The sequence below is a fragment of the Rhizobium sp. LARHSG275 genome, assembly GCF_052871115.1.
Map to the genome: position 1 here is coordinate 52,464 of NZ_JBIXJN010000012.1, position 185,794 is coordinate 238,257.

A 185,794-nucleotide genomic window follows, 5' to 3' on the forward strand; every position below is an offset into this window, starting at 1 on the left:
ACTCGGCGGGCGGCTCGACGAGGACGAGCTCAAGCGGATCAAAGATACCATCGGCCTGATCCGCAAGCACGGCATGGCGGTTCTGCTCGACCCGCATAATTTCGGCTATTACGACAAGACCCAGGTCGGCACGGCGCCGGCGACGGATGCCGCCTTCGGTGATTTCTGGGCAAGGCTTGCCGTCGAATTCGCCAATCAGGACGGCGTTCTCTTCGGCTTGATGAACGAACCGCACGACATCAAGGCGACCGACTGGCTGGATGCCGCCAATGCCGCGATCCGCAGCATCCGCGCCGTCGGCGCGCGCAACCTCATCCTGGTGCCGGGCACGGCATGGAGCGGCGCGGGCAGCTGGGAAAAGGATGTGATCGGCGGCGCCAACGGCACGGTGATGCTCGGCGTGCGCGATCCGCTCGACTTCTACGCCTATGAGGTCCACCAGTATCTCGACGCCGATTCCTCCGGAACCCATCCGACCTGCGAAGGTGCAGGCGCCGCAGTCGAGGCAATCGCCAGCGTTACCGCCTGGCTGAAGCAACACCACAAGCGCGGCTTCCTCGGCGAATTCGGCGCCTCCACCGACAAGGACTGCATGAGCGGATTGACCGAAATCTACGCCACCATGTCCGGAAATAGCGACGTCTGGCTCGGCTGGTCCTATTGGGCGGCGGGCGAATGGTGGCCGGCGGACGAGCCGTTCAACGTCCAGCCGCGCAAGGGCCCCGAGCGGCCGCAGATGCGGCTACTTGCCGAGGCGGCAAAAGCCGATGCCGGCGCTTGCTCAGCCGTCAAGCCTTCGGGGAAATGAACATGGCGGTCGTCGATCACAGGACAGCGACATTCACTGTAGCCGGCACCGTAGCCGGCAAGCGGCTCGGTGCTGCCCGCGAGGCATCGCGCACCGATCATCTGGTGCTGTGGCTCGGCCTGTTCTCCGTGCTCTACAACGGCATTCTCGCCTTCATCAACCACAACATTGTGCCGCTATCGATGACGCATGTCGCCGCCAGCGAAGGCCTGATCATGGCGAGCGCCATCATCTATATCCTGCACAAGGGGATCTACGAGACCGACCTGCCGGCCTTCCTGTTCCTGCTGTTCACGCTCATCGTGACTATCTATGTCAGCGTGCTCAACCGCATGCTGTTCATAGATCACTTTCGCAACGTGCTGATCATCTTCTGCTTTACCGGGCTCGGCGGCTGGAGCAACGAGAAAACGATGAAGCTCGCCTTTCGCTGGGCAAGCCTTGCCGTCATGATCTTCCTGATCTTCGAGATCGTCAGCGTGCCGTTCTATGTCAGCATCGTCCACCCGTCCGATTATTTCGCCAATACGCGCGGGCTGCTGCCGCTGAGCTACAACACGACGGGCCTCTTCCAGAACGCGCTCGGCTTTCCCGAGCGCTTCTCCTTCGGCATCATCGACCATCGTTCCTCCTCGATCTTCCTCGAGCAGGTGTCGCTCGCCAATTTCTGCGGCGTGATCGCGGTCTACCTGATTTCGATGTGGGACAGACTCGGCCGCTGGGACCGGCTGCTGATGATCGGCACGGCCGTGCTGATCTTGGTGACGAACGACACGCGCACGATGTTGATCTTCTGCTTTGCCTGCATCGTCGGCTACTTCGTCTTTCCGAAGATCCCGAAGAATTTCAATCTGGCGCTGATGCCGCTGATCGTCGCCGCCGGCTTCCTCGTCTACGTGCTGAAACCCAATGCTACCGGCGACAATTTCACCGGCCGCATCAACCTGACGATGAAGAAGATCATGGAGCTCGATCCGCTCGCCATCCTTGGGCTTTCGGTCGACCGGGTGGCCGAATTCGCCGACAGCGGCTATGTCTACCTGATCTACGCGGCGACGATCTTCGGCGTCATCGCCTTATGGCTGTTCGTCTGCCTCTTTCCCGCCGGGCGCACGGCAGCACAGCGGCGCTGCGCCCATTCACTTTCTCTTTTCATTTTTCTGAATATGATGATCGGGGGAACTGCGGTCTTCTCGATGAAGATCGCCGGCCTCCTGTGGTTCGTCGTCGGATATATGCGCTTCCACGACAGCCCGCGCATCCGGCAGGGTCGTCCGGCAGATGTATTGAGTTGACCGCAGCGGCGCCTGTTCGCGCGAGCCCGAGGGAGCAAAACGCCCGATGCTTGTCCAGCTTCAATATCTGCGCGCCATCGCGGCGCTGATGGTCGTCTATTTCCACGCGATATTGCAGCTTGCCAAGGTCAATCCCGCGCTTGACGCCACCGCCTTCGTCTATGGCGAAACCGGCGTCGACATCTTCTTCGTCTTGAGCGGCTTCGTGATGTGGCTGACGACAAGCGGACGCGCCATGAGTCCGGTCGATTTCGCCCGCCGGCGCATCAGGAGGATCGTGCCTCTTTACTGGCTGGCGACGCTGTTTTCGGCGACGGTGGCGCTGGTGGCACCGTCATTGCTGAAATCGACGGTATTCGACCTGCCGCATCTCGCAGCCTCGCTGTTCTTCCTGCCGTGGAGCAATCCCGCCGATCCCAGCACGATCACGCCGGTGGTCGTTCCGGGCTGGACGCTGAATTACGAGATGTTCTTCTACTTCGTTTTTGCGCTGCTATTGCCGCTACAGGAAGTTCGGCGCATCCCGGCGATGTTTGCCGTCTTTGCCGTCATCCTGGTCGCCTGCCGGCTGCTGCCGGAAACGACTGTGACCCGGTTCTACGGCGAACCGATCATGCTGGAATTCCTCGCCGGTGTCGTGCTCGGCTGGCTCTACGGGCAGAAGCTGCTGCTGCCGAGCCGCTGGGCTTGGGCGGCCCTTGCCATGGGCTTTGCCTTTCTTTTCATCAACGAGGCGCTGATGCCGCCGGAAAGCCGGTTCTATGCCTGGGGAATCCCGGCGATCTTCATCGTCTACGGCGCGATCTCCATCGATTTTTCCAGGCTGCCGGTTGTGGGATGGCTGAACTATCTCGGCGACTGCTCCTACAGCATCTATATCACCCACGCCTTCACGCTGGCTTTTCTCAGGGTCGCCGCCGATCGCCTGCCAATCGGCATCCTGCAGCAGCCGGTGCTGTTCGTGATCCTCTCGCTGGTGCTCTCGTCGATCGGCGGCGCGATCATCCATGAGATCACCACGCCGCGCCGCAAGGTTGCGGTGGCGAGCCGGCCGCCGGCCTAAAACGCTCGAAGGCGAGATTACGCATCCAAGCGGCGCTGACGGTACAGTTTTTCGCGCAACTTCTCCTAAGCTTCAGACTGAGCAATGAGAGAACTTGCGCAAAGGTGATGGTTTCTCTTGCAATTTGTCGCATGAATGAAAGTGCGCCGGCCTGTTCGCGGCCCGGGCTTTGATCTAAGCACAGCGGCGGCCTTGGAGAGGGAAGAGGGAAAGACATGACGAATTACGTATTGACGGTATCCTGCAAGTCGACGCGCGGCATCGTGGCGGCGATTTCGAGCTATCTGGCCGACAAGGGCTGCAACATCGTCGACAGCTCGCAGTTCGACGATCTCGATACCGGCAGGTTTTTCACACGGGTGAGTTTCATCTCCGAGGAAGGCGTGCCGCTTGCCGAACTCAAGGAAGGCTTCGAGCCGATCTGCAAGCGGTTTGCCATGGATGCCGAGATCCACGACGGCAACGCCCGCATGAAGGTGCTGCTGATGGTGTCGCGCTTCGGCCATTGCCTCAACGATCTGCTCTATCGCTGGAAGATCGGCGCGCTGCCGATCGATATCGTCGGCGTCGTCTCCAACCACTTCGATTACCAGAAGGTCGTGGTCAACCACGACATTCCCTTCCACCACATCAAGGTGACGAAGGAGAACAAACTGCAGGCCGAAGGCCAGATCATGGATATCGTCGAACAGACCGGCACGGAGCTGATCGTGCTGGCGCGCTACATGCAGGTGCTTTCGGATGCGATGTGCCAAAAGATGTCTGGCCGGATCATCAATATCCACCATTCCTTCCTGCCGAGCTTCAAGGGCGCCAATCCTTACAAACAGGCCTATCAACGCGGCGTGAAGCTGATCGGGGCGACGGCGCATTACGTCACCGCCGATCTCGACGAAGGCCCGATCATCGAGCAGGACACGGCGCGTATCACCCATGCACAGTCCCCCGACGATTACGTCTCGATCGGCCGCGACGTCGAAAGCCAGGTGCTGGCGCGCGCCATTCACGCCCATATCCATCACCGCACCTTCCTGAACGGCAACCGCACCGTGGTCTTTCCGGCAAGCCCCGGCGGTTACGCCTCCGAACGCATGGGTTGAGCGTCGCCTAGACCCTGCATCTCTTTTGCTGGCGAATGACAATCTCCCGTTGCCTGCTAGCGGCAAGTACTCGATTATCTCCTTCAATAGGTAATCGAATCATGCAGCGGAGGGGTGTCATGACCGACGAGGCGCTTGTTGATCGCATGGCGCTGCCGCGTCCCGACGTCACCGCCAGCGACGCGGAAGAGATCCTCCTTGCTCATTACAGCCTCTCCGGCACGCTTACCGAACTCGGCAGCCAGCAGGATCGAAACTATCGCGTCGATAGCGATCGTGGCCGCTACGTCCTGAAGATCTGCCATGCAGCCTACGAGGTCCGCGAGCTCGAAGCGCAGAATGCGGCGATCCATCACCTCAAAAGCAGGCAAGATGCCCCGCGCGTTCCGCAGGTGATCCGCAGCAATGAAGGGCGGGAGATCGTCGTCCTAACCGTGCGTGGGCAGGGCTATCAGGTCCGGCTGCTGGAATATCTGGAAGGCCAGGGGCTGACGGAGCTGACCTATCTGGCGCCGGCTTCCGTTGCGGCCCTCGGCGCGCTCTGCGCCAGGCTGGCGCAGGCGCTTGCTGATTTCGACCATCCCGGTCTCGACCGCAGCCTGCAATGGGATCTCAGGCGCGCGGGGCCGGTCGCGGTGCAGCTGCTATCCGCGATCACCGATAGTGCGGCGCGCGACCGGATCGCCAAGACCATGGTAATGGCCATTCGCCGCATCCAGCCGTTGGCGCCATCGCTTCGGCTACAGGCCGTGCATCATGACGTCACCGGCGACAATGTCGTCGGCCACCGCGACGCCCGTGGCCATACCATTCCCGACGGGGTGATCGATTTCGGCGATATCATCCGCGGCTGGCTGGTCGGCGACCTCGCCGTTACATGCGCTTCGCTGCTGCATCAGGCGGATAGCGACCCTTTTCATATCCTGCCGGCCGTCACCGCCTATCAGGCGATCTATCCGCTAACCGGCGAGGAGTTGAAGGCGCTCTGGCCGTTGACCGTCGCACGCGCGGTCATTCTGGTTGCCAGCAGCGAGCAGCAGATTTCGGTCGATCCCGATAATGACTATGTCCGCGGCAATCTCGAGCACGAGCGGGCGATCTTCGATACGGCGATGTCCGTTCCCTTCGAACTCATGGAAGCCGCGATCCTCAGGGCGGCCGGCGCAAATGTCGCCGCCCCGGAAGCATCGGGTTGGCTGCCGTTGCTGCCGGACATCGATCCCGCCGGGATCGCCTATGTCGATCTTGGGGTGCGGAGCCCGCATTTTTCCGCCGGCAACTGGCTGAATGCCGACATGGACTGGCGGCTGCTTGCCCGTGTGGCAACCGAAAACGGCACGGCAGCGACGCGCTACAGCGAATATCGGCTTTCCCGTGCGGGAACCGCGAAGGGACAGGCGACCTGCGCCCTGCATGTCGACATATGCCTTGCCGCAGGCAGCGCGATTGCAGCGCCCTTTGCCGGCCGTATCGGCTGGAAGGACCAGCATCTGACGCTCGCCAGCGGCAGCATGACCCTGCATCTCGATGGGCTCGACCTCTCGGTCGAGGATGGAGCCCAGATTGCCGCCGGCGATCCGCTTGGCACGGTTACCGGAGAGGCTTCGTCGCTCGGCGGGCTGCGTGTCCAGCTTTGCAACGTCGCGGGTCTTGAACCACCGCTGTTTTCCACACCCCGCGCGGCGGCGGCCTGGTCGGTGCTCTGCCCTTCACCCTCGCTGCTTCTCAGCCCGCAAGCGGATGCGCCGCAACCTGATACCGCCGCGCTCTTCGCCAGGCGGCGGGCGCATCTCGCAAGGCCGCAGAAGAACTATTACGCGGCGGCGCCGCAGATCGAGCGCGGCTGGAAGGAGCATTTGTTCGATGTCGAAGGCCGCGCCTATCTCGACATGGTCAACAACGTCACCATTCTCGGCCATGGCCATCCCAGGTTCGCGGCAGCAATCCACGCCCAATGGCTGCGGCTCAACACGAATTCGCGCTTCCACTATGCCGCAATCACCGAATTTTCCGAACGCCTCGCCGCCCTTTCGCCGGACGGGCTCGACGCGGTCTTCTTGGTCAACAGCGGCTCGGAGGCGAACGATCTGGCGCTTCGGCTGGCGCAAGCCCATACCGGCGCGCGCAACATGCTCTGCCTGCTCGAAGCCTATCATGGCTGGTCGGCGGCAAGCGACGCCGTCTCCACCTCGATCGCCGACAATCCAAAGGCACCGGCCACCCGGCCGGACTGGGTGCATACCGTCGTTTCGCCGAACACCTATCGCGGCGACTTCCGTGGTCCCGATACGGCAGCGGATTATCTCGGCATGGCGACGCCGGTGCTGGAGGCAATAGATGCTGCGGGCGAAGGCCTTGCGGGCTTCATCTGCGAATCGGTCTACGGCAATGCCGGTGGCATCCCGCTGCCGGACGGTTATCTCAGGGAAATCTATGCGCAGGTCCGCGCTCGCGGCGGCCTCTGCATCGCCGATGAGGTGCAGGTCGGCTATGCCAGGCTCGGGCATTATTTCTGGGGCTTCGAGCAGCAAGGGGTCGTGCCTGATATCATCACCGTCGCCAAGGGCATGGGCAACGGCCATCCGCTCGGCGCCGTCATCACCACGCGGGAGATTGCGCAATCGCTGGAGAAGGAGGGCACTTTCTTTTCCTCCACCGGCGGCAGCCCGGTCAGCTGCGTCGCCGGCATGACAGTGCTCGACATTATGGCCGAGGAAAAGCTGCAGGAAAATGCCCGGACGGTCGGCGATCATCTGAAGGCGCGGCTTGCCGCGCTGATCGACCGCCATCCGATTGCAGGCGCCGTGCACGGCATGGGCCTCTATCTCGGCCTCGAATTCGTCCGCGACAGAAAGACGCTGGAGCCGGCGACGGAAGAGACGGCTGCCATCTGCGACCGGCTTCTCGAACTCGGCGTCATCATGCAGCCGACCGGCGATCACCAGAATGTGCTGAAGATCAAACCACCGCTCTGCATCAGCATCGACAGCGCAGATTTCTTCGCGGACATGCTGGAGAAGGTGCTCGAAGAGGGCTGGTGACACAGGGCTCCCAGCATTAACCAAATTGGTCATTTCGCGGCATGTCGATTTTTAATGAAATAGGCCATTGCCTGTTACGGCAAGGCTTCCTATGTCTGCCGCGGTGATCGATCGAACTTCCGATTCTGTCATGCGAATTTAACGAAAGCCTGATATATTTCTTTCTGTAAGTTCGGACTGCGACGGAATGAATTTTTTCGGATCGTCGATATTTTGACACGTTTCGGAATATGTTTCTGACAGGCTATCGGGTAATCTCTACCAAGTTAGTGGATTATCGAAGACAGCCTTCGCCGATCCCGGGCTCTACCCGGGACCTCTCAAGTGCAACGCCAACATAAGGAACGAGCATGATAGACATCGATATTCTCGCCGATCTCCTTGGGCGATCTGTGCTTGGCAATGACCGTCCGGGCGCCCTCTCCCGCCCGAACTGTCGAATGTGACGTTCGTCCTCCTTTCAACGGTACCAGACAAGTCAATTCGCCATGGCTGCGCATGTTGCGCGGCAGGAGTTCTATCTATGAAGAAGCAAGTTATCGAATACGCAGGCGTTCCCGTCGGGATCGTCATTCCCGATGAAGATCGGCTGAAGTTCATCGCCGTGAAATTTCATGTCCACGACCTCGACGAGCAGCGCTTCGGCTCGCCGGACGAGGTGCGGCTGGCTATCCATGACCTGATGACACGCCGTCATCCGAAGCCGCTTCATGCCTGAGGGCATGAGGCCGCAATTAACATTCACGGCTTTTCGTAATGTCCGACCGGTCCCGCCAATTGGGGCCGGTCTTGTTTTTTGAGGGCATTACAGCGCCGCGCGTCTTTATCAGACGCGCAAGGGACGCTGTAACGCTTTGAATTTCTGCATAATTTTATCCTTAAATCGATTCCGATTTAAGGAATTATGCAGTACAGTCCTACCGGCCGCCTTTCCGTGATAAGGATCCGCCCTTGCCCGATCTTCTGAACCTCATTACCGACATCGAAGGCGTTTCCGTCGGCCATGCGACCGACCTTGCGCTCGGTTCCGGTGTCACGGTCATCGTCTTCGACGAACCGGCCGTCGCGTCCGGCACCGTGCTCGGCGGCGCGCCCGGCGGGCGCGACACCGCCCTGCTCGATCCGTCGATGACCGTCAATGCCGTGGATGCCTTCGTGCTCTCCGGCGGCTCTGCCTTCGGGCTGGATGCCGCCGGCGGCGTGCAGGCGGGCCTGCGCGAACTCGGCCGCGGCTTTGCAGTCGGGTCGGTGCGTATTCCGATCGTGCCGCAGGCAATCCTGATGGACCTGCTGAACGGCGGCGACAAGGATTGGGGCCTTCACTCCCCCTATCGCGACATGGGCTATGCAGCGTTGAAGGCGGCCGCCAAGGGCGCATTCGCGCTCGGCACGACAGGCGCCGGCACAGGGGCGACGACGGCCACCGTCAAGGGCGGGCTCGGCTCGGCCAGCGCCGTCAGCAGCGCCGGGCACCGCATCGCGGCAATCGTCGCCGTCAATGCGCTCGGCTCGGCGACGATCGGCGACGGGCCACATTTCTGGGCGGCGCCTTTCGAGAAAGACGCGGAATTCGGCGGGCTCGGCATGCCTGATGTGACCGACCACCGGATGCGGCTCAAGGGCATGAACACCCCGGCGACGACGATCGGCGCCGTCGTGACCGATGCGCAGCTGACGAAGGCAGAAGCGCACCGGCTTTCGCTCGCCGGCCATGACGGCCTTGCCCGGGCACTGCTGCCGGCGCATCTGCCGCTCGACGGCGACACCGTTTTTGCCGCTTCGACGGCCAAGCATCGAAGAGACGACATGGCGACCCTGATGGAGCTTTGCCATCTCGCGACTATCGTCATGGCGCGGGCGATCGCACGTGGGGTCTACGCTGCGACCGCGCTGCCGGTCGAGGGTGCGCAAAAGGCCTGGCGCGACCGCTATCCGAGCCGCGGCTGATTGAATAGGGTCAGACTCTCTACTGATCCAATATACCGAATGGCGGAGAGACGTGAATGCAGATCCGGGCGCTGATGTATTTCGACGAGCTGGTCAGGACCAATTCGATGCGCCAGGCGGCCGAGAATCTCAATGTCGCGCCGACGGCGATCAGCCGGCAGATCGAGAACCTCGAATATCATTTCGGTGCGCCGCTCGTCGAACGCAGCGCCCGCGGCGTCAAGCTAACGGCCGCCGGCGAGCTGCTTGCCGCCCGCGCCGGCCGGACGCTGCGCGAGCTCGATCACGTACAGCAGCTGATCGAAGACCTGAAGGGCCTGCAGCGCGGCCGCGTCAGCATCTATGCCAATGGCGCGACCGTCGCCAATCTGCTGGCGCCTGCGCTCGCCGAATTCAGCCTGAAATATCCGAAGCTGCGCTTTGCCGTGACGATCACCAGTGCGCGGCAGGCGATCGACGCCGTCAACAGCGCCGAGGCGGATATTGCGGTGACGCTGTTTGCGCCTCCTATGTCCGGCACCAAGGTACGGCTGCGCTCCGAGATCGCCTATGATCTCATCGCCACGCTGCAGCATCCGGCCGCTGCGCATGCCGAGATCCCGCTGAGGACGCTCGCCGACTACGCCTTGGCGCTGCCGGATCAATCCTTCGGCTTTCGCCAGGCCTTCGACGCCCTGTTCGAGAAGGAGGGGCTGAGCCTCGATCCTGTCTTCGTCACCAGCTCGCTCGAAATGCTGAAGGAACTCGTGCTCAGCGGGGCTGCGGCCACGCTGCTGCCGGCGCTGACTGTTCGCCGTGAGATTGAAGCGCGTCAGCTCCTTGCCATTCCGCTCGCTGGCAAGACCGGCATCCGCACCCATGTCGATCTTTGCGTGGCGCCGGACCGGCAGCTGTCCTTCGCGGCGACGAAACTCCTCGACTTCATCGAGAGGTTCATGCGCGCGCGCACGAGCCATGGCGCCGAGACGAGAGACTGAGGCTTCGAGCTTGCATTGGCCGCGGAATTGCGGTGTAGCTTTTTCGGCTACACTGAGCACACAAATTCGTCATTGTGTGTGCACCGGCCCGCTGCATAATTCCTTAAATCGGAATCGATTTAAGGAATTATGCAGCAATCCAAAGTGCTACAGCGTCCTTTGCGCGTCTAAAAGACGCGCGGCGCTGTAGTGTCACTCTCCTCGCAAAAGGTCTTCGTCATCGACGCGCGGCCAGATAAGGGAACATGATGATCAAGCTTTCGTTTGCGCCTTCAGCCCGTTTCTTCAGGCGGCTTTCGCTCGGTGCCGCACTTTCGGCCGGCCTGGTGATGACGGCGATGACGCCGGCCGAGGCGGCAAAGACTACCCTTAATCTCGGCATGAGCGTTGAGCCGGCCGGTCTCGACCCGACGATCGCAGCACCGGTGGCGATCGGCCAAGTGACCTGGCAAAACGTGTTCGAAGGGCTGGTGACGATCGACCAGGCCGGCAAGATCCAGCCTCAGTTGGCGAAAAGCTGGGAAATCTCGCCCGATGGCCTGACCTATACATTCAAGCTGCAGACCGGCGTCAAATTCCATGACGGCGAGGCCTTCGATGCCGCGAGCGCCAAGTTTTCGCTGGACCGCGCCCGCGGCGCCGATTCGGTCAATCCGCAGAAACGCTTCTTCGCCTCGATCGCCTCGATCGACACGCCTGATACTGAAACGCTGGTGCTGCATCTCTCGGCACCGGCGGGCAGCCTGATCTACTGGCTCGGCTGGCCGGCCTCGGTGATGGTCGCGCCGACGACCGCTGCCGACGACAAGACGACGCCAGTGGGCACCGGTCCGTTCAAATTCGCCAGCTGGGCGAAGGGCGACAAGGTCGAACTCACCAGGAATGCCGACTATTGGAACAAGGATGCGGCCGCCAAGCTCGACAGGGTGACCTTCCGCTTCATTGCCGATCCGCAAGCGCAGGCGGCTGCGCTGAAATCCGGCGATCTCGATGCCTTTCCGGAATTTGCCGCGCCAGAGCTGATGAGTTCCTTCGACGGCGATGCGAGGCTCGTCACCAGGATCGGCAATACCGAGCTCAAGGTCGTTGCCGGCATGAACACTGCCAAGAAGCCGTTCGACGACAAGCGCGTCCGCCAGGCGTTGATGATGGCGATCGACCGCAAGATGGTGATCGACGGCGCCTGGTCCGGCCTCGGCACACCGATCGGCAGCCACTACACGCCGAACGATCCGGGCTATCAGGACATGACCAATGTGCTGCCCTATGACGTCGAAAAGGCGAAGGCGCTGCTCACTGAGGCCGGCTACCCCAACGGCTTCACCTTTACGATCAAATCGCCGCAAATGGCCTATGCGCCGCGCAGCGCCCAGGTGATGCAGGCGATGTTTGACGAAATCGGCGTGACGATGAATATCGAGCCGACCGAATTTCCGGCGAAGTGGGTCCAGGACATCATGAAGGACCGCAACTTCGACATGACGATCGTTGCCCATGCCGAACCGCTCGACATCGACATCTATGGGCGCGATCCCTATTATTTCAACTACAAGAACCCCGCTTTCAACGCGCTGATGAAGAAGGTCCAGGAGACGACCGATCCGGTCGCGCAGAATACGATCTACGGCGAAGCGCAGAAGATTCTCGCCGAGGACGTGCCGGCGCTTTACCTCTTCGTCATGCCGAAACTCGGCGTCTGGGACAAAAAGCTGAAGGGCCTGTGGGAAAACGAGCCGATCCCTTCCAACGTGCTCTCCGGTGTTTCCTGGGACGAGTGAGTGGCGGGTTCGGACGGGATGCGATGAGGTGATGGCCTTGGTGCCGGAAGCAGGACAGTCGGATATGGTCGACTCACGCGAACCTCTCGCTCCCTCATTCCTGTGCCCTCAGGGCTTCGCCCGAGCGATGTCACAGGAATCCAGTGCGCCCAAGTCCTTGGGCGCGGGAGACTTCCGTACCTGGATGAGAGTCATTCACGGCGCAGACGCGCCGTGGCTGGATTCCTGTGACGAGCACAGGAATGAGGGAGAGAGGGGGAGCCGCCGTTCCACATCGAAAGTGTGGCGCGCATGATCCCACTCCTCGCCCGCCGCTTCGCCGGTCTTCTCGTCACGCTGGTCGTCGTCTCGCTGCTGATCTTCACCCTCATGGACCTTCTGCCTGGCGATCCCGCCTCGATCATGCTCGGCACCTCGGCGACACCGGAAACGCTTGCCGCGCTACGACACGATCTCGGGCTCGATCAACCGCTGCTGCTGCGTTACGGGCAATGGTTGACCGGCGTGCTATCCGGCAATCTCGGCAATTCGCTCACCTATGGCGTACCGGTCGCAGGATTGATCGTCGAGCGGTTGACGGTGACGCTGCCATTGGCGCTGACGGCGATTATGCTTTCGGTGGCGATTGCCCTGCCGCTCGGCGTGCTGGCCGCCTCGCGCCGCGGCGGTGTCTTCGACATCATCGCGACGCTGTTTTCGCAGATCAGCATTGCGGTGCCCGCCTTCTGGGTGGCGCTGCTGTTGATCATTCTGTTTTCGACGATGCTCGGGCTGATGCCGGCCGGCGGTTTCCCGGGCTGGAGCGCCGGGCTGATGCCGGCATTACAGGCGCTGGTTATGCCCGCTGTCGCGCTGGCCATGCCGCAGGCGGGTGTGTTGACGCGGGTGGCGCGCTCGGCGGTGCTCGACACGATGCATGAGGATTTTGCCCGCACTGCCGTCGCCAAGGGACTGTCGCGCAGTGCGGTGCTGTGGCGCCATATCGTGCCGAATGCGATGATCCCGATCCTGACGATGACCGGGCTGCAATTCACCTTTCTCGTCGCCGGCGCGGTGCTGGTTGAAAACGTCTTCAACCTGCCCGGCCTCGGGCGGCTCGCGCTACAGGCGCTCTCCCAGCGCGACGTCATCGTCATGCAGGATGTCGTGCTGTTCTTCGCAGGCCTGGTCATCGTGATGAATTTCATTGTCGATCTCTCCTATCTGGCGATCGATCCCAGGATGAGGAAGGCGGCCTGAAACATGGTACCGATCGCATCCACCGCAATAACCGGCCGCCGTCGAGTGTTTAGGCTTAGCCGGCGAATGAACCTGATATCAGGAGCTGTCATCATCGGCCTGCTCACCGCCGTTGCGCTGCTGTCGCTCGTCTGGACGCCGCTGCCGCCGGCGAAAATGCAGATCATCCACAAGCTGCAGCCGCCGCTTGCCTTCGGTCTGCTTGGCACGGACCAGTTCGGCCGCGATGTGCTTTCGATGCTGATGGCGGGCTGCTGGAATTCGCTGTCGATCGCCATCACCGCGGTCATGATCGGCGGGACGCTGGGCTCGATATCAGGCATTTCGGCGGCGGCGATCCGCGGTCCCTTCGAAGCGCTGCTGATGCGCATCTGCGACGTCATCTTCGCGCTTCCGCCGATCCTGTCCGCCATGATGCTCGGCGCCTTTCTCGGGCCAGGGCGGTTCACCGCGATCACCGCGATTGCCGTCTTCATGATCCCGGTCTTTGCCCGGGTGACGCTTGCGACCTCGCTGCAGGCCTGGAGCCGCGACTATGTGACGGCGGCGCGCGCCATCGGCAATACGCGACTGACCATTTCGCTGCGCCATGTGCTGCCGAATATCATGAGCCAGATCATCGTGCATGGCGCGATCCAGCTGGGGCTGGCGATCCTCACCGAAGCGGGTCTCAGCTTCCTCGGACTTGGCATGGCGCCGCCGGCGCCGACCTGGGGCCGGATGCTTGCCGATGCGCAAACCTATCTGGCGCTCGCCCCTTGGCTGGCGATCCTGCCCGGCCTTGCCATCGCGGTCACCGTCTTCGGCTTCAACATGCTCGGCGACGGTTTGCGCGATCTGCTCGACCCGCGCGAGGCAAGCCGCTGATATCCTCCCAAGACGAAAAGCCCGAAAGACCATGCCATGACCGAAACCGACCTCACGATCCGCGAACTCAGGCGGCGCTTTGCCGATAAGAGCCTCTCCCCCCTGGAATACTGGCTTTCACTCGAAGACCATATCGCGGCCTGGGAGCCGTCGATTTCGGCACTCTACCTCTACGATCCGGCATCGGCACGCGCGCAGGCGAAAGCGTCGACGGAGCGCTGGGCGGAGGGAGAAACGCTCGGCGCCCTGGACGGCATCCCGGTGACGCTGAAAGAGCTGATCGCCACGAAGGGCCAGCCGGTACCATCAGGCACGAGGGCAGTGGAACTGAAGCCGGCAGAGGCCGACGCACCGGCCGCCGCCCGACTGCGGGAAGACGGCGCGGTGATCTTCGCCAAGACCACCTGCCCCGATTACGGCATGCTTTCCTCCGGGCTTTCGAGCTTTCATCCTCTCAGCCGCAATCCCTGGAACATCGCGCAAAATCCCGGCGGATCGAGCGCCGGGGCTTCCGCAGCGGCGGCCGCCGGCTACGGGCCGCTGCATATCGGCACCGATATTGGCGGCTCGGTGCGCCTTCCCGCCGGTTGGACCGGCATCTTCGGCTTCAAGCCGAGTCATGGGCGCATTCCAGCCGATCCCTATTATGTCGGCCGCTGCGTCGGGCCGATGACACGCACGGTCGAGGATGCGGCCTTTTCGATGGCGACGCTGTCGCGCCCGGACTGGCGCGACGGCACCAGCCTGCCGCCGAACGATTTCAACTGGATGGATCTCGACATCGACGTGTCGGGCTTGAAGATCGGGCTGATGCTCGATGCCGGCTGCGGGCTTGCGGTGGAGGACGAGATCAGGGTCGCGGTCGAAGCGGCGGCGCAACATTTCGAGAAGGCCGGCGCGACTATTGTATCCGTCCAGCCGGTGCTGACGCGCGCGATGCTGGATGGCCTCGACAATTTCTGGCGGTCCCGGTTCTGGGGCGATATCGCGGACCTCGACGAAGAACGGCGCGACAGCATCCTGCCCTATATCAGGGATTGGGCGATGGGCGGCGCCAACATCAGCGGTGTCGATGCGGTCAAGGGCTTCAATCAGACGATCGAGATGCGCAAGAGCTGCGGACGGCTGTTTACCGAGGTCGACGCCCTGCTTTCGCCGACCAATCCGATCATCTCCTATCCGGCCGAATGGGCATCGCCGACCAACGATCCGGCCCTGCCGTTCGAGCATATCGGTTTCACGGTGCCGTGGAACATGTCGGAGCAGCCGGCCGCTTCGATCAATTGCGGTTTCTCCCGATCGGGCATGCCGATCGGCCTGCAGATCGTCGGGCCGCGTTTCGACGACCTGCGGGTGCTGAGACTGTCGAAAGCCTTCGAGGACTGGACGGGCGGGGTAAGATCCTGGCCGCGGCCGACTACAGCGCCGCGCGTCTTTTCGAACGCGCAAAGGACGCTATAGCACTTTGAATGGCTGCATAATTTTGTCCTTAAATCGTTTCCGATTTAAGGAATTATGCAGTCAGCTGATCAACTGATCGGGCGGCGATAGCCGGTCGGCTGCTGGTAGAGCCAGCCGATGCGCTCGACCGCGGTCGCGAAATTCTCGCGCGCCACCGTCATGCTGTGGCCGTTGGCATGGAGGATGGTTTCCGGATCCTCAAAGATGGCGACATGGCCCTTCCAGAATACCAGGTCGCCACGGCGGATTTCGGATCGGTCGATCGGCTGGCCGAGGCCGGCCGCCTGCAGGTCGGTATCGCGCGGCGCAGCTCTGCCCGTCATCAGCATCACCAGCTGGACGAGGCCGGAGCAATCGATACCGAGGCCGGAACGTCCGCCCCAGAGATAGGGCGTTTCCAGGAAACGGACGGCGATGCCAACGTAATCGGCGCCATCGAGAGCGCCAATCGGCTGGACGTGCTTGGCGAAGATCGCCGTTCCGTCATCGAGCACGACGTAGCGATTGCCGCGCGCTTCCGCCTCGCCGGCGACATGAACGCGGCTTCCCATCGACAGCATGGCCTGGTGGGGCTTGCGCAGTTCCGGCTCGGGATAGAGGAAGGTGCGCTGGACGGTGACGATATGAGTCGGCGTCGGCCGGCCATCCAAGAGCGCGTCTGCCTTGACATAACCGACATAGCCGTCAGAGGCGGCTTTCACCCAGCACCAGCCGTCGGCGCGATCGAAAACCGTCACGTCCTCGCCGAGAAGCAGCTCCGTATCGATGCCGCGCGCAAGATCCGGTTCGGGGCGCAAACCCACGACGGGAACGGCGACACGGGCCGGCGCGCCTTCCACAAAGCGCGACGCCTCGACCTTACCCTCAAGCCTCGCTTCCGCGAGATCAGGTCTGTAGGCATGCAGGCGGCGGTCGAGCATCGTCATTCGCATTCCTTTCAGATCGGCAGCCGGCGGGCCTGATCTCGGATGAGATCGCCGAGCTTTTCCAGGTAGAGCGCGCCGCCGACGGTACGCTTGATGATCACGTTGCGCCGGTCGGCATCGTCACGCACACGATCGACCAGGCCCATCTCGCCCATCGTATCCAAGGCGCGGGTAATGACCGGCTTGGTGACTTCAAGCGTGGCGGCAAGCCCGCGCACGGTGTGCGGCGGCGGCACCAGGTAAATATGCAGCAGGATCGCCATCTGGCGCAACGTCAAATCGCGGTCATCGTGGCGGACCTGATCGAGCGCCGCGCCATGCCAGAGCCCCAGCGCCTGCGAGGCGGTCAGTTCGATCGGCACGGCCCCTCCGGAAGATCGTTACGCTAACGTTTCATTTTCCGGTAGTTGCCATGCACATGCAAGGGGCGCTGGGAATTGCCGCCCGGCAGGGTGAATAAAATTTTAACGATCGAGGCGCAACGCGCAACACGCGGCGCGCCTCAACGCTTTTTGCGTATCGGCTCAGCGCAGGCTTTCGCGGATATGATGAAAGAGCGCCCGGATCGCCTGTGCCTCGCCGCCGCCCGGCGAATGCGGCCGTTCGGACGGAGCCCAGCCGAAAATATCGATATGTACCCAGCTCTTTGCCTTGCTGACGAAGCGCTTGAGGAAGAGGGCCGCGGTGATCGCACCGGCCATGCCGCCGGCCGGCGCATTGGTGAGGTCGGCGAACTTGGCGCGGATATCCTTTTCGTAGCCGGAATAGAGCGGCAAGCGCCAGAGCGGATCGTCGGTTTCCAGGCTCGCTTCGGTCAGGTCATGCGCAAGGTTGGCGTCATCGGTGAAGAAGGGCGGGAGGTCCGGACCGAGCGCAACGCGGGCGGCGCCGGTCAGCGTCGCCATGTCGATCAAGAGGTCGGGCTCTTCCTCATCGGCATAGGCAAGCGCATCGGCAAGGATCAGACGGCCCTCGGCGTCGGTATTGTCGATCTGGACGGTCAGGCCCTTGCGGCTTCGATAGATGTCGCCGGGCCGAAAGGCATTGGACGAGATCGCGTTTTCGACGACCGGGACGATAACACGCAGGTCGACCTTCAGCTTGGCGTCCATGATCATCAGGGCAAGCCCCATGACATTCGCCGCGCCGCCCATGTCTTTCTTCATCAGCAGCATGGAGGCGGCAGGCTTGATGTCGAGACCGCCAGTATCGAAGCAGACGCCCTTGCCGACGAGCGTCACTTTGCGATGGCCCTTCTTGCCCCAGCGCAGCTCGAGAAGGCGCGGCGCATCGGCGCTGGCGCGGCCGACAGTATGGACCAGCGGGAAGTTCTGCGTGAGCAGGTCGTCGCCCGCAATCACCGATATCTCCGCCTTGTAATGTTCGGCCAGGCCACGGAAAACGGCCTCGAGTTGGTTCGGGCCCATGTCGTTCGTCGGCGTATTAATCAGGTCGCGGGCAAGAAAGACGCCGGCCAGTTGGCGCTTGATGTCGGCGGCGTCTGCATCGCGGGGGATCATCAGCGTCGCCGCCGCCGATTTTTCGGATTTGTAACGGTCGAAACGGTAGCTGCCGAGCCCGAAGCCAAGCGCCAGGCGATTTGCCGTCAGCGGCGCGGTCTCGATGTGCCAGTCGCCGGCCGGCAGCGCGCGGGCGAGCCTGCCGGTGATGTAAGGCTGCTCGGATGGATTGGTGCCGAGGCCGTAAAGCGCGCCGCCGAGATGGCCTTCAGCCGTCGGGATCAGCAGCAGCGACCCGCTTTCGGCCTTGTAGCCTGCCCTCTGCGCCCAATCGAGGGCGATCGGATCGATCGTACCGGTCTCGATATGGGCAGGCGTGACGGCAAAGATCGGCAACGTCGAACCGCCCTTCGTGTTGAAAGGAGTCGGTCTCTCGATGAACTGATAGGGGGCCATGATTGTCCTTCGGCGGTCGTAAGGAATCGTTCCTTAACGGTCTGTTAGGGTTAACAGACTATTGCTGGAGCGAAGATTACGCGTCAAACCTTTCCCTGTTCCGCTTCGAGGTCAGGCGCCGATTTCGGAATCCAGGAACGCGCCATGCCTGCCTCGCTCACTGCCATATTCACGAATCGTATCCTGCAGGGCGCTGCGGCCTCGCTGCTCGTCCTGGCGCTTGCCGGCTGCTCGACGACCAGGGACCGGATGACAACGGGCTCGGTGCCGAAACTCACCAAGCCGGTTGACGAGATGGACGCGATTGAGCTGCGCTCGGCGACGGACCGGCTCGGCCAGGCCTACGAAAAGAACCCGCGCGATCCCGTCACCGGCGTCAATTATGCCAATCTGCTGCGCATGAACGGCCGTGACACGCAGGCGCTCGCCGTCATGCAGCAGGTGGCGATCGCCAATCCCGGCGACCGCAACGTGCTCGCCGCCTACGGCAAGGCGCAGGCGGCGGCCGGCCAGTTCCAGCAGGCGCTCGACACGATCGGCCGCGCCCAGACACCGGATCGTCCGGACTGGAAGCTGGTCTCGGCCCAAGGCGCCATCCTCGATCAGATGGGCCGGGCAAGCGAGGCCCGGCAGCGCTACCGCGACGCGCTCGATATCCAGCCGAACGAGCCCTCCATCCTTTCCAACCTCGGCATGTCCTACGTGCTGACCGGCGATCTGCGCACGGCCGAAACCTATCTGCGCTCCGCCGCCAGCCAACCGACGGCCGACAGCCGCGTCAGGCAGAACCTTGCCCTCGTCGTCGGTCTGCAAGGACGTTTCCCGGAAGCCGAGCAAATCGCGCGGCGCGAACTTTCGCCGCAACAGGCCGATGCCAATGTCGCCTATCTCAGAAGCATGCTCTCGCAGCCAAACTCCTGGCAGAAACTCGCCGCCAAGGACAAGATGCCGGGCGCAGCGAACGTCAGCAATACCTACTGACCGGACTTCCTCTGCGCTTGAGAGCGTCCGAAGTCACGTGCGACAGCCTATCGATCACTTACGCCCGCGAGAATGAGCCGGAGCCCGAGGCCGGCCATGACGACACCCGCGCTGCGGTCGATCCAGCTCTTGGCTGCAAGATAGAGCCGCCGCGGGTGGCGGGCCGAAAAAGCGAAGGCCACGATCGAATACCACCCCGCCTCCAAGGCGAAGACGCCGAGCGGCAGCGCGACGATGAGACTGAGCGGCACCGTCCTCGGTAAAAGTGCCGCAAAGATGCTGGCATAGACGATGATGGTCTTCGGGTTGCTGAGTTGGGTCAGCAGCGCGGTCATGAAGCTCAGCCTCGGCGCAGGATTTCCGTTGACGGTGTCGGAGACCTCGAGCGGCTGACCGGCGCTCCTCCAGATATTGACGGCGATATAGACGAGATAGGCGCCGCCTGCGACCTTCAGCAGGACATAGAGCCATTCGAACTGAGACAGCAGCGCCGTCAGCCCGGCAAGCGCCAGCACGGCAAAAACGACACCGCCGACGCCCATGCCGAGTGCGGCTGCAAGGCCATCCAGCCTCGAGCGCGAGATGGCGATCCTGGAGACGACGACGAAGCTCGGGCCGGGCTCATCGCGCCGACGGCCAAGGCTGCCATGATGCTGATGAAAATGCCCCCAGAAGACATCGGAAACCTCTCTTTTGGATTGAACGAACATCAGGGGCGCGGCGGGGGCGCCTGCGCTTGCCGATGGTCGTCCATCCCATTTACCAGCTCAGTCGGCGGCGGTCACCCGCGTTTTCTGGTGGCCGATCGGACCGATGGTCCTTGATGCACATCGTCTTCAGCCGAAAGCGGTCGCCGCTTTCCGGCGTCGGCGCAAACGTCAGAACTTGTCGGACACCTGGATGCCAGCCGGACCGAGAATGACGGCGATCAGCACCGGCAGAAAGAACAGGATCATCGGCACCGTCAGTTTCGGCGGCAGGGCGGCCGCCTTCTTTTCCGCCTCGTTCATCCGTTCGTCGCGTCCTTCCTGGGCGAGAACGCGCAGTGCCTGCGCGACCGGCGTGCCGTAGCGATCGGCCTGGATCAGCGCCTGTGTCACCGAACGCACCAGCTCGATCTGGGTGCGCGTCGCAAGATTGTCGAGCGCCACGCGGCGATCCGGCAGGAAGGAGAGCTCGGCCGTGGTCAGCACCATCTCCTCGGCGAGCGCCGGCGACTGCTCGCCGAGTTCTTCCGACACGCGACGCATCGCAGCCTCGATCGAGATACCGGATTCGACGCAGATCAACATCAGGTCCAGCGCATCCGGCCAGGCGCGCTTGATCGAGTGCTGGCGCTTGCCCATGCGGTTCGAGATATAGATGTTCGGGGCGTAGAAGCCGAGATAGCCGACACCGATGACGGCGAAGAGACGGATCGGCATGCCTCTTCCGGCGAGATTGCCGAGGCCGAAGACCCAGACGGCGGCAAGCGTCAGAAAAAGGAAGGGCAGCAGGAAACGCGCCACCAGGAAGGTATTCAGCGCATTCTCCGAACGGAAACCGGCGGCACGCAGCTTATTGACAGTGTTTTCGTCGACCAGCGCCTTGCGCAGGTTGAAGCGCTCGACGATCTGACGGACCGAGCGGTTGTTCTGGTTTCTGAGCGAGGCCTTGCCGGCGCCGGTTTCCGTGTTCATGCGGGCGCGTTCGCGGGCACGGATCTGCTCGCGTTCGGTCGAAACCGCCTTCATACGCTTGTTCAGATCGCCGCGTTCGAAGAAGGGGATGGCGATCGTATAAAAGGTGGCGAAGACGGCGATCGCGACGAAGAGCGCGATCAGCATGCTCGGATTGGTCAGCGTTGCGGCAAAGTCCTGCGACATGATGCTTCCTTCCGGCTAGATGTCAAAATTGACCATGTTGCGCATGACGAAGATGCCGATCGACATCCAGATCGCCGAGGCACCCATGATGAGATGGCCGCGCGGATCGGTGAAAAGGATCATCATGTAGTTCGGCGACGTCATGTAGACGAGGGTCGCAACGATGAAGGGCAGAGCCCCGATGATGACGGCCGACGCCTTGGCTTCCATCGAGAGCGCCTGGACCTTGGCTTTCATCTTCCTGCGTTCGCGCAGCACCTTGGAGAGATTGCCGATCGCTTCCGACAGATTGCCGCCGGCCTGCGACTGGATGGCGATGACGATGGCGAAGAAATTGACTTCCTGGAGCGGCATGTGGATCGTCATGCGGGCGCAGGCGTCGGGAATGCTGAGGCCCACCTGCTGCGCCTCGATCACCCGCAGGAACTCGCTCTTGACCGGCTCGGTGCCTTCGGTGGCGATAAGACGGATGGCATCGTTGAGCGGCAGGCCCGATTTGATCGAGCGGGTGATGACGTCAAGCGCGTTGGGGAGTTCGTTCAAAAACTTGGTCTGGCGGCGCTTGATCAGAAAGCCGAGGACCCAGCGCGGCAAGCCGAGACCGGCGACGACGGCGATACCGACCATGACCATCAACGACGCACCGACGACAAAGGCCACGAGCAGCAGCACCAAGGCGAAGATGGCGCTGAAGAGATAGAATTTCGCCGGTGTGATCGTCAGGCCGGCCTGCACCAGCCGGGATTTCATCGACAGGGTCTTTTTGGTCTTTTCGTGCTGGCGCTTTTCCAGATCCTTCAAGTTGTCCTGCACCGATTTGCGGCGCTTCGACAACTCCTGCACCCGGTCACGGGCAGCCTTGACATTGACTCGGTCGCTTTCGGCCGATTTGACGCGATTGATGCGGCTTGCCGATTTCTTGTCGGCTTCGATCTCCGAAAACAACAGGGCATAGGCAACCGCCGCCGCGGAGATGGCGGCGAGGGCGACGATTGCCAGCACTATAGGATCGAATCCGAACATCTCGCCTATTCCTTCGTTTTCGCTTCCATCGCGTCGAGGGCGGCGGCAAGACGCTTTTCCTCGTTGAAGTAGCGGGCGCGATCCCAGAAATGCGGCTTTCCGACGCCGGTCGACATGTGCCGGCCGACCAGGCGGCCGTTCGCATCCTCGCCTTCGATCTCGTAGCGCATCAGGTCCTGGGTGATGATGACGTCGCCTTCCATGCCGATCACCTCGGTGATCTGGGTAATGCGGCGCGAACCGTCGCGAAGGCGCGCCGCCTGAATGACGACGTCGACCGAGCTGGAAATGATCTCACGCACCGTTTTTGCCGGTAGAGTGAAGCCGCCCATGGCGATCATCGATTCGATACGGCTCAAGCATTCGCGCGGCGTGTTGGCGTGGATCGTGCCCATCGAACCGTCGTGACCGGTGTTCATCGCCTGCAGCAGGTCGAAAACTTCAGGTCCGCGCACTTCGCCGACGATGATGCGCTCGGGACGCATACGCAGGCAGTTCTTGACGAGATCGCGCATGGTGATCTCGCCCTCGCCTTCGATATTCGGCGGGCGCGTTTCGAGACGGACGACATGCGGCTGCTGCAGCTGCAGTTCGGCCGTATCCTCGCAGGTGATGACGCGCTCGTCCCTGTCGATATAATTGGTGAGGCAGTTCAGAAGCGTGGTTTTACCCGAGCCGGTGCCGCCTGAAATGACGACGTTGCAGCGCACACGCCCGATGATCTGCAGCACGGTTGCGCCTTCCGGCGTGATCGCGCCGAATCGGACGAGCTGATCGAGGGTCAGCTTGTCCTTCTTGAACTTGCGGATGGTGAGCGCCGGCCCATCGATCGACAGCGGCGGCGCGATGACGTTGACGCGCGAGCCATCGGGCAAGCGGGCATCGCAGATCGGGCTCGATTCGTCGACACGGCGGCCGACCTGACTGACGATGCGCTGGCAGATCGAGAGAAGCTGCGCATTGTCGCGGAAGCGGATCTCCGATTCGATCGTCTTGCCGCCGACTTCGATGAAGGTCTGGCCGGCGCCGTTGACCATGATGTCGGCAATATCGTCGCGCGCGAGTAGCGGCTCTAGCGGGCCGTAACCGAGGACGTCGTTGCAGATATCCTCGAGCAGCTCTTCCTGCTCGGAGATCGACATCGCAAAATTCTTGATGGTGATGATGTCGTTGACGATGTCGCGGATTTCCTCGCGGGCGCTTTCGCCGTCGAGCTTCGAAAGCTGCGAGAGATCGATGGTGTCGATCAGCGCCGAAAAGACCTGCGCCTTGGTGTCGTAATATTCATCGGTGCGGGCCGGGCGCTTGCGCTGCGGCGTCTGCAGCGGCGTCACCTGCTGGCGTGCGGGCTCACGCGAGGGTTCGACCAGAATGGAGGGGGAAGAGGCCGCAGGGGCGGCGGCCAGAGCCGGCGGCGGTGGAGCAATCGCTCCTCCGACCTTTCCGGAACCTTCGTTTCCGCGTTTTCCAAACATGCCACTCGATCCAATCTGCTCGTTCTAGAGCATTTCCCGATCTCTCCGAGTCACGGAAATGCGCTATCTCATTGTTTTCACGCAATTGCGAACGCAAACCGCTGCACAGTTTTGCTGGAATTGCTTATCGTCTACTTGCGCTTCAGGAGGCCCAGCAGACCGCCCTTCTTCGCCTTCCTGATCGCGACACGGCCGGTGACGATGTGCGATATCTGCGAAAAGGTTTCCGCCGTCGGCGACTTCGGGTCGACTTCAGAGATCATCCGGCCGCTATTGGCGGCGTTGCCGAAAAGATTGATGTCGAAGGGAATGATCGCGATCGGCTCAATCTCGAGCGGCTCGCAGAAATCCGACGGCGAGATTTCCGGCCGTTTCGGCATGCCGACCTGATTGAGGATGAGATGCGGCGGCCGGTCGTTCGGCCGCATCTTGCGCAGCGCGTCCAGCATGTTCTTGGCGTTGCGCAGATTGGCGAGATCGGGAACTGCTGCGATGACCACCTCGTCGACGCTCGACAGCACCGAGCGCGTCCATTCCGACCATACATGCGGAACATCGAGCACAGTGACGGGCGCGCTGCGCTGCAGAACATCGAGCACCGGCTGGAAAGCCTGGCCGTCAAAATCATAGGCACGGTCGAGCAGCGAGGGTGCAGCAAGCAGCGACAGATGCTCGGAACATTTCGTCAGCAGGCGGTCGAGGAAGACCTCGTCGAGACGATCGGGCGCGAAGACCGCTTCGGCGATGCCCTGTGCCGGATCCTGGTCGAAATCGATGTTCGCCGTACCATAGGGCAGGTCGAGATCGGCGAGGATCGTCTCGGTGGAGAAGAGATTGGAAATGCCGAAAGCGCAATTATGCGCGATGGTCGAGGCGCCGGTGCCGCCCTTCGAGCCGATGAAGGCGATGCTGCGACCGAGCGGCTCGGCGTCTGGATCGACGAAGATCGAGGCCATCGCCGCAAGGATATCGGGCATGGCGACGGGCTGAACCATATATTCGGAAATGCCATTGCGGATGAGCTCGCGATAAAGCCCGATATCGTTGTAATATCCGATAATGACGACTTTGGTCGTCGGATCGCAGACCGCGGCGAGCGGCGCAAGTTCGGCGAGCAGGTTTGCGGCATTCGCCTTAGTCTCGAGGATGATGAGGTTCGGTGTCGGGGCGCCGGAAAACATATTGGCGGCAGCGGCGGTGCCGCCGCTGGTGATGCGCATGCTGACCTTCGCCACGCGCCGATCATTGGCGCAGCGTTCCATGACATGCTGCAGGGCTTCGCTTTCGCAGAAGGCATGGACGGAGATGCGCGGCAGCGGCCGCATGTTTTCCAGATCCGCCATGCGCACCGCCTCGTCGGCGTTGCGAAGCTCGCTGGGATTCCTGATTTCGTATTCGATCGCGCTCATCGTGCCGTTCCGCCTTAGAAGCTACTGTCGCTGCCGGCGACATCTTCGATCGTCGATGTCGTCGTGCGGTATTCCTGGATGGCGTTGTTGCGCCGCTGCGCGTCGATCGGGGTCATGCCGCGGGGCGCCACCAGATCCTCAGGATTGGCGATCTGGGCGGCAAGGTTGTTTTGCGAGGCGCAGCCGAAATTATAGTAATTCTGGTTGGTCAAATCGTTCGAGATGTCCTTCGGCCACTGGCCGCATTGCGTGGTGATCGCGGTGGTGCCGGTAAAGCTCAGCCGGATCGGCGCCGCATCGCCGGGCCCGGCGGCGGCATAGGAGGTATTGACGATTTTCGAGCTTGCGATCCCCCGCGACACCAGCTCGGCACGGACCTGATTGCGCAGTTGATAGGCTGCTGCCGAATTGGGCGACCCTTGCGGCGACAGCACGTAAACAGGGCCTGAGGCGCGCGAGATGTAGTTTGTGGCAAAACCGCGGATGAGGTCTCGCTGGGCGATGGTCAGGCGACGATCGGTGGAGGCGACGGGTATATCAACCGTCTGCTCCGCCTCCGTCACGATGATCGGATGACGGGCGCGGTAATCGTCCGGAATGCCGCCGGTCGTCAGTTGGTCGTGCGGACCGGCGCATCCGGAAAGGACGGCCAGCGACATGGCAGCCGTCGCAAAAAACGCCTTCGAGATTCCGAAGCGGGGTGTCGTCGAATTCATGTGGGCCATCGCCTGATCTCTGTTTCCTGCCATTGCTGCCGATCGTGCCCCGCTCATTTGTAGATGAACCCGATCGAGCCGTGGAACTGCGCGTCGGCGACGGGCGCCTCGCGGCGGCCATAGACCTTGTTGACACGGTTGAGGAAGAAGGTCGCACCGTCATTCTCAGGGCTGAAATTGTCGTCCGGGCGGTTGAGCTGATTGCGCGCCACCGGACGCACCAGATAGGGCGTTGCGATGATGACGAGTTCGGTTTCCTGGCGCTCGAAACCCTTCTGGCGGAAGAGCGTGCCGAGCAGCGGGATCTTCGAGACGCCGGGCGTGCCGCCCATCGTCTGGGAAACGTTGTCGCGGATAAGGCCGGCGAGCGCGATCGAACCGCCCGAGGGCAGCTCCACCGAGGTCTCCGCCGAACGTCGCTGATAGGTGGCGTTGCCGCTGCCGGCCACCGGTTCGGAGACATTGGTCTTGATCTGCAGGCTGATGCGTCCCGATGACAGCACGACCGGCTTGAAGGCGAGGTTGATACCATAGTTAAACGGCACGACAGTGACGTTGCCGTTGCTGTCGGTCGTCGAATAGAGCTGCTGGCCGCCGGAATTGAAGGTCGCGGCCTGACCCGATATCGCCGTCAGCGTCGGCTCGGCGAGCGTCTTGACGACCTTGGCCTGCTCCAGCGCGTTGAGATACGTCGAAATGTCGTATTTGCCGATCGAGCTCTTGAAGAGCGCCGCCAGACCGCCGCCAACCGTCGATGTGGCACTGTCAGCGCCGGGACTGCCGAGCTGGGCGACCGTTATGCCGGAGGAATTGGAAACGAGGTTGTCGAAGCCAAGCTGCTTCAGCACTTCGCGTCGGACCTCGGCGATCGTCACCTTGAGAGTGACCTGGTCCTCGCCCTCGATCTGCAGAAGATTGACGACCTGCGAGGCCTGACGGTTTTCGGCAAAGAGCGCCACCGAGCTATCGCCGCCGGTGCCGGATGCGGTCTCGGTTCTGGTCGTCGCCTCGCCGCCCTTCAGGAAGACCTGCGCCAGATCGGCCGCCTGCGTGGCGTCCTGCGGCGTGCGCACGGTGCCGGTCAGCACGATGTTGTCGGAGACGATTTCGACGTTGATGTTGGAGTCCGGAATGAAGCGGCGGAGATTGACTTCGAGGCCGGAGACGTCGCGTTCGATCTCGATGTCGAGATTGACGATCTCCTGTCCACCGGCACCGAACACGAAGATATTGGTCTGGCCGACCTTCTTGCCAAACAGGTAGATGCGCCGCGAGGTACGGGTCACGGCATCGGCCATGGTCGGATCGGAGACGAGGATATCGTGCGCGTCGTCCGGCAGATCGACGACGACGGCCTTGTTGAGCCCGAGCTTCAACCGGCGATGGGCATTGGGGCCAGTCTGAGAGATCCGGACCAGGCTATCGGAATCGGCGTGCGCCTCGCCTGCGCCGAGAAGCGGGGAGAAAGAGGTCGGAACGATACCGGAGACGCCGATTGCCAGCCAAAGGCAGCCTGTCAGGAGAGGTCCGGCGCGCCGCGTTGAATTGCCCATGTGCACGTTCTCTTACTCCGCCTTCGGTGCTGCGCTGGCATCCGTGACGATGGCGCCCGATTTGATGACCTGGATGATCGCACTGCCGTTGTCACCGCTCAGCAGATAGTCGGCGGCACTTGTATCCTGCTCCTGCGCATCGGCGACCGAGCGCAGCGCGAGCGACAGCCGGTCCGCCATCTGCTGGGCGACAGCGAGAACCTTCGTTTGATCAGGGGTGAGCTCGAGCGTCGCGGTCGTGCCGACCACCGATTTCGAGCCGTCGTCCTTTTCCTGGATCTGTTGGTCGATGGCGAGAACGCGAACATTGCTCAGTACGGTTTCGGTAATGAGCTTGGCGGCTTCGGTGCCCTTGCGGACCATGATGACATCGACGCGGTCATTCGGCAGGATGAAACCGCCGGCACCTGTTGCCACCGATATCTCGGTCGCGACGGCACGCTTGCCGGCCGGCAACAGCGAGGAGAGGATGCGGCTGCTGGAATCGGCGAGCTTTTCCGGCCGGATCGGTTCGCCCTCGAAGATCGGCAGACGCACGACGGCGCCCTGCAGATCCTTGATCGCATCCGGCTTGTCGGCTTCGGTGATGAGGCCCTGGACGACGCCGCCCTGCGGCCAGGCCATCCAGTGCACCAATTTGTCGTCCAGCCTTGCGCCGACCGGCAGATTGGCGCTCGAAACGAGGACGTTGACGGTCGGTTCCTTCTCGACGACCGAGCGGACCTGGGTGACGACACCGCCGCTGCCCGCCATGCGCATTGCCAGGAGGCCGGCGAGGCCGGCTGCCACCACGGCGACAGCTAGGATTATAAGGCGGGCCGGTTTCATCGATCATTCCTCAGGGCACTATATGTTCGCCCTGTAGAATGCTCAGCAATTGGTGTAATTATGGTTAATAGAACGCTTACATTTTAAGTTAACGGGCATTTAAAATGCCGTTATTTCAGGCTTTCCAGTGCGGCGAGAAAAAGCGGCGAGGAAGGGAAGGCCATGAAACCGCCGATCGCGATCGCGATGCCATAGGGGATCTTCTTGGCGAGCAGCAAAGAGTTCGGCACCGGCAGCCCGATGGCGAGGATCGTGTTCGTTTGCGTTCTCACCAGCAGGATCAACAAGGTGACGAGGCCGCCGACCGCTGCGACGTCGGTCATCAGGAATGCAAGGGATTGATTCAGACCGAACCAGAGCGCTGTGGCGCTCAGCAGCTTGGCGTCGCCGCCGCCCATCACATTGAAGGCAAAAAGGGCAAAGCATGCGGCAAAGACGATCGCGCCGGCGGCAAGATGCATACCGATTGCCTGCAGGCCGAGGCCCGAGAACGGCGCCAGTGCGAGGAAAGAGAAAACAAGGATCAGGGAAATGCGGTTCGGGATCGTCATGGTGAAGAGATCCGAAAAGGCCGCGATGGCGAGGCAGAGTGGCAGTATTACAAAGACTGCAGCTGCGATCATGCGTATACCCGATCTTAATAGGATGCGAAAAGGCTCACGGCCATTCCAGCGCGTGAGCCCGCTCGATCGACCAGCCAGGTCAGACCGGCCAGAATGAGGAAGGTGCCGCCTCGCGGCACCTCGCTTAGTTGGCCGCCGTAGTGGCGCTATCCATCTTGGTGCTCAAACCTTCGAACGTGTTGCCGATCTTGGTGCCGAGGCTCGTTGCGCCGGTGATGAGCGCCACGGAAATGAGAGCGGCGATCAGGCCGTATTCGATTGCGGTCGCGCCGGATTCGTCCTTCAGAAAACGGCTAAAAAGCTTGGTCATGGTAACTCCTAACTCCAGTTGATGTTCAGCACGTCCGCCAACTGTTTGCCGTTGATCGGATGACTGCAACCTAGCGAATGGCCGTTTCCATCGGCTTAAGGAAAAGAGTTAACTAAACGTGAACGAGACAACAGGCCTTTGTAGAGTCAGTATTTTCTTACGCACTTACCTCAATATTTAACAATATTCTTGGAATAACTGCTGAATTCATCCGGAAATAGCACAAATTCCATCTCCAACCGAGGCGTGCACCGTCCCGAAACCGTGCCAGATCGGAGCATTACGCTTCATCCCGGAACAGAGCGGCGGGCTTAAGGCTTCGTTCACCATTTTTTTCCATTCTATGTGCATATTGCGCTGTGATCGTGAAAGAGGGCCAAATGTCATCAAGCGGCAAAACCATTTTCTTTGCCGGCATGATCGCCGCTTTCGGTGTTTCGGGAGTTTCCGCGGCCGCAGACGATGACATGCTGCGCGTCTACATGGATCACGCGCGCGTGCTGAAGCTCGATCGCCCCGTCAGCAAGGTGATCGTCGGCAATGCCAAGGTCGCCGATGCGACGGTTGCCGACGCCAAGACCATCGTGCTGACAGGCCGCAGCTTCGGCACCACCAATCTGGTGCTTCTCGATGCCGACGGCAATGCGATCCTCGACGAACGCATCCTGGTGTCGATCGACGAAGGCAATACGGTGCGCGTCTACCGGCAGACCGAGCGCTCCGTACTGTCCTGCACGCCGAATTGCGAGCAGCATGCGCAGCAAGCAGCCACCGCGACCGCCTCACCCTGAGCATATCTCGGAGCTTTCTCGACCATTCGTTAAAATCGTCGTGTCAGGCTGAAACGGAAAATCAACGAACGGATCCTAGTGTGACGGACGAAGAATGTCGCTTAGGTCCAGGCAATGACGGTAATTGATCAGAAGACGGGTGAGGGGCGCGCCTTTACGCCATTCCGTTTCTTACGGTTTCGCGCTCTCGCCCGCTCGCGCGAGGGTGCTGCGGCGATCGAATTCGCCCTGCTTGCCATTCCCTATTTCCTGGTGATTTTCGCAATCCTCGAAACTTTCGTCGCCTTCGCCGCCGAGGAACTCGTCTCCAACGGCGTTGATACGATGAGCCGACGAATGCGAACCGGGCAGATCACCTATAATCTCGGCCGCACGACCGATATGAACCAGGCGCAATTCCGCCAGGCTTTCTGCGATGAGATCTCGATCCTCATCCGTTGCTCGGCGAGCGAAGTCGCCACGCCAAGCAAGCTCTACCTGGATGTGCAGACGTTCAGCGCGTTTTCGGCCATTCCGACGACGATCCCCAAGCTTTCCACCGACAGATATGCCGACATCAATACTGCGGCCTTCAAATTTGCGCCGGGCGGCGCCGGCACTGTCAACATGGTCCGTGCCTATTACCGCTGGGAAATCATCACGGATCTGGTCCGGCCTTATATCAGCACGATACGTCCCGCCGACGGTTCGATGCCGAGCCAATATCTGATCGTCGCAACCGCGGCCTTCCAGAGCGAGCAGTATCCATAATGGCGTTGCGCAACCCGTTCACCAGACTGGTCCTGACAGCGCGGCGACTGGCCCGAGACCGCAAGGGCGCCGGAGCGATCGAATTCGCGATCCTCTTTCCCGTGCTCATCATGCTCTATATTGGTGCTTTCGAGATTACCATCGGCCTCAGCGTCAGCAAGCGCGTGACACGCGCCGCAGGAACGGTGGCCGACCTCATCACCCAGCAGCAATCCGTCACGAAGAGCGCGCTCGCGCAGATGCCGTCGGTCGCAACGGCGATCTTCGTGCCCTACAATTCGACGGCGCTGACGCTGAAGATCACGGGGATTACCATCGATGCCAGCGCCAATGCGAAGGTGCTCTGGTCCTGGGCAAAGGACGGGACGGTGCCCTATGCCAAGAACGCCACAGTGAGCAACGTGCCATCGGACATGAAGACGGCGAACAGCTTCCTGGTCCGCACCGAGCTCAGCATCCCCTATACGATGTTCCTGTTCGCCCCGAATTTCATGCCGGACGGCATGCGCACGATTACCATCAGCCGCAGTTATTTCTACCGCCAGCGCCAAGGCGACTCGATTCCCTGCGGCGACTGCTGACGGCCCCTTCCCGCTCTTGTCTGGTGCATAACTCCTTAGATCGAAATCGACTTAGGCGTTAGGCAGCAATTCACAGTGTTACAGCGTCCTTTGCGCGCCTGAAAAGACGCGCGCGCTGTAATTTGCCAAGCCGGCCGTGGCATTATATGGCTGGATCTCAGCCGCCTCCGACATTCCAGAGGCCGGCGATCGGCTTTCTCGGGTGTAAAATGGCGCGTGCCTTTCTTTTCGTTCTGGATTCCTTCGGCATTGGCGGAGCGCCGGATGCGGCGGCCTATGGCGACGAAGGCGCCGATACGCTCGGCCATATCGCCGAGTTCTGCGCAGCCGGAGCCGGGGACCGCACCGGATTGCGCGAAGGGCCGCTTTCCCTGCCCAACATGTCGGAACTCGGGCTGATGCATATCGCCCGGTCCGCTTCCGGCCGGTTTCCGGCCGGCATGTCCGTCCCGGAAAAGGTCTACGGTATTTATGGCGCCGCCACCGAAATCTCCCGTGGCAAGGATACGCCATCAGGTCATTGGGAGATCGCGGGAACACCTGTCAGTTTCGATTGGGGTTATTTCCCGCCGGAGGGCGACGCCTTTCCTCCGGAATTCATCGAGACATTGTGCAGGGAGGCTGACGTGCCCGGCATCCTCGGCAATTGCCATGCCTCGGGAACGGAGATCATTGCCCGGCTCGGCGAGGAGCATATCCGCACCGGCAAGCCGATCTGCTACACCTCATCGGATTCGGTCTTCCAGGTCGCGGCGCACGAGGTGCATTTCGGCCTCGATCGCCTGCTCGCCTTCTGCCGTTTGGCCCGGGGACTGCTCGATCCCTACAACATCGGCCGCGTCATCGCCCGGCCCTTTGTCGGCCAGTCTACCTCTTCCTTCCAGCGCACCGGAAACCGGCGCGACTTTTCCGTGCTGCCGCCGGAACCAACGCTGCTCGACCGTCTTATCGAGCACGGACGGCACGTGCATGCTGTGGGAAAGATCGGCGACATCTTTGCGCATCAGGGCGTTTCCAGGGTCATCAAGGCGAACGGCAACGAGGCGCTGATGGATGCGTCGCTCTCGGCGATCGACGAGGCTGAGGATGGCGATCTCGTCTTCACCAATTTCGTCGATTTCGACATGATCTACGGCCATCGCCGCGATGTGCCGGGTTATGCCGCGGCACTCGAAGCCTTCGATGCGCGCTTGCCCGAAGTCCACAAGAAACTGAAGCCCGGCGATCTCGTCGTGCTCACCGCCGATCATGGCTGCGATCCCACCTGGCGCGGCACGGATCATACGCGTGAGCGTGTGCCTGTTATCGCCTATGGCCCCGGCATCCGGTCGCGTTCGATCGGGGTGCGCCGCAGCTATGCCGATATCGGCGAGAGCATCGCCCGGCATCTCGGCATCCCGGCCGGACCGCACGGAAGGAGTTTTCTGTGACATCGCATTTGAAGAAGGTCGAGCTGCACTGCCATCTGGAGGGTGCGGCCCCTCCAGCTTTGACCGCGGCGCAGGCGCGGAAATACGGCGTCGACATCAGCGCCGAGCTTCGCGACGGAGCCTATGTCTGGCATGATTTCGCAAGCTTCCTCGAATGTTACGACAAGGTTTCCGAGGTCTACAGGACCGAGGAGGACTATGCGCTTCTGACCGAAACCTATCTCGGCGAACTGGCCGGCATCAATACGATCTACAGCGAGCTCATCGTTTCGCCCGATCACGGCAAGCGCATCGGGCTGGGCGCCGATGCCTATATATCAGGTATCTGCGAAGGCATCCGGCGGGCCCGGGAAAAGAGCGGCATCGAGGCCCGGCTGATCGTCACCGGCGAGCGGCATTTCGGTCCGGAGAGCGTGATTGGTGCTGCCGAATATGCGGCAAAGGCCGGGAGCCCTCTGATTACCGGCTTCAACCTTGCCGGCGAAGAGCGCATGGGGCGCGTCGCCGACTATATCAGAGCCTTCGATATCGCCCGCGATGCCGGCCTCGGTCTGACCATCCATGCCGGCGAGGTCTGCGGCGCCTTCAGCGTCGCCGACGCGCTCGACGCGGTGCGCCCCTCGCGCATCGGCCATGGGGTGCGCGCCATCGAGGATCTCGATCTGGTGAAGCGGCTTGCCGATCTCGGCACCGTGCTCGAGATCTGCCCAGGCTCCAATATCGCGCTCGGGGTCTTTCCCGATTTCGCCTCCCATCCGCTGCGCCGGCTGAAGGAAGCAGGCGTGCGGGTGACGATCAGTTCAGACGATCCGCCCTTCTTCCGTACCTCGCTCAAGCGAGAATACGAGCTTGCCGCCGGGGCTTTCGGCTTCGGCGACGCCGAGATCGACGCCATAACGCGCACTGCGATCGAGGCGGCCTTCGTCGACGATGAGACACGAAAGACTTTGCTCGCCCGGCTTTAAAAGACTCGAGGGACTGGGGAAGATCGACGCAAATCGACCGCCACTCTTGCGGTCAGGCCGATTTCCGTGAAAGAAACATCCGATAGAAAGAATGAAAGGCTTCCCCATGGACGGCGTCACGGTCATCGATCATCCGCTTGTGCAGCACAAGCTCACCATCATGCGGCGCAAGGAGACATCGACGGGAAGTTTCCGGCGCTTGCTGCGCGAAATCTCGACATTGCTCTGCTACGAGGTGACCCGCGATCTCGAACTGACGATGGAAACGATCGAGACGCCGCTGCAGACGATGGAGTCGCCGATCCTCGAGGGCAAGAAGCTGGTCTTCGCCTCGATCCTGCGTGCCGGCAACGGGCTGCTCGAAGGCATGCTCGATCTCGTGCCGTCCGCCCGCGTCTCGCATATCGGCGTCTACCGCGACCACGAGACGCTGCAGCCGGTCGAATATTATTTCAAGGCGCCGGAGGACGTGGCCGAGCGGCTGATCATCGTCGTCGACCCGATGCTTGCGACCGGCAATTCCTCGATTGCGGCGATCGACAAACTCAAGGAACGCGGCGCCCACAATATCCGTTTCCTCTGCCTGCTTGCCGCCCCGGAAGGAATCCGCAACTTCCGCGCCGCACATCCCGATGTTCCGGTTTTCACCGCATCGATCGACAGTCATCTCAACGAGAAGGGCTACATCATGCCCGGCCTCGGCGATGCCGGCGACCGCATGTACGGCACCAAATAATTTCGTCTTCCTTTACCAAATCGAAAGACCTTGAGGCCCGGAGGTTCGTTCCGGGCCTTTTGTTGTCGATATTAGCAACTTATCAGCACTTGAGGTTTAGCAAGCTTGAAGCATGAGGCCCTGCATGAAGCCGGGTTTATACAGGAAGGATTTCTGTTTCATGCTCGTGCGTACCGTCCTATTCGCCAGCATCGCCGCGGTGCTCGCCACACAGGTGCCTTCCTTGTTCGGAAGCGCCAGCCAGCAACCTGCTGACACTCTCTCCGCCAATTACGTATCGACCGAAAGCAATGAGCCCGCAGTACCCGCGCCCGTATCCGGCAGCAATGCGATCCGCCTGCAGGCCGATGCGCAGGGCCATTATACCGGCAGCTTCAAGATCAACGGCAAGCCGGTGCAGGGCCTGATCGATACCGGCGCCACTTATGTGGCGCTCAACGAGACGCTTGCCCGCCGACTTGGCTTCACGGCCAACCAGCTCGATTTCCGTTATGGCGTGAACACCGCGAACGGCCAGACGAAGGCCGCGCATGTGACACTCGACCGGGTCGAAATCGGCGGTATTCGCGTGCGCGATGTCGAAGCCTTCGTCCTGAGGGACGATGCGCTGACGACGACGCTGGTCGGCATGAGCTTCCTGCAGAAGCTCGCCTCCTATTCCGTCGCCGACGGTTCGCTCAGCCTCAAGCAATAAACCGCTTCAGACCAGCCCCGCAATCACCGGTGTCAGCTCCGGCTTGTCCTCGGTGATGCGGTAGTGCGTGGCAAGTGCTGTCGCCGCCCTCTCCGCCGCGGTCTCGTCAGCGGCGTGAACGAGAGCGATCGGTTCGCCCGCCTTTACGCGGGTGCCGAGCGGCAGGAGTTCGGAGAAGCCGACGCGATGGTCGATCCGGTCCGCCGGATGGCGTCTTCCGCCGCCGAGATCGATCACACTGACGCCGATACCGCGCGCATCGCAGGCGGCAAGCCAGCCGGACCGGGTGGCCGGGACAGGTTTTTCGACAGGTGCCCTTGCCAGATATCGGTCGGGGTTTTCGATGAGATCGGCCGGACCGCCGAGCATCGATACCATGCGCGCGAAGACCTCTGCCGCCTTTCCCGATGACAGCGCTCGACGCGCCATCGTCTCGGCTTCATCAGACGAAGCGGCAATGCCGGATTTCACCAGCATTTCGGCGGCGAAAGCGAGAACGACGGTCTCAAGCCGCGTGTCCTTTTTTCTGCCCGCCAGGAAATCCAGGCAGTTGCGCATCTCGACGGCGTTGCCGGCGCTATCGGCGAGCGGCTGGTTCATGTCGGTGATCAGGGCCGAGGTCTTCACGCCTGCGCCATTGGCCACCTCGACCAGCGACTGCGCCAGGATCTCCGCCTGGCCGCGATGAGCCATGAAAGCGCCGTTGCCGACCTTGACGTCGAGCACCAGCGTCTCGAGCCCGGCCGCAAGTTTCTTCGAGAGGATAGAGGCGGTGATGAGGGGGATGGAATCGACCGTCGCGGTCACGTCGCGCACGGCATAGAGCCTGCCGTCGGCGGGCGCCAAGGTCCCGGTCTGACCGATGATGGCGCATCCCGCCTCCTTCACGACCTTGTGGAACAGGTCAGCATCCGGGGTGATCATATAGCCGGGAATGGATTCGAGCTTATCCAGCGTGCCGCCGGTGTGGCCGAGGCCGCGCCCGGAGATCATCGGAACGGCAAGGCCGCAGGCAGCGGCGATCGGCGCCAGCATCAGCGAAACATTGTCGCCGACGCCGCCGGTCGAATGTTTGTCGGCGATCGGGCGGTCGATATCGGCCCATTGCAGCCTGTCGCCGGAATCGGCCATCGCCAGCGTCAAGGCCACGATTTCGGCCCGGGACATGCCCTTGAACCAGACGGCCATGGCGAAGGCGCCGATCTGGCCTTCCGACAATTGGCCGGCAGCCAACGCAGCGATGAAGGAGCTGATATCGGCGACATCGAGTTCTTCGCCATCGCGCTTGCGTCGGATGATCTCCTGCGGGATCATTTCAATAGCTCGACGCCGCAGCCGGTGCCGACTGTGTTCCGCTCAGAACCGCCAGGATATCGTCGAGCAGGCCGGAAGCGCCGAAGCGGAATGTCGACGGCATCGCCCAGTCCGGCGTCATGATGGTTTCGGCAAGGCTGAGGTAGAGCGCCGCATCCGCCACCGAGCCGATGCCGCCGGCCGGCTTGAAGCCGACCTTGCGCCCACTTTCACGAATAGTCCGGATCATGATGTCGGCGGCTTCGAGCGTCGCGTTGACGGCGACCTTGCCGGTGGAGGTCTTGATGAAATCTGCGCCTGCCTCGATGGCGAGTTCAGAGGCACGGCGGATCAATGCCGCATCCTTCAACTCGCCGGCCTCGATGATGACCTTCAGGACGACGGGACCGGTGCATTCGGCGCGCACGGCCTTGACCATGTCGGTCACCGCCTTCTCATTGCCGGCGAGCAGCTTGCGGTAGGGGATGACCAGATCGATCTCATCGGCGCCATCGGCAATTGCCTCACGCGCTTCGGCGGCGACATCGGCCACTTCCATATCGCCCGAGGGGAAGTTGACGACGGTTGCGATGCGCACGGCATGGCCGGTGCCAAGGATGTTGCGCGCCTGGGCGACGAACCGCGGCCAAATGCAGATCGCAGCGCTGTTGCCGTAGGGCGTCTGGGCGCGGGCGCACAGCGCATCGATCTGCGCCTCGGTGCAATCGTCCTTCAAATTGGTGAGATCGAGGAGGGAAAGGGCGACAGCCGCCGTCTCCCGGTTGGAATGGCTATTCATCTTCGCTTCCTCTCGAGCATGATGTCGAAAAGTGTGGGCGGTTTTCAGACGTCATCATGCTTTAACTATTTAATGTAGAACAGGATGATTTTAGGCCGACCCGGCCTAAAATCATCCTGTTCCAGCCGCAATCATGTCTTTCAAAATGGCGGCGAGACGGGCGCCGCCGATGGGCGCCATGTCCTTGGTTTCTTCATGGCTGAGCTCATTGCCGGTCATGCCTGCGCCATAGTTGGTGATAACGGAGGCGGCTGCAACCCTCAGGCCCAGCATTCTTGCGATGATCACCTCGGGCACTGTCGACATGCCGACGGCATCGGCGCCGAGGATGCGCGCCATGCGGATTTCGGCCGGCGTTTCGAAGCTTGGACCGGAGAACCACATATAGACGCCCTTTGCCAGCTCGATTTCAAGCTTTGCCGCTGCCCTCTGCATCGCCGCGGCAAGCCCCGCATCATAGGCATTGGTCATGCCGACGAAACGGTGATCGCTTTCCTCTCCGATCAGCGGGTTCATGCCGGAATAGTTGATGTGATCGGTGATCTGCATTACCGAACCGGGCGGCAAGTCGCCGCGCAGCGATCCGGCCGAATTGGTCAGGATCAGCGCTTCGACGCCGAGCGCCTTCAGCACCTCGATCGGCAGGCGCATGGCGTTGGCGTCGCCCTTCTCGTAATAATGCACGCGGCCGGAGAGCATGATAACGGGCACGCAGCCGAGGCGGCCGGCGACGACTTCGCCCGCATGGCCGGAGACGGCGCTGACGGGAAAGCCCGGCAGGTCGCGATAGGGAACACGCACGGCGCCATTGAGCTCACCGACGAGGGAGCCGAGACCGGAGCCGAGCACGATGCCGTGACGCGGCTTGATGCCCCCGAGCAATGCGGCGAGCAGGCTGGCCGTCGCCTTCATCCGAGTTCCGTCTCGAAGCTGAAGGGAAGAAGCTCTTCCATCGTCATGGTCTTCTTCACGCCCGCCTCATCGCAAAGGTAGATCTTCGTCTCCTTGGAGGCGAATTCGGAGATCTTCTGGCGGCAGCCGCCGCAGGGCGGGCAGAGCGGCAGCTTTTCGGCAATGACGGCCATTTCGACGATCGTCTTCGCGCCGCCCATGATCATGGCGCCGATCGCCGTCGGCTCGGCACACCATCCTTGTGGAAAGGAAAGGTTTTCGATGTTGGCGCCGGTATAGACCTTACCGTCCTCGGCGCGGATCGCCGCGCCGACCGGGAATTTCGAATAGGGCGCATGCGCAAAAGCCATGGCGCCGCGGGCGGCTTCGAACAGGTCGTGAGACATATCAACGCTCCTTCGTATAAGGCACGCCGCCGGCTTTCGGCGGGGTCGCAACGCCGATGAAGCCGGCGAGCAGGACGCAGGTGAGAACATAGGGCAGCGCCTGGAAGACCTGAACCGGCACTTCGCCGATCAGCGGCACCCGCTTGCCCTGCATGAAATTTGCCAGCGCATCGAGGAAGCCGAAGAGCAGGCAGGCAAACATGACGGGCACCGGCTTCCACTTGGCAAAGACCAGAGCGGCAAGCGCGATATAGCCCTTGCCGGCCGACATGTCCTTGATGAAGGCGGCGGACTGGGCAATCGCCAGATAGGTGCCGGCAAAGCCGCAGAGAATGCCGGCGCACATGACGGCGCGGTAACGCAGCCAGGCAACCGAGATGCCGGCAGTATCGACCGCGCCAGGGTTTTCGCCGACGGCGCGCAGCCTGAGGCCAAAGCGTGTGCGGTAAAGCACCCACCAGGAAAACGGCACGGCGAGAAAGGCGAGATAGGTGAGGACATTGTTGCCCGATATGACATTGGCATAGATCGGGCCGATGATCGGTATGTCGTGAGCGGCATCGGCGCCCGGCAGGATGATCGGCGCGAAGCGCGATTCCGGCGACAGCTGCGGCGTGCGTCCGCCCTGGCCGAACCAGGCCTGACCGAGCACGATGGTGATGCCGGCGATGAAGAAGTTGATGGCGACGCCTGACACAATCTGGTTGCCGCGATTGGTGATCGAGGCGAAACCGTGCACCAGGCTCAGCGCCACCGAGCAGAGGATGCCGGCACCGAGGCCGAGCCAGGCAGAATCGGTAAGATAGGCAACGCAGGCGGCGGCAAAGGCCGATCCCAGCATCTTGCCCTCGAGACCGATATCGAAGATGCCGGCACGTTCCGAAAACAGACCGGCAAGGGCGGTGAAGATCAGCGGGATCGACAGGCGGATGGTCGAGCTCAGAACGCTGATGAAGATGTCATAATAATCCATCGCCCGCTCCTTAACCGCGCTTGAATTGTTGGTAGAGGCGCACCATCGCCGGCCGGAACATATATTCCAGCGCGCCGGCAAAGAGGATCACCAGACCCTGGATGACGAGGATCATCTCGCGGGTGATGTTCGGCATTTCGAAGGAGATCCAGTCGCCGCCCTGGTAGAGGATGCCGAAGAGGATCGCCGCCACGATGATGCCGAGCGGATGATTGCGGCCCATCAGCGAGACGGCGATGCCGACGAAGCCGGCACCACCGACGAATTCCACCTGCAGACGGGCCGACGAGCCCATGACAGGGTTCAGCGCCATCATGCCGGCGAGCGCGCCGGAGAGCAGCATGGCGATGATCACCGTGCGGGCATAGGGGATGCCGGCATAGGCCGCCGCCGTCGGGCTGACGCCCAGCGTGCGCATCTCGAAACCGAGCTTGGTGCGCCAGACAAGCAACCAGACGAGGTAGCTGACGACGAGCGCAATGATGAAGGAGACGTTGAACGGGGCAGCCCCCAGCTTGGCGCCGAACAGCTGCATAACCCAGCCGAGCTTCGGCAATTGGCCGCCTTCGAGGAAGGTGCGGGTTTCCGGCGCCATTTTGCCGGGCACGATCAGCACATGCACCAGGAGATACACCATGAGCGCTGCGCCGATGTAATTGAACATGATCGTCGTGATGACGATGTGGCTGCCGCGTTTTGCCTGCAGGAAGGCCGGGATGAAGGCCCAGGCTGCGCCGAACAGGCCGGCGCCGACGACGGCGATCGGCATCGTTACATACCACGGCACGTAGCGATCGAGCGACAGTGCCACCAGCGCGCAGCCGAGGCCGCCGACATAGGCCTGGCCTTCCGAGCCGATGTTGAAAAGGCCGGCATGGATCGCCACCGCGACGGAGAGGCCGGTGAAGATGAAGCTCGTCGCGTAATACAGCGTGAAGCCGATGCCTTCGCCATTACCGAGCGCGCCCTGGATCAGCAGCGACAGCGCATCGAGCGGGCTCTCGCCGATCAACCAGACGACGAAGCCGGAGATCAGGAAGGCGACGATGAGGTTCAAAATCGGGATGAGGCCGTAATTGATCCAATTTGGTAGCGGAACGGAAGCAGTGCTCATAAAGGCCTCACGCGGCAATGCCGGCCATCATCAGGCCGAGGGTCTGTTCACCGGCATCGGGCGTCTTCTCGCCGACGACATGGCCGGCAAACATGACAAGGATACGGTCTGAAAGGGAGCGGATTTCATCGAGTTCGACGGAGACGAGCAGGATCGCCTTGCCCGCGTCGCGCATCTCGATGATCCGGCGGTGGATGAATTCGATGGCGCCGATATCGACGCCGCGTGTCGGCTGGCCGATGATCAGCATCTTCGGATCGCGTTCGATCTCACGGGCGACGACGATCTTCTGCTGGTTGCCGCCGGAGAAATTCGCCGTCTTCAGCCGCGGGTTCGGCGGGCGGATGTCGTATTTCTCGATCTTCTCCATCGCATCCTTGCGGATCGCTTCGAGATCGAGCAGCGGGCCTTTGCTGTAGGCTGGGCGGCGGTGGTAACCGAGCACGGAATTTTCATATTCCTCAAATTTCAACACCAGGCCCATATGGTGGCGGTCCTCGGGAATATGAGCGAGGCCGAGATCACGCAGGCGGGCGGGATCGGCCTTGTCGATCGTCTGGCCGTCGAGCAGGATTTCACCGGAGGTCGGCTTGCGGATGCCGGCAATCGCCTCCAGCAATTCCGACTGGCCGTTGCCGGCGACACCAGCGATGCCGACGATCTCACCGGCGCGCACGTCGAAAGAGACGTTGTCGACCATGGTGACGCCGCGATTGTCCTTGACCGTGAGGTTGCGGACAGACAGCACGGCGGCTTGCGGGTTCGCCTCCCCCTTCTGCACACGCAGCAGCACGCGGCGGCCGACCATCAGTTCGGCGAGTTCCTCCACCGTCGTCTCCGACGTCTTGCGGGTCGCGACCATTTCGCCGCGGCGCATGACCGAGACTGTATCGGTGATCGCCATGATCTCGCGCAGCTTGTGGGTGATGAGGATGATCGTCTTGCCCTGGTCGCGCAACACCTTGAGAATGCGGAAGAGGTGATCGGCCTCCGCCGGCGTCAGCACGCCTGTGGGCTCGTCGAGGATCAGGATCTCGGCGCCGCGATACATGGCTTTCAGGATCTCGACACGCTGCTGCAGGCCGACCGGCAGCTCCTCGATCAGCGCGTCGGGATCGACCTCAAGACCATATTCCGTTTCCAGCCGCTTGAGCTCGGCGCGCGCCGAGGCGACGCCCCTCGCCAACAGCATGCCGGCTTCGGCGCCAAGCATGATGTTCTCGAGCACCGTGAAATTATCGACCAGCATGAAATGCTGGTGCACCATGCCGATGCCGGTGGCGATCGCCGCCTGGCTGTCGCGGATGGTGACGGGGCTGCCGTTGACGCGGATCTCGCCGCTGTCGGCATGATAGAAACCGTAGATGATCGACATCAGGGTCGATTTACCGGCGCCGTTTTCGCCGATGATGCCGTGGATCGTCCCCCTGGCAACGGTAAGGTTGATGTCCTTGTTGGCGTGGACGGCACCGAACTTCTTGTCGATGCCGACAAGCTCGATAGCGGGCTTATCTGTCACTGCAGGCTCCAAATAAGAAAAGGGCGTATGGCGAAAATCCCCTCCGCCATACGCCCGATCTCAATCGTCGATCACATTCGGGCGCGGATCACTTCGGGCAAGCGTTGTCCGAGGTGTAATCGTGAACCTTGATGGTTCCCGCGATGATGTCGGCCCTGGCCTTGTCGACGGCAGCCTGCATTTCCGGCGTGATCAGCGACTTGTTGTGCTCATCGATCGCAGCGCCAACACCATCTTCCTTGACGCCGAGCGCCTGGACGCCGCCGGTGAACTTGTCGTTCTTGGTGTCGTTGTAGGCGTTGTAGACGGCGAGGTCGACGCGCTTGACCATCGAGGTCAGGACCGAGCCCGGATGCAGATAATTCTGGTTGGAGTCGACGCCGATCGACAGCTTCTTGTTATCGGCAGCCGTCTGCAGAACGCCGAGACCGGTGGCACCGGCTGCCGCATAGACGACGTCAGCGCCCTGGTCGATCTGGTTCTTGGTGAGCTCGCCACCGCGGACCGGGTCGTTCCAGGCCGCACCCGTCGTGCCGGTCATGTTCTGGAAGACTTCGATATCGGCCTTGACGGAGCGTGCGCCCTGCTCGTAGCCGCATTCGAACTTGCGGATCAGCGGAATGTCCATGCCGCCGACGAAACCGACCTTGCCTGACTTCGACGCCATGCCGGCGAGAACGCCGACGAGGTAGGAGCCTTCTTCTTCCTTGTAGACAACCGAGCGGACGTTCGGCTTGTCGACGACGGAGTCAACGATGATGAACTTGGTATCCGGGAATTCGGCTGCAACCTTCTCGATGGCCGAAGTCCAGGCGAAGGAAACTGCAACCACAGGATTGAAACCGCGGCTTGCGAAGTTGCGGATGGCTTGTTCGCCCTGGGTGTCGCCCGTCGGCTCGAAGTCGCGATAGGCAATGCCGGTCTCGGCCTTGAACTTCTCGGCACCGTTATAGGCCGCCTCGTTGAAGGACTTATCGAACTTCCCGCCGGTGCCGTAGACCAGCGCCGGCTTGACATCGGCGGCAAGCGCCGTCGTCGACATGGCAGCCACGGCAAAGAGAGTGAGAAGGGATTTTTTCATTGTGCAGCCCTGTTGTTGCTATTCGTTAGGGGTCCTCCCGCAAGCCCTTTTCGGGCATGTCTGCGGAACCACCGACCTCCCCCCGGAGGCCTGGCTGCGCGCATCCTTGCATGGCTCACGGAAAAATTCACCAGAAATTTTTCAGCTGGTAAAGATTTGCAGCGATTGCCGAAAATCAGCTCTTCGGGGCTGATTTTTGGACATTCCTTGCATCAAAATGCGGATTTTCTAGCCAATCCGGAGGCAAATACCGAGGTAGAAGGGCGGTCGATGCCCACCCGGATTTCTCGCCGGATCGTGCCGCAAAACAACCTTGCTATGCGGTGAAGCGACCGGCCACCGGCGGCTTCTTGTAGCCGATCATCCACAGAAGCAGCGCGATCACCAGGAAAACGGCAAAGGCCGGCTGGAGCATCAGCCACTGGAAGATGAAGGTGTAGAAACGCGGGTGGATATAATAGGAAAGGGAGGATTGCAGCGACGTCAGCGTTGTCGGGCTCACATCCTGCCAGGCATCGGAGATCGGCGTCATCACCACGGAAGAGGCCGCAACCGATTGGATCGAATCGATGGTCCCGGCAATAACGGCCGCCGCAAGCGCGACAAGACTCGCCAGACGCAACAGGAAACGCATCAATTCCTCCGACGCTCGATATGCCGGACAATTCCGGCCGGCCGCGCCATTCTCCACCTTGAGAATTACATAGTCATCGATGAGGTGAAGCACAATGGAGGGGCCGAGGCGAGTTTTATCTGAAGAAGTCAAAAAACTGTTAGATTTCGGTTGATCGACAAAAATTCATCGGTATATATCGCGCCGTTCCGACGATTTGCTCCTATCCTAGGCGCGAACGCCCAATGGACAGGTGGCCGAGTGGTTTAAGGCGCACGCCTGGAACGCGTGTGTACGTGAAAGCGTACCGTGGGTTCGAATCCCACCCTGTCCGCCATTTCTCTTTAAAGCTCCCGATCCTTCCTTCGCACGGCCGTGCCAGCCTTCGTGACGATCTATTGTGCGTGGCAGCGGCCTCAACGCCCTGCCGAGATTCCCGGACTTGCAGATATTGGAATGCCCGGCAGCGGCTAGCATGATCACGACTAAGCGCGTCGGCCCGAAAATCGGAATCGATTCGGGCCGACGCGTAGATTCAGAGTGTTACAGCGTCCTTTGCGCGTCTGAAAAGACGTGCGGCGCTGTAGGCCCTATTCGAAAATTTCCGAGACGCTCGTCGCTGCGACCGCATTCCCTTGACGTCCACCGATTGGAGGCCGCGGAGCCTCGGAACTCAGCAGTTTGCGAGCCAGGACGACCGAAACGTAGCACAGGCCGAATGTCGACGCCCATTGGCAAATCACCAGTATTGCCAAAGCGATGAGGTTCAGTTTTCCGTCCGAGAAGATGCTATCGGCTGCGTATGACATCGATGTTGCTGCCGTCATCAATATTAAAGCACCGATGAAGGGAAGAAACAGTCCGGCAAAAAGCCGTAAAAAGGTGGGCACAAAACCGCGTTTCCCCCGGCTGAAGGCAGCTGAAAGCCCGCTTTGAGAGCCCGCAATTCCGGCAATAGGCCAGGTTCCGACAAGGGCAAGGAGCAACGGAAGGATCATTGCGATCACCGCAAGACATAAGAGTAGAAATGTGTTCTTTGATAGGGAAGCGGCGCCGAATGCGACAGGGACACCAATCCCGATTCCAATGACGACGAGGATGATAAGCAAGTTCTTCCAGATGTAGCCACCAAACCCACGCATGCCGCTGGTCAGGTTTGAAACTTTCCCGTCTCCGTTTAATATTGCATTCTGAATGAAGAATCCAAAAGACAAAGAGACGAAAAATTGCGTTGAATTACTTTTGTTTCCACCGCTGTAATCATCAAAAGCGACCAGTGCGCAATTGGCTGCAACAACAACACACACAAAAGACAGATTACGTCTTACAAAAGAAATCGCTTCACCTAACATTGCACCCCTGCCATCCCTCGCCTCTGGATAGAAGATATCGTCATCAAAAGATGGTGCTGTCAAACGCTGATCTTTCTTTTCAGCAAGTTGTCGTACCGAAACCCTGCAGAAGCCATCAATCAGCCGTGTCGAGGTGTGGCGACGGTACCCGATTGACGTCCCGACGACCTAAGCAAGATTCCTGAATTTTTACCATGCCGCTTCACCGCGTCTTTGCACGTTTGGGTTTATCTTTCTGCCAAACCAAAATACGGAGATTAAACAGGTGGAAGAACTTTCGGTAAAGTCGAAGATCATCAAATCCGTCTATTTCAGCCAGGAAGACGGACGGCTCAGGATTTGTTTCAAGAATGGCGAGGAACGTCTGTTCGAAGGCGTTCCCTCCTCGGAAGCCCACGCGATGACGGTGGCGCCGTCTCCCGGCCATTATTATCTCGACCGGATCAGAACCCGGTTTCGCAGATTGGCAGCCTGAAAACCCGCGCGGATAGCGACAGCACGCATTGCGGGGTTGTGTGGAATCGGGACGCGGCCGGTGGATATTAACCGGCTGTTAGCCTTCGATATCATCTGGGTTGGATCGCCCCTGCCGAACAGCGGCAACGTGTCGGCGCTGCCGGCTTAAAGGTCGGCCAGCCGGGAGGCTCGGCGGCGAACCCCAGCCAGGAAGCCGAGCCTCCCCGTCACGTGACGCTCGTGGAGCGCCATGCCGAAATGCGTATCGTTTTCGAACGCCACATGCCCCGCTTGTTTGCTTGAGATCGTATGATCCCGCGCCAGTTTGGGACCCCATCATCCCACCGAACTAGCGAATTGGAGCTAATCCTGTGAAAAACTCGAGATATCGCATCCGGACTCGACAATGCTTTATTAGCATGATTGCATAAAGCTATCGGATAAAGACCGGAGAGTGATGATGTTCGAGAAGCTGCTTGAGATGCAGGAGCGTGGCGCACGGGACCGTGCCCGTGGCCGCAGCCTAGCCGACAATCCGATGTCGAAGCCGGATATCCTGCCGATCACCGACTTCCAGGAATGGTACTCGATGTTCGACGCTTGGCGCTTCGGTTGGTCGATCGAGGATGCGATGGCGGGGCACATCAATATGCCCCGGGATGGCGGCACATTGGCTCAGACCTACACCAGAACGGTCTGATCGACCCTGTCCTCGGCGCCGAAGAATTTCAGGTAGCGTTCGACCTCGGCCGGTTCGCCGGTCGCCTTCTGGGGGTTGTCGGAGAGCTTCACTGCCGGACGGCCGTTGGCGTCGCTGACCTTGCAGACGACGGAGATCGGGTTGAGGCCGGAGATCTCGATCGGCGCGCAGCCGGAAAAATCATTCGTCAGGTTCGTGCCCCAGCCGAAGCTCATGCGCACGCGGCCTTCGAAATGCCGGTAGGTATCGATGATAGCGTCGACGTCGAGGCCGTCGGAGAAGATCAGCAGCTTCTGGCGCGGATCGCGGCCCATCTTTTTCCACCAGTCGACAATCTTTTCGCCGCCTTCGATCGGCGGGGCACTGTCCGGGCGGAAACCGGTCCAGTCGGCGACCCATTCCGGCGCGTCGCGCAGGAAGGCGGCGGTGCCGAAGGCATCCGGCAGCACGATCAGAAGGTTGCCGCCATAGAGCTTGTTCCAGTCGCGCAGGATCTTGTAAGGCGCATTGCGCAACTGCTCATCGGTTTCGGCCAGGGCGGCGGCGACCATCGGCAGCTCGTGGGCATTGGTGCCGACGGCCTCGAGATCGGAATCCATCGCCAGCAATACGTTGCTGGTACCGGCAAAGGCCGGGCCGATGCCTTCCTTCAGCGCCTCGACGCACCAGCGCTGCCAGAGGAAACTGTGACGGCGGCGGGTGCCGAAATCGGAGATGCGCAGGCCCGGCAATTCCTTCAGCCGTTCGACCTTCGACCACATCTTCGCCTTGGCGCGCGCATAGAGCACATCGAGGGTGAAGGGACCGAGCGCCTTCATCGCCGAGCGCGACCTAAGCTCGTTGACGATGGCGAGCGCCGGGATTTCCCACATGGTGGTTTCCTTCCACGATCCGTGGAAATCCAGCACATATTGCCCGTCCTTCTTCGACAGCTCGTATTCGGGCAGCTGGAAATTGGAAAGCCAGGCGAGGAATTCCGGTTCAAAGATCTGCGCGCGACCATAGAAGCTGTTACCCGCAAGCCAGATCATCTCCTTCTTGGAGAGTCTCAGCGTGCGGGCATGATCGAGCTGCTCGCGCAATTCGCCTTCATCGAGTTCTTCGGCCAGACGCACCCGCTTGGTGCGGTTAATGAGGGTGAAGGAAGCGTTCACGTCCGGATAGAGCTTCCAGATCATCTGCAGCATCAAAAGCTTGTAGAAATCGGTATCGATCAGGCTGCGGATGATCGGATCGAGTTTCCAGGCGTGATTGTAGACGCGTCTTGCGATATCGGTCCTGGCCATGAAACTCCCGCCCTGTCCACTCCGGTCAGGTGCTGCCAAATTCCCGGGTACTGCCAAGTTCCCAGCCGGCGCACGAAACCGGCTCGTGTGCCTTCTTATCGAAAAATCGGCGGCTAAAGTCCAGACAAAACAATAAACGCCCCGCCGCAGTGTGGCGGCGGGGCGTGAAGGTGGTTTTGCTGACGATTATTGGGCCGGAGTTGCGGGCGCCACATTCGGAGCGGCCGGCGTGTTGTTCGGCGTTTCGGTTGGAACGGCAGTACCGTTCTGCAGTGCCGGCGCGGGGGCCGGAGCAGGCTGCTGCGACTGAAGCTGCTGGCCTGGCTGCTGCGGTGCCACCTCTTTCGCCTCGCGCCTGCCCCAAATCTCGACCGGTATCCAGACCACGAAGGCAAGCACCAGCGCAACGATCAGCACTGTCAGAATGCGATAACCGGTGCGTCCCTGCCTTGCCTTCACCGGCGGGATCAGCTGTTCCTTGTGAAGCTTGCGATCGGATTTTTCCCAGCGTGTTTCCCTCTGATGCGCCATCATCATCTCCTTCCGCTGTCTTGACCGGCCGATCCGGCTGCGAAGAATTTCCGCAAAGGAAACGGGCGGCTGTCTGGAAGGTTCCGAAAGCTCAATAGCCGGCGACGCGGTCGACTACGAATTGCAGCGGCTCGCCGCGCTCGAAACGGGCGATCTGCGTCTCGACATGCCGGAACAGCGCGTTTTCTTCGGAGACGGCCGCGTCGTGCGGCGTAAGGAAGACGTTCTGCAAGTCCCACAATGGGCTGTCTGATGCAAGCGGTTCCGCCTCGAAGACATCGAGGGAAGCGCCGCCGAGGGTACCGTCACGGATGGCGGAGGCGATATCGGCCTCGACCTGGCTCTTGCCGCGGCCGGCATTGATGAAAACCGGCTGCCCGAGCGCGCCGTTACGACGCAGCTTCGCAAACAGACCAGCGTTATAGAATCCCGATGTTTCAGGCGTCAGTGGCAGCAGGCCGACGAGGATGTCGGTCCTTGCGAGAAAGCTGTCCAATGCGCTGGCGTCGAAGGTTTCGATACCGTCGATCTGCTTGCGGGTGCGCGACCAGCCGATGATATTGAAACCCATCACCCTCAGCTTGGCGACCGCGTCCTGCCCGAGAACGCCGAGACCCATGACACCGATCGTCACTTCCGCCGCCTCCGGCGCGATCAATTTTGCCCATTGGCGCTGGCGCTGGTGGCTATCATGGGCGTATTGCCCGCGCAGATGCATCAGGCATTGCATGACCACCCATTCGCTCATGCGTGTCGTCAAGCTGCGGTCGACGAAGCGAACGATCGGGATCTCCGGCAGGCCGGCCATGCCGATGATATGGTCAACGCCGGCGCCGCCCGAAAAGATCACTTTCAGGTTCGGCGCCCGCGCGAAAAGGTCGGCATCCGGCTTCCACAGAAGCGCGTATTCGACCGCGCGGAGATCGCGCGCCTGATTGGCCGGATCGGCGAGATTGATGCTGCCGCGGTCGGCAAAGGCCGTCTTCAGCACGCGCGCGACGCCTTCGGCATTGAACTTGATATCGACGAGAACGTGAGGACGGGCGGACATGATCTTCTTTATTGCTGCACGGCGGGCGTCGGCACCGCCTCGATGTTGAAAGCGGCGGCCATCAGCGCCTTGGTGTAATCGTCCTTCGGCGCGCGGAAGATGTCGGCTGACGGACCCTGTTCGACCACCTTGCCGAAACGCATGACGATGACGTCGTTGGCGAGCGCCTTCACCACTTTCAGGTCGTGGCTGATGAAGAGATAGGCAAGGTCGTGCTTCTTCTGCAGATCGCGCAGGAGATCGACCACCTGGGCCTGGACGCTCATATCAAGGGCGGAGGTCGGCTCGTCGAGCATGACGAAGCGCGGTTTCAGCACCATGGCGCGGGCAATGGCAATGCGCTGGCGCTGGCCGCCGGAGAATTCGTGCGGATAACGCCAGCGGGTCAGCGGATCAAGACCCACCTCCTCCAGCGCCCAGCAGACGCGCTGGTCGCGTTCTTCTGCGGTCAGGGAACGCTCATGCACCTTCAGCCCCTCGGCGACGATATCGCCGACCGACATGCGGGGGCTGAGCGATCCATAGGGATCCTGGAAGACGACCTGAAGCTGATTGCGCAGCGGCCGCATTTCGCTGAACGAATAGCCGGCTATATCCGTGCCGACAAAGGCGATCCGCCCTTCTGAGGAAATCAGCCGGGTGAGCGCCAGGCCGAGCGTGGTCTTGCCGGAGCCGGACTCGCCGACGACGCCGAGCGTCTGGCCGGCGCGTAGCGAAAGATCGATGCCGTCGACCGCCTTCACGTGATCGACGACACGGCGCATCAGCCCTGATTTGATCGGGAACCAGACACGGATATCCGAACCTTCCATCACCATGGGTTTCGACGGATCGGCCAATGGCGGCTCGCCACGCGGCTCGGAGGCCAGAAGGTGCCGGGTATAGTCGTGCTTCGGATTGGCGAAGACGTCCTCGACGGCTCCGGTTTCGACAATCCTGCCCTTGGTCATGACGCAGACGCGATCGGCGAATTTGCGGACGATGCCGAGATCATGGGTGATGAACAGCAGCGACATGCCGTGGACGGCCTTCAACTGCCGGAGCAATTCGAGGATCTGCGCCTGCACCGTGACGTCGAGGGCGGTGGTCGGCTCGTCGGCAATCAGCAATTCCGGCCGGTTGGCGAGCGCCATGGCAATCATGACGCGCTGGCGCTGGCCACCGGAGAGTTCGTGCGGATAGGCCTTCAACCGCTTCTCCGGCTCACGGATGCCGACCTGGTTCAACAATTCCAGTACGCGCTGGCGCGCCGACTGGCCGGTCATGCCCTGGTGCAGGGCGAGGATCTCGGCGATCTGCTTCTCGATCGTATGAAGCGGATTGAGCGAGGTCATCGGCTCCTGGAAGATCATGGTGATGTCGTTGCCGCGCACGTCGCGCAGTTCCCGCTCCGACGCCTTCAGGAGGTCCTTACCCTTGAACAGGATTTCGCCGGAGGGATGGCTTGCCGACGGATAGGGCAAAAGCCGAAGGATCGAGTTGGCCGAGACCGACTTGCCGGAGCCGGATTCGCCGACGAGCGCCACGACCTCGCCTTTGGCGATATCGAAGGAGATATGATCGACGGCGAGCGAGGTTTCGCCGCCCTGATGAAAGGCAACCGAGAGATCGCGAACGGAAAGCAGCGGTTCTGTCATGTCACTCATTGAAACGTCTTCCTCGGATCGAAGGCATCGCGCACGGCTTCGCCGATGAAAATCAGCAGGGAAAGCATGATCGACATGGCGAAGAAGGCCGTCAGCCCGAGCCATGGCGCCTGCAGATTGGTCTTGCCCTGGGCGATCATCTCGCCGAGCGAGGGGGAGCCCGGCGGCATGCCGAAGCCGAGGAAATCGAGCGAGGTCAGCGTCGTGATCGAACCGGAGAGGATGAAAGGCAGGAAGGTCAGCGTCGCGACCATCGCGTTTGGCAGCAGGTGGCGCCACATGATGGTGCGATTGTTGACGCCGAGCGCACGGGCGGCGCGGACATATTCGAAATTGCGGGCGCGCAGGAATTCGGCGCGCACGATGCCGACGAAGCCGACCCAGGAGAAGAGCAGCATGATGCCGAGCAACACGAAGAAGCCGGGCGGCAGCAGTGCGGCGATGATCAGCAGAATGTAGAGTACCGGCATCGACGACCAGATCTCGATGAAGCGCTGCAGCAGCAGATCGGTCCAGCCGCCGAAATAACCCTGCACCGCACCCGCCGTCACGCCGATAACAGCCGAGCAGATGGTCAGCACCAGGCCGAAGAGCACCGATATGCGGAAACCGTAGATGACGCGCGCCAACACGTCGCGCGCCTGGTCGTCGGTGCCGAGCCAGTTGAGATTGCCGGGGGTGCAATCCGGATCGTTCACCCCCTGCGGGTAGCCTGCGCAGCGCTCCTCCTTCGTCATCAGCCAGAAGGGGGCGGTCGGCGCCGAATGCGGAATGTTGGAATTGACAGAGCGATAGGAATAGCGGATCGGCGGCCAGATCATCCAGCCGTTGGCATTGATTTCGTCCGCAATTACCGAGGAACGATAGTCGGTTTCGGCCAGGAAGCCACCGAACTTCTCCTCGGGATAGTCGATGAGAACAGGGAACAGGATCTCGCCCTTGTAGGAGGCGATGATCGGCCGGTCATTGGCGAGGAACTCGGCGAACAGGCTGAGCACGAACAACACCAGGAACAGCCACAGCGACCAGTAACCGCGGCCGTTCGCCCGGAAATTATGCCAGCGGCGGATGTTGGTCGGCGAGAGCAGGCCCTTGCGCGGCGGCTTGACGGGTGTCGTGACAGCGGGATTTGCGGCGGCGTCCATCAGACATCCCTCCGCTCGAAATCGATGCGCGGATCGATCCAGGTGTAGATCAGGTCGGAAACCAAGCTGACGAACAGACCGAGCAGCGAGAAGATGTAAAGTGTGGCGAAGACGATCGGATAGTCCCGGTTGACCACAGAGAGATAGCCGAGACGGCCGAGGCCATCGAGCGAGAAGATATTTTCGATCAGCAGCGAGCCGGTGAAGAAGGCGGAAATGAAGGCGCCGGGAAAACCGGCGATGATGATCAGCATGGCATTGCGGAAAACATGGCCATAGAGCACCTGCCGCTGGTTCAGGCCTTTGGCGCGGGCGGTGACGACATATTGCTTCTTGATCTCCTCGATGAAGGAATTCTTGGTCAAAAGCGTCGTCGTCGCGAAGGCGGACAGGGAAAGCGAGATCAGCGGCAAGGTCAGGTGCCAGAAATAGTCGAGCGGCTTCTGCCACCAGGCCAGCTGATCGAAATTGTCGGAGACCAGGCCGCGCAACGGAAACCAGTCGTAGAACGAGCCGCCGGCGAAAAGCACGATCAGGAGAATGCCGAACAGGAAGCTCGGTACGGCATAGCCGACGACGATGACGCCCGAGGTCCAGACGTCGAAGGTCGATCCATCCTTAATTGCCTTGCGGATGCCGAGCGGGATGGAGATGGCATAGGAGAAGATCAGGATCCAGATGCCGAGCGAGATCGACACCGGCAGCTTCTCCTTGATGAGTTCGAGCACGGAGGTGTTGCGGAAGAAGCTCTCGCCGAAATCGAAGCGGCTGTAATTCCACATCATCTCGCCAAAACGGGTCAGCGGCGGCTTGTCGAAGCCGAACTGCTTTTCGAGCTTGGCGATCAGTTCCGGGTCGAGCCCCTGGGCACCGCGATATTTCGAGCCTTCATCGCTGCCGGTGCCGCCGAGAAGATCGCCGCCGCCGGACAGGCGCTGGTCGGCACTGTCGGCCTGACCGGTCAATTGGGCGATCACCTGCTCGACGGGACCGCCGGGCGCGAACTGGATGACGATGAAGGAAATCGCCATGATGCCGACGATGGTCGGGATCATTAGAAGCAGTCGGCGAATGACATAGGCGCCCATCAGCCTTCAGCCTCCGGGAATGTTTTTCCTGTCTGCCTGCCGTCCAGTCTCATGCCGCTCAATCCGCCAGCCTTCCCTTGCCGGCCCTGCCGGCTTGTCGTGATTCGCTCGTGCCATTTGGAGCCGAGGGCCCCTGCATTGCAAGCCCGCTCATTTTGCCGAGGTCGACCACCAGGCATCGGGGAAGCCAAGGCTGTAGGCCGGAAACTCGGCCGGATGCGTGATCGTGTTCCAATAGGCGATGTTATAAGTGTCGCGGTAGAACAGCGGGATGACGTAGTGATTTGCAAGCAGGACCCGATCCATGGCCTTGATTGCTGCGATCTGCTCGTCGCGGTTCGGCGCGAAGATAATCATGCGAATGAGCTCATCAACGGCTTGGTTGGCTATGCCGGCATAATTGCGGGAACCCTGTTGGTTGACCGAACCGGATCCCCAATAGTCGGCTTGTTCGTTGCCCGGATTCATGGTCTCCGCCCAGACATTCCAGATCATATCGAAGTCAAAGCTGCGCTCGCGATTGACAGACTGCGAGGCATCGACTGTCCGGACCCGCGCATCGATGCCGATTTTCCTGAGATTGTTGGCATAAGGCACCGCCCAGCGCTCCAGCATGGGGCTCGACAACAGGATCTCGAAACTCATCGGCTGGCCGGTCTTGGTATTGACCATGCGATTGCCCTTGATCTCCCAGCCGGCTTCTTTGAAAAGCGCAATCGCCTTGCGGAGATTGTCGCGGCTCTTCTGCGGATCGCCGCCGACAGGATTGCTGTAGGGCGTCGTGAAGACTTCGGGCGGAACCTTATCCTTCATGCCCTGCAGAATTTCCAGCTCTCTGCCCTGCGGAAGGCCGGAGGAGGCGAGTTCGGTGTTCCAGAAATAGCTGTCGATGCGCTTGTAACTATTAAAGGCCACAGTGCGGTTCAGCTCCTCAAAATCCAGACCATAGTTCAGCGCCTCGCGGACCCTGATGTCCTTGAAGAGGTCACGTCGCATGTTGGGCACGAGAGCCTGCATGATGCCGGTGGCGCGTAGCGGGTTTGCAACCTCCTCTTTCTTGACACGTCCTTCCTTCACTGCGGGAAAATCATATCCCGTCGCCCAGCGGGCAGCCGTGGTTTCCTGCCAGTAGTCGCTGTTGCCGGCGCGAAAGGCCTCGAACTCGACATCCCGGTCACCGAAATAGGTGTAGTGGACGTTGCGGAAATTGTTCTGTCCGACATTCACATTGAGGTCCTTGCCCCAGTAGTCGTCACGCAATTCATAGCGGATTGTCGCGCCGGGTGAGAAGGAAGCAATCTTGTAAGGTCCCGAACCCATCACGCGCTCGAGGGTCGTCTTTGAGATATCGCGCGGCTTGCCGTCCGGTCCCTGCCCCTCCCACCAATGTTTCGGCACGACCACCAACTGGCCAAGAATATTCGGGAGCTCCCGGTTGTTCTTCTCATCGAAGGTGAAGGTGACGTCGCGATCGCCGGTCTTTTCGGCTTTGACCACGTGGCGGTAATAGTTACCCGTGAGGGGGTTTAATTCCTTCGTCTTATCGAGACTGAAGATGACGTCCTCGGGCGTTACCGGCTGACCATCCGCCCATTTCGCTTCCTTGCGCAGGCGGAAGGTCGCGCTCGATACGTCGGCGGGAAAAGACAGTCCTTCGGCAAGCAGACCATAGGAGACGAGGAGTTCGTCGTCGGCGGGCTTCATCAGCGTGTCGTAAACGAGCGTCAAGCCCACGGCGGTCTGACCTTTGGCAAGCAGCGGGTTGAAGGTGTCGAAGGCGCCGCTTGCGGAGAGGCGCAGGTCTCCGCCTTTCGGTGCATCGGGATTGACGTAGTCGAAATGCGCAAAGCCCGGCTTGTATTTCATCTCGCTGATGACCGAGCTTCCGATCTGAAACGGCTGGTCCTGACCCGTTGCCGGCATTGGCGCCAGAGCGCCCGCAAGCGATAGAAACAAACCGATCTTGGACCACAGAGCCGCCATTCACGCTTTCCCCTGATTATTGGTGGGTTCGACAATACGAAAAATACGGGCGAAAAACAGGAGAGAGTTTGGTTTTTGCCGGGCGCGCCAAATTTTGACCCATCGGGTCCGTGTCAAGGCGTCGCCTCTTCGAGCCGCCTTCGCAACATGCGGCGCAACTCTGTTACAAGGCGCGGGTCGCCGGCGCTGTCGGGATCATAGGCGGCGGCAACGACGATGCGCAGAAGCTCCAATATGAGGGCCGCAAGCAGATCGACATCGGGCTCCACCGAAGGGTTGGCCTTCCTCAGCAAGGCGACGATGCTTGCCCGCATTTCGGCGCGCGAGCGTGCCTTGCGTTCCTTGGGAATGTCGCGTCTGGCCGCCAGAACAGGAAATTCCGGGAACTCCTCGATGAAACTCCCGAGCCTCGTGAAGACCGCATCGCCGATCTCGGCTGCAGTCCTTCCCGCGGATTCGTCCTCGAGCGCGGCCAGTGCCGCATTGAAATGCTGCAGCCGGTCGATATGCAGCGCCTCGGCAAGAAGGAGCTTCGTCGGAAAGAATTGATAGAGCGAGCCGATCGAGGAACGGGCGGCGGCGGCGATTTCAGTCATTGTTGCGGCATCATAGCCCTTTTCGAGGAAGACCTTTGCCGCGGCTTCGAGCAGGACGGCAACGCGCTCATGGCCGCGCTGGCGTTTCGGGACACGGGTCTGCAGCTCGGGGCTTGATTTTTGTGAGGCATCCCTCATATTACTCATTGTGAGGATATCCTCATATTTTATGGAGCCCTTTCATGCCGCTTTACGATCCCAAAACCACCGCGCTCATTTCCATCGATCTGCAAGGCCTCGTCCTTGGCCGGGCGCTGGCGCCCCATTCCGGCCAGCAGGTGGTCGAAAACACCGCCGTCATCGCCACCGGCCTGAAGGCGGCCGGCGGAACGATCATCCTCGTCACCGTCGGATTCTCCCCGGATTATGCCGATGCTGTCAACCAACCGGCCGATGAGGCGCTGCAGCTTCCGGAAGGTGGCCTGCCAACTGCTGCCCTTGCCGTGCCGCCGGAGATTGCGGCCCTTGCCGCCGATGTCCATATCGTCAAGCATCACTGGAGCGCCTTTTACGGCACCGAGATGGATCTGCAGCTACGCCGCCGCGGTATCAGGACGGTGATCCTTGCCGGCGTCGCCACCAATTTCGGCGTCGAATCGACCATACGCGATGCCTTCGCGCATAACTATGCCGTCATCGCCGCCGAGGATGCGATGACCAGCTTTGCACCTGAGATGCATGATTTTTCCTGCCGGTACATCCTGCCGCGGCTGGCGCGCATCCGGAAAACCGCGGAGATCGTCACCAATAGCTGAGACGCTGCGGCGATCCGTCACCGCCTTCTTCTCCCACCGCCAGCTAAAACATCGATTCACCAAAATCACTTTTCACGATAGGTTCGATCGCAAATCACTTCGGCAGCGGTTCAAGGGAACAGTATGGCTTTCGGCTTCGCTCAGGCTTTCAGGACATTTGGCAAACTGACGCTTGCCGGCGCAATCGGCGCAAGCCTTGCCGCCGGTGACGTCGGTGCGGAGCAGAAGACGCCGAGCCCGGGCAGTGCCAAAGGGCAGTTCGGCGCCGTCAGCCTGCCGACGCAGGGACCGGCGCAACCGATCGGCTTCTACGCGAAGGGCTGCATGACGGGTGCGGTGGCGCTGCCGACCGACGGGCCGACCTGGGAGGCGATGCGGCTGTCGCGCAATCGCCGCTGGGGCAATCCGGCCACGATCGCGCTATTGGAACGATTTTCACAGGACGCCGCCAAATATGCCGGCTGGCCGGGCATTCTCGTCGGCGACATCGCCCAGCCGCGCGGCGGACCGATGCCCAGCGGTCATGCCTCCCACCAGATCGGCCTCGACGCCGACATCTGGTTCACGCCGATGCCGGTGCGGCGGATGACGGCCGAGGAGCGCGAAGATCTTCCCTTCACCTCGATGCTGCAGAAGAACAAATTTCTGACGATCGATCCCAAGGTCTGGACGGAATCGCACGCGCGGCTGTTGATGCTGGCCGCGAGCTATCCCCAAGTGGAGCGCATCTTCGTCAATCCGGCGATCAAAAAGAAGATGTGCGACACCTGGACGGGCGACCGCACCAATCTCGGCAAGCTCCGGCCGGAATACGGCCACGACTCGCATTTCCACATCCGCATCAAGTGCCCGCCCGGTGCTGCCGGATGCACACCGCAGGCCCCCGTCGCTGCCGGCGACGGCTGCGACAAGTCGCTCGCCTGGTGGTTCACGCCGGCGCCCTGGGCACCGCCGAAACCGCCGAAGCCCGGCGCCAAGCCGCCGAAGCCGCCGCGCGAGATGATGGTTTCCGACCTGCCGAAAGCTTGCGCCGCCGTGCTCGATGCTACTTCCGTGGCCTCTATGCAGGCCGCCACCTATGGCGGACCTTCCGCCGCAAGCGTGCTGGCCGCCGCTCCGGCCGCAGTGCCCGCCGCCGACGCCGATGGCGCTTTACCCGATGTCGGCCCGGTTCCGAACGACAAGCCGGCGATACAATGATCGAGGTTCTGGGACCGCGCCCTGAGACCAAACCCGCGGACGGAGACCCGGGGTGCGCTGTCTTTCAAATCGCAACCTCTTGGTATAAAGCGGTCAAATCGATTGAATTGTTCGGGCGGAGGGGTTGATGGCCGGCGGCAAATGCCTTGCATTGATTGCGCATGACCAGAAGAAGGACGACATGGCGGATTTCGCCCGCGCCAACAGGGACATTCTCTCCCGTTGGAAGATCGTCGCCACCGGCACCACTGGCGGGCGCGTGCTCGACGCCGCCCCCGATCTCCACGTCACCAGGTTGAAGAGCGGGCCGCTCGGCGGCGACCAGCAAATCGGCGCGCTGATTTCGACCGGCGAGGTCGATGCCCTGATCTTCTTCGTCGACCCTTTGACGCCGATGCCGCACGATGTCGACGTGAAGGCGCTGATGCGGCTGGCGATCGTCTATGATATTCCGATGGCGCTCAACCACGCGACCGCTATAAAACTTCTTCCCACACTTAAAGCCTGATCAGCACGGAACCGGCCATGCCAAAACCGACCAACAGCACCGCTCCGCTGCCTTTCCCGATCCTGATCGGCGATATCGGCGGCACGAATGCCCGCTTCTCCATCCTGACCGATGCCTATGCCGAGCCGAAGCAGTTTCCGAACGTGCGCACGGCGGATTTCGCCACGATCGACGAAGCGATCCAGCACGGCGTTCTCGACAAGACCGCCGTGCAGCCGCGCTCGGCGATCCTCGCCGTCGCCGGCCCGATCAACGATGACGAGATCCCGCTGACCAATTGCGACTGGGTGGTGCGGCCAAAGACGATGATCGAGGGCCTCGGCATGGAGGATGTGCTCGTCGTCAACGATTTCGAGGCGCAGGCGCTGGCAATCGCCGCGCTTTCGGATGAAAACCGCGAACGCATCGGCGACGCCACCGGCGACATGATCGCCTCCCGCGTCGTGCTCGGACCGGGCACCGGCCTCGGCGTCGGCGGGCTCGTGCATGCCCAGCACAGCTGGATCCCGGTTCCCGGCGAAGGCGGCCATGTCGATCTCGGGCCGCGCAGCAAGCGCGACTATGAAATCTTCCCGCATATCGAGACGATCGAAGGCCGCGTTTCGGCCGAGCAGATCCTCTGCGGGCGCGGCCTCGTCAATCTCTACCATGCCATCTGCATTGTCGACGGCATCCAGCCGACGATGAAGGATCCCGCCGACATTACTTCGCACGCGCTTGCCGGCAGCGACAAGGCAGCCATAGAGACCGTCTCGCTGTTTGCCACCTATCTCGGCCGCGTGGCGGGCGACATGGCGATGGTGTTCATGGCGCGCGGCGGCGTCTATCTCTCCGGCGGCATCTCGCAGAAGATCATCCCGGCGCTGAAGAAGCCGGAATTCCGGATTGCCTTCGAGGACAAGGCGCCGCATACGGCGCTGCTTCGCACCATCCCGACCTATGTGGTGACACATCCGCTGGCAGCGCTTGCCGGGCTTTCCTCCTATGCGCGCATGCCGGCGAATTTCGGCGTCTCGACAGAAGGCCGCCGCTGGCGGCGTTAAGCCTGGCTCGCAAAGAAATACAGCGTTCTTGGCGCGTCCTGGCGGACGCGCGGCGCTCTAGCCAAACCGGTCCCAACTCTTTATAGACGCCGGCAAAAGTGCGCGTCGCCTTTGCGGCGCGCTTGGTCCGAGACAGGAAATCCTATTTGGAAGCGGCGGAGAGCAGAACACAGGGCGTCAGCAGCGATACCGTAACCGGCATCCTGAAGCGCATCATCGCTGAAAACGGCCGCGATCATCTGTGGGGCTATGTCTTTGCGATCGCCTGCCTCGTCGTGGTGGCGCTTTCGACGGCGTTCACCGCCTGGATTATGCGGGCGATCATCGATGAGGCCTTCGCCAATCGCCGCGCCGACGTCGTCTGGATCATCTGTCTTTCGATCTTCATCGCCTTCGTGCTGCGCGGTTTTGCGAGCTACGGTCAGGCGGTGGCGCTTTCCAAGGTCGGCAACGATATCGTCGCCCGCTACCAGCGCCGGCTCTATGCGCATCTGATGACGCTTTCGGTCGGCTTTTTCAGCGAGGCGCGCTCTGCCCATATCGCCGCGCAGGTGAGCCAAAACGTCAGCGGCATCCGCGACGTGCTCAACCTGACGATCACCTCGACAGTGCGTGACCTGCTGACTTTCGTTTCGCTGCTCGCCGTGATGATCCTTCAGGATCCGCTGCTCAGCCTTGCCGTGTTCATCATGGCGCCGCCACTGCTTTATGCACTGCGCTATGTTTCGAAGCGGCTGCGCTCGGCGACTCGCGAGGCCGTGCATCTGAACAGCCACGTTCTCGGCGCCATGCAGGAGACGATCCAGGGCATCGCCATCGTCAAAGCCTTCACGATGGAAGAAGAACTGGAACGCAAGGTCAACAAGCTCATCAAGGGCGCCGAAAGCCGGGCCAACCGGATTGCCCGGCTTTCCGAGCGCACCTCTCCTCTGACGGAGAGTTTTGCGGGCTTTGCCGTCGCCAGCGTGCTTGCCTATGCCGCCTACCGCTCGATCTACTTCAATGTGCCACCCGGCGCCTTTTTCTCCTTCGTCACGGCGCTGCTGCTTGCCTATGACCCGGCCCGCCGGCTTGCCCGACTGCAGGTGCAGATGGAGCGCGCCGTCGTCAATGCGCGGATGATCTATGAATTGCTCGACATGGAACCGCGCCAGCGCGACCTGCCGGATGCCCGGCCGCTGACGGTGACGCAGGCAAGGATCGAATTTCGCAATGTTTCCTTCGCCTACGGCAATGAGAGCGTACTCAGCGGCGTGAGTTTCATCGCCGAGGGCGGCGCGACCACAGCACTTGTCGGCCCCTCGGGTGCCGGTAAATCCACCGTCATCAGCCTCATTCCGCGCTTCTACGATCCGCGCGAGGGCGAAATCCTGATCGACGGGCAGGATATCGCCCACATCACCAAGAAGTCGCTGCGCCAGCAGCTCGCCTATGTCTCGCAGCAGCCCTATCTGTTCGAGGGCACGATCCGCGACAATATTCGCTATGGCCGGCCGGAAGCGACTGATGCCGAGGTGGAGGAGGCGGCGCGGCTTGCCTATGCGCATGATTTCATCTCAGCACAGCCGCAAGGTTACGAGACGCCGGTCGGCGAAAACGGCGTGACGCTTTCAGGCGGCCAGCGCCAGCGGCTATCGATCGCGCGTGCCCTGGTGCGCAATGCGCCGATCCTGCTTCTCGACGAGGCGACCTCGGCCCTCGACACCGAATCCGAAGCCGCCGTGCAGAAGGCGCTCGACGAAGCGATGAGCGGACGCACCGTCGTCGTCATCGCCCACCGGCTGTCGACCGTGGTGCGCGCCGACAAGATCGTCGTCATGCAGCAGGGCCGTGTCGTCGAGGAAGGCAATCACGAGACGCTTGCGAAGGTTAGCGACGGTCTTTACGCTCGCCTCAACAACCTGCAGAGGCCCTCGGCCTCCGATTCAAACTGACCTGGTGAGACTGACATGAGCGATGCTGCGATGAAACTGGTGGTGGTTGGCGCAGCCGGACGCATGGGGCAGACTTTGATCCGGCTCATCCATTCGATCGAAGGCGTCAGGCTGCATGCGGCGGTCGAGCGCGCCGGCTCGCCCTTCGTCGGCAAGGACGCCGGCGAGATCGCCGGTCTCGGCCCGACTGGTGTCATCATCGGCGACGATCCGCTCAACGCCTTTCTCGATGCCGAAGGCGTACTCGACTTTACCTCGCCTGCTGCAACAGTGGAATTCGCAGGCCTCGCCGCGCAGGCCCGCATCGTCCATGTCATCGGCACGACGGGCTGTTCGGACGACGACAATGCGAGGATCGCCGCCGCCGCCCGCCATGCCCGCATCGTCAAGTCGGGCAATATGAGCCTCGGCGTCAACCTGCTCGGCGTGCTCGCCGAGCAGGCGGCGCGTGCGCTCGATCCTGTCGACTGGGACATCGAGATCCTGGAAATGCACCACAAGCACAAGGTGGATGCGCCGTCCGGCACCGCCCTTCTCCTCGGCGAGGCCGCGGCAAAAGGGCGCGGCATCGATCTTGCCTCGAAGTCGGTCCGGGTGCGCGACGGCCATACCGGCGCCCGCGAGGCGGGCACGATCGGCTTTGCGACGCTGCGCGGCGGCTCCGTCATCGGCGAGCATTCCGTGCTTTTTGCCGGCGAAGGTGAAATCGTCACCCTGTCGCACAGTGCGGCCGACCGCTCGATCTTTGCCCGTGGCGCCATCAAGGCGGCCCTTTGGGCACGCGACAAGAAGCCGGGTCTCTATTCCATGCTCGACGTGCTCGGGCTTTCTTCCTCATAACGATACTACGGAGGCATATTCATGAGCGGTACCCTCGTCCTCGTTCGCCACGGCCAGAGTGACTGGAACCTGAAGAATCTCTTCACCGGCTGGAAGGATCCCGATCTGACCGAGCTCGGCATCCAGGAAGCCAATGCCGGCGGGGCGGCGCTCGCCGAATACGGCATCAAATTCGACGTCGCCTACACCTCCGTGCTGGTGCGCGCGCAGCACACGCTGAAGCTCATCCTCGACAAGGTCGGCCAGCCCGATCTCCTGACGATCCGCGACCAGGCGCTGAACGAGCGCGATTACGGCGATCTCTCCGGCCTCAACAAGGATGATGCGCGCGCCAAATGGGGCGAGGAACAGGTGCATATCTGGCGCCGCTCCTATGACGTGCCGCCGCCCGGCGGTGAAAGCCTGCGCGACACCGGCGCCCGCGTCTGGCCCTACTACCTCACCGAAATTCTGCCGCGCGTGCTCAGAGGCGAGAAGGTGCTGGTTGCCGCGCACGGCAATTCGCTGCGCTCGCTGGTGATGGTGCTCGACAAGCTCACCCGCGAAGGCGTGCTCGCCCTCAACCTCGCGACCGGCGTGCCGATGGTCTACAAGCTGAAGGCGGATTCCACCGTCGCTTCCAAGGAAGTGCTCGGCGACATGTCGGGCGCGCATTAATCTTGGCTGATCTTTCCCCCTTAGACCATTTCCGTTTTTCTACGAATCACGGAGATGCTCTATCTCTTTGTTTTCACGCAATTCCGAACGCAAAACCGCTACGCACTTTTGCTGGAATTGCTCTAGGCGGGGAAAGGCGCTCAATTCTCGATGGTGAACTGTACCCGGTCGGCCGCGAAGCGGCTGATCGAATATTGCACCGGCACACCCTCAAGATCGGTATTCATCGCCTTGGCGATCAGCAGGATCGCGCCGGGGGTGAGTTCGAGGTCGGCCATGTCGGCCGCACTCGCATGGGCGGCCGTCACTTCGGTCGTCGCCCGGACATAATCCGGCAGGCCGAGTTCAGCGAAAGCCTTGGTAATCGATTCTCCCGTCCGGTAGGCCTCACCGATACCGGCAAAGCGCTTGGCGGGAAACCAGCTCGTCGCCCTTGAAACCGGCCGCTTGTCCGCCTGACGCAATGTTTCCAGGCGGATCACCTCTTCTCCCGGCTTCAGGCCCAGCCAGCGGGCAATCTCGGCACTCGCTTCTTCCTTCGCCTCATCGAGCAGAAGGCCCCGCATTTCACGCGCCTGATCGCCAATGCCGGCGGTGAAGCGCGTGCGCCGCGTGATCGGGAAGTTCAGTCGCTCCTTACGCTCGATCAGCGTGCCGCGACCCTGTACCGCGCGGACGATACCCTCCTGCGCCAATGCCGCCAGCGCGCTACGCACCGTATGCCGGTTGACGCCGAATTGCAGCGCCAGCATTGTTTCCGGCGGCACCATTCCCGTTTCGTCATAGGCTCCCGTGCTGATCGCCTCACGAATCCGATCGGCGATCTGGCGCCAGAGCGCCACGCCGGTTTGCCTTTGCACCTGCTTCAATCCCGCCATTCCGCCCCTGCTCGTCCATTTAACTCTCGATGTCACACGCTTGTCACGACATCGATTTAGAGCTAAGTATATCTTGTATGGTTGTCTATATCAATAGACATTTTAAGGGAAGCGGCGATGATATCAGCGGACAGGACAGACGCTGCGTCACAGACGGCATCCGGGCGCAAACGCGCCGCCGATCTGCTGGCGCGCGCGGAGCGCAGCGAACTCCAGGCGGTCTTCGATGCGCTGCCGGAAAAGCCTGTGGCCCATCCGGTGCGCGGACCGGAAACCGGGCTGGTGATGGTGCGCGGACGCATCGGCGGCGGCGGCGCTCCTTTCAACCTGGGAGAAGTGACTGTGACGCGAGCGACCGTCCGGCTTGGCTCCGGCTCGGTCGGCCATGCCCAGGCGCTCGGCACCGACCGCGAGAAGGCCAGGCTTGCGGCGATCTTCGACGCGCTCTGGCAGGAGGAGGCGACGAAGGACTTCGTCGAACAGGTCCTGCTTTTACCGATCACTGAGCGGATTGCCGATGCCGAACGCCGCAAGGCGGACGAGACGGCGGCAACCCGCGTCGATTTCTTCACCATGGTGCGGGGAGACAACTGATGGGCCTGAAGACAGAAGCTCTGACCGGCGGCTTTGCCGAGCCGGTCTTCCATGCCCAAAGCGTCTTCAAGATGCTGATGGACGGGATGGCCCGCCCCGGCACGATCCAGACCGTTCAGCCCGATGTCGCTCCGCCGGCACCGCTCGGCATCGCCGCCGGCACGATCGCGCTGACGCTTTGCGACCACGACACGTCAGTCTGGCTTTCCCAGGGACTGGCGAGATCCGCCGTGCCGGAGTGGCTCGGCTTCCATACCGGCGCACCGTTGACCACCGAAAAAGCCGAGGCGCGCTTTGCCTTCACCGAGGCCGGCACCGCGCTTTCCTCCTTCGGCCTGTTTGCATCAGGCACGCAGGACTATCCCGACCGCTCGACGACCCTGATCATCGAGCTCGCCAATCTCGAGGGTGGCCGCAGGCTGGCGCTGATGGGTCCCGGCATCCAGAGCGTGACGGAGATCGCGCCGATCGGTCTGCCGGAGACCTTCCTGCGGCTCTGGACCGAGAACCGTGCGCTCTTTCCGCGCGGCGTCGACATCGTGCTGACGGCGGGCAAGCGTTTCCTCTGCCTGCCGCGCACCACCAAGATCACAGCAACGGAGATCTGAGCTCATGTATGTTGCCGTCAAGGGTGGCGAGACCGCCATCGCCAATGCCCACCGCCTGCTTGCCGACCGCCGCCGCGGCGACCGTTCGCTGCCGGCGATCGGCATCGAACAGATCGTGGCGCAGCTGGCGCTCGCCGTCGACCGCGTCATGGCCGAGGCTTCGCTTTTCGACCGCACACTCGCTGCACTCGCCATCCGCCAATCGCGCGGTGACATGATCGAAGCGATCTTCCTGCTGCGCGCTTACCGCACGACGCTGCCACGTTTCGGCTATTCCAGGCCGCTCGACACGGCTGATATGACGATCGAACGCCGCATCTCGGCGACCTACAAGGATCTGCCGGGCGGCCAGCTTCTTGGGCCTACCTTCGACTATACCCACCGGCTGCTCGATCCCTCGCTGCTTTCGGACGAGGCGGTGGAGACGCCCGCTCAGCGCGCGGCCGAGACCGGCCGTGTCATGCGCGTCTCCGAGATCCTCGGCGAGGAAGGCCTGATCGAGGCCGACGGCGACATGCCGGAAGATCACGAGATCGGCGACCTGACCCGCGAACCGATGGAATTCCCGATGACCCGGGATCTCCGCCTGCAGGCGCTTGCCCGCGGCGACGAGGGCTTCCTGCTGGCGCTCGGTTATTCGACCCAGCGCGGCTATGGCCGCAACCACCCCTTCACCGGTGAAATCCGCATCGGCGACGTCGAGGTGGAATTCGACGTGCCGGAACTTGGTTTCGCCGTCTCGCTCGGCACGATCCAGATCACCGAATGCCAGATGGTCAACCAGTTCAAGGGGTCGGCCAAGGCGCCGCCGCAATTTACCCGCGGCTACGGCCTGGTCTTCGGCCAGAGCGAGCGCAAGGCGATGGCGATGTCGCTGGTCGACCGTGCGCTTCGCGCCGAAGAGCTCGGCGAGGATATCACCGCACCGGCACAGGACGAGGAATTCGTCATCTCGCACTCCGACAACGTCCAGGCGACGGGCTTCGTCGAGCATCTGAAGCTTCCGCATTATGTGGACTTCCAGGCCGAACTCGATCTCGTCCGCCGCATGCGCCGCGAATTCGAAGCCGCCCGCAACGGTGGCGAAGAGATGAAGGAAGCCGCCGAATGACCGATCTGGCCAGCTACAACTTCGCCTATCTCGACGAACAGACCAAGCGCATGATCCGCCGGGCGATCCTGAAGGCAATCGCCATTCCGGGTTACCAGGTGCCCTTCGCCTCGCGCGAAATGCCGATGCCCTATGGCTGGGGCACCGGCGGCGTGCAGGTGACGGCCTCGATCATCGGACCGGACGACGTGCTGAAGGTCATCGACCAGGGCGCCGACGACACGACCAACGCCGTCTCCATTCGCGCCTTCTTCCAGAAGGTCGCCAATGTCGCGGTGACGACACATACAAAGGATGCAACGATCATCCAGACGCGCCACCGCATTCCCGAGGAAAAGCTCGAGGCCGGCCAGGTGCTCGTCTACCAGGTGCCGATCCCCGAGCCGCTGCGCTTCCTCGAACCGCGCGAGACCGAGACGCGCAAGATGCACGCGCTCGAAGAATACGGCCTCATGCATGTGAAGCTCTACGAGGACATCGCCCATAACGGCCGCATCTCGCGGACCTACGCCTATCCGGTGAAGGTCCACGGCCGCTATGTCATGGACCCGTCGCCGACGCCGAAATTCGACAATCCGAAGATGCATATGTCGGATGCGCTGCAGCTCTTCGGCGCCGGACGCGAGAAACGCATCTATGCGGTTCCGCCTTATGCCGACGTCGTCAGCCTGGATTTCGAGGATTATCCCTTCGATATCCAGCGCTTCGACAAGCCCTGCGCCCTTTGCGGCGCCGAGGACGTCTATCTCGACGAAGTGGTTCTCGACGACAAGGGCGGGCGGATGTTCGTCTGCTCCGACACCGATCATTGCGAAGACCGCCGCGCGCACGGACATGCCGGCGAGATGCTGGCCCGGGAGGCTGCAGAATGAGCGATACTCCGCTTCTCAAAGTCCATGACGTTTCGAAATTCTATGGCAACCGCATCGGCTGCCGCGACGTCTCGTTCGAGCTGTGGCCCGGCGAAGTGCTCGCCGTCGTCGGTGAATCCGGCTCCGGCAAGACGACGCTGCTCAACTGCCTCTCCACCCGGCTGCTGCCGAGCACCGGCAGCGTCGAATATCACATGCGCGATGGCAGCTACCGCGATCTCTATCGCATGAACGAGGCCGAGCGGCGCTTCCTGATGCGCACCGACTGGGGCTTCGTGCACCAGAACCCGGCCGATGGCCTGCGCATGACCGTTTCTGCCGGCGCCAATGTCGGCGAACGGCTGATGGCGATCGGCGACCGGCACTACGGCAGGATCCGCGCTTCGGCGATCGACTGGCTCGAACGCGTCGAGATCGACGCCGACCGCATCGACGACCAGCCGCGTGCCTTTTCCGGCGGCATGCGCCAGCGATTGCAGATCGCCCGCAACCTCGTCACCGGCCCGCGCCTCGTCTTCATGGATGAACCCACAGGCGGCCTCGACGTCTCGGTGCAGGCGCGGCTGCTCGATCTCGTGCGCGGCCTCGTCAACGACCTCGGCCTCTCGGCCATCATCGTCACCCACGATCTCGCCGTCGCCCGCCTGCTCTCGCACCGGATGATGGTGATGAAGGACGGCTACGTCATCGAACACGGGCTGACCGACCGCGTGCTCGACGACCCGCGCGAACCCTACACGCAGCTGCTCGTCTCCTCGATCCTGCAGGTCTGAGGCCCGAAACCAAGGAAGAAGAATATGGCAACGCCCCTCGTCGTTTCCGAAGTCTCGAAGAGCTTCACCATGCATCTGCGCGACGGCATCAAGCTGCCCGTCGTCTCTGATGTCGCCTTCTCGGTCGCATCAGGCGAATGCGTCGTGCTCGGTGGCCCATCGGGCATCGGAAAGAGCTCGCTGCTCAAGATGATCTACGGCAATTATGCCGTCGACACCGGCCAGATCCTCATTTGCCACGACGGACGCATCGTCGATCTCGCCTCCACCGATCCGCGCACCGTGCTCAACGTCCGCCGCAATACGCTCGGCTATGTCAGCCAGTTCCTGCGCACCGTGCCGCGCGTCGCGGCGATCGACGTGGTTGCCGAACCGCTGGTGGCACGCGGCGAGGACGCCGCCACGGCGCGGGAAAAGGCGGGCGCCCTGCTTGCCAGGCTCAATCTGCCGGAAACGCTCTGGCAGCTTCCGCCCGCCACCTTCTCCGGCGGCGAGCAGCAACGCGTCAACATCGCGCGCGGCTTCATCATCGAGCATACGATCCTGCTTCTCGACGAACCCACAGCCTCGCTCGATGCCAGGAACCGTGCCGTCGTCGTCGGCATGATCGCGGAAAAGAAGAAGGCGGGGGTGGCCCTTCTCGGCATCTTCCACGACGAGGAAGTGCGCGAAGCCGTCGCCGACCGCATTCTCGACGTCCAGCAGTTCTCACCCGGAAAGATCGCTGCATGAGCCGCAAGCTTGATATCGAGCCCTACTTTCATGAAACGGCATCCGTCAGCGATTCCACCTTCGGGCGCTATACCGAGGTCTCGGAACGCTGCCGCATCAGCGAGGCCACGTTCGGCGACTATTCCTACATCATGCAGGATGGCTCCGTCTGGTGTGCGACGATCGGCAAGTTCGTCAATATCGCCGCCGCCGTGCGCATCAATGCCACCAACCATCCGACCTGGCGCGCGACACTGCATCATTTCACCTATCGCGCCGCCGACTACTGGCCGGACGGCGACATGGAGACGGACTTCTTCGCCTGGCGGCGCGCAAACCGCGTGACCATCGGCAACGACGTCTGGATCGGCCACGGCGCGACGATCCTGCCCGGCGTCAACGTCGGCAACGGCGCGGTGATCGGAGCCGGCGCCGTCGTGTCGAAGGACGTCGCGCCCTATACGATCGTCGGCGGCGTGCCGGCCAAGCTCATCCGCGAGCGCTTTCCAAGAGAGGTCGGCGAACGGATGGACAGGCTTTCCTGGTGGGACTGGGAGCATGACCGGCTGCGCCAGGCGCTGCAGGATTTTCGCAACCTAGACGCGGAAGATTTCCTGTGCCGCTACGGCGGCTAAACCCCCGATATAGGGGCGAAGAATTGTGACAGGACTTACACAAATATGACATGTGAGGTTCATCAAGCGGGACTAATGCGATGCTGACCAAGGCCTGGATCGCAAGGGAAGAGCATGATGTTCGAGCTGAAGAATGTCACACGTCGTTTCGGAAAAAAGCTCGCCGTCGATTCCGTCACGCTCGCTATTCCCCAGGGGCAGATGGTCGGCATCATCGGCCGCTCCGGCGCCGGCAAGTCGACGCTGCTGCGCATGATCAACCGCCTGCAGGAGCCGAGCTCCGGCTCCGTTCATTTCGCCGGCGTCGAGGTCTCCGGGCTTCGCGGCCAGGCGCTACGCAACTGGCAGCGCGACTGCGCGATGATCTTCCAGCAGTTCAATCTGGTGCCACGCCTCGACGTTCTCACCAATGTCATGCTTGGCCGCCTCAATCACCGCTCGACGCTTATGAGCCTGCTCAACATCTTCACCCGCGAGGAACGCGTGCATGCCATCGCGGCACTCGAACGCCTCGGCATCGAGCAGACGGCGCTGCAGGCAGCCGGCACGCTTTCCGGCGGCCAGCAGCAGCGCGTGGCGATCGCCCGCGCGCTGATGCAGAACCCGAAGATGGTGCTCGCCGATGAGCCGATCGCCTCGCTCGATCCGTTGAACGCCAAGATCGTCATGGATGCGCTGCGCGATATCAACGAGCGCGAGGGCATCACCGTCATCACCAACCTTCATACGCTCGACACCGCCCGCAACTATTGTGAGCGCATCGTCGGCATGGCCGGCGGCCGCGTCGTCTTCGAGGGCAAGCCCTCGGAGCTGACCGCCGCAGCGGTGAAGGAAATCTACGGGACGGACAAGGACGGCGCCGGCATCGACGAAACGGTGACCTCGACATCGATCAATACAGCCCCCGAGCGGGCAGACAATCAATCCGCCGGCACCCAACCGCTGGCGCTGGCCGGCCTCTGAGAGGCAGCCGCGATCGAGCGCCCGCGTCAAGGGCACACTTCTTTGTAACGGGAAGACCGGGGACACCGGTCAATAGGAGAGAACATGTTGAAGAAAGCACTCTTTGCGGCAACGGCGCTCTTCGCGCTCGCCGGCGCTGCCCATGCTGCAGACCTCAAGGAATTCCGCATCGGCATCCTCGGCGGCGAAAACGAAACCGACCGCCTGCGCAACTATGCCTGCCTTGCCGACCACCTGAAGCAGGAATTCGGCTTCGAGAAGGTTTCGCTCTTCCCGGCCGCCGACTATGACGGCGTTATCCAGGGTCTGCTCGGCGGCACGCTCGACTTCGCCGAACTCGGCGCTTCCGGCTACGCCGCCGTCTACATCAAGGATCCGAAGGCTGTCACGCCGATCCTGACGACGCAGCAGAAGGACGGCTCGACGGGTTACCACTCGATCGGCCTCGCTCTGAAATCATCGGGCATCAAGACCATCCAGGACGCCAAGGGCAAGAAGCTCGGCTACGCCGATCCGGATTCCACCTCCGGCTACCTCGTTCCGCTGACGCAGATCCCGAAGGACACGGGCATGCCGAACGATAAGTTCTTCGCTTCGACCCAGTTCAACGGCGGCCATGAGAACAACCTTCTCGCCGCCTATGACGGTAAGGTCGACGTCGCCGTCGACGATAGCTCGGGCATCGGCGATTTCAAGGACGGCTACACCTCCGGCACCTTCCGCAAGGAAGTCGACAAGGGCGCCGTCGATCCGAACAAGCTGGTCGAAGTATGGCGTTCGCCGCTGATTCCGAACGGCCCGCTCGTCGTTCGCAACGCTCTCGGCGAAGAATGGCAGACGAAGCTTGCAGGCTTCTTCACGGCTCTGCCGGAAAAGGATCACAAGTGCTTCGCGGCTATCGAAGGCGGCGATTACAAGGGCTACTCGCCCGTCAAGCACGACTTCTACAACACTGTCGTTGAAGTCCGCAAAGCTGCCATCGGCGGCTGATCGGCCTCTTGAATGCGGGGCGGCCGGAAACGGCCGCCCTTTATCTTTGACTACAGCGCCGCGCGTCTTAGACGCGCAAAGGACGCCGTAGCATTTTGAATTGCTGCAAAATTCTATCCTCAAATCGATTCCGATTTGAGGATAGAATTATGAAGTAGGCGAGGCGTTGATGACTATTGCCGATACACAGCCGCACATGCAGAGCACGCAGGAGATCGGCACCGCCTGGAGCCGGATGGTCGCCAAGCGCCGCTTCTACACCATCCTCGGCCTGGTTATCCTCATTGCGGCTTTCATCAGTTCGGTCCGCTTCGCCGACGAGAGCAATGCCGGCCATTTCTTCGACCGCCTGCCGCATCTCTTCGACTTCCTGAGCTGGCTCATCCCCAAGGATTGGGACGATGTCTGGCGCGCGCTGTTCGACATAGCGAGCGTCAACGACAAGGGCGGCGAGGAATTCAATTTCGACAAAGGCCGCGTCTATGTCTGGGGCGCCTTCTACATTCCCGAATATTTCGAGCTGATGATCGTCACCATCAACGTGGCGCTGATCTCGACGATCATCGCCTTCGTCATTGCCGTTCCCTTGAGCTTCTTTGCCGCGCGCAACCTGACGAATTCTTGGCCGTTGCGCATCTTCACCAAGCGGCTGATGGAGTTTCTGCGCGCCTTCCCTGAAATCGTCATTGCCGGGCTGTTTTCGGCGATCCTGTCGATTGGGCCGGTCGCCGCCATCATCGCCATTACCCTGCACACGATCGGCGCGCTCGGCAAACTCTTCTACGAAGTGGCCGAAAATATCGACATGAAGCCTCACGAGGGCATGAAGGCCGTCGGCGCCAACTGGTGGGAACGCGTGCGCTTTGCCGCCCTGCCGCAAGTGCTGCCGAATTTCACCTCCTATGCGCTGCTGCGCCTCGAGGTCAATGTGCGTGCCTCGACCATCATCGGCGCCGTCGGCGGCGGCGGCATCGGCGAGGAGCTGAAGCTTTCGATCTCGCGCGGCTTCGGCGCCAAGACCATGGCTCTCGTTCTGCTGCTGTTCGTGACGATCGTCGCCGTCGACCAGTTCTCCGCATGGCTGCGCCGCCGTCTTGTCGGTGAACACGCCTTCCTCCTGCAACATTGAGGCCGCCATGACGGTGATCGACGCAAACCGCATGCACGAGATAGAAACCCGCTACCCCGAATATTTCCACCGGTCGTTCCGCCAGCGTTTCGGCGGGCTGATGATCCTCATCGCAACGCTGCTCTACAGCCTCTATGCCGTCTGGTTCTTCGACCTGCCCAAGCTCTTCGCCGAGGCCCATTGGGAGCGCGTCGGCATCTATCTCAGCCAATGGGTGAGCTACGACGTTCAGCCGGAATTCCGCATTGGGGATGACGGCTCGATCGACATCCGTTATCCGCGTTTCTCGCCGCTCGGCGACAATCCGCATCCGGACTGGCTGGTCAACAACCTCGACGGCAGCATCACCGTTTCGATCAGCGGCACCAGCCGCACCGTCACCGTCTCGAAGAGCGAGACGATCGTCACCGCGCATGGCGTCAGCGTCCCGGTCGACGTTTCGAGCGGTGCGCCGAAGGTGATCGGGCCGGTGCCCGGCTGGATAACGGTCTATGACGACAACGTGCTGGCTGATCTCGGCTTTGCCGGCAATGTCAGCATCTCCGTCGATCGGGTGAAGATCCGCAAACGTTTCATCGGCTGGGCAAATTTCATCTTCGACACGCAATCATCCTTCTTCGACAAGCCGGTCGGCGAGGTCGTCAGCCTCATCGTCTCCGGCCCCCGCATCAAGCCCGACCAATCCAATCTGTCGCTCGCCTTCGACGACATCTGGAACAACAGCGAATGGCAGCACGGTGACGTCTGGACTAAGCTTTTCCAGACGATCGTCATGGCTTTCCTCGGCACGCTGCTCGGCGCGCTTACCGCCTTTCCGCTGGCCTTCCTGGCAGCCCGCAACATTACGCCGAACCGCCTGCTGAACCAGGTCCTGAAGCGCTTCTTCGATTTCCTGCGCTCGGTCGACATGCTGATCTGGGCGCTGTTCCTGACGCGCGCCTTCGGGCCCGGCCCGCTTGCCGGCAGCGGCGCGATCTTCCTCACTGAGACCGGCACGCTCGGCAAGCTCTATTCCGAAGGCCTCGAGAATATCGACAACAAGCCGCGGGAAGGCATCAAATCAACAGGCGCCCAGACCGTGCTCGTTCATCGTTACGGCATTATGCCGCAGATCGTTCCCGTCTTCGTCAGCCAGACGCTCTACCAATGGGAATCGAACGTGCGCGGCGCGACCATCATCGGCGCCGTCGGCGCCGGCGGAATCGGCCTCAAGCTGTGGGAGGCCATGCGCACCAACGCCAATTGGGAAAACGTCGCCTACATGGTCATTCTGATCCTGATCGTCGTCTTCATTTTCGACACCGCCTCGAATGCGTTGCGCCACCGGCTGATGGGCACGAAAACCCACTGATCCATCGATCAAAGGCGGTGGCGGCGCGACGCCATCATCATTCTGTCACGGAAATCTTTTAGCCGGGAGCCTGCTTGCGGTTCGCCGTCAAATCACTGCACAGTGCCCTCCCCGTTTGGACGATCTCCAGGATAAAAGCCTTGCGCTACGCTCTCTATTTCTCGCCGCCGAAGGATGATCCCCTGACCGGCGCGGCCTCGCTCTGGCTCGGTCGCAACGCTTTCACCGGCGAGACCTATCCGGCACCGGAATATGAGCAACTGAGTGCGGCAGAGCAATTCGAGCTGACCGCCGACCCGCGCCGCTACGGCTTTCACGCTACGATCAAGGCGCCCTTTTGGCTCGCCTCTTCGGTCACCGAGAAGGATCTCATGACCGTCGCCGAGGATTTTGCTAAGCGCACGCAAGCCTTCGAGATTCCTGAACTCGTCCTCGGCCAGCTCGGCCGTTTTTTTGCTCTCGTTCCCGGTTCTGTTCATCAACCTCTTCAGGATTTCGCCGCGAAGGTGGTAAGGTCGTTCGAACCGTTTCGCGCAGCGCTTTCCGAGGCCGATATGGCGCGGCGCAATCCGGAGAAGCTCAGCGACAGCCAGCGTGCCCATCTGCAGCGCTGGGGTTATCCTTACGTCATGGAGGATTTCGGCTTTCACATGACGCTGACCGGCCAGGTGCCCGAGACACGCGCCGAGGTGATGAAAGCGATTCTGACCGAGCGTTTTGCCGGTTTCACCGGCCGGCCGCTTTCGATTTCCGGCCTTGCCGTCTTCATCGAGGAGGCGCGCGGTGCCCCGTTCAAAATTCATTCCTGGCTGCCGCTTGCCGGCGCCAAAAGCTGAAAGACCTGACGCCATGAGCAAAGAGACCGTGTTTTCCAACGCCCGCATCGTTCTCGAGGACGACATCCTCTCGGGCTCGATCCTCATCCGCGACGGGGAGATCGCCGACATCTCCCGGGGTAACTCGGTAGCCGGCGAAGATTTCGAAGGCGACTACGTCATTCCCGGCCTCGTTGAGCTGCACACCGATCATCTCGAAGGCCATTATCAGCCGCGCCCCGGCATTCGCTGGAACAAGACCGCCGCTATCCAGGCGCATGACGCCCAGATCGTCACCTCAGGCATTACCACGGTGTTCGACTGCCTGCGCATGGGTGCGGACGAGGACGGCGGCTTCGAACATGGCGAGATGCGCGAGATGGCCGATGCCATCCAGTCAGCGGAGAAGGAAGGCAGGCTGCGTGCCGAGCACCTGCTTCATTTGCGCTGCGAGGTCTCGGCCGACAATGTGCTCGAACATTTCGCCGATTTCGAAAACGACCGCCACGTGCGGCTCGTCTCGCTGATGGATCACGCGCCCGGCCAGCGTCAGTTCCAGACGATGGATCAATATATTTTCTACTACCAGAAGAAGCGGGGCCTGAGCGACGAGGCCTTCGCCCATTTCGTCGCCAAGCGCCAGGCAGAATCGGCGCGCAATTCGACGCCGCACCGCAACGCCATCGCCAAGGTCTGCGCCGAGCGCGGCATTACCGTGGCAAGCCATGACGATGCGACGCTCTCGCATGTCGACGAGGCGATCGACAACGGCGTGCGCCTGGCCGAATTCCCGACCAGCTTCGATGCCGCCCGGGCGTCGCACGGACATGGCATGAGCGTACTGATGGGAGCGCCGAACATCGTGCGCGGCAAATCCCATTCCGGCAACATCGCCGCCCGCGACCTTGCCGAGATGGGCGTGCTCGACGTGCTTTCCTCCGACTACGTGCCGCTCAGCCTGCTGCATGCGCCGTTCATCCTCGCCGATGAGGTGGAGAGCATCAGCCTGCCGAAGGCGATCGCCATGGTGACGTCGACGCCCGCCCGCACCGTCAGCCTCGATGATCGCGGACGGATCGCGACGGGGCTGCGCGCCGATCTCGTCCGCGTCCATCGTTCGCACGGCGTGCCGGTGACACGCTCGGTCTGGCGCCAAGGACGCCGTGTCGCATGATGTCGCACGAACCCCACGCAGGTGCCGGAGCCGAGCGCGGCATCATGGTCGTCGTCGTCGGACCGAGCGGCGCCGGCAAGGACACGCTGATGAACCTCGCGGCCCGGCGCTTCAAGGGCCGCGACGATGTGCATTTCGTCCGCCGCGTCATCACCCGTCACCGTGACGCCGGCGGAGAAGATCATCTTTCCGTCTCCCTCCAAGGGTTTGCCGCCATGGAACAGTCAGGCTCCTTCGCCGTCTGGTGGGAAGCGCACGGGCTGAAATACGGCATTCCGGCCGAGGTTTCGGTAGCGTTGTCGAAAGGCCACGTCGTCGTCGCCAACGGCTCGCGCTCGGCGCTTCATCGCTTCCAGGCCGCCTTCCCGCGGCTGAAAGTCATCAACGTCACCGCCCGCCCCGAAGTGCTCGCCGGCCGGCTGGAGGCGCGCGGCCGCGAGACGCATGAGGATATCATGGCCCGGCTTGCCCGCGGACCGCTGACGGTGCGCGGCGAATACGACGTGACGGAGCTCGACAATAGCGGCTCGCTCGAAGAGGCCGAGCAGAAGATGATCGAGATCCTGGACGGGTTGCTGACCAAGACGCACTGAACAGATCGAGAGGAAGGGCATGCGCGCTATCAAGGTGCTCGACTACGATCCTTCCTGGCCGCGGCTCTTTGCCAAGATCAGCACCGAGGTCTCCGCCTTGCTCGGTGATCGCCTGCTTTCCATCGACCATATCGGCAGCACATCGGTGCCTGGCCTGGCGGCCAAGCCGAAGATCGACCTTGATGCGGTGATGATATCCGACGCCTTCCTGCCGGCGGCGATCGACATGGTGCGCGCGGCCGATTTCATCTTCCACGGTGATACTGGAGAGCAACGATGGGCTTTCACCCGCGATCATCAAGCTTATGGCTTGAAGCTCTATCTTTGCGGACCCGATAATCGCGCGCATCGGGACCGCATTCTGTTTCGCGATTATCTCCGGGATCACCCCGAGAGAGCCAAGGCTTATGCCGAGCTGAAACGCCGGCTGGCTGCGGAGGCAGGCGGCGATTGGGATTTTTACACCGGCGGAAAGACCGAGTTTGTCAGCGAGACGGTTCGGCTGGGCTGCCTTGAGGACATGAAATGGAGTGCCCCTGCACTCCATGCCACTATCGATTAATCGCTGTCGCCCCGTCCCGAGACGATCTCGCGCTTGCCGACGTGATTGGCCGGACCGACCAGACCTTCTTTTTCCATGCGTTCCACCAATGAAGCAGCGCGGTTATAGCCGATGCCAAGGCGGCGCTGGATGTAGGAGGTCGAGCATTTCTTGTCGCGCATGACGACCTTGACCGCCTGCTCGTAGAGTTCGTTGCCATCCTCCGAGGCCATGGCGCTCTTGTCGAAGACGGCGCCGGCTTCTTCCTCCTCCGTCTCGTCCTCCTCGTCGGCGGTGACGGTATCGAGATATTCGGGGCGACCCTGGGTCTTTAGATGGGCAACGACCTTTTCGACCTCGACATCCGAGACGAAGGGGCCGTGAACGCGGGAAATCCGCCCGCCGCCCTGCATGTGCAGCATGTCTCCCTGACCGAGCAGCTGTTCAGCACCCTGTTCACCGAGAATGGTGCGGCTGTCGATCTTCGAGGTCACCTGGAAGGAAATGCGGGTCGGGAAGTTCGCCTTGATCGTGCCGGTGATGACGTCGACCGACGGACGCTGTGTCGCCATGATCAGATGGATGCCGGCAGCGCGCGCCATCTGGGCGAGGCGTTGGATCGCGCCTTCGATGTCCTTGCCGGCGACCATCATCAGGTCGGCCATCTCATCGACGATGACGACGATATAGGGCATCGGCGTCAGGTCCAGCGCCTGGCTTTCCTCGATCGGAGTGCCGGTGCCCTTGTCGAAGCCGACCTGGACCATGACATGGATGGTCTCGCCCTTTTCACGGGCCTGGGCGACGCGGTCGTTGTAACCGTCGATGTTGCGGACACCGAGGCGCGACATCTTGCGATAGCGCTCTTCCATTTCGCGCACGGCCCATTTCAGCGCCATGACCGCCTTCTTCGGATCGGTGACGACGGGCGTCAGCAGATGCGGGATGCCGTCATAGACGGAGAGTTCGAGCATCTTCGGGTCGACCATGATCAGGCGGCACTGTTCCGGCGTCATGCGGTAGAGCAGAGACAGGATCATCGTATTGATGGCGACCGACTTGCCGGAACCGGTGGTGCCGGCGACGAGCAGATGTGGCATCTTCGCGAGCTCGGCGATGACAGGCTCGCCGCCGATGGTCTTGCCGAGGCCGAGCGCCAGCTTGTAGCCGCTCTTCTCGAAATCCTGGCTTTCGATCATCTCGCGGAAATAGACGGTCTCACGTGTCACATTCGGCAATTCGATGCCAATGACGTTACGGCCGGGGACGACGGCGACACGGGCCGAGAGCGCCGACATCGAGCGGGCGATATCGTCGGCAAGACCGATGACGCGCGACGATTTCACGCCCGGCGCCGGCTCGAATTCATAGAGGGTGACGACAGGACCGGGACGGACATGGATGATCTCGCCCTTGATGCCGAAATCCTCCAGCACGCTTTCCAGAAGCCCGGCATTCTGCTCCAGCGTCTCCTGCGACATGATCTCGCCGAGACGTTCCGGCGGTTCCTGCAGAAGGGCGCGGGGCGGGAATTCATAGCCGGATGCGTCGATCCTTTCGGGCCTCGCAGCCAGGCGCGGCGACGGCAGAACCGCGGCGACGGGCGGCGTGCGCTGCGGCGCCGGCGCGGCCTGAGGTGCTGACGCAATTTGAGGGGCTGGCGCGACCCGAGGGGTTGGCGCCGCCTGAGGTGCCAGCACGACCGGTGCCTCGACAGCGATACGTCTCGGCCTTTCCAAGGGTGGGGCGGCCGGAGGGCGCACAGCCACCTTTGCGGAGACCGCGGCGGGCTGCGGGACCGGGCGCGAGACGACGGGAGCAGGGGCCGGCCGGCCGGGGCGCCATTCCATGATCCGGAACAGCGACGTGATCGACTCGGGCGAGGTCTCGGTCTTCGGGAACGAGATCAAGGAAGCCGCGCGCACCGGCGCCTCTTCGAAGGCCATGACTTCCCAGAAGGCGAAATCGGAAATGGAGGAAAGCTCGGCGCTGGCGCGGAAGGCGGGCGCGCCGGGCTCGTCAGGCAAAGGTGACTGCTGCAGTTCGACCCTATGCGGTGCTGCGGAAATGTCGTCCGGCTCTGGCAGATAAATATCGAATGGCACGTCGACGGCAACCGGCTCTATCCGTATCGCCTGCTGTCCAATCTGCGAATCATCGCGAACGGGCTCATTCGGCGCGCGTCGTCTGCTGATCAGCGTTTCCGGCGTGCGGGTGAAACGGACATTCGGCGCGAGGGAAAAGTTGCTCTGCCAGATGGGTGCCGCCGGCTTCTCCCCTGGGTTTTCCGCCGGAAGGTCCGTTTCAATCTCGCTGGAAAAATCTCCGGCATCCGTCAAATTGGTTCTGGGAAAACGCATGCGTCCGCTACTCACTCATGCTTTGCAAATTACGACCCTACCGGGATAGAAAAGGAAGGTTAATAAGTTCCTTCCTGCCGTATCGTTCCGACACGAACCCTTGGGATAAATCGCTGCACTTTCAATGAGTTCTGGCAGTGAGAAAAATCTTTGCCGATTTTGGGGAGGCGCTCTGAAGTGCGTTGCAATCTTTCAGATCGCTGCTGGGGCTTTCGGCTTTATTTCCACGCATGTCGTTGTCGCAAAACCGCCGCACTGTTTTGTGCGACATGCTTTTAATGCGCCTCGTCCCAATTGGTGGCGGCGCGGGCATCGACCCTCAGTGGCACACGCATTTCGAGCGCCGGCATGGTGGCGTTTTCCATGACCGAGACGATGACCGGCATCGCCTTTTCGACATCCCCGTCCTCGACCTCGAAGATGAGTTCGTCATGCACCTGCAGCAGCATTCTGACGCGATCGGCGAGGCCGACTTCAACAAGCGCCGGCTCTATCTTGATCATCGCCCGGCGGATGACGTCGGCAGCCGAACCCTGGATCGGCGCATTGATCGCCGCACGTTCGTTGAAGGCGCGCACGGATGGATTGGACGAGCGGATTTCGGGATAGTTGATGCGGCGGCCGAAGATCGTTTCGACATAACCCTTGTCGCGCGCCATGGCCTTTCGGCTTTCCATATAGTCGCGGATGCCGGGGAAACGCTCGAAATACTTCTTGATATAGTCGCCGGCTTCCGAACGCTCGATCGAAAGCTGATTGGCAAGCCCGAAGGCCGAGATGCCGTAGATGATGCCGAAATTGATCGCCTTGGCGCGGCGGCGCACCTCGCCCGGCATGCCTTCCACCGGCACGCCGAACATTTCCGAGGCCGTCATGGCGTGGATGTCGACGCCATCTTCGAAGGCCTTGGTGAGCTGCGGGATCTCGGCCACATGGGCAAGCACGCGCAGTTCGATCTGGCTGTAGTCGGCAGAGATCAGCTTGTGGCCAGGCGTCGAGATGAAGGCGGTGCGGATCTTGCGGCCTTCTGCGGTGCGCACCGGAATATTCTGCAGGTTCGGCTCCGACGAGGACAGGCGCCCCGTGGTCGTCGATGCCAGCGAGTAGGAGGTGTGGACCCGCTTTGTCTCAGGGTGAACGTAACCCGGAAGCGCATCGGTATATGTGGATTTCAGCTTGGTGACCTGGCGCCAGTCGACGATCTTGCGTGGCAATTCGAAACCGGCGGCGGCCAGATCCTCGAGCACCTGGGCGGAGGTGGACCATTGGCCTGTCTTCGTCTTGTTGCCGCCGGCAAGGCCCATCTTGCCGAACAGGATATCGCCCAGCTGCTTCGGCGAGCCGATATTAAACCGCTCGCCCGCCAACTGGTAGATCTCGTCTTCCAGGCGCGCCGCACCCTGAGCCAGTTCGCCGGAGAGGCGCGACAGGATCTGTCGGTCGACGGTGATGCCGCGCGCTTCCATGCGCGCCAGCACCGGCAATAGCGGCCGCTCCAGCCGTTCATAGACGCTGGTCAATCCCGCCGCCGTCAGCCGCGGCTTCAGCACCAGCCAGAGGCGCAGCGTCACGTCGGCATCTTCGGCGGCATAGTGGGTGGCGCGGTCGATGTCGACGAGATCGAAGGTGACATTCGCCCTGCCGCTGCCCGCCACGTCCTTATAGGAGATCGGCGTATGGCCGAGAAATTTTTCCGAAAGCGGGTCCATCCCGTGCGCGCCGGTGCCGGCGTCGAGCACATAGGAGATCAGCATCGTATCGTCGAAGCTTCTGATCTCGATGCCGTAGCGCTTCATCAGCAAGTAGTCGTATTTCAGGTTCTGGGCGACTTTGAGAACCGATTCGTCTTCCAGCAATGCCTTCAGCCGCGCCAAACCATCGCGCATGGGGATCTGATTTTCGGCAAGGCCGCCGCCGAGCAGGTCGCCGACGCCGTTCTTGTGGACGAGCGGCACATAGGCGGCACGGATCTTCGTGCCGGTGGGATCGGCCGTGTTGTCGGCGATCGCCATCGAGAAGCCGACAAGCTCGGCCTGCATCGCATCCAGCGACGTGGTCTCGGTATCGAAAGCAACGAGGCCGGTCGCGCGCGCATCGGCGATCCAGCGGTCGAGCGTCGCCAGGTCGCGGATCGTCACATAGGCCGAATGATCGAAGGGCAGCGTCGCGAAGGCCTCGGCCCGCGCCTTGGCAAGATCGGCGGGCGAAAAGGCGCCTTCGACGGCGGCTTTCGCTTTCACCCGCGGCGGCACCGGCACGGATTCGCCCGAGACGTCGGGGATGCCGCCAGCAACGGGCTCGGGCTCTGCCGCATCGAGATCGGGGCCGCGGGCCGTCTCACCCCATTCGATGCGAACGATCGCCGGTTCGATGGCGCTCGCATCGCAATCGCAGGCTTCGGCGACACGGCGCGTCAGCGTTGTGAATTCCATCGTCTTGAGGAAGCCGATCAGCTTCGGGCCGTTCTGCGGTTCCAGCACCAGCGCGTCGAGGTCGAGATCGAGCGGCACATCGGTGCGCAGCCGCACGAGATCGCGCGAGAGCCTGGCCATGTCGAGATTGGCGAGGATCGTCTCACGGCGCTTGACCTGCTTGATCTCGGTGGCGCGTTCGAGCAGGGTGTCGAGATCGCCGTATTCCTCGAGGAGCTGGGCGGCAGTTTTCGGGCCAATGCCGGGAATGCCGGGAACATTATCGACCGAATCGCCGGTCATCGCCTGCAGGTCGATCATCTTTTCCGGCGGCACGCCCCATTTCTCGATGACATCGGGAATGCCGATCTGCTTGTCCTTCATGCTGTCATACATATGGACATTGGGGCTGACGAGCTGCATCAGATCCTTGTCGGAGGAGACGATGGTGACATCGCCGCCGGTCGCTTCGGCCTGGCGGGCATAGGTGGCGATGATGTCGTCGGCCTCGAAGCCTTCGGTCTCGATGCAGGGCAGATTGAAGGCGCGGGTCGCCTCTCTTATAAGGCCGAATTGCGGGATGAGCTCTTCCGGCGGCGCGGAGCGGTTCGCCTTGTAGGCGTTGTAGAGATCCTTGCGAAACGTCTTGGCGGAATAATCGAAGATGACGGCAAGATGGGTCGGCGTCACGCCGACATCGGTATTGCGTGCATCCTTCAGCAGCTTCCACAGCATGTTGCAGAAACCGGACACGGCGCCGATCGGCAGGCCATCGGTCTTGCGCGTCAGCGGCGGCAGTGCATGAAACGCCCGGAAGATGAATCCGGAACCATCGACTAGGAAGAGGTGATCGCCTTTTTTCATGCGTGCATGGATAGCGCGGGCATCGGACGAGGTCCATATAGAGTTCGGCATAAAGTTCGGCGCGCGAAAAGGATTATGGCGTTCGGAGCCCAACAGCGCCGCGCGTCGTTTCGGACGCGCAAAGGACGCTGAGCACTTGGCGTTGCTGCGTAATTTTATCCTTCCATCGTTTCCGATCTCAGGAATTGTGCGGCAGAGATTCCGGCTCACCAAACTGTTACCGATTTGTAACGATGGCCCTCCCTTGAAAAACCACATTCTAAGGCACAAATCCATGTCACCGGCGCTTGATTGCGCCGCGGGTCTGATTACCGGCTTGTCCCCCGCCGCGTCAGACTTGGACAAAGGCCTTATCCCCCCTCTCCGGGCCTTTGTCCCCACTTTAAAATCGCCATGGCCAACCTCCAGGCCATGGCGACTTTCGTTTTTCGAGATACTCGAAATTCTGATCGCAGCTTGCATGTTATGGAGTATCGTATGCGATTTGCTGCATTGTCTCCGGCATGGTTTTGAGCCTAACTTGCAGCCATGGGATTTAACCGCATGGATTCGGGAGCCTACCTTGCCAGCCAGCTGGCGAAGGGTTTTGCCCGCTCGCTGCACCAGCGCGCGGTCGGGCTCGGTTTTTCTCCAGGGCAGTTCCCCATTCTGCTGGAACTCTGGGCCGAGGACGGGCTGACCCAGAAACAGCTTCTCGAGCGGGTCGATATCGAGCAGGCGACCATGGCCAATACGCTTTCGCGCATGGTCCGCGACGGGCTGATCGAACGCCGGCCGCATCCATCCGACAAGCGGGCGCAACTGCTCTTCCTGACGCCGCGCGCCCGCGCCATGGAGGCTGAGGCGATCGAAACCGCGCGTGAGGCCGACCTTGCGCTGTTTAAAGGTTTCCGGGTTTTCGAGCGCGAGCTGACACTCGAATATATCCGCCGGCTTCTGGAAAACGCCAAGGCGCTCTGACCGAAAAGAGCCACCGCGCGAACAGCTAATCTGCGCTGTGCCGGCGCGCTGCGCCCCCCGCCGATTTTTGTTTTTTCCGCCTCGCGTGCCTTTCCGGTTTGGTCTATCGTCCGGCCGAATCTCGAAAAGGAGTCGAAAATGACCGATGTACGTCAGGTGCTTGCGCGCGCGGACCAGAACCTTCCATCGAGCCTCGACACGCTGTTCGAGCTTCTGCGCATCAAGTCAATTTCCACCGATCCCGCCTATAAAGCCGAATGCCGGAAGGCCGCCGAATGGCTCGTCGCCTATCTCGGGACGCTCGGCTTTACTGGCTCGGTCCGCGATACGCCCGGCCATCCGATGGTGGTCGCCCACCATGCCGGCGCTTCGGCCGATGCGCCGCATGTTCTCTTCTACGGCCATTACGACGTTCAGCCGGTCGACCCGATCGAGCTCTGGGAAAACGACCCCTTCGAGCCGTCGATCAAGGATGTCGGCGAAGGCCGCAAGATCTTGACCGGCCGCGGCACCTCTGACGACAAGGGTCAGCTGATGACCTTCGTCGAGGCCTGCCGCGCCTATAAGGAGATCAATGGCGCGCTTCCCTGCCGCGTCACCATTCTCTTCGAGGGCGAGGAGGAATCCGGCTCGCCATCCCTGAAGCCCTTCCTCGAAGCCAATGCTGCCGAGCTCAAGGCCGATTATGCGCTGGTCTGCGATACCGGCATGTGGGACGGCGACACGCCAGCGATCGCTGCAGCGCTGCGCGGCCTCGTCGGCGAGGAAGTGATCGTGACGGCCGCCGACCGCGACCTGCATTCCGGTCTCTTCGGCGGCGCGGCCGCCAATCCGATCCATATTCTCGTCGAGGCTCTCGCCGGTCTGCATGACGAGACGGGCCGCGTCACGCTTGACGGCTTCTATGAAGGCGTCGAGGAAACGCCTGACAACATCAAGGCGTCATGGGAGACGCTTGGCAAGACCGCGGACAGCTTCCTCGGCGAAGTCGGCCTTTCTATCCCATCCGGCGAAAAAGGCCGGTCGGTGCTGGAACTCACCTGGGCGCGGCCGACCGCCGAAATCAACGGCATCTGGGGCGGCTATACCGGCGAAGGCTTCAAGACGGTGATCGCCGCCAAGGCTTCGGCCAAGGTTTCTTTCCGGCTTGTCGGCACGCAGGATCCGACCGCCATCCGCGAGGCTTTCCGCAGCTATATCGGCTCGAAAATTCCCGCCGATTGCTCGGTCGAATTCCATCCGCATGGCGGCTCGCCGGCGATCCACCTCTCCTATGATTCGCCTGTTCTCACCAAGGCGAAGAACGCGCTTTCCGACGAGTGGCCGAAACCGGCCATCGTCATCGGCATGGGCGGGTCGATCCCGATCGTCGGGGATTTCCAGAAGATGCTCGGCATGGAATCGCTGCTCGTCGGCTTCGGCCTCAGCGATGACCGCATCCACTCGCCGAACGAGAAATACGAGCTCGTCTCCTACCACAAGGGTATCCGCTCCTGGGTGCGGATTCTTCAGGCGCTCGCCGCCTGAACGGCGTGCCAAGCAGAATCGCAAATAACAAAAAGGCCGGTTCGACCCGGCCTTTCGTCATCCGCTCATCTCAGTGCCAGTTCATCCGTGGTCAAGGAGCAAGCGGGTATTGCAACGAGACTGCCGCCGAAAGGTTAACCAACCGTTAACAGCACCACCTTGCCGGAAGCACCGCTTGCGGCTCCAAGGGCGCTGACAGATATTTCGCCGTTCAAGCTGCGTTCATCGCCGGCAATATATAAGCCATTGAAAGATAAGACGAATAGCAACACCCTAACACCCGGGGGCGATCGCTCTATCTTTTGTTTCAATGGCATATGCCAAGGAAACGCAGCCAAGCGCTGCCTGAAAAACGTGCCAACAAGGACTGAGAAGCGTGAAAAATCTCTTTGTTAAAATCGCAGCGGTCGGCCTGCTTATGCTGGCGCCTGCCATCGCGCAGGCTGCCGAGGGCTACTCGACGGCGAACGTCAACATGCGTGCCGGTCCGAGCACCCGTTATCCTGCCGTCGCCGTCATACCCGCCGGTTCTTCCGTCGAGATCCGCGGATGCCTTTCCGACGTCAACTGGTGCGACGTGGAATTCTACGGCGGCCGCGGCTGGGTTTCCGGCCAGTACGTGCAGGCCCTCTACCAGCAGCGCCGCGTCTATGTCGGCCCGCAATATTACCGTCCGCTCGGCATTCCGATGATTCGCTTCAGCGTCGACAATTATTGGGACCGTTATTACCGCAACCGCGATTTCTATCGCGACCGTGACCGCTGGAGCCGCGGCCCGGATTATTACTACCGCGACCGCGACAATCGGGATCGCGACCGCGATCGGGATAACCGGGATCGCGACCGTAACTGGCGCGAGCGGGATGGCGACCGATATGGGCGCGACCGCGATCGTGACTGGCGCGACGACAATCAAAGGGGCGATCGGCAAGGGGACGATCGGCAAAGAGATGAACGGCAGAGGGACGACCGGAGAGGCGATGACCGCAGGCCGGACCGCAGGGACTTTGATTGCCGCCCCGGCGATCCCTCCTGCGACGAGTGAAACAGAGAGGGGACGGCAGCGCCGTCCTCCTTTGAGGTTTGCCAAGCCAAGGGCAAAACACCCAAGAAAAAGCCCGGCGCTCCCATGAGGGTGCACCGGGCCGGATGTCGATCGGCACGTGTTGAGGGGAGACGGCCGATCATTCGCGGGACTTGAGGGGTTGTCCCGCTTCTCAGTAAACAAACGTGAAGCCTATTGGTTCCGCCTCCTGCATAATTCCTTAAATCGGAATCGAGTTTAAGGACAAAATTATCCAGCAATTCAAAGTTTTACAGCGTCACTTGCGCCTCTCGAAAAGACACGCGCCGCGGTGAACTACGTCGTATCGAACGTAACTCACGCCACAGACTTCGGGCCTTTGTTTTCACGACGCACGCCACTTCGCCGGCGAGTGCAAGACAAGCGCCGCGCGGGAAGCATCGATCCTCGAATGCGGTCACCGAGAATTTGATGTGAAGCCATCGCGAGGCTCTTGTTTTGCGGGATTCTTTATTGCAGTTTTGTGAAGTTGCGGATTGATTTTAATCCGTTCGAGGCTGGACCCTGATGACGCAAGACTACCTGGCTTTCTTCGGGCTTTTCGCCCCTCGGGCGGCCGCCATAGATGTTACCGTTTGGCATAAACATAACCCACTTCTGCCTGTGCGCCTCACCGATGGGGCGAACCTCAACCCTTCCGGCCAGATTTGGCGCCGCTTTCATCTGGGCGAGTGGGAGTATAAGCAGGACCCGGAAACGCTCGACGATTACGAGGCCCGACAGTTCTGAAGCCAATGCTGTCGCCCGGCGCGGTCTGCCTTACTTTCCATTATTAATACCCCGTTAAATCGCCGCATTTACAGTTCAGTCGGATGATCACGGCGGCACTCAAAGTGCTTCAGCGTCCTTTGCGCGTCCGAAAAGACGCGCGGCGCTGGAGAAGAGCACCGTTATGCGAAGCTGGCTTCGCGATCGAACATGGGGTGTGACCGGTCCGCGATGGCAGGCAGAGGCAGATCAGGCGACAGAATAGAACCGTCCTTCAGCGGCCGCCCGGCGCGCGACGATGACGAATTCTCGCTTGATGCCGACGATCGCATTGCCGGAGGCCGATCCCAGCGCAGCAGCGGCTCGAAACCCCCACCGCAACGTGCTGCCCCCCGGCGGAAGCGCGAGCCGCGGGAGCGCGAAGGCGGCGGCTTTTTCGGATTCCTGCGCCGCGTGACCTACTGGTGCGTCGTGCTTTTCATCTGGGCCGGCATCGGCGTTGCCGGGCTTGTGGTCTACTATGGCTCGCGCATGCCGAGCGCCAGCACATGGGCGATCCCGGAGCGGCCGCCGAACGTGAAAATCACCGCCGTCGACGGCAGTGTCATCGCCAATCGCGGCGCCACCGGCGGCGAGGCGCTGTCGCTCGAAAACATGTCGCCCTATATTCCGGAAGCCGTCATCGCCATCGAAGATCGGCGTTTCTATTCGCATTTCGGCGTCGATCCGCTCGGCCTCGGCCGGGCTGTCGTGACCAATCTGACGGCTGGTCACATGGTGCAGGGTGGCTCGACGCTGACGCAGCAGCTTGCCAAGAACCTCTTCCTCTCCCCTGAGAGAACGCTTGAACGCAAAGTGCAGGAGGTGCTGCTCTCGCTCTGGCTGGAGCAGAAATACACCAAGGACCAGATCCTTGCCATGTATCTCAATCGGGTGTTCTTCGGATCGAACGCCTATGGCGTCGAGGCGGCCTCACGCCGCTACTTCAACAAATCGGCGCGTGACGTGAACCTCGGCGAGGCGGCGGTGCTGGCCGGCCTGCTGAAAGCGCCGTCGCGGCTTTCGCCGGCCCGCGATGCGGATGCGGCGAATGCCCGCGCCCAACTCGTGCTCGCGGCGATGCGCGAGCAGGGTTTCATCACCGATTCCGAAGTCAAGACGGCGATGTCGCAGACCCCGGCTTCGGCCAAGAGCTACTGGTCGGGCGCCGGGCACTATGTCGCCGACATGGTGATGGACGAGCTGCCGGGTCTGATCGGCGACGTCAAGGAAGACGTCATCGTCGATACGACGATCGACAAGTCGCTGGAAAAGAAGGCCGAGCAATCGCTGGTCGACGTGCTCGATAAGGAGGGCGGGAAGCTCGACGCCTCGCAGGCGGCCCTGGTCTCGATCGACGGCACCGGCGCGATCCGGGCGCTGGTCGGCGGCAGGGACTATGCGACAAGCCAGTTCAACCGTGCCGTCAAGGCCAAACGCCAGCCGGGTTCGTCGTTCAAGCCCTTCGTCTATGCTGCCGCACTCGAGAAGGGGCTGACGCCCTTTTCGGTGTTCAACGACGCGCCGATCCGGATCGGCGACTGGACGCCCGAAAATTACGAGAAGAAATACAATGGCGAAGTGACGCTGGCGACCGCGCTTGCCAAATCGCTGAACACGGTGGCCGCCCAGCTGGTGATGTATGACGGGCCGGACCAGGTGATCAAGCTTGCCCACCGGCTCGGCATTGAAAGCGAGCTGCAGCCGAATGCCTCGATCGCGCTCGGCACCTCGGAAGTGTCGCTGATGGAACTCACCGCCTCCTATGCCGCCTTCATGAATGGCGGCTACAAGGCGACGCCGCACGTCATCCGCCGGGTGACGACTGCCGAGGGCAAGGTTCTCTACGAAAATACCTATGACAGCCCGCCGCGCGTGCTGTCCGAGCAGATCGCCGCCGAGATGGATACGATGATGATGGGCGTCATCGAGAGCGGCACCGGCAAGAGCGCCAAGATCCCCGGCTGGCAGGCGGCGGGAAAAACCGGCACTACACAGAATTCGCGCGACGCGCTCTTCGTCGGTTTCACCAGCAACCTCACCACCGGGGTCTGGTTCGGCAATGATGACGGCAAGCCGATGAAGAAGGTGACCGGTGGCGGCTTGCCCGCCAAGGCCTGGAAGGAATTCATGATCGCCGCCCACAAGGGTCTTTCGCCGGCGCCGCTCTTCGGCAACGGCCAGTTGATCGCCGATCCGAACAACGGTCAGCCGATGGCCGAGGCACCGGGCAACGGGCAGCTGGGCAGCGGGCAACCGATGACGGCGGAGGCGCCGCCATCGACGATCGGTGGTATCATTTCCGGCGTCTTCGGCGGCAACGACAATGCAAACCGCTATCCGCAAGCGCCTGCCCGGCAGCAGGCGGCGACCTCCGGCAATGGCCCGGTTCCGCCCGCAGACATTGCCGAAGGTGGCGGTTCTGGCTATGAGGGCATGGTGCCGCCCGGCGATGTCGGGGGCGCGCAGACCACCTCTTCCGTCCAGCCGCGGCGCACGACGCTGCTCGATCTGATCATGGGCCAGTGAGATCTTTGCTGCATACCCCGCACAAGCCCGATGATCTTAAGCGTGTCGCGATCTGTCAGATTCGCTCCACGCGCTTCAGGTCTTTGTTTTACGCCTGCGGTTGTCGCAAAACCGCTCTGCAGTTTTGCGCGACATGCCGCAAAAATCGGCCGCTTTCCGGGCAAGGGGTGACCTCCGTCCCGGCGACTGTAAAAATTGAACGCAACACATTCGTTTTGCTGGATTCCGGGGCATTTCTCGCCTTGCAGTCCAGAAAACCGCTCCTTATATACGCCGCATCACCGCAATCACGATTGCGTAATCTCAAGTAGACCCATCCCGTAAGGGGCTGTCAGGGAAATGCCTTCTCGGGGTTCCGACAGCTTGCTTCAAGGAGAGAATGACATGGCAAAAGTAATTGGTATCGACCTTGGAACGACGAATTCCTGCGTCGCAGTCATGGACGGCAAGGACGCGAAGGTCATCGAGAATGCGGAAGGTGCGCGTACGACCCCTTCCATGGTGGCATTTTCCGATGATGGCGAACGCCTCGTCGGCCAGCCGGCCAAGCGCCAGGCAGTCACCAACCCGACGAACACGCTCTTTGCCGTCAAGCGCCTGATCGGCCGCCGCTACGAAGATCCGACCGTCGAGAAGGACAAGCACCTCGTTCCCTTCACCATCGTCAAGGGCGACAATGGCGACGCCTGGGTCGAAGCCAATGGCAAGGGCTATTCGCCCGCACAGATTTCCGCAATGATCCTTCAGAAGATGAAGGAAACCGCCGAATCCTATCTCGGCGAAAAGGTCGAGAAGGCCGTCATCACCGTTCCCGCCTATTTCAACGACGCGCAGCGCCAGGCAACCAAGGATGCCGGCCGCATCGCCGGGCTTGAAGTTCTGCGCATCATCAACGAGCCGACCGCGGCCGCGCTTGCCTATGGTCTCGACAAGAAAGAAGGCAAGACAATTGCCGTCTACGACCTTGGCGGCGGTACCTTCGATATTTCGATCCTCGAGATCGGCGACGGCGTCTTCGAAGTGAAGTCCACCAACGGCGATACCTTCCTCGGCGGTGAAGACTTCGACATGCGCCTCGTCGAATATCTCGTTACCGAGTTCAAGAGGGACAACGGCATCGACCTGAAGAACGACAAGCTTGCCCTGCAGCGCCTCAAGGAAGCTGCGGAAAAGGCAAAGATCGAGCTTTCGTCTTCGCAGCAGACCGAAATCAACCTGCCGTTCATCACGGCCGACGCCTCCGGCCCGAAGCATCTGACGCTGAAGCTGACCCGCGCCAAGCTCGAAAGCCTGGTCGACGATCTCGTCCAGCGCACGATCGCGCCGTGCAAGGCAGCGCTCAAGGATGCCGGTGTTACCGCTTCCGAAATCGACGAAGTGGTTCTCGTCGGCGGCATGAGCCGCATGCCGAAGGTGCAGGAAGTCGTCAAGCAGCTGTTCGGCAAGGAGCCGCACAAGGGCGTCAACCCGGATGAAGTCGTGGCGCTTGGCGCCGCCATCCAGGCCGGCGTTCTGCAGGGCGACGTCAAGGACGTCCTGCTCCTCGACGTAACGCCGCTGTCGCTCGGCATCGAAACCCTCGGTGGGGTCTTCACCCGCCTGATCGAACGCAACACGACGATCCCGACGAAGAAGAGCCAGACCTTCTCGACCGCCGAAGACAACCAGCAGGCCGTGACCATCCGCGTCTCGCAGGGCGAGCGTGAAATGGCTGCCGACAACAAGCTGCTCGGCCAGTTCGACCTCGTCGGTCTGCCGCCGTCGCCGCGCGGCATGCCGCAGATCGAAGTCACCTTCGACATTGACGCCAACGGCATCGTCCAGGTTTCGGCCAAGGACAAGGGCACCGGCAAGGAACAGCAGATCCGCATCCAGGCTTCCGGCGGTCTTTCCGACGCCGACATCGAGAAGATGGTAAAGGATGCCGAAGCCCATGCCAGCGAAGACAAGAAGCGCCGCGAGGCGGTCGAAGCCCGGAACCAGGCTGAAAGCCTGATCCATTCCTCGGAAAAGTCGCTGAAGGATTACGGTGACAAGGTTTCCGAGGCCGACCGCACCGCGATCTCGGATGCGATCGCCGCGCTGAAGACGGCGTCGGAAGCATCCGAGCCCGATGCCGACGACATCAAGGCCAAGACCCAGACGCTGATGGAAGTGTCGATGAAGCTCGGCCAGGCGATCTATGAAGCACAGCAGGCCGAAAGCGGCGCTGCGGGCGATGCCTCCGCGGAAGGCGGCGACAATGTCGTCGATGCCGACTACGAGGAAATCAAGGACGACGACCGCAAGAAGTCCGCGTAATCCGCGACGGCGTGGTTATGCTTCAACACCTGATCCGGCTGCTCACCATGGCAGCCGGAAAATCCATTTCCGGGGTTTAATCCTTAATGGCAAAAGCGGACTTTTACGAAACTCTGGGTGTAGCCAAGACGGCGGACGAGAAAGAGCTGAAAAGCGCCTTTCGCAAACTGGCGATGAAATTCCATCCGGACAAGAACCCGGATGACAAGGACGCCGAGCGGAAGTTCAAGGAAATCAACGAAGCCTACGAGATGCTCAAGGACCCGCAGAAGCGGGCGGCCTATGATCGTTATGGCCATGCGGCCTTCGAGCATGGCGGCATGGGCGGCGGTGGCGGCGGATTTGCCGGCGGCGGTTTCTCCGACATCTTCGAGGATATCTTCGGCGAAATGATGGGTGGTGGGCGTGCGCGCCAGCGCTCGTCGGGCGGCCGCGAACGCGGCGCCGATCTTCGCTACAACATGGAAATAACGCTGGAGGAAGCTTTCTCCGGCAAGACGGCGCAGATCCGCGTTCCAACGTCGATCACCTGCGACGTCTGTTCGGGTTCAGGCGCCAAGCCCGGCACGCAGCCGAAGAATTGCGGCACTTGCCAGGGAACGGGACGCGTGCGCGCGGCACAGGGCTTCTTCTCGATCGAGCGGACCTGCCCGACCTGCCACGGCCGCGGCCAGATCATTCCCGATCCCTGCCCGAAGTGCCACGGCCAGGGTCGGGTGACGGAAGAGCGTTCGCTCTCGGTCAATATTCCCGCCGGCATCGAGGACGGCACGCGCATCCGCCTGCAGGGCGAAGGCGAAGCCGGCGCCCGCGGCGGGCCGGCTGGTGACCTCTATATCTTCCTGTCCGTCAAACCGCATGAATTCTACCAGCGCGACGGAGCCGATCTCTATTGCGCCGTTCCGATCTCGATGACGACGGCCGCACTCGGCGGAACCTTCGACGTGGCAACGCTCGACGGCACCAAGTCGCGCGTGACCGTGCCCGAGGGCACGCAGGTCGGCAAACAGTTCCGCCTCAAGGGCAAGGGCATGCCCGTGCTGCGTTCGGTGCAGACGGGCGACCTCTACATCCAGATCCAGATCGAGACGCCGCAAAAGCTCACCAAGCGCCAACGCGAACTGCTTCAGGAATTCGAGCAGCTTTCGTCCAAGGAGAACAATCCGGAATCGACGGGCTTCTTTGCCCGGATGAAGGAATTCTTCGAAGGCTGAGCCGCAATCGACGCGCCCACTTCGAGAACCGGGGACGGAAACGTCTCCGGTTTTTTTGTCCCAAGAATCCTAAAGAACGGCGCGATCTTTCAGATTCGCTCGTTGCGCTTTAAGTCTTTGTTTTTATGGATGTCGCCATCACAAAACGGCTGCAGACTTTTGCGCGACATGTCTCAATTTGCGACATTCGCCGTCCACACCGGCCAATCTGTCCCGGTTCGAAACGGCGGCGGGCGGGAAGACGACTTGCGTTAACGCAGCCAGATGATGCCGCTTGCAAGTTTTCCAAATGAATTCAGACTCTGCGCTCAGTGCATAGCCCCAAGAATTGGAATCAATTTCGAGGCATGCACCAAATCAAAGTGATAGAGCGTCCTTAGCGCTAGCGGGAACAAACAAACCAAGGGTATCAGCCATGGCGCCAGCCTTTTCATCTCAGTCCGAAGACGTCGACGTTCTCGCCGGCGCCATCTACACATGGTGCGCCGAGCGCAACATCAAGCTTCGCAGCCAGCAGGGTCTTTCGATCGCCAGCATCGCGATCGACCTTTACCATGCCGGGCACCAGACACAGGACGATCTGCTGATGGCGCTGCACGAACGCGAGATTCACTGAAGCGCGCGGCATCGAACCTTATTCAGATGACCTGCCCCGGTCCTTGTGTTGATGGACGCCGCCCCCAAGACGCTGCACAGCAGTAAGCATCTGGACATCGTCCAGACCTTGGAATAGGGCCGTGCTTTTTCGTGGTAAAGCTGATGGCTCAGTGGAATCAGGCGGCGGTTTCGGCCGCTTCGCGGGTCATGAGGGTGAGGATGGTCTTGACCGCTTCTTTGCCTGCCGGTGAATTCAGCTTGTCGTAGCTCAACGCAAGCGCATAGGCGTCGGGGCTGAGTTCGATACGACTGCCGAATGGAGACACGCCGGCTCCCTCGAAAAGGGCAGAGATATCGACATTGAGAAAAACCGCGATCTGATGCAACTTGCTGGCGGAAACGCGGTTCGTCCCCTTTTCGTATTTCTGGATCTGCTGGAAAGTCAGTCCGAGTGCTTCGCCAAGCTCGAGTTGTGAAACACGGCGAAGGGCGCGAAACTGTCTGACGTTGCGACCGACGATAATATCAACCGGATCTGGCACTTCATCACTCTCTCATACGTAAACGGTTCGTTTACCATATCGCCTTCACGGAATAACTCAACCCACCAGTTGCAAAATTCAACCGACTTTTTCTGGGCATCACGTTACGTCAGTAGCCTCAAAGGATCGCGGCAAAGCCGGAATATCCGGATCTCCGAGGCACTGACGGTGACCGTCGACGGTATCGGCCTGGCGATGTCGGAGCCTCCCCGCCGGTTGTATTTTTGTAGAATTTAGAACGCGCGATGCCTACCCCCTACATCGGCAGAATGTCGGACACCAGCACCGCGGTCAGGTGTCTTGAAAATATGTCCCGCGCGGTATATCGCCGCTTCGCGCTTATCCCTTATCGCTCAACTGCCGCGTCCCTGATTTGCGGCGGCATCGGAGGTTCGCGATCCGCGGCCAAGACGCTGCCAGCCTTGCCATCAACGCCGCTAAGGCTTAGCTGTCACGCTTCACGATTCCGGACATTCGATGCCGCACAAGGTTTCTCTTTCTCGTCTGAAGCTAACAGACTTCCGCAACTATGCGGCAGCGGCCCTTACCCTTGACGGTCGGCACGCCGTGCTGACGGGAGACAACGGTGCCGGCAAGACCAATCTCATGGAAGCCGTCTCGCTGCTTTCGCCTGGCCGCGGTTTGCGTCGCGCGGCCTATGGCGACATTACCCGCGTCGGCGCGGCCGGCGGTTTTTCGATCTTCGCCGCGCTCGATGGCATGGAGGGCGAGGTCGAGATCGGCACCGGCATCGAAACGGGCGAGGAGACCACCGCCCGCAGGCTGCGCATCAATGGCACAACGGCAAAGACTGCCGACGAACTGACCGACCATCTGCGCCTTCTCTGGCTGACGCCGGCGATGGACGGCCTGTTTACCGGCGCCTCCTCCGACCGGCGCCGCTTTCTCGACCGGCTGGTGCTGTCGCTCGATCCCGCCCATGGCCGCCGCGCCAGCGATTTCGAGCGCGCCATGCGCAGCCGCAACAAATTGCTGGACGAAGGCCGCTTCGATCCCTCCTGGCTTGCCGGCATCGAGGAGCAGATGGCAAGCCTCGGCATCGCCATGGCGCTCGCCCGGCAGGAGATGCTCGGCCTGCTGACCCGGCTGATCGAGGAAACACGGGAGAGCTCGCCCTTCCCTTCGGCATCGCTGCAGCTCTCGGGCTTCATGGACGGTCAGTTCTCGCGCCCCTCTGTCGACCTCGAAGACGACTACGCGGCGATGCTGGCGGAGAGCCGCTACCGCGATGCCGGCGCCGGGCGCACGCTCGAGGGGCCGCACCGGGCCGATCTCATCGTGCATCACCGCGAGAAGGCGATGGAGGCGGAGCGTTGCTCCACCGGCGAGCAGAAAGCGCTGCTTGTCGGCCTGGTGCTTGCGCATGCGCGGCTCGTCGGCAATCTCACCGGTCATGCGCCGATCCTGCTGCTCGACGAGATCGCGGCGCATCTCGACGAGGGCCGCCGCGCCGCGCTATTCGACCTTATCGACGGGCTCGGCGGCCAGGCCTTCATGACCGGAACGGATCGGGCGATGTTTTCAGCACTTGGCGACAGGGCGCAGTTTTTCACGGTTTCCGACGGAAGGGTGTTCGAATGACGGAGGCGGCTTTTCCCGGCGTCGGGGGTCATGATAACATCGGCGCCATGGAACCGCTCAGCCCGGACGAAATCGCGCGCTATCACCGCCACATCCTGCTTCCCGAGATCGGCGGCGCCGGCCAGCAGAAACTGAAAGCCGCCCGTGTGCTGGTGATCGGTGCCGGCGGCCTCGGTGCACCGGTCCTGCAATATCTGGCCGCTGCCGGCGTCGGCACGCTCGGTATCGTTGACGACGACCGGGTTTCCCTCTCCAACCTGCAGCGCCAGGTGATCCATGATTCCGGCACGATCGGCGAATTGAAGACCGAGAGCGCCGCCTTCGCCATCGCCAGGCTCAATCCGCATGTCCGACTGATCCGCTTCGAGGAACGCTTTTCGCCGGAGGCCGCCCGCCGTCAGCTCTCCGGGTTCGATCTGCTGATCGACGGCTCCGACAATTTCGACACGCGTTATGCCGCCGCCGATGCAGCTGATGAAGCGCGCATTCCGCTCGTCAGCGGCGCCGTCGGGCGTTTCGATGGTTCGCTGACGGTTCTCAAGCCCTATGAGACAGCTGAGGACGGAACCGCCAACCCCAGATATCGCGACCTGTTTCCGGAACCGCCGCCGGCGGGGCTGATTCCCGCCTGCGCCGAAGCCGGCATCATCGGTGCACTCACAGGCGTCATCGGCACAATGATGGCGATGGAGGCGATCAAGCTCGTCACCGGCACCGGCGAACCGCTGGTCGGACGGTTGCTGCTTTACGACGCGCTCTCGGCCCGCTTCGACACCATCCGCTACAAACGACGCCGTACCACACAGAGGCAGGCGGGATGAGGGTTGTTCCGCTTGATCAGACTTTCACGCGCTGGGATGAATTGCTGGCGCTCATCGTCGCCTCCTTCGCCTCGATGAACGGCAGGATCGATCCGCCATCTTCAGCGCTCAAGCTGACGGCGGAGTCGCTGGCCGAAAAGTCCAGGGCCGAGATCGGCCATGTCGCCATCGACGGCGAAAAGCTGGCCGGCTGCCTCTTCCTGCGGCCGGAGGCCGATTGCCTCTATGTCGGCAAGCTCGCCGTTCTGCCTGAGGCGCAGGGCAAGGGCCTCGGCAGGCGGCTGCTGGCGATTGCCGAGGAAACGGCCGCAGCGCTCGGTCTTCCTGCTTTGCGGCTGGAAACGCGCATCGAACTCACCGACAATCACGCCGTCTTTGCCGCCGGGGGATTTTCCAGAACCGCCGAAAAGGCGCATCCCGGCTTTGCCAGGACGACTTTCGTCGAGATGCGCAAGGTCCTTGCGCCTCCGATCTGCGTCGCCTGATTTACAGCGTTCTTCAACGCCCCGGCAGCACGCGATTCGGCGGCCTATGACCGTCGATGAAGGTGCGGATGTTGATGATGACCTTGTCGCCCATGTCGATGCGGCCTTCGATCGTCGCCGAACTCATATGCGGCAGCAGCACGACCTTGCCCTCATTGGCGAGCTTGATGAGCCTCGGGTTGACGGCAGGCTCGTTCTCGAAGACGTCGAGGCCGGCGCCGGCAATCCGGCCCTCCCTCAGGCACTTGATCAGCGCCGCTTCGTCGACCACGTCGCCGCGCGCTGTGTTGACGAGATAGGCTGTCGGCTGCAGCAGCGCCAGACGGCGGGCCGAGACCAGGTGGAAGGTCGCCGGCGTCGACGGGCAATTGATCGAAACGATATCGACGCGGGCGAGCATCTGGTCGAGGCTTTCCCAATAGGTCGCCTCCAGTTCGTCCTCGACGGCCGGATTGACGCGCTTGCGGTTGTGATAGTGGATCGATAGGCCGAAAGCCTTGGCGCGGCGGGCCACCGCCGTGCCGATGCGGCCCATGCCGACGATGCCGATGCGCTTGCCGTGAATGCGCCGGCCGAGCATCCAGGTGGGAGACCAGCCTGCCCATTCGCCCGGCTTGTCGGTCAGCACGCGCGCACCTTCGCCGAGCCGTCTCGGAACCGCGAGAATCAGCGCCATGGTCATATCGGCGGTGTCCTCGGTCAGGACGTTCGGCGTGTTGGTGACGGTGATGCCCTTGCGCGCCGCCGCCTCGACGTCGATGTGGTCGGTGCCGTTGGAGAAGCTCGCAATCAGCTTCATCTGCGGTCCGGCCTGTTCGATCAGCGCCGCGTCGATACGATCGGTGACGGTCGGCACCAGCACGTCGGCGGTCTTGACCGCGGCGATCAACTCGGGAACCGAACGCGGCGCGTCGTCGATGTTCAGCTCTGCGTCGAAGAGTTCGCGCATGCGGGTTTCGACGGCATCCGGCAGCTTGCGGGTGATGTAGACCTTCGGTTTTTTCTTCGCTGTCATGGCTGCCTGTGGTGCCTTGTTCAGAGGTCTTTAACCAAGAGGGGTGATAATTTTCCCATTCCGGGCATTTTCTACCAGACCCGCACGCGAAGACAAACAAAACTCGCGGTGCAGCCGGGGAATGTCAAAGCCCGGACCGCGAGCAGGCCTGCCCTGCCCGCGAATTCGAGCAACCGGAAACTTCCATGCGCAGCAAAGTCCTGAAGTCCTGCCTCGCCCTTGCCATCGCTCTGGCCGCATCCATAGGAAGCGTCGAATTCGCCCATGCGCAAGCGGCCAAGGGGCCAAGCGGACTGCCATTGCCGCGTTTCGTCACGCTGAAATCCAAGCGCGTCAACCTGCGCATCGGTCCGGGAACGGATTACGCCGTTTCTTGGATGTACTTGAAATCCGGCCTGCCGGTGGAGATCATCCAGGAATACGACAACTGGCGCCGCATCCGCGATGCCGACGGCACCGAAGGCTGGGTCAACCAGTCGCTGCTATCAGGCCAGCGCGCGGCGATTGCCGCCCCCTGGATGAAGACCAAGGGCAAAGGCGTCTATGTCAATCTGCGCCGTGAGGCGCTCCCCTCTGCATCGATCGTTGCCAAGCTGGAACCCGGCGTGATGGTGACGATCGGCGAATGCAACGGCGACTGGTGCCGCGCCGAAACCGACGGCGCCTCGGGCTGGGTGGCGCAGTCGGAGATCTGGGGCGCCTATCCCGGCGAAGCCTTCAAATAAGCCCTGCCCGTTTTGCAGCCTCGGAAAGCGAGGTCATCGGGCGGGGGCCGATCTGCTGGATGACGATGCCGGCGGCCAGGCAACCGAGCTTGCCGCAATCCTCGAGAGACCGTCCCTGCGTGTAGCCGTAGAGGAAGCCGGAGGCGAAGAGATCGCCGGCACCCGTCGTGTCCACAACTTCCTTGATCCGGATCGCGTCGACGTAAAAACGCTCACGGCCCTTCAGGATGACGGCACCATTCTCGCTCATCGTCACGGCAGCGATCTTGCAATCGGCGGCGATCCTGTTCAGCGCCTCCTCGAAATCGTCGGTCTCGTAGAGCGACAGCGCTTCCTGGCGATTGGCGAAGACGATATCGACCTTGCCGGAGCGCATCAGATCGAGGAATTCGCCGCGATAGCGGTCGACGCAGAAGCTGTCGGACAGCGTCATCGACACTTCGCGGCCGTTTTCATGGGCGATGCGGGCACAATCGAGGATGGCTTCCTTGGCGCGCGGCGGATCCCAGAGATAACCTTCGAAATAAGTGACCTTGGCGTCGGCCACGACGTCGACCTCGACGTCTTCCGGGCCGAGTTCGACGCAAGCGCCGAGATAGGTGTTCATCGAACGCTCACCATCCTCGGTGACGAAGATCATCGAACGTGCCGTCGGCGGGAAGGTGCCCTTCGGCCGGGTCTGGTAGTGAACGCCCTGGGCGCGGATGTCGTGCGCGAAGATGTCACCGAGCTGATCTTGAGCAACATTGCCGAAATAGGCAGCCTTGCCGCCGAGGTTAGCCACGCCCGCCGCCGTGTTGCCGGCGCTGCCGCCGGAGGCTTCGAGCGCCGGTCCCATGCGCGAATACAAGAGTTCGGCGCGTTCGGCATCGATGAGGTTCATCGCCGCCTTGGTGATCTGGTTGTCAATGAGGAACTGGTCGTCGCAACGGGCAATGATGTCCACGATTGCGTTGCCGACTGTCAGAACATCGAATCTTGTCATGAAATGGGGGGGTCCCGAAGTTTGTGATAGCCGGGGTTTGGTCTTAGCGAAATTTCCGCGGTTTGGAAGGATAAATGGTGGATGGCCCATCTATTTCTTCGCAAAAGTGCCGCCTATTCGTCACGTCCCTGTCATTTTCCAAATCTAGAAATACTCGCAAGAAGACCGGCATGAGCAGCTTTCAGTTGCAGCCGGGCGCACGAGGGATGATCCCCTCGATCTTACCGGCGCGATGCTGACCACGGATGAACTGGCAGCTTCGTGATCCGGGTTTCCGGCAAGACCGGAGCGGAAAAGCGGGCTGTGCCCGCTTTTTTTGTTTTGCCGATGCGCCTGATTGGACGGCGACTGGCTTTTCAATCCAAGCCGTTTGCTGCTACTGCATAATTCCTTGAATCGGAATCGATTTAAGGAATTATGCAGCAATTCAAAGTGCTACAGCGTCCTTTGCGGCTCTCGAAAAGACGCGCGGCGCTGTAGACGTCGAATACTCCCCCGCGCAGAGCAGCCTCCCCTATGTCAGCCATCATTCTCGACGTCCTTCCCATCTTCATCCTGATTCTCATCGGCTGGGTGATCGTCCGCAGCGGATTGATGGCCTCGAATGTTGGCGAGGCGCTCAGCGAGTTCGTCTTCAAGATCGCCGTGCCGCTTCTGCTCTTTCGCACCATCGCCGAGGCGGATTTTCATGGCGCCTCGCCTTTTCGCCTCTGGATCGTCTATTTTTCCGGCGTCGCCATCACCTGGACGGCCGGCCATATCGCCGCCACACGCCTCTTCGGCCGTGACGAACGAATCGGCGTGCTGGCCGGCGTTTCCTCGGCCTTCGCCAACAATATCTTCATCGGTCTGCCGCTCGTCGAGCGGACCGTCGGCGACGAAGGGCTGGTGGCGCTGTCGATCCTGCTTGCCGTGCATCTGCCCGTGATGATGGTCGCCGGCACGGTCCTGATGGAGCATGCCGAGCGCAAGATCGCCGGCAAAAGCGATCGCAGCATGGTACTCGTGCTTCGCCAGATCGCGGTCAACCTCGTGCGCAACCCGCTGGTGATCGGGCTTGCGGCCGGCATGGCCATGCACCTTTCGGGCCTCACCATGCCGACGACGGTGGCAACGGTCGTCGGGCAGATCGCCGGCATTGCCGGTCCGGCGGCACTGATATCGCTCGGCATGGCGCTGGAGAAATACGGCGTCTCCGGCAATCTCGGCATCGCCAGCGTCACCTCGACCCTGAAGCTGCTGCTGCTGCCAGGCTGCGTCTGGGCGGCGAGCCACCTCCTCGGTCTCAGCCCCGAATGGAGGGCAGCGATCGTCCTGACCTCCTCCGTCCCGACAGGCGTCAATGCCTGGCTGATCGCCAATCGCTTCGGCGTCGGTCACAGCCTCGCCGCCTCGACGATCACGGTGACGACGGCGCTCGGCGCCATCACGGTCTCGCTCTGGGCCTATTTCCTCGGTGCCTGAACCGGTCCTTGCACCAAGAAAAAGCCCGGCTTGCGGCCGGGCTCGATTGTCATGAATGATGTTGCCGCCCTATTGCGTCGCCGTCTTTGGGTCCGGCAGCGGCACCGGTGAATCGGCCAACGTGTGGAGATAGAGGATGACGTTGGCGCGGTCCTGATCTTTCGGCAGTCCGGCGAAGCCCATTGCGGTGCCGGGAACGTCCTTCTTCGGTGCCGTCAGGAACTTGTTTAGATTTTCGAAGGTCCACTTCTCGCTGCTGCCCTTGGAGAAATCCTTCATGGCAGCGGAATAGGCGAAGCCTTCATGCGAGGCGATCGGGCGATCTACGACACCAAAGAGGTTGGGACCGACCTTGTTCGGTCCCCCTTTGGTGCCGTCATGACAGGCCTGACACTTCTTGAAGATCGTTTCACCGGCCTTGGCATCTGCAGAAGCGAGCAATTGCGCGATCGGAACGGCAACGGCAGGCGCAGCCTCGCCACCAGCGGCGGGCGCCTCTTCGGCAACGATCGCGAAACCTTCCTTTTCCGGTGCTTCGGAATGGAAGATCCCTTCGGACGCGATGGAGACAGACATCAGAACGAATATCGTTCCGAGCAGCGCCCCCACGGCCGTATTGACGTATGAATTCATCTGCAATGCTCCCCTTGCAGCCGGCAGACCATAAACCGGACCATCTTGAAATCGCGCGGAACCTATGTCTTTTGGTTGTTCGTTGCAACTGTCTAAATGGTCTTGTGCGTGAGACTTTTTGACACTTTCCAGCCCGGAATAGAAGGCCCGAACAATGAGTGATTCAAATTTAGACGGCGTGCTCGTATTGATCCCGGCGCGCATGGCCTCCACACGGCTTCCGGGCAAGCCACTGGCCGATATTTGCGGCCTGCCGATGATCGTCCAGGTGGCGCTGCGCGCCAGGGAGGCAGCCATCGGCCGCGTCGTCGTCGCCGTCGACGACGCCCGAGTATTCGATGCGGTAGCCGCCGCCGGCTTCGAAGTCGTCATGACCCGCACGGATCACCAATCGGGTTCCGATCGGATCTTTGAGGCGCTGACGAAAGTCGATCCGGACGGAAAGGCGAAGTTCATCGTCAACGTCCAGGGCGATCTGCCGACGATCGATGCGGAAACGGTGCGCGCGGCGTTGCGCCCTCTCGAGAACGAGGCGGTCGATATCGGGACGCTGACGACCGAAATCGACAATGAGGAGGACAGGACGGCGCCGCATATCGTCAAGATCGTCGGTTCGCCGATTTCCGACACCCGACTGCATGCGCTCTACTTCACGCGCGCAACCGCCCCTTACGGCAAGGGACCGCTCTACCACCATATCGGCCTTTATGCCTATCGGCGGGCGGCCCTCGAACGGTTCGTCTCGCTCGGCCCCTCGACGCTCGAAAAGCGCGAATCGTTGGAGCAATTGCGGGCGCTGGAGGCCGGTATGCGCATCGACGCCGAGATCGTTGACACGGTTCCGCTCGGTGTCGATACTCCCGCCGACCTCGAAAAAGCGCGGCGCATCCTCTCCGCAAAGTCGAACTGACGGAACCATCATGAACATCAAGACCAACAGGATCGCCTTCCAGGGCGAATTCGGCGCCAATTCCGACATGGCCAGCCGCGACATGTTTCCGACCATGGAGCCGCTGCCCTGCCAGACCTTCGAGGATGCGTTCACGGCGGTCGACAACGGCGACGCCGATATCGCGATGATCCCGATCGAGAACACGATTGCCGGGCGCGTCGCCGATATCCACCATCTGCTGCCGGAGTCGCGGCTGCATATCATCGGCGAATATTTCATGCCGATCCGCTTCCAGCTGATGGTGCTGCCCGGTGTCACCAAGGACGAGATCCGCACGGTGCACAGTCATATCCACGCACTTGGCCAATGCCGCAAGATCGTTCGCGCCAATGGCTGGAAGCCGGTGATCGCCGGCGATACGGCAGGGGCAGCAAAGCTGGTGAAGGAAACCGGCGACCGCTCGATGGCCGCCTTGGCGCCGCGCCTTGCCGCGGATCTCTACGGGCTGGAGATCATCGCCGAAAATGTCGAGGATTCGGAAAACAATGTGACCCGTTTCGTCGTCCTGTCCCGCGACGAGGAATGGGCGCAACGGAATTCGGCGGAAGAAAAGGTCGTCACCACCTTCGTCTTCAACGTCCGTAACATCCCGGCCGCGCTTTACAAGGCGCTCGGTGGCTTTGCCACCAACAACATCAACATGACGAAGCTGGAGAGCTACCAGCTCGGCGGAAAATTCGTGGCGACGCAGTTTTACGCCGATATCGAAGGCCATCCGAACGACCCGAACGTGCGCCGGGCGCTGGAGGAACTGCGGTTCTTTTCCGAGAAAGTCCGCATCCTCGGCGTCTACAAGGGACATGCGATGCGAGGCCTGCTTTAGAACAGGATGAAGTCATTCTGTTTCTAAATTAAATAGTTAGAGCATGATATTGTCCGAAAACCGCTGACACTTTTCGGCGTCATGCTCCAAGGCAAGCCCCGCAAGTCGCCTGAATTATTTATCCGGCTCACAGACACGCAGCCGATGCCCATCCGGGTCGAGCACGACGAAGGTCGGGCCGAAATCCAGTTCGGTCAGTTCCTGGGCGATCGGCAGACCGCGCTGGCGCCAGTCTTCATAATGTTTGGCGACGGCATTTTCTCCTTCGACCATGAAGGCCACTTCGCCGCGATTGCCGATCGCGGAGGGCTGCGGCTCGACCTTGCTGCCTCGCCAGAGACCGAGGGTGAAGCCGCCTTCAAGCGGAAAAGCGACGAAATTCGGCGCCTCCACGGCCGGCTCGCGATTGAGCAGGTTCCGGTAAAAGCTGGCGCTTTCACCCGGGTCCTTGACGTAAAGAATGATGAGATTGGGGCTGGTCATTTCGGTTCTCCCGTTGTTGTAAAATGGGTCCGGACGAAATCAGCTGCTGACAGATAGTGGCAGCAGGGTGCGAAGGGCGCAGCGATCGCAGCGCCCCGTTCTCGTCGGGCGGAATGTTGATAAGGATAGCGGCAGCCTAGAGCGGGAAACGGTCCTCGCAATGCGGGTCGCGTCCATCCATGAAGCCGAGATCGCGCTTCAGGTAGTCCGGGGTTGCTTCAAGGTCGAGGCTCGTGCGGTTTCCCCTGGGAAAGCGGAAAAAAACCATGATCAGGAGCAGCAGGCCGGAGCGTGCCGACTGGCGGACATCGGCAAAAGTCTCGGCCGAAATGACATCGGCAAAGGACTCGCCCGTAAAACGGTCGTTCGCGAAACGAATGGCTGGAGGCGTTACCATGATCAGTACTCCTTTCCTGTTGGATTGGTACTGACAATAACACTTGCTGCTGACAGTTTATGGCAGCAGCGTTCAGCTCTCGATCGGCACGTCCTGCGTCTCGCGCCACTCCTTGAGGAGCACCGTGCGGCGGCGCGGATAACGCCCCTCATGCAACGCCATGTCGATGATGCGGTCGGTACGGAAATGGCGAAAATCCTGGCGCAGTTCGCACCAGGCCATGACAACCCGCACATGTTCGAAATAACCGAGCGCGAAAGGCCAGACGCGGCGGCGCGAGATACGACCCTGCTCATCGCCATAGTGCAGCTCGAGGATACGCTCCAGACGGATTGCCCTGCGGATGGCCGAGACATCTGCGCTGTCCTCGTCCCGGCGTTTGGGGCCGACGAACAGCGCTGCCGAATCGATCATCTCGCGCATATCGGCCGGCAGCACGGCGGCAATCTTGGCCAGCGCGTCGGCGCCGGCGCCGGCAAGGCGCGGCTCGGCGGCGCGGGCCACCCAACGCGAGCCAAGCACCAATGCCTCGAGCTCTTCTTCGGAAAACATCATCGGCGGCAGCATGAAGCCGGGCTTCAGCACGTAGCCGATGCCGGCTTCGCCTTCGATCATCGCGCCCTGGGCCTGCAGGCTGGCAATATCGCGATAGAGCGTACGCAGGCTGACGCCGGTCTCCTGGGCGAGTACGGTTCCAGTCACCGGCCGCCGGTAACGCCGGAGCGTCTGGAGCAGCGTCAGCAGCCGTTCGGAGCGGGCGACCGGCATGACGCTACCGCTTCCACTCCACCCAGTCGCGCATCAGGCGGTGGGCGATCGCCCCTTTCGGCGGCGAGGCCTTGCCTGTCGCGCTCGGGCGCTCCAGCATCTCGATCGTTTCCTCGCGGGTGAACCATCGGCAATCCTCGAGCTCCGTCTCGTCGCGGCTGATCTCGGTCGATTTCGCCTCGGCGTAACAGCCGATCATCAAGGAATGCGGCATCGGCCAGGGCTGCGAGGCATGATAGCGGATGCGGCCGGTGCGGATGCCCGATTCCTCCAGCGTTTCGCGGCGCACGGCGTTCTCGATGGTCTCGCCGGGCTCGACGAAGCCGGCCAGACAGGAATACATGCCGGGCGCGAAATGCGGACTGCGGCCGAGCAGGCAGAGGTCGCGCTGCTCGTCAACCGTCAGCATGATGACGACGGGGTCGGTGCGGGGGAAGATCACATGTTCGCAGGCGGTGCAGACACGCTTGTAGCCGCCGATGTGGATCTCCATCGCCGAGCCGCAGCGGCCGCAGAAGCGGTTATCGCCGTTCCAGCGGATGAGGCTTGCGGCCTGGGCGAATTCACCGAGCAACACCTCGTCGATCAGCATTTCGCGAAACAGGGTGCGGCCGTCTTCAGGCTTGTAATGGCTGGTGAGATCGTCGGCGTCGATGCCGACGGGAACGGCAAGGCGCGGCTCGCCGGTCTTGCGGTAGCCAAGAAGTATGGTCTCGTCCCAATCCGGCTGCAATTCCTGCAGTTCATAGCGGGCAAAGAGCGGATCGAGCACTTGGCCGTCGTGCTTCAGCACCAGCTTACCCCCCGCGAAGGCGAAGATATGGGTACCTTCCTTGGCCAGCGCCTTTTCGACGGATCGTTCATCGCGATGCTCGGAATCGCGATTGAGGTCGTTGGCGGCAAAGGCCGTGAGATTGCTGGGTTCCGGATGCGGCACATCCGAATCGAAAAGCGAATGACTCATGATGAAAGGGCTTCCCGCAGCTTCGCTGTAAATTCGTCTCTCTTTCCGTCCTCGTAGGGCTCCGCGCGCCCGAAGCCCCAGACGGGACCCGGCCAATTCGCATCGCCTTCGAAGCGGGCAATGACATGAACATGAAGCTGGCGGACGATATTGCCAAGAGCCCCGACATTGATTTTTGTCGCGCCGGTGATCTCCTTGAGCGCCTTGGCGACCAGCTCCGTCTCAAAGGCCAGCAGCACCTGGTCGAGCGGCGTCAGCTCGAAGATTTCGGTGATATCGGCCCGGCGCGGCACGAGTATGAGCCACGGCCAGCGGGCATCCCTCGACAATCTCAGATCGCAGAGACCGGTGACCATGATGCTGACGCTGTCGTTTTCCAGCCGAGGGTCGAGCGCGAAACCTTTCAAAGGGCATTCTCCTCATGTTTTCCAACGACTAGCAGTTTTTTTGCATGTTGGCTTGCTTTTGATGACGATATTGCCGATATGTGCATCCGGGAGGTTGGTGGTGGACGAGCCACTCGCCAACCGGGTCAGGTCCGGAAGGAAGCAGCCCTAACGAGCCCGGCACGGGTCATCGTGCCAGCCTCCCACCTTCTCTCCACGAAGTGCCCGACGATCCGGGCGACAAGCAGGGCGATGAGCGACACCGAGCGACAATCAAAAGATGCCGCCTCGACAGGCACCGGATACCGAGTGCTGGCTCGCAAATACCGCCCCAAGGATTTCACGGACCTGATGGTCGGCCAGGAGCCGATGGTCCGCACCCTCACCAACGCCTTCGAGACCGGCCGCATCGCGCAAGCCTACATGCTAACCGGCGTGCGCGGCGTCGGCAAGACGACGACGGCGCGTATCCTGGCGCGGGCGCTGAACTACAAGACATCAGAAATCGACAAGCCGACGATCGACCTTCGCACGCCGGGCGAGCACTGCCAGGCGATCATGGAAGGCCGGCATGTCGACGTGATCGAGATGGATGCCGCCTCCCATACCGGTATCGACGATATTCGCGAGATCATCGAGCAGGTGCGCTACCGGCCGGTTTCGGCGCGCTACAAAGTCTATATCATCGACGAAGTGCACATGCTGTCGACGCAGGCCTTCAACGGCCTGTTGAAGACGTTGGAAGAGCCGCCGGAACATGTGAAATTCATCTTCGCCACGACCGAAATCCGCAAGGTGCCGATCACCGTGCTGTCGCGCTGCCAGCGCTTCGACCTGCGCCGCATCAGCGCCTCAGATCTGGTCGGGCTGTTCACAACGATCGCAGCCAAGGAAGGCATCGAAGCGGAGCCGGACGCGCTGGCGATGATTGCGCGCGCGGCCGAAGGCTCGGCGCGCGACGGCCTGTCGCTGCTCGACCAGGCGATCGCCCATGGCGCGGGCGCCGTGCAGGCGGAAGCCGTGCGCGGCATGCTCGGCCTTGCCGATCGCGCCCGGATCGTCGATCTCTTCCAGCATATCATCAAGGGCGATGTGGCCGCGGCCCTCGGCGAGTTCCAGAACCAGTACGAAGCCGGCGCCAATCCGGTGGTGGTGCTGACCGATCTTGCCGATTTCACTCATCTGGTGACGCGGCTGAAATATGTGCCGGATGCGGCAAACGATCCTTCGCTGAGCGAGGTAGAGCGCACCAAGGCGGCGGAATTCGCCAAGGGTGTTGCGGTGACGACGCTGTCGCGCATCTGGCAGATGCTGCTTAAGGGCGTTCCGGAAACGGAAGGCTCGTCGCGGACGGCAGGGGCTGCCGAGATGGTGCTGATCCGGCTTGCACATGCTGCGCATCTGCCAGCGCCCGAGGATGCGGCACGGCGGCTTGCCGAATTTTCCGGCGACAATGCCGGCCCGCGGCCCGCGGCTCCGCCGTCCGGCAATGGCGGCGGCAACGGAACACGGGTTCCCTATCAGAGCAGTGTCGCAGCGCGCGCAGCCGAAACCGCGCCGAGCCAGCCACAGCCTTCCGCACCGGTGGCGATGCTGCGCGCCGTGCCGAGCAGCCAGCCCGAGACGATGCCTGTCGGCCGGATTGACCCGAAACCGGCGGAAACACCGAAGCCGCTCGTCCGGGTCAATTCGGTCAGCGATATCGTCGATCTCGCCACCGAGAAACGCGATCCGAAGCTGAAGGCGATGGTGCGGGCCTTCGTGCGCCCTGTGCGGATCGAGCCCGGCCGGCTCGACGTCAGCCTGGCCCCCGGTGCGCCGACGACGCTGCTCAACGAGCTTGCCGTCAAATTGAAGGAATGGACGGGCATCCATTGGATCGTCAGCCTCAGCCGCGACGAGGGTCAGCCGACGCTTGTCGAAGCGGAGGCCAGGACCCGGGAACAGCATGTGATCGACGCGCGCCAGGATCCTGACGTGGCGGCAATCCTGGCGCATTTCCCCGGTGCCAAGATCATCGACGTGCGCGTACGGGCGCCCGAACCGGAAGAGGAAGGTGAGGCGACGCCGCCGGCCGCCGCCGAATCCGAGGAAGGCGACATCCTGCCGGGCGACGACATAGAATTCTGAGGTTTCAACAAGGAGCGAGACGATGCGCGACATCATGGGCATGATGGGCAAAGTCAAGGAAATGCAGGCCAAGATGGAGCAGATGCAGGCGGAGATCGCCGAGCTCACGGCCGAAGGCAAGGCGGGCGGCGGCCTCGTCGCCGTCGTCATTACGGGCAAAGGCGAGTTGAAGAGCCTGAAGATCGATCCGTCGCTGTTCAAGGAAGACGATGTCGAGATCCTCGAGGACCTGATCGTCGCCGCCCACAAGGACGCCAAGGACAAAGCCGAGGCGCTGGCCGCCGAAAAGACTAAGGCCCTGACGGCAGGTCTGCCGATCCCACCGGGCTTCAAGCTGCCGTTCTGAGGCGGCCAACATATCAAGGTGTAAAGTCTGATCTAGTGCGCTTCGTCGGCTTGGGATTCCAGCATGGCCCTAAGCTTGTAGTGAATTGGGGCCGCGAGATATCGCGCCCGATCTGCCCCCTGAAGCCTTCGGCCGAAGGTCTCCATTAGCTCCGGCATCGTAATCCTGTCTCCCGAAAAAGACGTGTATTCCATCGGCATTCCGGGCTCGACCACGCCGTCCCGGATGACGCGGCAATAGATACCGGGACGGGCGGCGGCGGTGTAACGCTTGACGAATTTCGGATCTGCCATCCTGGCGGCGAAGGTGGCGCATGGCATGCGGCATGATGTGACTTCGAGGACGAGATCGCCGGTGAGGAAACGGTCGCCGACGGCGACGTCGCGATTGTCGAGATCCGATATCACCATGTTCTCGCCGAAAGTACCGGCCTCGTAAGGTTGACCCAGTTCCTGCGCCCACCAGTCGAGCGTCAGCGATCCCTCGATATAGACAGCCTGGTCGACGCCGCCATGGTGTTTGCGGTTGCAGATCGCATCGCCGACCAGACCTTCGGCGTCGATCATGACCGCGCCGTTGACGGCGTGTTTGAAGATGCCGGTCTTCTCGCTCTTGCCCGGCAGTCTTTCCGGATTGCCGGTGCACAGCGCCAGGATTTTCATCGGATGGGCGATCCTTCCGCGATTCCGTTTTCGGTCCATATCAGTTAAGAACGGCGCATGGCAAAACGAGTCACCGGACCCGAAATCGAAAAACTCATCCAGCTTCTGGCGAAGGTGCCGGGCCTTGGGCCGCGCTCGGCGCGCCGGGCGGCACTGCATCTGATCAAGAAGAAGGATCAGCTGCTCGGCCCGCTGTCGAATGCAATGGGCGAGGCCTATGACAAGGTGAAGATCTGCTCGCGCTGCGGCAATGTCGACACCGTCGATCCCTGCACCGTCTGCACCGACACGCAGCGCGATCAATCGATCATCATCGTCGTCGAGGACGTATCGGATCTCTGGGCGCTGGAGCGGGCAGGCGCGATGAACGCCGCCTATCACGTGCTCGGCGGCACGCTGTCGCCGCTCGACGGCATCGGGCCCGACGATCTCAACATTCGCGGCCTGATCGACCGGATCGGCGAAGGCGGCATCCGGGAACTGATTATCGCGGTCAATGCCACCGTCGAGGGACAGACGACCGCGCATTACATCACCGATCAATTGCAGGGGCTCGACGTGAAGATCACCCGGCTGGCGCATGGCGTACCGGTCGGCGGCGAGCTCGACTATCTCGACGAGGGCACGCTCGCAGCGGCACTTCGGGCGCGGACGGTGATATAGGGAGGCTTGCTTATGTTGCACCACACCCCCCTCTGCCCTGCCGGGCATCTCCCCCACAAGAGGGGAGATCAGCAAGTTGGACCGGCTTCGCGAAATTTTGACCGCTTGCCAGGCGACGGCGATCCGATCTCCCCCCTTGTGGGGGAGATGTCCGGCAGGACAGAGCGGGGTGTTCCACGGCGGCTGCGGATCCTCGCACTCGTGATAACGACCGCCCTCCTCCCCCTCTCCGCCCACGCAGCACCATCAAAAGCTGATGTCGAGGCGCAGTTCGGAAAATGGGTGCAGAGCGACCTCTGGCCAGAAGCGAAGGCGAACGGCATTTCGGAGAAGGTCTTTCAAGCCGCTTTCTCCGGCATCACGCTGAACTGGAACTTGCCCGATCTCGATCCGCCGGGTTTCCCGCCGCCGAAGGAGCAGAAGCAGACGCAGGCCGAATTTTCCTCGCCCGCTCCCTATTTCAACGAGGACCATCTGAAGCGACTTGCCGCAACCGGGCGCGGCTTTGCCGCCCAATACGGCTCGACGCTGAAACGGATCGAGAAGACCTATGGCGTGCCGGGCTCGATCGTGCTGGCCATCTGGGGCCGGGAGACCGGCTTCGGTGCGGCGAAGATCCCGAATTCGGCGATCGAGGTGCTGGCGACCAAGGCCTTCATGTCGACGCGCAAGGAGATGTTCCGCACCGAGCTGGTGGCCGCACTCCATATTCTCGACGTCGGCGACGTCACACCTGCCGATTTCAAGGGGTCATGGGCCGGCGCGCTCGGCCAACCGCAGTTCATGCCGACGAGTTATCTGAAATATGCCGTCGATTTCGACGGCGACGGCCACCGCAATATCTGGACGTCAGTGCCCGATACGCTCGCCTCGATCGCCAATTTTCTGGTCAAGAAAGGCTGGCAGCGCGACCGCGACTGGGGCTTCGAGGTGTCGATACCGGAGGCGGTTTCCTGCGCGCAGGAGGGACCCGATCTGGCAAAGCCGCTGTCGCACTGGGCCTCGCTCGGCATCGACCGCAGCTCCGGCAAAGGCTTTCCCTCAGGCGAGATGAAGGCTGAGGGCATGATGCTGGTGCCCGCCGGCCGCGACGGGCCGGAATTCATCGTCACGCCGAATTTCTACATCATCAAGGAATACAATAATTCCGATCTCTACGCGCTCTATATCGGCAATCTCGCCGACCGGATCGCCTATAATGGCGGCGCCTTCCAGGGCAGATGGGGCGATGTCGGCAAGATGCTGCGCTCGGACGTCGCCGCCATGCAGAAGGCGCTGGAACGGCAGGGCTATGATGTCGGCGGCTCCGACGGTCTGCCGGGCTACAAGACGCGGCGCTCGATCGGCCAGTGGCAGGCAAAGAACGGCATGAAACCGACATGTTTTCCCGAGGCTGCGATGAAGGGCAAGCTGAAGTAACCGGCTTCAGAGAGTGCGTTTCAAACCTTCATGGCTGGCGACGAAACCGAGCCTCTCGTAAAAGCGGATCGCATCCCCTCGCGTCTTGTCCGATGTCAGCTGCACGAGGCCGCAGCCGCGCTCGGCGCATTGGGCGATCGCCCATTCGATGAATTGCGCGCCGAGGCCAGAGCCGCGAAGATCGCTTGCGACACGCACGCTTTCGATCTGGCCGCGCCACATGCCCGTCCTCGAAAGGCCGGGAACAAAGCTCAGCTGCAAACAGCCGACGACCCGATCGTCCGCGTCGGTTGCGACGGCCAGAAGCTGATTGGCATCAGCCTCGATCGCGGCAAAGGCCGAGAGATAACGCGCGTCGACAGGGTCCGAAACGACCTCCCTGCTGCCGCCGAGATCGTCATCGGCCAGAAGCCGGACGATGGCGGCAAGATCGGATTGGCGGGCGAGCCTGAATCTACACATGCTTGATCTCTGCATAGTGGTCTCAATGATGCAGGTCGATCGGCGCCTTGTGGAAGACGTCGTCGCCCGGTGGAATGGCCTGGCGTTCGATCATGCGGTGGACATGCAGCGGACCCTCGCCGCGGTGAAGCGCACGCAGCCTGTCGGTGTTTTCGGCATCGGCCTGCGTGCGCCGCTGGTTGTGTCTGATATATTCGACCCAGGTCGGCGTGTGGTAGCTTTCGGTCCACAGGCTGGGATTTTCGAGATCACGCATCAGCGCCCAGTTGCGGGCGCCGTCGCGGATGCGGATACGGCGGCGTTCGCCCATCAGCTCCATGAACTCGGCCAGGTCGTCATCTCCGATCTCGTAATCGACCTGGATGACGATCGGGCCGCTGCGCGGTGTGATGTCGAGACTGAGGGCCGGTTCGGTGAAGCGGTTCAGCGGGTCGAGATTGAGCGAGGCGAAGGCCGGCATCGAAAAACGCAGGCCGATGGCGATGCCGAGCAGCATGACGACGGATGACATCAGCAGCGCATCGGCGACGCCGTAGCGATCGGCGGCGACGCCCCACAGCCAGCTGCCGCCGGCAATGCCGCCGAAGGTGACGGTCTGGTAGAGAGACAGTGCCCGGCCGACCACCCAGCGCGGCGTCGAAAGCTGGACGATGGTGTTGAACAGCGAAAGTGCGGAGACCCAGCAGGCGCCGGAGACGAGCAGCCCGGCGGAGGTCAGGACGGCACTCGGGCTGAAGGCAGCGATGACCGCGCTCAGCGCGAAGCCGGCAAAGGACAGGCGGACGATCATCTCGCTGGAAAGCACCTGGCGGAGCCTGGCATTCAGCACCGCACCGCCGATCGCGCCGATGCCAAAGGCGCCGAGCATGAAACCATAGGTCAGCGGGCCGCCGGCAACCAGATCGAGGGCGACAACAGGCAGGAGCGCCAGGATCGAGCTGGCGCCGATGCCGAAGAGCAGCCCCCTGACGAGGACCTTTTCGAGATTGGGCGACATCGAGACGTAACGCAGGCCGGCGAAGATGGCGCTGCCGAGCGCCTCCCGCGGCAGGGTCGAGACGGGCGCGGCTGGCCGCCAGCGCAACAGGGCATAGATCAAGGCGAGGTAACTCAGCGTGTTAACCGCGAAAGCCGCGGCCGCGCCGGCAGCGGCGACGATGACGCCGCCGATTGCCGGGCCGACGCTGCGGGTGATGTTGAAACCCATGCTGTTCAACGTGACCGCACCCGGCAGGTCGGCACGCGGCACCATGTCGCCGACCGAGGCCTGCCAGGAGGGATTGTTGAGCGCGGTGCCGCAGCCGATCAGGAAGGTGAAGAAGAGCAGCAGCCAGGGCGTGATCCAGCCGAGCAGGGCCGAGGCCGTCAGCAGCGCCGAGACGGTGAGCATCATGCACTGCGCCGTCAGCATGACCCGGCGGCGGTCATAATTGTCGGCCAGCGCACCCGATATCAGCGAAAACAACATGATCGGCAGCGCCGTCGAGGTCTGTACCAGCGCGACCATGTCCTCCGACGCGGTGATCGTCGTCATCATCCAGGCGGCGCCGACCGCCTGGATCAGGCCGCCGAAATTCGAAGAAAGGCTCGCGAACCAGATGGTGCGGTAGGTATCGTGCCGCAAAGGCGCCAATGTCGACGAAGTGTAGGCCACGATTTCTCCGCTTTTGTTATTGCGCGCCAACGGCAATATATGCGCAAGACCGGCGCTGGCCATAGGCCTGATCACGTCACCGGAGCGAATCGGCCGAATCTGTCGCAGACCTTGCAATTTCGGAAAAACCCGACTATATGCCTCTCAAATTCTTGATCGCTTGATGAAGAGTGGGCCGCAAGGACCCGCTCTTTTTTATTACCGCGATCGCTTAAACAGCATGAAATTGCGAGGAGCGCACCGCTTGTCGGACATGACAAACGCAGACAACGAACTTGAGCCGCGGCTGATTACTGAAACCGGGCTCGACCAGCGTCTTGCCGATATCATCGAACCCGTTCTCGTCGGCATTGGCTTTAGGCTTATCCGCGTCCGGATGCTGAACCAGAACGGCGCGACGATGCAGGTTATGGCCGAACGCAACGACGGCACGATGTCGGTTCAGGATTGCGAAGAAGTCTCGATGGCGATTTCTCCCGTCCTCGATGTGGAAGATCCGATCGATAAAGAGTATCATCTGGAGGTGTCTTCGCCCGGCATCGACCGTCCGATGGTGCGGAAATCCGATTTCGTCCGCTGGCAGGGCCACCTTGTGAAATGCGAGACGTCGATCTTGATCGACAATCGCAAGCGCTTCCGCGGCAAGATCGTCGAAGCAGGCGCAGATGGTTTCACGCTCGAGCGTGACCAGGTTGCCTATGGGGAAGAGCAGAAGGTCACCATTCCCTTCACGGCGCTTAGCGATGCGAAGCTCATTCTGACCGACGACCTGATCCGCGATGCGTTGCGGGCCGACAAGCTGGCGAAAGCCCAGGCCGCCAACCAGAACGAAGCGGACGACCAGGAATAACCGATCAACAGACCGCTTCAGGGACGGGAACCCTGGAGTAAAGACGGAGAAACAAGACAATGGCAGTCAGTGCGAACCGGCTCGAACTTCTGCAGATCGCAGATGCAGTGGCGCGCGAAAAAGTCATCGACCGCGAGATCGTGCTGGCCGCAATGGCCGATGCCATCCAGAAGGCGGCACGCTCCCGTTACGGCACCGAGTCGAACATCCGGGCCGACATCAATCCGAAGACCGGTGAAATCCGTCTGCAGCGCCTGCTCGAAGTCGTCGAGAAGGCCGAGGATTATTCGACGCAGATCCCGCTGGAACTTGCCCGCGACCGCAACCCGGACGCCGCACTCGGCGACTTCATCGCCGATCCGCTGCCGCCGATGGATTTCGGCCGCATCGCCGCACAGTCGGCCAAGCAGGTGATCGTCCAGAAGGTCCGCGAAGCCGAGCGTGACCGCCAGTTCGACGAATTCAAGGATCGCGTCGGCGAAATCGTCAACGGTACCGTCAAGCGCGTCGAATACGGCAACGTCATCGTCGATCTCGGCCGTGGCGAAGGCATCATCCGCCGCGACGAAATGATCCCGCGCGAAAACGTCCGCTATGGCGATCGCGTCCGTGCATACGTCTATGATGTCCGTCGCGAGCAGCGTGGCCCGCAGATCTTCCTGTCGCGCACGCATCCGCAGTTCATGGTGAAACTCTTCACCATGGAAGTGCCGGAGATTTACGACGGCATCATCCAGGTGAAGTCGGTCGCCCGCGATCCGGGTTCGCGCGCCAAGATCGCGGTGATCTCGAACGACAGCTCGATCGATCCGGTCGGCGCCTGCGTCGGTATGCGCGGCTCGCGCGTTCAGGCCGTGGTCGGCGAGCTCCAGGGCGAGAAGATCGACATCATCCCGTGGAGCCAAGATCCGGCGACCTTCGTCGTCAACGCCCTGCAGCCGGCCGAAGTCGCCAAGGTCGTTCTCGACGAGGATGCCGAGCGTATCGAAGTCGTCGTTCCCGACGAGCAGCTGTCGCTTGCGATCGGCCGCCGCGGCCAGAACGTCCGCCTCGCCTCGCAGCTGACCGGCTGGGATATCGACATCATGACGGAGGCCGAGGAATCGGAGCGCCGCCAGAAGGAATTCAACGAGCGCACCAACCTGTTCATGGATTCGCTCGATGTCGACGAGATGGTCGGCCAGGTTTTGGCTTCGGAAGGTTTTGCCGCGGTTGAAGAGCTGGCTTATGTCGATCTCGATGAAATCTCTTCGATCGACGGTTTCGACGAGGAGACGGCGCAGGAAATCCAGCAGCGTGCCCGCGAATTCCTCGAGCGTCTCGAAGCCGAGATGGACGAGAAGCGCAAGGCGCTCGGTGTTCAGGACGAACTGCGTGAGATCAACGGCATGACCGCCCAGATGATGGTGGCGCTCGGCGAAGATGGCATCAAGACGATCGAGGACTTTGCCGGCTGCGCTGCCGACGATCTCGTCGGCTGGTCGGAACGCAAGAACGGTGAAACGAAGAAGTTCGAAGGGCTGTTCTCGAAGTTCGACGTCTCGCGCGTCGAAGCAGAACAGATGATCGTCCAGGCCCGCCTTTCGGCCGGCTGGATCACGCAAGAGGACCTGGCGAAGGGGACCGAAGAAGAGGTCACCGAAGCCGAACAAGAAGCATGATGACCGCGCATGAACCGGACGCTCCTCTCGAGGACGACGATCTTGCAGGTTATGACGTGAACGGACGCATGTGCATCGTGACGCGCGAAAGCGGATCGCCGGAAGAGCTGATCCGCTTCGTCGCCGCTCCCGATGGAACAGTTGTCGCCGATCTGAAGCGCGAGCTTCCGGGACGCGGATGCTGGGTGAAGATCGACCGGTCGCTGGTCGACAGGGCGGTGGCAAAGAAGCTCTTTGCCCGCGCGCTGAAGACGGATGTAAAGGCGGCGGACGATCTCGGCGCGAATGTCGACCGGCTGCTGGCGGCGCAATTGATGCAGATGATGAACATGGCGCGGAAAGCCGGCCAGTTCGTCAGCGGGTCCTCGAAAGTGGATGCCGCGGTCAGAAGCGGAGCAGCCCTTGCGGTGTTCCACGCGACTGGTGCAGCGGACGACGGCGTCCGGAAAATCGACCAGGCCCGCAAGGCCTGGCACCTCGGAATGGAGACCGAGGAGGAGATACCTTCCTTCCGTCTCTTCTCGGAGAGCGAAATGGAAGGCCTGATGGGCCAGAATGCTTTTATCCATGCCGCAGTGCTTGCAGGGCAGGCGGGTGAAGGTGTAGTGAAGCGCGCAAAGATGCTCGAACAGTACCGTAATGGCGGTCAGTCCCGGGCAGCGGGCGGCGCTGGCCGGCAAAAACAATGAGACGGTCACCGGCATCGGCCGGTCCCATTCTCATTGATCGACAGTATTGAACGACAGGGTCTGATCTAGTCATCGCTCCCTGTCCGAAGGAACGGGAACGAATGACCGATAGTAACGACGACAAGACAATCAGCGTAGCGGGCAAAAAGACACTCACCCTGAAACCATCGGGGATGAGCCAGGGTACCGTTCGCCAGGATATGGGTCGAGGCCGCACCAAGGCGGTCGTCGTCGAGACCCGTAAGCGGCGCCCGATGCGCCCGGAAGATGAAAAGCCGATCACACCCGTCGCTCCGGCGGCCCCCGTCCGCGCAGCCGAACCGGCGCCCGCACCCGTGCAGGCACGTCCGCAGCAGCCGGCTCCGCGGGTTCAGCAGGGCAACAACAACCAGACGAACCAGCGTCCGCAGCCGCCGCGCCAGAACGATCGTCCGCGCCCGGTGGTGCTGAACCATCTGTCGCCGGAAGAGATGGACGCCCGCCGCCGCGCGCTTGCCGACTCCCAGGCGCGTGACGCCCAGGATGCGATCCGCCGCGCCGAGGAAGAAAAGCGCCGTGCCGCCGAAGAGGTTGTCCGCAAGGCAGCCGAAGCGGAGGAAGCTGCCCGCCGGGCTGCTGAAGAGGCTATCCGGCAGGCTGAAGCACCCACTGTTGCCGAACCGGCAGCCGCAGAACCGGCTCCGGCCGAAGCACGCTCCGACGCGCCACGGCCGCAGCAGCCCGCATCGTCGGCACCGGCCGCACGCCGGCCCGATGCGGCTGGAGCACCTGTTGCCCGTCCGGCACCCGGCGCTGCCGTCCCCGGCGCCGTTCGCGGCCGTCGCGACGAAAAGGAAGAAGACGATCGTGGCGCAGCGCGCAGCGGCCCGGTCCGTGGCCGCGTCGTGCGCCCGGAACCGGCAAAGCCGGTCACGACTCGTCCGAAGACGGATGAAGAGCGCCGTCGCGGCAAGTTGACGATCACCACCGCCAACGTCGACGGCGAGGACAATGCCCGCGGTCGTTCGCTCTCCGCGATGCGTCGCCGGCAGGAGAAGTTCCGCCGCGGTCAGATGCAGGAAACCCGCGAGAAGATCTCCCGCGAAGTGGTTCTGCCCGAGACCATCACCATTCAGGAACTGTCGCAGCGCATGTCCGAACGCGCCGTCGACGTCATCAAGTACCTGATGAAGGAAGGCCAGATGATGAAGCCGGGCGACGTCATCGACGCCGACCTTGCCGAACTCATCGCCGGCGAATTCGGCCATACGGTCAGGCGCGTGTCGGAATCCGACGTCGAACTCGGCATCTTCAACGTGTCCGACGACGATGGCGAACTGGTTTCGCGCCCGCCCGTCGTTACCATCATGGGCCATGTCGACCACGGCAAGACCTCGCTGCTCGACGCCATCCGCCATGCCAACGTGGTCTCCGGCGAAGCCGGTGGCATCACCCAGCATATCGGTGCCTACCAGGTGGAGCAGAACGGCCAGAAGATCACCTTCATCGATACGCCCGGCCACGCCGCCTTCACGGCAATGCGTGCCCGCGGTGCGCAGGCGACCGACATCGCGATCCTGGTCGTCGCGGCCGACGACAGCGTGATGCCGCAGACAATCGAATCGATCAACCACGCCAAGGCGGCCGGTGTTCCGATCATCGTGGCGATCAACAAGGTCGACAAGCACGAGGCCGATCCGCAGAAGGTCCGCAACCAGCTGCTGCAGCACGAAGTCTTCGTGGAATCCATGGGCGGCGAAGTGCTTGACGTCGAGGTTTCGGCCAAGACCGGCAAGAACCTCGACAAGCTGCTCGAGGCGATCCTCCTGCAGGCGGAAATTCTCGATCTCAAGGCCAATGCGAACCGGACCGCGGAAGGCACTGTCATCGAAGCCCAGCTCGATCGTGGCCGTGGTTCGGTCGCGACCGTGCTCGTCCAGAAGGGCACACTGCGTCCGGGCCAGATCATCGTCGCCGGCGACGTCTGGGGCCGCGTGCGCGCTCTCGTTACCGACAAGGGTGACCATGTGAAGGAGGCTGGTCCGGCAACGCCGGTCGAGGTTCTCGGTCTGTCCGGCACGCCGCAGGCCGGCGACAAGTTCGCCGTCGTCGAAAGCGAAAGCCGTGCCCGCGAAATCTCGGAATATCGTCAGCGTCTGGCCCGCGACAAGGCGGCTGCCCGCCAGTCGGGACAGCGCGGTTCGCTGGAACAGATGATGATGCAGCGCCAGAGCGTCGGCATCAAGGAGTTCCCGCTGGTCATCAAGGGTGACGTGCAGGGCTCGATCGAAGCGATTGCCGGCGCACTGGAGAAGCTCGGCACCGACGAGGTTCGCGCCCGCATCGTCCATTCGGGCGCCGGCGGCATCACCGAGTCGGATATCTCGCTCGCCGAAGCCTCGAACGCGGCCATCATCGGCTTCAACGTTCGTGCGAATACGCAGGCACGCCAGTTCGCCGAGCGCGAAGGCATCGAAATCCGCTACTACAACATCATCTACGACCTCGTGGATGACGTGAAGGCAGCGATGTCGGGTCTCTTGTCTCCGGAACGGCGCGAAACCTTCATCGGCAACGCCGAGATCCTCGAGGTGTTCAACATCACCAAGGTCGGCAAGGTCGCAGGCTGCCGTGTCGTCGAAGGCAAGGTCGAACGTGGTGCAGGCGTCCGCCTCATCCGCAACGACGTTGTCGTTCACGAAGGCAAGCTCAAGACGCTCAAGCGCTTCAAGGACGAAGTGTCCGAAGTGCCGATGGGTCAGGAATGCGGCATGGCCTTCGAAAACTACGAGGACATGCGCGCCGGCGACGTCATCGAGTGCTTCCGCGTCGAGCATATCACGCGCACGCTCTAAACTGCTGCGCCTGAACTTTTTCGAACGCCATCCGCCAGCCGGCGGATGGCGTTCGAGCATCTGGCGACTTGACCTTTTCGACCAAAAGAGTCATGGACGCTCTTCTTTGACGGGTTCGATTCCCAGCCGCATCGGCAAATAGAGATAACAATGACCAGAGCAACTTCTTCCGCGCCTTCGCAGCGCATGCTGCGCGTTGGCGAACAGGTTCGCGCCGCTATCACCCAGGTGCTGCAGCGCGGCGAGGTGCGCGACGACGTCATCGAGGCGACCGTGATCTCGATCTCGGAAGTGCGCATGTCGCCGGACCTCAAGATCGCCACCGCCTATGTGACGCCGCTCGGCGTTTCAGATCACAGCATCGTCATCGAAGCATTGAACCGCAATGCAAGGTTTATCCGCGGCCGGCTCGGGCAGCAGCTTCGGCAGATGAAATACATGCCGGAGGTGCGCTTCCGCGACGATACGAGCTTCGACAACTACAAGAAGATCGACGAGCTGCTGCGTTCGCCCGAGGTGAGCCGCGACCTCGACGGCGACAATGACGAACAATAAACAGAAGAGACGCATGTCCAAACCACGCAAACCCAAGGGCCGGCCGATTTCCGGCTGGCTGATCCTCGACAAGCCGGTGGATTTCGGCTCGACGGAAGCCGTTTCCAAGATCAAGTGGCTCTATAAGGCTGAGAAGGTCGGTCATGCCGGCACGCTCGATCCGCTCGCCTCCGGCATGCTGCCGATCGCGCTCGGCGACGCGACGAAGACCGTTCCCTACGTGATGGACGGCCGCAAGATCTATGAGTTCACGGTGAGCTGGGGCGAGCAGCGGGCGACCGACGATCTCGAGGGCGAAGTGACTGAGAGCTCGGACAAGCGCCCGAGCGAACAGCAGATCCGCGATATCCTGCCTGGATATATCGGCACCATCAGCCAGGTGCCGCCGCAGTTTTCCGCGATCAAGATAGCGGGCGAACGTGCCTATGATCTGGCGCGCGAAGGCGAGACCGTCGAAATCCCCTCGCGTGAGGTCGATATCTTCCGGCTGACCTTGATTGCCTGCCCGGACGCCAATACCGCGCATTTCGAAGTGGAATGCGGCAAGGGTACCTATGTCAGGGCGCTGGCGCGCGATTTCGGCCGCGAGCTCGGCTGCTACGGCCACGTGTCCGGGCTGCGGCGCACCTTCGTCGCGCCCTTCGCGGAAGAGGCCATGGTGCCGCTCGCAGATCTAGTGGCACTGGAGGCGATCGAGGACATGGACGAGCGGCTGGCGGCCCTCGACGCGCTGCTGATCGACACCTGCGAGGCGCTATCGTCCCTGCCCCATCTCGTCATCAACGACGACCAGGCGCACCGGCTGAAGATGGGCAACCCGATCCTGGTGCGTGGCCGCGATGCGCCGATTGCCGAAAGCGAAGCCTATGCGACGGCCCGCGGCAGGCTGATCGCGATCGGCGAGATCGGCCAGGGCGAGTTTCGCCCGAAGCGGGTTTTCGCCTGAACCTGTTTGGGTTTGTGACAACGACAGAGATTGTCAGCCGCCAGCAATGAGATATTTTCCCTGTCGGGCCATGGCGGCCCGACAGGGGGAAGACTATGCGCGGAAATGTTATCGCAATCCTGACGTTCTTTTCGATGTTGCTTGCCGTCGCCGGCGCTCAATCCGCCGAGCGCTGGGCCGAGCTTCCGGCCTTTCCTTCGATGCCGGTGGCAAAGACGAGCGGCATGGCCGATGTGAACGACATCAAGATGTATTACGCCGAATATGGCGAAGGCGAACCTATCCTCTTCATCCATGGCGGTCTTGGAAATGCCGACGTCTGGGGTCACCAGGTCGCCGATTTTGCGAGGGATCATCGGGTCATCGTTGCCGACAGCCGCGGACATGGGCGCTCGACGCGCAGCCAGCAGCCCTTCGGTTACGACCTGATGACGTCTGACTACGTCGCGCTTCTCGATTATCTGAAGATCGACAAGGTGACGCTTGTGGGATGGTCGGACGGCGGCATCATCGGCATCGACATGGCGATGAAACATCCGGAGAAGCTGACGCGCGTCATTGCCCAGGCGGCCAACGTCACGACCGACGGCGTCAAGGCTGATGTCTTGAACAACAGGACCTTCAACGACTACATCAACGTCGCTGGCGAATATTACAGGAAGCTGTCGCCGACGCCGAACGAATACGATGCCTTCGTCACCCAGATCTCCGAGATGTGGGCGACGCAGCCGGCCTGGACGGCAGCGGATCTTGGAAAGATCTCGGTGCCGGTCACGCTTGCCATCGGCGACCATGATGAGGCCGTAAAGCTCGACCATACGGAGATGATGGCGAAAGTCATTCCGGGCGCCAAGCTGGTGATCCTGAAAGACGCCAGCCATTTCGCCATGCTGCAGGATCCCATGGGTTACTATGCGATGATCCGGGACGCCATGGCGGGCCGCTGAAAACCGCTGCAGGAGCTCCCCTCTTTCCATCGCGGCTTATTTGGTTTATAGGCAGCGCCAGCGTCAGGTTTGCCTGCTCGCATTCACGGCCAAAGCTGGACGACATCCCGGCTTTTGGCGACTTTATCTCCTCCTCTTAGAAAGGATCACCCGATGTCGATCACTGCTGAGCGCAAGTCTGCGCTGATCAAGGAATATGCGACCGTTGAAGGCGATACCGGTTCTCCGGAAGTCCAGGTCGCGATCCTGACCGAACGCATCAACAACCTGACCGAACACTTCAAGGACCACAAGAAGGATAACCATTCCCGCCGTGGCCTGCTGACGATGGTTTCGAGCCGCCGCTCGCTTCTTGATTATCTCAAGAAGAAGGATGAAGGCCGCTATTCCAAGCTGATCACCAGCCTGGGTATCCGCCGCTAAGATTGTCCGGCGGGCGCTTTCCAAGCGCCCGCCGGATGTGTTTCGGGACGACGTTCCCGATGAAATGTTCCAGCCGCGCCCTATCTTCTAAGCGGTGGAAAGACCGGCAGACCCGGATGGGCCGGATCTGCCAAACCAACCGTTGACCTGTCATGGGGCAGGATTGCCGGATGCTTTCGGCCAAGGCTTGTCAACGAGCTTTGGCCCGGTTTCTCAGGAATGCCTGAGGAAACCGAGGATGAAAAGCCTCCCGTTGTCTTGCCCGTGATACGTCACATTGATTGCGGTCGACTGTGCGCTGCGCCTTGATATCGGCGATGGCGCGTGCTCCCGCATTGAAGGACAAGACATGTTTGATACACACACAGTCGAAATCGAGTGGGCCGGCCGCCCGCTGAAGCTCGAAACCGGCAAGATCGCCCGTCAGGCCGACGGCGCGGTTCTCGCCACCTACGGCGAAACCGTCGTCCTCGCCACTGTCGTCTCGGCCAAGGCGCCGAAGGCCGGCCAGGACTTCTTTCCGCTCACCGTCAACTACCAGGAAAAGACCTATGCGGCCGGCAAGATTCCCGGCGGCTATTTCAAGCGCGAAGGCCGTCCGAGCGAAAAGGAAACCCTGGTTTCCCGCCTGATCGACCGCCCGATCCGCCCGCTCTTCCCGGAAGGCTACAAGAACGACACGCAGGTCGTCGTTACCGTTATCCAGCATGACCTCGAAAACGACCCGGACATCTTGTCGATGGTCGCGACCTCGGCTGCGCTGACGCTCTCCGGCGTGCCCTTCATGGGCCCGGTCGGCGGTGCGCGCGTCGGTTACATCAACGGCGAATATGTTCTTAACCCGCATCTCGACGAGATGGACGAATCGAGCCTCGACCTCGTCGTCGCCGGCACCTACGACGCCGTGCTGATGGTGGAATCCGAAGCCAAGGAACTCAACGAAGACGTCATGCTCGGCGCCGTCATGTTCGGCCACAGGGGCTTCCAGCCGGTTCTCGACGCGATCATCAAGCTCGCCGAAGTGGCCGCCAAGGAGCCGCGCGACTTCCAGCCGGCAGACTACTCCGCTCTCGAAACCGAGATGCTCGGCCTTGCCGAAGGTGAACTTCGCGAAGCCTACAAGATCACCCAGAAGGCTGACCGCTACGCCGCCGTCGACGCCGTCAAGGCGAAGGTGAAGGCACACTTCCTCCCCGAGGAAGGCGAAGCTCGGTACACGGCCGAAGAAGTCGGCGCGATCTTCAAGCATCTGCAGGCGAAGATCGTCCGCTGGAACATCCTCGACACCAAGAGCCGTATCGACGGCCGCAACCTCGAAACCGTCCGTCCGATCGTTTCGGAAGTCGGTCTTCTGCCGCGCACCCACGGTTCGGCGCTGTTTACCCGCGGCGAAACCCAGGCGATCGTCGTTGCGACCCTCGGCACCGGCGAAGACGAGCAGTATGTCGACAGCCTGACGGGCATGTACAAGGAGCGCTTCCTGCTCCATTACAACTTCCCTCCCTACTCGGTTGGTGAAACCGGCCGCATGGGCTCCCCGGGTCGCCGCGAAATCGGCCACGGCAAGCTCGCATGGCGCGCGATCCGTCCGATGCTGCCGACCGTTGAGCAGTTCCCCTACACGCTGCGCGTCGTCTCCGAGATCACCGAGTCGAATGGCTCGTCCTCGATGGCGACCGTCTGCGGTACCTCACTCGCTCTGATGGACGCCGGCGTTCCGCTGGCAAAGCCGGTTGCCGGTATCGCCATGGGTCTGATCCTGGAAGGCGATCGCTTCGCTGTCCTTTCCGACATTCTCGGTGATGAAGACCACCTCGGCGACATGGACTTCAAGGTCGCCGGTACCGCCGACGGCATCACCTCGCTGCAGATGGACATCAAGATCACCGGTATCACCGAAGAGATCATGAAGGTCGCCCTTGGCCAGGCCCAGGGCGGTCGCGTCCACATCCTCGGTGAAATGTCCAAGGCCATCACCGAAAGCCGCGGCCAGCTCGGCGAATTCGCTCCGCGCATCGAAGTCATGAACATCCCGGTCGACAAGATCCGTGAAGTCATCGGCTCCGGCGGCAAGGTCATTCGCGAAATCGTCGAAAAGACCGGCGCGAAGATCAACATCGAAGACGACGGCACCGTCAAGATCGCCTCGTCCTCCGGCAAAGAGATCGAAGCGGCCCGCAAGTGGATCCACTCGATCGTTGCCGAACCTGAGATCGGCCAGATCTACGAAGGCACGGTCGTCAAGACCGCCGACTTCGGCGCCTTCGTCAACTTCTTCGGCGCCCGCGACGGTCTTGTCCACATCTCGCAGCTCGCTTCCGAGCGTGTTGCCAAGACCCAGGACGTCGTCAAGGAAGGCGACAAGGTCTGGGTCAAGCTGCTCGGCTTCGACGAACGCGGCAAGGTTCGCCTGTCGATGAAGGTCGTAGACCAGGCCACCGGCCAGGAAATTGCGAACGAGAAGAAGAAGGAAGAAGCGGCCGAATAAGCCGCCTTCCCGACTCAATACCGGGCGCGGGAATGCTTCCGCGCCCTTTTTTGTATCCTAAAGCGCGGCGCGATCTTTCAGATCGCAGATTCAAAGTGATAGAGCGTCCTTAGCGCGTCTGAAAAGACGCGTGGCGCTCTAGCCGCACTTCAGGTCTTTGGTTTTGCGCATGTCGTGCTCGCAAAACCGCTGAACACTTTTGCGCGACATGCTTTAAGACGAGACGAGACCATGAGCAGCGAGACGCTGAAGACCCTGTTCCATCCCTTTACCAGCGGCACAGTCGCGGCGCCCGGCGAAGGCGAGCGCGTGCTCTTCCTCGGCGCCGAGGCAGGCTTTGCGCTGCCGGAAGGCTTTGCCGCCTCGCTCAGCGCCGTCCAGGGCTTCCGGCCGCTCTATCGGCAGTTGCTGGCGCAGCGGATCGAAGCGAAGCCGGAGATCGACGGCGAGGACTACGATGCGGCTCTGGTGCTCTGCACCAAGCACAAGGGCGAGAACGAGGCCAATCTCGCCGCCGCGATCGCCCGCACGCGGCTCGGCGGCCTGATCGTCATTGCCGGCGCCAAGGAAGACGGTATCCAGCCGCTGCGCAAGCGGATGGAAGGTTTCAATCTCGCCGTCGACCATATGCCGAAATATCACGGCGTTGCCTGCTGGTTCGGCCGGCCAACGGATGCCGACGAGATCATCTCCAAGCTGGCAAAGGCGCCGGTACGCGTCGACGGCCGTTTCCAAGCCACCGCCGGCATGTTCTCGCATGACCGGATCGATGCCGGATCGGAGCTGCTCGCCTCGCGCCTGCCTGAGGATTTCACCGGCGACGTGGCGGATTTCGGCGCCGGCTGGGGCTATCTTTCCGTCGAGATGGCGCAGAAGTCGCGTGGGCTGACCCGCCTCGACCTCTACGAGGCCGATCACGCGGCTCTGGAGGCTGCCAAGGGTAATCTGGCCAAGAACTGCCCGAACGCGCCTGCACGCTTCTTCTGGCACGATCTGGCGGGCGAGCCGGTCAAGGACAAATACGACCTCGTCATCATGAACCCGCCCTTCCATGAGGGCCACGCAGCCGAGCCGGCGCTCGGCGAGGCGATGATCAAGACCGCCGCATCCGCCCTTCGCGGCGGCGGCCGCCTGATGCTCGTCGCCAATCGCGGCCTGCCCTACGAGCCGGTCCTGGCGGCGAATTTCAGGGAAAGCGGCGAAACCTGCCGCAACGCACGCTTCAAGGTTCTCTGGGCGAAGAAATAGGCTTACGCGGCTTCGACGCCGATCCTATCATCGAACAACAAAAAGGCCGTGCGCATCATCTGCGCACGGCCTTTGAGTTTCAATCGAATAGCGTTTACTCGATGTCCGCCCTGCGCAGCGTTTCCAGTGTCGGCATCGAGGTGACGTTGAAGCCGGCGTCGACGAAGTGGATTTCGCCGGTGACGCCGGAGGATAGGTCGGAGAGTAGGTAGAGAGCCGAGCTGCCGACCTGATCGATGGTGACGGCCTTGCGCAGCGGCGCATTGCGCTGGTTCCAGGAGAGGATCGCTCGTGCATCGGAGATGCCGGCGCCGGCAAGCGTGCGGATCGGGCCGGCGGAAATGGCATTGACGCGGATGCCGCGCGGGCCGTAGTCGGCGGCGAGATAGCGCACCGAAGCCTCGAGCGCTGCCTTGGCAACCCCCATGACGTTGTAGTTCGGGATGACGCGCGTCGAGCCATTGTAGGTCAGCGTCAGCATCGAACCACCATCTTCCATCAACGGAGCGCAGCGCTTGGCGATCTCGGTGAAGGAGAAACAGGAAATGACCATGGTCCGGCTGAAATTCTCACGCGTCGTATCGGCGTAGAGACCCTTCAGCTCGTTCTTGTCGGAAAAGCCGATGGCATGAACGATGAAATCGAGCTTGCCCCAGCGCTCGCTTATCGCGTCGACCACGGCATCGACCGAGGCGACGTCCTCGACGTCGCAGGGCAGGACGAAATCCGAGCCGACCTCGGCAGCAAGCGGCCTGACGCGCTTGCCGAGCGCATCGCCCTGATAGGTGAAGGCGAGTTCCGCACCCTGTGCGGCGAGAGCTTTTGAAATCCCCCAGGCGATCGAGTGGTTGTTGGCGACGCCCATGACGAGCCCGCGCTTACCCTGCATGATTCCCGTCATATTATTATCCGTTATAGCGCTGGAAGACCAGCGTGGCGTTGGTTCCGCCGAAGCCAAAGGAATTGGAGAGGGCAATGTCGATCTTCGCGTCGTCGATGCGCTTGCGCACAATCGGGACACCTTCGAATTCGGGATCGAGCTCGGTGATATGGGCGCTTTCGCCGATGAAGCCTTGCTGCATCATCAGCAGGGAATAGATCGATTCCTGCACGCCGGCAGCGCCAAGCGAATGGCCGGTCAGCGACTTGGTCGACTGGATATGCGGGATCTTCGAGCCGAATACCTCACGGATCGCACCGATTTCCTTGCTGTCGCCGACCGGCGTCGATGTGCCGTGGGTGTTGACATAGTCGACATCGCCTTTGACGGTGGCGAGCGCCTGGCGCATGCAGCGGATAGCGCCTTCGCCCGACGGGGCGACCATGTCGTAGCCGTCCGAGGTTGCGCCGTAGCCGACGATCTCGGCATAGATCTTGGCGCCGCGGGCCTTGGCGCGCTCCAGCTCCTCGAGCACCAGCACGCCGGCGCCGCCGGCGATGACGAAACCGTCGCGGTTGACGTCATAGGCGCGCGAGGCGCTGTCCGGCGTGTCGTTATATTTGGAGGACATGGCGCCCATGGCGTCGAAGAGGTTGGACATCGTCCAGTCGAGATCCTCGTGGCCGCCGGCGAACATCACGTCCTGCTTGCCCCACTGGATCATCTCGGCGGCGTTGCCGATGCAATGCGCCGAGGTCGAGCAGGCCGACGAGATCGAATAATTGACGCCGTGGATCTTGAACCAGGTGGCGAGCGTGGCCGATGCGGTAGAGGACATCGCCTTCGGCACGGCGAAGGGGCCGATGCGCTTCGGGCTGTTGTTCTTCACGGTGATCTCGGCAGCTTCGATCAGGGTGCGGGTGGACGGACCGCCGGAGCCCATGATGATGCCGGTACGCTCGTTCTGAGCGTAGTCTTTCTCTTCCAGGCCGGAATCGGCAAGTGCCTGTTTCATGGCCACATGGTTCCAGGCGCCGCCCTGCGACAGGAAACGCATGGCGCGGCGGTCGACCAGTTCGGCAAGTTCCGCCGAACCGAGCTTCGGACTGCCCCAGACCTGGCACTTGAACCCGTGTTCGGCGAAATCGCTCGAAAAGGAGATACCCGACTTTGCCTGTCGCAAGGATTCGGTGACTTCGGCCGCGTCGTTTCCGATCGAGGACACGACACCCAGACCCGTGACAACTACCCGTCTCATCTGATCAAACCTTTGTTGTTTTCGTCAGCCGCTCGAAATGCGGTTTCAGGCCGTCTTGTCTTTCGATAGACCGACGCGAAGGTCGGCCGCCTGGTATATGGTCTCGCCGTCCGCCTTTAGCCAGCCGTCGGCCGTGCCGAGGACCAGACGGCCGCGCATGACACGCTTGAAGTCGATGCCATATTCGATCAGCTTCGTCTGCGGTCGGACCATGCCCTTGAATTTCACTTCGCCTGTTGAAAGCGCCATGCCGCGGCCTTGCTCGCCGAGCCAACCCAGATAGAAACCTGTCAGCTGCCACATGCCGTCGAGACCGAGGCAGCCCGGCATGATCGGATTGCCTTCGAAATGGCAGGGAAAATACCAGTCGTCGGGGCGCACGTCATATTCCGCCCGGAGGTAACCCTTATCGAAGGTGCCGCCCGTTTCGGAAATCTCCGTTATGCGGTGAACCATCAGCATGGGCGGCAGGGGCAGCTGCGCATTGCCGGGGCCGAACAGCTCGCCGTGCGCGCAAGCGATGAGTTCTTCATACGAGAAGCTGGACTGTCTGGTCGTCATAAAGTTTCTTTTTCCCCCCGCGTCAAGCCGATGGATGTGAACGTGTAGTCCAGGTTCTTCAGAAAATGAAGCACAAGCAAGGCAGCTTCATTCATCGCCCCGGACCAGGCTTGCACCATTATTTGGTGGTCGCATACAGGAAGGCTAGGGCTGGGACCAGACCTATTTGCGTCAAAAGCCCGTTTTTGCCGCGTTTATCAGGCTCCCGTCGCCATTGAACTATTGAAAGGCTCCGATGCAAAAGTTATACCGCTTAAAGAAACATGATTGCTTTATGCCAGAATAACCGGAGTTGGTTTTGATGACGGGTGCACTCCCGATCGCAATAGAGGTAAGGCTGCGCGGTGCGGGCCTGCGCCCCACCCGCCAGCGCGTCGCCCTCGGCGACCTCCTGTTTGCCAAGGGCGACCGGCATTTGACCGTCGAGGAACTGCATGAAGAGGCGGTTGCCGCCGGCGTGCCGGTGTCCTTGGCAACGGTCTACAACACGCTGCACCAGTTCACGGAAGCCGGTCTCATCCGCGTTCTCGCCGTCGAGAGCGCCAAGACCTATTTCGATACCAATATTTCAGACCATCACCATTTCTTCGTCGAAGGCGAGAACGAGGTTCTCGACATTCCCGTCAGCAACCTGACGATCGCCAATCTGCCGGAACCACCCGAAGGCATGGAGATCGCCCATGTCGACGTGGTGATCCGCCTGCGGGCAAAGCAGGGCTGACGATACCGCTAAAGCGCGTCGCGCCGAATCGGCCCCTCGATCTCTATTTTTATGCATGTCGTTGTCCCAAAACCGCTACGCACTTTTGGGCGACATGCATTGGGCTTCACATGACATCGTCGGGGTGCCGGCCAGGCTGATGCTTGTAGGTCGGGAAGGTCCAGCCGAACCACAGGGCTCCGCCGCGCACGGCAAAGGCTGCGACGACGCCGCAGGCCGACGCCAGATAGAGCTGCATTCCGAGCCCATTGGCGGCGGTAAACACGCCGGCGCCAATGAGTGCGGCGGTGACATAGATTTCCGGCCTCAACAGCACGGAGGGCTCGTTTGCCATCAGATCGCGCAGGATGCCGCCGAAAGTCGCCGTCAGCGTGCCGGTGACGATCGCGATTGTGGGCGAACCGGTGGCGGCGAGGCCCTTGGCGGCGCCGAGCACGCAATAGGCGGCCAGGCCGATCGCATCGAGCCAGATCAGCAGGCGATAGCGCGATTCCAGCAGGTGGGCGGTGAAGAAAACGATGATCCCCATGATACAGCAGACGAGGATATAGGCGGGGTTCAGCACCCAGAAGACCGGCACGCGGCCGAGCACGATATCGCGCACGGTACCGCCGCCCGTTCCCGTCACCATGGCGAAAAACAAAAAACCGATCAGATCCAGTTGCTTGCGCGAGGCGGCGAGCGCGCCTGTCGCGGCAAACAGCGCAATGCCGGCATAATCGAGATAGACGAGCAGAGACATGCGAGCCCCGGGACCGGCTGAAGTTCAGAGCATGATGCCGAAAAGTGTGAGCGGTTTTCGGACGACATCATGCTCTCACTCTTGAATTGAGAACAGGATTCAGATTTTAGGCCAACTAGGCCTAAAATCATCCTGTTCTCGGGAATCAATCACGGCGGCAAGGGCGGCGCAAGGCGGCGCGGCCATAAAGCTGATGTCTTTGATTTAATGCATGTCGTCGTCCCAAAGCATGTCGTTGTCCCAAAACCGCTGCACAGTTTTCGGCGACATGCATTGGGAGCCTTTATCCAAAGAGGAAAGCCGTGAAAACGCTGGTGCTCGCCGTTCTGAATATCGTCCTGCTGCTTGCCATGCCGGCCGTCGCCCTCAGTCAGCAATCGCTGATATCCGACCCTGAGATCTACGAGAAGAAACATTTCCAGCAGCAGTGCAAGACGGCCGAGTTTGCCGACGGCTTCATCATCCGGCAGGACATCAACAATGACGGCCTGATCGATGCGGTGGTCAACGAGGGCCAGCTGACCTGCGACGGGCAGAAGGGGCCGCAATGCAATGACGACGGCTGTACCTATAATTTCTACCTGCAGGTTGCCGAAGGCGGTTATTTCATGATCGCAACGGCACAGATCTATGGCTACGATTTCGTCCAGCGCTTCGGCAACATGGTGCTGGCGATGAAGATGCATCCGCGCTTCTGCGACCGCACCGAGGGTGATCCCTGCACCGTGACGGCACGCGTCCGCGGCACGAAATTCGTCACCATCTCGAAGAAGTAGACCTCAGCTTGGATAAAGCTCCGACGTGCGGCCGGCGAGGTAATATCCGACCAGGCCATACCATTCGCGGATCGCCGTCGCCATGTTCTGCGCATTGAGGCTCGGCTGGGTGAAATCAAACCCAAGCCTCACGCGGCCGTCGGTGCGATAATCGGTCGGCCAGGGCACGATATCGATGCCGAGCTTGCGGAAGATGCCGACGGATCGCGGCATGTGAAAACCCGAGGTGATCAGCAGGCAATTGGAAAGGCCCTGGCTTGCCAGGAATTCCTTGGTATTGACGGCGTTTTCGAAGGTCGTGCGCGATTGCCTCTCTTCGATCAGGCGATCCCTGCCAACGCCGAAGAGCGGAAAGAAACGCTCGGAGGCGGCCGCATCGCCTTCATAGATACCTGAGATGGAGCCGTCGCCGCCCGATACCAGGATACGTGACTGCGGAAATTTCTGCGCGAGCCGCAAGGCTTCGACGAAGCGGTCGGCTCCGTCATTGAATTCTATGCCGTGGCGCGCCGTGTTCACCTCGTTTTCGAAGCCGCCGCCGAGCACGATCATGCATTGCAGGCTATCAGGATCGGCAGCGGGCTTGGCGAAACGCTGCTCGAGACCCTGCATCAGGAGGTTTCCGGCGGTGGTGTAAAGCGTCACGAAAAGGATAAGGGCCGAACCAGCTGCGCCGAGAATACTTAGGGTACGCCAGCGCAGGAGGCCGGCAATCAGGGCAAGCAAGATGAGGAAGAATGCCAGCGACAGCGGCTGAGCGAAAATCCAGACAAGCTTCGAAATCAGGAACAAGACCCACTCCTTTGAGGATTAGCGGCGGTCCTTCCTATCCGATTCGACGGTAACAGGAATGCGACGGTTTTATTTCGCGTGCGTGAGGGCCGATCCGCTCGGCGCGATCTTCTGATTGAAGCGCCGCTGAAGCGGCCGCGGGATGAGCATTGCGACCAGTGAAAGCATCATGGCGAAGAGGGAGACCAGCCACAACGCATGCGCTCCGGTCAGTCGCGTCAGGACGGCGCCGACGATCGCGCCGAGCATCATGCCGCCCCAGGGTACGATCTGGATCGTCCATTCGACACGACGATCGCCGATGATCCAGCGGCCGATGCCACGGCCGAAGCGCGACAGAGCGCCTGTGACATAAGTCAGGCCGATCGGCAGGCCTTCGATGTGCTCGACGGCGGCGTTCACCATGCCCATGGAAAAGACGATCATGTAGAACCGCACGAACAGCATGTTCTGTACTGTCATCACCGAGGCGAGCGCCAGAACCAGGGCGACGCAGCCAAGCACCACAAAAATGCGGCGCTGCGAAACATGGGAGATGACGATACCTGCCGCATTGCCAAGCACGAAGACGATGATGGCAGAGATCAGGACAGCGGCATGATAAAGATTGCCCTCGCTCAAGGCGAGTGCGGCACGCGTCGTATTGCCTGTCATGAAGGAAACGAAATCGCCGGTGAGCAGAAGACCGGTCGCATCGGTCATGCCGGCCAGAAACGAAATCGAGCCGACGAGGGCGAGCCCGGTCAGGGTTCGGCGGGTACGGATGATGCGGCGTCGTCTTGATCTGGTCATTGGCTGAAGGTCCCGGAGCCGAATCGCTGAGATTCCAGCAACAAGCATACATCCTCGCATTGAGGAATTGGCAAAGGCGATCGGAAGGGGGTGGGCGACTTGAACGGCAAGAGACATTTTCGGCCATAGAGGCAGCGTTGCTTCAGATCGAAGCTCCGTAAGCGTTTACGTCAATCAACGCGCAACCCGTCGATCGGTGCTGCGCAATTGTCTGATCGGCACCTTAGGGAGATCAAAAGGCCCAAAGGCAAACTCCCCAAACGTTACAATACGATCGTCATGTCACTCATCCTCTCGCTGCTGATGACATCAGTCGTCTCGGCGATCAGCATCGTGAGGGCACAGGGCCTGACCGCGCCTGCACTTGCCATGTGGCCCTCCACATAGGCGCTCTCCTGGGCGATCGGCTTTCCCGTGCTGCTGTTGGTTCTGCCAGTGGTCACGCCAGAACCAAGCCGGCAATTGCGGCAAAAGTCGCGACAATGCCGGCGATCGCGAAACGAACTGCATAGGCGATGCTCCCCATGCTTGCTGCAAGAACAGCTTTCGCAAGCAGATTGGCGAACGCGGCGACCGCTATGGCGCGAGCGGCCGCATCCGCCGGCACCTGGACGGATGACAATTTAGCCACGGCAAGTGTAATCGCATCGAGATCGCCCAGTCCCGTGATGAACGCAAGGGCGAGCAGCGACTGGTTTCCGAAGACGTTCAGGGTCACGCGCGTCAGGACTATCACGACGGCGAGAACAAGCGCGAAACGCAGCACAACCATCACCTCAAGTGGGTTTCGCGGCAAGAAATCAGTGCTGTCATCCGGGCGCCGCCACGATGCGGCGAGGCCGCCTGCCATGGCGAAGATCACAGCAGCGGGAGCGAGCGATGGAACCAGTTCCTTGAAAACAGCCGGTGCAACGACGCCGCAAATCAAAAGCACCCGGGCGAGGGAAACGGCGCCCGCCAGCATCGCTCCCGCTGAAAGCAATGGTGAGAGGGCAGGCATCTGTGTCGACTGGCGGGCAAAGGAAAGCGTCAAGGCCGTCGACGAGACAATGCCGCCGCTTGCCCCGGTCAGCAGGATGCCGGCGCGGGCGCCGCTGAGCCTGATCAGGATATAGCCGGCAAAGGAAACAGTTCCCACCAGGATCGTCAGCATCCAAAGCTCGAAGGGGTTGATCGCCTGCCAGGGGTCAACCGGCTGATTGGGAAGGATCGGGAGGATGACGACCGTCATCGTCAGGAGGATCAGGGCGGCCCTGAGCTCGAGCCAAGTCAATTGACGAAGAAATCCATGCAATGGTTCGCGCGCGGCGAGGAGCGCTGTTATTGCAACAGCGCTTGCCGCCGTTGCCGTCATATCCGCAACGACTGCGCCGAAGCCCAGCGCGAAGACCGTTATTGCCGCAATGGCACCGGTTGCGCTGTAGTCTTTGTCATGTGTTGCCTGCATGCGGCTGAAAAGGAGAATTGTGACGCAAAAGGAAGCAAAGATGGCCGTCGGCAGAATTGGCCCCGTCACGGGCTGCAGGAAGCCGCAGAAGCCGCCCAGGAAACTGGACAGGCCATAGGTGCGGATCCCCGCTACCCTTTTGCCCGACGCGGCCTCACGATCCTGCCAGCCGCGCTCGATGCCGACCAGAATACCAATCGCAAGCGCGAGACTGAGGCGCTGGAAGGCTTCTTCGGTCGTTACCATGACGTGATCATCCGATGGGTCCAGACGTTGCCGGCCCATCCAATCGTGAAGGCACCTGCGCCGTACATGTCATTTCGTCATCCGCAAGCCGTCGTTCAGCGGCGTTCAGATAGGCTTGCTCCGCGAAGTGCCCATACGCCGAGAACAACGAGGAGAATGCCTGAGATGAAAGCATTCCAAACGAGGAGCGGCTCTTGAACGTACTGGAGGATCCATGGCGAGGCGACAAGCCAGACACCGATCAGAAGATTGACCCATTCTTCCCAAAAACGGTACGATGCCAGAGCAGCCAAGCCTAGGATAGCGATAGCGGTTCCGCAGACAAGGAAATTCCAGGCGGCCGACCCCATAGGCATGGAGTCCGGACTAAATCTTCCGAATACCCAAGGAGAACTGATGAGCCATATTCCCACGATAAAGGCGATGTGGTCTTGCCAACGGCGACGGTTCATTGCTGATCTCCTTGCTCTCCAAGAGCCATTCACAGTCATGCAGCTCATGTCATGGCGTCGGATCGACATTCCTTGCAGCTGAGGAAATTCCCTGGCTGCCGATTTGGGCGCCGGTGATATCAGAGCCGGCCCAGCGCGTCGTCCGTGGACGCCTCTCCGAACTGGTCGAGCGCCTCTTCGAGATAATCCGGCAGGAGGGGCAGGCCGAGAAGATAAGCCGCCGTGCGCGTATTGTGCGCATCGGCAGCCAGGCTGCGCAGTTCATCCCAATCATCGACATTCCCATCGCCTCGGCCGAGCCATGCCAAGGCGACCAGGTCGATCTGTTCGTCTTCGTTGAGAGCCCAGATTGCACTCCTGAGCTCCGTCTCGACGGGATCGTCGTCATGGTCCTCCAGCACTTCGATCATCCCGTCGTCACTCGGATTCGAGCCCGGATCGGGTTCAGTGACAACATCCTTGACGTCGAACTGCTTGCCCTTGAGGATGAGAAAGCGGACGGTCTCCGGCGAAATGCTCGGCCTCCATGCCTCGTTCACAGCGTCATTCATGAAGTGGCCTCCGCGCACGTTATTTCATTTGAACTATACCACGATGTGACATGGAATGCCGATGCATTGAGAAGGTCAATCTGGGCCGTCGTCACGTAACGAAAACGGCAAACGAGAATGGACAGGACGTATCCTTGACGCGCGTTCATGCCGATTGACGCGTTTTCAAAAGGGTGCCGGTTTGCGAGATGAGGAGAAGCTGATGCAAGCAATGATTTTGGAAAGGATCGCGACCCCCTTGCGTCTGGTAGAGCGCGCTAATCGCGTGCCTGGAACGGGCCAGTTGATGTTGAGGATCGAAGCATGCGCCGTCTGCAGGACGGATCTTCACGTCTGTGACGGCGATCTTCCGAACCCGAAGCTCCCACTCGTTCCCGGCCATGAGATCGTCGGCATCGTCGAGGCCGTTGGGGAAGGTGTCGCGTCATCGCGCATAGGGCAAAGGGTTGGTGTGCCCTGGCTCGGCCACACATGCGGCTGCTGCTCGTTCTGCCGCACCGGAGATGAAAATCTCTGCGACGAGCCGCAATTTACCGGCTATACGCGCGACGGAGGTTTTGCCACCCATGTGGTTGCCGACGCAGATTATGCATTTGCACTTGACGGCGAGGCCGATCCGGTCGCTCTTGCGCCGCTGCTATGCGCGGGTCTCATTGGCTGGCGTTCGCTGAAAAAGGCTGGTGACGGTGCCCGGATCGGGCTTTACGGATTCGGTGCAGCCGCCCATATCATCGCGCAAATATGCCGCTGGCAGGGCCGTCAGGTCTATGCTTTCTCACGCACCGGCGATGAGGCAGCGCAACGTTTCGCGCTCAGCCTTGGCGCTTCGTGGGCGGGAAGCTCGGATGAACCTTCGCCCGTCATGCTCGACGCGGCAATCATCTTCGCTCCGGTCGGCGAACTCGTGCCGGCAGCGCTGAAGGCGGTGCGCAAGGGCGGCAGGGTCGTCTGCGGAGGCATCCACATGAGTGATCTTCCGGCTATGCCCTATGCGCTGATTTGGGGGGAGAGAAGCGTTGTTTCGGTCGCAAATCTCACGCGCAAGGATGCGGAGGAATTCTTCCCCATCGCCCGCCAGGCAGGCATCAGAACCCATACGATTGTCTATCCGCTTACCGAAGCCAATAGGGCGCTTGACGACTTGCGTGCCGGCCGATTGAGCGGAGCGGCCGTCTTGAAACCTTGAGCCACGGGCTTATTGCTGGGGCCTTGCAGCGCGACCAGGAGCGCTTCGGTCCGGGGATCGAGATGAGAGCGGCTGACAAGCGCAATCAGATGACGCCGTGGAGCGGAAGGGCGGGGCAGGCTGCGGCGCTGACTGCCGGCTGTTTGCTCGAATGCAAGTCCGGCGCCGTAGGAGAAGAAAAGCCGGTCACGGGCGGGTGCATAGGGCGATATTGACAGCAAACTCGTCTCGGCCTTTTATGAATTCCTTCGTGCCGTCGAGCGGATCGACTACGAGAACGGAATCTGAGTCCTTGCGGGCCTCGAAGACACGGCTGTCTTCTTCGCTGGGGCATTGCCGGAAAGACCGCCAGGCATGCTGCGCGCAGGATGTCATTGCTGGCAAGATCGGCGGAGGTGACGGGTGAACCGTCCTGTTTGGCTCTTACCGCAACGTCGTCGTCCTGCGACGTGAGCGGCAACGCCGGCTTTCCGGATCACCGGGATCAGCGCTTCGACAAGCTGTCTTCTGGAAGACAGGTTCATTTTCACCCCGCGACCCCAGGGCCTCGCTTTCGTTCTGAGATGTGGCGGCGGTCCGAGCATTGATGCGGGTCAATGCATTGTCGCGGAGGCAGGGCGATGCTTTCGATAGTGCGGCATGTCAGCTGAAAGTTTGCAGATGATCACGGAAGACCAGTCGGCAACCATTTCCTTTCTCAACGACGCATTGCCCCAGGATGGGCAGCCGGTCGAAGTGATCGAGACGCATATCTCGCGCATTTTTCTTGCCGGGGACCGCGCCTACAAGATGAAGCGCGCCGTGAAGCTGCCCTATGCCGATTTCTCCTCGGCGGAGAAAAGGCTGGCGACATGCCGGAAAGAGGTGGAATTGAACGCGCCCACGGCGCCCGGCATCTATCTCGGAGTCAGGACGATCACGCTGGAAAAGGACGGTGGCCTTGCGCTTGATGGTCAAGGGACCCTGCATGATGCTCTGGTGGAAATGCGGCGCTTCGATCAGTCGCTGCTACTCGATCATATCGCCACCTCCGGCGGATTGACGTCGTCGATGATGACATCCCTTGCAAGGGCGATCGTCGGCTTTCATCGTCTCGCGCCGGTCATGAATGCCAACGGCGGGGCGGCGAGCATGGCTGCGGTGCTGAAGGTCAATAAGGCCGGCTTTGCGACTAGCCATATCTTTTCCGCCAAGGAGATCGAGGAACTGACCGGGGCCTTCGAGAGGCACCTCGCGCGGCTCGCCCAACTCCTGGACCGGCGGGGGCTGGCCGGCAAGGTCCGGCGTTGCCATGGCGACTTGCATCTCCGCAATATATTCTTGCTTGATGGCGAACCATGCCTGTTCGATTGCATCGAGTTCAACGATCAGATTGCCACCACCGACATTCTCTACGACCTAGCCTTCCTGCTGATGGATCTCTGGCATCGAGGGCATCCCGAGTTCGCGAACCTCGTGATGAACCGTTATCTCGACGAGACGGACGAGGACGACGGTTTTGCAGCACTGCCGTTCTTCATTGCCGTACGCGCTGCCGTGCGGGCTCATGTGATCGCCACTCAGGCGGAGGATGCAGGTGATCGTGCGGCGATGTTGACCGATGAGGCGCGCTCCTATTTCCAGCTCGCCCGGTCTCTCCTGCATCAGGTGCCGGGACAACTCGTCGCGCTCGGCGGCCTCAGCGGATCGGGAAAGACGACGCTTGCAGAAGTGCTGGCGCCGCGGATCGGCCTCGCGCCGGGAGCACGTATCATCGAAAGCGACCGCATCCGCAAGGCAATGCACGGCGTTCCGGCAGAGACGAGGCTGCCGAAGGCCGCGTACCGGCCAGAGGTCTCGGCAAAGGTCTATCAGGAGATGGCCTGGCGCGCCCGTCTCATCCTTGCGGAAGGCAGTTCGGCGGTGGCCGATGCGGTCTTCGACAAGCCGGTCCACCGGCGGATGATCGAGGAAGCGGCGGAAGAAGGCCACCATCCCTTTTCGGCCTTCTGGCTCGAAGCCGATCCGGCACTGCTGTGGCAGCGCGTTGCGGCACGGGTTGGCAGCCCCTCCGACGCGACGGTCGATATCCTGGCGCATCAGTTCGCGCATGAGACGGGCGCCATCGCATGGCCGCGCCTCGACGCCACGCAGCCCGCCGAAAGGCTCGCCGAGGAGATCATGCTGCGCATTAAGGCAAAAGTCATCGAGCCCGTCCCCTGTCAGCCGGCAGACCGCTCGTCCTGAGCCGCATCAGCCGTCCGCCAGCGCGACCGCATGATGCCGTCAGCCGAAATGGCTGGCATAGTCAAGCTGAAGCCCGCGCCCTGCTTTCGTCGCCGGACGATCGCGGATCGAACAGCGTCCGTTTTCACCACGGGCCGTGCTGACCTTCAGCCCGTTTTGACGCGGCCTTCTCACTATGCGATTTGCGTTAGGTCAATGAGCAAATCTCGCCCGCCGCTAATGTACATTTCGTGTTCAGAGGAGGCACGCCATGATCGTAAATGACCGTGAGCTGGCGGACTATTTTTCCGCGCTCGCCAACGCCAGCCGTTTAGCCGTGCTGCGCACGCTGGCCAAGGGTGAGATCTCAGCCACGGAACTCGCCACAAGTGTCGGGCTCAGCCAGTCGGCGTTATCGCACCATCTGAACGTGCTGAAACGTCAGCAGGTCGTCAAGGCGCGCCGCGAAGCTCAGACAATCTATTATTCGCTCGCCAGCCATCGAAGCGAGAAAGCCGTCTCTCTTCTCAACGGCATATTGTTTCCCGACGGACTCCAGTTGTCGATGTTCGGCTTCTCAGACTTTAGCCCCGAGGCCGCGTGAAGATCGCGATCGGCCGGAGCCTCGATCCTGCTTAGGTGGCCTGCCGCAGCCTAGCTGTCAGATCCAAGGTTTTTATTGTCCGGTCCATTTTGATGAATGGAACGAAGCCCTACAGGCCGAGCTCTACATGGAAGACCTGGTTGGCTAACGAGTTTGGTGGAGCTAAGCGGGATCGAACCGCTGACCTCTTGCATGCCATGCAAGCGCTCTCCCAGCTGAGCTATAGCCCCATCAAGGTGGTCCGGCTCAAGGCCGGTCCTGGGATACTCGTAAGGCATGTGCCCTGCGGAGTGGCGGCTTATTACTTCCGGTTTCCGGAGATAGCAAGCCTAAAAAAATGCGGCCCGGAGAATTTTTTCCTCGCCGGGCCGAAATGCGGTCTCAGACTTCGTCTTCGTCACCGGTGACGCCGATGATATCGCTCATGTCGTCATCATCGTCATCTTCGTCGGGTGTAAGGAAGGTATCGTCGTCGTCATCGCCTTCGATTTCAACATCGTCATCGCCAATATCCGGAATGTCGTCGCCGCCGGCGGCGTCATCGGCATCTTCCAGCGAAACCAGTTCGACTTCGGTGTTTTCAGTATCGACTTCCGCGACCTCGTCTTCCTCGGCAACTTCGGCAATCGCCGAGGTTTCTTCGAAGAAGGACAGAGGGTAGGACTTGCCGGTATAAGGAGAAACGATCGGATCCCGGTTCAGATCATAAAACTTCTTGCCGGTTTCCGGATCGGTACGCTTGGTTCCAAGTTCCGCTTTCGCCACTATAAGCCTCGTGTGAATAGCCGAATATGAGATTCGGCAGATGCCGTTCAAGCCGGCGTTCCATCGGAATTTATAAGCCGGTCCCCTTAATCGCTGTGGCTTCCCATGTCAAAGCCAAACTTTGCGATCCGAGCGTCGGGTTTTTGGCAAGCCGACGGATGACCGCCCGGCGCGTTTATGTTAACGAGCCGCAACAGCTGCAGAAGCGGACGGGAATTGCGACCGGCCAAGCCTGCCTTGCGGCAAAAATAGACTGCGTTTGCAAAGGATTACGCCATGCTGCACGGCTCTGCGCCCAGGCCCGCCACCGCCCGCAAATCCGCCAGTCTTACAGGCAGCGTCCGCATTCCGGGCGACAAGTCGATCTCGCATCGTTCCTTCATGTTCGGCGGGCTTGCTTCCGGCGAAACGCGGATCACCGGCCTGCTCGAGGGTGAGGACGTGATCAATACCGGCCGGGCAATGCAGGCGATGGGCGCCAGGATCCGCAAGGAGGGTGCGCAATGGGTGATCGAGGGCACCGGCAATGGTGCGCTGCTTGCGCCTGACGCGCCGCTCGATTTTGGCAATGCCGGCACCGGCGTGCGGCTGACCATGGGTCTCGTCGGCACATACGACTTTCACTCCACCTTCACAGGCGACGCCTCGCTTTCGAAACGGCCGATGGGCCGTGTGCTCGCTCCGCTGCGCGAAATGGGCGTGCAGGTCAGCGCATCCGAAGGCGACAGGCTGCCGGTGACGCTCAGAGGCCCGGGAACGCCGAGCCCGATCCGCTATCGGGTGCCGATGGCATCCGCCCAGGTGAAATCGGCCGTGCTGCTTGCTGGTCTCAATACGCCGGGTGTCACCACGGTCATCGAGCCGGTGATGACGCGCGACCATACCGAAAAGATGCTGCAGGGTTTTGGCGCCGCCCTTTCCGTCGAGACGGCCGGGGATGGCGTCCGCACGATCCGGCTCGAAGGCCGCGGCAAGCTGGCGGGCCAGGTGATCGACGTTCCGGGCGATCCCTCCTCCACCGCCTTCCCGCTGGTTGCGGCGTTGCTTGTCCCCGGCTCCGACATCACCATCGTCAACGTGCTGATGAACCCGACCCGCACGGGGCTGATCTTGACGCTGCAGGAGATGGGCGCTGATATCGAGGTGGTGAATGCACGTCTTGCCGGCGGCGAGGACGTGGCGGATCTGCGCGTGCGCCATTCCGAGCTCAAGGGCGTCACCATTCCCGAAGATCGGGCGCCGTCGATGATCGACGAATATCCTATTCTGGCCATCGCTGCCTGTTTCGCCGAGGGCGCGACGGTCATGAAGGGGCTGGAGGAACTGCGCGTCAAGGAGTCCGACCGTCTTTCCGCCGTCGCCGACGGGCTGAAGCTGAATGGCGTCGACTGCGACGAGGGCGAGGATTTTCTCATCGTGCGCGGCCGACCAGACGGCAAGGGCCTCGGCAACGCTGCCGGCGGCCAAGTCCGGACGCATCTCGACCATCGCATCGCCATGAGTTTCCTTGTCCTGGGGCTTGCCTCGGAGCATGCTGTGACGATCGACGACGCGGCGATGATCGCGACCAGTTTTCCGGAATTCATGCAGCTGATGACCGGCCTTGGAGCGAAGATCGAGCTGGTGGCGGAATGATGTGCCAGCTGCCGCATGTCCGCAAAGACGAACTCATTCGCCGTTTCGGCGTGCTGCCGCAGGATTGATCATATGACAAACGAGACTTTCACCATCGCCATCGATGGCCCGGCGGCGGCCGGCAAGGGGACGCTTTCGCGCCTCATCGCAGAGCGCTACGGCTTCCATCATCTGGATACCGGCCTGACCTATCGCGCCACGGCCAAGGCGCTGCTCGATGCCGGCCTGCCGCTCGACGATGAGGCGGTGGCGGAAAAGATCGCAAGAGAGGTTGAACTCGCCGGATTGGATCGCGATATACTTTCCAAACATGAGATCGGCGAAGCCGCCTCGAAGATTGCCGTCATGCCGGCGGTGCGCCGGGCGCTGGTCGAGGCGCAGCGACGGTTTTCGACGAAAGCGCCGGGAACGGTGCTCGATGGGCGCGATATCGGCACGGTCGTCTGCCCGAATGCGGCGGTGAAATTCTATGTGACGGCGTCGCCGGAAGTCCGCGCAAGACGCCGTTATGACGAGATCCTCGGCAAAGGCCTGACGGCGGATTTCGATGCCATCTTCGAGGACGTCAAGCGGCGCGACGAACGCGACATGGGACGGGCCGACAGCCCTTTGAAACCAGCTGATGATGCGCACTTGCTTGATACGTCGGAAATGAGTATAGAAGCCGCGTTTCAAGCTGCTCAATCGATCATCGATGCGGTCTTGAGCCGAAATGCCTAAATTCAAGCGATTTTGCGTGCTCTGAGCATGGATCGCTTCTCATACAGCAAGCCTGAAATTCCGTCCAAGCGCCGGATTGCCTTCGTAAGAGAGGGCGGACTGGGTTCAGGCCCGTTAACGCAAACCAACCGGCGCATACGTGTCCGCTTCCGTTTCAGGACACGCAGGAGATTTTATGTCAGTAGCTACCCCCTCCCGCGAGGATTTCGCGGCTCTTCTCGAAGAGTCCTTTGCCAAGAACGACCTGGCCGAAGGCTATGTCACCAAGGGCATCGTCACGGGCATCGAGAAGGACGTCGCCGTTGTCGACGTCGGCCTGAAGGTTGAAGGCCGCATCGCGCTCAAGGAATTCGGCGCGCGCGCCAAGGACGGCCTGTTGAAGGTCGGCGACGAAGTCGAAGTCTATGTCGAGCGCATCGAAAACGCACTTGGCGAAGCCGTTCTGTCGCGCGAGAAGGCTCGCCGCGAAGAAAGCTGGGTCAAGCTCGAAGCCAAGTTCGAAGCTGGCGAGCGCGTCGAAGGCGTGATCTTCAACCAGGTCAAGGGCGGCTTTACGGTCGACCTCGACGGTGCGATCGCCTTCCTGCCGCGTTCTCAGGTCGATATTCGCCCGATCCGCGACGTAACCCCGCTGATGCACAATCCGCAGCCCTTCGAAATCCTCAAGATGGACAAGCGCCGCGGCAATATCGTGGTTTCGCGCCGTACGGTTCTGGAAGAATCCCGTGCCGAGCAGCGTTCTGAAATCGTTCAGAACCTCGAAGAAGGCCAGGTTGTTGACGGCGTCGTCAAGAACATCACCGATTATGGTGCGTTCGTTGACCTCGGCGGCATCGATGGCCTGCTGCACGTCACCGACATGGCATGGCGCCGTGTGAACCATCCGTCGGAAATCCTGAACATCGGCCAGCAGGTCAAGGTTCAGATCATCCGCATCAACCAGGAAACCCACCGTATCTCGCTCGGCATGAAGCAGCTCGAGAGCGATCCGTGGGATGGCATCCAGGCCAAGTATCCGGAAGGCAAGAAGATTTCCGGTACCGTCACGAATATCACCGACTACGGTGCATTCGTCGAGCTGGAGCCGGGCATCGAAGGCCTGATCCACATCTCGGAAATGTCCTGGACCAAGAAGAACGTTCACCCCGGCAAGATCCTGTCCACGAGCCAGGAAGTCGAAGTCGTCGTTCTCGAAGTCGACCCGTCCAAGCGCCGTATTTCGCTCGGCCTCAAGCAGACGCTGGAAAATCCGTGGGCAGCATTCGCCCGCAGCCATCCGGCCGGCACTGAAGTCGAAGGCGAAGTCAAGAACAAGACCGAATTCGGCCTGTTCATCGGCCTCGACGGCGATGTCGACGGCATGGTGCACCTCTCCGACCTCGACTGGAACCGTCCAGGCGAACAGGTCATCGAGGAGTTCAACAAGGGTGACGTCGTCAAGGCGGTCGTTCTCGACGTCGATGTCGAGAAGGAACGCATCTCGCTCGGCATCAAGCAGCTCGGCAAGGATGCAGTCGGCGATGCCGCTGCTTCTGGCGACCTGCGCAAGAATGCAGTCGTTTCCTGCGAAGTGATCGCGGTCAACGACGGCGGTGTCGAAGTGAAGCTCGTCAACCACGAGGACATCACTTCCTTCATCCGCCGTGCCGACCTCGCCCGCGACCGCGACGAGCAGCGCCCCGAGCGTTTCTCGGTCGGCCAGGTGTTCGACGCCCGCGTCACCAACTTCTCCAAGAAGGACCGCAAGATCATGCTGTCCATCAAGGCTCTGGAGATTGCGGAAGAGAAGGAAGCCGTTGCCCAGTTCGGTTCGTCCGACAGCGGCGCTTCGCTCGGCGACATCTTGGGCGCAGCCCTGAAGAACCGCGGCGGCGAATAAGCCTCGCATCCGCCTTTGAATTGCAGAACCCGCCGGAGCGATCCGGCGGGTTCTTCATTTTCAGGCGATGGAAAAAGCGTTACTCCCAGCCGACCATGCGCTGATAGAGCGCATATACCGGATCAGTGGCCACGCCCGGCTGACAGGCCGACGGTTCAGCATCGATCATCCTTGGCGTCCGCTCGGGTGCGGCGGCGGTTTCTTCGGCGTCGGGCTCGGCATCGCCGCCGCCGGACTGCGCCTGCTGCTGATCCTCCGACGCGTCGTCGCGGTCGTGCTGATGCTGGTGGTGCGTTTCGCCTGCCTTCTCGTTCGACGGCGTATCCTTGGCAAACTGGTAAGGCAGCTGGCTATAGGCAAATCCTTCCGGCATCCTTGCCGCCAGCGGCACATAGGAAGCCTCGGCCGTCTCGGGAAGCGGCATCATCTGCGGTTGCGCGGAGATTTCTTTCGGCTGACGGACAGCCACGGTCTCGATATCCATCTGCGATGGGCGGAGCGCGGCGGATTGGCGAGCATCGGGTGCGGTGAATTCGGCCGGCTGCCTGGTCAGGGTTTCGGTCGCATCGCTGATGACGGCATCGTCGAGGATCGTATCGATCTCCACTGCCGCCTCGACGGAAAGATCGTCCTGCACGGTCTCGACGTCCTGTTCGCGGATGATGGTGACGATCATCTCGGAGACTTCTTCGGTCATCGAGGCGACAATTCCTGCCCAGTTCCTGGGAATGACAGGATCGACCTTTTCCGCCATCGCGCGGGGTTGGACGGCAGGCGGCGCCGGCGTTTCCGGCGTATCGTCGGCCGCTGCGGCTTCCATCGGCAACGGTTGCCCGGCTTCGATCTCCCGCGGCGCAGATTTTTCCGGGGCGATCTCCGCGGCCGTCGCCGGGGCAGACTGGGCCCGGTTTTCAGCCTGCGGCGTTTCCGGATCGGCAGCCTCCACGGCTTCGGCGACGACCGCTTCTTCGACGGTCGCCAAAGCTGCGGCCTCGATCAGCGAATCGGCTGACGCGGGCGCCGTGTCTGTCGGCTGACGCATGGCGGCAGGCAGGCTGTCCTCATGCAGCCTTATCTCGGGCAGCCGGATCTCAGGGCGAGCTTCGGCGCGCATTGGCGATGCATCATTCTGGCCATAGGAGCGGACGACGGCGCGGGCGGCGAGATCGCGATCCTTATAGCGGACGATCTCCAGATAGGCGACGACGCGGGCGGCTTCAGGGCCTGTCGGGTTCTTCAGGGCCTCGGCGATCGTCCGGAGCGGCACGCTATGCCCATTCTCGGTGAGCTGGCGCTCGACCTCGTCGATCCTGGCGGTTGGCAGTCGCCGGATGGCATCGGCGAGCCGAGCGGCGAAGGCAAGATTGCTCTCGTCCTCACCACGATCCAGCGAGATCGAGCGGCCTGCCGCATCGATGACATCGAAAAGAGCTTCGACCATGCGCTCGCGCGCCGCAAGAAGCAGAATATTGAGCTTGCCGGCAATGGCGGAATTGAGGTCGGCGGCTTCGACGGCGTTGACAGGCGCGGGGGCAATCACCGATTGGCCGAGACCACTGGCGACGATCGCCGCTGTCTGACCCTGGGACGAAAAGCTTGCATTGGACGCTGCACGAACGGGAGTCAACATGGCATGCTCCTTTCGTAAAGTGACGATGAAAGCAGGCTCTAGAAAAGGACCGCGCTCATCCGGTCCCCTTGCATCCCAGCAGATCCTCCTGTCCGCATGACGCAGTTCCGGCGTCATCGAAATGCATAAAAATTAAGAGGAATATTAATGAACAGGCGTTAACGAATCGCTAACGGCCGCCGGCAAGCCTGCCGTACGGCCATTCGCAAACGCAGAATGAAGGCAATTCGCTCAGCTATGGGCGAAGATATCGGCATCTTCCCAGCCGAGCAGGTCGAGCTTGGCGCGGGTCGGCAGGAATTCGAAGCAGGCCGTCGCATGATCGTAGCGGCCATCGCGGATCAGGCGTTCCGTCAACTTATCGCGCAATGCATGCAGATAAAGCACATCGGAGGCGGCATATTCGAGCTGGGCCGGGGACAGCGTCTCGGCCGCCCAATCGGAAGATTGCTGGGCCTTGGAGACATCGACGTCGAGCATCTCCTTGAGATTGTCCTTGAGGCCGTGGCGATCCGTATAGGTCCGGATCAGGCGCGAGGCGATCTTGGTGCAGAAAACCCGGGTCGTCGTGACACCGAAGGTATGGAAGAGCACGGCAATATCGAAGCGGCCGTAATGAAAGATCTTCTGATGGGTGGGGTCTTCGAGCAGGGCGACGAGATTGGGCGCCTCTTTCTGACCGGCGGCGATGCGGATGATATCGGCGGTGCCGTCACCCGGCGAAAGCTGGACGACGCAGAGCCGATCGCGCCGGGGCACAAGGCCGAGCGTTTCGGTGTCGATCGCAATCGCGCCGGTGTAGCGGGCGGCATCGGCCGCGGAAATATCGCCTTCGTGATAACGTATGGTCGCTGCCATGAGATTGTCTTTCGTTCGAATGCATCCCCTACAGCGCCGCACGTCTCTTATGACGCGCAAAGGACGCTGTAGCACTTTGAATGGCTGCTTAATTTTATCCTGAAATCGATTCCGATTTAAGAATTTATGCAGCAGCGCTATAGCGCAAAGGCGCAGAGTGTGAAACCGCTTTCCAGCCGCTGGAGCGCCGTGCGTCCTCCTGGACGCACAAAGGACGCTCTACCTCATATAGTCCCCGCATCGTGTTAGCCGTTCAGAATGTCGGCGGCGTGTTGATCCAGAGAAGCACGGTTTCGCCATCGTGGCGGTTGCGCCAGGAATGGTCGCGGCGGCTTTCGAAATAAAGTGAATCGCCAGGCCCGAGATCGAAGAACTGATCGCTGTCGAGCACCAGTTCGAGCCGGCCGGACAGAACATGCATGAATTCCTCGCCCTCGTGGCGATAGGCGCCTTCGCTGGCAGCCCCCGGCGCCAGCACGAAACGGTGGCAGTCCATCATCCTGCGACCTTCGGCAAGGAGCTGCACCGCGACACCCGGGGTTGTTTCGGGCCACTTGCGCCATTCGCCGGCGCGCACCAGCGCCGGCACGTCCCCGCTTTCTTCACCGGAGAGGCGGGAGACGGTGGTGCCGTAATATTCGGCGAGATCGTGCAGCGTCTTGAAACTGACGCCCTGCGAGGTGCGTTCCAGCGTCGAGAGCGTCGAAGAGCTGACGCCGATGTCGCCGGCCACCTGATCGAGCGTCTTGCCGCTCGCATGGCGCAGGCTGCGCAGTTTGCGGCCGAGGCCGTCATCCTGGCTTGCCTCGGCGCCATCAGCGGAAGGCTCCTCGCTCTCCAGCGCCTCGCGAATTGCCGCGGGATTGAGGCCACGCTCGACACGATACCAGGAGATGCGCTTCAATCGCGCCACATCGTCGGCGGTGTATTGCCGATGACCGGTTTGCGAACGGCCGGGAACCACCAGACCCTGGCTTTCCCAGAGGCGCAGCGTCGAGGCCGAAACGCCCGCCAGCCGCGCGGCTTCCGCCACCTTGTAGCGCACAGGCCCGTTATCGTTCATCCGCCAATATCCCTGATTCCAATCGCCCAGAGCTTTCATCAAAAAACGTGATGTTTGAAGCAAAAAATGCCGCTTGTTTTCTTGCAGGAAAAATGTAGGTGTTTTGTATTCACCTTGCAGAAGATATGCAAGATAGTTTTCAAACTTTTCAGCGGAGGAGCCATCGATGAACACGACAAACCTTACGGACCGGAAGAACGCCGCTATTTCACGCGGCGTCGGCATGACGACCCAGATCTATGCGGATCGTGCAGAGAATGCCGAGATCTGGGACAAGGAAGGCCGCCGTTACATCGATTTCGCCGCCGGCATCGCCGTTCTCAATACCGGCCACCGCCATCCCCGGGTCATCGCGGCGGTCAAGGATCAGCTCGACCGCTTCACCCATACCTGCCATCAGGTGGTGCCTTACGAAAGCTACGTACACCTTGCCGAGCGGCTGAACGCGCTGCTGCCTGGAGATTTCGAGAAGAAGACGATCTTCGTCACCACGGGCGCCGAAGCGGTTGAGAACGCCGTCAAGATCGCGCGTGCCGCGACCGGCCGCTCGGCCGTCATCGCCTTTGGCGGCGGCTTCCATGGCCGCACCTTCATGGGCATGGCGCTGACCGGCAAGGTCGTGCCCTATAAGGTCGGCTTCGGCGCGATGCCCGGCGACGTGTTTCATATTCCTTTCCCGGTCGAGCTGCACGGCGTCACCGCCGACCAGTCGCTGGCGGCACTAAAGAAACTCTTCGCCGCCGATGTCGATCCGCAGCGCGTCGCCGCCATCATCATCGAACCGGTGCAGGGCGAAGGCGGGTTCTACGCCGCACCTGCCGCCTTCATGAAGGCGCTGCGCGAACTCTGCGACCAGCACGGCATCCTGCTGATCGCCGACGAGGTGCAGACCGGTTTCGCCCGCACCGGCAGGATGTTCGCAATGGACCATCACGAGGTGGCGCCCGACCTGACGACGATGGCAAAGAGCCTGGCCGGCGGCTTTCCGCTCGCCGCCGTCACCGGCCGCGCCGAAATCATGGATGCGCCGGGACCGGGCGGGCTCGGCGGTACCTATGGCGGCAATCCACTCGGGATCGCCGCTGCCCATGCCGTGCTCGACGTCATTGTCGACGAGGATCTCTGCAACCGCGCCAACCAGCTCGGCGGGCGACTGAAGCAGCGGCTGGAATCGTTGCGCGAGACGGTGCCGGAGATCGTCGATATCCGCGGGCCGGGCTTCATGAATGCCGTCGAATTCAACGACCGGACGACGGGACTGCCGAGCGCGGAATTCGCCAACCGGGTGCGTCTGATCGCGCTCGACAAGGGCCTGATCCTGCTCACCTGCGGCGTCCACGGAAACGTCATCCGCTTCCTCGCGCCGATCACCATCCAGGACGAGGTCCTCGGCGAAGCGCTCGATATTCTCGAAGCGTCGATGCTGGAAGTGGCTGCGGCCAAGTGACGGCATCGGATTTCAACGGCCGCCGGCAACTGGCAGCCGCTCCAAAGGAGACATGACATGGCTTTCACAACGGCACTAACCAAACACGTTCCCTTCTCTTCGCCCTTCCTGCGTGATGCCGGCTTTATCAACGGCGTCTGGACGTCGGGCAATGCCTCCAAGACCTTCGACGTTCTCAATCCAGCAACGGGCGAGTTGCTGGCATCGCTTCCCGATATGGGTGCGGCCGAGACGCGGGCGGCGATCGATGCGGCGCATGCTGCCCAGCCGGCCTGGGCGGCCCGTCCGGCCAAGGATCGCAGCGCGATCCTGCGCAAATGGTTCGACCTGATGGTCGCCAATGCCGACGAACTCGCGGCGATCCTGACCGCCGAAATGGGCAAGCCGTTCCCGGAAGCGCGCGGCGAGATCCTTTATGCCGCCGCCTATATCGAATGGTATGCCGAGGAGGCCAAACGCATCTATGGCGAGACGATCCCCGCGCCTTCCGACGATAAACGGATGATCGTCATCCGACAGCCGGTCGGCGTCGTCGGCACGATCACGCCGTGGAATTTCCCGGCGGCGATGATCACCCGCAAGATCGCCCCGGCGCTTGCCGTCGGCTGCACCGTGGTGTCGAAGCCCGCCGAACAGACGCCGCTGACGGCGATCGCGCTTGCCGTACTCGCCGAGCAGGCCGGCATTCCGGCCGGCGTCTTCAACGTCATCGTCGGCGTGGATGGCCCGGCGATTGGCCGCGAGCTCTGCGGCAACGAAAAGGTGCGCAAAATCAGCTTCACCGGCTCGACGGAGGTCGGCCGCATCCTGATGCGGCAGTGCGCCGACCAGATCAAGAAGGTGAGCCTGGAGCTCGGCGGCAACGCGCCCTTCATCGTCTTCGACGATGCCGATCTCGACGCTGCCGTCGAAGGCGCGATCGCCTCCAAATACCGCAATGCCGGCCAGACCTGCGTCTGTGCCAACCGCCTCTACGTCCAGTCGAACGTCTATGACGCCTTCGCCGCCAAGCTTGCCGCCAAGGTCGCCGAGATGTCGGTCGGCGACGGCTTCAAGCCGGGTGTCGTGATCGGGCCGCTGATCGACGAGCAAGGCCTTGCCAAGGTGGAGGACCATGTCAGCGACGCGCTTGCCAAGGGCGCCAAGGTACTGACCGGCGGCAAGCGCATCGACGGCGCCGGCACCTTCTTCACGCCGACGGTGCTGACAGGCGTTGCCCGCGGCATGAAGGTGGCGCGCGAGGAGACCTTCGGGCCGGTGGCGCCGCTCTTTCGCTTCGAGACCGTCGAGGATGTCATCGCCCAAGCCAATGATACGGAATTCGGCCTCGCCGCCTATTTCTATGCCGGCGACCTGAAGAAGGTCTGGCGGGTGGCGGAAGCGCTGGAATACGGGATGATCGGCATCAATACCGGCATCATGTCGTCCGAGACGGCACCCTTCGGCGGCATCAAGCAATCCGGCCTCGGCCGCGAAGGCTCGCGCCACGGCGCCGACGACTATCTGGAAATGAAATATCTCTGCATCGGCGGCGTCTGATCCACCGTCTCACGGCGCAAGACACCCCAACGGCACGCGGCATTGCGCTGCGTGCCGTCAATAGTGCGGCGGGCGGGTGATGCCAGGTGCCTCCAGCGACTGCTCCTCCAGCGACAGGAAGCGTTCGGTCAGCCGGTCGAGCTTGGTGCGCATCTGCTCGACGGTCTTCCATTGCTCGGCGAGCTGATCGGAAAGCTCTTCGATCGTCTTTGCCTGGTGGGCCAGCATTTCTTCCAGCCGGGTGATGTGGGCCGTCTCGTCGGACATCGATCCTCCTTTGCCGAAACCGGCAGAACAGATGGTTCTCCCAAAGCGGAAATAGGTCGCCTCGTCAATGCTTTCCATGGCCGGCGCGGCCATGCGCAAAACTGTACCGTTTGGTTACTAAAAGACCTTGCCGCGCCTGATGTTGTGGGGTAGGCCGTTATCCATCAGGGAGGAATACTGATGGATGCAGGAAACGGCTTTCTTCATCCGGACCGGCTTTTTCCGGCTGATCCGGCAACACGGACCATCGCGCGAGACCTCTACGAGACGGTGCGCAATCTTCCGATCGTCAGCCCGCACGGGCATACCGAACCCTCCTGGTTTGCCGACGACAAGCCCTTCGAAGACGCGGCTTCGCTGCTAGTCATTCCCGATCACTATCTCTTCCGGATGCTGCACAGCGTCGGCGTCACTTTGGACGAGCTCGGCGTGCCGCGGCTCGACGGCAAACCGGTGGCTGAGGGACGGGCGATCTGGCGGACCTTTGCCGCACATTATCATCTTTTCCGCGGAACGCCTTCGAGCCTTTGGGTCGACCACGCCATGTCGGCCGTGCTCGGCTGCACCGAGCCGCTGACGGCTGATAATGCCGATTCGCTCTACGACCATATCAATGCCCAGCTTGCGCTTCCCGAATTCCGCCCACGGGCGCTGCATCAGCGATTCGGCATCGAAACGATCGCGACGACGGATGGCGCGCTCGACCCGCTGGCGCATCACCAGAAGTTGGCGGCCGACGGCTGGATTGGCAAGGTGCGCACCACCTACAGGCCGGACAATGTCACCGATCCCGATGCCGTCGGCTTCCGCGACAATCTCGTCAAGCTTGGAGAGATCACCGGCACTGAGATAACGCGCTGGGACGGTCTGATCGAGGCGCATCGGCGCCGGCGCGCCTATTTCCGCCAGTTCGGCGCCACCGCGACCGATCATGGCGTGCCCACCGCCTTCACCGCCGACCTGCCGCCTGCGGAAAAACAGGCGCTGCTCGACAAGGCGCTGAAGGGTCCGCTTTCGCCTGAAGAGGCCGAGCTCTTCCGCGGCCAGATGATGACCGAGATGGCCGGGCTTTCGGCCGAGGACGGCATGGTGATGCAGATCCATGCCGGCTCCAGACGCAATACCGACCTCGGTCTTTTCTCGACCCGAGGCCCCAATATGGGCGCCGATATCCCGACACGCACGGACTGGGTCGGCGGCCTGAATGCGCTGCTATCAAAATATGGCCACGCACCGGGTTTGCGTGTGCTGCTCTTCACGCTCGACGAGACGACCTATGCACGCGAGCTGGCGCCGATGGCTGGCCACTGGCCCTGCCTGATGATCGGCCCGCCATGGTGGTTCTACGACAGCCCGAACGGCATCCGGCGCTATCTCGACCAGGTTGCGGAAACGGCAGGTTTTGCCAATATGGCGGGTTTCAACGACGATACCCGCGCGCTGCTTTCGATCCCGGCCCGGCATGACGTCTGGCGCCGCGAAGTCTGCCGCTTCCTCGCCCAGCTTGCCGCCGAATACCGGATTTCCAAGCGGGAAGCCGAGATCGTCGCAGGCGAGCTCTCCTATGGCAATGCAAATAAGGCCTACAAGCTGTGACCGAACGACTAAGGACCCTTTCCGGCCTCGCCCCGACGGCGAAGCTTCCCGCCTATGACCGCGACCAGCTGAAAAGCGGCATCCTGCATCTTGGGCCGGGCGCCTTTTTCCGCGCGCATTTCGCGCCGTTTACCGATGGTGCGCTCGCAGCCGCAGGCGGCGACTGGGGCATCGAGGTAGCAAGCCTGCGAACGCCCGATGTCGCCGACAATCTGAGTGCTCAGAACGGGCTTTATACGACGCTGATCCGCGACAGCTCGGGCACGACGGCTGAGGTGATCGGTTCGATCCTGAAGGCGCATGTGGCGCCGCGCGATCCGGCCGGTCTGCTGGCGCGGCTCGAAGATCCCGCTATCCGCATCGTCAGCATGACGGTGACGGAGAAGGCCTATGGTTTCGATCCGGCAACCGGCGGCCTCGACCTGAAGCACCCCGATATCGTTGCCGATCTCGCCAGCCGGCATGCGCCGCGCGGCGTCATCGGCTACCTCGTCGAAGGCCTTGCGCGCCGCCGGCAGAAGGGGATCGCACCCTTTACGCCGCTCAGCTGCGACAACCTGCCGAGCAACGGCGCGGTTCTGAAACGCCTCGTGCTTGAATTCACCTCGCGCATCGATCCCGACCTGCATCGCTGGATCGAAGCGAATGTGCCCTTCCCTTCGACGATGGTCGACCGCATCACGCCGGCAAGTACCGAAGCGACCTATGCCGATGCCGAGCGGCTGACGGGCCGCACCGACATGGCGGCGGTCGAGACAGAGCCTTTTACGCAGTGGGTCATCGAAGATCATTTCGCCAATGGCCGGCCGGCCTGGGAAAAGGTGCGCGGCGCGCTGATGGTCGAGGAAGTCTCGGCCTACGAAAAGATGAAGCTGAGGATGCTGAACGGCGCCCATTCGCTGCTCGCCTATCTCGGTTATATCGGCGGCTATGAATTCATCCGCGACGTGATGGACGATGCAGCCCTGGCAGCACTTGCCTACCGCCACATGCATGCGGCCGCGAGAACACTCGATGCGGTTCCCGGCATCGACCTCGATGACTATGCCAGCGATTTGATAGCGCGCTTTGCAAACAAGGCGATCGCCCATCGCACCTACCAGATCGCCATGGACGGCACGCAGAAACTGCCGCAGCGGCTGCTGGAACCGGCAACCGAGGCACTGGCGCATGGCGACAAGGCGGAGACCTATGCGATCGCCGTTGCCGCATGGATGCGCTATGCGATCGGCGAGCACGGCAATGGCGAGCGCTATGAACTGCGCGATCCCCGTGCTGGCGAAATCGCCGCCCTCATCGCCGATGTCCCGCGCACCGGCCTGGCGATTTCGGCGGCTCTTTTCACACTTCCGGGACTCTTCCCGGCAGCTTTGACAGGAAATCGGGCGTGGACGCAGGATGTGTCAGACAAGCTGGAGATCCTGATCCAGGACGACCGGCTGCCGCTGTTTTGAGGCTTGGAGTCTCTGGCGCAGGCTCTATCTCTTCCTCATCCTGTCCTCTTCCTCGGGCACGCTTTGCTCTGACTAAGGAGAGATTGCAAGGCGCGTCTTACACGTCTCTTCTCCCCCGCGGGGAGAAGGTGCCGGCAGGCGGTTGAGGGGGTGAGCGGCAGAGCCGCGAATGCGCCGAGCGCAAGCGAAGGGCAAGCGAAGGGCAATGAATGGCGTTCCGTGTGGCCCCCTCATCCGACCCTTCGGGCCACCTTCTCCTCACTGGGGAGAAGAGGGAGCCAAGCCGCGGCCGTCCCGCTTTGACGCTGAGGTTCGGCAAAACCAAATCGCATGCTCAGGCTTTCACCCGCGCCATATCCGGATCGTAGAGCGGCGACAGCGATACCTTGCAGGGGATGCGTTCCCGCGCGACATCGAGCTCATAGGCGCCGGAGAGGACGAAATCCTCGGTGACGCCATCGGGGTTGCGGACGTAGCCGTAGCCGATCGGCTTACCCAGCGTATAGCCGAAGCCGCCGCTCGACAGCCAGCCGACACGCTTGCCGTCGCGATAGATCGTTTCACGGCCGAGCAGCACGGCATCCGCATCCTCCGGAATGAAGCAGGCGAGGCGCTTCTTCACGCCGCCCGCAAGCTGCCGTTCGACCGCCTCACGGCCGCGGAACGGAATATTCTTCCGCATCTTCACCGCCCAGCCGAGACCGGCTTCAACAGGCGTATGGTCGGGACCGATATCCGACCCCCAGGCACGATAGCCCTTTTCCAGGCGGCAGCTCTCAATGGCGCGGTAACCGGCATTGACGAGGCCGAGTTCGCCGCCAGCGGCCATCAGCACGTCATAGACCGTAGTCGCATATTCAATGGGAATATGGAGTTCGTAGCCAAGCTCGCCGACATAGGTGATGCGCAGCGCCCGCACGGGGCAGCCTGCAATACCGATGGTCCTGACCTTGCCGAAGGGGAAGGCCGCATTCGAGACGTCGCTGCCCGTCACCTTTTCCAGCACGGCGCGGGAATTCGGTCCCATCAGCGACAGCACGGAATAGGCGGATGTGACGTCGACCAGCTCGGCATGCATCTCCGCCGGGATATTGCGGGCGATCCAATTGAAGTCATGGGTGGCGAAACCGGTACCGGTGACGATGTAATATTCATTCTCGGCGATGCGGGCGACCGTCACGTCGCACTCGATGCCGCCCTTGTCGTTCAGCATCTGCGTGTAGACAAGCGATCCCACAGGCCTTGCGACATCGTTGGAAGCGATCCAGGACAAGGCCGCCTCGGCATCCCTGCCCTTCAGCACGAATTTGGCAAAGGAGGTCTGGTCGAAGATGACGGCCGCTTCGCGCACCGCCTTGTGCTCGCGGCCGACGGCGTCGAACCAGTTCTGCCTGGCATAGCTGTAGATATCCTTCGGCTCCTCGTTGGCGAAGAGATCGGCAAACCAGTTCGGCCGCTCCCAGCCGAGCTTTTCGCCGAAACAGGCACCCTGCGCCTTCAGCCGGTCATAGAGCGGCGATTTGCGGCAGGGGCGGCCGCTCGAATGTTCCTCGAACGGCCAGGCCATGGTGTAATGTTTGCCGTAGGCTTCGAGCGTGCGTGTCCGCACCCAGTCGGTATCGAAATGCGGACGGCCGAAACGGCGAATATCGACTGGCCAGAGATCATAGGGCGGTTCGCCCTTCGTCACCCATTCGGCAAGCGCCATGCCGGCGCCGCCGGCCGAAGCGATGCCGAAAGCGTTGAAACCGGCGCCGACGAAGAAATTCTTCAGCTCCGGCGCTTCGCCGAGAATGAAGTTGCCATCCGGCGTGAAGCTTTCCGGGCCGTTCAGCAGCTGCTTGACGCCGACATTCTCCAGCGCCGGAACGCGGCCGAGCGCCTGTTCCATGATCTGCTCGAAATGGTCGAAATTGCTGTCGAGCAGCGTGTAATGGAAACCTTCGGGGATGCCGTTTGCCGCCCAGGGAATGGGGTTCGGCTCGTAGCCGCCCATGACGATGCCGCCGACCTCCTCCTTGTAATAGGTCAGGCGATCGGGATCGCGCAGGGTCGGCAGGTTGGATGGCACGCCGAAGGATTCGGTGATGATGTATTGATGCTCGACGGAGACCAGCGGCACGTTGACGCCGAAGCGGGCCGCGAAGGCGCGCGTCCATTGGCCGGCACAAACGACGACGCGCTCGCATTCGATGCGCCCTTGCGCCGTGATGACGGCACGAATCCTCCCCTTTTCGATTTCGAGGTCGAGGACTTCGATATCCTCGAAGATCGAAACGCCCGACATGCGGGCGCCCCTTGCCAGCGCCTGGGTGATGTCGGAAGGATTGGCCTGACCGTCGGTCGGCAGGAAAGCAGCGCCGACGAGATCGTCCACAATCATCAGCGGCCAGAGATCGAAGGCTTCCTGCGGGGTCAGCAACTGCATTTCGAGGCCGAAGGACTGGGCGGTGGTCGCCTGGCGCCTGACCTCGGTCCAGCGTTCCTCGTTGCAGGCAAGGCGCAGGCCGCCATTCATCTTCCAGCCGGTGCCGAGACCCGTTTCCGCCTCCAGCCGCTTGTAGAGATCGACGGAATAGCCGAGAAGCTGGGTGATATTGGCGCTGGTGCGCAGCTGGCCGACAAGGCCGGCGGCGTGGAAGGTGGTGCCCGAGGTAAGCTTCTTGCGCTCCAGCAGCACGGTATCGGTCCAGCCAAGTTTGCCGAGATGATAGGCTGTCGAGCAGCCGATAATGCCGCCGCCGATGACCACGGCTTTCGCCGTCTTCGGTAATTCCTTCGTCATTTATTGGTCCTGTTCAAAGGCTTGATAGGCGCGCTCGAAGCGCGCCAGATTTTCGGCTGTGTAGCCGGCATAATCGAAATCGATGCTGGAATGAATTTCCGAAATCATGCTCCAGAGCGTCTCGCGCAGCAGCGAGGCGCATTTCATTGCGGCATATCGCCTGCTGAGATCATCGGTCAGCGGCCGGTCGAAATAGGTCTCCAGCATCGTGCGCTCGACCGCTTCCGGGAGCTCGTTGTTGGAGGCCAATCCGCCAAGATCGAAAAGCGGCGTGTTGAAACCGGCATAGTCCCAGTCGATCAGCCACAGCCGCTTGCCGTCATCGAGAAAGTTGGCGGCCAGCAGGTCGTTGTGGCCGAAGGCGATCTCGAAAGGCCCTGCCGCTTCTTCCAGCGTCTCAGCTCTGCCGAGGAGCCCCGGCAGCAGAGGAAGGTAGCTGCTCTGCGACGCCTTCAGATTGGCGGCGTAATCGCGGATAACGTGAAAGACCCAGAAGATCATCGCCTGGCCACGGAAATGCCGGGCGATGTCGCGATGGCAGGCGCGCACCAGGGGCAAGACCCGGGCGAGCATATCAGGCGTCCTGATATCCTCCGGCGAAAGCGCCCGCGCCTCGATATATTCGAGCACCAGCACGCCCGGCGAATGGTGGATGACGGCAGGCGATATGCCGGCGGCATGGGCGGCACGGCTTGCGGCAACCTCGTTCTGACGGCTGATGTGATGGATCGGAATATCGGTGCCGAGCCTGACCACGCAACGCGCGACGGCATCGCTGACCAGATAGTTTCTGTTGGTGATGCCGCCTGCTATCGGCGAGATTGCGATCGGGCCCTGCCAGATGCCAAGCGCATGAATCCTATCTTCAGGCGTCATGCTCATCCCCTTCAGCCCTTTCCGAAATGATGGGGCAGAGGAGGATCTGATGTCAAGCGGCCGCTACAGCGCCGCGCGTCTTTTCAGACATGCAAAAGGCGCCCTAACACCTTTGAATTACTACATAATTTATCCTTAAATCGATCCCGATTTAAGGAATTATGAGTGGGGTCAGATCGTCTTGCCAGCCGCGTCGAACACGTGGCAGCGGGCCGGATCGAAGGAAGCCTTCACATTGGCGCCGCGCTCGACCTTCTGCTGGCCGTCAAGCGCAACGGTCAGGAGCTGGTTATCCGGCGTCGTGGTGTAGAGCATGGTGGCGCCGCCGAGATTTTCGACGAGATCGACGTTGATGGTCGAGAGCGTGATTGCGCCTTCGGCCAGGGAAAGATGCTCGGGACGGATGCCGAAGGTGACGTCCTCTCCCGCCCCGCCTTTCAGGCGGCGCGGCAGGCGGACGGAATTGCCGCAGACATGGATGCTGGTTTCGGCCTCGCCGACCTGCTCGATGCGGCCCTTCAAAAAATTCATCTTCGGGCTGCCGATGAAACCGGCGACGAAGCGGTTGGCCGGGTTGTTGTAGAGATCAAGCGGCGCGCCGACCTGCTCGATACGGCCGGAATTCAACACCACGATCTTGTCCGCCATCGTCATGGCTTCGACCTGGTCATGGGTGACATAGATCATCGTATTGCCGAGGCTGCGGTGCAGGCGGGAGATCTCGACGCGCATCTGCACGCGCAATTCGGCATCGAGATTCGACAACGGCTCGTCGAACAGGAAGATCCGCGGCTCGCGCACGATGGCACGGCCGATCGCGACACGCTGGCGCTGGCCGCCGGAGAGTGCCTTCGGCTTGCGCTCCAAGAGCTTCTCGATCTGCAATATCTCGGCGGCGCGCTTCACCTTCGGCTGGATATCGGCCTTCTTGTAACCTGCCGTCTCCAGGCCGAAGGCGAGGTTCTTGTAGACCGACATATGGGGATAGAGCGCATAGGACTGGAAAACCATGGCGATGCCGCGCTTGGCAGGCGCCACCTCGTTCATGCGCTCGTTGTCGAGCAGCAGCCCGCCGCCGGTGATCTCCTCGAGACCGGCGATCATGCGCAGCAGGGTCGATTTTCCGCAGCCCGAGGGGCCGACGAAAACGACGAATTCGCCGGGATCGATCGTCAGGTCGATGCCATGGATCACATCCAGCGAGCCGTAGCGCTTCTCGACCTTCTGAAGAACGACACTGGTTGCCATCTTCTCAAACCCTCTCTTTTTATTTTGTCGGTTACTTCGTTTTTGCGCGCCAATCGGCGTATTTCGGGCTGTCGGGACCGACCGGCAGCGGCACGTCGGCGCCGCTATCGGAAGACTGGTAGATGGCGGTGACGAGTTCCAGCGCGCGGCGGGCGTCCCGGCTCGTTACCGGCAGCGGCGCATGGCCGCTGAGGAAAGCGTGGAACTGGCCCATCTGGGTGGTGAAACGCGGCGCGACCGGCTGCCAGTCGCCAACCACCTTGTCGATCTGCTCCTGCACGTCGTCATTCGCAGCGATGATCTTCCAGGGGTCCTTGCCGGGGGTATAGGGCTCGTGGCTGCTTTCGAAAGTGACATTCTCGAAGTGCAGCCTCAGCCGGCTAATCTGTTCCTGCGAACCAAGCGTGCAGGACAGTGAGACAAAGGCGCCGCTTTCCATCAGCAGGCTGGCGGAGGCACAATCCTCGACCTCGATATCGTTGACGCGGGTGGCGACGCGGCCGAAGACCCTTGCCGCCGGACCCATCAGATGCATCAGCATGTCGTGCAGATGCAGCGCATGGGTGACGAGCACGCCGCCGAGCTCCGTCGCCCATTTGCCGCGCCAGGGCACGGCGTAATATTCCGGCTTGCGCAGCCAGAAGGTTTCGACCGAAGCGGTATAGGGCTTGCCGGCAATACCGGCGTCGATGATCCGTTTGGCCTTCTGGATACCGTCGCCGTAACGATATTGGAAGATCGGCATCAGCACGCCTTTGGCGGTCTTTTCCGCTTCCATGATGACATCGACAGCGGCAAGCGAGCCCGTCAGCGGCTTTTCGCAGACGACATGTTTACCGGCGGCAAGGGCCGCGATCACCTGTTCCAGATGGGTGCCGGGAGGGGTGCAGATATCGATGATGTCGATCGTGTCGTCGGCCAACAGCTCCGCAAAGGAAGTGGTGCGCCGTTCGATGCCGAACTCGTCGCCAACCGCCGCCATGCGCAGCTCGTTCAGGTCGCAGATCGCCACGACCTTGAACTTGTCGGAATGCGGCAAGTAGCCTTCGACGATGTGGGAGCGGCCGATACCGCAGCCGACGATCGCAACCGTCCTGATGCTCATGTCGCTCTTTCCCGTTATCGGCATCAACGCTTCATGCCCGTCGTGGCGATGCCCTCGATCAGCAGGCGCTGGAAGAACAGGAAGAAGAAGAACACCGGCACGAGCGTCAGGGTCGACATGGCGAACAAACCGCCCCAATCCGATGCACTGGTGGAATCCACGAAGGTGCGCAGGCCGAGCTGGATCGTATAGGTGTTCATGTCGTTCAGGTAGATCAGCGGGCCGAAGAAATCGTCCCAGGTCCAGATAAAGGAGAAGATCGCTGCCGTTGCCAGCACCGGCAGCGACAGCGGCAGCATGATCTTCCAGTAGATGCGCCAAGCGCTGCAGCCATCCATCATCGCCGCCTCATCGAGTTCGCGCGGGATACCGCGGAAGAACTGCACCATGAGGAAGATGAAGAAGGCATCGCTAGCCAGGAACTTCGGCACAACCAGCGGCAGGATTGTGTTCACCCAGCCGAGGTTGAGGAAAAGCACATATTGCGGGATCAGCGTCACATGGTAGGGGATCATCAGCGTGCCGAGCATGATCGCGAACCAGAAGTTCCGGCCGACAAAACGCAGCCGCGCAAAGGCGAAGGCTGTCAGCGAACAGGCGATGACATTGCCCGTCACCACCAGCAGCGAGATGACCAGCGAATTCCAGAAAAACCGGCCGAAACTGACATCAAGGCCGACCCAACCGCGCGCATAGGAAGCGAAATCGATCGACGACGGGATGAGCGAGGTCGACGAGAAGATCTCGTTCTCCGGCCTGACCGACGCCGAAACCATCCACAACAGCGGATAGAGCATCAAAAGTGAAGCGGCGATCAGCAGGGCGTGGATGATGAGCGACGTCGGCAGGCTGCGTTTGGTGATGTCGGATGGCGGCCTGGCCGCAGTGACGGAAGCGGTCATCTCAGTCATCGTAGTGCACCCAATAACGCGAGGTCAGGAAGGAGAAGGCGGTGAAGATCGCGATGATCAACACCAGGATCCAGGCGAGCGCAGAAGCATAGCCCATGCGGAAATTGCCGAAGGCTTCCTGATAGAGGTAGAGCGTGTAGAACAGCGTCGAGTTGATCGGACCGCCGGTGCCGCCTGATATGATGAAGGCCGGCGTGAAGGCCTTGAAAGCATCAATCGTCTGGACGACGGCATTGAAAAAGATCACCGGGGTCAGAAGTGGTAGGGTGATCTTGTAGAATTGCCGGAACTTGGAGGCGCCGTCGAGGCTTGCCGCCTCATACATATCCTGCGGGATCTGGCGCAGGCCGGCCAGGAAAATAATCATCGGCGAGCCGAACTGCCAGACGGACAGAGCCACCAGCGTATAGATCGAATAGCTCGGATGCGAGATCCAGCTCGGACCTTCAATGCCGAAATGCGAGAGCGCGGCATTGACCAGGCCATCGCTGGCGAAAAGCTGACGCCAGAGCACGGCGATCGCCACGCTACCGCCCAGCAGTGACGGCAGATAGAAGATGGCACGATAGATCGACAGCCCGCGCAGGCCTCGGTTCAGGGCCATGGCGACCAGCAAGGCGAAGGTCAGCTTGAACGGCACCGAGAAGACGACATAGGTCAGGGTGACATGCATGGCAGCCGAGAATTTCGGATCCGCCGTGGCGATGCGCACGTAATTCGCCATTCCCACCCACCGCGGCGACTGAAGCATGTCGAAGTCGGTGAAGGAGAGGTAGAGCGAAATCAGGGCCGGCCCGAGCGTCAGCCCGAAAAAGCCGATGAGCCATGGAAGAAGGAAGAGATAACCGGGAGCATTGGCATTCCAGAGACGCCTGAAGCGTCCTTCGGCCACGGCCCCCTGATATCTTTCCACATTTATGGCCCCTGCGGGCGTGCGCATCGCATTGCTCATACGGGATCAGCCTCGTGCGAGAATCTGCGTGATTTCAGCGACAAGCTGTTTGCCGCCGTCTGAGGGAGACAGCTGTCCGAAGCCGACCTGTTCGGCGATGTTGCGTAACATCAGCTCACCTTCACCGGCGCCGGCCGGCGGCGGCGGCGGCAATTTGCCGGCGAGATCGCCAAGGCCACTGACATAGGCCAGCGCAACCTTGCCGTTCTCATCAAGCTTCGCCGCCACGACTTCGCGCATGGCCTTCGATTCCGGAATGCCGCGTTCGACATCCAGAAGCAGCGCTGCCTCGGGGTTCTTGACGAAGAAATTGACGTAGTCCACGGCCAGGTCCACGGCTTTCGACTGGGCGGAGACCGAGAAGAACATCGAAGGCTTGCGATAATGGCCGCCCTTCGAATCCGCCTTGACGCGCATGTAGTTGGTCAGCGCCAGCTTGTCCTTGTTCATTGCCTGATAGGCGACGAATTGGTTGGAATGGGCAAAACCGGCGGCCGACTTGCCGAGCGAAACCGTGTTGGTGTCGATATCGTTCTTGTCGAGGGCCTGGACATCGGCAGGAACGCAGGCGCCCGCCGCACGGAACTTGGCCCACATGTCGTACCATTCGGAGGCATCGTCCACGTCGAAGGCGATCTTGCCGTCGGCGGTATAAAGCGCCTTGCCGCGCTGACGCAGCCAGTTTTCGAACAGCGGTTCGCCGCCGCTGCCGTCGGCCATGCCGAACATGCCCTTGCGTTTGCCTGCCTTGGTGATCTCCGTCCCCATGCGGGCGAATTCTTCCCAAGTGGTCGCCTGGGTCGGCAGATCGACGCCGGCTTCCTTGAAGGCGGTGGTGTTCAGGACCGTGGCGGCCGAATTCGCCCCAAGGCTGACGCCGTAGAGATGGCCGTCGACGCTGCCGCCTTCGATCTGCGCCTTGTCGAAATCGTCGAGGTTCAGCTCGGCCGGCATATAGGATTCGAGTGGGGCGAGCGCGCCGCGCCGCGCATACTGGACAATATAGCGATAGTCCATCTGGATGACATCGGGCGCGTTGCGGCCAGCGACCTGGGTCGCAAGGCGCGGCCAGTAGTCGCCCCAGCCGAGGAATTCGCCGGTGATCGACGTGCCCGGATTTTTCGTCTGATAAAGCTGCGATACCTTGTTGGTTCGGTCGGCGCGCGGCTGCGAACCCCACCACAGGAGACGCAGGCGCTTTTCCTGTGCCAAAGCGCTGGTTCCCAGCGCTGAGAGTGAGAGAAGCGTGGCGCCTCCCGCGACGAAATTGCGTCTGCTTACACGGAATGTCATTTCTTTCCTCCTCTAAAGGGAAGCGCCTCCACACGCTTCCGAACCTAGTTACCCTTGCATAAATAACTAATTGGTTACAAGCTACGGGCAAAGCGGCGCACGTGTCAAGCGGTGTCGCTCGCAGGCCCTTCAAATTCGGTTTTTACAATTTCGCACCGAAGGCTTATGAGCGCAACATGTGAAGACGGAGGTGGAGAGATGAACGACAGCGGGGAGAATGGGGGAAAGAAAAGGTCTCGACGCCCATCGGCAGAACGGACGACCCAACGCGATCCGGAACGGACACGCGCTGCTATCCTTGATGCCGCAACTCGGGAATTTGCCGAAAACGGCATAGGTGGAGCTCGCGTCGATGCGATCGCCGAGCGCGCCGGCACCAATAAGCGCATGCTCTATCATTATTTCGGCGACAAGGAGCAGCTCTACCTCAGAGTGCTCGAGGAAGCCTATGTCAGCATCCGCACCGCAGAGCGCGCGCTGCATATCGGCGACCGCAGCCCCGAGGAAGGCATCGGCGAATTGGCACTCTTCACCTGGCGTTATTTTCTCCAGCATCCGGAATTCCTCAGCCTGCTCGGCACGGAAAATCTGCATCGGGCCCGCTGGCTACGCCAGTCCGTCCGGCTCAAGGAATTGCATTCGCATCTGATCGGCGAGCTTTCGGACGTGCTCAAGCAAGGAAAGAAGCAGGGCGTCTTCATCGAGACCGCCGATCCCCTGCATGTCTACCTGACGATCGCCTCGCTCGGTTATTTCTACCTCTCCAACCAATACACGCTGTCGACGATCTTCGGCCGCGACCTGATCGAGCCGACCCATCTCAACGCCTGGGAAAGACATATCGTCCACGTCACGCTCGCCTCGATCAAGCGCTGAATTTCTAAAATCGGATTTGACTATTGACAGCCACGTCGCTCTTCTGCCATCAAGTAACTGTTTAGTTACCGGCTTGGGAGGGTCGGGCCAGGACGCCCGCTCCCGCCGCAAAAATCTGCTGGGAGGAAAACATGGCACGCTTGGGGATCATCTTGCACGGCGTCACCGGCCGCATGGGTTACAATCAACATCTGGTGCGTTCTATCCTCGCCTTCCGCGACCAGGGCGGCATCATGCTGAAATCGGGCGAGAAACTCGAGATCGACCCGATCATTATCGGCCGCAACGGCGCCAAGATGGAAGAGCTGGCGAAGAAGCATGGCATCAAGCGCTGGTCGACCGATCTCGATGCCGCTCTCACCAATCCCGACGACACGATCTTCTTCGACGCCGGCACGACGCTGATGCGGGCCGAGCTGCTGTCCAAGGCGCTCGATGCCGGCAAACATGTCTATTGCGAAAAGCCGATTTCCGACGATCTGCAGGTGGCGCTCGACCTTGCTCGCAAGGCGCGCCGCTCCGGCCTCAAGCACGGCGTCGTGCAGGACAAACTCTTCCTGCCCGGCCTGCGCAAGCTGGCCCTACTCAAGGATTCCGGCTTTTTCGGCAAGATCCTCTCGGTGCGCGGCGAATTCGGCTACTGGGTTTTCGAAGGCGATTGGGGCGTGCCCGCCCAGCGCCCCTCCTGGAACTACCGCAAGGGCGACGGCGGCGGCATCATCCTCGATATGCTCTGCCACTGGCGCTACGTGCTCGATAATCTGTTCGGCGAAGTCAAAGCCGTATCCTGCCTCGGCGCTACGCATATTCCGCGCCGCATTGACGAGCAGGGCAAGCCTTATGAGTGCGACACGGACGATGCGGCCTATGCGACCTTCGAGCTCGAAGGCGGTGCGATCGCGCAGATCAATTCCTCCTGGGCCGTTCGCGTCCGCCGCGACGACCTCGTCACATTCCAGGTCGACGGCACACATGGTTCAGCCGTCGCCGGCCTGACGAAATGCTGGAGCCAGCACCGCGTCAACACGCCGAAGCCGGTGTGGAATCCAGACCAGCCGCAAACGATCGACTTCTACAAGACCTGGGACGAGGTTCCCGACACACAGGCCTTCGACAACGGCTTCAAGGCGCAGTGGGAAATGTTCATCCGCCATGTCGTCGAAGATGCGCCGTGGCCCTATGGCCTGGAAGCTGGTGCCAAGGGCGTGCAGCTTGCCGAACTCGGCTTGAAATCCTGGGCCGAGCGCCGCTGGCTCGATGTTCCCGCACTGGAGTTCTGAGCCGTGACGACGATCAATCTCCCTCTCGACGGCAAGATCGCCCCCTACACGCTGACGGGCACGCCGATCGCGCTCGTCAAGCGCGACTCCAAGGCCTTTCCGCGCATCGCCTTTGCCGCCGCCCATGTGGTCGCCGATCCGCTCGCCGACAATGATCCGTGGCTGACGCCGGCGATCGATTGGGAGCGAACACTTGCCTTTCGCCATCGGCTCTGGGATCTCGGCCTCGGCGTTGCCGAAGCGATGGATACGGCGCAGCGCGGCATGGGCCTCGGCTGGCCGGAAGCGCGCGACCTCATCCGCCGGGCGCTCGGTGAGGCGGCCGGCCGAAAGGACGCGCTGATCGCCTGCGGCGCCGGCACCGACCATCTGCCGCCGGGACCTGATGTCACTATCGACACGATCCTCAGGGCCTATGAGGAGCAGATCGAAACGGTGGAGGCGGCCGGTGGTCGCATCATCCTGATGGCGAGCCGGGCGCTTGCCGCCGCCGCCAAAGGGCCGGACGACTATGTAAGCGTCTATGACCGCATTCTCCGCCAGGTCAAGGAACCTGTCATCATCCATTGGCTCGGCGAAATGTTCGATCCGGCGCTTCAGGGTTATTGGGGCAATGGTGATCATATCGAAGCCATGTCCACCTGCCTCGAGGTGATCGAGGCGCATGCCGACAAGGTCGACGGCATCAAGATCTCGCTGCTCTCCAAGGAAAAGGAAGTGGCGATGCGCCGCCGGCTGCCGAAAGGCGTGCGCATGTATACCGGCGACGATTTCAACTATGCGGAACTGATCGCCGGCGACGAAGAGGGCCATTCCGACGCGCTGCTCGGCATTTTCGACGCCATCGCGCCGGCTGCCTCGGCAGCCCTCGAGGCGCTCGGCCGCAAGAGCAGTCATGAATTCTTCGACCTGCTGGAGCCGACGGTGCCGCTGTCGCGCCACATCTTCAAGGCGCCGACCCGCTTCTACAAGACCGGCGTCGTCTTCCTCGCCTATCTCAACGGCCTGCAGGACCATTTCGTCATGGTCGGCGGCCAGCAGAGCACGCGCTCGCTGACGCATCTGGCCGAACTCTTCCGCCTGGCCGACAAGGCACGGGTTCTGGCCGATCCCGAACTGGCCGCAAGCCGGATGCAGAAGGTGCTCGCCGTCCACGGCGTCAACTGAAGCCACCGGATGGGAGGAGAATGACATGCAGGTCGAAGGACTTTCGATCAATCTGGCGACGATCCGCGAACAATGCGGATTTGCAGAAGCCGTGGACATCTGCTTGAAACACGGCATCACCGCGATCGCGCCGTGGCGCGACCAGGTCGCCAAGGCCGGTCTCGACGAGGCGGTGCGTATCGTCAAATCGAATGGCATTAAGCTGACCGGGCTTTGCCGCGGCGGCTTCTTCCCGGCGGCAAACGATGCCGACTGGCAGAGAAACCTCGACGACAACAGGCGTGCGATCGACGAGGCGGCGGCATTTTCAGCCGATTGCCTCGTGCTGGTCGTCGGCGGCCTGCCGGGCGCGTCGAAGGACATCGTCGCTGCGCGCCAGATGGTGTCCGACGGCATTGCCGCGGTGCTGCGGCATGCGCAGGCTGCCGGCGTGAAGCTTGCCATCGAACCGTTGCATCCGATGTATGCCGCGGACCGTGCCTGCGTGAATACACTCGGTCAGGCGCTCGACATGTGCGAGCAGCTCGGCGAGGATGTCGGCGTGGCGATCGATGTCTACCATGTCTGGTGGGACCCCGATCTTGCCAACCAGATTGCCCGCGCCGGCCGCCTGAAACGCATCTTTGCCCATCACATCTGCGACTGGCTGGTGCCGACAACGGACATGCTGCTCGACCGCGGCATGATGGGCGATGGCGTGATCGACCTCAAAGGCATAAGGCGAATGGTGGAGACCGCTGGGTTCTTCGGCGCGCAGGAGGTGGAGATCTTTTCGGCCGAGAACTGGTGGAAACGCCCGGCCGAGGAAGTGATCGCCACCTGCGTCGAGCGCTTCAGGAGCTGCTGCTAAGGCATGTCGCGCAAAAGTGTACAGCGGTTTTGGACCATGACATGCGAAAATCAAAAACCTAGAGCGCTGGCCAAGCGAATCTGAAAGATCGCGACGCGCTTTAGGCCTGATTTCAGTATTTGTTTCATCACGCATGCAGGAGGATCATTCGATGGAGAAACGCCGTTTTGCCCTGATCGGGACGGGAAACCGCGGCACCACCATGTGGGGCAAGGATCTGCTTGCCGGCTGGCGCGAGCATGTCGAGCTGACCGCGATCGTCGAGAAGAATTCGCTGCGTGGCGAACGCGCCCGCAACATGATCGGCAGCAATGCGCCGCTCTACGAAAACATCGATTCGATGCTTACCGAGCAGAAACCGGATCTGGTCATCGTCTGTACGCCCGATCATACGCATGACGATATCGTCGTACGGGCGCTGGAGTCCGGTATCGACGTCATTACCGAAAAGCCAATGACGACCTCGGTCGAGAAGATTCGCCGGATTCTGGATGCCGAAAAGCGCACTGGTCGCCGGGTCGACGTGTCCTTCAACTATCGCTATGCGCCGACGGCGGCGAAGATCAAGGAATTGCTGAATGCCGGCGAGATCGGCCGGGTCACGTCAGTCGATTTTCATTGGTATCTGAACACCAAACACGGCGCCGATTATTTCCGCCGCTGGCATGCCTATACGGAGAATTCCGGCAGCCTGTTCGTCCACAAAGCGACGCATCATTTCGATCTGCTGAACTGGTACCTCGACAGCGATCCCGATGCCGTCACCTCCTTCGCCGACCTGCAGAATTATGGCAGCAGGGGCCCGTTCCGCGGCCCGCGCTGCAAGCTCTGTCCGCACGCACATGAATGCGACTACTACCTCGATCTCGAGGCCGATCCTTTCCTCGATTCGCTCTACGAGGATCCCTCGAAGATCGACGGCTACTTCCGAGACGGCTGCGTCTTCCGCGAGGACATCGACATTCCCGACACGATGGTGGTGTCGCTGCGTTACCGCAACAATGTCCATGTCTCCTATTCGCTGAACACCTTCCAGCCGATCGAAGGCCATCACCTTGCCTTCAACGGCACCAAAGGGCGCATCGAGCTTCGCCAATACGAGGCCCAGCCCTGGGAAGAGCCGAAGCAGGACACGATCCTCCTCATCCGCAATTTCCCTGATGGTAAGGAGGCTGTGGAGCGCATCGTCGTTCCGCATTTCACCGGCGGCCATTACGGCGGCGACGATCGGATGCGCAACATGATCTTCAAGCCCGATTCGGAAGACAGGCTCGCCCAACGCGCCGGCACGCGGGCGGGTGCCATGTCGGTGCTTTGCGGTATTGCCGCGCTGGAGAGCTCGCGCACCGGAAAGGTGGTCAATATTGCCGATCTCATGCCTGAACTTGCCAATGACGGTTCGCCAAATTCGCTGAGGACGTCGCGCTGATACCCTTCGCCTGAGCCGCTCGACGCCTCAGGCGATGTTTTCGAGATTTGCCTGGTGGATCTGGTAGAGCAGCGGCTGGCCGGTCACGAAGCGCTCTATCTCGTCCACCGCCATCTCGCCGAGGCGCGCCCGTTCCAGCCCGATGGCGCCGGCGATATGCGGTGTCAGAAAGACATTCGGCAGATCGTAGAAAGCAGAGCCCGCCTCCGGGATCTCCGGATCGGTGACATCGAGGACCGCGTCGATGCGGCCGGTCTTCAGCACCGAAAGCAGGGCGGCCTCATCGATGAGAATGCCGCGCGCCGTGTTGATGAGCGTCGCGCCGTTCTTCATCAGCGACAGCCTTCGCGCATCGATCATATGCTGTGTCGACGGCAGCGACGGCGCATGCAGGGAAACGATGTCTGCCTGCCGCATCAATTCATCGAGATCGACCTTTTCCGTTCCGAGGCCGGCTGCCTCAGCGGCATCGAGCGTCGGGTCGGCGAGCAGCAGCCTATAGTCAAAGGGTTTCAGGAGCTCGATGACGCGCCGGCCGATGCGCGACGCGCCGACGATGCCGACGGTGCGGCGGTAGTTTCCGATCGCTTCGCGCTGCATCGGATGAGTCCGATTGCGGTTGCGGTCGGCAACGTAGAGATCGCGGAAACGGAAAGCACGCTTGCCGGCGAAAATGATCGCCGCCAGCGTGAACTCGGCAACCGGCACAGCATTGGCCTCGGCCGAATGGCTGACCGGGATACCGGCTTCGAAGATGGCGTCGTCGACAACGCCCTTTACCGTGCCCGCCGCATGGACGATGAGCTTAAGATGCGGCGCCGCGGCGGGGATTTCAGGCCCGACATAGGGGGCGCCCCAGCCGGTGATCAGGATTTCGGCTTCGGCCAGCAGACGCCTCGCACGCTCGTCGTCGAAGCGCTGCAGCGGCTTGGAATCCAGCAGGCGACCGATGCCGCTCAGCCGGCGCCGGACCTCATCCGGCAGGACATGCTCCGTGCGCGACGGTTGCATGGCAAGGACAATGGCCGGCTGGCTCATGGCATGTGTCCCGGCGCCTCAATCGCGCTGACTGTCACGCCCTTTTCCCTCACCAGGGACTCCAGCGCTGCAATGTCAGGCGCTTTCGGCGGGATCGTCCAGACAGACGAGACAGCAGCGGGATCGTCAAGCGCGAGCACCGCCGTCACCAGAATTGTTTCACCGGCCGGAATCTGCCCGCGCAGTTGCGGCACGAGGGTTTTCGCGACAATCACGTTGGTGTTGGGCATTGCCTTCTGGACGAGCCCCGAACGCTTGACCGAAGAGCCGAGATCGAGAATGCCGGTGAAATCGGCGTCGCCGATCGCATAGGCAACCCCATCGGAAGCGGACAGCGTATCCAGCTCAAAATCCCGGCGGCCGATGGCAAACCCGCCTTCGGCAATCCGCAGCGGCCGACTTGTCCTGACCCGGTGGAGGCGGATATGCCAGGGAGCGGCAGGCACGAGCCAGGTTTCGACGTCGACATCGGCAAAAGGCGACCATTTCGCATACAGCACGTCGCCTGCGAGCTTGGCTTCCTCGTTCGTTTCGCGCACGCGGTAGTGCAGCCCGTCATCGCTGAAGGCAAGTGCTGAATCGAAGGCGGCAAGCGCAAAGGCACGCTCATCGGCCTCCACACTGAAGCCGTAGCGAGCGGAATAAGCGAACTTCGCGTATTTTTCCGTGCCGCACCGCATCTGCAGGTTTTCCTGGCCGGAAGACAGGGCCACGACATCGCCGCCCGCCCGCATGATCACCATGCCGGGGTGACGCTGGGCGACGACAACAGGCGCCTGCTCCGGCTCCTTTTCCGTAGCGGTCCAGAACGGATGATCATCGGGGATTGCCAGCGGCAGAAAGGCCTTGAAGGCCCAGTAGGGCGAGCCGGCGGAATTGTAGCTCTCCGACATCAGGAGGTTCGGATAGCCGAAGCCGATCGACAGCACGCCGTCGCGATCGGCGATCGGCTTGTCCTTCCACCAGCGCAGATGTTGAAGGCAGAGATGCTTGATCTCCCCCCAAGGCAGAGCCTCGACATCGGCAAAGGCCAGCGCCGACCAGAAGCCGGCGCAGGCGAAGCGATAGGTCAGGCTGCGGCCGAAGGGGATCGTCGCCCCGTCAGCGGCAAACCAGTGGCGGAAATCCCGGGCGAAGAGGACCGCGCGTTCGCGGTAGCGTTTTGCATAATCGTCATCGACGAGCTTCGAATAGATCAGGCCATAAAAATGCATGGCAAAGGGAATGTAATGGTCGATGCGACGCACGTTTCCGTCGCGATACCAGCCGTCACTGATATAGAAGCCTTCGAGTTCCTCGAGATATTGCCGCGTCAGGCTGCGGTCGAAATCGGCGCCGAGACGATCGAGTGCGATATCGACGAAGATCCGGAAGAATTTCCAGTTGTTGTCGGCATAGTCGAACTGTCTGACATGCTTGAGGTAGGCGACGACATTGCCGCGGGCGCGCGCATCGAGCGGCTCCCAGATCTTTTCCGGCACCAGCGCCAGGGCAAAACCGAGAGCGGCAAGCTCGACCATCCGCTGATCGCGGCTATTCACCGTTCCCCAATATTCGGGATGGGCGGGATCGGTGCCGTTTGCGAGACCCTCGGCAAACCGATGCCAATGGGCAAAGTTCCCACCGCCGGCGCCAAACGGCGCCAGTCCCCAGAGCGGGCGGGCGAACCCTTCGAGATCGGCCGCTGCCCGGTCGAAATGGGCGCCGCCGCCATTGAGGGTGACGCGGGCATTGCCCTTCGAAAAACAGGCAAGCAGCGGATTGAAGAGAGCAAGCAGGGCGCCGCTCATATCGGCGCGGGTTTCCAGCGGATTGCCGGCAAGCGGGTTGGCGCTGGCGGGATCATAGGTCATCGCATCTCTCACGGGTTTTCGGCATTCGGATTCGGAACAGTTCCGCCCGGAACGGGAATGACCGCCTGGCAGATGTGGCGCGCCGGTGCCGTCCTGTTGCGGAAACGGGCGAGCATCAGCGACACGGCCTCGCGCCCGAGGGCGGAACGATCGACGCGCATGGTGGACAGCCGCGGATTGGTCATCAGCGCGCAGGGCAGATCGTCGAAACCGACGATCGCGAAATCCTCCGGCACGCGCAGGCCGGCCTCGGTGACAGCCTCGAGCACGCCGACGGCGATGAAATCATTCATGCAGAAGGCGGCGGTAAAACCGGCATCCTCGGCAAGTGCTTCTGCCGTGCGTTCATGTGCCTCGCGGATGGCGCTGCCTTGAAGTGTCAAGGACACCAGACGGCCCTCGGCGCCGGGGACGGCGGCGATCGCCGCCTCGAAACCGCGCACGCGCTCGCGGATCGTGTGGCGGTGGGAGCCGCTGAGATGCAGGATGCGACGATGCCCGGCTTCGGTCAGCCGACGGGTGGCCTCGTAAGCGCCAAAGAAATTAGCCGGCGAAACACCGTCAAACTGCATCCTTGGATCAGTGCCGTTGACAAGAACGGTCGGTGTCATGCTGGCTTGCAGCCAGCCACGCAGCATCTCGTTCGGATCGATGCCGACGAGAAAGAGACCTTCAGCCTCAGCCGTCTGCATATAGTCGCGCACGGCATCCGGGGTGGTTCGATCCTCGCGGACCAACCGGACGTCGAAGGGCATGCCCGCTTCGGCAGCGCCGGCGCGCAGGCCGTCGACGATGGCTTCATAGAAGACGCTGAGGGTGCCGGTGACGCCGTCGCTGGCAATCAGCGCCAGCCCGCCGGCAACGGCGTCGGAAGCAGGCTTGACGGGATAGCCGTGCTCGGCTGCCACCTTCAATATCTGGCGGCGGACGGTTTCGCTGATGCCAGGTTCATTGGCGAGCACGCGCGACACCGTGGAGACGGAGACCCCGGCCAATGTAGCGATATCGGCCTGACGCGGCCGTCTGATCTTTTGGTCGTTCATAGGCAAACATTATGCAAGTGATGCAAATTTGCAAGAAAATGGTTGCTTCTTGCAATAAATTTTTTTTTGCGTAATCTGTTTGCCGAAGTGCCCGATAACGCCGTTGGAGGATGGCAGCGGGCAATTGGGACAAGGAGGATTAGCATGCAGGTCAATCGCCGTTCATTTCTGATGGGTTCAGCCGGTGCGGCCGCCGGCCTCGCTCTCGGCGCCGGAAGCGCCATTCCGGCCTTTGCCGAAGGCGCGCAACTGCGCGCCATGTGGTGGGGATCCAACGACCGCGCCAAGCGCACGCTCGATGTTGCCAAGCTCTATCAGTCGAAAACGCCTGGCGTCACTATCGTCGGTGAATCGCTTTCGGGCGACGGCTATTGGACGAAGCTGGCAACGCAGATGGCTGGCCGCTCGATCGCCGACATCTTCCAACTCGAGCCGGGAACGATTTCAGACTATTCGAAGCGCGGCGCCTGCCTGCCGCTCGATGAATTCGTCCCCTCCACCCTGGACGTTCAGTCCTTCGGTGCCGATATGCTGAAACTGACCACCATTGACGGTAAGCTCTATGGTGTTGGCCTCGGCCTCAACTCCTTCTCGATGTTCTTCGACACAGTCGAATTCGAAAAGGCAGGCATCCCGTTGCCGACGCCCGACCTCACCTGGGATGAGTACGCCAAGCTCGCCGTCGAACTCGCCAAGTCTTCCGGCAAGGGCGGCGGCCCCTATGCGGCGCGCTACGCCTATGTGTTCGATGCCTGGCTGCGCCAGCGCGGCAAAAGCCTCTTTGCGAGAGAAAGTGTTGGGCTGGGCTTCACGGCCGACGATGCCAGGGAATGGTTCGACTACTGGGAGAAACTGCGCAAGGCGGGCGGCACTGTTGCTGCCGACGTGCAGACGCTCGATCAGAACACGATCGACACCAATTGCCTTGGTCTCGGCAAATCGGTGATCGGCATGGCCTATTCCAACCAGATGATCGGCTATCAGCTGATCATCAAGAACAAGCTCGGCATCACCATGCTGCCGCGTGAAAAGAAGGGCGGTCCATCCGGCCATTATTACCGTCCGGCACTGATCTGGAGTGTGGGCGCCACGACCAAGCAGGGCGAAGCTGCCGCGAAGTTCATCAGCTTCTTTGTCAACGATCCCGAAGCCGGCAAGATTCTGGGTGTCGAACGCGGCGTGCCAATGTCGCCTGCCGTACGCGAAGCCATCCTGCCGCAACTCAACCCGACGGAGCAGGAAACGGTCAAATACGTGAACCTGCTCAAGGATCAGGTCGGCGAGTATCCGCCGCCGGTACCGATGGGAGCAACCCAATTCGACCAGCGCGTGCTGCGCCCGATTTGCGACGAACTCGCCTTCGAACGGATTTCGCCCGCCGATGCGGCGACCCGGCTCATCGAAGAGGGTAAGGCAACGATCAAGGGATGATCGGTCGCCCGACATGAGGAGAGGCCCGCAACACCCCGGCGGGCCTCTTCGTATTTCAGGCCTCTGTTTTCCGGACTATCAGTTGCTGCCCAGGTTTTCGACCACGCGCCAATCCGGCCGGCCGAGATCGAACGGCCATGCTTGCACATCCCGGTCGTTGAAATAGACGACTTCCTGCAGATTCGGGAAGGCGCTCTGCTTCAACGTGGCAGTTTCGATCCACGGCCTGATATAGGCGTCGCCGCCTTCATAGCCGAGCTCCGCCACCCAGATCGGCTTTCCGTAGCCGGCGACGAGATCATAGCCCTGCTTCAGCGCTTCCGAGAACGTCCGGTGCTCCTTGTAGGCAAGCTCGTCGTAGCGCTGCAGGCCGAAGACCGAGAGCCCGACGAGATCGACATAATCGTCGCCGGGATAGTAGGCCTGAAGGCCAGGTTCTCCCTTCGGCGACCACATGAGCTCTGTGCCGGGCGCCTCCTTGCGGACGATGTCCATCATCCGCTTGTAGGCCGTGATATAGTCTTGCGGGCTCCAGCCGGACCAGGAGAACCGCCCTGACTTGTCCTCCATCTCCTGTCCCCAGCGGACAATCACCGGGCTTTTCAGCTCGGATATCATATGGGCGATCGAACGCATGTTGACATCGTAGTCACCGCGCAGGACCTTGGCGCGAAGTTGAGCGGAGCTTAGCCGCCAGTCGACGTCCCAGGACCACGGCTCCACAGTGATCAGCAGGTTGCGGCCTCTCGCCAGCGCATAGGCATCGGCGACCCGCAAGGTTTCCAGGTCGACGTCCTCCCACGGCAGGAACAGGGCTTCGGTCGCGACATTCGTCTGCGCGCCGAAATCGCCGTGCGGATCGTAGGCCCCGAACTTGATGCCGCCGGCATGAACGACGGGGCGCTTGTCGATGATCGTCTGCACGGCCGCCGCCGGATTTGGCGCAATGCCCGCATATTGCACTTCGCTTCGGCCCGGCAGTTCCGCGACACACAACAACAGCAACGCGATCGCGGTGGTCGAGAGGTTGTTTTTCATTAGCTTCTTCATGGCTTCACCCTCCTTTTCGGGCTATTTCCTGGCTCAGCAGAACCTGCTTCAGTTCGCGCGCCTTCGCGCTCACCGTATCCAAGGGAACGAGCTTGCGGAACTCGTCATCCGGAAGCACCGATGCATGGCGGAAGACGTACCAATTGCCGTCCGGCTGGCGCCGCTGATAGATCGTGTTGCCGATCTTGCGGTGACCGAAACAGGTGCTGGCGCGGGCCGCACCCTCGGCATTCGTCCAGGTGGCACGCATGCAGAGCTGGCCGAGATCGTCGACCACCCATCTGCCTTCGGCGAAGGACGGCTTCCCCTTGTCATTGCTCCAGGCAACGAACCGCCGCCCATTGTCGAAGAAACGGCCGCCGCCGGTGTTCCAGGTCCAGGTCTTGTCGCCGTAGATACGATAGAGCTCATAGGCGCTGACCGGCGTTGGCGCCTTCGTTTTGGCGACCTCTGCGCCGTATGCTGCCACTGGCAGGCACAGGCTCAAAGCGAGCGCCGCTCCGTATAATTTCGATCCGATACTCATTACATCCTCCTAATCGATACTTGCCGGTTCCGCCGGCTCAGACACCTTGTTCGTCCCGTCCCGTGCTTCCGAACCCATTCCATCTGAGGCGGAACTTCACGATCCTGGTCTTGCCGCCGCCGAGGCCGGCGCCGGCCACGGCAAATTGCGTTTCGGTGAAACTGACGAACGCCTGGCCGTGCGAAAGAGCTTCGAGGCCGCGCAGGCCGTGGCTCCCCGCCTGCGTGCCGCCGGCGACGAAAATCGCAAGCCCGGTGGCTGTCGCAAGCCACAGCCCGCGCGATTGCGGCAGCAGCGGCAGATCGTTTTCGACTGCATGGCGAACGACGATCAGCACCGTCAGCGACAGGTAGACCGAGAGGTTCATCATGGCGAAAACATAAAAACCCTGGGCGGCCGCGGCATCGGTCGCAAACATCATTGCGACGGCGGAAAGACCGGCGAGCCCGATATAGGGCGCGATGACGCGCAGCGGCAAAAACCGCTGCTGCTGCCTTCCCTTCGGAGTGATGCGGAAATCGACGAAAGAGCCACAGATATAGTCGCGAAGCGCGGCGAGGCTGCCGGCAAGCGACCATGGCCAGCGCAGGAAGATGAAGGCAAGCCCTTCCCAGCCGAACAGTTTCGCATCGTTCGGCCTGAAGGTTGCCGTGGCCCGCCAGAAGAAGGCAAACAGCGTCAGCACGACCGATATCGGCCCAAAATGCAGTAGGAAATCCGGATAGGTCACATTGACGAAGACCTGGCCCGTCATCAAGGCGGCAACCGGCAGCAGGAACATCACGGCCATGAAGGCGGAGAAGAGCGGATACCACAACTGCGAGAACACGAACTGAAATCTCAGTCGCCAGGGCAGGTGCATGATGTAGCGGCGGGAATGTTGCAGCAGAATGGTGACCAGGCTGCGCGACCACTGGAATTCCTGGACGACGAGATCAGTGAAGTTTGCTGGTCCGTCGCCATGGGCGATCGCATCGACGGCGTGCACGCCGCGCCAGCCGCCGGCATTCATCATCAGCGTCGTCGAATGGTCTTCGGCAAGTTCGGGGCCGAGGCCGCCGATCTGGCGAAGGGCTGATGTGCGGACCGCATAATGGGAACCGATGCATAGGGGCGCCCAGCCATTGTTGTAACCGATCTGCAGCGAACCGTGCAGGCTTGCCTCGGCATAGAGCCTGCCGCGCGCCGCCCAGCTTGCGCCGGCATTGGCATCGCAGATGCTGGGAGCGGAGACATAACCGATGCCGGGATCGGCAAAGGGGCGCAGGACTTCACGGAGGTAGGTCGGCGTCGGCACATGGTCGGCATCGAACTGGGCGACGAAATCATAGCGTGCATAGCCGAAATGGTCGTAGAAATAGGCGAGGTTGCCTTCCTTGCAACGCGTCCGACGCGGCCACGCGGTGCGATGATACTCCGCCACACCCTTTCGGGTGGAGATCAGCACGCCGTGCTCCGCACACCAGCGCGTGGTTTCGTCCGAAGGGTCCTCGTCGGCCAGCCAGACATCGAAATCGACGCCGATCTGGTCGAGCATCGCCTGAAGCGTAGCGCGAACGACGGCAAAGGGCTCGGACGGCGCCTTGGTGACGACCATCGCCACCCGCCCTTCCGGCAGCCCTGCCCGAGCGCTGACCGTTCTCGCGTCGAGGAAGATCAGGATAAAATAGGCCGGTACCAGCGTGATCCAAGCAAGCACGAGGGTAATCAGCACGAAGGCCGCCCAGGAAATAATATGGGCGGACTGGCACCACCAGATCCAGAAATAACCGAGTGCTGCCAGCCAGCAGAGGATGCCGAAGGCATAGGCGACGCGGTTCCAGCCGGTGAAAACAGGATCGAATGCATCAGCTGTGGCGGCCTCCGCCGTCCTGGCGCTGTGACCGACTTGCAGTGTGTCACTCATGCCCTCATCTCCAGTCCGAAGGTGGGGCCGGCGGTGCGGATGATCGTATCGATATCCGACAAGACCGGCGCGAAACCGAGTTCCGCTTTCGCCCTTGCGGCATTGGCAAAGAGGATCGGCGGATCGCCGGAACGGCGGGCGCGATAATTCACGGGGACTTCACGACCGCTCGCGCGACGGATCGCCTCGAGAATCTCCCGTACCGAAGTGCCCCGGCCGGAGCCGAGATTGACGCTGAGCGAGCCGCCGCCCGCCATCAGATGATTGACGGCGGCGAGATGCGCCTGGGCGAGATCGCTGACATGAACATAATCGCGAACACAGGTTCCATCCTCGGTCGCATAATCGGTGCCGAAGATATCGAGCCGCTCCAGCCTGCCGGCAGCGGCAAGAAGGGCGCGAGGGATGAGATGGGTCTCGGGATGATGACGCTCGGCAAGCTCGCCATCTGGATCGGCGCCGGCCGCATTGAAATAGCGCAGCGCGGCAAAGCGGATACCGTAGGCGGCGGCGAAATCCTCAAGCACCATCTCGAAGATCAGCTTGGTGCGCCCATAGGGATTGACCGGGTGCTGCGGGCTTTCCTCCCGAATCGGCAGCGAGGCGGGAACGCCATAGGTGGCGCAGCTGCTCGAAAAAACGATCCGCTCGATGTCCTGATCGAGGCAGACCTCGAGCAGCGTCAGGCTGCCGACCACATTGTTCCGGTAGTATTTCCTGGGCATGTCGACGGATTCGCCGACATAGGCATTGGCACCACAATGGATGACGCAATCGGGCGAAAACTCTGCAAGGGTCCGGCGCAGCGTGGCAGCGTCGGCAAGCTCTGCCCGGATGAGCGGGCCCCAGCGGACGCTGTCGGCATGTCCCGTCGAGAGATTGTCGTAGGTGACGGGGATCATGCCGGCGCGCGACAACGCTTTGCAGATATGACTGCCTATGAAACCGGCGCCGCCGGTAACGAGAATGTAGCGGGGCATCTCATACGACCTCCGCCTTCTCTGTGCCGGCCAGCAGTCCGTCGAAATATTCGACGGTGCGAGCCAGGCCGGCTTCCAGCCCGATGCGGGGCTTCCAGCCAAGATCGGCCATGGCCCGGGAAATATCAGGCCGCCGCTGACGAGGGTCGTCGGTGACCGCAGGCAGGTGAACTATCCGGGAACGCGAGTTCGTCAAGTCTCGAATGATTTCCGCCAGACGCCGAACGGTCATTTCGGCTGGGTTGCCGAGGTTGATCGGACCGTTGCAGGCGCTGCCGGCAGCCGAAAAACGCAGGAAACCCTCAACGAGGTCGTCGACGTAGCAGAAAGAACGGGTCTGCTGACCATCGCCATAGATCGTCAGGTCGGCGTTGCGCAGGGCCTGAACGATAAAATTGGAAACCACCCGCCCGTCGTCCAGGCGCATGCGCGGTCCGTAGGTATTGAAGATGCGGCCGACCTTGATGTCGACACCGTAAGTCCTGTGGTAATCGAAGAACAGCGTTTCGGCGCTGCGTTTGCCTTCGTCGTAACAGCCGCGCGGCCCGATCGGGTTGACATTGCCGCAATAGGATTCGTGCTGCGGGCTCTGGGTCGGATCGCCATAGACCTCTGAGGTCGACGACTGGACGACGATCGCACCGGTCTTTCGCGCGCAATCAAGGGTATTGACGGCGCCGAGCACGTTGGTGAGCAGCGTTCCCACAGGATCCCGCTGATAATCGGGCGGAGAGGCGGGGGAGGCGAAATTGAAGATGAGCGACGCGTCGATATCGAAGGGCTGCCTAACATCGTGCTCGACGATGCGGAAGCGGATGTTCGCTGCAAGGTGAGCGACATTCGCACGGCGGCCGGTCGAGAAATTGTCGAGGCATGTAACGCTGTGGCCGCGCTGCAGGAGCCTTTCGCAGAGATGTGAACCGAGGAAGCCGCCCCCGCCATTTACAAGAACGGTGCGTCGTCCTTGGAGCACCGGTATGTCTGACACTTTAGAAGTGCCTTCGTTGGGAACGAAACTACGCATTACCAACTCCTTCCCAGGTATTTAGTCTTTTGTTTTATTTACGCACTGCATGCCTCTGTACCCGCTCTGGATATTCATAAAACTGAGCGTCCATACACGAATAACTTTGTAGTTACTCTTCGGATACCGAATTATTAGTAAAATAGTACAACGAATGTTAGCGGGGTCAACATGAAAAGATTTAGATATCCGAAATAATTACGAAAGTATACTTAAAAGTAACAAATGATTAATCACTTCAATGTTTTACCACCAATACGCCTCTCATACGCCTCTCAAGCTTCACTCAATGCCGCTAATATACGAGGGAAGTCGGGAGATCGGCGGAGCTCAACGGCACGGCCGGTCTTGCATCCGGAAGTGCCATATGCGAGGGGTTTGGGCTATGTTGAAGAAACAAGATGCAGCGCAGCTGAAAGGCTGGTGTCTTCGTTTGGCGATGTTCGTCGGGGGAACGACGCTTATGGCGATCGGACAAACGGCTTGCACGCTCGTTGATGACGATATCGCTGTCGTCGCGAAGAAGAATCTCGTCGTGGCCGAGGCTCCGCGTTTCTCGAAGGCCTACGCCTATCCGGAAAATCACGCCGAGCGCCCGGCCGGAGTAACGGCCCGCGCTGTCGCCTATCACGGCTCAGCGCCTTATATCTGCTCTCCAAGCGGCTTCGGACAGAAGTCGCGCTGCTTTGCGCGTCCTTCTATCTGAAACAATAGCATTATATCAATTGCGCCACCGGCCGGACATGTCGTCTTCTCCGGCTGGATGCTCATTGAAGAAGCGGGATGCCGCTTCCGTGCGGTTCCGCACGTTCATCTTCTTGTAGATGTTGCGGACGTGAACCTTCACGGTGTTTTCGGAAAGATGCAGCTTGTCGGCGATGATCTTGTTCTGCGTCCCCTTGCAGATGAGATCCAGGATCTGAACCTCCCGGGTGGTCAAAGCAGAGATGCTGTCGCGTCTCAGCTTGAGCGCATTGTTGCGGGCCGCATCGACCGATTTTGCCTGATAGAGCGAAGGTTCCAGCTGGGCGTTCTTGTTGTTGAGACGGTTGAGAAGTGCTGACGGAAAATGTTCGCCGCCCTTCATCAGTAAATCCACAGCGGCCATGAAGACGTCGAGCCGGAGATTAAGCGGCAGGACACCATCGATGATCCTTGCCTCCACCAGCCGGCTGACGTAGGGCTCGAGCATGTCGATCGCTTCGACAACAAGCCCGATCGAGGTTTCAGGGTGGTTTTCGCGCGCAGCCTGCAACGCCTCATGAAGCTCGGGGCCGGGTATATGATAGAATAAAACAAGCTTAATCTCGCTGGTATCTTTTTCCAGCATTGGCTTGGTGCTCGTTATGCTTGCTACTTCACAATTCGGAAATTTCTTTGCCAGTGCTTCTACCATGCACTCCGAAAATAAATCCGCCTTTGCCACTACTAGTATAGTATCTCCAGACGTACTCAACTTCCTCCCCTGGTCAGTATTCTCCATTCCAGAGCCTGTCATGAACATATACGCCTCCCCTAGCGTTACACTTTACTCAAACGTGGAGCGATGGCGGGTATTAGATAGTATGAAATGTCGATCCCGGATGTCATCGCCTTATTTTTTAGACATTTCTTAATTATGTTAATACGGATTGAGAAGGAAGGAAATGGCCCAAAGTGATTAGTTTTAGCGGACGAAAAACCATATAATACAAAGCTTTGGTTGCATTTTCACTTGGTAGATACTTGAAGGTTATATTTGCTCTGACTATAGACGATCAGCTTAATGTAATATTTCAGTACAATTTGTCATACTTTCGTCATGCAGCGTGGCCGAGGCAAGCTGACAGGATCCTTGACTGCCAAGGCCTCACTGAGCCAGCGGGGCCCGATCCTACACCGATCCAGATGCGGCTTGGCGACACGCAGCTTGCCCTGCAATATCAGCGAGCTGTAGAGACTGTCCGCCGGGTCGGCGAGATCGGGGCAAACGGCTGGCGGAAGGGGCCGTCTTTGCCGCAAATCCGGGACCTGCATTCGGAGGATCCAGCCACGCTCGATTATGCCGGCGGTGCTGCGCTCAAACGGCTGCGCTCGATCGCCGAGCCCGCCGCTGGCAAGACCGATGTCGTGGCGGCGACCATGGCTTTGCTGGAACCGGGGACGGCGCTCGGCGAGCGACGCCGACCGCGTCTGCATTGACGCGGTATTGCCATGTGCGGAAATGCGTTCGAGACGCGCAGTCGCCATGGACTTTGATTTCGAGCTGCGATCGTTGCTAAAACAAGCGCGAGCCTATTTTGCAACGCCTCAGTGAGAACTCATGCAGATGAATGCAGACGGCGCCGAAAGAGAACGGCTTCTCGCCATTCTCGATTTCTGGCACAAAATCGAGTTCTTCATTCCTTACGATCTCTCCAGTCGTATTGCCTCCAGTGAAGGCCGAAGCGTTTTTTGGCTGCATGCGAAAACGCTCGAGGATGACGGCGCCGCACTCAGCCGCCCAGCGATACCCGAAGAGAAGCAGATTACGGGCTTCACCCTGTTCCTCGGCGTTTTCAGCAAATCCGAAATTGCCGATATCCGCAGGCACTTCGATAGCATTGCGGCCGATAGCAACGAGTATGAGGATGCCGAACGCGGCGATCTCGATGGCGATACCTGCTTTGCCAGCCTGCAGCTCTCCCCCTTTGGACAGCCGTTGTTCGAAACATTTTCCGTTTCCACGCTTCCCTGGGCTCTGGGGCGGGTGCGGAAATCCGGCCTCTCCTCACTCAGCCACGAGGCATTTGCCGACGGCAAGAGGCAGCTTTCGGAATTGCTTCAAAACTTTCGGGCACAACGGCATCTGAGATCTTCGTCCGCCGAGGATCCCGACGGTCAGCCGATCGATGCAGCCGAAATCCTGACGCTGCATGAATTGCTCTGCGATTGGGCCGGCTTTGCCTCGAAACAAGAGAAACCCATCGCTGCTGTCGAAATACGCTACCGAGATAGGGTGGTGAAACCTGAAATCATCTCCTTGCCGCCACCGCAGGAGAGCAATGCGCTCGATGCCGGCGACGAGGAGGAGGAGAGTGCAAACGTTGAAGAAGACATCGGGATCCTGAACAGTTTCTTCATCGAGGATATCGAACGGGCGATGACGTGCGTCAAACACGGCGATATCCCCGAGCCGCTCAGGCAATATCTCACGCCGCCTGCGCAAGAGAAGCGGATCGACCTCTACTCGGAGGATGGACGCCGGGCGATCGTTCAAGCCCTGCATCCAGGAAATCTCAACCGCGGACGCTGGCTCAGCGAACCTCACCAGGCGATGAGCCTCATGCAGCAGTTCGCGATCAATTCGGCCATCGGCGACCTTTCGGAAACGGGACTGTTCTCGGTCAACGGCCCACCAGGGACGGGAAAGACGACCCTGCTTCGCGACATGTTCGCGGATAATATCGTTCGGCGCGCCCGCGTCCTGGCCTCCTTGAAGACGGCGCGCGATGCCTTCGACGGCTCGCCGCGCCGAGCCATCTTCACGGACCGAAGCACCGCCTCGATATCGGCGCTGATCCCGGCTATTTCGGGATTCGAAATGGTCGTCGCTTCGTCCAACAACGCCGCAGTGGAGAATATCTCGCGCGACCTTCCCAAACGAAGTTCGATTGGGAAGACATCTTCATTCCAATATCTGCAGCGGTCGCGCACAAGATCGCTTGCCAGAAGGACAATGGAGCTGCCGTCAAGCTCTCCGACGGCGACCGCCCATGGGGGTTGATCGCCTGTGCGCTCGGCAACGCCCGGAACCGTCGAGCCTTCAAGGAACGTTTCGCCTTCATGGAGATCGCCGAAAGGCCAAAACCTGGCTGGTCCGGCGCCGATAAGCCACAGACCATCTGGGAATGGCTAAAAGGCTACGAGGGACCAACCTTCGCCGAGGCAGCGGCGGCATTTCATGCCGCCGATGAGGTGGTTCGCGACAAGATCGGCCAGTATGCGCGCTATGCCGATCTCTGTGATGAAATCGCGCTGGTTTCGCAAGATGTATTCTGCCGCGAGGCGCTTGAAGGGGTCAGGGCGGCCGCGACCGAACTTCGGCGCGCACAAGATCGCTGCGACATGGTCGCGGCCGAAATGCTCGGTATCAGGGAAGGATTGTCTCATCTGAAGGAGGAGGAACAGCTGCTAGAGCGCAGCGCTCCTGCGTGGTGGGAGAAAGTGCTGCCGGCCAATCCTGCCCGGCAGCATCGGCAAGATGTCGTTGCCAACGCGCGCAAGCAGCTGGAACTGCGCAAGGCCCTGGCGGAATGCGAGCGTCGTCTTGCGAAAGTCCATGGACCTGCGCTGAAGCGAGCGTTGCGGGGACATCAACGGGCCGAGCGGGCGCTAGGATCGCAACGGGAAATCTGGTCTAGGAAGAGAGAGGAATTCGATCGTCTCGGGACGATTCTCGATCATCCCACCGTACCCAGGCATCTCTCCGATCTCGAGGCCGACCGTTTCCAGATTGATGGTCTGTGGCATCGAGACGAGTTGGCAGGTCTGCGTTCTGCATTGCTGGAAGCGGCTTTGACGCTGCATGAAGCGTGGCTGGCGGAGGTCGGCAGGAAGAGCGGAGGTTTTGGGGGAAATATCGTCGCCATCAGCAAACTACTTTCCAACAACAGTCCCGTCGATGGCGAGCACATTGCCTTGATCTGGCAGAGCCTTTTCATGATCGTTCCGATCGTGTCGACGACGTTTGCGTCCTTTGCCCGGCAGTTCCGCGGTCTCGAAGCCGGCTCGATCGGCTGGGTTTTCATCGATGAAGCCGGTCAGGCGGTGCCGCAGGCGGCGGTCGGGGCCTTGTTGCGGGCGCGCCGTGTCATGGTGATCGGCGATCCCCAGCAAATCGAGCCGGTCTTCACGCTACCCAGCGCGCTGATCACCGCCACCTCGGCTCTCTCGCCCCACACCGCCGCAGGACAATATTCGCCGAACAGGGCGTCGGTGCAGATGCTGGCGGATGCCGCCAATCGCTATGGAACGACCGTTCCGGGCGAGGAGGCGGACGGGCTCTGGATCGGCAGCCCTCTCAGGGTGCATCGGCGCTGCATCGATCCGATGTTCGGCCTTGCCAACCAGATCGCCTATCAGAACAAGATGGTCTTCGGACTGCAGGAGCGCCGGCCCGCCGGCGATGCTCCACCGTTTTATGGCGACAGTGCTTGGGTCGACGTCAAGGGAAGGGTAGCCGGCAAACAGGCCGTTCCAGAACAGACGGACTTCATCGTCGATCTCCTCACCGCCACCTATCGCCGGGACGGCGTATTGCCTGATCTCTATATCATTTCGCCGTTCAAGGAGGTCAAGAACAGTCTGAAGCAGGCTCTGGCCCATGCAGCCTGGGTCGATTGGAACGGAAATACGCGCTCGCCTCCACCGAAACTGTCGATGTGGCTGCGGGATCGGATAGGCACGGTGCATACCTTCCAGGGCAAGGAAGAAGACATCGTTTTCATGGTGCTCGGCGCCGATGCCGACCATAGCGGAGCGGCCAGTTGGGCCGCCTCGAAGCCGAACCTCTTGAACGTTGCCCTCACGCGCGCCAAACGCCGATTCTATATCGTCGGCGATCGCAGCCTCTGGGAAGGCCTGCCTTATTTCCGGGAGACAGCGAGCGCCCTGGAGACAATTCAGGCAGCCGAATTCCTGGCCCGGGATGAATTGAACTGAAGCATCGGATCCAATTGCTGCCCGGCGGATGCCTGCCTCGACCCACCGGTAAGCAAAAACGCAAAAGGCCCGCAGGAGGCGGGCTTTTGCGTATGTGTATTTGGGATTTGGTTGCGGGGGCAGGATTTGAACCTGCGGCCTTCAGGTTATGAGCCTGACGAGCTACCGGGCTGCTCCACCCCGCGCCATGATGAGCTGTCTGGGGCAAGCCCGGACTTTTTGTTTGCCGGTCCTCGAAGGCTTTGCCTTCTGCGGTTCCGGCGGGGGCTGCTCCACCCCGCGTTATTATATTACAGCAGAAAGGGCCGCTTGGGCGACCCTTTTTGTTCGGCATGGGCCGTTTGTTTTGTTTAGAGAAGATTGTTTTATCAAAGTTGCGTTTTGCAGACCTGGCAGCGACCTACTCTCCCGCGTCTTAAGACGAAGTACCATGGGCGCAGGGGCGTTTCACGGCCGTGTT

The 185,794-nt window shown here is 61.4% G+C and carries 169 protein-coding genes, 3 tRNA genes, 1 other RNA gene and 3 pseudogenes (1 of these 176 running past the window's edge); 97 read left to right on the forward strand and 79 right to left on the reverse strand.

The window, feature by feature from the left end; translation table 11 throughout:
* The 12 genes from ACIPSK_RS17580 to ACIPSK_RS17635 form a co-directional block, all read left to right on the forward strand.
* Nucleotides 1-808, forward strand: partial view of a glycoside hydrolase family 5 protein gene (locus ACIPSK_RS17580; RefSeq protein ID WP_162115512.1) — the 3' portion only. It extends 242 nt beyond the left edge of the window; 808 of the gene's 1,050 nt are visible here — the last part of the coding sequence; the start codon falls outside the window, past its left edge; its stop codon occupies nt 806-808.
* 2 nt (nt 809-810) lie between these two features.
* Nucleotides 811-2,103 (forward strand): hypothetical protein, encoded by a 1,293-nt coding sequence (locus ACIPSK_RS17585; protein ID WP_162115513.1) that lies wholly within the window; start codon nt 811-813, stop codon nt 2,101-2,103.
* A gap of 46 nt (nt 2,104-2,149) precedes the next feature.
* Nucleotides 2,150-3,166, forward strand: a complete 1,017-nt coding sequence (locus ACIPSK_RS17590; protein WP_162115514.1) for an acyltransferase family protein — start codon at nt 2,150-2,152, stop codon at nt 3,164-3,166.
* Nucleotides 3,167-3,381: 215 nt separating this feature from the next.
* Nucleotides 3,382-4,266, forward strand: a complete 885-nt coding sequence (gene purU, locus ACIPSK_RS17595; protein ID WP_162115515.1) for a formyltetrahydrofolate deformylase — start codon at nt 3,382-3,384, stop codon at nt 4,264-4,266.
* A gap of 119 nt (nt 4,267-4,385) precedes the next feature.
* Nucleotides 4,386-7,307 carry an aminotransferase gene (locus ACIPSK_RS17600; RefSeq protein ID WP_162115516.1) on the forward strand — a complete coding sequence of 974 codons (2,922 nt, stop codon included), beginning with the start codon at nt 4,386-4,388 and terminating at the stop codon, nt 7,305-7,307.
* A gap of 523 nt (nt 7,308-7,830) precedes the next feature.
* Nucleotides 7,831-8,025, forward strand: a complete 195-nt coding sequence (locus tag ACIPSK_RS17605; RefSeq protein WP_003544544.1) for a hypothetical protein — start codon at nt 7,831-7,833, stop codon at nt 8,023-8,025.
* A gap of 233 nt (nt 8,026-8,258) precedes the next feature.
* Nucleotides 8,259-9,254, forward strand: a complete 996-nt coding sequence (locus ACIPSK_RS17610; RefSeq protein WP_162115517.1) for a P1 family peptidase — start codon at nt 8,259-8,261, stop codon at nt 9,252-9,254.
* A gap of 56 nt (nt 9,255-9,310) precedes the next feature.
* Nucleotides 9,311-10,231 carry a LysR substrate-binding domain-containing protein gene (locus ACIPSK_RS17615; protein ID WP_162115518.1) on the forward strand — a complete coding sequence of 307 codons (921 nt, stop codon included), beginning with the start codon at nt 9,311-9,313 and terminating at the stop codon, nt 10,229-10,231.
* A 248-nt stretch (nt 10,232-10,479) separates the two neighbouring features.
* Nucleotides 10,480-12,009, forward strand: coding sequence for an ABC transporter substrate-binding protein (locus ACIPSK_RS17620; RefSeq protein WP_210254153.1), 1,530 nt, complete (start codon nt 10,480-10,482; stop codon nt 12,007-12,009).
* 291 nt (nt 12,010-12,300) lie between these two features.
* On the forward strand, nt 12,301-13,248 hold the full coding sequence (locus ACIPSK_RS17625) for an ABC transporter permease (RefSeq protein ID WP_162115520.1): 948 nt from the start codon (nt 12,301-12,303) through the stop codon (nt 13,246-13,248).
* Nucleotides 13,249-13,251: 3 nt separating this feature from the next.
* Complete coding sequence (locus ACIPSK_RS17630; protein WP_162115521.1) at nt 13,252-14,115, forward strand: ABC transporter permease; 864 nt, start codon at nt 13,252-13,254, stop codon at nt 14,113-14,115.
* A 36-nt stretch (nt 14,116-14,151) separates the two neighbouring features.
* Nucleotides 14,152-15,576 carry an amidase gene (locus tag ACIPSK_RS17635; RefSeq protein ID WP_162115522.1) on the forward strand — a complete coding sequence of 475 codons (1,425 nt, stop codon included), beginning with the start codon at nt 14,152-14,154 and terminating at the stop codon, nt 15,574-15,576.
* 68 nt (nt 15,577-15,644) lie between these two features.
* Here ACIPSK_RS17635 and ACIPSK_RS17640 read toward each other — a convergent pair whose 3' ends face one another.
* The 3 genes from ACIPSK_RS17640 to ACIPSK_RS17650 all read right to left on the reverse strand — a co-directional run bounded on the left by ACIPSK_RS17640 (nt 15,645) and on the right by ACIPSK_RS17650 (nt 18,418).
* Entirely contained in the window at nt 15,645-16,502 is an 858-nt protein-coding gene (locus ACIPSK_RS17640) for a C40 family peptidase (RefSeq protein WP_162115523.1), read from the reverse strand.
* 11 nt (nt 16,503-16,513) lie between these two features.
* Nucleotides 16,514-16,864: a MarR family transcriptional regulator gene (locus ACIPSK_RS17645; protein ID WP_064247479.1), complete on the reverse strand. Its 351-nt coding sequence runs from the start codon at nt 16,862-16,864 to the stop codon at nt 16,514-16,516.
* 162 nt (nt 16,865-17,026) lie between these two features.
* Nucleotides 17,027-18,418, reverse strand: coding sequence for a leucyl aminopeptidase family protein (locus ACIPSK_RS17650; RefSeq protein ID WP_162115524.1), 1,392 nt, complete (start codon nt 18,416-18,418; stop codon nt 17,027-17,029).
* A 144-nt stretch (nt 18,419-18,562) separates the two neighbouring features.
* Here ACIPSK_RS17650 and ACIPSK_RS17655 point away from each other — a divergent pair, with 144 nt between their 5' ends.
* On the forward strand, nt 18,563-19,399 hold the full coding sequence (locus ACIPSK_RS17655) for a tetratricopeptide repeat protein (RefSeq protein ID WP_446532952.1): 837 nt from the start codon (nt 18,563-18,565) through the stop codon (nt 19,397-19,399).
* A gap of 47 nt (nt 19,400-19,446) precedes the next feature.
* Here the strand turns inward: ACIPSK_RS17655 and ACIPSK_RS17660 are convergent.
* From ACIPSK_RS17660 to ACIPSK_RS17705, 10 genes and pseudogenes are all read right to left on the reverse strand, one after another.
* Nucleotides 19,447-20,078 (reverse strand): annotated as a pseudogene (locus ACIPSK_RS17660) (LysE family translocator).
* A gap of 199 nt (nt 20,079-20,277) precedes the next feature.
* On the reverse strand, nt 20,278-21,264 hold the full coding sequence (locus ACIPSK_RS17665) for a type II secretion system F family protein (protein WP_162115526.1): 987 nt from the start codon (nt 21,262-21,264) through the stop codon (nt 20,278-20,280).
* 15 nt (nt 21,265-21,279) lie between these two features.
* A complete protein-coding gene (locus ACIPSK_RS17670; RefSeq protein ID WP_162115527.1) occupies nt 21,280-22,287 on the reverse strand; it encodes a type II secretion system F family protein in 1,008 nt (335 codons plus the stop codon).
* A gap of 5 nt (nt 22,288-22,292) precedes the next feature.
* A complete protein-coding gene (locus tag ACIPSK_RS17675; protein WP_017966546.1) occupies nt 22,293-23,762 on the reverse strand; it encodes a CpaF family protein in 1,470 nt (489 codons plus the stop codon).
* Nucleotides 23,763-23,893: 131 nt separating this feature from the next.
* On the reverse strand, nt 23,894-25,171 hold the full coding sequence (locus tag ACIPSK_RS17680; RefSeq protein WP_162115528.1) for an AAA family ATPase: 1,278 nt from the start codon (nt 25,169-25,171) through the stop codon (nt 23,894-23,896).
* Nucleotides 25,172-25,185: 14 nt separating this feature from the next.
* Nucleotides 25,186-25,944 carry a CpaD family pilus assembly protein gene (locus tag ACIPSK_RS17685; protein ID WP_162115529.1) on the reverse strand — a complete coding sequence of 253 codons (759 nt, stop codon included), beginning with the start codon at nt 25,942-25,944 and terminating at the stop codon, nt 25,186-25,188.
* Nucleotides 25,941-27,440, reverse strand: a complete 1,500-nt coding sequence (locus tag ACIPSK_RS17690) for a type II and III secretion system protein family protein (RefSeq protein WP_162115530.1) — start codon at nt 27,438-27,440, stop codon at nt 25,941-25,943. The genes ACIPSK_RS17685 and ACIPSK_RS17690 overlap by 4 nt, the downstream gene beginning before the upstream one ends.
* A gap of 12 nt (nt 27,441-27,452) precedes the next feature.
* Nucleotides 27,453-28,268 carry a Flp pilus assembly protein CpaB gene (gene cpaB, locus ACIPSK_RS17695; protein ID WP_162115531.1) on the reverse strand — a complete coding sequence of 272 codons (816 nt, stop codon included), beginning with the start codon at nt 28,266-28,268 and terminating at the stop codon, nt 27,453-27,455.
* Between the two features lie 110 nt (nt 28,269-28,378).
* Nucleotides 28,379-28,891 (reverse strand): A24 family peptidase, encoded by a 513-nt coding sequence (locus ACIPSK_RS17700; RefSeq protein ID WP_017966541.1) that lies wholly within the window; start codon nt 28,889-28,891, stop codon nt 28,379-28,381.
* 124 nt (nt 28,892-29,015) lie between these two features.
* Nucleotides 29,016-29,201 (reverse strand): Flp family type IVb pilin, encoded by a 186-nt coding sequence (locus ACIPSK_RS17705; protein ID WP_017966540.1) that lies wholly within the window; start codon nt 29,199-29,201, stop codon nt 29,016-29,018.
* Nucleotides 29,202-29,581: 380 nt separating this feature from the next.
* Between ACIPSK_RS17705 and ACIPSK_RS17710 the strand changes: the two genes are divergently transcribed.
* From ACIPSK_RS17710 to ACIPSK_RS17740, 7 genes are all read left to right on the forward strand, one after another.
* The gene (locus ACIPSK_RS17710; protein WP_017966539.1) at nt 29,582-29,992 is read left to right on the forward strand and encodes a pilus assembly protein N-terminal domain-containing protein; all 411 of its coding nucleotides are present in this window, start codon (nt 29,582-29,584) and stop codon (nt 29,990-29,992) included.
* A gap of 114 nt (nt 29,993-30,106) precedes the next feature.
* Nucleotides 30,107-30,742 (forward strand): TadE/TadG family type IV pilus assembly protein, encoded by a 636-nt coding sequence (locus ACIPSK_RS17715; protein ID WP_162115532.1) that lies wholly within the window; start codon nt 30,107-30,109, stop codon nt 30,740-30,742.
* Nucleotides 30,742-31,323, forward strand: coding sequence for a TadE/TadG family type IV pilus assembly protein (locus tag ACIPSK_RS17720; protein WP_162115533.1), 582 nt, complete (start codon nt 30,742-30,744; stop codon nt 31,321-31,323). Before ACIPSK_RS17715 ends, ACIPSK_RS17720 begins: the two co-directional genes overlap by 1 nt.
* Before the next feature lie 209 nt (nt 31,324-31,532).
* A complete protein-coding gene (locus tag ACIPSK_RS17725; RefSeq protein ID WP_162115534.1) occupies nt 31,533-32,753 on the forward strand; it encodes a phosphopentomutase in 1,221 nt (406 codons plus the stop codon).
* Entirely contained in the window at nt 32,750-33,718 is a 969-nt protein-coding gene (locus ACIPSK_RS17730; RefSeq protein WP_162115535.1) for an adenosine deaminase, read from the forward strand. Before ACIPSK_RS17725 ends, ACIPSK_RS17730 begins: the two co-directional genes overlap by 4 nt.
* A 106-nt stretch (nt 33,719-33,824) precedes the next feature.
* Entirely contained in the window at nt 33,825-34,454 is a 630-nt protein-coding gene (gene upp / locus ACIPSK_RS17735) for a uracil phosphoribosyltransferase (protein WP_003544477.1), read from the forward strand.
* A gap of 124 nt (nt 34,455-34,578) precedes the next feature.
* A complete protein-coding gene (locus ACIPSK_RS17740) occupies nt 34,579-35,148 on the forward strand; it encodes a TIGR02281 family clan AA aspartic protease (protein WP_162115536.1) in 570 nt (189 codons plus the stop codon).
* Nucleotides 35,149-35,154: 6 nt separating this feature from the next.
* On the opposite strand, the gene deoA is transcribed toward ACIPSK_RS17740, so the two are convergent.
* The 9 genes from deoA to ACIPSK_RS17785 all read right to left on the reverse strand — a co-directional run bounded on the left by deoA (nt 35,155) and on the right by ACIPSK_RS17785 (nt 43,859).
* A complete protein-coding gene (deoA, locus tag ACIPSK_RS17745; protein ID WP_162115537.1) occupies nt 35,155-36,462 on the reverse strand; it encodes a thymidine phosphorylase in 1,308 nt (435 codons plus the stop codon).
* A 1-nt stretch (nt 36,463) separates the two neighbouring features.
* Nucleotides 36,464-37,240 (reverse strand): deoxyribose-phosphate aldolase, encoded by a 777-nt coding sequence (gene deoC / locus ACIPSK_RS17750; protein ID WP_162115538.1) that lies wholly within the window; start codon nt 37,238-37,240, stop codon nt 36,464-36,466.
* A 111-nt stretch (nt 37,241-37,351) separates the two neighbouring features.
* Complete coding sequence (locus tag ACIPSK_RS17755; protein WP_162115539.1) at nt 37,352-38,152, reverse strand: purine-nucleoside phosphorylase; 801 nt, start codon at nt 38,150-38,152, stop codon at nt 37,352-37,354.
* Complete coding sequence (locus ACIPSK_RS17760; protein ID WP_162115540.1) at nt 38,149-38,538, reverse strand: cytidine deaminase; 390 nt, start codon at nt 38,536-38,538, stop codon at nt 38,149-38,151. Before ACIPSK_RS17760 ends, ACIPSK_RS17755 begins: the two co-directional genes overlap by 4 nt.
* A 1-nt stretch (nt 38,539) precedes the next feature.
* Nucleotides 38,540-39,511, reverse strand: coding sequence for an ABC transporter permease (locus ACIPSK_RS17765; protein WP_162115541.1), 972 nt, complete (start codon nt 39,509-39,511; stop codon nt 38,540-38,542).
* A 10-nt stretch (nt 39,512-39,521) separates the two neighbouring features.
* Nucleotides 39,522-40,625 (reverse strand): ABC transporter permease, encoded by a 1,104-nt coding sequence (locus ACIPSK_RS17770; protein WP_162115542.1) that lies wholly within the window; start codon nt 40,623-40,625, stop codon nt 39,522-39,524.
* Nucleotides 40,626-40,632: 7 nt separating this feature from the next.
* The gene (locus ACIPSK_RS17775; RefSeq protein WP_162115543.1) at nt 40,633-42,144 is read right to left on the reverse strand and encodes an ABC transporter ATP-binding protein; all 1,512 of its coding nucleotides are present in this window, start codon (nt 42,142-42,144) and stop codon (nt 40,633-40,635) included.
* A gap of 88 nt (nt 42,145-42,232) precedes the next feature.
* On the reverse strand, nt 42,233-43,225 hold the full coding sequence (locus tag ACIPSK_RS17780) for a BMP family lipoprotein (RefSeq protein ID WP_017966526.1): 993 nt from the start codon (nt 43,223-43,225) through the stop codon (nt 42,233-42,235).
* 316 nt (nt 43,226-43,541) lie between these two features.
* Nucleotides 43,542-43,859: a hypothetical protein gene (locus ACIPSK_RS17785; protein ID WP_018070333.1), complete on the reverse strand. Its 318-nt coding sequence runs from the start codon at nt 43,857-43,859 to the stop codon at nt 43,542-43,544.
* A gap of 226 nt (nt 43,860-44,085) precedes the next feature.
* On the opposite strand from ACIPSK_RS17785, the gene ACIPSK_RS17790 reads away from it, so the two are divergent.
* Nucleotides 44,086-44,175 (forward strand) — tRNA-Ser (locus ACIPSK_RS17790).
* A 253-nt stretch (nt 44,176-44,428) separates the two neighbouring features.
* On the opposite strand, the gene ACIPSK_RS17795 is transcribed toward ACIPSK_RS17790, so the two are convergent.
* Nucleotides 44,429-45,253, reverse strand: coding sequence for a hypothetical protein (locus ACIPSK_RS17795; RefSeq protein ID WP_246709586.1), 825 nt, complete (start codon nt 45,251-45,253; stop codon nt 44,429-44,431).
* 202 nt (nt 45,254-45,455) lie between these two features.
* Here ACIPSK_RS17795 and ACIPSK_RS17800 point away from each other — a divergent pair, with 202 nt between their 5' ends.
* Together ACIPSK_RS17800 and ACIPSK_RS17805 are read left to right on the forward strand one after the other, a co-directional pair.
* The gene (locus ACIPSK_RS17800; RefSeq protein WP_003555857.1) at nt 45,456-45,665 is read left to right on the forward strand and encodes a KTSC domain-containing protein; all 210 of its coding nucleotides are present in this window, start codon (nt 45,456-45,458) and stop codon (nt 45,663-45,665) included.
* A gap of 441 nt (nt 45,666-46,106) precedes the next feature.
* A complete protein-coding gene (locus tag ACIPSK_RS17805) occupies nt 46,107-46,346 on the forward strand; it encodes a CrpP-related protein (RefSeq protein ID WP_017966522.1) in 240 nt (79 codons plus the stop codon).
* Here ACIPSK_RS17805 and pncB read toward each other — a convergent pair.
* From pncB to ACIPSK_RS17845, 8 genes are all read right to left on the reverse strand, one after another.
* On the reverse strand, nt 46,328-47,632 hold the full coding sequence (pncB, locus tag ACIPSK_RS17810) for a nicotinate phosphoribosyltransferase (RefSeq protein ID WP_162115544.1): 1,305 nt from the start codon (nt 47,630-47,632) through the stop codon (nt 46,328-46,330). The genes ACIPSK_RS17805 and pncB overlap by 19 nt on opposite strands.
* A 186-nt stretch (nt 47,633-47,818) precedes the next feature.
* Entirely contained in the window at nt 47,819-48,166 is a 348-nt protein-coding gene (locus tag ACIPSK_RS17815) for a hypothetical protein (RefSeq protein WP_026154385.1), read from the reverse strand.
* A gap of 88 nt (nt 48,167-48,254) precedes the next feature.
* Nucleotides 48,255-49,214, reverse strand: a complete 960-nt coding sequence (locus ACIPSK_RS17820) for a 2-hydroxyacid dehydrogenase (RefSeq protein ID WP_162115545.1) — start codon at nt 49,212-49,214, stop codon at nt 48,255-48,257.
* 8 nt (nt 49,215-49,222) lie between these two features.
* Complete coding sequence (locus ACIPSK_RS17825) at nt 49,223-50,860, reverse strand: ABC transporter ATP-binding protein (protein WP_162115546.1); 1,638 nt, start codon at nt 50,858-50,860, stop codon at nt 49,223-49,225.
* A complete protein-coding gene (locus ACIPSK_RS17830) occupies nt 50,857-52,005 on the reverse strand; it encodes an ABC transporter permease (RefSeq protein WP_162115547.1) in 1,149 nt (382 codons plus the stop codon). Before ACIPSK_RS17830 ends, ACIPSK_RS17825 begins: the two co-directional genes overlap by 4 nt.
* On the reverse strand, nt 52,005-53,093 hold the full coding sequence (locus ACIPSK_RS17835) for a microcin C ABC transporter permease YejB (RefSeq protein WP_162115548.1): 1,089 nt from the start codon (nt 53,091-53,093) through the stop codon (nt 52,005-52,007). Before ACIPSK_RS17835 ends, ACIPSK_RS17830 begins: the two co-directional genes overlap by 1 nt.
* A 150-nt stretch (nt 53,094-53,243) precedes the next feature.
* Nucleotides 53,244-55,076, reverse strand: a complete 1,833-nt coding sequence (locus ACIPSK_RS17840) for an extracellular solute-binding protein (RefSeq protein WP_162115549.1) — start codon at nt 55,074-55,076, stop codon at nt 53,244-53,246.
* 113 nt (nt 55,077-55,189) lie between these two features.
* On the reverse strand, nt 55,190-55,819 hold the full coding sequence (locus ACIPSK_RS17845; protein WP_162115550.1) for a TetR/AcrR family transcriptional regulator: 630 nt from the start codon (nt 55,817-55,819) through the stop codon (nt 55,190-55,192).
* 35 nt (nt 55,820-55,854) lie between these two features.
* On the opposite strand from ACIPSK_RS17845, the gene ACIPSK_RS17850 reads away from it, so the two are divergent.
* The 7 genes from ACIPSK_RS17850 to ACIPSK_RS17880 all read left to right on the forward strand — a co-directional run bounded on the left by ACIPSK_RS17850 (nt 55,855) and on the right by ACIPSK_RS17880 (nt 62,609).
* Nucleotides 55,855-56,427 (forward strand): isochorismatase family protein, encoded by a 573-nt coding sequence (locus ACIPSK_RS17850; protein ID WP_162115551.1) that lies wholly within the window; start codon nt 55,855-55,857, stop codon nt 56,425-56,427.
* A 123-nt stretch (nt 56,428-56,550) separates the two neighbouring features.
* Entirely contained in the window at nt 56,551-57,627 is a 1,077-nt protein-coding gene (gene mepA, locus ACIPSK_RS17855; protein ID WP_162115552.1) for a penicillin-insensitive murein endopeptidase, read from the forward strand.
* A 127-nt stretch (nt 57,628-57,754) separates the two neighbouring features.
* A complete protein-coding gene (locus tag ACIPSK_RS17860) occupies nt 57,755-58,135 on the forward strand; it encodes a methylglyoxal synthase (protein ID WP_162115553.1) in 381 nt (126 codons plus the stop codon).
* A 17-nt stretch (nt 58,136-58,152) separates the two neighbouring features.
* Nucleotides 58,153-59,178, forward strand: a complete 1,026-nt coding sequence (locus tag ACIPSK_RS17865; RefSeq protein ID WP_162115554.1) for a glucokinase — start codon at nt 58,153-58,155, stop codon at nt 59,176-59,178.
* Between the two features lie 146 nt (nt 59,179-59,324).
* Entirely contained in the window at nt 59,325-61,112 is a 1,788-nt protein-coding gene (locus tag ACIPSK_RS17870) for an ABC transporter ATP-binding protein (RefSeq protein WP_162115555.1), read from the forward strand.
* Between the two features lie 15 nt (nt 61,113-61,127).
* On the forward strand, nt 61,128-61,952 hold the full coding sequence (gene dapB, locus ACIPSK_RS17875) for a 4-hydroxy-tetrahydrodipicolinate reductase (protein ID WP_162115556.1): 825 nt from the start codon (nt 61,128-61,130) through the stop codon (nt 61,950-61,952).
* A gap of 21 nt (nt 61,953-61,973) precedes the next feature.
* Nucleotides 61,974-62,609, forward strand: a complete 636-nt coding sequence (locus ACIPSK_RS17880; RefSeq protein WP_017966507.1) for a 2,3-bisphosphoglycerate-dependent phosphoglycerate mutase — start codon at nt 61,974-61,976, stop codon at nt 62,607-62,609.
* A 140-nt stretch (nt 62,610-62,749) separates the two neighbouring features.
* Here the strand turns inward: ACIPSK_RS17880 and phnF are convergent, their stop codons facing one another.
* Complete coding sequence (phnF, locus tag ACIPSK_RS17885; RefSeq protein ID WP_017966506.1) at nt 62,750-63,487, reverse strand: phosphonate metabolism transcriptional regulator PhnF; 738 nt, start codon at nt 63,485-63,487, stop codon at nt 62,750-62,752.
* 117 nt (nt 63,488-63,604) lie between these two features.
* Between phnF and phnG the strand changes: the two genes are divergently transcribed.
* The 15 genes from phnG (at nt 63,605) to ACIPSK_RS17960 (ending at nt 76,368) form a co-directional block, all read left to right on the forward strand.
* The gene (phnG, locus tag ACIPSK_RS17890) at nt 63,605-64,081 is read left to right on the forward strand and encodes a phosphonate C-P lyase system protein PhnG (RefSeq protein ID WP_162115557.1); all 477 of its coding nucleotides are present in this window, start codon (nt 63,605-63,607) and stop codon (nt 64,079-64,081) included.
* Nucleotides 64,081-64,689, forward strand: a complete 609-nt coding sequence (phnH, locus tag ACIPSK_RS17895) for a phosphonate C-P lyase system protein PhnH (RefSeq protein WP_017966504.1) — start codon at nt 64,081-64,083, stop codon at nt 64,687-64,689. Before phnG ends, phnH begins: the two co-directional genes overlap by 1 nt.
* Before the next feature lie 4 nt (nt 64,690-64,693).
* Entirely contained in the window at nt 64,694-65,800 is a 1,107-nt protein-coding gene (locus ACIPSK_RS17900) for a carbon-phosphorus lyase complex subunit PhnI (protein ID WP_162115558.1), read from the forward strand.
* Nucleotides 65,797-66,672 (forward strand): alpha-D-ribose 1-methylphosphonate 5-phosphate C-P-lyase PhnJ, encoded by an 876-nt coding sequence (locus ACIPSK_RS17905; protein WP_162115559.1) that lies wholly within the window; start codon nt 65,797-65,799, stop codon nt 66,670-66,672. Before ACIPSK_RS17900 ends, ACIPSK_RS17905 begins: the two co-directional genes overlap by 4 nt.
* The gene (gene phnK, locus ACIPSK_RS17910) at nt 66,669-67,445 is read left to right on the forward strand and encodes a phosphonate C-P lyase system protein PhnK (RefSeq protein ID WP_162115560.1); all 777 of its coding nucleotides are present in this window, start codon (nt 66,669-66,671) and stop codon (nt 67,443-67,445) included. Before ACIPSK_RS17905 ends, phnK begins: the two co-directional genes overlap by 4 nt.
* A 24-nt stretch (nt 67,446-67,469) precedes the next feature.
* A complete protein-coding gene (gene phnL / locus ACIPSK_RS17915) occupies nt 67,470-68,177 on the forward strand; it encodes a phosphonate C-P lyase system protein PhnL (RefSeq protein ID WP_162115561.1) in 708 nt (235 codons plus the stop codon).
* The gene (locus tag ACIPSK_RS17920; RefSeq protein ID WP_162115562.1) at nt 68,174-68,791 is read left to right on the forward strand and encodes a DapH/DapD/GlmU-related protein; all 618 of its coding nucleotides are present in this window, start codon (nt 68,174-68,176) and stop codon (nt 68,789-68,791) included. The genes phnL and ACIPSK_RS17920 overlap by 4 nt, the downstream gene beginning before the upstream one ends.
* 117 nt (nt 68,792-68,908) lie before the next feature.
* A complete protein-coding gene (gene phnC / locus ACIPSK_RS17925; RefSeq protein WP_032985221.1) occupies nt 68,909-69,754 on the forward strand; it encodes a phosphonate ABC transporter ATP-binding protein in 846 nt (281 codons plus the stop codon).
* Between the two features lie 84 nt (nt 69,755-69,838).
* Nucleotides 69,839-70,744, forward strand: a complete 906-nt coding sequence (gene phnD, locus ACIPSK_RS17930; protein ID WP_162115563.1) for a phosphonate ABC transporter substrate-binding protein — start codon at nt 69,839-69,841, stop codon at nt 70,742-70,744.
* Nucleotides 70,745-70,913: 169 nt separating this feature from the next.
* Entirely contained in the window at nt 70,914-71,873 is a 960-nt protein-coding gene (gene phnE / locus ACIPSK_RS17935; protein ID WP_017966496.1) for a phosphonate ABC transporter, permease protein PhnE, read from the forward strand.
* Nucleotides 71,874-71,880: 7 nt separating this feature from the next.
* Nucleotides 71,881-73,224, forward strand: a complete 1,344-nt coding sequence (phnE, locus tag ACIPSK_RS17940; RefSeq protein ID WP_162115564.1) for a phosphonate ABC transporter, permease protein PhnE — start codon at nt 71,881-71,883, stop codon at nt 73,222-73,224.
* Nucleotides 73,225-73,364: 140 nt separating this feature from the next.
* The gene (locus tag ACIPSK_RS17945) at nt 73,365-74,060 is read left to right on the forward strand and encodes a DUF1045 domain-containing protein (RefSeq protein WP_162115565.1); all 696 of its coding nucleotides are present in this window, start codon (nt 73,365-73,367) and stop codon (nt 74,058-74,060) included.
* A gap of 13 nt (nt 74,061-74,073) precedes the next feature.
* The gene (locus ACIPSK_RS17950) at nt 74,074-75,213 is read left to right on the forward strand and encodes an alpha-D-ribose 1-methylphosphonate 5-triphosphate diphosphatase (protein WP_162115566.1); all 1,140 of its coding nucleotides are present in this window, start codon (nt 74,074-74,076) and stop codon (nt 75,211-75,213) included.
* On the forward strand, nt 75,210-75,806 hold the full coding sequence (gene phnN / locus ACIPSK_RS17955) for a phosphonate metabolism protein/1,5-bisphosphokinase (PRPP-forming) PhnN (RefSeq protein WP_017966492.1): 597 nt from the start codon (nt 75,210-75,212) through the stop codon (nt 75,804-75,806). Before ACIPSK_RS17950 ends, phnN begins: the two co-directional genes overlap by 4 nt.
* Before the next feature lie 19 nt (nt 75,807-75,825).
* Nucleotides 75,826-76,368: a GrpB family protein gene (locus ACIPSK_RS17960; RefSeq protein WP_162115567.1), complete on the forward strand. Its 543-nt coding sequence runs from the start codon at nt 75,826-75,828 to the stop codon at nt 76,366-76,368.
* Here ACIPSK_RS17960 and ACIPSK_RS17965 read toward each other — a convergent pair.
* Nucleotides 76,365-78,707 (reverse strand): DNA translocase FtsK, encoded by a 2,343-nt coding sequence (locus ACIPSK_RS17965; protein WP_162115568.1) that lies wholly within the window; start codon nt 78,705-78,707, stop codon nt 76,365-76,367. The genes ACIPSK_RS17960 and ACIPSK_RS17965 overlap by 4 nt on opposite strands.
* Nucleotides 78,708-78,982: 275 nt before the next feature.
* The gene (gene polA, locus ACIPSK_RS17970; RefSeq protein WP_162115569.1) at nt 78,983-81,982 is read right to left on the reverse strand and encodes a DNA polymerase I; all 3,000 of its coding nucleotides are present in this window, start codon (nt 81,980-81,982) and stop codon (nt 78,983-78,985) included.
* A 543-nt stretch (nt 81,983-82,525) separates the two neighbouring features.
* Here polA and ACIPSK_RS17975 point away from each other — a divergent pair.
* The 8 genes from ACIPSK_RS17975 to ACIPSK_RS18010 all read left to right on the forward strand — a co-directional run bounded on the left by ACIPSK_RS17975 (nt 82,526) and on the right by ACIPSK_RS18010 (nt 92,960).
* Nucleotides 82,526-82,942 carry a MarR family winged helix-turn-helix transcriptional regulator gene (locus ACIPSK_RS17975; protein ID WP_003544385.1) on the forward strand — a complete coding sequence of 139 codons (417 nt, stop codon included), beginning with the start codon at nt 82,526-82,528 and terminating at the stop codon, nt 82,940-82,942.
* 138 nt (nt 82,943-83,080) lie between these two features.
* Nucleotides 83,081-84,469 carry a M20/M25/M40 family metallo-hydrolase gene (locus ACIPSK_RS17980; RefSeq protein WP_162115570.1) on the forward strand — a complete coding sequence of 463 codons (1,389 nt, stop codon included), beginning with the start codon at nt 83,081-83,083 and terminating at the stop codon, nt 84,467-84,469.
* Between the two features lie 376 nt (nt 84,470-84,845).
* On the forward strand, nt 84,846-85,514 hold the full coding sequence (locus ACIPSK_RS17985; protein WP_017966485.1) for an SH3 domain-containing protein: 669 nt from the start codon (nt 84,846-84,848) through the stop codon (nt 85,512-85,514).
* Between the two features lie 546 nt (nt 85,515-86,060).
* Nucleotides 86,061-86,282 (forward strand): hypothetical protein, encoded by a 222-nt coding sequence (locus tag ACIPSK_RS17990; protein ID WP_162115571.1) that lies wholly within the window; start codon nt 86,061-86,063, stop codon nt 86,280-86,282.
* Nucleotides 86,283-86,492: 210 nt separating this feature from the next.
* On the forward strand, nt 86,493-88,829 hold the full coding sequence (locus ACIPSK_RS17995; RefSeq protein ID WP_162115572.1) for a transglycosylase domain-containing protein: 2,337 nt from the start codon (nt 86,493-86,495) through the stop codon (nt 88,827-88,829).
* A 384-nt stretch (nt 88,830-89,213) separates the two neighbouring features.
* Entirely contained in the window at nt 89,214-91,130 is a 1,917-nt protein-coding gene (dnaK, locus tag ACIPSK_RS18000; protein ID WP_017966482.1) for a molecular chaperone DnaK, read from the forward strand.
* An 86-nt stretch (nt 91,131-91,216) separates the two neighbouring features.
* Entirely contained in the window at nt 91,217-92,344 is a 1,128-nt protein-coding gene (gene dnaJ, locus ACIPSK_RS18005) for a molecular chaperone DnaJ (RefSeq protein ID WP_162115573.1), read from the forward strand.
* A 415-nt stretch (nt 92,345-92,759) separates the two neighbouring features.
* The gene (locus ACIPSK_RS18010) at nt 92,760-92,960 is read left to right on the forward strand and encodes a hypothetical protein (RefSeq protein WP_017966481.1); all 201 of its coding nucleotides are present in this window, start codon (nt 92,760-92,762) and stop codon (nt 92,958-92,960) included.
* 157 nt (nt 92,961-93,117) lie between these two features.
* Here the strand turns inward: ACIPSK_RS18010 and ACIPSK_RS18015 are convergent, their stop codons facing one another.
* Nucleotides 93,118-93,483: a helix-turn-helix domain-containing protein gene (locus ACIPSK_RS18015; protein ID WP_162115574.1), complete on the reverse strand. Its 366-nt coding sequence runs from the start codon at nt 93,481-93,483 to the stop codon at nt 93,118-93,120.
* Nucleotides 93,484-93,960: 477 nt separating this feature from the next.
* Between ACIPSK_RS18015 and recF the strand changes: the two genes are divergently transcribed.
* The 3 genes from recF to ACIPSK_RS18030 are packed head-to-tail and all read left to right on the forward strand — an operon-like array spanning nt 93,961 to nt 96,391.
* A complete protein-coding gene (gene recF / locus ACIPSK_RS18020; RefSeq protein WP_162115575.1) occupies nt 93,961-95,085 on the forward strand; it encodes a DNA replication/repair protein RecF in 1,125 nt (374 codons plus the stop codon).
* Entirely contained in the window at nt 95,082-95,906 is an 825-nt protein-coding gene (locus ACIPSK_RS18025) for a molybdopterin-synthase adenylyltransferase MoeB (protein WP_017966478.1), read from the forward strand. The genes recF and ACIPSK_RS18025 overlap by 4 nt, the downstream gene beginning before the upstream one ends.
* A complete protein-coding gene (locus tag ACIPSK_RS18030) occupies nt 95,903-96,391 on the forward strand; it encodes a GNAT family N-acetyltransferase (protein ID WP_446532953.1) in 489 nt (162 codons plus the stop codon). The genes ACIPSK_RS18025 and ACIPSK_RS18030 overlap by 4 nt, the downstream gene beginning before the upstream one ends.
* Before the next feature lie 13 nt (nt 96,392-96,404).
* Here the strand turns inward: ACIPSK_RS18030 and ACIPSK_RS18035 are convergent, their stop codons facing one another.
* Nucleotides 96,405-97,406: a 2-hydroxyacid dehydrogenase gene (locus ACIPSK_RS18035; RefSeq protein ID WP_017966476.1), complete on the reverse strand. Its 1,002-nt coding sequence runs from the start codon at nt 97,404-97,406 to the stop codon at nt 96,405-96,407.
* 185 nt (nt 97,407-97,591) lie between these two features.
* Here ACIPSK_RS18035 and ACIPSK_RS18040 point away from each other — a divergent pair, with 185 nt between their 5' ends.
* Complete coding sequence (locus ACIPSK_RS18040) at nt 97,592-98,131, forward strand: SH3 domain-containing protein (RefSeq protein ID WP_064249052.1); 540 nt, start codon at nt 97,592-97,594, stop codon at nt 98,129-98,131.
* Here the strand turns inward: ACIPSK_RS18040 and ACIPSK_RS18045 are convergent.
* Entirely contained in the window at nt 98,124-99,116 is a 993-nt protein-coding gene (locus tag ACIPSK_RS18045; RefSeq protein WP_162115578.1) for an adenosine kinase, read from the reverse strand. The genes ACIPSK_RS18040 and ACIPSK_RS18045 overlap by 8 nt on opposite strands.
* A gap of 516 nt (nt 99,117-99,632) precedes the next feature.
* On the opposite strand from ACIPSK_RS18045, the gene ACIPSK_RS18050 reads away from it, so the two are divergent.
* Nucleotides 99,633-100,580, forward strand: coding sequence for an AEC family transporter (locus tag ACIPSK_RS18050; protein WP_017966473.1), 948 nt, complete (start codon nt 99,633-99,635; stop codon nt 100,578-100,580).
* 69 nt (nt 100,581-100,649) lie between these two features.
* Here ACIPSK_RS18050 and ACIPSK_RS18055 read toward each other — a convergent pair whose 3' ends face one another.
* Nucleotides 100,650-101,213: a c-type cytochrome gene (locus ACIPSK_RS18055; protein WP_162115620.1), complete on the reverse strand. Its 564-nt coding sequence runs from the start codon at nt 101,211-101,213 to the stop codon at nt 100,650-100,652.
* A 154-nt stretch (nt 101,214-101,367) separates the two neighbouring features.
* On the opposite strand from ACIPSK_RS18055, the gene ACIPSK_RS18060 reads away from it, so the two are divergent.
* Together ACIPSK_RS18060 and ACIPSK_RS18065 are read left to right on the forward strand one after the other, a co-directional pair.
* Nucleotides 101,368-102,123 carry a 3-deoxy-manno-octulosonate cytidylyltransferase gene (locus ACIPSK_RS18060; RefSeq protein ID WP_162115579.1) on the forward strand — a complete coding sequence of 252 codons (756 nt, stop codon included), beginning with the start codon at nt 101,368-101,370 and terminating at the stop codon, nt 102,121-102,123.
* A gap of 10 nt (nt 102,124-102,133) precedes the next feature.
* On the forward strand, nt 102,134-102,988 hold the full coding sequence (locus tag ACIPSK_RS18065) for a prephenate dehydratase (protein WP_017966470.1): 855 nt from the start codon (nt 102,134-102,136) through the stop codon (nt 102,986-102,988).
* Nucleotides 102,989-103,102: 114 nt separating this feature from the next.
* Here ACIPSK_RS18065 and ACIPSK_RS18070 read toward each other — a convergent pair whose 3' ends face one another.
* The 5 genes from ACIPSK_RS18070 to ACIPSK_RS18090 form a co-directional block, all read right to left on the reverse strand.
* Nucleotides 103,103-103,471, reverse strand: coding sequence for a VOC family protein (locus tag ACIPSK_RS18070; RefSeq protein ID WP_162115580.1), 369 nt, complete (start codon nt 103,469-103,471; stop codon nt 103,103-103,105).
* 136 nt (nt 103,472-103,607) lie between these two features.
* Complete coding sequence (locus tag ACIPSK_RS18075; protein ID WP_162115581.1) at nt 103,608-103,868, reverse strand: hypothetical protein; 261 nt, start codon at nt 103,866-103,868, stop codon at nt 103,608-103,610.
* Nucleotides 103,869-103,940: 72 nt separating this feature from the next.
* Nucleotides 103,941-104,636: a helix-turn-helix transcriptional regulator gene (locus tag ACIPSK_RS18080; RefSeq protein WP_017966467.1), complete on the reverse strand. Its 696-nt coding sequence runs from the start codon at nt 104,634-104,636 to the stop codon at nt 103,941-103,943.
* Between the two features lie 4 nt (nt 104,637-104,640).
* Nucleotides 104,641-105,600, reverse strand: coding sequence for an NAD(+) diphosphatase (gene nudC, locus ACIPSK_RS18085; protein WP_162115582.1), 960 nt, complete (start codon nt 105,598-105,600; stop codon nt 104,641-104,643).
* The gene (locus tag ACIPSK_RS18090; protein ID WP_024323174.1) at nt 105,597-106,007 is read right to left on the reverse strand and encodes an HIT domain-containing protein; all 411 of its coding nucleotides are present in this window, start codon (nt 106,005-106,007) and stop codon (nt 105,597-105,599) included. The genes nudC and ACIPSK_RS18090 overlap by 4 nt, the downstream gene beginning before the upstream one ends.
* A gap of 89 nt (nt 106,008-106,096) precedes the next feature.
* On the opposite strand from ACIPSK_RS18090, the gene ffs reads away from it, so the two are divergent.
* From ffs to ACIPSK_RS18105, 3 genes are all read left to right on the forward strand, one after another.
* An RNA gene (ffs, locus tag ACIPSK_RS18095) (signal recognition particle sRNA small type) lies at nt 106,097-106,193 on the forward strand.
* 45 nt (nt 106,194-106,238) lie between these two features.
* A complete protein-coding gene (locus ACIPSK_RS18100; RefSeq protein ID WP_162115583.1) occupies nt 106,239-108,116 on the forward strand; it encodes a DNA polymerase III subunit gamma/tau in 1,878 nt (625 codons plus the stop codon).
* A gap of 22 nt (nt 108,117-108,138) precedes the next feature.
* A complete protein-coding gene (locus ACIPSK_RS18105; protein WP_003544342.1) occupies nt 108,139-108,462 on the forward strand; it encodes a YbaB/EbfC family nucleoid-associated protein in 324 nt (107 codons plus the stop codon).
* 32 nt (nt 108,463-108,494) lie between these two features.
* On the opposite strand, the gene ACIPSK_RS18110 is transcribed toward ACIPSK_RS18105, so the two are convergent.
* Nucleotides 108,495-109,124: an MOSC domain-containing protein gene (locus tag ACIPSK_RS18110; protein ID WP_162115584.1), complete on the reverse strand. Its 630-nt coding sequence runs from the start codon at nt 109,122-109,124 to the stop codon at nt 108,495-108,497.
* A gap of 57 nt (nt 109,125-109,181) precedes the next feature.
* On the opposite strand from ACIPSK_RS18110, the gene recR reads away from it, so the two are divergent.
* Both recR and ACIPSK_RS18120 read left to right on the forward strand, forming a co-directional pair.
* Nucleotides 109,182-109,787: a recombination mediator RecR gene (recR, locus tag ACIPSK_RS18115; protein WP_003571213.1), complete on the forward strand. Its 606-nt coding sequence runs from the start codon at nt 109,182-109,184 to the stop codon at nt 109,785-109,787.
* Between the two features lie 147 nt (nt 109,788-109,934).
* On the forward strand, nt 109,935-111,206 hold the full coding sequence (locus ACIPSK_RS18120) for a lytic murein transglycosylase (RefSeq protein ID WP_162115585.1): 1,272 nt from the start codon (nt 109,935-109,937) through the stop codon (nt 111,204-111,206).
* Between the two features lie 6 nt (nt 111,207-111,212).
* Here ACIPSK_RS18120 and ACIPSK_RS18125 read toward each other — a convergent pair whose 3' ends face one another.
* The gene (locus tag ACIPSK_RS18125; protein ID WP_162115586.1) at nt 111,213-111,668 is read right to left on the reverse strand and encodes a GNAT family N-acetyltransferase; all 456 of its coding nucleotides are present in this window, start codon (nt 111,666-111,668) and stop codon (nt 111,213-111,215) included.
* Between the two features lie 22 nt (nt 111,669-111,690).
* On the reverse strand, nt 111,691-113,322 hold the full coding sequence (locus ACIPSK_RS18130; RefSeq protein ID WP_162115587.1) for an MFS transporter: 1,632 nt from the start codon (nt 113,320-113,322) through the stop codon (nt 111,691-111,693).
* A 244-nt stretch (nt 113,323-113,566) separates the two neighbouring features.
* Here ACIPSK_RS18130 and rimP point away from each other — a divergent pair, with 244 nt between their 5' ends.
* The 10 genes from rimP to ACIPSK_RS18180 all read left to right on the forward strand — a co-directional run bounded on the left by rimP (nt 113,567) and on the right by ACIPSK_RS18180 (nt 125,963).
* Nucleotides 113,567-114,172 carry a ribosome maturation factor RimP gene (gene rimP, locus ACIPSK_RS18135; protein ID WP_162115621.1) on the forward strand — a complete coding sequence of 202 codons (606 nt, stop codon included), beginning with the start codon at nt 113,567-113,569 and terminating at the stop codon, nt 114,170-114,172.
* Nucleotides 114,173-114,231: 59 nt separating this feature from the next.
* On the forward strand, nt 114,232-115,833 hold the full coding sequence (nusA, locus tag ACIPSK_RS18140; RefSeq protein ID WP_003555785.1) for a transcription termination factor NusA: 1,602 nt from the start codon (nt 114,232-114,234) through the stop codon (nt 115,831-115,833).
* On the forward strand, nt 115,830-116,522 hold the full coding sequence (locus ACIPSK_RS18145; protein WP_170257477.1) for an RNA-binding protein: 693 nt from the start codon (nt 115,830-115,832) through the stop codon (nt 116,520-116,522). The genes nusA and ACIPSK_RS18145 overlap by 4 nt, the downstream gene beginning before the upstream one ends.
* Before the next feature lie 101 nt (nt 116,523-116,623).
* A complete protein-coding gene (gene infB / locus ACIPSK_RS18150) occupies nt 116,624-119,356 on the forward strand; it encodes a translation initiation factor IF-2 (RefSeq protein ID WP_017966458.1) in 2,733 nt (910 codons plus the stop codon).
* A 150-nt stretch (nt 119,357-119,506) separates the two neighbouring features.
* A complete protein-coding gene (gene rbfA, locus ACIPSK_RS18155) occupies nt 119,507-119,911 on the forward strand; it encodes a 30S ribosome-binding factor RbfA (RefSeq protein ID WP_017966457.1) in 405 nt (134 codons plus the stop codon).
* A gap of 13 nt (nt 119,912-119,924) precedes the next feature.
* The gene (gene truB / locus ACIPSK_RS18160) at nt 119,925-120,857 is read left to right on the forward strand and encodes a tRNA pseudouridine(55) synthase TruB (RefSeq protein ID WP_162115589.1); all 933 of its coding nucleotides are present in this window, start codon (nt 119,925-119,927) and stop codon (nt 120,855-120,857) included.
* 95 nt (nt 120,858-120,952) lie between these two features.
* The gene (locus ACIPSK_RS18165; protein WP_162115590.1) at nt 120,953-121,804 is read left to right on the forward strand and encodes an alpha/beta fold hydrolase; all 852 of its coding nucleotides are present in this window, start codon (nt 120,953-120,955) and stop codon (nt 121,802-121,804) included.
* A gap of 153 nt (nt 121,805-121,957) precedes the next feature.
* Nucleotides 121,958-122,227, forward strand: coding sequence for a 30S ribosomal protein S15 (gene rpsO / locus ACIPSK_RS18170; RefSeq protein ID WP_003544317.1), 270 nt, complete (start codon nt 121,958-121,960; stop codon nt 122,225-122,227).
* Nucleotides 122,228-122,576: 349 nt separating this feature from the next.
* Nucleotides 122,577-124,715 carry a polyribonucleotide nucleotidyltransferase gene (gene pnp / locus ACIPSK_RS18175; RefSeq protein ID WP_026154380.1) on the forward strand — a complete coding sequence of 713 codons (2,139 nt, stop codon included), beginning with the start codon at nt 122,577-122,579 and terminating at the stop codon, nt 124,713-124,715.
* Between the two features lie 231 nt (nt 124,716-124,946).
* Nucleotides 124,947-125,963: a class I SAM-dependent methyltransferase gene (locus tag ACIPSK_RS18180; RefSeq protein ID WP_162115591.1), complete on the forward strand. Its 1,017-nt coding sequence runs from the start codon at nt 124,947-124,949 to the stop codon at nt 125,961-125,963.
* Nucleotides 125,964-126,057: 94 nt separating this feature from the next.
* On the opposite strand, the gene fabI is transcribed toward ACIPSK_RS18180, so the two are convergent.
* From fabI to fabA, 3 genes are read right to left on the reverse strand one after another with little or no spacing between them, the layout of a single operon-like run.
* Nucleotides 126,058-126,864: an enoyl-ACP reductase FabI gene (fabI, locus tag ACIPSK_RS18185; RefSeq protein ID WP_162115592.1), complete on the reverse strand. Its 807-nt coding sequence runs from the start codon at nt 126,862-126,864 to the stop codon at nt 126,058-126,060.
* Between the two features lie 4 nt (nt 126,865-126,868).
* Nucleotides 126,869-128,101, reverse strand: coding sequence for a beta-ketoacyl-ACP synthase I (gene fabB, locus ACIPSK_RS18190; RefSeq protein ID WP_017962727.1), 1,233 nt, complete (start codon nt 128,099-128,101; stop codon nt 126,869-126,871).
* Between the two features lie 45 nt (nt 128,102-128,146).
* A complete protein-coding gene (gene fabA, locus ACIPSK_RS18195) occupies nt 128,147-128,662 on the reverse strand; it encodes a 3-hydroxyacyl-[acyl-carrier-protein] dehydratase FabA (protein ID WP_017966450.1) in 516 nt (171 codons plus the stop codon).
* Between the two features lie 301 nt (nt 128,663-128,963).
* Between fabA and irrA the strand changes: the two genes are divergently transcribed.
* Nucleotides 128,964-129,383 carry an iron response transcriptional regulator IrrA gene (irrA, locus tag ACIPSK_RS18200; protein ID WP_012759643.1) on the forward strand — a complete coding sequence of 140 codons (420 nt, stop codon included), beginning with the start codon at nt 128,964-128,966 and terminating at the stop codon, nt 129,381-129,383.
* A 106-nt stretch (nt 129,384-129,489) separates the two neighbouring features.
* Here irrA and ACIPSK_RS18205 read toward each other — a convergent pair whose 3' ends face one another.
* Complete coding sequence (locus tag ACIPSK_RS18205; protein WP_162115593.1) at nt 129,490-130,125, reverse strand: trimeric intracellular cation channel family protein; 636 nt, start codon at nt 130,123-130,125, stop codon at nt 129,490-129,492.
* Between the two features lie 302 nt (nt 130,126-130,427).
* Here ACIPSK_RS18205 and ACIPSK_RS18210 point away from each other — a divergent pair, with 302 nt between their 5' ends.
* On the forward strand, nt 130,428-130,901 hold the full coding sequence (locus ACIPSK_RS18210; RefSeq protein ID WP_017966447.1) for a hypothetical protein: 474 nt from the start codon (nt 130,428-130,430) through the stop codon (nt 130,899-130,901).
* A 3-nt stretch (nt 130,902-130,904) separates the two neighbouring features.
* Here ACIPSK_RS18210 and ACIPSK_RS18215 read toward each other — a convergent pair whose 3' ends face one another.
* Nucleotides 130,905-131,693 (reverse strand): YdcF family protein, encoded by a 789-nt coding sequence (locus tag ACIPSK_RS18215; RefSeq protein WP_162115594.1) that lies wholly within the window; start codon nt 131,691-131,693, stop codon nt 130,905-130,907.
* Between the two features lie 69 nt (nt 131,694-131,762).
* Nucleotides 131,763-132,485, reverse strand: coding sequence for a YoaK family protein (locus ACIPSK_RS18220; protein ID WP_162115595.1), 723 nt, complete (start codon nt 132,483-132,485; stop codon nt 131,763-131,765).
* 279 nt (nt 132,486-132,764) lie between these two features.
* On the opposite strand from ACIPSK_RS18220, the pseudogene ACIPSK_RS18225 reads away from it, so the two are divergent.
* Nucleotides 132,765-132,869: pseudogene (locus ACIPSK_RS18225) on the forward strand (DUF2798 domain-containing protein); the annotation flags it as partial.
* Between the two features lie 55 nt (nt 132,870-132,924).
* Here ACIPSK_RS18225 and ACIPSK_RS18230 read toward each other — a convergent pair.
* From ACIPSK_RS18230 to ACIPSK_RS18240, 3 genes are all read right to left on the reverse strand, one after another.
* Nucleotides 132,925-134,178, reverse strand: coding sequence for an MgtC/SapB family protein (locus ACIPSK_RS18230; RefSeq protein WP_162115596.1), 1,254 nt, complete (start codon nt 134,176-134,178; stop codon nt 132,925-132,927).
* A gap of 95 nt (nt 134,179-134,273) precedes the next feature.
* On the reverse strand, nt 134,274-134,630 hold the full coding sequence (locus ACIPSK_RS18235; RefSeq protein ID WP_162115597.1) for an SPW repeat protein: 357 nt from the start codon (nt 134,628-134,630) through the stop codon (nt 134,274-134,276).
* Nucleotides 134,631-134,749: 119 nt separating this feature from the next.
* The gene (locus ACIPSK_RS18240) at nt 134,750-135,181 is read right to left on the reverse strand and encodes a DUF3775 domain-containing protein (RefSeq protein WP_017966441.1); all 432 of its coding nucleotides are present in this window, start codon (nt 135,179-135,181) and stop codon (nt 134,750-134,752) included.
* Nucleotides 135,182-135,383: 202 nt separating this feature from the next.
* Here ACIPSK_RS18240 and ACIPSK_RS18245 point away from each other — a divergent pair, with 202 nt between their 5' ends.
* A complete protein-coding gene (locus ACIPSK_RS18245) occupies nt 135,384-136,367 on the forward strand; it encodes a zinc-dependent alcohol dehydrogenase family protein (RefSeq protein WP_162115598.1) in 984 nt (327 codons plus the stop codon).
* 186 nt (nt 136,368-136,553) lie between these two features.
* On the opposite strand, the gene ACIPSK_RS18250 is transcribed toward ACIPSK_RS18245, so the two are convergent.
* Nucleotides 136,554-136,742, reverse strand: coding sequence for an inositol monophosphatase family protein (locus ACIPSK_RS18250; RefSeq protein ID WP_246709590.1), 189 nt, complete (start codon nt 136,740-136,742; stop codon nt 136,554-136,556).
* Nucleotides 136,743-137,006: 264 nt separating this feature from the next.
* Here ACIPSK_RS18250 and ACIPSK_RS18255 point away from each other — a divergent pair, with 264 nt between their 5' ends.
* Complete coding sequence (locus ACIPSK_RS18255; RefSeq protein WP_162115599.1) at nt 137,007-138,593, forward strand: bifunctional aminoglycoside phosphotransferase/ATP-binding protein; 1,587 nt, start codon at nt 137,007-137,009, stop codon at nt 138,591-138,593.
* A gap of 250 nt (nt 138,594-138,843) precedes the next feature.
* Complete coding sequence (locus tag ACIPSK_RS18260; protein WP_162115600.1) at nt 138,844-139,176, forward strand: ArsR/SmtB family transcription factor; 333 nt, start codon at nt 138,844-138,846, stop codon at nt 139,174-139,176.
* A 154-nt stretch (nt 139,177-139,330) separates the two neighbouring features.
* Here ACIPSK_RS18260 and ACIPSK_RS18265 read toward each other — a convergent pair.
* Nucleotides 139,331-139,406 (reverse strand) — tRNA-Ala (locus ACIPSK_RS18265).
* 151 nt (nt 139,407-139,557) lie between these two features.
* Complete coding sequence (locus ACIPSK_RS18270; protein WP_017966434.1) at nt 139,558-139,941, reverse strand: TIGR02300 family protein; 384 nt, start codon at nt 139,939-139,941, stop codon at nt 139,558-139,560.
* Nucleotides 139,942-140,217: 276 nt separating this feature from the next.
* On the opposite strand from ACIPSK_RS18270, the gene aroA reads away from it, so the two are divergent.
* The 3 genes from aroA to rpsA all read left to right on the forward strand — a co-directional run bounded on the left by aroA (nt 140,218) and on the right by rpsA (nt 144,175).
* Complete coding sequence (gene aroA, locus ACIPSK_RS18275; protein WP_162115601.1) at nt 140,218-141,576, forward strand: 3-phosphoshikimate 1-carboxyvinyltransferase; 1,359 nt, start codon at nt 140,218-140,220, stop codon at nt 141,574-141,576.
* A gap of 72 nt (nt 141,577-141,648) precedes the next feature.
* Nucleotides 141,649-142,296, forward strand: coding sequence for a (d)CMP kinase (gene cmk / locus ACIPSK_RS18280; protein WP_162115602.1), 648 nt, complete (start codon nt 141,649-141,651; stop codon nt 142,294-142,296).
* A gap of 175 nt (nt 142,297-142,471) precedes the next feature.
* On the forward strand, nt 142,472-144,175 hold the full coding sequence (gene rpsA / locus ACIPSK_RS18285) for a 30S ribosomal protein S1 (protein ID WP_003544285.1): 1,704 nt from the start codon (nt 142,472-142,474) through the stop codon (nt 144,173-144,175).
* A gap of 79 nt (nt 144,176-144,254) precedes the next feature.
* Here the strand turns inward: rpsA and ACIPSK_RS18290 are convergent, their stop codons facing one another.
* The 3 genes from ACIPSK_RS18290 to ACIPSK_RS18300 form a co-directional block, all read right to left on the reverse strand.
* The gene (locus ACIPSK_RS18290) at nt 144,255-145,805 is read right to left on the reverse strand and encodes a hypothetical protein (RefSeq protein ID WP_162115603.1); all 1,551 of its coding nucleotides are present in this window, start codon (nt 145,803-145,805) and stop codon (nt 144,255-144,257) included.
* Between the two features lie 231 nt (nt 145,806-146,036).
* Entirely contained in the window at nt 146,037-146,663 is a 627-nt protein-coding gene (locus tag ACIPSK_RS18295; RefSeq protein WP_017966430.1) for a ribonuclease D, read from the reverse strand.
* Between the two features lie 253 nt (nt 146,664-146,916).
* Nucleotides 146,917-147,726 carry a MerR family transcriptional regulator gene (locus tag ACIPSK_RS18300; protein WP_162115604.1) on the reverse strand — a complete coding sequence of 270 codons (810 nt, stop codon included), beginning with the start codon at nt 147,724-147,726 and terminating at the stop codon, nt 146,917-146,919.
* Nucleotides 147,727-147,892: 166 nt separating this feature from the next.
* Here ACIPSK_RS18300 and ACIPSK_RS18305 point away from each other — a divergent pair, with 166 nt between their 5' ends.
* The gene (locus ACIPSK_RS18305) at nt 147,893-149,173 is read left to right on the forward strand and encodes a 4-aminobutyrate--2-oxoglutarate transaminase (protein ID WP_162115605.1); all 1,281 of its coding nucleotides are present in this window, start codon (nt 147,893-147,895) and stop codon (nt 149,171-149,173) included.
* A gap of 57 nt (nt 149,174-149,230) precedes the next feature.
* The gene (locus ACIPSK_RS18310) at nt 149,231-150,712 is read left to right on the forward strand and encodes an NAD-dependent succinate-semialdehyde dehydrogenase (protein ID WP_162115606.1); all 1,482 of its coding nucleotides are present in this window, start codon (nt 149,231-149,233) and stop codon (nt 150,710-150,712) included.
* A gap of 57 nt (nt 150,713-150,769) precedes the next feature.
* Here ACIPSK_RS18310 and ACIPSK_RS18315 read toward each other — a convergent pair whose 3' ends face one another.
* On the reverse strand, nt 150,770-150,979 hold the full coding sequence (locus ACIPSK_RS18315) for a SlyX family protein (RefSeq protein ID WP_162115607.1): 210 nt from the start codon (nt 150,977-150,979) through the stop codon (nt 150,770-150,772).
* Nucleotides 150,980-151,159: 180 nt separating this feature from the next.
* On the opposite strand from ACIPSK_RS18315, the gene uxaC reads away from it, so the two are divergent.
* Both uxaC and ACIPSK_RS18325 read left to right on the forward strand, forming a co-directional pair.
* Nucleotides 151,160-152,575, forward strand: a complete 1,416-nt coding sequence (gene uxaC, locus ACIPSK_RS18320) for a glucuronate isomerase (RefSeq protein WP_162115608.1) — start codon at nt 151,160-151,162, stop codon at nt 152,573-152,575.
* Nucleotides 152,572-154,029, forward strand: a complete 1,458-nt coding sequence (locus ACIPSK_RS18325; protein WP_162115609.1) for a mannitol dehydrogenase family protein — start codon at nt 152,572-152,574, stop codon at nt 154,027-154,029. The genes uxaC and ACIPSK_RS18325 overlap by 4 nt, the downstream gene beginning before the upstream one ends.
* A gap of 334 nt (nt 154,030-154,363) precedes the next feature.
* On the opposite strand, the gene ACIPSK_RS18330 is transcribed toward ACIPSK_RS18325, so the two are convergent.
* The 7 genes from ACIPSK_RS18330 to ACIPSK_RS18360 all read right to left on the reverse strand — a co-directional run bounded on the left by ACIPSK_RS18330 (nt 154,364) and on the right by ACIPSK_RS18360 (nt 163,199).
* Nucleotides 154,364-156,814 carry a GcvT family protein gene (locus ACIPSK_RS18330; protein WP_162115610.1) on the reverse strand — a complete coding sequence of 817 codons (2,451 nt, stop codon included), beginning with the start codon at nt 156,812-156,814 and terminating at the stop codon, nt 154,364-154,366.
* Nucleotides 156,815-157,690 carry a phosphotransferase gene (locus tag ACIPSK_RS18335; protein ID WP_162115611.1) on the reverse strand — a complete coding sequence of 292 codons (876 nt, stop codon included), beginning with the start codon at nt 157,688-157,690 and terminating at the stop codon, nt 156,815-156,817.
* 171 nt (nt 157,691-157,861) lie between these two features.
* Entirely contained in the window at nt 157,862-158,938 is a 1,077-nt protein-coding gene (locus ACIPSK_RS18340; RefSeq protein ID WP_162115612.1) for an ABC transporter ATP-binding protein, read from the reverse strand.
* Nucleotides 158,939-158,969: 31 nt separating this feature from the next.
* Entirely contained in the window at nt 158,970-160,067 is a 1,098-nt protein-coding gene (locus ACIPSK_RS18345; RefSeq protein WP_210254154.1) for a Gfo/Idh/MocA family protein, read from the reverse strand.
* Entirely contained in the window at nt 160,067-160,954 is an 888-nt protein-coding gene (locus tag ACIPSK_RS18350) for a carbohydrate ABC transporter permease (protein ID WP_407752966.1), read from the reverse strand. Before ACIPSK_RS18350 ends, ACIPSK_RS18345 begins: the two co-directional genes overlap by 1 nt.
* Nucleotides 160,947-161,906 carry a carbohydrate ABC transporter permease gene (locus tag ACIPSK_RS18355; RefSeq protein ID WP_064250138.1) on the reverse strand — a complete coding sequence of 320 codons (960 nt, stop codon included), beginning with the start codon at nt 161,904-161,906 and terminating at the stop codon, nt 160,947-160,949. The genes ACIPSK_RS18350 and ACIPSK_RS18355 overlap by 8 nt, the downstream gene beginning before the upstream one ends.
* A 6-nt stretch (nt 161,907-161,912) precedes the next feature.
* Nucleotides 161,913-163,199, reverse strand: a complete 1,287-nt coding sequence (locus ACIPSK_RS18360) for an ABC transporter substrate-binding protein (protein ID WP_162115614.1) — start codon at nt 163,197-163,199, stop codon at nt 161,913-161,915.
* A gap of 198 nt (nt 163,200-163,397) precedes the next feature.
* Between ACIPSK_RS18360 and ACIPSK_RS18365 the strand changes: the two genes are divergently transcribed.
* The 5 genes from ACIPSK_RS18365 (at nt 163,398) to ACIPSK_RS18385 (ending at nt 168,801) form a co-directional block, all read left to right on the forward strand.
* Entirely contained in the window at nt 163,398-164,075 is a 678-nt protein-coding gene (locus ACIPSK_RS18365; protein ID WP_017966416.1) for a TetR/AcrR family transcriptional regulator, read from the forward strand.
* Between the two features lie 131 nt (nt 164,076-164,206).
* Entirely contained in the window at nt 164,207-165,355 is a 1,149-nt protein-coding gene (locus ACIPSK_RS18370) for a Gfo/Idh/MocA family protein (protein ID WP_017966415.1), read from the forward strand.
* 3 nt (nt 165,356-165,358) lie between these two features.
* On the forward strand, nt 165,359-166,522 hold the full coding sequence (locus tag ACIPSK_RS18375; protein WP_017966414.1) for a dihydrodipicolinate synthase family protein: 1,164 nt from the start codon (nt 165,359-165,361) through the stop codon (nt 166,520-166,522).
* A 25-nt stretch (nt 166,523-166,547) separates the two neighbouring features.
* Nucleotides 166,548-167,372 carry a sugar phosphate isomerase/epimerase family protein gene (locus ACIPSK_RS18380; RefSeq protein ID WP_017966413.1) on the forward strand — a complete coding sequence of 275 codons (825 nt, stop codon included), beginning with the start codon at nt 166,548-166,550 and terminating at the stop codon, nt 167,370-167,372.
* A 151-nt stretch (nt 167,373-167,523) separates the two neighbouring features.
* A complete protein-coding gene (locus tag ACIPSK_RS18385; protein WP_026154377.1) occupies nt 167,524-168,801 on the forward strand; it encodes a Gfo/Idh/MocA family protein in 1,278 nt (425 codons plus the stop codon).
* Nucleotides 168,802-168,828: 27 nt separating this feature from the next.
* On the opposite strand, the gene ACIPSK_RS18390 is transcribed toward ACIPSK_RS18385, so the two are convergent.
* Genes ACIPSK_RS18390 through ACIPSK_RS18400 form a run of 3 tightly spaced genes read right to left on the reverse strand, consistent with a single transcriptional unit; the run spans nt 168,829 to nt 172,735 of the window.
* Nucleotides 168,829-169,839, reverse strand: a complete 1,011-nt coding sequence (locus tag ACIPSK_RS18390; protein ID WP_017966411.1) for a hydroxyacid dehydrogenase — start codon at nt 169,837-169,839, stop codon at nt 168,829-168,831.
* Nucleotides 169,836-171,692 (reverse strand): DUF2264 domain-containing protein, encoded by a 1,857-nt coding sequence (locus ACIPSK_RS18395; RefSeq protein ID WP_017966410.1) that lies wholly within the window; start codon nt 171,690-171,692, stop codon nt 169,836-169,838. The genes ACIPSK_RS18390 and ACIPSK_RS18395 overlap by 4 nt, the downstream gene beginning before the upstream one ends.
* 8 nt (nt 171,693-171,700) lie before the next feature.
* Nucleotides 171,701-172,735, reverse strand: a complete 1,035-nt coding sequence (locus ACIPSK_RS18400; protein WP_017966409.1) for a LacI family DNA-binding transcriptional regulator — start codon at nt 172,733-172,735, stop codon at nt 171,701-171,703.
* A 144-nt stretch (nt 172,736-172,879) separates the two neighbouring features.
* Here ACIPSK_RS18400 and ACIPSK_RS18405 point away from each other — a divergent pair, with 144 nt between their 5' ends.
* The gene (locus tag ACIPSK_RS18405) at nt 172,880-174,166 is read left to right on the forward strand and encodes an ABC transporter substrate-binding protein (RefSeq protein ID WP_017966408.1); all 1,287 of its coding nucleotides are present in this window, start codon (nt 172,880-172,882) and stop codon (nt 174,164-174,166) included.
* 78 nt (nt 174,167-174,244) lie between these two features.
* Here ACIPSK_RS18405 and ACIPSK_RS18410 read toward each other — a convergent pair whose 3' ends face one another.
* From ACIPSK_RS18410 to ACIPSK_RS18430, 5 genes are read right to left on the reverse strand one after another with little or no spacing between them, the layout of a single operon-like run.
* Entirely contained in the window at nt 174,245-175,216 is a 972-nt protein-coding gene (locus ACIPSK_RS18410; RefSeq protein WP_017966407.1) for a glycoside hydrolase family 26 protein, read from the reverse strand.
* A 4-nt stretch (nt 175,217-175,220) separates the two neighbouring features.
* Entirely contained in the window at nt 175,221-175,742 is a 522-nt protein-coding gene (locus ACIPSK_RS18415) for a DUF995 domain-containing protein (protein WP_017966406.1), read from the reverse strand.
* Between the two features lie 37 nt (nt 175,743-175,779).
* On the reverse strand, nt 175,780-177,648 hold the full coding sequence (locus tag ACIPSK_RS18420; protein WP_017966405.1) for a glycosyltransferase family 2 protein: 1,869 nt from the start codon (nt 177,646-177,648) through the stop codon (nt 175,780-175,782).
* Complete coding sequence (gene galE / locus ACIPSK_RS18425) at nt 177,645-178,628, reverse strand: UDP-glucose 4-epimerase GalE (RefSeq protein WP_017966404.1); 984 nt, start codon at nt 178,626-178,628, stop codon at nt 177,645-177,647. Before galE ends, ACIPSK_RS18420 begins: the two co-directional genes overlap by 4 nt.
* 1 nt (nt 178,629) lies before the next feature.
* The gene (locus ACIPSK_RS18430; protein ID WP_017966403.1) at nt 178,630-179,652 is read right to left on the reverse strand and encodes a UDP-glucuronic acid decarboxylase family protein; all 1,023 of its coding nucleotides are present in this window, start codon (nt 179,650-179,652) and stop codon (nt 178,630-178,632) included.
* Between the two features lie 385 nt (nt 179,653-180,037).
* Here ACIPSK_RS18430 and ACIPSK_RS18435 point away from each other — a divergent pair, with 385 nt between their 5' ends.
* The gene (locus ACIPSK_RS18435; protein ID WP_017966402.1) at nt 180,038-180,358 is read left to right on the forward strand and encodes a hypothetical protein; all 321 of its coding nucleotides are present in this window, start codon (nt 180,038-180,040) and stop codon (nt 180,356-180,358) included.
* Nucleotides 180,359-180,373: 15 nt separating this feature from the next.
* Here the strand turns inward: ACIPSK_RS18435 and ACIPSK_RS18440 are convergent, their stop codons facing one another.
* On the reverse strand, nt 180,374-181,156 hold the full coding sequence (locus tag ACIPSK_RS18440) for a helix-turn-helix transcriptional regulator (protein ID WP_017966401.1): 783 nt from the start codon (nt 181,154-181,156) through the stop codon (nt 180,374-180,376).
* Nucleotides 181,157-181,644: 488 nt separating this feature from the next.
* On the opposite strand from ACIPSK_RS18440, the gene ACIPSK_RS18445 reads away from it, so the two are divergent.
* Nucleotides 181,645-181,833 carry a hypothetical protein gene (locus ACIPSK_RS18445; RefSeq protein WP_162115616.1) on the forward strand — a complete coding sequence of 63 codons (189 nt, stop codon included), beginning with the start codon at nt 181,645-181,647 and terminating at the stop codon, nt 181,831-181,833.
* Nucleotides 181,834-181,954: 121 nt separating this feature from the next.
* Nucleotides 181,955-185,334, forward strand: a pseudogene (locus tag ACIPSK_RS18450) (DEAD/DEAH box helicase).
* 108 nt (nt 185,335-185,442) lie between these two features.
* On the opposite strand, the gene ACIPSK_RS18455 reads toward ACIPSK_RS18450, so the two are convergent.
* Nucleotides 185,443-185,519: transfer RNA gene (locus ACIPSK_RS18455), tRNA-Met, on the reverse strand.
* Nucleotides 185,520-185,794: the final 275 nt, after the last annotated feature.

What these genes read in the sequence shown, in the direction of transcription:
- ACIPSK_RS17585 (WP_162115513.1), top strand. Translation starts at nt 811, where the DNA reads ATGGCGGTCGTCGATCACAGGACAGCGACATTCACTGTAGCCGGCACC.
- ACIPSK_RS17590 (WP_162115514.1), top strand. Translation starts at nt 2,150, where the DNA reads ATGCTTGTCCAGCTTCAATATCTGCGCGCCATCGCGGCGCTGATGGTC.
- purU (WP_162115515.1), top strand. Translation starts at nt 3,382, where the DNA reads ATGACGAATTACGTATTGACGGTATCCTGCAAGTCGACGCGCGGCATC.
- ACIPSK_RS17600 (WP_162115516.1), top strand. Translation starts at nt 4,386, where the DNA reads ATGACCGACGAGGCGCTTGTTGATCGCATGGCGCTGCCGCGTCCCGAC.
- ACIPSK_RS17605 (WP_003544544.1), top strand. Translation starts at nt 7,831, where the DNA reads ATGAAGAAGCAAGTTATCGAATACGCAGGCGTTCCCGTCGGGATCGTC.
- ACIPSK_RS17615 (WP_162115518.1), top strand. Translation starts at nt 9,311, where the DNA reads ATGCAGATCCGGGCGCTGATGTATTTCGACGAGCTGGTCAGGACCAAT.
- ACIPSK_RS17620 (WP_210254153.1), top strand. Translation starts at nt 10,480, where the DNA reads ATGATCAAGCTTTCGTTTGCGCCTTCAGCCCGTTTCTTCAGGCGGCTT.
- ACIPSK_RS17625 (WP_162115520.1), top strand. Translation starts at nt 12,301, where the DNA reads ATGATCCCACTCCTCGCCCGCCGCTTCGCCGGTCTTCTCGTCACGCTG.
- ACIPSK_RS17630 (WP_162115521.1), top strand. Translation starts at nt 13,252, where the DNA reads ATGGTACCGATCGCATCCACCGCAATAACCGGCCGCCGTCGAGTGTTT.
- ACIPSK_RS17635 (WP_162115522.1), top strand. Translation starts at nt 14,152, where the DNA reads ATGACCGAAACCGACCTCACGATCCGCGAACTCAGGCGGCGCTTTGCC.
- ACIPSK_RS17640 (WP_162115523.1), bottom strand. Translation starts at nt 16,502, where the DNA reads ATGACGATGCTCGACCGCCGCCTGCATGCCTACAGACCTGATCTCGCG.
- ACIPSK_RS17650 (WP_162115524.1), bottom strand. Translation starts at nt 18,418, where the DNA reads ATGGCCCCCTATCAGTTCATCGAGAGACCGACTCCTTTCAACACGAAG.
- ACIPSK_RS17655 (WP_446532952.1), top strand. Translation starts at nt 18,563, where the DNA reads ATGCCTGCCTCGCTCACTGCCATATTCACGAATCGTATCCTGCAGGGC.
- ACIPSK_RS17665 (WP_162115526.1), bottom strand. Translation starts at nt 21,264, where the DNA reads ATGTCGCAGGACTTTGCCGCAACGCTGACCAATCCGAGCATGCTGATC.
- ACIPSK_RS17670 (WP_162115527.1), bottom strand. Translation starts at nt 22,287, where the DNA reads ATGTTCGGATTCGATCCTATAGTGCTGGCAATCGTCGCCCTCGCCGCC.
- ACIPSK_RS17675 (WP_017966546.1), bottom strand. Translation starts at nt 23,762, where the DNA reads ATGTTTGGAAAACGCGGAAACGAAGGTTCCGGAAAGGTCGGAGGAGCG.
- ACIPSK_RS17680 (WP_162115528.1), bottom strand. Translation starts at nt 25,171, where the DNA reads ATGAGCGCGATCGAATACGAAATCAGGAATCCCAGCGAGCTTCGCAAC.
- ACIPSK_RS17685 (WP_162115529.1), bottom strand. Translation starts at nt 25,944, where the DNA reads ATGAGCGGGGCACGATCGGCAGCAATGGCAGGAAACAGAGATCAGGCG.
- ACIPSK_RS17690 (WP_162115530.1), bottom strand. Translation starts at nt 27,440, where the DNA reads ATGGGCAATTCAACGCGGCGCGCCGGACCTCTCCTGACAGGCTGCCTT.
- cpaB (WP_162115531.1), bottom strand. Translation starts at nt 28,268, where the DNA reads ATGAAACCGGCCCGCCTTATAATCCTAGCTGTCGCCGTGGTGGCAGCC.
- ACIPSK_RS17700 (WP_017966541.1), bottom strand. Translation starts at nt 28,891, where the DNA reads ATGATCGCAGCTGCAGTCTTTGTAATACTGCCACTCTGCCTCGCCATC.
- ACIPSK_RS17705 (WP_017966540.1), bottom strand. Translation starts at nt 29,201, where the DNA reads ATGACCAAGCTTTTTAGCCGTTTTCTGAAGGACGAATCCGGCGCGACC.
- ACIPSK_RS17710 (WP_017966539.1), top strand. Translation starts at nt 29,582, where the DNA reads ATGTCATCAAGCGGCAAAACCATTTTCTTTGCCGGCATGATCGCCGCT.
- ACIPSK_RS17715 (WP_162115532.1), top strand. Translation starts at nt 30,107, where the DNA reads ATGACGGTAATTGATCAGAAGACGGGTGAGGGGCGCGCCTTTACGCCA.
- ACIPSK_RS17720 (WP_162115533.1), top strand. Translation starts at nt 30,742, where the DNA reads ATGGCGTTGCGCAACCCGTTCACCAGACTGGTCCTGACAGCGCGGCGA.
- ACIPSK_RS17725 (WP_162115534.1), top strand. Translation starts at nt 31,533, where the DNA reads ATGGCGCGTGCCTTTCTTTTCGTTCTGGATTCCTTCGGCATTGGCGGA.
- upp (WP_003544477.1), top strand. Translation starts at nt 33,825, where the DNA reads ATGGACGGCGTCACGGTCATCGATCATCCGCTTGTGCAGCACAAGCTC.
- ACIPSK_RS17740 (WP_162115536.1), top strand. Translation starts at nt 34,579, where the DNA reads ATGAAGCCGGGTTTATACAGGAAGGATTTCTGTTTCATGCTCGTGCGT.
- deoA (WP_162115537.1), bottom strand. Translation starts at nt 36,462, where the DNA reads ATGATCCCGCAGGAGATCATCCGACGCAAGCGCGATGGCGAAGAACTC.
- deoC (WP_162115538.1), bottom strand. Translation starts at nt 37,240, where the DNA reads ATGAATAGCCATTCCAACCGGGAGACGGCGGCTGTCGCCCTTTCCCTC.
- ACIPSK_RS17755 (WP_162115539.1), bottom strand. Translation starts at nt 38,152, where the DNA reads ATGAAGGCGACGGCCAGCCTGCTCGCCGCATTGCTCGGGGGCATCAAG.
- ACIPSK_RS17760 (WP_162115540.1), bottom strand. Translation starts at nt 38,538, where the DNA reads ATGTCTCACGACCTGTTCGAAGCCGCCCGCGGCGCCATGGCTTTTGCG.
- ACIPSK_RS17765 (WP_162115541.1), bottom strand. Translation starts at nt 39,511, where the DNA reads ATGGATTATTATGACATCTTCATCAGCGTTCTGAGCTCGACCATCCGC.
- ACIPSK_RS17770 (WP_162115542.1), bottom strand. Translation starts at nt 40,625, where the DNA reads ATGAGCACTGCTTCCGTTCCGCTACCAAATTGGATCAATTACGGCCTC.
- ACIPSK_RS17780 (WP_017966526.1), bottom strand. Translation starts at nt 43,225, where the DNA reads ATGAAAAAATCCCTTCTCACTCTCTTTGCCGTGGCTGCCATGTCGACG.
- ACIPSK_RS17785 (WP_018070333.1), bottom strand. Translation starts at nt 43,859, where the DNA reads ATGCGTTTCCTGTTGCGTCTGGCGAGTCTTGTCGCGCTTGCGGCGGCC.
- ACIPSK_RS17805 (WP_017966522.1), top strand. Translation starts at nt 46,107, where the DNA reads ATGTTCGAGAAGCTGCTTGAGATGCAGGAGCGTGGCGCACGGGACCGT.
- pncB (WP_162115544.1), bottom strand. Translation starts at nt 47,632, where the DNA reads ATGGCCAGGACCGATATCGCAAGACGCGTCTACAATCACGCCTGGAAA.
- ACIPSK_RS17815 (WP_026154385.1), bottom strand. Translation starts at nt 48,166, where the DNA reads ATGATGGCGCATCAGAGGGAAACACGCTGGGAAAAATCCGATCGCAAG.
- ACIPSK_RS17820 (WP_162115545.1), bottom strand. Translation starts at nt 49,214, where the DNA reads ATGTCCGCCCGTCCTCACGTTCTCGTCGATATCAAGTTCAATGCCGAA.
- ACIPSK_RS17825 (WP_162115546.1), bottom strand. Translation starts at nt 50,860, where the DNA reads ATGAGTGACATGACAGAACCGCTGCTTTCCGTTCGCGATCTCTCGGTT.
- ACIPSK_RS17830 (WP_162115547.1), bottom strand. Translation starts at nt 52,005, where the DNA reads ATGGACGCCGCCGCAAATCCCGCTGTCACGACACCCGTCAAGCCGCCG.
- ACIPSK_RS17835 (WP_162115548.1), bottom strand. Translation starts at nt 53,093, where the DNA reads ATGGGCGCCTATGTCATTCGCCGACTGCTTCTAATGATCCCGACCATC.
- ACIPSK_RS17840 (WP_162115549.1), bottom strand. Translation starts at nt 55,076, where the DNA reads ATGGCGGCTCTGTGGTCCAAGATCGGTTTGTTTCTATCGCTTGCGGGC.
- ACIPSK_RS17845 (WP_162115550.1), bottom strand. Translation starts at nt 55,819, where the DNA reads ATGAGTAATATGAGGGATGCCTCACAAAAATCAAGCCCCGAGCTGCAG.
- ACIPSK_RS17850 (WP_162115551.1), top strand. Translation starts at nt 55,855, where the DNA reads ATGCCGCTTTACGATCCCAAAACCACCGCGCTCATTTCCATCGATCTG.
- mepA (WP_162115552.1), top strand. Translation starts at nt 56,551, where the DNA reads ATGGCTTTCGGCTTCGCTCAGGCTTTCAGGACATTTGGCAAACTGACG.
- ACIPSK_RS17860 (WP_162115553.1), top strand. Translation starts at nt 57,755, where the DNA reads ATGGCCGGCGGCAAATGCCTTGCATTGATTGCGCATGACCAGAAGAAG.
- ACIPSK_RS17865 (WP_162115554.1), top strand. Translation starts at nt 58,153, where the DNA reads ATGCCAAAACCGACCAACAGCACCGCTCCGCTGCCTTTCCCGATCCTG.
- dapB (WP_162115556.1), top strand. Translation starts at nt 61,128, where the DNA reads ATGAGCGATGCTGCGATGAAACTGGTGGTGGTTGGCGCAGCCGGACGC.
- ACIPSK_RS17880 (WP_017966507.1), top strand. Translation starts at nt 61,974, where the DNA reads ATGAGCGGTACCCTCGTCCTCGTTCGCCACGGCCAGAGTGACTGGAAC.
- phnF (WP_017966506.1), bottom strand. Translation starts at nt 63,487, where the DNA reads ATGGCGGGATTGAAGCAGGTGCAAAGGCAAACCGGCGTGGCGCTCTGG.
- phnG (WP_162115557.1), top strand. Translation starts at nt 63,605, where the DNA reads ATGATATCAGCGGACAGGACAGACGCTGCGTCACAGACGGCATCCGGG.
- phnH (WP_017966504.1), top strand. Translation starts at nt 64,081, where the DNA reads ATGGGCCTGAAGACAGAAGCTCTGACCGGCGGCTTTGCCGAGCCGGTC.
- ACIPSK_RS17900 (WP_162115558.1), top strand. Translation starts at nt 64,694, where the DNA reads ATGTATGTTGCCGTCAAGGGTGGCGAGACCGCCATCGCCAATGCCCAC.
- ACIPSK_RS17905 (WP_162115559.1), top strand. Translation starts at nt 65,797, where the DNA reads ATGACCGATCTGGCCAGCTACAACTTCGCCTATCTCGACGAACAGACC.
- phnK (WP_162115560.1), top strand. Translation starts at nt 66,669, where the DNA reads ATGAGCGATACTCCGCTTCTCAAAGTCCATGACGTTTCGAAATTCTAT.
- phnL (WP_162115561.1), top strand. Translation starts at nt 67,470, where the DNA reads ATGGCAACGCCCCTCGTCGTTTCCGAAGTCTCGAAGAGCTTCACCATG.
- ACIPSK_RS17920 (WP_162115562.1), top strand. Translation starts at nt 68,174, where the DNA reads ATGAGCCGCAAGCTTGATATCGAGCCCTACTTTCATGAAACGGCATCC.
- phnC (WP_032985221.1), top strand. Translation starts at nt 68,909, where the DNA reads ATGTTCGAGCTGAAGAATGTCACACGTCGTTTCGGAAAAAAGCTCGCC.
- phnD (WP_162115563.1), top strand. Translation starts at nt 69,839, where the DNA reads ATGTTGAAGAAAGCACTCTTTGCGGCAACGGCGCTCTTCGCGCTCGCC.
- phnE (WP_017966496.1), top strand. Translation starts at nt 70,914, where the DNA reads ATGACTATTGCCGATACACAGCCGCACATGCAGAGCACGCAGGAGATC.
- phnE (WP_162115564.1), top strand. Translation starts at nt 71,881, where the DNA reads ATGACGGTGATCGACGCAAACCGCATGCACGAGATAGAAACCCGCTAC.
- ACIPSK_RS17950 (WP_162115566.1), top strand. Translation starts at nt 74,074, where the DNA reads ATGAGCAAAGAGACCGTGTTTTCCAACGCCCGCATCGTTCTCGAGGAC.
- phnN (WP_017966492.1), top strand. Translation starts at nt 75,210, where the DNA reads ATGATGTCGCACGAACCCCACGCAGGTGCCGGAGCCGAGCGCGGCATC.
- ACIPSK_RS17960 (WP_162115567.1), top strand. Translation starts at nt 75,826, where the DNA reads ATGCGCGCTATCAAGGTGCTCGACTACGATCCTTCCTGGCCGCGGCTC.
- ACIPSK_RS17965 (WP_162115568.1), bottom strand. Translation starts at nt 78,707, where the DNA reads ATGCGTTTTCCCAGAACCAATTTGACGGATGCCGGAGATTTTTCCAGC.
- polA (WP_162115569.1), bottom strand. Translation starts at nt 81,982, where the DNA reads ATGAAAAAAGGCGATCACCTCTTCCTAGTCGATGGTTCCGGATTCATC.
- ACIPSK_RS17975 (WP_003544385.1), top strand. Translation starts at nt 82,526, where the DNA reads ATGGATTCGGGAGCCTACCTTGCCAGCCAGCTGGCGAAGGGTTTTGCC.
- ACIPSK_RS17980 (WP_162115570.1), top strand. Translation starts at nt 83,081, where the DNA reads ATGACCGATGTACGTCAGGTGCTTGCGCGCGCGGACCAGAACCTTCCA.
- ACIPSK_RS17990 (WP_162115571.1), top strand. Translation starts at nt 86,061, where the DNA reads ATGACGCAAGACTACCTGGCTTTCTTCGGGCTTTTCGCCCCTCGGGCG.
- ACIPSK_RS17995 (WP_162115572.1), top strand. Translation starts at nt 86,493, where the DNA reads ATGGCAGGCAGAGGCAGATCAGGCGACAGAATAGAACCGTCCTTCAGC.
- dnaK (WP_017966482.1), top strand. Translation starts at nt 89,214, where the DNA reads ATGGCAAAAGTAATTGGTATCGACCTTGGAACGACGAATTCCTGCGTC.
- dnaJ (WP_162115573.1), top strand. Translation starts at nt 91,217, where the DNA reads ATGGCAAAAGCGGACTTTTACGAAACTCTGGGTGTAGCCAAGACGGCG.
- ACIPSK_RS18010 (WP_017966481.1), top strand. Translation starts at nt 92,760, where the DNA reads ATGGCGCCAGCCTTTTCATCTCAGTCCGAAGACGTCGACGTTCTCGCC.
- recF (WP_162115575.1), top strand. Translation starts at nt 93,961, where the DNA reads ATGCCGCACAAGGTTTCTCTTTCTCGTCTGAAGCTAACAGACTTCCGC.
- ACIPSK_RS18025 (WP_017966478.1), top strand. Translation starts at nt 95,082, where the DNA reads ATGACGGAGGCGGCTTTTCCCGGCGTCGGGGGTCATGATAACATCGGC.
- ACIPSK_RS18030 (WP_446532953.1), top strand. Translation starts at nt 95,903, where the DNA reads ATGAGGGTTGTTCCGCTTGATCAGACTTTCACGCGCTGGGATGAATTG.
- ACIPSK_RS18035 (WP_017966476.1), bottom strand. Translation starts at nt 97,406, where the DNA reads ATGACAGCGAAGAAAAAACCGAAGGTCTACATCACCCGCAAGCTGCCG.
- ACIPSK_RS18040 (WP_064249052.1), top strand. Translation starts at nt 97,592, where the DNA reads ATGCGCAGCAAAGTCCTGAAGTCCTGCCTCGCCCTTGCCATCGCTCTG.
- ACIPSK_RS18045 (WP_162115578.1), bottom strand. Translation starts at nt 99,116, where the DNA reads ATGACAAGATTCGATGTTCTGACAGTCGGCAACGCAATCGTGGACATC.
- ACIPSK_RS18050 (WP_017966473.1), top strand. Translation starts at nt 99,633, where the DNA reads ATGTCAGCCATCATTCTCGACGTCCTTCCCATCTTCATCCTGATTCTC.
- ACIPSK_RS18055 (WP_162115620.1), bottom strand. Translation starts at nt 101,213, where the DNA reads ATGAATTCATACGTCAATACGGCCGTGGGGGCGCTGCTCGGAACGATA.
- ACIPSK_RS18060 (WP_162115579.1), top strand. Translation starts at nt 101,368, where the DNA reads ATGAGTGATTCAAATTTAGACGGCGTGCTCGTATTGATCCCGGCGCGC.
- ACIPSK_RS18065 (WP_017966470.1), top strand. Translation starts at nt 102,134, where the DNA reads ATGAACATCAAGACCAACAGGATCGCCTTCCAGGGCGAATTCGGCGCC.
- ACIPSK_RS18070 (WP_162115580.1), bottom strand. Translation starts at nt 103,471, where the DNA reads ATGACCAGCCCCAATCTCATCATTCTTTACGTCAAGGACCCGGGTGAA.
- ACIPSK_RS18075 (WP_162115581.1), bottom strand. Translation starts at nt 103,868, where the DNA reads ATGGTAACGCCTCCAGCCATTCGTTTCGCGAACGACCGTTTTACGGGC.
- ACIPSK_RS18080 (WP_017966467.1), bottom strand. Translation starts at nt 104,636, where the DNA reads ATGCCGGTCGCCCGCTCCGAACGGCTGCTGACGCTGCTCCAGACGCTC.
- nudC (WP_162115582.1), bottom strand. Translation starts at nt 105,600, where the DNA reads ATGAGTCATTCGCTTTTCGATTCGGATGTGCCGCATCCGGAACCCAGC.
- ACIPSK_RS18100 (WP_162115583.1), top strand. Translation starts at nt 106,239, where the DNA reads ATGAGCGACACCGAGCGACAATCAAAAGATGCCGCCTCGACAGGCACC.
- ACIPSK_RS18105 (WP_003544342.1), top strand. Translation starts at nt 108,139, where the DNA reads ATGCGCGACATCATGGGCATGATGGGCAAAGTCAAGGAAATGCAGGCC.
- ACIPSK_RS18110 (WP_162115584.1), bottom strand. Translation starts at nt 109,124, where the DNA reads ATGAAAATCCTGGCGCTGTGCACCGGCAATCCGGAAAGACTGCCGGGC.
- recR (WP_003571213.1), top strand. Translation starts at nt 109,182, where the DNA reads ATGGCAAAACGAGTCACCGGACCCGAAATCGAAAAACTCATCCAGCTT.
- ACIPSK_RS18120 (WP_162115585.1), top strand. Translation starts at nt 109,935, where the DNA reads ATGTCCGGCAGGACAGAGCGGGGTGTTCCACGGCGGCTGCGGATCCTC.
- ACIPSK_RS18125 (WP_162115586.1), bottom strand. Translation starts at nt 111,668, where the DNA reads ATGTGTAGATTCAGGCTCGCCCGCCAATCCGATCTTGCCGCCATCGTC.
- nusA (WP_003555785.1), top strand. Translation starts at nt 114,232, where the DNA reads ATGGCAGTCAGTGCGAACCGGCTCGAACTTCTGCAGATCGCAGATGCA.
- ACIPSK_RS18145 (WP_170257477.1), top strand. Translation starts at nt 115,830, where the DNA reads ATGATGACCGCGCATGAACCGGACGCTCCTCTCGAGGACGACGATCTT.
- infB (WP_017966458.1), top strand. Translation starts at nt 116,624, where the DNA reads ATGACCGATAGTAACGACGACAAGACAATCAGCGTAGCGGGCAAAAAG.
- rbfA (WP_017966457.1), top strand. Translation starts at nt 119,507, where the DNA reads ATGACCAGAGCAACTTCTTCCGCGCCTTCGCAGCGCATGCTGCGCGTT.
- truB (WP_162115589.1), top strand. Translation starts at nt 119,925, where the DNA reads ATGTCCAAACCACGCAAACCCAAGGGCCGGCCGATTTCCGGCTGGCTG.
- ACIPSK_RS18165 (WP_162115590.1), top strand. Translation starts at nt 120,953, where the DNA reads ATGCGCGGAAATGTTATCGCAATCCTGACGTTCTTTTCGATGTTGCTT.
- rpsO (WP_003544317.1), top strand. Translation starts at nt 121,958, where the DNA reads ATGTCGATCACTGCTGAGCGCAAGTCTGCGCTGATCAAGGAATATGCG.
- pnp (WP_026154380.1), top strand. Translation starts at nt 122,577, where the DNA reads ATGTTTGATACACACACAGTCGAAATCGAGTGGGCCGGCCGCCCGCTG.
- ACIPSK_RS18180 (WP_162115591.1), top strand. Translation starts at nt 124,947, where the DNA reads ATGAGCAGCGAGACGCTGAAGACCCTGTTCCATCCCTTTACCAGCGGC.
- fabI (WP_162115592.1), bottom strand. Translation starts at nt 126,864, where the DNA reads ATGACGGGAATCATGCAGGGTAAGCGCGGGCTCGTCATGGGCGTCGCC.
- fabB (WP_017962727.1), bottom strand. Translation starts at nt 128,101, where the DNA reads ATGAGACGGGTAGTTGTCACGGGTCTGGGTGTCGTGTCCTCGATCGGA.
- fabA (WP_017966450.1), bottom strand. Translation starts at nt 128,662, where the DNA reads ATGACGACCAGACAGTCCAGCTTCTCGTATGAAGAACTCATCGCTTGC.
- irrA (WP_012759643.1), top strand. Translation starts at nt 128,964, where the DNA reads ATGACGGGTGCACTCCCGATCGCAATAGAGGTAAGGCTGCGCGGTGCG.
- ACIPSK_RS18205 (WP_162115593.1), bottom strand. Translation starts at nt 130,125, where the DNA reads ATGTCTCTGCTCGTCTATCTCGATTATGCCGGCATTGCGCTGTTTGCC.
- ACIPSK_RS18220 (WP_162115595.1), bottom strand. Translation starts at nt 132,485, where the DNA reads ATGACCAGATCAAGACGACGCCGCATCATCCGTACCCGCCGAACCCTG.
- ACIPSK_RS18230 (WP_162115596.1), bottom strand. Translation starts at nt 134,178, where the DNA reads ATGGTAACGACCGAAGAAGCCTTCCAGCGCCTCAGTCTCGCGCTTGCG.
- ACIPSK_RS18235 (WP_162115597.1), bottom strand. Translation starts at nt 134,630, where the DNA reads ATGAACCGTCGCCGTTGGCAAGACCACATCGCCTTTATCGTGGGAATA.
- ACIPSK_RS18240 (WP_017966441.1), bottom strand. Translation starts at nt 135,181, where the DNA reads ATGAATGACGCTGTGAACGAGGCATGGAGGCCGAGCATTTCGCCGGAG.
- ACIPSK_RS18245 (WP_162115598.1), top strand. Translation starts at nt 135,384, where the DNA reads ATGCAAGCAATGATTTTGGAAAGGATCGCGACCCCCTTGCGTCTGGTA.
- ACIPSK_RS18250 (WP_246709590.1), bottom strand. Translation starts at nt 136,742, where the DNA reads ATGACATCCTGCGCGCAGCATGCCTGGCGGTCTTTCCGGCAATGCCCC.
- ACIPSK_RS18255 (WP_162115599.1), top strand. Translation starts at nt 137,007, where the DNA reads ATGTCAGCTGAAAGTTTGCAGATGATCACGGAAGACCAGTCGGCAACC.
- ACIPSK_RS18260 (WP_162115600.1), top strand. Translation starts at nt 138,844, where the DNA reads ATGATCGTAAATGACCGTGAGCTGGCGGACTATTTTTCCGCGCTCGCC.
- aroA (WP_162115601.1), top strand. Translation starts at nt 140,218, where the DNA reads ATGCTGCACGGCTCTGCGCCCAGGCCCGCCACCGCCCGCAAATCCGCC.
- cmk (WP_162115602.1), top strand. Translation starts at nt 141,649, where the DNA reads ATGACAAACGAGACTTTCACCATCGCCATCGATGGCCCGGCGGCGGCC.
- rpsA (WP_003544285.1), top strand. Translation starts at nt 142,472, where the DNA reads ATGTCAGTAGCTACCCCCTCCCGCGAGGATTTCGCGGCTCTTCTCGAA.
- ACIPSK_RS18290 (WP_162115603.1), bottom strand. Translation starts at nt 145,805, where the DNA reads ATGTTGACTCCCGTTCGTGCAGCGTCCAATGCAAGCTTTTCGTCCCAG.
- ACIPSK_RS18295 (WP_017966430.1), bottom strand. Translation starts at nt 146,663, where the DNA reads ATGGCAGCGACCATACGTTATCACGAAGGCGATATTTCCGCGGCCGAT.
- ACIPSK_RS18300 (WP_162115604.1), bottom strand. Translation starts at nt 147,726, where the DNA reads ATGAACGATAACGGGCCTGTGCGCTACAAGGTGGCGGAAGCCGCGCGG.
- ACIPSK_RS18305 (WP_162115605.1), top strand. Translation starts at nt 147,893, where the DNA reads ATGAACACGACAAACCTTACGGACCGGAAGAACGCCGCTATTTCACGC.
- ACIPSK_RS18310 (WP_162115606.1), top strand. Translation starts at nt 149,231, where the DNA reads ATGGCTTTCACAACGGCACTAACCAAACACGTTCCCTTCTCTTCGCCC.
- ACIPSK_RS18315 (WP_162115607.1), bottom strand. Translation starts at nt 150,979, where the DNA reads ATGTCCGACGAGACGGCCCACATCACCCGGCTGGAAGAAATGCTGGCC.
- uxaC (WP_162115608.1), top strand. Translation starts at nt 151,160, where the DNA reads ATGGATGCAGGAAACGGCTTTCTTCATCCGGACCGGCTTTTTCCGGCT.
- ACIPSK_RS18330 (WP_162115610.1), bottom strand. Translation starts at nt 156,814, where the DNA reads ATGACGAAGGAATTACCGAAGACGGCGAAAGCCGTGGTCATCGGCGGC.
- ACIPSK_RS18335 (WP_162115611.1), bottom strand. Translation starts at nt 157,690, where the DNA reads ATGACGCCTGAAGATAGGATTCATGCGCTTGGCATCTGGCAGGGCCCG.
- ACIPSK_RS18340 (WP_162115612.1), bottom strand. Translation starts at nt 158,938, where the DNA reads ATGGCAACCAGTGTCGTTCTTCAGAAGGTCGAGAAGCGCTACGGCTCG.
- ACIPSK_RS18345 (WP_210254154.1), bottom strand. Translation starts at nt 160,067, where the DNA reads ATGCCGATAACGGGAAAGAGCGACATGAGCATCAGGACGGTTGCGATC.
- ACIPSK_RS18350 (WP_407752966.1), bottom strand. Translation starts at nt 160,954, where the DNA reads ATGACTGAGATGACCGCTTCCGTCACTGCGGCCAGGCCGCCATCCGAC.
- ACIPSK_RS18355 (WP_064250138.1), bottom strand. Translation starts at nt 161,906, where the DNA reads ATGAGCAATGCGATGCGCACGCCCGCAGGGGCCATAAATGTGGAAAGA.
- ACIPSK_RS18360 (WP_162115614.1), bottom strand. Translation starts at nt 163,199, where the DNA reads ATGACATTCCGTGTAAGCAGACGCAATTTCGTCGCGGGAGGCGCCACG.
- ACIPSK_RS18365 (WP_017966416.1), top strand. Translation starts at nt 163,398, where the DNA reads ATGAACGACAGCGGGGAGAATGGGGGAAAGAAAAGGTCTCGACGCCCA.
- ACIPSK_RS18370 (WP_017966415.1), top strand. Translation starts at nt 164,207, where the DNA reads ATGGCACGCTTGGGGATCATCTTGCACGGCGTCACCGGCCGCATGGGT.
- ACIPSK_RS18380 (WP_017966413.1), top strand. Translation starts at nt 166,548, where the DNA reads ATGCAGGTCGAAGGACTTTCGATCAATCTGGCGACGATCCGCGAACAA.
- ACIPSK_RS18385 (WP_026154377.1), top strand. Translation starts at nt 167,524, where the DNA reads ATGGAGAAACGCCGTTTTGCCCTGATCGGGACGGGAAACCGCGGCACC.
- ACIPSK_RS18390 (WP_017966411.1), bottom strand. Translation starts at nt 169,839, where the DNA reads ATGAGCCAGCCGGCCATTGTCCTTGCCATGCAACCGTCGCGCACGGAG.
- ACIPSK_RS18395 (WP_017966410.1), bottom strand. Translation starts at nt 171,692, where the DNA reads ATGACCTATGATCCCGCCAGCGCCAACCCGCTTGCCGGCAATCCGCTG.
- ACIPSK_RS18400 (WP_017966409.1), bottom strand. Translation starts at nt 172,735, where the DNA reads ATGAACGACCAAAAGATCAGACGGCCGCGTCAGGCCGATATCGCTACA.
- ACIPSK_RS18405 (WP_017966408.1), top strand. Translation starts at nt 172,880, where the DNA reads ATGCAGGTCAATCGCCGTTCATTTCTGATGGGTTCAGCCGGTGCGGCC.
- ACIPSK_RS18410 (WP_017966407.1), bottom strand. Translation starts at nt 175,216, where the DNA reads ATGAAGAAGCTAATGAAAAACAACCTCTCGACCACCGCGATCGCGTTG.
- ACIPSK_RS18415 (WP_017966406.1), bottom strand. Translation starts at nt 175,742, where the DNA reads ATGAGTATCGGATCGAAATTATACGGAGCGGCGCTCGCTTTGAGCCTG.
- ACIPSK_RS18420 (WP_017966405.1), bottom strand. Translation starts at nt 177,648, where the DNA reads ATGAGTGACACACTGCAAGTCGGTCACAGCGCCAGGACGGCGGAGGCC.
- galE (WP_017966404.1), bottom strand. Translation starts at nt 178,628, where the DNA reads ATGCCCCGCTACATTCTCGTTACCGGCGGCGCCGGTTTCATAGGCAGT.
- ACIPSK_RS18430 (WP_017966403.1), bottom strand. Translation starts at nt 179,652, where the DNA reads ATGCGTAGTTTCGTTCCCAACGAAGGCACTTCTAAAGTGTCAGACATA.
- ACIPSK_RS18435 (WP_017966402.1), top strand. Translation starts at nt 180,038, where the DNA reads ATGTTGAAGAAACAAGATGCAGCGCAGCTGAAAGGCTGGTGTCTTCGT.
- ACIPSK_RS18440 (WP_017966401.1), bottom strand. Translation starts at nt 181,156, where the DNA reads ATGTTCATGACAGGCTCTGGAATGGAGAATACTGACCAGGGGAGGAAG.